General features: G+C 44.5%; 204 protein-coding genes, 10 pseudogenes and 1 riboswitch (2 of these 215 only partly in view). Of the genes and pseudogenes, 92 read left to right on the forward strand and 122 right to left on the reverse strand.

Features of this window, described 5'->3' with window-relative positions:
* On the forward strand, positions 1-474 hold the 3' portion of the coding sequence (locus tag ITG10_RS24305) for a cation diffusion facilitator family transporter (protein WP_017629660.1). Its footprint begins 423 nt before the window's first position; the window shows 474 of its 897 coding nt (coding positions 424-897); its start codon lies off the left edge, out of view; it ends in the stop codon at positions 472-474.
* Between the two features lie 44 nt (positions 475-518).
* Here ITG10_RS24305 and yddG read toward each other — a convergent pair whose 3' ends face one another.
* A complete protein-coding gene (gene yddG, locus ITG10_RS24310) occupies positions 519-1451 on the reverse strand; it encodes an aromatic amino acid DMT transporter YddG (protein WP_017629661.1) in 933 nt (310 codons plus the stop codon).
* Positions 1452-1610: 159 nt separating this feature from the next.
* Positions 1611-2285 carry a pyrimidine 5'-nucleotidase gene (gene yjjG / locus ITG10_RS24315; protein WP_017629662.1) on the reverse strand — a complete coding sequence of 225 codons (675 nt, stop codon included), beginning with the start codon at positions 2283-2285 and terminating at the stop codon, positions 1611-1613.
* Between the two features lie 214 nt (positions 2286-2499).
* Between yjjG and ITG10_RS24320 the strand changes: the two genes are divergently transcribed.
* From ITG10_RS24320 to ITG10_RS24330, 3 genes are all read left to right on the forward strand, one after another.
* Positions 2500-2685 carry a hypothetical protein gene (locus ITG10_RS24320; RefSeq protein WP_017629663.1) on the forward strand — a complete coding sequence of 62 codons (186 nt, stop codon included), beginning with the start codon at positions 2500-2502 and terminating at the stop codon, positions 2683-2685.
* A 238-nt stretch (positions 2686-2923) separates the two neighbouring features.
* Positions 2924-4072, forward strand: coding sequence for an L-threonine dehydrogenase (gene yiaY, locus ITG10_RS24325; protein ID WP_017629664.1), 1149 nt, complete (start codon positions 2924-2926; stop codon positions 4070-4072).
* 202 nt (positions 4073-4274) lie between these two features.
* The gene (locus tag ITG10_RS24330) at positions 4275-5198 is read left to right on the forward strand and encodes a hypothetical protein (RefSeq protein WP_017629665.1); all 924 of its coding nucleotides are present in this window, start codon (positions 4275-4277) and stop codon (positions 5196-5198) included.
* Between the two features lie 125 nt (positions 5199-5323).
* Here ITG10_RS24330 and ITG10_RS24335 read toward each other — a convergent pair whose 3' ends face one another.
* Together ITG10_RS24335 and ITG10_RS24340 are read right to left on the reverse strand one after the other, a co-directional pair.
* The gene (locus tag ITG10_RS24335) at positions 5324-5758 is read right to left on the reverse strand and encodes a YccF domain-containing protein (protein ID WP_017629666.1); all 435 of its coding nucleotides are present in this window, start codon (positions 5756-5758) and stop codon (positions 5324-5326) included.
* Between the two features lie 490 nt (positions 5759-6248).
* A complete protein-coding gene (locus ITG10_RS24340) occupies positions 6249-7325 on the reverse strand; it encodes a beta-eliminating lyase-related protein (protein WP_017629667.1) in 1077 nt (358 codons plus the stop codon).
* A 319-nt stretch (positions 7326-7644) separates the two neighbouring features.
* On the opposite strand from ITG10_RS24340, the gene ITG10_RS24345 reads away from it, so the two are divergent.
* The 3 genes from ITG10_RS24345 to ITG10_RS24355 all read left to right on the forward strand — a co-directional run bounded on the left by ITG10_RS24345 (position 7645) and on the right by ITG10_RS24355 (position 11924).
* Entirely contained in the window at positions 7645-8262 is a 618-nt protein-coding gene (locus tag ITG10_RS24345; protein WP_017629668.1) for an NAD(P)H-dependent oxidoreductase, read from the forward strand.
* The gene (locus ITG10_RS24350) at positions 8262-10184 is read left to right on the forward strand and encodes a monovalent cation:proton antiporter-2 (CPA2) family protein (protein ID WP_017629669.1); all 1923 of its coding nucleotides are present in this window, start codon (positions 8262-8264) and stop codon (positions 10182-10184) included. Before ITG10_RS24345 ends, ITG10_RS24350 begins: the two co-directional genes overlap by 1 nt.
* A 516-nt stretch (positions 10185-10700) precedes the next feature.
* Positions 10701-11924, forward strand: a complete 1224-nt coding sequence (locus ITG10_RS24355; protein ID WP_017629670.1) for a DUF819 family protein — start codon at positions 10701-10703, stop codon at positions 11922-11924.
* Positions 11925-12073: 149 nt separating this feature from the next.
* Here ITG10_RS24355 and ITG10_RS24360 read toward each other — a convergent pair whose 3' ends face one another.
* Entirely contained in the window at positions 12074-12247 is a 174-nt protein-coding gene (locus ITG10_RS24360) for a hypothetical protein (protein WP_017629671.1), read from the reverse strand.
* Positions 12248-12424: 177 nt separating this feature from the next.
* Here ITG10_RS24360 and ITG10_RS24365 point away from each other — a divergent pair, with 177 nt between their 5' ends.
* A complete protein-coding gene (locus ITG10_RS24365; protein ID WP_164913286.1) occupies positions 12425-12580 on the forward strand; it encodes a hypothetical protein in 156 nt (51 codons plus the stop codon).
* Between the two features lie 42 nt (positions 12581-12622).
* Here ITG10_RS24365 and ITG10_RS24370 read toward each other — a convergent pair whose 3' ends face one another.
* The 3 genes from ITG10_RS24370 to ITG10_RS24380 all read right to left on the reverse strand — a co-directional run bounded on the left by ITG10_RS24370 (position 12623) and on the right by ITG10_RS24380 (position 16011).
* A complete protein-coding gene (locus ITG10_RS24370; protein WP_206598098.1) occupies positions 12623-13582 on the reverse strand; it encodes a hypothetical protein in 960 nt (319 codons plus the stop codon).
* Between the two features lie 93 nt (positions 13583-13675).
* Entirely contained in the window at positions 13676-14707 is a 1032-nt protein-coding gene (gene tdh / locus ITG10_RS24375; protein ID WP_017059546.1) for an L-threonine 3-dehydrogenase, read from the reverse strand.
* 110 nt (positions 14708-14817) lie between these two features.
* On the reverse strand, positions 14818-16011 hold the full coding sequence (locus ITG10_RS24380) for a glycine C-acetyltransferase (protein WP_017629674.1): 1194 nt from the start codon (positions 16009-16011) through the stop codon (positions 14818-14820).
* A 367-nt stretch (positions 16012-16378) separates the two neighbouring features.
* Here ITG10_RS24380 and ITG10_RS24385 point away from each other — a divergent pair, with 367 nt between their 5' ends.
* The gene (locus ITG10_RS24385; RefSeq protein ID WP_017629675.1) at positions 16379-17131 is read left to right on the forward strand and encodes an EAL domain-containing protein; all 753 of its coding nucleotides are present in this window, start codon (positions 16379-16381) and stop codon (positions 17129-17131) included.
* Positions 17132-17146: 15 nt separating this feature from the next.
* Here ITG10_RS24385 and ITG10_RS24390 read toward each other — a convergent pair whose 3' ends face one another.
* The 7 genes from ITG10_RS24390 to ITG10_RS24420 all read right to left on the reverse strand — a co-directional run bounded on the left by ITG10_RS24390 (position 17147) and on the right by ITG10_RS24420 (position 25092).
* The gene (locus tag ITG10_RS24390; protein ID WP_248386974.1) at positions 17147-17959 is read right to left on the reverse strand and encodes a helix-turn-helix transcriptional regulator; all 813 of its coding nucleotides are present in this window, start codon (positions 17957-17959) and stop codon (positions 17147-17149) included.
* Positions 17960-18012: 53 nt separating this feature from the next.
* Positions 18013-19257: an MFS transporter gene (locus ITG10_RS24395; protein ID WP_026084117.1), complete on the reverse strand. Its 1245-nt coding sequence runs from the start codon at positions 19255-19257 to the stop codon at positions 18013-18015.
* A 213-nt stretch (positions 19258-19470) separates the two neighbouring features.
* Complete coding sequence (locus tag ITG10_RS24400; RefSeq protein WP_026084118.1) at positions 19471-20175, reverse strand: ABC transporter ATP-binding protein; 705 nt, start codon at positions 20173-20175, stop codon at positions 19471-19473.
* 19 nt (positions 20176-20194) lie between these two features.
* On the reverse strand, positions 20195-21478 hold the full coding sequence (locus tag ITG10_RS24405; protein ID WP_026084119.1) for an ABC transporter permease: 1284 nt from the start codon (positions 21476-21478) through the stop codon (positions 20195-20197).
* A gap of 2 nt (positions 21479-21480) precedes the next feature.
* A complete protein-coding gene (locus ITG10_RS24410) occupies positions 21481-22695 on the reverse strand; it encodes an ABC transporter permease (RefSeq protein WP_017629680.1) in 1215 nt (404 codons plus the stop codon).
* Entirely contained in the window at positions 22692-23963 is a 1272-nt protein-coding gene (locus ITG10_RS24415; protein ID WP_017629681.1) for a TolC family protein, read from the reverse strand. The genes ITG10_RS24410 and ITG10_RS24415 overlap by 4 nt, the downstream gene beginning before the upstream one ends.
* A complete protein-coding gene (locus tag ITG10_RS24420) occupies positions 23956-25092 on the reverse strand; it encodes an efflux RND transporter periplasmic adaptor subunit (RefSeq protein WP_017629682.1) in 1137 nt (378 codons plus the stop codon). Before ITG10_RS24420 ends, ITG10_RS24415 begins: the two co-directional genes overlap by 8 nt.
* Positions 25093-25440: 348 nt before the next feature.
* On the opposite strand from ITG10_RS24420, the gene ITG10_RS24425 reads away from it, so the two are divergent.
* Together ITG10_RS24425 and ITG10_RS24430 are read left to right on the forward strand one after the other, a co-directional pair.
* Positions 25441-26373 (forward strand): LysR family transcriptional regulator, encoded by a 933-nt coding sequence (locus ITG10_RS24425; protein WP_017629683.1) that lies wholly within the window; start codon positions 25441-25443, stop codon positions 26371-26373.
* A complete protein-coding gene (locus ITG10_RS24430) occupies positions 26373-26756 on the forward strand; it encodes a VOC family protein (RefSeq protein ID WP_017629684.1) in 384 nt (127 codons plus the stop codon). Before ITG10_RS24425 ends, ITG10_RS24430 begins: the two co-directional genes overlap by 1 nt.
* Positions 26757-26867: 111 nt before the next feature.
* Here ITG10_RS24430 and ITG10_RS24435 read toward each other — a convergent pair whose 3' ends face one another.
* The 4 genes from ITG10_RS24435 to ITG10_RS24450 all read right to left on the reverse strand — a co-directional run bounded on the left by ITG10_RS24435 (position 26868) and on the right by ITG10_RS24450 (position 30433).
* The gene (locus tag ITG10_RS24435; RefSeq protein WP_017629685.1) at positions 26868-28379 is read right to left on the reverse strand and encodes a PepSY domain-containing protein; all 1512 of its coding nucleotides are present in this window, start codon (positions 28377-28379) and stop codon (positions 26868-26870) included.
* A gap of 105 nt (positions 28380-28484) precedes the next feature.
* Positions 28485-28841, reverse strand: a complete 357-nt coding sequence (locus tag ITG10_RS24440) for a hypothetical protein (protein ID WP_026084120.1) — start codon at positions 28839-28841, stop codon at positions 28485-28487.
* Between the two features lie 305 nt (positions 28842-29146).
* The gene (locus ITG10_RS24445; RefSeq protein WP_017629687.1) at positions 29147-29542 is read right to left on the reverse strand and encodes a cytochrome b562; all 396 of its coding nucleotides are present in this window, start codon (positions 29540-29542) and stop codon (positions 29147-29149) included.
* Between the two features lie 144 nt (positions 29543-29686).
* Complete coding sequence (locus ITG10_RS24450; protein WP_017629688.1) at positions 29687-30433, reverse strand: phosphatase; 747 nt, start codon at positions 30431-30433, stop codon at positions 29687-29689.
* A gap of 287 nt (positions 30434-30720) precedes the next feature.
* On the opposite strand from ITG10_RS24450, the gene ITG10_RS24455 reads away from it, so the two are divergent.
* The gene (locus ITG10_RS24455; RefSeq protein ID WP_026084121.1) at positions 30721-33735 is read left to right on the forward strand and encodes an HD domain-containing phosphohydrolase; all 3015 of its coding nucleotides are present in this window, start codon (positions 30721-30723) and stop codon (positions 33733-33735) included.
* Between the two features lie 38 nt (positions 33736-33773).
* On the opposite strand, the gene ITG10_RS24460 is transcribed toward ITG10_RS24455, so the two are convergent.
* Positions 33774-34784 carry a DMT family transporter gene (locus ITG10_RS24460; RefSeq protein ID WP_017629690.1) on the reverse strand — a complete coding sequence of 337 codons (1011 nt, stop codon included), beginning with the start codon at positions 34782-34784 and terminating at the stop codon, positions 33774-33776.
* Positions 34785-34875: 91 nt separating this feature from the next.
* Here ITG10_RS24460 and ITG10_RS24465 point away from each other — a divergent pair, with 91 nt between their 5' ends.
* Positions 34876-35787 (forward strand): LysR substrate-binding domain-containing protein, encoded by a 912-nt coding sequence (locus tag ITG10_RS24465; RefSeq protein ID WP_017629691.1) that lies wholly within the window; start codon positions 34876-34878, stop codon positions 35785-35787.
* 30 nt (positions 35788-35817) lie between these two features.
* The gene (locus tag ITG10_RS24470) at positions 35818-36138 is read left to right on the forward strand and encodes a heavy metal-binding domain-containing protein (protein ID WP_004730185.1); all 321 of its coding nucleotides are present in this window, start codon (positions 35818-35820) and stop codon (positions 36136-36138) included.
* Between the two features lie 107 nt (positions 36139-36245).
* On the opposite strand, the gene ITG10_RS24475 is transcribed toward ITG10_RS24470, so the two are convergent.
* Complete coding sequence (locus ITG10_RS24475; protein WP_017629692.1) at positions 36246-37502, reverse strand: peptidoglycan DD-metalloendopeptidase family protein; 1257 nt, start codon at positions 37500-37502, stop codon at positions 36246-36248.
* A 163-nt stretch (positions 37503-37665) separates the two neighbouring features.
* Positions 37666-38505: an alkyl sulfatase dimerization domain-containing protein gene (locus ITG10_RS24480; RefSeq protein WP_017629693.1), complete on the reverse strand. Its 840-nt coding sequence runs from the start codon at positions 38503-38505 to the stop codon at positions 37666-37668.
* A gap of 324 nt (positions 38506-38829) precedes the next feature.
* Here ITG10_RS24480 and ITG10_RS24485 point away from each other — a divergent pair, with 324 nt between their 5' ends.
* Positions 38830-39297 carry a cytochrome b/b6 domain-containing protein gene (locus tag ITG10_RS24485; RefSeq protein ID WP_017629694.1) on the forward strand — a complete coding sequence of 156 codons (468 nt, stop codon included), beginning with the start codon at positions 38830-38832 and terminating at the stop codon, positions 39295-39297.
* Between the two features lie 64 nt (positions 39298-39361).
* On the opposite strand, the pseudogene ITG10_RS24490 reads toward ITG10_RS24485, so the two are convergent.
* From ITG10_RS24490 to ITG10_RS24525, 8 genes and pseudogenes are all read right to left on the reverse strand, one after another.
* Positions 39362-40555: pseudogene (locus ITG10_RS24490) on the reverse strand (ISL3 family transposase).
* A gap of 141 nt (positions 40556-40696) precedes the next feature.
* Positions 40697-41131, reverse strand: coding sequence for a hypothetical protein (locus tag ITG10_RS24495; RefSeq protein ID WP_017629447.1), 435 nt, complete (start codon positions 41129-41131; stop codon positions 40697-40699).
* Between the two features lie 116 nt (positions 41132-41247).
* Entirely contained in the window at positions 41248-41514 is a 267-nt protein-coding gene (locus ITG10_RS24500; protein WP_017059525.1) for a hypothetical protein, read from the reverse strand.
* 235 nt (positions 41515-41749) lie between these two features.
* A complete protein-coding gene (locus tag ITG10_RS24505; protein WP_248386975.1) occupies positions 41750-43534 on the reverse strand; it encodes an ABC transporter ATP-binding protein in 1785 nt (594 codons plus the stop codon).
* Positions 43528-45291, reverse strand: coding sequence for an ABC transporter ATP-binding protein (locus ITG10_RS24510; protein WP_017629446.1), 1764 nt, complete (start codon positions 45289-45291; stop codon positions 43528-43530). The genes ITG10_RS24505 and ITG10_RS24510 overlap by 7 nt, the downstream gene beginning before the upstream one ends.
* A 292-nt stretch (positions 45292-45583) precedes the next feature.
* Positions 45584-46024 carry a hypothetical protein gene (locus tag ITG10_RS24515; protein WP_017629445.1) on the reverse strand — a complete coding sequence of 147 codons (441 nt, stop codon included), beginning with the start codon at positions 46022-46024 and terminating at the stop codon, positions 45584-45586.
* Between the two features lie 13 nt (positions 46025-46037).
* Positions 46038-48148 (reverse strand): annotated as a pseudogene (locus ITG10_RS24520) (LruC domain-containing protein).
* Between the two features lie 559 nt (positions 48149-48707).
* Positions 48708-49226 (reverse strand): NUDIX hydrolase, encoded by a 519-nt coding sequence (locus tag ITG10_RS24525; RefSeq protein ID WP_017630817.1) that lies wholly within the window; start codon positions 49224-49226, stop codon positions 48708-48710.
* A 370-nt stretch (positions 49227-49596) separates the two neighbouring features.
* On the opposite strand from ITG10_RS24525, the gene ITG10_RS24530 reads away from it, so the two are divergent.
* Positions 49597-49851: a DUF333 domain-containing protein gene (locus tag ITG10_RS24530; protein WP_017105223.1), complete on the forward strand. Its 255-nt coding sequence runs from the start codon at positions 49597-49599 to the stop codon at positions 49849-49851.
* A gap of 216 nt (positions 49852-50067) precedes the next feature.
* A complete protein-coding gene (locus tag ITG10_RS24535) occupies positions 50068-50745 on the forward strand; it encodes a hypothetical protein (RefSeq protein ID WP_248386976.1) in 678 nt (225 codons plus the stop codon).
* A 4-nt stretch (positions 50746-50749) separates the two neighbouring features.
* Here the strand turns inward: ITG10_RS24535 and ITG10_RS24540 are convergent, their stop codons facing one another.
* Positions 50750-51628 (reverse strand): YdcF family protein, encoded by an 879-nt coding sequence (locus ITG10_RS24540; RefSeq protein WP_017631268.1) that lies wholly within the window; start codon positions 51626-51628, stop codon positions 50750-50752.
* A 336-nt stretch (positions 51629-51964) separates the two neighbouring features.
* On the opposite strand from ITG10_RS24540, the gene ITG10_RS24545 reads away from it, so the two are divergent.
* The 4 genes and pseudogenes from ITG10_RS24545 to ITG10_RS24560 all read left to right on the forward strand — a co-directional run bounded on the left by ITG10_RS24545 (position 51965) and on the right by ITG10_RS24560 (position 57515).
* A complete protein-coding gene (locus ITG10_RS24545) occupies positions 51965-53335 on the forward strand; it encodes an L-serine ammonia-lyase (protein ID WP_017631269.1) in 1371 nt (456 codons plus the stop codon).
* A 415-nt stretch (positions 53336-53750) separates the two neighbouring features.
* Positions 53751-55229: a peptide MFS transporter gene (locus tag ITG10_RS24550; RefSeq protein ID WP_128644377.1), complete on the forward strand. Its 1479-nt coding sequence runs from the start codon at positions 53751-53753 to the stop codon at positions 55227-55229.
* Between the two features lie 125 nt (positions 55230-55354).
* A pseudogene (locus ITG10_RS24555) lies at positions 55355-56367 on the forward strand (IS110 family transposase).
* Between the two features lie 380 nt (positions 56368-56747).
* Positions 56748-57515 (forward strand): siderophore-interacting protein, encoded by a 768-nt coding sequence (locus ITG10_RS24560; RefSeq protein WP_248386977.1) that lies wholly within the window; start codon positions 56748-56750, stop codon positions 57513-57515.
* Positions 57516-57675: 160 nt separating this feature from the next.
* On the opposite strand, the gene ITG10_RS24565 is transcribed toward ITG10_RS24560, so the two are convergent.
* The 7 genes from ITG10_RS24565 to ITG10_RS24595 form a co-directional block, all read right to left on the reverse strand.
* Entirely contained in the window at positions 57676-58578 is a 903-nt protein-coding gene (locus tag ITG10_RS24565) for a multidrug transporter (RefSeq protein ID WP_017632150.1), read from the reverse strand.
* A 135-nt stretch (positions 58579-58713) separates the two neighbouring features.
* Entirely contained in the window at positions 58714-59418 is a 705-nt protein-coding gene (gene phnR / locus ITG10_RS24570; protein WP_017632151.1) for a phosphonate utilization transcriptional regulator PhnR, read from the reverse strand.
* Between the two features lie 68 nt (positions 59419-59486).
* The gene (locus ITG10_RS24575) at positions 59487-61211 is read right to left on the reverse strand and encodes a putative 2-aminoethylphosphonate ABC transporter permease subunit (protein WP_026084377.1); all 1725 of its coding nucleotides are present in this window, start codon (positions 61209-61211) and stop codon (positions 59487-59489) included.
* 6 nt (positions 61212-61217) lie between these two features.
* Positions 61218-62327, reverse strand: a complete 1110-nt coding sequence (locus ITG10_RS24580; protein ID WP_017632153.1) for a putative 2-aminoethylphosphonate ABC transporter ATP-binding protein — start codon at positions 62325-62327, stop codon at positions 61218-61220.
* A 274-nt stretch (positions 62328-62601) separates the two neighbouring features.
* Positions 62602-63255 carry an HAD-IB family hydrolase gene (locus ITG10_RS24585; protein ID WP_017632154.1) on the reverse strand — a complete coding sequence of 218 codons (654 nt, stop codon included), beginning with the start codon at positions 63253-63255 and terminating at the stop codon, positions 62602-62604.
* Between the two features lie 74 nt (positions 63256-63329).
* The gene (locus tag ITG10_RS24590; protein ID WP_017632155.1) at positions 63330-64748 is read right to left on the reverse strand and encodes an FAD-dependent oxidoreductase; all 1419 of its coding nucleotides are present in this window, start codon (positions 64746-64748) and stop codon (positions 63330-63332) included.
* Positions 64749-64868: 120 nt separating this feature from the next.
* Complete coding sequence (locus ITG10_RS24595; RefSeq protein WP_128644407.1) at positions 64869-65879, reverse strand: putative 2-aminoethylphosphonate ABC transporter substrate-binding protein; 1011 nt, start codon at positions 65877-65879, stop codon at positions 64869-64871.
* A gap of 327 nt (positions 65880-66206) precedes the next feature.
* Here ITG10_RS24595 and phnW point away from each other — a divergent pair, with 327 nt between their 5' ends.
* From phnW to ITG10_RS24615, 4 genes are all read left to right on the forward strand, one after another.
* Complete coding sequence (gene phnW / locus ITG10_RS24600; RefSeq protein WP_248386978.1) at positions 66207-67310, forward strand: 2-aminoethylphosphonate--pyruvate transaminase; 1104 nt, start codon at positions 66207-66209, stop codon at positions 67308-67310.
* Entirely contained in the window at positions 67310-68731 is a 1422-nt protein-coding gene (locus ITG10_RS24605; RefSeq protein WP_017632157.1) for an aspartate aminotransferase family protein, read from the forward strand. The genes phnW and ITG10_RS24605 overlap by 1 nt, the downstream gene beginning before the upstream one ends.
* 97 nt (positions 68732-68828) lie before the next feature.
* Positions 68829-69647, forward strand: coding sequence for a phosphonoacetaldehyde hydrolase (gene phnX / locus ITG10_RS24610; protein WP_017632158.1), 819 nt, complete (start codon positions 68829-68831; stop codon positions 69645-69647).
* Positions 69648-70104: 457 nt separating this feature from the next.
* Positions 70105-71154, forward strand: coding sequence for an OmpA family protein (locus tag ITG10_RS24615; protein WP_017632159.1), 1050 nt, complete (start codon positions 70105-70107; stop codon positions 71152-71154).
* Between the two features lie 118 nt (positions 71155-71272).
* Here the strand turns inward: ITG10_RS24615 and ITG10_RS24620 are convergent, their stop codons facing one another.
* Positions 71273-71671 carry an OsmC family protein gene (locus tag ITG10_RS24620; RefSeq protein ID WP_017068628.1) on the reverse strand — a complete coding sequence of 133 codons (399 nt, stop codon included), beginning with the start codon at positions 71669-71671 and terminating at the stop codon, positions 71273-71275.
* A 201-nt stretch (positions 71672-71872) separates the two neighbouring features.
* Between ITG10_RS24620 and msrB the strand changes: the two genes are divergently transcribed.
* The 4 genes from msrB (at position 71873) to ITG10_RS24635 (ending at position 74308) form a co-directional block, all read left to right on the forward strand.
* Positions 71873-73015 carry a peptide-methionine (R)-S-oxide reductase MsrB gene (gene msrB, locus ITG10_RS24625; RefSeq protein ID WP_248386979.1) on the forward strand — a complete coding sequence of 381 codons (1143 nt, stop codon included), beginning with the start codon at positions 71873-71875 and terminating at the stop codon, positions 73013-73015.
* A gap of 102 nt (positions 73016-73117) precedes the next feature.
* Positions 73118-73645 carry a helix-turn-helix domain-containing protein gene (locus ITG10_RS24630; protein WP_248386980.1) on the forward strand — a complete coding sequence of 176 codons (528 nt, stop codon included), beginning with the start codon at positions 73118-73120 and terminating at the stop codon, positions 73643-73645.
* Entirely contained in the window at positions 73642-73830 is a 189-nt protein-coding gene (locus ITG10_RS26395) for a transposase (protein ID WP_282575755.1), read from the forward strand. Before ITG10_RS24630 ends, ITG10_RS26395 begins: the two co-directional genes overlap by 4 nt.
* Positions 73805-74308, forward strand: a complete 504-nt coding sequence (locus ITG10_RS24635) for a transposase (RefSeq protein WP_282575756.1) — start codon at positions 73805-73807, stop codon at positions 74306-74308. The genes ITG10_RS26395 and ITG10_RS24635 overlap by 26 nt, the downstream gene beginning before the upstream one ends.
* Before the next feature lie 106 nt (positions 74309-74414).
* On the opposite strand, the gene ITG10_RS24640 is transcribed toward ITG10_RS24635, so the two are convergent.
* The 5 genes from ITG10_RS24640 to ITG10_RS24660 all read right to left on the reverse strand — a co-directional run bounded on the left by ITG10_RS24640 (position 74415) and on the right by ITG10_RS24660 (position 77924).
* Positions 74415-74843, reverse strand: coding sequence for an IS3 family transposase (locus tag ITG10_RS24640; RefSeq protein ID WP_248386982.1), 429 nt, complete (start codon positions 74841-74843; stop codon positions 74415-74417).
* 41 nt (positions 74844-74884) lie between these two features.
* Positions 74885-75226, reverse strand: coding sequence for an IS3 family transposase (locus ITG10_RS24645; RefSeq protein ID WP_248386983.1), 342 nt, complete (start codon positions 75224-75226; stop codon positions 74885-74887).
* A gap of 26 nt (positions 75227-75252) precedes the next feature.
* On the reverse strand, positions 75253-75762 hold the full coding sequence (locus tag ITG10_RS24650; protein ID WP_248386984.1) for a helix-turn-helix domain-containing protein: 510 nt from the start codon (positions 75760-75762) through the stop codon (positions 75253-75255).
* Positions 75763-75873: 111 nt separating this feature from the next.
* Positions 75874-77241, reverse strand: coding sequence for a TrkH family potassium uptake protein (locus ITG10_RS24655; RefSeq protein ID WP_248386985.1), 1368 nt, complete (start codon positions 77239-77241; stop codon positions 75874-75876).
* 26 nt (positions 77242-77267) lie between these two features.
* Complete coding sequence (locus tag ITG10_RS24660) at positions 77268-77924, reverse strand: TrkA family potassium uptake protein (protein ID WP_017629937.1); 657 nt, start codon at positions 77922-77924, stop codon at positions 77268-77270.
* A 186-nt stretch (positions 77925-78110) separates the two neighbouring features.
* Between ITG10_RS24660 and ITG10_RS24665 the strand changes: the two genes are divergently transcribed.
* The 3 genes from ITG10_RS24665 (at position 78111) to ITG10_RS24675 (ending at position 82240) form a co-directional block, all read left to right on the forward strand.
* Entirely contained in the window at positions 78111-79226 is a 1116-nt protein-coding gene (locus tag ITG10_RS24665) for a mechanosensitive ion channel family protein (RefSeq protein WP_017629936.1), read from the forward strand.
* A gap of 80 nt (positions 79227-79306) precedes the next feature.
* The gene (locus ITG10_RS24670; RefSeq protein ID WP_017629935.1) at positions 79307-80800 is read left to right on the forward strand and encodes a mannose-1-phosphate guanylyltransferase/mannose-6-phosphate isomerase; all 1494 of its coding nucleotides are present in this window, start codon (positions 79307-79309) and stop codon (positions 80798-80800) included.
* Between the two features lie 15 nt (positions 80801-80815).
* A complete protein-coding gene (locus ITG10_RS24675; RefSeq protein WP_017629934.1) occupies positions 80816-82240 on the forward strand; it encodes a phosphomannomutase in 1425 nt (474 codons plus the stop codon).
* Between the two features lie 71 nt (positions 82241-82311).
* Here the strand turns inward: ITG10_RS24675 and ITG10_RS24680 are convergent, their stop codons facing one another.
* From ITG10_RS24680 to ITG10_RS24710, 6 genes and pseudogenes are all read right to left on the reverse strand, one after another.
* Positions 82312-82719, reverse strand: a complete 408-nt coding sequence (locus ITG10_RS24680; protein WP_017629933.1) for a hypothetical protein — start codon at positions 82717-82719, stop codon at positions 82312-82314.
* Positions 82720-82898: 179 nt separating this feature from the next.
* Positions 82899-83951, reverse strand: a complete 1053-nt coding sequence (gene aroG, locus ITG10_RS24685; RefSeq protein WP_017629932.1) for a 3-deoxy-7-phosphoheptulonate synthase AroG — start codon at positions 83949-83951, stop codon at positions 82899-82901.
* A 345-nt stretch (positions 83952-84296) separates the two neighbouring features.
* Positions 84297-85580 (reverse strand): annotated as a pseudogene (gene ltrA, locus ITG10_RS26525) (group II intron reverse transcriptase/maturase).
* 770 nt (positions 85581-86350) lie between these two features.
* Positions 86351-86566: a DUF3820 family protein gene (locus ITG10_RS24700; RefSeq protein WP_004730103.1), complete on the reverse strand. Its 216-nt coding sequence runs from the start codon at positions 86564-86566 to the stop codon at positions 86351-86353.
* Positions 86567-86578: 12 nt separating this feature from the next.
* On the reverse strand, positions 86579-87250 hold the full coding sequence (locus ITG10_RS24705; protein WP_017630159.1) for a DUF3313 domain-containing protein: 672 nt from the start codon (positions 87248-87250) through the stop codon (positions 86579-86581).
* Positions 87251-87349: 99 nt separating this feature from the next.
* The gene (locus tag ITG10_RS24710; RefSeq protein WP_017630160.1) at positions 87350-87703 is read right to left on the reverse strand and encodes a hypothetical protein; all 354 of its coding nucleotides are present in this window, start codon (positions 87701-87703) and stop codon (positions 87350-87352) included.
* A gap of 327 nt (positions 87704-88030) precedes the next feature.
* Positions 88031-88120: riboswitch (cyclic di-GMP riboswitch) on the forward strand.
* Positions 88121-88219: 99 nt separating this feature from the next.
* Between ITG10_RS24710 and gbpA the strand changes: the two genes are divergently transcribed.
* Positions 88220-89659, forward strand: coding sequence for an N-acetylglucosamine-binding protein GbpA (gene gbpA, locus ITG10_RS24715; RefSeq protein ID WP_248387166.1), 1440 nt, complete (start codon positions 88220-88222; stop codon positions 89657-89659).
* Positions 89660-89769: 110 nt separating this feature from the next.
* Here gbpA and cyoE read toward each other — a convergent pair whose 3' ends face one another.
* The 4 genes from cyoE to ITG10_RS24735 form a co-directional block, all read right to left on the reverse strand.
* Positions 89770-90708, reverse strand: coding sequence for a heme o synthase (gene cyoE, locus ITG10_RS24720; protein WP_248386988.1), 939 nt, complete (start codon positions 90706-90708; stop codon positions 89770-89772).
* A complete protein-coding gene (locus ITG10_RS24725) occupies positions 90698-91753 on the reverse strand; it encodes a COX15/CtaA family protein (protein WP_017630004.1) in 1056 nt (351 codons plus the stop codon). The genes cyoE and ITG10_RS24725 overlap by 11 nt, the downstream gene beginning before the upstream one ends.
* Before the next feature lie 75 nt (positions 91754-91828).
* Positions 91829-92437: a hypothetical protein gene (locus ITG10_RS24730; RefSeq protein ID WP_017630005.1), complete on the reverse strand. Its 609-nt coding sequence runs from the start codon at positions 92435-92437 to the stop codon at positions 91829-91831.
* A 59-nt stretch (positions 92438-92496) separates the two neighbouring features.
* Positions 92497-93396 carry an SURF1 family protein gene (locus ITG10_RS24735; protein WP_128644342.1) on the reverse strand — a complete coding sequence of 300 codons (900 nt, stop codon included), beginning with the start codon at positions 93394-93396 and terminating at the stop codon, positions 92497-92499.
* Between ITG10_RS24735 and ITG10_RS24740 the strand changes: the two genes are divergently transcribed.
* A complete protein-coding gene (locus ITG10_RS24740; RefSeq protein WP_017630007.1) occupies positions 93308-93538 on the forward strand; it encodes a DUF2909 family protein in 231 nt (76 codons plus the stop codon). The two genes, ITG10_RS24735 and ITG10_RS24740, sit on opposite strands and share 89 nt — an antisense overlap.
* A 36-nt stretch (positions 93539-93574) precedes the next feature.
* Here ITG10_RS24740 and ITG10_RS24745 read toward each other — a convergent pair whose 3' ends face one another.
* The 4 genes from ITG10_RS24745 to coxB are packed head-to-tail and all read right to left on the reverse strand — an operon-like array spanning position 93575 to position 98014.
* Positions 93575-94459 carry a cytochrome c oxidase subunit 3 gene (locus tag ITG10_RS24745; protein WP_017630008.1) on the reverse strand — a complete coding sequence of 295 codons (885 nt, stop codon included), beginning with the start codon at positions 94457-94459 and terminating at the stop codon, positions 93575-93577.
* A 38-nt stretch (positions 94460-94497) separates the two neighbouring features.
* A complete protein-coding gene (locus tag ITG10_RS24750) occupies positions 94498-95127 on the reverse strand; it encodes a cytochrome c oxidase assembly protein (protein WP_017630009.1) in 630 nt (209 codons plus the stop codon).
* Positions 95128-95138: 11 nt separating this feature from the next.
* The gene (gene ctaD / locus ITG10_RS24755; protein WP_017630010.1) at positions 95139-96800 is read right to left on the reverse strand and encodes a cytochrome c oxidase subunit I; all 1662 of its coding nucleotides are present in this window, start codon (positions 96798-96800) and stop codon (positions 95139-95141) included.
* The gene (gene coxB / locus ITG10_RS24760) at positions 96797-98014 is read right to left on the reverse strand and encodes a cytochrome c oxidase subunit II (RefSeq protein ID WP_017630011.1); all 1218 of its coding nucleotides are present in this window, start codon (positions 98012-98014) and stop codon (positions 96797-96799) included. The genes ctaD and coxB overlap by 4 nt, the downstream gene beginning before the upstream one ends.
* A 502-nt stretch (positions 98015-98516) precedes the next feature.
* On the opposite strand from coxB, the gene ITG10_RS24765 reads away from it, so the two are divergent.
* A complete protein-coding gene (locus ITG10_RS24765) occupies positions 98517-100223 on the forward strand; it encodes a phospho-sugar mutase (RefSeq protein ID WP_017630012.1) in 1707 nt (568 codons plus the stop codon).
* A gap of 92 nt (positions 100224-100315) precedes the next feature.
* Here ITG10_RS24765 and tnpA read toward each other — a convergent pair.
* From tnpA to yegD, 5 genes and pseudogenes are all read right to left on the reverse strand, one after another.
* Positions 100316-100749 (reverse strand): annotated as a pseudogene (tnpA, locus tag ITG10_RS24770) (IS200/IS605 family transposase).
* A 192-nt stretch (positions 100750-100941) separates the two neighbouring features.
* Positions 100942-101574, reverse strand: coding sequence for a LysE family translocator (locus ITG10_RS24775; protein ID WP_017061759.1), 633 nt, complete (start codon positions 101572-101574; stop codon positions 100942-100944).
* 150 nt (positions 101575-101724) lie between these two features.
* Positions 101725-102357, reverse strand: coding sequence for a fumarylacetoacetate hydrolase family protein (locus ITG10_RS24780; protein WP_017630253.1), 633 nt, complete (start codon positions 102355-102357; stop codon positions 101725-101727).
* A gap of 288 nt (positions 102358-102645) precedes the next feature.
* Entirely contained in the window at positions 102646-103683 is a 1038-nt protein-coding gene (locus tag ITG10_RS24785) for a porin (RefSeq protein WP_017630254.1), read from the reverse strand.
* Between the two features lie 539 nt (positions 103684-104222).
* Positions 104223-105575 carry a molecular chaperone gene (gene yegD / locus ITG10_RS24790; protein ID WP_248386989.1) on the reverse strand — a complete coding sequence of 451 codons (1353 nt, stop codon included), beginning with the start codon at positions 105573-105575 and terminating at the stop codon, positions 104223-104225.
* Positions 105576-105734: 159 nt separating this feature from the next.
* On the opposite strand from yegD, the gene ITG10_RS24795 reads away from it, so the two are divergent.
* Positions 105735-106040, forward strand: a complete 306-nt coding sequence (locus ITG10_RS24795) for a DUF1289 domain-containing protein (protein WP_128644356.1) — start codon at positions 105735-105737, stop codon at positions 106038-106040.
* A gap of 162 nt (positions 106041-106202) precedes the next feature.
* Here the strand turns inward: ITG10_RS24795 and ITG10_RS24800 are convergent, their stop codons facing one another.
* The gene (locus ITG10_RS24800; RefSeq protein ID WP_017630502.1) at positions 106203-106553 is read right to left on the reverse strand and encodes a HopJ type III effector protein; all 351 of its coding nucleotides are present in this window, start codon (positions 106551-106553) and stop codon (positions 106203-106205) included.
* 194 nt (positions 106554-106747) lie between these two features.
* Here ITG10_RS24800 and ITG10_RS24805 point away from each other — a divergent pair.
* Positions 106748-107406: pseudogene (locus tag ITG10_RS24805) on the forward strand (PilZ domain-containing protein).
* Between the two features lie 48 nt (positions 107407-107454).
* Here the strand turns inward: ITG10_RS24805 and luxQ are convergent.
* The 5 genes from luxQ to ITG10_RS24830 form a co-directional block, all read right to left on the reverse strand.
* On the reverse strand, positions 107455-110019 hold the full coding sequence (gene luxQ / locus ITG10_RS24810) for a quorum-sensing autoinducer 2 sensor kinase/phosphatase LuxQ (protein ID WP_017630500.1): 2565 nt from the start codon (positions 110017-110019) through the stop codon (positions 107455-107457).
* Positions 110019-111113 carry an autoinducer 2-binding periplasmic protein LuxP gene (locus tag ITG10_RS24815; RefSeq protein WP_017630499.1) on the reverse strand — a complete coding sequence of 365 codons (1095 nt, stop codon included), beginning with the start codon at positions 111111-111113 and terminating at the stop codon, positions 110019-110021. The genes luxQ and ITG10_RS24815 overlap by 1 nt, the downstream gene beginning before the upstream one ends.
* A gap of 308 nt (positions 111114-111421) precedes the next feature.
* The gene (locus ITG10_RS24820; protein ID WP_017630498.1) at positions 111422-111736 is read right to left on the reverse strand and encodes a GIY-YIG nuclease family protein; all 315 of its coding nucleotides are present in this window, start codon (positions 111734-111736) and stop codon (positions 111422-111424) included.
* Positions 111737-112393, reverse strand: a complete 657-nt coding sequence (locus tag ITG10_RS24825; RefSeq protein WP_017630497.1) for a YceH family protein — start codon at positions 112391-112393, stop codon at positions 111737-111739.
* Positions 112394-112456: 63 nt separating this feature from the next.
* Positions 112457-112657: a hypothetical protein gene (locus tag ITG10_RS24830; protein WP_017630496.1), complete on the reverse strand. Its 201-nt coding sequence runs from the start codon at positions 112655-112657 to the stop codon at positions 112457-112459.
* A gap of 195 nt (positions 112658-112852) precedes the next feature.
* Here ITG10_RS24830 and ITG10_RS24835 point away from each other — a divergent pair, with 195 nt between their 5' ends.
* The 3 genes from ITG10_RS24835 (at position 112853) to ITG10_RS24845 (ending at position 114336) form a co-directional block, all read left to right on the forward strand.
* On the forward strand, positions 112853-113167 hold the full coding sequence (locus tag ITG10_RS24835; protein WP_004742367.1) for a DUF496 family protein: 315 nt from the start codon (positions 112853-112855) through the stop codon (positions 113165-113167).
* A gap of 152 nt (positions 113168-113319) precedes the next feature.
* A complete protein-coding gene (locus ITG10_RS24840; RefSeq protein WP_248386991.1) occupies positions 113320-113928 on the forward strand; it encodes a D-Ala-D-Ala carboxypeptidase family metallohydrolase in 609 nt (202 codons plus the stop codon).
* 171 nt (positions 113929-114099) lie between these two features.
* Positions 114100-114336 (forward strand): hypothetical protein, encoded by a 237-nt coding sequence (locus ITG10_RS24845; RefSeq protein ID WP_017630494.1) that lies wholly within the window; start codon positions 114100-114102, stop codon positions 114334-114336.
* Here the strand turns inward: ITG10_RS24845 and ITG10_RS24850 are convergent.
* Positions 114333-116897 (reverse strand): ATP-binding protein, encoded by a 2565-nt coding sequence (locus ITG10_RS24850; protein WP_017630493.1) that lies wholly within the window; start codon positions 116895-116897, stop codon positions 114333-114335. The genes ITG10_RS24845 and ITG10_RS24850 overlap by 4 nt on opposite strands.
* 827 nt (positions 116898-117724) lie before the next feature.
* Here ITG10_RS24850 and ITG10_RS24855 point away from each other — a divergent pair.
* The gene (locus ITG10_RS24855) at positions 117725-119161 is read left to right on the forward strand and encodes a glyceraldehyde-3-phosphate dehydrogenase (RefSeq protein WP_017630492.1); all 1437 of its coding nucleotides are present in this window, start codon (positions 117725-117727) and stop codon (positions 119159-119161) included.
* 180 nt (positions 119162-119341) lie between these two features.
* On the opposite strand, the gene ITG10_RS24860 is transcribed toward ITG10_RS24855, so the two are convergent.
* A complete protein-coding gene (locus ITG10_RS24860) occupies positions 119342-120397 on the reverse strand; it encodes a hybrid-cluster NAD(P)-dependent oxidoreductase (protein ID WP_017630491.1) in 1056 nt (351 codons plus the stop codon).
* A gap of 102 nt (positions 120398-120499) precedes the next feature.
* Entirely contained in the window at positions 120500-122161 is a 1662-nt protein-coding gene (gene hcp, locus ITG10_RS24865; protein WP_017630490.1) for a hydroxylamine reductase, read from the reverse strand.
* Between the two features lie 273 nt (positions 122162-122434).
* On the opposite strand from hcp, the gene ITG10_RS24870 reads away from it, so the two are divergent.
* Complete coding sequence (locus ITG10_RS24870) at positions 122435-122665, forward strand: hypothetical protein (RefSeq protein ID WP_017630489.1); 231 nt, start codon at positions 122435-122437, stop codon at positions 122663-122665.
* A 48-nt stretch (positions 122666-122713) separates the two neighbouring features.
* Positions 122714-123877 carry an alpha/beta fold hydrolase gene (locus ITG10_RS24875; RefSeq protein WP_017630488.1) on the forward strand — a complete coding sequence of 388 codons (1164 nt, stop codon included), beginning with the start codon at positions 122714-122716 and terminating at the stop codon, positions 123875-123877.
* A gap of 94 nt (positions 123878-123971) precedes the next feature.
* On the opposite strand, the gene ITG10_RS24880 is transcribed toward ITG10_RS24875, so the two are convergent.
* The 3 genes from ITG10_RS24880 to ITG10_RS24890 all read right to left on the reverse strand — a co-directional run bounded on the left by ITG10_RS24880 (position 123972) and on the right by ITG10_RS24890 (position 126074).
* Positions 123972-124586, reverse strand: coding sequence for a LysE family translocator (locus tag ITG10_RS24880; RefSeq protein ID WP_017630487.1), 615 nt, complete (start codon positions 124584-124586; stop codon positions 123972-123974).
* 112 nt (positions 124587-124698) lie between these two features.
* Complete coding sequence (locus ITG10_RS24885; protein ID WP_017630486.1) at positions 124699-125619, reverse strand: LysR family transcriptional regulator; 921 nt, start codon at positions 125617-125619, stop codon at positions 124699-124701.
* Positions 125613-126074 (reverse strand): Lrp/AsnC family transcriptional regulator, encoded by a 462-nt coding sequence (locus ITG10_RS24890; protein ID WP_017630485.1) that lies wholly within the window; start codon positions 126072-126074, stop codon positions 125613-125615. Before ITG10_RS24890 ends, ITG10_RS24885 begins: the two co-directional genes overlap by 7 nt.
* A 231-nt stretch (positions 126075-126305) precedes the next feature.
* Here ITG10_RS24890 and yjeH point away from each other — a divergent pair, with 231 nt between their 5' ends.
* A complete protein-coding gene (yjeH, locus tag ITG10_RS24895) occupies positions 126306-127571 on the forward strand; it encodes an L-methionine/branched-chain amino acid transporter (RefSeq protein ID WP_017630484.1) in 1266 nt (421 codons plus the stop codon).
* 33 nt (positions 127572-127604) lie between these two features.
* On the opposite strand, the gene ITG10_RS24900 is transcribed toward yjeH, so the two are convergent.
* Entirely contained in the window at positions 127605-129065 is a 1461-nt protein-coding gene (locus ITG10_RS24900) for an aminotransferase class I/II-fold pyridoxal phosphate-dependent enzyme (protein WP_248386993.1), read from the reverse strand.
* Between the two features lie 90 nt (positions 129066-129155).
* Here ITG10_RS24900 and ITG10_RS24905 point away from each other — a divergent pair, with 90 nt between their 5' ends.
* Together ITG10_RS24905 and ITG10_RS24910 are read left to right on the forward strand one after the other, a co-directional pair.
* Positions 129156-129815: a pyridoxamine 5'-phosphate oxidase family protein gene (locus ITG10_RS24905; protein WP_017630483.1), complete on the forward strand. Its 660-nt coding sequence runs from the start codon at positions 129156-129158 to the stop codon at positions 129813-129815.
* 80 nt (positions 129816-129895) lie between these two features.
* Positions 129896-130825: an urea transporter gene (locus tag ITG10_RS24910; RefSeq protein WP_026084206.1), complete on the forward strand. Its 930-nt coding sequence runs from the start codon at positions 129896-129898 to the stop codon at positions 130823-130825.
* A gap of 6 nt (positions 130826-130831) precedes the next feature.
* Here the strand turns inward: ITG10_RS24910 and ITG10_RS24915 are convergent, their stop codons facing one another.
* Entirely contained in the window at positions 130832-131839 is a 1008-nt protein-coding gene (locus tag ITG10_RS24915; protein ID WP_019823394.1) for an AraC family transcriptional regulator, read from the reverse strand.
* A 133-nt stretch (positions 131840-131972) separates the two neighbouring features.
* Between ITG10_RS24915 and ITG10_RS24920 the strand changes: the two genes are divergently transcribed.
* The 6 genes from ITG10_RS24920 to ITG10_RS24945 all read left to right on the forward strand — a co-directional run bounded on the left by ITG10_RS24920 (position 131973) and on the right by ITG10_RS24945 (position 138886).
* Positions 131973-132323 carry a hypothetical protein gene (locus tag ITG10_RS24920; RefSeq protein ID WP_017630480.1) on the forward strand — a complete coding sequence of 117 codons (351 nt, stop codon included), beginning with the start codon at positions 131973-131975 and terminating at the stop codon, positions 132321-132323.
* Positions 132317-133540 (forward strand): biotin/lipoyl-binding protein, encoded by a 1224-nt coding sequence (locus ITG10_RS24925; protein WP_017630479.1) that lies wholly within the window; start codon positions 132317-132319, stop codon positions 133538-133540. Before ITG10_RS24920 ends, ITG10_RS24925 begins: the two co-directional genes overlap by 7 nt.
* Positions 133541-134314: 774 nt before the next feature.
* Positions 134315-135553, forward strand: coding sequence for a cytosine permease (codB, locus tag ITG10_RS24930; RefSeq protein ID WP_128644355.1), 1239 nt, complete (start codon positions 134315-134317; stop codon positions 135551-135553).
* 9 nt (positions 135554-135562) lie between these two features.
* On the forward strand, positions 135563-136840 hold the full coding sequence (locus ITG10_RS24935) for a cytosine deaminase (protein WP_017064864.1): 1278 nt from the start codon (positions 135563-135565) through the stop codon (positions 136838-136840).
* A gap of 358 nt (positions 136841-137198) precedes the next feature.
* Positions 137199-137411, forward strand: coding sequence for a cold-shock protein (locus ITG10_RS24940; RefSeq protein WP_004740083.1), 213 nt, complete (start codon positions 137199-137201; stop codon positions 137409-137411).
* A gap of 458 nt (positions 137412-137869) precedes the next feature.
* Positions 137870-138886, forward strand: a complete 1017-nt coding sequence (locus ITG10_RS24945) for a GGDEF domain-containing protein (protein WP_026084205.1) — start codon at positions 137870-137872, stop codon at positions 138884-138886.
* Between the two features lie 202 nt (positions 138887-139088).
* On the opposite strand, the gene ITG10_RS24950 is transcribed toward ITG10_RS24945, so the two are convergent.
* Complete coding sequence (locus ITG10_RS24950) at positions 139089-139685, reverse strand: malate synthase (protein ID WP_017630476.1); 597 nt, start codon at positions 139683-139685, stop codon at positions 139089-139091.
* Positions 139686-139953: 268 nt separating this feature from the next.
* On the opposite strand from ITG10_RS24950, the gene ITG10_RS24955 reads away from it, so the two are divergent.
* Positions 139954-141384, forward strand: a complete 1431-nt coding sequence (locus ITG10_RS24955) for a DUF3612 domain-containing protein (protein ID WP_248376770.1) — start codon at positions 139954-139956, stop codon at positions 141382-141384.
* A gap of 579 nt (positions 141385-141963) precedes the next feature.
* Here the strand turns inward: ITG10_RS24955 and ITG10_RS24960 are convergent.
* Complete coding sequence (locus tag ITG10_RS24960; RefSeq protein WP_017630475.1) at positions 141964-143565, reverse strand: DEAD/DEAH box helicase; 1602 nt, start codon at positions 143563-143565, stop codon at positions 141964-141966.
* Positions 143566-143715: 150 nt separating this feature from the next.
* Complete coding sequence (locus ITG10_RS24965; protein ID WP_248386995.1) at positions 143716-145083, reverse strand: diguanylate cyclase; 1368 nt, start codon at positions 145081-145083, stop codon at positions 143716-143718.
* Between the two features lie 286 nt (positions 145084-145369).
* Here ITG10_RS24965 and ITG10_RS24970 point away from each other — a divergent pair, with 286 nt between their 5' ends.
* A complete protein-coding gene (locus ITG10_RS24970; protein ID WP_248386996.1) occupies positions 145370-146560 on the forward strand; it encodes a DUF3541 domain-containing protein in 1191 nt (396 codons plus the stop codon).
* Between the two features lie 109 nt (positions 146561-146669).
* Here ITG10_RS24970 and ITG10_RS24975 read toward each other — a convergent pair whose 3' ends face one another.
* The 8 genes from ITG10_RS24975 to ITG10_RS25010 all read right to left on the reverse strand — a co-directional run bounded on the left by ITG10_RS24975 (position 146670) and on the right by ITG10_RS25010 (position 157149).
* Positions 146670-147287: a class I SAM-dependent methyltransferase gene (locus ITG10_RS24975; RefSeq protein WP_017630877.1), complete on the reverse strand. Its 618-nt coding sequence runs from the start codon at positions 147285-147287 to the stop codon at positions 146670-146672.
* Complete coding sequence (locus ITG10_RS24980; RefSeq protein WP_248386997.1) at positions 147287-148540, reverse strand: HAMP domain-containing sensor histidine kinase; 1254 nt, start codon at positions 148538-148540, stop codon at positions 147287-147289. Before ITG10_RS24980 ends, ITG10_RS24975 begins: the two co-directional genes overlap by 1 nt.
* Positions 148537-149247 carry a response regulator transcription factor gene (locus ITG10_RS24985; protein WP_026084245.1) on the reverse strand — a complete coding sequence of 237 codons (711 nt, stop codon included), beginning with the start codon at positions 149245-149247 and terminating at the stop codon, positions 148537-148539. Before ITG10_RS24985 ends, ITG10_RS24980 begins: the two co-directional genes overlap by 4 nt.
* A 139-nt stretch (positions 149248-149386) precedes the next feature.
* Complete coding sequence (locus tag ITG10_RS24990; protein ID WP_017630879.1) at positions 149387-152584, reverse strand: efflux RND transporter permease subunit; 3198 nt, start codon at positions 152582-152584, stop codon at positions 149387-149389.
* Between the two features lie 2 nt (positions 152585-152586).
* Entirely contained in the window at positions 152587-153816 is a 1230-nt protein-coding gene (locus ITG10_RS24995) for an efflux RND transporter periplasmic adaptor subunit (protein ID WP_017630880.1), read from the reverse strand.
* Positions 153813-155261, reverse strand: a complete 1449-nt coding sequence (locus tag ITG10_RS25000) for a TolC family protein (protein WP_017630881.1) — start codon at positions 155259-155261, stop codon at positions 153813-153815. Before ITG10_RS25000 ends, ITG10_RS24995 begins: the two co-directional genes overlap by 4 nt.
* Positions 155262-155374: 113 nt before the next feature.
* Positions 155375-155644: a hypothetical protein gene (locus tag ITG10_RS25005; protein WP_017630882.1), complete on the reverse strand. Its 270-nt coding sequence runs from the start codon at positions 155642-155644 to the stop codon at positions 155375-155377.
* A 296-nt stretch (positions 155645-155940) separates the two neighbouring features.
* Entirely contained in the window at positions 155941-157149 is a 1209-nt protein-coding gene (locus ITG10_RS25010; RefSeq protein ID WP_017630883.1) for a NupC/NupG family nucleoside CNT transporter, read from the reverse strand.
* Between the two features lie 613 nt (positions 157150-157762).
* Here ITG10_RS25010 and ITG10_RS25015 point away from each other — a divergent pair.
* The 4 genes from ITG10_RS25015 (at position 157763) to ITG10_RS25030 (ending at position 160506) form a co-directional block, all read left to right on the forward strand.
* Positions 157763-158239, forward strand: a complete 477-nt coding sequence (locus ITG10_RS25015; protein WP_017630885.1) for a hypothetical protein — start codon at positions 157763-157765, stop codon at positions 158237-158239.
* 284 nt (positions 158240-158523) lie between these two features.
* Positions 158524-158793 carry a PTS sugar transporter subunit IIB gene (locus ITG10_RS25020; protein WP_017064872.1) on the forward strand — a complete coding sequence of 90 codons (270 nt, stop codon included), beginning with the start codon at positions 158524-158526 and terminating at the stop codon, positions 158791-158793.
* Positions 158794-158803: 10 nt separating this feature from the next.
* Entirely contained in the window at positions 158804-160060 is a 1257-nt protein-coding gene (locus ITG10_RS25025; protein WP_017630886.1) for a PTS ascorbate transporter subunit IIC, read from the forward strand.
* Positions 160057-160506 (forward strand): PTS sugar transporter subunit IIA, encoded by a 450-nt coding sequence (locus ITG10_RS25030; RefSeq protein ID WP_248386998.1) that lies wholly within the window; start codon positions 160057-160059, stop codon positions 160504-160506. The genes ITG10_RS25025 and ITG10_RS25030 overlap by 4 nt, the downstream gene beginning before the upstream one ends.
* Before the next feature lie 134 nt (positions 160507-160640).
* Here ITG10_RS25030 and ITG10_RS25035 read toward each other — a convergent pair whose 3' ends face one another.
* Positions 160641-161906, reverse strand: coding sequence for an HD domain-containing phosphohydrolase (locus ITG10_RS25035; RefSeq protein WP_017632637.1), 1266 nt, complete (start codon positions 161904-161906; stop codon positions 160641-160643).
* Positions 161907-162132: 226 nt separating this feature from the next.
* Here ITG10_RS25035 and ITG10_RS25040 point away from each other — a divergent pair, with 226 nt between their 5' ends.
* On the forward strand, positions 162133-162669 hold the full coding sequence (locus ITG10_RS25040; RefSeq protein ID WP_017632636.1) for a GNAT family protein: 537 nt from the start codon (positions 162133-162135) through the stop codon (positions 162667-162669).
* Positions 162670-162799: 130 nt separating this feature from the next.
* On the opposite strand, the gene ITG10_RS25045 is transcribed toward ITG10_RS25040, so the two are convergent.
* Complete coding sequence (locus ITG10_RS25045; protein ID WP_017632635.1) at positions 162800-164149, reverse strand: HAMP domain-containing sensor histidine kinase; 1350 nt, start codon at positions 164147-164149, stop codon at positions 162800-162802.
* Complete coding sequence (locus ITG10_RS25050) at positions 164142-164831, reverse strand: response regulator transcription factor (protein WP_017632634.1); 690 nt, start codon at positions 164829-164831, stop codon at positions 164142-164144. The genes ITG10_RS25045 and ITG10_RS25050 overlap by 8 nt, the downstream gene beginning before the upstream one ends.
* 534 nt (positions 164832-165365) lie before the next feature.
* Between ITG10_RS25050 and ITG10_RS25055 the strand changes: the two genes are divergently transcribed.
* The 5 genes from ITG10_RS25055 to ITG10_RS25075 all read left to right on the forward strand — a co-directional run bounded on the left by ITG10_RS25055 (position 165366) and on the right by ITG10_RS25075 (position 172171).
* Complete coding sequence (locus tag ITG10_RS25055) at positions 165366-165923, forward strand: hypothetical protein (protein ID WP_017632633.1); 558 nt, start codon at positions 165366-165368, stop codon at positions 165921-165923.
* A 47-nt stretch (positions 165924-165970) separates the two neighbouring features.
* Entirely contained in the window at positions 165971-167965 is a 1995-nt protein-coding gene (locus tag ITG10_RS25060; RefSeq protein ID WP_026084425.1) for an EAL domain-containing protein, read from the forward strand.
* Between the two features lie 261 nt (positions 167966-168226).
* Entirely contained in the window at positions 168227-168706 is a 480-nt protein-coding gene (locus ITG10_RS25065) for a type II secretion system protein (protein ID WP_017632631.1), read from the forward strand.
* A gap of 178 nt (positions 168707-168884) precedes the next feature.
* Positions 168885-169415 (forward strand): hypothetical protein, encoded by a 531-nt coding sequence (locus tag ITG10_RS25070; RefSeq protein WP_017632630.1) that lies wholly within the window; start codon positions 168885-168887, stop codon positions 169413-169415.
* A 1013-nt stretch (positions 169416-170428) separates the two neighbouring features.
* Positions 170429-172171, forward strand: coding sequence for an EAL domain-containing protein (locus ITG10_RS25075; RefSeq protein ID WP_017632629.1), 1743 nt, complete (start codon positions 170429-170431; stop codon positions 172169-172171).
* 56 nt (positions 172172-172227) lie between these two features.
* On the opposite strand, the gene ITG10_RS25080 is transcribed toward ITG10_RS25075, so the two are convergent.
* Positions 172228-174762 (reverse strand): EAL domain-containing protein, encoded by a 2535-nt coding sequence (locus tag ITG10_RS25080; protein WP_248386999.1) that lies wholly within the window; start codon positions 174760-174762, stop codon positions 172228-172230.
* 156 nt (positions 174763-174918) lie between these two features.
* Here ITG10_RS25080 and ITG10_RS25085 point away from each other — a divergent pair, with 156 nt between their 5' ends.
* The 7 genes and pseudogenes from ITG10_RS25085 to ITG10_RS25115 all read left to right on the forward strand — a co-directional run bounded on the left by ITG10_RS25085 (position 174919) and on the right by ITG10_RS25115 (position 180349).
* Positions 174919-175290 (forward strand): GntR family transcriptional regulator, encoded by a 372-nt coding sequence (locus tag ITG10_RS25085; protein ID WP_176680003.1) that lies wholly within the window; start codon positions 174919-174921, stop codon positions 175288-175290.
* Positions 175287-176141 carry an ABC transporter ATP-binding protein gene (locus tag ITG10_RS25090; RefSeq protein WP_017630526.1) on the forward strand — a complete coding sequence of 285 codons (855 nt, stop codon included), beginning with the start codon at positions 175287-175289 and terminating at the stop codon, positions 176139-176141. Before ITG10_RS25085 ends, ITG10_RS25090 begins: the two co-directional genes overlap by 4 nt.
* Positions 176141-176998: a hypothetical protein gene (locus ITG10_RS25095; RefSeq protein WP_017630527.1), complete on the forward strand. Its 858-nt coding sequence runs from the start codon at positions 176141-176143 to the stop codon at positions 176996-176998. The genes ITG10_RS25090 and ITG10_RS25095 overlap by 1 nt, the downstream gene beginning before the upstream one ends.
* 283 nt (positions 176999-177281) lie before the next feature.
* Positions 177282-177973 (forward strand): annotated as a pseudogene (locus tag ITG10_RS25100) (ISL3 family transposase); the annotation flags it as partial.
* A gap of 908 nt (positions 177974-178881) precedes the next feature.
* Positions 178882-179172, forward strand: a complete 291-nt coding sequence (locus ITG10_RS25105) for an antibiotic biosynthesis monooxygenase (protein WP_017630046.1) — start codon at positions 178882-178884, stop codon at positions 179170-179172.
* Positions 179169-179723 carry a nucleotidyltransferase family protein gene (locus ITG10_RS25110; RefSeq protein WP_017630045.1) on the forward strand — a complete coding sequence of 185 codons (555 nt, stop codon included), beginning with the start codon at positions 179169-179171 and terminating at the stop codon, positions 179721-179723. Before ITG10_RS25105 ends, ITG10_RS25110 begins: the two co-directional genes overlap by 4 nt.
* A gap of 188 nt (positions 179724-179911) precedes the next feature.
* A complete protein-coding gene (locus ITG10_RS25115; RefSeq protein ID WP_017630044.1) occupies positions 179912-180349 on the forward strand; it encodes a bifunctional diaminohydroxyphosphoribosylaminopyrimidine deaminase/5-amino-6-(5-phosphoribosylamino)uracil reductase RibD in 438 nt (145 codons plus the stop codon).
* Between the two features lie 17 nt (positions 180350-180366).
* On the opposite strand, the gene ITG10_RS25120 is transcribed toward ITG10_RS25115, so the two are convergent.
* Positions 180367-180819, reverse strand: a complete 453-nt coding sequence (locus tag ITG10_RS25120; RefSeq protein ID WP_017630043.1) for an NUDIX domain-containing protein — start codon at positions 180817-180819, stop codon at positions 180367-180369.
* Between the two features lie 285 nt (positions 180820-181104).
* On the opposite strand from ITG10_RS25120, the gene ITG10_RS25125 reads away from it, so the two are divergent.
* From ITG10_RS25125 to ITG10_RS25135, 3 genes are all read left to right on the forward strand, one after another.
* Positions 181105-182817, forward strand: a complete 1713-nt coding sequence (locus ITG10_RS25125; RefSeq protein ID WP_248387000.1) for an RluA family pseudouridine synthase — start codon at positions 181105-181107, stop codon at positions 182815-182817.
* Between the two features lie 197 nt (positions 182818-183014).
* A complete protein-coding gene (locus ITG10_RS25130; protein WP_017630042.1) occupies positions 183015-183395 on the forward strand; it encodes a hypothetical protein in 381 nt (126 codons plus the stop codon).
* 282 nt (positions 183396-183677) lie between these two features.
* Positions 183678-184838 (forward strand): multidrug effflux MFS transporter, encoded by a 1161-nt coding sequence (locus tag ITG10_RS25135; protein WP_026084159.1) that lies wholly within the window; start codon positions 183678-183680, stop codon positions 184836-184838.
* Between the two features lie 89 nt (positions 184839-184927).
* Here ITG10_RS25135 and ITG10_RS25140 read toward each other — a convergent pair whose 3' ends face one another.
* The gene (locus ITG10_RS25140) at positions 184928-185851 is read right to left on the reverse strand and encodes an MFS transporter (protein WP_248387001.1); all 924 of its coding nucleotides are present in this window, start codon (positions 185849-185851) and stop codon (positions 184928-184930) included.
* A gap of 52 nt (positions 185852-185903) precedes the next feature.
* On the opposite strand from ITG10_RS25140, the pseudogene ITG10_RS25145 reads away from it, so the two are divergent.
* Positions 185904-187331: pseudogene (locus ITG10_RS25145) on the forward strand (IS66 family transposase).
* Positions 187332-187342: 11 nt separating this feature from the next.
* Here ITG10_RS25145 and ITG10_RS25150 read toward each other — a convergent pair.
* Positions 187343-187711: an MFS transporter gene (locus ITG10_RS25150; protein ID WP_248387002.1), complete on the reverse strand. Its 369-nt coding sequence runs from the start codon at positions 187709-187711 to the stop codon at positions 187343-187345.
* An 86-nt stretch (positions 187712-187797) separates the two neighbouring features.
* Here ITG10_RS25150 and ITG10_RS25155 point away from each other — a divergent pair, with 86 nt between their 5' ends.
* Positions 187798-188604, forward strand: a complete 807-nt coding sequence (locus ITG10_RS25155; RefSeq protein ID WP_017631365.1) for a helix-turn-helix transcriptional regulator — start codon at positions 187798-187800, stop codon at positions 188602-188604.
* A gap of 68 nt (positions 188605-188672) precedes the next feature.
* Here ITG10_RS25155 and ITG10_RS25160 read toward each other — a convergent pair whose 3' ends face one another.
* From ITG10_RS25160 to ITG10_RS25175, 4 genes are all read right to left on the reverse strand, one after another.
* A complete protein-coding gene (locus ITG10_RS25160; RefSeq protein ID WP_017631364.1) occupies positions 188673-190031 on the reverse strand; it encodes a Na+/H+ antiporter NhaC family protein in 1359 nt (452 codons plus the stop codon).
* A gap of 272 nt (positions 190032-190303) precedes the next feature.
* Complete coding sequence (locus tag ITG10_RS25165; protein ID WP_017631363.1) at positions 190304-191068, reverse strand: hypothetical protein; 765 nt, start codon at positions 191066-191068, stop codon at positions 190304-190306.
* A 205-nt stretch (positions 191069-191273) separates the two neighbouring features.
* The gene (locus ITG10_RS25170) at positions 191274-191579 is read right to left on the reverse strand and encodes a DUF3861 domain-containing protein (protein ID WP_017631362.1); all 306 of its coding nucleotides are present in this window, start codon (positions 191577-191579) and stop codon (positions 191274-191276) included.
* Between the two features lie 34 nt (positions 191580-191613).
* Complete coding sequence (locus tag ITG10_RS25175; protein ID WP_017631361.1) at positions 191614-192105, reverse strand: DUF2798 domain-containing protein; 492 nt, start codon at positions 192103-192105, stop codon at positions 191614-191616.
* Between the two features lie 97 nt (positions 192106-192202).
* Between ITG10_RS25175 and ITG10_RS25180 the strand changes: the two genes are divergently transcribed.
* The gene (locus ITG10_RS25180; RefSeq protein ID WP_017631360.1) at positions 192203-192637 is read left to right on the forward strand and encodes a MarR family winged helix-turn-helix transcriptional regulator; all 435 of its coding nucleotides are present in this window, start codon (positions 192203-192205) and stop codon (positions 192635-192637) included.
* A gap of 133 nt (positions 192638-192770) precedes the next feature.
* On the opposite strand, the gene ITG10_RS25185 is transcribed toward ITG10_RS25180, so the two are convergent.
* Both ITG10_RS25185 and ITG10_RS25190 read right to left on the reverse strand, forming a co-directional pair.
* Positions 192771-193832, reverse strand: coding sequence for an MBL fold metallo-hydrolase (locus ITG10_RS25185; RefSeq protein WP_026084303.1), 1062 nt, complete (start codon positions 193830-193832; stop codon positions 192771-192773).
* A gap of 178 nt (positions 193833-194010) precedes the next feature.
* A complete protein-coding gene (locus tag ITG10_RS25190) occupies positions 194011-195795 on the reverse strand; it encodes an SgrR family transcriptional regulator (RefSeq protein WP_017631358.1) in 1785 nt (594 codons plus the stop codon).
* 604 nt (positions 195796-196399) lie between these two features.
* On the opposite strand from ITG10_RS25190, the gene rimK reads away from it, so the two are divergent.
* Together rimK and ITG10_RS25200 are read left to right on the forward strand one after the other, a co-directional pair.
* Complete coding sequence (gene rimK, locus ITG10_RS25195; protein ID WP_017631357.1) at positions 196400-197305, forward strand: 30S ribosomal protein S6--L-glutamate ligase; 906 nt, start codon at positions 196400-196402, stop codon at positions 197303-197305.
* 32 nt (positions 197306-197337) lie between these two features.
* Positions 197338-197766, forward strand: coding sequence for a RimK/LysX family protein (locus ITG10_RS25200; protein WP_017631356.1), 429 nt, complete (start codon positions 197338-197340; stop codon positions 197764-197766).
* A 129-nt stretch (positions 197767-197895) separates the two neighbouring features.
* On the opposite strand, the gene ITG10_RS25205 is transcribed toward ITG10_RS25200, so the two are convergent.
* Entirely contained in the window at positions 197896-198684 is a 789-nt protein-coding gene (locus ITG10_RS25205; RefSeq protein ID WP_248387004.1) for an MBL fold metallo-hydrolase, read from the reverse strand.
* 364 nt (positions 198685-199048) lie between these two features.
* On the opposite strand from ITG10_RS25205, the gene ITG10_RS25210 reads away from it, so the two are divergent.
* The 7 genes from ITG10_RS25210 to ITG10_RS25240 all read left to right on the forward strand — a co-directional run bounded on the left by ITG10_RS25210 (position 199049) and on the right by ITG10_RS25240 (position 206200).
* On the forward strand, positions 199049-199651 hold the full coding sequence (locus ITG10_RS25210) for a 2OG-Fe(II) oxygenase (protein WP_017629723.1): 603 nt from the start codon (positions 199049-199051) through the stop codon (positions 199649-199651).
* Between the two features lie 294 nt (positions 199652-199945).
* Positions 199946-201238 carry an extracellular solute-binding protein gene (locus tag ITG10_RS25215; RefSeq protein WP_017629724.1) on the forward strand — a complete coding sequence of 431 codons (1293 nt, stop codon included), beginning with the start codon at positions 199946-199948 and terminating at the stop codon, positions 201236-201238.
* A 238-nt stretch (positions 201239-201476) separates the two neighbouring features.
* Entirely contained in the window at positions 201477-202358 is an 882-nt protein-coding gene (locus ITG10_RS25220) for an ABC transporter permease subunit (RefSeq protein WP_026084126.1), read from the forward strand.
* A 38-nt stretch (positions 202359-202396) separates the two neighbouring features.
* Positions 202397-203239: a sn-glycerol-3-phosphate ABC transporter permease UgpE gene (gene ugpE / locus ITG10_RS25225; protein WP_017060566.1), complete on the forward strand. Its 843-nt coding sequence runs from the start codon at positions 202397-202399 to the stop codon at positions 203237-203239.
* Positions 203229-204527, forward strand: a complete 1299-nt coding sequence (ugpC, locus tag ITG10_RS25230; RefSeq protein WP_248387006.1) for a sn-glycerol-3-phosphate ABC transporter ATP-binding protein UgpC — start codon at positions 203229-203231, stop codon at positions 204525-204527. Before ugpE ends, ugpC begins: the two co-directional genes overlap by 11 nt.
* A gap of 56 nt (positions 204528-204583) precedes the next feature.
* Positions 204584-205303 carry a glycerophosphodiester phosphodiesterase family protein gene (locus ITG10_RS25235; RefSeq protein ID WP_017629728.1) on the forward strand — a complete coding sequence of 240 codons (720 nt, stop codon included), beginning with the start codon at positions 204584-204586 and terminating at the stop codon, positions 205301-205303.
* Between the two features lie 159 nt (positions 205304-205462).
* Positions 205463-206200 carry a sulfite exporter TauE/SafE family protein gene (locus tag ITG10_RS25240; RefSeq protein WP_017629729.1) on the forward strand — a complete coding sequence of 246 codons (738 nt, stop codon included), beginning with the start codon at positions 205463-205465 and terminating at the stop codon, positions 206198-206200.
* 60 nt (positions 206201-206260) lie between these two features.
* Here the strand turns inward: ITG10_RS25240 and ITG10_RS25245 are convergent, their stop codons facing one another.
* Positions 206261-207079, reverse strand: a complete 819-nt coding sequence (locus ITG10_RS25245; RefSeq protein ID WP_026084127.1) for a L,D-transpeptidase family protein — start codon at positions 207077-207079, stop codon at positions 206261-206263.
* A 2-nt stretch (positions 207080-207081) separates the two neighbouring features.
* A complete protein-coding gene (locus tag ITG10_RS25250) occupies positions 207082-207564 on the reverse strand; it encodes a GNAT family N-acetyltransferase (protein WP_017629731.1) in 483 nt (160 codons plus the stop codon).
* A gap of 209 nt (positions 207565-207773) precedes the next feature.
* On the opposite strand from ITG10_RS25250, the gene ITG10_RS25255 reads away from it, so the two are divergent.
* The 3 genes from ITG10_RS25255 to grxB all read left to right on the forward strand — a co-directional run bounded on the left by ITG10_RS25255 (position 207774) and on the right by grxB (position 210042).
* Positions 207774-208754 (forward strand): Gfo/Idh/MocA family oxidoreductase, encoded by a 981-nt coding sequence (locus tag ITG10_RS25255; protein WP_248387008.1) that lies wholly within the window; start codon positions 207774-207776, stop codon positions 208752-208754.
* Between the two features lie 163 nt (positions 208755-208917).
* On the forward strand, positions 208918-209079 hold the full coding sequence (locus ITG10_RS25260; RefSeq protein ID WP_009846296.1) for a hypothetical protein: 162 nt from the start codon (positions 208918-208920) through the stop codon (positions 209077-209079).
* Positions 209080-209409: 330 nt separating this feature from the next.
* A complete protein-coding gene (gene grxB / locus ITG10_RS25265; RefSeq protein WP_017629732.1) occupies positions 209410-210042 on the forward strand; it encodes a glutaredoxin 2 in 633 nt (210 codons plus the stop codon).
* Positions 210043-210205: 163 nt separating this feature from the next.
* Here the strand turns inward: grxB and ITG10_RS25270 are convergent, their stop codons facing one another.
* Positions 210206-211039 carry a pyruvate, water dikinase regulatory protein gene (locus tag ITG10_RS25270; RefSeq protein ID WP_016799629.1) on the reverse strand — a complete coding sequence of 278 codons (834 nt, stop codon included), beginning with the start codon at positions 211037-211039 and terminating at the stop codon, positions 210206-210208.
* 178 nt (positions 211040-211217) lie between these two features.
* Between ITG10_RS25270 and ppsA the strand changes: the two genes are divergently transcribed.
* Positions 211218-213590, forward strand: a complete 2373-nt coding sequence (gene ppsA, locus ITG10_RS25275; protein WP_017629733.1) for a phosphoenolpyruvate synthase — start codon at positions 211218-211220, stop codon at positions 213588-213590.
* Between the two features lie 180 nt (positions 213591-213770).
* Here ppsA and ITG10_RS25280 read toward each other — a convergent pair.
* From ITG10_RS25280 to ITG10_RS25295, 4 genes and pseudogenes are all read right to left on the reverse strand, one after another.
* Positions 213771-214412: pseudogene (locus ITG10_RS25280) on the reverse strand (IS3 family transposase); the annotation flags it as partial.
* Between the two features lie 85 nt (positions 214413-214497).
* Positions 214498-215005 (reverse strand): annotated as a pseudogene (locus ITG10_RS26530) (transposase).
* Between the two features lie 94 nt (positions 215006-215099).
* A complete protein-coding gene (locus tag ITG10_RS25290; RefSeq protein WP_017629938.1) occupies positions 215100-215891 on the reverse strand; it encodes a hypothetical protein in 792 nt (263 codons plus the stop codon).
* A gap of 66 nt (positions 215892-215957) precedes the next feature.
* The gene (locus ITG10_RS25295) at positions 215958-217313 is read right to left on the reverse strand and encodes a serine hydrolase domain-containing protein (protein ID WP_017629939.1); all 1356 of its coding nucleotides are present in this window, start codon (positions 217311-217313) and stop codon (positions 215958-215960) included.
* Between the two features lie 93 nt (positions 217314-217406).
* On the opposite strand from ITG10_RS25295, the gene ITG10_RS25300 reads away from it, so the two are divergent.
* Positions 217407-218402, forward strand: a complete 996-nt coding sequence (locus tag ITG10_RS25300) for an AraC family transcriptional regulator (RefSeq protein WP_248387010.1) — start codon at positions 217407-217409, stop codon at positions 218400-218402.
* Positions 218403-218448: 46 nt separating this feature from the next.
* On the opposite strand, the gene ITG10_RS25305 is transcribed toward ITG10_RS25300, so the two are convergent.
* Positions 218449-219564 carry a hypothetical protein gene (locus ITG10_RS25305; RefSeq protein ID WP_017629940.1) on the reverse strand — a complete coding sequence of 372 codons (1116 nt, stop codon included), beginning with the start codon at positions 219562-219564 and terminating at the stop codon, positions 218449-218451.
* A gap of 332 nt (positions 219565-219896) precedes the next feature.
* Here ITG10_RS25305 and ITG10_RS25310 point away from each other — a divergent pair, with 332 nt between their 5' ends.
* Positions 219897-221231 (forward strand): MATE family efflux transporter, encoded by a 1335-nt coding sequence (locus tag ITG10_RS25310; protein WP_248387011.1) that lies wholly within the window; start codon positions 219897-219899, stop codon positions 221229-221231.
* Positions 221232-221324: 93 nt separating this feature from the next.
* On the opposite strand, the gene ITG10_RS25315 is transcribed toward ITG10_RS25310, so the two are convergent.
* From ITG10_RS25315 to phnE, 12 genes are all read right to left on the reverse strand, one after another.
* Positions 221325-221966, reverse strand: a complete 642-nt coding sequence (locus ITG10_RS25315; protein WP_017629942.1) for a DapH/DapD/GlmU-related protein — start codon at positions 221964-221966, stop codon at positions 221325-221327.
* Positions 221963-222730, reverse strand: coding sequence for a phosphonate metabolism protein PhnP (gene phnP / locus ITG10_RS25320; protein ID WP_017629943.1), 768 nt, complete (start codon positions 222728-222730; stop codon positions 221963-221965). Before phnP ends, ITG10_RS25315 begins: the two co-directional genes overlap by 4 nt.
* On the reverse strand, positions 222727-223383 hold the full coding sequence (gene phnN, locus ITG10_RS25325) for a ribose 1,5-bisphosphokinase (RefSeq protein ID WP_017629944.1): 657 nt from the start codon (positions 223381-223383) through the stop codon (positions 222727-222729). Before phnN ends, phnP begins: the two co-directional genes overlap by 4 nt.
* Positions 223384-223386: 3 nt before the next feature.
* Positions 223387-224520 carry an alpha-D-ribose 1-methylphosphonate 5-triphosphate diphosphatase gene (phnM, locus tag ITG10_RS25330; protein WP_017629945.1) on the reverse strand — a complete coding sequence of 378 codons (1134 nt, stop codon included), beginning with the start codon at positions 224518-224520 and terminating at the stop codon, positions 223387-223389.
* Positions 224521-224535: 15 nt separating this feature from the next.
* The gene (gene phnL, locus ITG10_RS25335; RefSeq protein ID WP_017629946.1) at positions 224536-225261 is read right to left on the reverse strand and encodes a phosphonate C-P lyase system protein PhnL; all 726 of its coding nucleotides are present in this window, start codon (positions 225259-225261) and stop codon (positions 224536-224538) included.
* A gap of 10 nt (positions 225262-225271) precedes the next feature.
* On the reverse strand, positions 225272-226099 hold the full coding sequence (gene phnK / locus ITG10_RS25340) for a phosphonate C-P lyase system protein PhnK (RefSeq protein WP_017629947.1): 828 nt from the start codon (positions 226097-226099) through the stop codon (positions 225272-225274).
* Positions 226096-227052, reverse strand: coding sequence for an alpha-D-ribose 1-methylphosphonate 5-phosphate C-P-lyase PhnJ (locus ITG10_RS25345; RefSeq protein WP_017629948.1), 957 nt, complete (start codon positions 227050-227052; stop codon positions 226096-226098). The genes phnK and ITG10_RS25345 overlap by 4 nt, the downstream gene beginning before the upstream one ends.
* A complete protein-coding gene (locus ITG10_RS25350; RefSeq protein WP_017629949.1) occupies positions 227049-228155 on the reverse strand; it encodes a carbon-phosphorus lyase complex subunit PhnI in 1107 nt (368 codons plus the stop codon). Before ITG10_RS25350 ends, ITG10_RS25345 begins: the two co-directional genes overlap by 4 nt.
* Positions 228140-228760, reverse strand: coding sequence for a phosphonate C-P lyase system protein PhnH (gene phnH, locus ITG10_RS25355; RefSeq protein ID WP_017629950.1), 621 nt, complete (start codon positions 228758-228760; stop codon positions 228140-228142). The genes ITG10_RS25350 and phnH overlap by 16 nt, the downstream gene beginning before the upstream one ends.
* 145 nt (positions 228761-228905) lie before the next feature.
* Positions 228906-229352: a phosphonate C-P lyase system protein PhnG gene (gene phnG, locus ITG10_RS25360; protein WP_017629951.1), complete on the reverse strand. Its 447-nt coding sequence runs from the start codon at positions 229350-229352 to the stop codon at positions 228906-228908.
* Positions 229353-230048, reverse strand: coding sequence for a phosphonate metabolism transcriptional regulator PhnF (gene phnF, locus ITG10_RS25365; RefSeq protein ID WP_017629952.1), 696 nt, complete (start codon positions 230046-230048; stop codon positions 229353-229355).
* Positions 230049-230116: 68 nt separating this feature from the next.
* Positions 230117-230686 carry the 3' portion of a phosphonate ABC transporter, permease protein PhnE gene (gene phnE / locus ITG10_RS25370; RefSeq protein ID WP_017629953.1) on the reverse strand. The gene runs 219 nt beyond the window's last position, so the window shows 570 of its 789 coding nt (coding positions 220-789); its start codon lies beyond the right edge, outside the window; its stop codon occupies positions 230117-230119.

Here is a 230686-nt window from a genome sequence, read left to right on the forward strand (position 1 = left end):
ATCTCTTCAGGTTTGATTCAAGCGGAATCTAAACAGTGGCAGATGGATACACTATTGAGTGTCGCGGTGACAGCTGGTTTCGTCGTAGCGTGGGCAATGACATTCTCACCTCTTGCGTCATACGCAGTGTATGCCGACCCAATGATGATGTTACTGATGTCTTTCTACTTCATCAAAGTACCATTCGACATGTTACGAGAAGCGATGCGTGAACTGCTGATGATGTCGGCAACCAAAGACATTTGTGATGCGGTAGATAAAAACGTTGTCGCGGTAGACAAAGAAGCGGATCAAGATTTGGAACTAATGGGCGTGACTAAGGTTGGTCCTGAGCTAAGAATCAACGTTGATATTCATACCAATGACCAAGATGCGATTGCGGTTGATGATATTGAACGTACGCGCCGCCAACTTAAGCGACGCTTATCGAAGATGCCTTATGAGCTCCAATTGAATCTCAATATCGCGAGTTAACAGTTAAGAGTTAAGAGTTAAGAGTTAAGAAAGCCTCTTACTAACTAAGACTCTGATTGAACCTTTTTAGAAGCCGACGCCGTAACCGTCGGCTTTTTATCTCTGGTTACCCACCAACAAGCTAACGAGCCAATCGTCACCATACAAACACCCTGCCAAAACGTCATGCTCAATGACAAACCCAAAATCATAGAAGACAGTAAGGTCGCAAAAATAGGCGTGAAATAAGACATGGTCGCTAGGAAAACCATATTGCCGCCAAGTATCGCTGTATTCCAAAGCGCGTAACCTGCCCCCATACACACACCGGCTAACACTAAGTCGATTGCAGCACTGGTTGTCATCACCATGCCGGTTTCGTTACTCAAGGCGTATTTGATCCACAAGGTGATTGCAGTCGCGATAAAGAACAACACGATCGCATTCTGCCCTTTCGCCACTTTTTGGGTGTAATTACAGTAAACCGCCCAAATAATCGCGCCGAAAAACGCCATTGAATAAGTTTTTGGGTTAGTAGCAACATTGGCAGCGATTTGTTCAACAGAAAGCCCCTGATCGCCGCTGATGCTCCAAGCCACGCCAAAGAAGGCCAAGAAGATACTTGGGTAAACCAACCAGTTAATTTTCTTATCGCTGAGCAGGACTGCGAACAACACCGTCAATGCTGGCCATAAGTAGTTGATGACGGCCATTTCCAAGGCTTGATGTCTATTGTTTGCCATTCCTAAAGCCAAAGCCAAAAAGATCTCATAGCAAACGAACAGAGCACCACCAATCAACAGATACGACTTAGAGAAGCGCGACAGCTTAGGTAAACCCATAACACAGACCAACAACAGTGAGCTCACTGTATAAAGGCTGGCTGCGCCGCCGATTGGGCCCAGTTGTTCTGATACGCTACGCGACAACGCGATTAAACAGCTCCAAAGTAAAATGGCAGCAATGCCGTAGCAGCTATGGCGATGAGATTTCAGCACGCCTCTTCCTTTTCTTTATTGTAATGGTGTAATCAAAGCGAGCTTAAAGCAAAGATAGGCTTAAGCACCACTATCGATAACTTGCAGTAGGTAAAAATAAGTAGCCGAGCACATAACTGTACTCGGCTATCAATCATTCACTCAAAAATCTAAAAGCAATTATGCCAATAACAGAGCTTGCAGCTCAGCCAGAGACTTCACTTGGTAATGAGGGGTAATACCTTCTGGCGTCGCCTTCTCTTGGCTGTTTAACCAACAGGTCTCGATACCAAAGTCTAAGCCACCTAAAATATCAGAGTGTGGGTTATCACCCACCATCAAAATGCGCTGCTTTGCTGGTAAGCCGACAAGCTTGTGTGCATGTTCAAAGATCTCAGCATCTGGCTTAGCAACGCCGACTTCTTCAGAAATGATCACATGTTCGAAGTAATCGGTCATGCCAGTACGCTCTAAACGGATCGATTGCAGCTCAGTGAAGCCATTAGTAATAATGCCCATGTTCACTTTGCCTTGTAACGATTCCATTAGCTCTTTGACACCCGGTAGCAAAGAACAGATGTCCGCCATTGCTGTTAGGAATGCACTGTTTAATTCCGCAGTTGTTGTTTCTAACTTTTCTGCCCAGCTTTCGAAGCGTGCGTGCTTCAGTTGATCAGCCGTAATTCGGCCATCTTGATATTCTACCCATAGTGGTAGGTTAACTTCTTGATAAACGGAATAATCCTGCTCGCTAAAATCCACACCAAAACGGGAGAACATTAGCTTCATTCCTTGAAAAGCGTCAAAGTGGAACAAGGTTTCATCCGCATCAAAGAATATCCAATCGTACTTCATTTTCTGTCCTGTTATTCGCGCTATCGAGCCGTATTTATATTTGTTCTTTCCTAACCTCAACGGTTAAGTGTGCATTCTACTACCATTTTTGTGAGCCTGAATATAGTTCTAATAATTTATAGAAAACAAGCAACAAGTCATGATGTATCGCAAATTTTGCCACATATTAAACCAATACCATAAAGGAAATACACGAAATGTACCGGGAGGTACTATGAAGCACTTCTTACCGTCATCTGTCATGCTCACCCCATTTCTTGTTAAATATTATGATGAAGAATCACAAGACACCTCTGATTCTTTAAATTCCGATGAGCCTCAACAGCCTCAAGTTACATGCAGCGATGACTCAATTGAGATATCGAAAAAAGATGAATTAGAAGCAACTTTGACTGAATAATCTTTATTTTTCATGGTTATAGAGTGCCATTCTGCGCTTAAATCAATCAATAGCTTGCCATCCATTACTGACAATAAACATATCTGAAAACCATAAAAACGATTGCTATATGAGCCCTATCACAACGCATAGCCACAAAGTGGTAGTTCGGGATCAAAATTGTTCCAGATCAATGGTCGACCAGTTGATTGCCGACACCATGTAGGAAATTAAAAATCATAATTAACGGAGTTTTCCAATGTCTACTGCATTTTACATCCCTACAATCAACTTCATGGGTACTGGCTGTCTGAAGGATGCTGCTGATAGCATTCAGTCTCAAGGCTTTAAAAAAGGTCTGATCGTGACAGATAAGATCCTTAACCAAATTGGCGTAGTTAAGCAGGTACAAGACCTTCTTAGCCAGCGCGGCGTAGACGCAGTTGTATTCGATGGTACTCAACCAAACCCAACCATCACTAACGTTAACGATGGTCTTGAATTGCTGACTGACAACGACTGTGATTTCGTTGTTTCTCTAGGTGGCGGTTCCCCACACGACTGTGCAAAAGGTATCGCGTTAGTTGCTTCTAACGGTGGTAAAATTGCAGACTACGAAGGTGTCGATCAGTCTGAAAAACCTATGATGCCTCTTATTGCTATCAACACGACAGCAGGTACAGCATCTGAAATGACACGTTTCTGCATCATCACTGATGAAGAGCGCCACATTAAGATGGCTATCGTTGATAAGCACACAACACCGCTTATCTCAGTAAACGATCCTGAGTTGATGCTTGCTAAACCTGCATCACTGACTGCAGCAACGGGTATGGACGCGCTAACACACGCAATCGAAGCTTACGTTTCTATCGCAGCAACGCCGATCACAGACGCAGTAGCGATCAAAGCGATTGAACTTGTGCAAGCGCACCTAAGAACAGCAGTATCGCACGGCGAAGACATTGAAGCTCGTGAGCAAATGGCTTACGCACAGTTCATGGCTGGTATGGCATTCAACAATGCTTCTCTTGGCTATGTTCATGCAATGGCGCACCAACTGGGTGGTTTCTACGACCTTCCACACGGTGTATGTAACGCTATCTTGCTACCACACGTTCAACGCTACAATGCGCAAGTTTGTCCTGAGCGTCTACGTGATGTTGCGAAAGCAATGGGCGTGAATGTGGAAAGTATGACACCAGAGCAAGGTGCAGAAGCAGCGATCGAAGCGATTGTTCAACTAGCAAACGACGTGAACATCCCAACCGGTATCGCGCAGCTTGGTGCTAAGCTTGTAGACATCCCAACTCTGTCTGACAACGCACTGAAAGATGCTTGTGGTTTCACTAACCCTAAACAAGCAACTCACGAAGAAATCTCAGCGATCTTCAAAGCGGCAATGTAATCTAGGTTCTAGAAACCAATCGATAAAAACGGGCTCATCTTCTGAGCCCGTTTTCTTTTATCTGTCCAATCCCTTTCAAATCTTTGTCTTCCCCACTCCCAAGAGCCGTTAATCAATAACGACTCACAACGAAAAAGTCGCATTGTTGCGATCGCTTGGTTATAGTCAACCTATTGATATATAGAATGACAAATAGGTTCCATTGAGTCGTTGGATAGTTAGCACCTCATTATTAGCTTCACTCGTTTCTCACTCTGCACTCGCGGAGGAAAAAGATGAGTGTCACAGCCAACCTTTAGAAGACGCCCCGGTCGAGAAAGCCTATCACTACTTGAACAGTAAGTTTTGCCAACCTGCGCTGTGGTTTGACAGCTTCTTTGTGGATGACCGTATTACCGAAGATGCCCGTGCAGGCACCTCCGTTCGTTGGTACAACGACTTTATCTATTCAGAAGGTGGCGAGGTTGATTACTCGACTAAGCTCAACGCACGCTTGCACCTGCCTTTTGTGAGTAAACGACTGAAGTTAATCTATGAATCGGTTGGTGACGAAGAGTTCTTAGATTTCTTTCCGCAAGATTCAGAAGAGTTAGAGAGCGCACTCGGCCTGCGATACGACGCTTATGCCAAGGGTTACAGTAGCTTCAATATCAAGGCGACACTGCGTCCGCGCATCGAAGCTCGCTATCGCTTTACCTACCCGCTAACAACGGATGCGGTATTCAGGCTGACTCAGCGTGTATATCAAGAGAAGAAAGAGACCGGAGAGATCACCGATATCGATTTTGATCTTTCCCTAAGTGATGACTTCTTAGCGCGATGGTCAAATTTTGCAGGTTATAACGATGACCTCAAGGGTTGGGAATATGGAACAGGGTTGACCTTGTATCATTACCTATCTCAAGACCAAGCTCTGCAATACAGCGCGACTATCTCGGCAACCAGCGAGCCGTATAACCACTACGAATACTCTCAGGTATCTGTAACCTACCGAGAAAACGTATGGAAGGAGTGGCTGTTTTACGAAGTCATCCCGCGTTATCAGTGGGAGCGAGAGCCTTACGAAAAGCACACGGAAGAAGCCAATATCACGCTTAGAATTGAAGTCCTGTTCAATAACGTTTAGATCGCAATGATTAGTTCGCATTGTTTTTGCCAATCAAAAGCCTTAGTGAAGATAAACCTAGCACCAATAAAAAAGCACATCGAATGATGTGCTTTTTCAGTGTCTATAAGGCTCAGACTGAAATCTTAACCTTTGTAATTTCTTACTCGTGCCGCTTCTGCTTCACGCTTATCAACAACCGTTTTGCCGATTGGCGCCAATGAGATAAGTGCTAACTTAAGGTGCTGAATCGCAAATGGAATACCGATGATGGTAATGAAACACGCTACAGCTGACATAATGTGACCAATAGCAAGCCAGATACCTGCAAATAAGAACCAAATCACGTTACCAATCACGCCTAGCGGGCTGGTGCCGATGTCCATTTCATTGGTCAATTCATCACGAGAAATCGCTTCTTGGCCGAATGGAAAGAATGAGAAATTACCCATGACAAAACACGCTCGTCCCCATGGAATACCTACGATGGTAAGGAATGCGAGAAGCCCGAAGAACCACCAAGCTAGCCCCATAAATACGCCACCGAACAGAAACCAAATGATGTTTCCTATTGTTTTCATTCTGTATTCTCCAAATCTTTGAATGCTGTTTTTTCATATGCCGAGTAAGGCAATACTTGTTCTGATAGGTTCATTATTATTGAGTCTTTATGAACCGCTTATGAATCAACGAGATTTTATGTGTTTGATACACCCCACGAAACGCCAAATCCGCATAGGGCTCATCGAGTTTATTTGATACCATGCTCTCAGATTATTTAGTACAACAAAGCTAAACAGACTCAACAACGAATTAAGGCCGAATTTATGAACAACACTGAGCAACCTAAAAAGAAAATGAAAAACTGGGTGCCAATCGTCTTCTTCGGACTTCTCAGCACCGTGCCTGTATTCATGTTTTTAGTTGACGTGTACATCAACCAATATATGTAACACGCACCATTGTCGCTATTTAAATGAATACAGGGAACATGCCCTGTATTCACCTCGATTAACTCACTTCTGCTGCGAACAATTCAACGCTTCTGTAATCAAACCAGCTCTTCGCTAATTAAATAAGCTCTTCGTTAATAAAATCTAGAATATCGATCAGCTCATGATCGGGTAAGTTCAATAAATTATCACCCACATACCACTCAATCTTACATTGATTCGGTAGCTCGCTGATTGCTGGGTTTCCTATCCAAACCTTGTGCTTCTTGGCGATATTATCTCGCGCTATGATGCCCTCTTCATAGCTCACTGGTAAATAAAGGTGAAGCATATTCACTTGCGGTTGCTGCGGATTCACTTTGAATTGAGGGTAATCCAATAAGATTTGGTAGAGCTGCTTAGTGCGCTCATACAAAGCTGGCATTAGCTCGAGTCGTTGGTCAAACTGCATGGCCGCAGAAACCACATAAGGCGTTCTATGGTAAACATTGCCGCCTTGACGCTTCATCCATGCCGACGCTTTCGCTACAAAAGCCTTATCACCTAATAATAGTGAACCTCCAAGGCCGTTTAACCCTTTGTAGAGCGAAACATAAGCCGTATCGAAACCCTTTGCGATCTCGCTATAAGGCTTTTGGTAATAAGCGCCGCACTCCCACAAACGAGCACCATCCATATGAAGATGGATCGATTGTTCTTTGCAGTATTGCTTAATTGCTTCAAGCTCTTCCCACTCTGGCAGTTGCCCACCAATCTCACGCATGGGCAGCTCATACAACGCCGCCGCGATCTCATCTGGCCAAGCCTTTAAATCATCAACGTTCCAAGTTCGAAATACATTACCAACCGGAAGCACATTGAAACGGTTCTGGAGCTGATACCCTTGGCGTTCATGACGCATGATATGACTCGACTCATGCATCGCAACGAGTGGGTTTCTTTTCTCTTGGCACGCAATCTCTAACGCCGTCGGTTGGTTCATTGTGCCAGTAATCACAAACACCGCCGCTTCATAGCCAAGCAGCTCTGCAACTTTGGCTTCAAAGCCTTCGATGAATTCACCATCGCCATAGCTGTCATGACGCACATTGTTCGTTTCACACCATTCAGCCATCTGAGCAAATGTTTGTGCCGGAGTCGGTTCAAAGTGACCAGAAAGCAACAAATTACATTGTTGACGCAAGTCCGTGCTCATATCTTTTCCTTTATTCATTGTAGTTCTATGTAGGGTGATTGAATTATTTACGTTAGACGTCAACGGTGACATAAAATGCACCGGTTCGCTGTTATTATTCGCGAATAATTAGTTTTACTTAGTCATAGTCTGGATGTGCCATAAATACACAAACTGACGAGTATTTTATACCCAGTTTCAGATAGTAAGTACGACACTCCTAAAAACATACATCTAAGTAGATAAGTATGGGCTAATTCATTGTTCTTCAATCATTCATCTATTATTGTATATCTATAATTCCAATAAGCATTATTCGTTAATGGACAAAGAGGGCTATATGTCGAAAAATCGAGTCTTGGTGCTATTCGCCCACCCTTCTCAACATCGCTCTGAAGCGAACAAACCCTTATTTGAGCAAGCCAAGCGCATTGATGGGGTAACCTGTGTCGATCTCTATGCTGAGTATCCGACATTCAAAATCAACATCGATCGTGAACAGAAACGCCTGTTGGACCATGACATTATCATTTTTCAGTTCCCACTATATTGGTACTCAACACCGGCGATTCTAAAAGAGTGGCAAGATCTGGTTCTTGAATATGGTTTCGCTTACGGCGCCGATGGCAATGAGCTACAAGGTAAAAACTTGTTATGCAGCATCACTGCCGGTGGTAAAAAAGACGCCTATCAAAGTGATGGCTACAACCATTTCACTATTCGAGAGCTGCTTCACCCAATAGAACAAACCGCGTCTTTATGTGGGATGACCTACCTCGCTCCATTTGCTCTGTTTGGTTCACGTACCGCTTTGGAAGAAAACCGCATTCAAGAGCATGTTGATAGCTATAAAGTGCTGTTAGAGGCACTGGTTGCTGGCGACATTAATATCAAAAAAGCCAGCAAGGCAGAAAAGCTAAACCACTACGTAGATGAACTAATTGCAGAGGTTAAATAATGACGGGATATTTTCTACAAGCATTTATCTACTTAGTTGCTGCTGTCATCACAGTGCCTATTGCTAAACGACTCGGGTTAGGCTCAGTGTTAGGGTACTTGATTGCAGGTGTTGTGATTGGCCCTATCATTGGCTTAGTTGGTGAAGAAACCACGACCATTCAGCACTTTGCCGAGTTTGGTGTGGTTATGATGCTGTTCTTAGTCGGCCTTGAGCTTGAACCTAAGATGCTTTGGGCGATGAGAAACCGCCTGATGGGGCTTGGTGGTCTGCAAGTGGGCGGCACTACTGCGATTGTGATGGGTATTGCCCTCGCCTTTGGTCAACCTTGGACGATCGCTCTCACTATCGGTTTGATCTTCGCGCTTTCATCGACAGCGATTGTTCTGCAAACGTTCAATGAAAAAGGGCTATCGAAAACAGAAGGCGGCAAGAATGCTTTCTCGGTTCTGTTGTTCCAAGATATTGCCGTTATTCCAATGTTGGCGTTCATTCCTTTGCTTGCGCTTCCAGAACTGGTTGCCTTGGCAGAGAGTGCCGCAGAAACCGCAGAGCACCACGATGAACTGAGTTTAGTAGCAGGCCTGCCTAGCTGGGCATACGGTCTTGTTATTACCGCTTCAATCGCCATCGTGGTTGTTGGCGGGCACTTCCTAAGCCGTCCACTATTCCGCTTTGTTGCGAGCTCTGGCCTTCGTGAGATCTTCACTGCGACCGCACTAATGCTTGTTATAGGTATTGCAGCGTTAATGAGCCTTGTGGGCTTATCTCCAGCGCTTGGTACTTTCCTCGCAGGTGTAGTTTTAGCAAACAGTGAATTCAGACACGAGCTTGAATCGAACATCGACCCATTCAAAGGGCTATTGCTTGGTTTGTTCTTTATTACGGTTGGTGCAGGCATCGACTTCGGTGTTCTATTCAACGACTTCGCACTCATCATTGCCTTAACCATTGGTGTCATGGCGCTTAAAGCACTAGTGCTATTTACATTGGCGCTGATCTTTAAGATCAAAAACAGTAACCGTTGGTTATTTACTCTGAGCTTGGCACAAGCTGGTGAATTCGGATTCGTGTTATTGAGCTTCTCGGCACAAAACCACGTGTTACCTGCCGACCTTGTTCAAACACTGTCGCTAGTGGTTGCTCTGTCGATGTTCTTAACCCCTGGCCTGTTTATTCTGTTTGATAAAGTGATTCTGCCTCGTTATGAGCAAAAATCTAACGACCGCGAAGAAGACACCATCGAAGAGAAAGGCACGGTAATCATCGCAGGTATCGGTCGATTCGGTCAGATCGTTAACCGCTTATTGGTATCGAATGATGTCAAAACAGTGGTTCTGGATCATCAAGCTAACCAAGTAGACGTTCTACGCTCTATTAACATCAAATCTTACTTTGGTGATGCGACTCGTCACGACCTATTGCATACCGCTGGTATTGAAGAAGCCGCTATGCTTGTTGTGGCTATCGACAACCAAGATTCGAGCGTTGAATTGGTTAAGTACGTTAAACACACTTACCCTAAAGTGAAAGTCCTAGCGCGTGCATTCGACCGTGGTCATAGCTACCGCCTAAGAGAAGCAGGTGCAGACTTTGTCGAATCAGAAACGTACCATTCTGCACTTGAGATGGGCGCGGAAGCCTTACGTTCTTTGGGCCGTCACCCTTTCTTCGTCGAACAGCAAAAATCAACGTATCAACGTGTTGAAAGCCGTAAGTCTGAAAAGCTTTACCAAGCTTGGTCTGAAGCTGAAGACAACCCACGTTACGATAATAACTACCGACAAATCTTCATTCACCTAGAAGAAGCAATGAAAGAAGATATGAAGAAAGACCGTTCAGACAAGCACTCTCGCTCAGAACGTGGTTGGACACCACCACCGAAAGGCTATGCCGACGGTTTTGAGGAAGAAGAATCCTAATCCACGATTCTAACTCACCACTAAAAAGCGGCCCTTGAGCCGCTTTTTCTTTATTTATATGCAAACAAAGTGCGTAATGAAGCCTAAACACTGACTCTAAACCAGATGAACTACATGATTTATGTGATCCAGTTATAATTTTTAATCTCAGTCCACCTTACAAAAATGGATTCATTTTTTACATTTTTGAAACATCCCCACCTTGCATAAACCACACCTTAAACATGGCTATATATGCACTCATTTTAATCATGCAATTCTTGACTAAAATTATGTTCACCAGTTTTAGGGGTTTGAACAGTATTGCATATATTAAAACCGAGCTTGCTAGCTGCAGTGGAAATATTCACAAAACCAATAAATTAACCGATAAACTCACAAATTAAGGCCATTTGAATTAACATAAATATTTCAAAACATGTCTCCCGTTACAATTTGTAACGAATGGAAGTTGTCGGTATAGTCCTGCAATCAAAAAAGTGAGACCTTTGCGCTCACCTTAAAGGAGATATAATAATGATTACTAATGATGCTGTAATAATGGGCATGTTAGCTGTTATTCTTGGCGGCGTATTTATCACGGAAAGTAGCCAAAATAGCGCACTGAAAAAATTCTACTCATTCGTTCCGGGTCTATTGCTCTGTTACTTTGTTCCTTCGCTATTGAACAGCTTCGGCATCATCGATGCGTCAAACTCTAAACTGTATTTCGTAGCAAGCCGTTACCTACTTCCAAGTGCATTGGTTCTTCTGATCATCTCAGCAGATCTTCGTAAAATCTTTGGTCTTGGCTCTAAAGCCGTCATCATGTTCTTAACGGGTACTGCCGGCATCATCATCGGTGGCCCATTAGCGATTCTGATCATCGATCAAGTAAACCCTGACCTTGTTTCGGGTGACGTATGGCGTGGCCTAACGACTGTCGCGGGTTCTTGGATCGGTGGCGGTGCTAACCAAGCAGCAATGAAAGAAGTGTTTGAGGTTGATGACCAACTGTTCTCTGCGATGATTACAGTAGACGTTATCTGTGCAAACATTTGGATGGCCGTGTTGCTTATCATGGCAGGCCGTCAGAAGAAGATTGATGCTTGGCTTAAAGCTGACACTTCATCAATCGAAGAGCTAAAAGAGACGGTATCTAAATACCAAGAAGAGAACGCTCGCCCAACGACGACAACTGATCTAATGAAGATCACTGCGATTGCCTTCGGCTTAACTGGCCTAGCTCACTTGTTCAGTGACCTTATCGCACCTTGGATCTCAACCAACGCTCCAGAACTTGCGAAATACAGCCTGACATCTGGCTTCTTCTGGTTAATCGTTATGGTAACGACGTTCGCGCTTGTCGCTTCATGCTTTAAGTCGACACGCAGCCTTGAGCACAGTGGCGCGTCTAAAGTAGGTTCTGCGTTCATCTACATCCTAGTTGCGACTATCGGTATGCAAATGGACGTTACCGCTATCTTGGACAACCCAGGTTACTTCTTCATTGGTATCACCTGGCTAACTATCCACGCTCTGCTTATGATTGCGATGGCGAAGCTAATCCGTGCTCCACTGTTTTTCATGGCAGTAGGTAGTCAAGCTAACGTAGGTGGCGCAGCATCGGCTCCTATCGTAGCGGCAGCATTCCACCCAGCATTGGCACCAGTAGGTATCTTAATGGCGGTATTGGGTTATGCGCTAGGCACATACGGCGCTTACATCTGTGGCCTAATCATGCAGGCTGCAGCAGGTTAATTGTTCTAACTTAGCTCGAGCCAACCATTAAACATCGAAGTCCGATATTGGTACGCCAATATCGGACTTTTTTATGCCTATAAGTTAGTCATGATGTAGTGAAAACACGGAATCAAAACCATCTGAAGCCCTAAAAATGCCAACAAGTATTAGAGAGTTTCATTTTTGGACTTCTCAATCTTCTTGTTCACATACGATTGAGATACAAGATCGATTTCGTTGATTGAATCTTTGAATGCTTTGGCAAGTAACACCGCCCTCTTCTCTGGTACGCCTGCATTGCTCAGTGTGTTAGATAACTTTCTAACGTCTACTCGTACCATTTGATACACCAATAATTAGATTAAGTGCTTGAAATCTATCATAGAGAATTGGTCGCATCTCGATTCAAACCGAATCATCGTTCAGACTGACTAAACGCCTGTTATAAAATCCTTGATTTATACGAACACACCTATCCAGTTATATTGATTATCGAAGTGATTGAAGAGGTGATGACGATGAAAGAACTCGATAGATACTGTGAACAGATAAACCTAGAACTGACAGAACAAGATGTAGCTCAGCTTGGCTGGAACAAGCCTATGTTTAACAAGCGCGTTGCTCTGTTTTCAGCTATTTCTTTATTTGCTTTGTGGTTAACCTATTGGCTTTAAATAAACAGGCTAAACAACCACTGTTCAGCCTCTCTCGTTGAGTCATACCAAACCAAGATTAATCGAATAAAGACGCCAATTATTTTCCACTACAGGGCTAATGTTGAAGCTCAACATAAAGTCCGGACGCGTTTTTTCATCTTTCTCGATATAGTAGTTAGCTTCAATACCAAACTTCCAAGGACGACCATTCAAAACGGCTGTTTTACTCACGCTAATATTCAACGGAATCTCGGCCTGATCTTTATTCCAATCGTAGGAGAGTGTCGGCGCTGAACATACCGTCCACCCACCTTCCAATAACTCCACCCAAAATAACTGCGTAGACGTCTTGTTAATGCGAGTATCAGAGTGATCCGCCCCTTTGCCCGATACGCCATAAAGATGGCTTGGGAACACACCTACAACGCGTTCAGCACTCACTTTGCCGTACATAAACTCAGGGCCAACAGCAAATTGATCTGCCGTGAGCTCGCTGTTGCCCGTTGGTAAAGAAGCAAACAGACCAAAAGCAGCAATAGTCCCACCTACCATTTTGGGCGCATAAGCTAGATCGAAGGAAATGTCGCTCACTCCTGACTGATCCATATGTTGGAAACTTGTCGGCGTATTCACATTGAAATCATTCTGAACATAAGAGATAGCAGGACGGAAGATAACTTTGTCGCCGTTATCCATAGGGAAAGGAAGAGTCGGTTGTAACACTGTAGCGAAGCTGTCTCCTCCCCCGTCATATCCACCAGAGTATTGGAGCTTTAAGTTAAGGCTCGCGTAAGCCGTGTTGGGGTTTGCAAGTTCCTTTGCTGCCTGCTCTGCTGTTTGTTCGCTATTACCTTTCGAGATAGTGGTATTAGCGGTCGCAAAATTCGGCGTTAATAATATTCCAGTTATTATCAGTGCAAGTGGTTTACAAGCCATTGAAGCCCTCTTTAAAAAATTAAACGCAGTATATTGCGCGTATTTTAAAGATTGCCGGTATTCAAAATAGCCATTCAGCGACATCAAGAATTAATCGGTTCCTAGAAAACAAAAAATGCCCCAAATTTCTTTGGGGCATTTTCAGTATGGAACTAGCTAAGGGTCTCCCCTATTCGCTTATTCCCAATCTAGGATTACTTTACCAGACATACCAGAGCGCATCATGTCGAAGCCTTTCTGGAAGTCGTCCACTTTGTAGTGGTGAGTAATGATTGGAGTTAGATCTAGGCCAGACTGGATTAGTGAAGCCATCTTGTACCAAGTTTCGAACATCTCACGACCGTAGATACCCTTGATAACCAAGCCTTTGAAGATTACTTGGTTCCAATCTACTGCCATGTCTGATGGTGGAATACCTAGTAGAGAGATCTTACCGCCGTGGTTCATGTTAGTCAGCATGCTGTTGAACGCAGATGGGTTACCAGACATTTCTAGGCCTACATCGAAGCCTTCAGTCATGCCAAGATCAGACATTACGTCTTCTAGCTTCTCTTCCATCACGTTTACTGCGCGAGTCACACCCATTTTCTTAGCAAGATCTAGGCGGTATTCGTTTACATCAGTAATTACAACGTGACGAGCACCAACGTGCTTAGCAACAGCTGCAGCCATGATACCGATTGGGCCAGCACCAGTGATTAGCACGTCTTCGCCTACTAGGTCGAAAGAAAGCGCTGTGTGTACTGCGTTACCGAACGGGTCAAAGATTGATGCTAGATCATCAGAGATTTCTGCAGGGATTTTAAATGCGTTGAACGCAGGAATCACAAGGAACTCAGAGAACGCACCAGTGCGGTTAACACCAACACCTGTTGTGTTACGACAAAGGTGAGTACGGCCGCCACGACAGTTACGACAGTGACCACATGTGATGTGACCTTCACCAGATACACGGTCGCCGATTTCAAAACCACGAACTTCTTGGCCGATGCCAACAACTTCACCCACGTATTCGTGACCTACTACCATAGGTACTGGGATTGTGTTTTGCGACCACTCATCCCAGTTGTAGATATGTACGTCAGTACCACAAATTGCGGTTTTCTTAATACGGATAAGAAGATCATTATGACCCATTTCAGGTTTTTCAACCTCGGTCATCCAGATGCCTTCTTCAGGCTTAAGCTTAGAAAGTGCTTTAATTTTCATAATGTTACCTAGTTCATCTCGCCTAACTGTAAGGCGAGAATCAAAAATCTATATGTTCTATTGGGTGTTGCTCTATCTAACTAAAGGATGCTCGAGGCACCCCTTTAAAATTAGATGATACCCATGTCTTTACCAACTTGGATGAACGCATCGATTGCGCGATCTAGTTGCTCACGAGAGTGTGCTGCAGACATTTGCGTACGGATACGAGCTTGACCTTTTGGTACTACAGGGAATGAGAAACCTACAACGTAGATGCCTTTCTCTAGAGCGCGCTCTGCAAATTCAGCCGCTACTTTTGCATCACCAAGCATGATTGGGATGATAGCGTGGTCAGCACCACCCATAGTGAAACCAGCGTCTTCCATGCGAGTACGGAAGTGAGCAGAGTTTTCCCATAGTTGAGTACGTAGGTCGCCAGATTCCGCTAGAAGATCTAGAACACGGATAGACGCCGATACGATTGCAGGTGCAACAGAGTTAGAGAATAGGTATGGACGAGAACGCTGACGTAACCAGTCGATTACTTCTTTCTTACCAGAAGTGTAACCGCCTGAAGCGCCACCCATTGCTTTACCAAGCGTACCGGTGATGATGTCGATACGGTCAACAACGTTGTGGAACTCGTGAGTACCCGCGCCGTTTTCGCCCATGAAGCCCACTGCGTGAGAGTCATCAACCATTACTAGTGCGCCGTACTTATCCGCAAGATCACAAATAGCAGGAAGGTTAGCCACTACGCCGTCCATAGAGAACACACCGTCAGTTACGATAAGCGTGTGACGAGCGCCAGCTTCTTTAGCTGCGATAAGTTGTTGCTCTAGCTCTTCCATGTTGTTGTTCGCGTAGCGGAAGCGCATTGCTTTACACAGACGAACACCATCGATGATAGATGCGTGGTTTAGGGCATCAGAAATGATTGCGTCTTCTTTGCCTAGAATCGTTTCGAATAGGCCAGCGTTCGCATCAAAACAAGATGTGTATAGGATTGTGTCTTCTTTACCAAGGAACGTAGATAGCTTTTGCTCTAGTTCTTTATGAGAGTCTTGAGTACCACAGATGAAACGCACTGAAGCCATACCAAAACCGTGTTGATCCATACCGCCTTTAGCAGCTTCGATAAGTTCAGGGTGGTTAGCAAGACCTAAGTAGTTGTTTGCACAGAAGTTTAGTACTTCTTCACCAGTCGAGATAGAAACCGCTGCTTTTTGAGCAGAAGTGATAATGCGCTCAGACTTGTAAAGACCTTCTTCTTTAACTTCTTCGATTTGAGTTTGAATCTGTTGGTAAAATGCAGAAGACATTGTTCATTCCTTCCTAATTATTATTCAGCAGCATCACGCGCCGCTTTATGTAGGGATATAAACGATCTCAAAACGATCATTTACACTGTAAAACTAATGCCTATATTCTAGTTGAACATCCGCATTCCGATTATCCCTTTAGTTGGAAAAACATTAGTGAACCTGAGGCACGAATAATAGTTCATCCCAGTGACAGAGGGCACATAAACGCGTCTTACCTGTTCTTTTGAACGTCAAATCGCCCTCCATTTCGGTCTAATTTCGCTTTCATATCAAATATCAATTTTTCATCTCAGAACGATATAGTGATGAATTACTGTTTCTCTCAGAATGTGCGACCGTTACGCCGCTATGCGAATGAAACAAGATGAGAAGAGAAGCTACACACATGAACCTATCAGACCACATCATACAAGAAGCCTTTGAAAACGACTGGTACACCTGCTTTTATCAGCCAAAGGTTGAGCCTAGTATCGAGAAAGTGACTGGGGTTGAAGCACTGTTTCGCCTCGATATCCCAGAAGAAGGCATTTTCTCTCCGGGTGTGTTTATCGATCGTGCGTTTACATTGGGTTATGAAGAAGAGATCTTCTTTAGTGTGCTTGAGCAATCTCTCACTGAAGTGAAATCACTCTCTGTTCATCTCAACTTAGCAGTGAACATCAGCAAGAAAGTATTGGCGAACCCAGATAACGTTGAGAAAGTTCGTGAGCTGCTGTGGAATGCATCTTTCAAGGCGGAGCAACTGACTTTTGAGCTAAGTGAAAATGATCAGCTGGACGAACAATTGTGTGAACAGATTCAACGTTTTAAATCTCTGGGCGTAAAAATCTCTATCGATGATTTTGGCATTGGCCATTCAGACATGAATAAGGTGAAAAGCCTCAATGTCGATGAAGTGAAATTTGATAAGTCGATTGTGAACAGCGCTGAACCAGCACGCTCTGAGTTGGTTAAACAAACATTGGCGTACTGCAAAGAATCTGGCATTGAGACTGTGGCAGAAGGTGTTGAAGATTCTGATACACATCAACGAGTCCACCAGCTTGGTTTTGATCGATACCAAGGCTTCTTATACTCGAAACCTCTGCCTCTCACTGATCTTAGGTTGGTTATGTAGAACCGTTAACTGGTTCTAACTTAAGACAAATTCGACGCTTTTTTTCTTCTGCTTAAGGTCGTGGTAACGGATGTACTTGAAGTAGATATCGTGTTTATTTTGGATGTTCTGAGAAAAGGGATTTTTCACTATCTTCTTTATGTCTGCCTTGAAGAACGGCATGCCGAGCTTACTCATATAAGGTTCTAGATAGAGGTCATACAGGAATTGACTCATAGCAGGATCAAGCGTAGGAAAGCGGAATTCAGTACCCGATAAATTGTCCGCCATGTAATCGAAGATCTTACGACGAATAACAATACTAACGGCACCAACACTGCAAAGCATCTTACTTAACCCGTCATACACCACATGCCCAATAATGACGCCCTCAAAAAGAAAACACAGCACCTGCATATCTTCTTTTATAACGCCTAGATGTTTAGAGACCTCGATAAAATCTTTGCCGTAGGTTTTTTGGTGCATTATTTGAATCGATTTGAGCCTCTTCGCTGGAAGTGTCCCCATGCTGTATGACTCAACGCTCGTCACCTCATAGTCATAACCAATATCAACACTGAATGGACGATCTACATTCTTAGTGGCGGCTTTCACCTGCACCATTTCTTCAACGGAGAAATCGTAATCGATCTGAAAGAAGCTCGCGATACCCAGACGACGCACAAAACTCGGCAATGTTTTTGCCCTTTCCCACTGGCTCACCATTACCTGATTGACGCCAGAAAATGCTCGGTGAGAATGGGAAAGTAACTCAGCAAACTCCTCCTGAGATAAAGCTTTTTCTTCACGAAGATACTTTAACTTTTGTGCAAAATTCGATTTATCCATAACTCACGTTGCCTTAGTTATTATCTGTCGCTTAACACCCAAGGCTTATCTCGCTAGCTCTGGGTGATCGGCTCTCTTCCGACACTGTCTTCAGTATGCTCTGCCAACCAGTACAACCAAATCATCACCAAACATAGGATGAAGCAGAGCACAAATAACCAGTAGGCGCTGAGCATCTCTATCACCACGCCACCAAGCAATGGCGCAATAGCAAAGCCAAGAGAGTAAAGTGCCGCAGCGCCGAAGTAAGATCCTCTGAGATGTGGCGGTGCCATTCTATCGATTTGTACATTAAGGGTTGGGAAAGCAATCACTTCTCCTAAACTTAATATAAAACAAGCAATTCCCCAACCTAGTGGCCAATCATTTGGTGTAAAAAGAAAGCCAATTTGCGCAATCGCCATCAAAATCATGCCGATTCGAGTTCTAACAAACAGCGGCACGTGCTCAAGCCATTTAAGCATTGGGAACTGGAAAACGATAATCGTCAGCGTATTCACCAAAACTAACCCAGCAATGAGTTGAGCGGCATCAGCGATTGAAGAGCGCACGATGACTTGAGGAATTGACGACTCAGCCTGCGCGTAGACAAACATCATGATGAAGTTAGCGACCATCAGTTTTACAAAAATATTGTCTTTACGAATCACATTAAGCGTCGCGGCGAAATTAGGCAGTTGAGAGGGATCTGGCTTGGTAAAAGTACCTTTTCGTTCAATTCCTAACAGCAGCCAGAAACCGTAAACGACATAAGTACCACCAGCAACAAAGAACAGGTTTTGTGGCTGAGAAAGAGCCAAAGTGATACCAATCAATGGACCAAGTGCGCCCCCCAGATTAAGTAAGAAGTAACGAATGTTCAGCGCTAACTCACGATCTTTGGAGTCTTTGAGATTATCGCCTATGACTGCCTTAGCTGGCGCTTCGATCATTGGGCGCATTAGACCCGTCATCATGATCAACACATAGAACTGCCAAACTTCACTCGCTAATGCGATGCCAGTGTAGGATATCGAGGCAATCCAACTGCCTAGCACCATGACCCATTTACGTCCTAGCTTATCCGAAAGGTAACCCGAGTAGAGCCCAGTTCCAGCACCAACAACCGCGGATACCGCTAGCATGGTACCGACTTCAATCGCAGACGCACCGTAATCTTCATAGAGAAAGACGATCAGAAAAGGCCATGCCATAAAGTAGCTTGTTCGGGCGAGTAACGTTCCAGTCAGAACTGTCCATACTGAAAAGTTAAACCGTTTTATACGCTGCTTTTGAAACAAGCTTTCTGATCTATCCATAGATAACGCCTCTATAACCGACTGATTTAAATATTATTATTCAGCCAGTATATAGAGTAAGTAGAATAGATACAGAGTATTCAATAAAGCTGTGTTAATTATGGTACCTCCGTACCTATTTCACATTAGCAGATGCACACAGCCAAAATACCATCAACGAAGAGCTATCTAGAATTAAAGTAATAGAGCAGCCTCTAGTCAAAGATCAACGCACTAGGCTGAGTAATGTTGCCCTTTGCGGTCAGACAATACCTTTCCGTCTTTGATCGTCACGATTCGCTTGGTTCGTTCCGCAAGAGAATTATCATGTGTCACGATAATCAATGTTCGCCCCTCTGCATGAAGACGATTAAACAAAGCCTCTATCTCTGCGCCGGATTTTGAATCCAATGCCCCTGTAGGTTCATCCGCTAAGATGATTTGCGGATCGTTAACTAGAGCTCTCGCAATCGCCACTCTCTGCTTTTGACCACCAGAAAGCTGGTTTGGTTTGTGGTCTAGGCGATCCCCTAGCCCAACTTGCTCAAGCAGCTTCGCAGCGCGCTGGCGACGTTCTTTGGCTTTGATCCCAGAGTAAACCAATGGCAATGCCACGTTATCCAACGCTGTCGCGTATTCCAGCAAGTTAAAGCTTTGGAAAACAAAGCCTATCTTTTGGTTACGAATACCGGCTAGCTCGTTCGGACTTAGACTTGCGACGTTTTGACCACCCAAATGGTATTGGCCATCGGTCGGTTTATCTAAGCAGCCCAGCATGTTCATCAGGGTCGATTTACCTGAGCCAGACGGGCCAAGAATGGAAAGAAATTCACCTTGATTGATGGTCAAGTCAACACCGTCTAGCGCACGTACTTCCGCCTCTCCGCTTGAGTAGTATTTACAAATGTTGGTCAAATCAACCAGTGGCGTGTTCGACATCTTATCTCCAGATTTTTTGTTATTCACTTTGCAGCGCCTCCAATGGGCTCACTTTGGCAGCGCGGTTTGCAGGCAGCCATGAAGAGGCGACGCCAATAAACACCAAGGTAGAAATCACAATCGCAACAACGATCCAAGACAGCTCAGGGACCGGTTTCCCAAGGTGTTCATAGAAGGTGTTGCCTTCTAGGTTTATGGCGCTGATAGCCGATACAAGCGTGTAAGTCACACCTAGCCCCAGCACACCGCCGAGCATCATGGTCATCAGTGATTGCACTAGGTAGTGAAGACGAATGGCTGTGGGCGTGGCACCAACTGCCATACGCACACCGATGTCTCGGGTGGAACGTTTTACGGTCGCGTACATGACATTCGCAATCCCTACGCCCGCTACGGCCAGCGTGACAAAGCCGATGATGCCAAGAAAGCTTTGTAAGCCAATCAAGAACTGCTGCATACTTTTCTGTTTGAGGAACATGTCTTCCACTTGGACGACTTGCTCGTCACTCACACTGGCGCCGTGTTTGCGAGAGATCACCTGACGAATGGTCTTTGCCAATTTTTCACGATCAGCATGAGCTTGCGGTTCGACGTTGATACCTCCGATATCGCCGTTGGTATGAAAGCGTTGCCACGTTGCTAACGGCACGAAGCTAACGTAGTTGATTTGGTCGCCCTGTTCGATTTCGGCACTGTTCTTCTTCAACACACCAATTACAGTGAACTCTTCACTGCCAATCTTGACCTTTTCACCGACAGGGTTGGTTTGCAGTGTCACAGGGGTAAACCAGCTGAAATCTTCAATAGGGTTAAACAAGTCCGCAGCAAGTGAATAGCCCAACACAACGACTTTACGCATCTCTTTTTGGTCAAGTGGATTGAGCCAACGTCCGCCATCCATCAGGATTAAGTTGGTCATAGATGCGAAGTCTGTCGTGACGGCTAATGGTTTTTGCCATATTCCTCGATCACCGACTGTAATTCGCTCATCCCAAACGGCAGTGGGCGCAACGCTTTTGACCTCTGGCAGGGCTTTAATTACGTCGGTATCGTCGGCTTTTAAGGTTAAAAACTTACCTTGGTGGAAGACGCCATAATCAACGGTCGCCATGCCCCCTGTTAAGTAAATCAGGTTCCCGTTACCATCTTGTGCTGTTCTTAATACGCCTTGACGAATGCCCTCGCCCACCGCCAGCATGGCTGCGATACATAGGGTTGCCCATGCAACGGCAAGAATGGTCAATCCCAAACGCAGCTTTTCTGCTGCCATTTCCTGAAAGATTTGTCTCATTGGTAGCAACATATTTAGGCCCTCGCACTTAATGCTATTACGGGGGTGAGGCGTGAGGCTCGCCTTGCCGGGAAGTAAGACGCCAACAGCGCTAGAACGAGAGTCACCAACAATGACAAAATAATGGAATCTTCCGTAATCACAGGAAAACCTAACCAATCCGGCAAATGCATAGACCCAAGCAGTGCCACCACCAAGTAAGCCACCATTAAGCCAACTGCGGTACCAACAGCCACCAATAACAATCCTTCAAGGATGAACTGGCTGAGTATGGATTTTTGCGTCGCGCCAATCGCCAAGCGTACACCGATCTCTCGCGTTCGCTCTGTCACAGAGAGGAACATGATGTTTGCAACGCCAAGCGCACCAACCGCCATGGTCATTGCGCCGCTTGCACCCAGGAAGATTTGAATGCCGCGGAAAATACCCGTAATCACCGCCGCTCCCTCGCTAAAGTCTGGCAAGTTAATCGCTTCTTTATCGGTCGGGTCAAAGTGTAATTGTTTGGCATAAAAGTTTACGATGGCTTGTCGGAATGCATTGCTATCCATACCGTCGACAGGCTTGAGTAGCAGCATCCAGGGTTTAGCATCCCACAAATCAAGATACGTAGTATGAGGAATAAAAACTCTGCGGCTATCACCAAATGAAATGCCCGCATCTTCGTCTTTCATAATGCCGATCACCAAAAATGGAATGCCATTGACTTTGGTGGTTTGCCCGACATGAATTCCCCCCATCCTAGCGACTTGATCCCCCAAAATCGCAACGCGGGTGTGGTTGGCAATATCACTGGGTGAAAGGTTACGCGAACCCGACACCAACTTACGTTGAATCAACGAGAAGTAATGGGAATCAATGCCACTGACGAAGCTTGTCAGGTTCTGCCCTTTTTCATTGGTGACGTTCGCATCCCACTTGGCATAAACGCTAGATGCTTGTTTCACAAAACCCGATTGTTCGATCATATCGACCTTATCCTGCGGAATCTGGATCTGGCGTCTCAGGGGTAAGCCATGCCAAGGTTTGCTGGTGCTCGACGGAAAGGCGACTTGCACATTGTTGACCATAAATGACAACTGCTGAGTTTGATGGCGATAAAAACCTTCACCCAATGCAATCAACACCACAACTGAAATTACCCCCCAAGCAATAGCCACGATGGCCAGCATGCTCTTCACGCGATGCGCCAGAAGTGTTTGCCATGTTTGCTGCAATAGACGGGTCATGAGTTAAATGCTCGGGAGATCAGTACCATGGTGTCGTCATCTAACTTACCTGCGGTTTGCAACAAGCCGATACGCTGACGCCAGTAGTTGTACAGATTGTTTTGCAGGCTATTTTTCGCCTCAAACAAGCTGTTGTGCGCACTAATCACTTCCGAGACTTCTAACATACCTGCATCGTAAAGTTTCTCTTTGCTGCGCAACACTTTCTCACGAGAAGTAACCAATTCGTCCGCCATTAAAACTTGGTTCCAGTTAATGTCGACTTGAGTAAACTGCTGAATCACGCGCTTTTGGATGTCGATTTCGACTTTACGTAAGTCTTGTTTTGCACTGAAGGTATTGAGTGACGCTTCGTCCACTCTGGCACGCGTTGCGCCATTCAAGTCAATAGGAACACTGAGAGTAATGCCAGCGCTGAATTCACCGTCTTTACGTCGGTCATCATCGTTATATCCGACATTGCCTTTCACCGTTGGGTAATAACCGCCTTGAGCTGAGTCTTTGGCAAACTCGCTGGCTTTCACATTCTGTGCTGCCACCAGCAACTCTGGGCTACTGTCTTTAGCAAGCTTTAACCATTGCTCTTGTGATTCCACCATCATTGGCGGTTGGACAAGGGAGTCAGTGCGAATTTGATCAACGCCTTGTGGAACTTGGTTGATCAAAGCAGCCAGCTCTGCTCGTTTGACTTCTAGATCTGAGCGCGCATTCAAAATACCGGCTTTATCGGCAACTTGTGTCGCACGGATCTCCTCGACATCAACGGATTTCACTTTACCCGCGAGGTAACGCTTCTCGATGATCTTCAGCAGTTTATTACCTTCTTCCAACTTGGATTGCGCCAACTGCAAATCCCCTTGTGCACTCGCGACATCCAAATACGATGAAAGCAACCTTTTGGCTAGTTCATTGTGTGACTGAGCGAGCTCTAGCTGAGCTTTAATGTAGTTGGCATTGGCTTGATCCAAATCTGACCACAAGCTGCTGTCCCAAATAGTTTGAGAAAGCGATGCGCCATAACTGTTGGTATTGTCAGTGGATTCATTCCAATTCGCCGAAGCCGTCGCACTTAAGCCGGGTAAGAGTGAGCTGCGGCTTGCATCCACACCCACTTCACCGAGTTGAACGCCAATTTTGGCTTTCTCGTAGTTCGGGTCATTTTGCTTTGCCTGCTGCCACGCTTGTTCAATCGAAATTGCATAGCTTGGTAAGCTGAGTGTTGCCGCTAATATCGCAACACCAATTTTAGATAAGTGCAGCTTAGCCATGTGCAGATCCCATCATCATGCTGTTATCGATGATCTCTTCATCTAGCTCAACACCTTCTAACACTTCTACATTGATACCGTCCGACAAGCCTAGCTTCACTTCCTGTTTGTGGAAGCCTTGTTCTGAACTATCAGGAATTAATACGTTTGGCGTGTCGCCATCAAATTGCAGCGCTCGTTCTGGCAAGGTTAATACGTTCTCAGATTTCTTCAGTGTGATTTGTGCCGTTGATGAAAAGCCCGAACGCAGCAACACTTCTTTCGGGATCTTCAGCTCACCCACTTCGACCTCAAATCCGTTATCGAAGCTTTTTGCAGAGGCATTGCCTTCTGGCGAGTTAAGGTTTTCTGATTGAATCGCCACTTTGGTTAGCACACCAGAGATTTCCACATCAGGATACGGCGCCACGGTCAGTAGAACTGGCATACCCGGAGAAAGCTGCGCGGCATCATGCTCGCTCACACTACCTTTGAAGATCAGACTGTTCATGTCAGCCAGAGACATCATTTCTGTCGCGGCTTGGCTAGATTCGGTTGAGATGATTGGCTCACCGACTTCGACTTTGCGGTTTAATACTGTGCCATCAATTGGTGCGTAAATGGTTGAGGTTAAACGAGCGTCACCAATGGAAGCTTCACCGCTGCGAATTAATTCGAGGTTTTGGCGTTTTTGCAGTACGTTCGCTTGAGCCGATTTCACGGTTGAACGCGCACTAACGTATTCATCGTAATTCTTTGGAATGATGTCTTGCTTCACCAAGCTTTCTAGGTTGGCGAGCTTTTGTTTGGCTGATTCGAGGTCCGCTTCGCTGCGCATTAGATCTGTTGATGCGTCGGTTAATGCTTGTGGCGTAGGGTTCGGACGAACCTTAATCAATGGTTGGCCTTGCTTGACCTTTTCACCGACCTGAACGTACATCTCACCCACGATGCCATCGATTTGTGACTTAATAGAGACCGAGTGTGCAGGGACAATATTGCCGACTGCCACCGCTTGTTTCTCGATGGTTCCCTTTTCCACTGCCAATGTCGGAAACGCCTCTGGTTGAGCCGAAGATTGCAGATAGAAATACGCACCGCCGCCAAGTAATGCAACGCTCACAGCAGCGACAAGCCAAGTTTTTGCCATTATTGATTCCAATTATTTTTATGTAGTCTTGTGACCACCTTATGAACATAAAGTTCTTGAATAATATCGGCTTTAATGTCGCGAGTTTGTAATATTTGGTATGGCTATGTCAGATAGTTATTGACAGTAAGTTAGATGGATAATCCACCAAGTCGCATGAGTCTAAATGTTGCCGGGCGTAGGATGATTTAATCAAATACATTGAGTTGACGAAGAGGCAAATCGATAGTTAAACATCATCACGACTAATTTTACTTTTGCCAATTGATGAAACTGATTCACAAATTAAGTTGAATCACTCACAATAACCATTACGTTCATCGTTGAAACTTGTTTAACTGGATACTTATGGTCAACCCCAAACTCATCGCCCTACTTCCTGATCTCGCCTCGTTCATCTTAGTGGTTAATAAAGGGAGCTTTACTGCGGCAGCAAAACAGTTAGGGGTGACACCCTCAGCGTTGAGTAAGCTAATCACACGTTTAGAAAAAGCACTCTCAGTGAAGCTATTTGAACGTACAACTCGTACATTGATCATCACGCAAGCAGGCCAACTGGTTTACGACCAAAGCGTGGTTATGATTAATGCGGCGCAGCAAGCGGTTGAACTGTCTACCTCTGATCACACTGAACCTGCGGGCTCTATAACAGTAGCGGCACCAGAAGCTTTCTTGAACTCAGTATTGCAGCCTTTCGTTGTTCCATTCTTAAATCAGTATCCCGAAATTCAACTCAAGTTAAGAGCTGCTGATGGCGACATCGACATATTGCGCCAAGGCATCGACATCGCATTTCGCCTTACCGATAAGCCCGATGAAAGTTTGGTTTTGAAAGAGCTTGGAAAGACAAACCTCGTGTTATGTGCGTGCCCCGACTATCTAAATGCCAAAGGAATTCCTCACCACCCTACCGAACTTTCTCAGCACGACTGTTTATACCTTGCAGAGACAGACAAAGACCACATTTGGGACTTCTTGAAAGACGATGAATTCCACACGGTATCCGTTAGTGGCCGTTACGCGGTAAACCACTCCCAAATGCGACTCAAAGGCGTGAAAGAAGGCCTTGGCGTAGGTATTTTCCACGACTTTGTTATTCAAGATGCATTAACTGAAGGTTCTGTGGTGCAAGTATTAGAAGATTGGACCATCAAGAGTAATTACCATGGCGCTATCGCGATGCAGTTTGCTCAAACCAAGTACATGCCCGCTCGATTGCGTGTATTCATTGATTACGCGATGGAGCACTTAGGTGACAAGTTGGCAGGAGAAATAAACTGATGCTGAAAGGAATACACCACGCCGCCATTATTTGCTCAGACTACGAATTTTCTAAACGCTTTTATACGGAAATTTTAAAGCTTGAAGTGATTGCAGAGAATTATCGCGAAGCGCGCCAATCGTACAAACTTGATTTAGCACTGCCGAATGGTGCTCAAATAGAATTGTTCAGTTTCCCTAATGCACCGGAAAGGCCTAGCTTTCCTGAGGCTCAAGGGCTAAGACACTTAGCTTTTTGTGTAGATGACGTTCAACATGCCAAAAGCTATTTAGAAGCACAAGAAATCGAAGTCGAACCGATTCGAGTTGACGAGTTTACAGGTAAAGCTTTTACGTTTTTTTCAGACCCAGACGGCCTGCCGCTAGAGCTTTATCAGATCTAAAGCTTTATCAAATCTAGAGCTGAATCAAGTCTAAAGTATTCCTCACAAAGGAATCACCCATCTGATTAATGAAACTGACCTCCTCAGAAAGAAGGTCAGTTTTTATATCAATTAACTCAATGCCGTCTTAAATCTCTCAACGCGTGAAAACAGTAACCAATCCAATAGCATTGCAGTCACAATCGTTGCACCCGCGAGTGGAAACAGAACCGAAATAACAACCACCGTCACTAAGCCTGCTTTCCATAAGCCTGCATCACCAAACTTCGGTGGCGTCCCAAGCTTTCTTTGGCCTGAAGGTCTGCGCATCCACCACATCACACCACCAGTCACCGACACCACGACGAACGCAATGCAGAACAACGCATTTAGAAGCTTGTTGATGATGCTGATGTCACCTTGGTGCAGAGAAATACCGACGGCTAAGGTTTTGGCGAATAAGTTGTAATCTTGCCACGTCACCTCTCCTAGAATACGTCCTGAATATTGGTCGAGGTGAGTCGTGCGATCTAGGGTTGGATCGATGATATCACCTCCCATGGTATTGGCAGCCACGGTGTAAACGCCCGTTTCTGAGCGCGGGAAATTGACTTTATACTGCGTAAAACCAAGAGCTCGAGCTTTTGCTATCACATCATCAATCGAGAAATTACTCGCAGATAATACATGCTGAGAATGATCCTCACCCATCTTAGAATGATCATGATCTTCAGACGCTTCTTCTACTTTGTGGACGTGTTCTGACGGCTTATCTTGAGACAAAGGCAGTGGAGTTTGCTCTAGGTTCCAAGGCATTTCCTCTTCGGACCCGTGATTTAAAGAAGCATGCGTTTCGCTAGACAGAGGAATATCGTCCCACATTTGAGCAGGAAAAGTGCTCCACGCTTGAACAAGCTTACCGCCCCAAAAGCCGGTCCATGATAATCCCGATAGAATAAATAACAGAAGAATGAATGATAGTGTTCCACCGATGTTCGCATGCAGGTCACGCATTAAAACACGTGTTCCTGAGGTAAATCTAAGCTTAAGAAAACCAGCACGGCTTGCGTTATCTCGAGGAAGCCATAAATAGATTCCACTCACTAACAGAAGGATCGACAAGCTGATTGCAACCTCAATGAGGTAATCACCCCAATCACCAATCAACAAAGTGCCATGGATGTCATTCGCGAGTTGATACAGGCTATCGCTGCGTGGAATTTCTCCGACCACTTCGCCAGTGTATTGATTCACCGTGGCGAAAGCGGACGTCCCATCTTCAAGTGCTACCGAAAAACGGTTGGCCAGATCAGGCGCTTTACTCGGTACAAATTGTGTCACCGAATCTTGTGGGTATTGATTTTGTACGGCAGATAATTGTTGTGACACCTTGATAGGTTCGCCCGATGCAACAATCTCAATCGCATCGTGATGGAAAGCGAGTTCGATTTCATCATCAAACAGCATCACCAAGCCTGTAATGCTTAGCATTAACATAAACGGGATAACGAATAGCCCAGCATAGAAGTGCCAGCGCCAAGTGAGGAAGTAGAGAGTTTTATTGCGGTCTTTCGTTTTTGCACTGCTTTTAGACTGCGAATTAGCTTGTGCTTTCGCAGTATCTTGAGATTCATTTCTCAACATTATTATTTCCTTTGACACACGCAAACATACCTTCTGAAAGACCAGAAAGTAATCTGAGCATGGTTAACTTTACTTAATACTTTATTTTTTAATTATTTTAATGGGTTAGATATAAGCAAGATCAAAAGGAGGGCCACGTGGGGCTTGCCTCGTGTAGCGTTCGCTTAGAGCCAAAAAAGCGTAGCTGTCTGAGACAATAGAACTCAGTCGAGTTGTCAGTAGTGTAGTTGGAAGTTCATCTTGGTGAAACGTGGAAAAATGGCTAAAGGGACACGGCTTACCTTTGTGGGTATTGGGTTCGCCTTCTTCAATTTGAACCAGTTCAAAGCCGTTGACTGTACATAACGACGCCCATACTCCCGCACTATTACCATGAGCATTGATAACTGGCATTAATGTCACTAGCACCCAGCTTAATGCTGTAGCAAGTAACATGGAGAAATTGAACGAGGTTCGGCGCATTATTCCTAATCTTTATAAATTTCCCTTATTATGAGGCACTTGATATATAGGTAAACGTAAAGATTAACATCAGGTTAAAAAATTGAAGCTAACGCACACTCTTTTTAGTTAAAAACTGGTTACACCGAAAGAGCCAAGAAAATGTGGCGAAACTCTACTCAGCAAACTGTTTATAATAAAGACAATAAAAAACGCCGCCTTATGACTTCTTAATAAGAAGAATGTAAGGCGGCGTTTTAAAAATCAAATCTTAAGGTTTTGCTCTTTGATACGTATCTAACAAGCAAACTCTATTGATTAGCAAATTAACCGAAGATCTTGCTCCAAATGCTTGGATTACGCTTCTCGTGATACTCTTCACGAAGGCCATCGATAGTACGAAGCTCTTGCTGTGCAGATTCAAATTCACCTTGGTCTAGCTTCTGTTCAATGCTATCAATCGATGCACTGATCTTTTTGAAACCTTCCATGAAGTGTTCTTCTTTCTCAATTGGGTAAACACCCGTTTTGAGCTCAGCAACTAGCGTATCAATTCGTACGATAGGTTTTTGCATCTCTTCAATGTTTTGAGCTTCTGCCGCTTGTTTAAATGCAAGCTTCATTTCTTGCATGTTTTTCTTAAGGTCAACATTAGCAAAAGCGTTGCCAGACAATAGCGAAGCAGCGATTAAACCAGATAAAAGGATTGAGCGAGTTTTCATTGTTTCTCCAGGTGAAGCGATGTCTTTGAAGATAGCGCCATCGTTATTGCGGCACTTCGACTTTATTATTTTCGGCTAGTGTATACAAAAATCCGCTAGGCACAAAAATTGATTGTGTCGAAATGCAAACCCACCGACATTCTCTTAAGCAAGAGCTGAGTATTCTGGGATTTCATTACGACCACGCAACGCCAAAAATGACAAGAATTGCTTTGGCGAATGGGTGACCACCTTACTCGAATCCACGCCCACTTCATCAAGCAGTGAAGACACAAGATCCAGCCCGCCCACGTCTTGGCAGAAATGCGCATCACTTCCGGTAGTAATGAACGCCCCTTTCGCTTTCGCAACTCTTGCAATCTCGAAACAGCGGTCGACACTACCAACACGGCTATTGCCTTTTAGCGTGGTGTTGTTGATTTCGATAGCGACGTTATGTTGGACTGCGCATTCAATCACAGCTTCGAAATCGAAATCAAAATTTGGGTTGCCTAAGTGGCCAAGCGCATCGATTCGACCGCCCTTAATCACATTCAACAGCGCCTCTGTATGAGTGGCGACATCTGATGGACGAAATACTGGCTCGTGGAAGCTGGCAATCACCCAATCTAGGTTCTTATCCACGCTCGGATGAATATCGATTTCACCCTGTGTGTTCATGATGTTTGATTCCACGCCGCGGATAATCGCAACGTCTTCGATAAAACGAGGAAGCACACGCTGATTGCTGAAGAACCAATAATGTGGCGCGCCCGGCATCGACTCTGAATGGTCGGTAGTGCAAAACATGTCTAAGCCATTTTGTTTTGCCGACTTAGCATTCTCGATAAGCGTGCTGTATGCATGACCACTTGCGTATGTGTGGGTGTGAGTATCTACTTTGAGTTCCATGAAACAATGCCCTCTAGCTTGGTCTCTAAACGTTTTTCAAAAAGGTATCCCTGAACCGCTTTCTGAAAAGGAGTGCCTCGTGGCAACAATTTAATCAGTTTATCAGTTGAAAGTGACAATTAGCACCAAAACGTAAGGCTTTATTATTACTTCGTTTGCGCCGCACGATAGAACTGATAGAGCGCCTCTCCTCCAGGTATTCCATGCAAAACCGGTAATTGAGCCAATTTTTTGCAACCTACTCAAGTTCGTCAATACTTAAACCAATTCACAAGTTGGAGTGTTTGATGAGACGAAGACGATATCCGCTGAGTATCCACATCACTAGCCTTTTCTTAATTTTGACAACCTTTGTCGGTGCGGTATTGATATCAATAAGCTATCGGCATTCTCAAGAGTTGTTGTTAGGCACAGTGCGCGAGGTCAATAATGAACATCGTGATAAGTTGGAATCGGTATTTAAACAAGCCATTGCTCCTGTCATCACCACCTTAAACGTAATGGCAGTTAGCCCGTTTGTGGCTCAACAAACCTCTTCGGTTGAAAAGGAGTCTTGGTTGGCTTCGGTCGATATCATCTTCAAACAAAATACTAACTTAGTCGCTCTGTTCTACGGCTCCGAGGATGGCGAATTTAGAATTTTTCGCCCATTAAGCACCAACAAACAAAGAGCCGACAACAATGCACCCGCCAAAGCGACCATGATGGTCAGCAGTACCAATCTAGACGGCGAAAACTTCATTACCTTTTTAGACGGTGCGCACCAAGTGATCAGCACCATGCAAGCCGAGAGTAAGTTCAACCCAACCACTCGACCTTGGTTTCGTAACGCCAAACCAGACGGCTCAATACAACTCTCTGAACCCTATCTGTTCTATTTCCTGCAAACCAACGGTATTACACTTTCTAGGCGCTCGGCAGATGGCAAGCATGTGGTAGGCGCTGACTTCACGCTCAGTTCACTCTCTTCTCAGATCAGTGAGCTGGCTTATTCTCCACAAACCAGACTCGCTCTATTTGACCAACACTTTAACCTTCTTGGTCAACATCAACTTAATTTAACGACCTCGAACCTCACACTCGAAGCTAGAAATGCCAACATTAGTAATGGGCAAAGCACAGGTAAACTCTCTGGTAGTGAGCAAGAACAAAGCTTCTTCAACATCCCTAAACGAGACCAAATGGATGCGTTAAAAGCATCTGTTTTGGGCCCACTAATCTCAGATGAGCAGAAATTTAGTCTCAACCTAAAAAACGTAGAGTACAACCTGAACACATGGGCACTGACCTTAACTCCGGTTGAGCTCACTCAACATGTCACGCTATATTTGGCAGAAGCAACACCACACAATGATCTGCTGGCTGACCTCATCTCCATGCGTGATAAGCAAGTGGCTGTTGCAATTGGTATGTTGTTTATCTGTTTCGGCATCGTATGGTTTGTGGCGAATCGCTTATCTCAACCACTCAATACACTCATGCAACTCACAGACAACATTGCGCGATTTGATTTCAGACGAACCCACTATCCCAAAAGCATGATTCAAGAAGTAGCGAACCTCACCCACTCTATCGAGCTCATGGAGCATACACTTCATGATTTAATCACCCTACTTCGAGACACGGCGGGTAATCAGGAATTTTCGATACTCGCTAAGAACATTGCTCACCAAAGTTATTTAATTACCAAAGCTGAAACCATCGTGCTTTTCACTCAATCAGAAGAAAAAGATGTGTTTGATACGGCTGCTAATCTCGCCATTATTCCTTTTAAAGCGGACATCAATGACTTCATCAAGCATACCCCTTGGTTACTGTGTCAGCTTAAATCTGGAGAGACGATCCACCTTAATCGAGAAGATAACGTTCTTAACTATTATCAGGATTCTATCTTCAATTCAGACCTGTATCTGTTCCCGCTTTTAAACCGTGAAAAGCTGTTGGTGGGCATTGTGGCGATTGGCTATGAAAGACCGATCACCAAGATACAGGCCGACAAGCATGCCTTTTTAAGAGAGCTGCTCAGCTTTGCGGAAATAGCTAAAGATAATATCGACCAAATGCAGCAACAGAAAAATATGCTCAACGCTTTCATCGAGTTGATTGCATCGGCGATTGATACCAAATCACCTTACACCGGTGGCCATTGCCAAAGAGTCCCAGAACTGACCAAGTGGCTAACACAAGCCACGATTGATGATGACCGTTATTACCCGCAATTTTCATTAGATAATAAGCAGTGGGAAGAGTTGATGCTCGCTGCATGGCTTCATGACTGCGGCAAGGTGACTACGCCTGAATATGTGGTAGACAAGGCAACAAAACTGGAAACGATTTACGACCGAATCCACGAAGTGCGAATGCGTTTTGAGTTGTTGAAACAGCAAGCAGAAACCGACTACTGGAAAGCAATAGCGAACGGTGCGCTACAAGAAGAACAACTCAAAATACTCGAGCAAAGCCTGTCCGAACTGGATGAGGAGTTTACCTTTGTTGCGGAGTGTAACCTTGGTGGCGAATCGATGACGGAAGAGCAGCTAGAACGCTTAGATCAAATAGCCAAACGCCAATGGAAGCGCACATTGGACGACCAACTCGGTTTATCTTGGTCTGAAAAAGAGAGATTCCGTACACAACAAGACACGACAGAGAAAGGTCAAACTGAGCCCGCAAATACAGAACAGGCTTTGCCAGTCATGGAGCCTCTACTTGCTGACAAACCCGAGCATAAAATACCTTGGGACAATGGCTTTAACCCGGCAGATGTGTGGCAAGAAGCGTTTGTGCTCAAGCCCGGAGAGGTCAAATACAATCAAGGTGAACTGCACAATTTGAAAGTACGTCGTGGTACCTTAAACGATGAAGAACGCTTTATGATCAACGACCATATTATTCAGACCTTCACCATGCTCAACAAGCTCCCTTACCCTTCTTACCTCAAGAACATCCCAGATATCGCTAGCGGTCACCACGAACGCATTGATGGCAAGGGCTACCCAAGAGGCTTGAACGAAGACCAACTGCCACTGCCGTCTAGAGCGATGGCAATTGCCGATGTGTTTGAGGCCCTTACTTCAAGCGATAGACCATATAAGAAAGGCAAGTTGCTCAGCGAATCACTCAACATCATGACCGACATGGCCACCAGCGGGCATATCGATCCAAAACTGTATTTACTGTTCTTAGAAAACAAAATCTATGACAAATACGCTGAGCGATTCCTTGAAGCTAACCAGCGCTGTGAGATCGACCAGAACCAGCACATTGAACGAGTTAAAGAGTACATACGCTCATTGTTTTAGGCTAACCATTCAGAGGATAAGTTTCATAAGCTCATTGGTTAGCTTTTAGCTGCAGAGTCCAACACCGCTTTATTCGCTACCACCATTGTGGTGTGCGGTCTCTGGTTGGCTTTCGCCTTGCTGTGTCTTTTTGCCAGCAATGTATTGGTGATGCTCGCCACGACAATTAGGTTAATGCCAATCATCTGCTGAGTAGAAAATACATCATCAAAGAACAAGCCCTGCCATAACGCACTAAACAGCATGTTAGTAAAAATCAGAGGTGCTAATTGGGAGCCACTGTCTGCCAACTTGTACGCTTTCGAACGGAAGATCTGCGTATTGATGGTGAACAACGCTAATCCAAGTGCGCCCAGCCCTATCCAACGTAAGTCATCAAAAGACAACAGTGCCGACAAGCTGCCTGTGCTTTCAATTACCTCTGGAGCCGCAGACACTGAAGTAAACACAACCATAGGAATCACAATGATTGCCGCAACTAGAAACGTCCACGCGTTAAGCTCTGCTGGCGAAAGGCTCGTCTTGGATGCTCGATATAAGCTGACTTGTGAGCCTGAATTAAACATGCCCGCCAATAAACCCAGCAACAGCGCCGGTCTAAAAAACTCCGATCCAAATTCAAACTGCGACCAATCCCCTGCCATCAGCACTACGCCAACAAAGGTTATCGCCAAACAAACGATGGTCGTTGTATGAATCTTAGTTCCAAATATTAATTTTTCTAACAATGGGATAAACAAAGGACCCGTACTGAATAACACTACACCTTCAACCAAGGTTAAGGTTTGCAGTGATGTGAGGAAGCACCACTGACACGCCACCATAAAGATTGCACGCATCACCAAAGGCTTCCACATCTCTCGTGTCGGCTTGCTGATTTTGTAAAAGGTAAGAAAAAGAAATAAGAACAGACTGGGTAAGAAAAAGCGCACAAAGCTCAACAACGAAATGGGCATCGCTTCAGATAGATACTTGGCCATTAAGCCACTTAAAGACAAACTGAACGTCGACAACAACATGAAAGTCGTTGCCTTGGTAATATCAGACATAATTATCACCTCCTATGACACCCATTTTAGAGGCGTGACGTGATGAAAAATAGCGAGTAATATTAACCATAACTGTAAGGAAAACTTACCAATGAAAAAACTCGTTCCGCTTAAATCCGTTTACGCTTTCATAGCTGTTGCTGAGACTGGCAGCATGACTGACGCCGCGCGGGTGTTGTATGTCAGTCACTCTGCGGTAAGCCAAGCGATAAAGTCGTTAGAACAACTAGTCAACAAGCCTCTATTTAAACGAGTCGGTCGTCGTGTTGTTCTTAATGCCGCAGGTAAGCGATATTACCGCAAAGTTGCCCCCGCACTTGAGCAAGTGATAGAGGCAACCGAAGAGCTTGCCAGAACGCCTAACGACCACCGCATTACCCTCAACATGGTCAATTCGCTCGCGATGCACTGGTGGATCCCACGAGTTCCCGACTTCCAAGCTTTTGCTCCCTCACTCGATATTCGTATTTCCACCTTGACCGGCCCTTTTGATATCGAGCAGGAAGGCGTCGATATTGCCCTTGTTCACGGCAAACCGAATGAATGGGATCAGTATTACAGCGAAAAGCTCGGTGACGATGATCTTGTATTGGTGTGCAGCCCTGCACTATTGAAAAACCAAATGAATTTAAGCGTTGAACAACTTGTGAAACAAAACCCAACCATTGGTGCATTTAACCCAAGGCGACAACACGACTGGCAAGTGTGGTGCGACAATTACCAAATCCCAATGCCTACGTTCCATAGCAATTTGACATTCGATGTCTCCATTCAAGCTGTGCAAGCTGCAATTCGTTCATTAGGCGTATTAGTAACGCATCGCTTGTTTGTGAAAGATGACATCAGCCATGGGATGCTCGTTGAACTGGGTACGCCGGTTGCTAACCCGCACCAAGATTTCTACTTTGTTTGCCCGAAAAACAAATTAAAACAAGAAAGTGTGCTAAAACTGAGAACATGGTTAAGACATGAATTCACACGCTCAGAAACAAAACTCAACTAGTAACCAATTATCTAACTTACAGAGGCCACTATGATTATTACCACTACACAATCTGTCGAAGGCAAACGCATTGTCGATTACAAAGGGGTTATTGCTGGAGAAGCCATTCTAGGGGTTAACGTTTTCAAAGATATGTTCTCAGGAATTCGTGACTTTGTGGGTGGTCGCTCTGGTACCTACGAGAAAGAATTAGAAAAAGCACGTAACTACGCGTTCAAAGAGTTAGAACAGAAAGCAATTGAAGCAGGTGCCAACGCGGTGGTTGGTGTCGATATTGATTACGAAGTACTTGGCACAGGCAATGGTATGCTGATGGTTTCAGCAAGCGGCACAGCGGTGGTGGTTGCTTAACTGAATCACTCGCTAAATCGTGTGATTACCTAGAAAAACGCCCCTTAGCTAAATCGCTAGCTAAGGGGCGTGATTATATTCGTTGGCCAACTTAGGCTTGAATATCTCTAACTCGTACGATCTGCTGGCTCAGAAATCATGGCATCAAAAGAGGCAATTCGAGCCAAAAACTCTTTTCTATCTTTAGGCATAATTGAGCTTGCCATTGGTAAGTTCGCCTTCATTGCATCGACGGCGCGACCACGAACCAATACCTCAAAGTGCAAGTGCGGGCCAGTAATACGACCAGTAGCACCCGATAGCGCAATTTTCTGACCTCGCTTAATTTGCTGCCCTTTCTTAACGAGGAAGCGGCTCAAGTGAAGATAACGTGTCGTGTATACGCTGTTATGTTCAATCACCAAATATTTCCCGGCATAAGGGTGGTCACGAAGCGCGACAACACGGCCATCACCCGTTGAATATACGGGTGCGCCTACAGGCGTCGCAAAGTCAGTACCATTGTGTGGCGAGATTCGCCCTGTCACTGGGTGTCTTCGTTTAGGGTTAAACGATGAGGTAATTCTTCGAAATTTTCTGTCTACAGGGTATCTATCGAACGCTTGTTCTAGGCTGTTACCCTCTCTGTCGTAGAAGAGGCAATCTGGCGCCAAAAACGCCGCCACTTCTCGGTTTCTTAATTGAATTGAGATACCTTGAATTTCTGTTTTTCCCGTTAAGTGATCATTCGTGTACTGCTCTTTAACCAATACATTAAAGCTGTCACCTGCTCTCAGCTCACGAGCGAAGTTGACTTTGTCTTTTAGTGTGCGGGTGATATTGGCTATCTGGTTAGTAGTTAACCCCGCTTTATATGCTGACGTTGAAAAACTGCCATGAACGGTGCCCGTATAGAGCTTTTCCTTCCATTCGCCAGGAATTTCATTGAATTGGTAGTCAAAACTTCCATCGTCATTTCGAGTAAAGGCAGCTTGCTCTACCAAACTTTCATGGAAAATCAGCTCGACGAGTTCTTTAGAGTCACTATCCAAAAGCAACTCTAGGTGGTCACCAGGTTTTATTGTGTCGAGCTTCAAAGACTCCAGATCCGCTTCCATCACCTTTTGAACGGTTCCATAAGGCAGTTGCCATGACGAAAAGATGTTGCTTAGCGTATCGCCAACTTTCACAAAATAATGGACTTTGACCAAAGAGCTAGGAGTCGGTTGAGAGTCGACACCTCCCTCATCATTCGGTTGATAACCTTGATAAGGTGTTATTTTTATAGAGATTTCTGGTGCTGTCTCGGAGTGAAAAGAAAGCAAAGCAGCAAGGGAAAATGCACTGATAGCAATAACGATCAGGCCAATACGGAGGAACTTCATAAAATACTTAGCGGTTATAACGAGGAACTTAAAAAGTGTTATAACATAACAATTCAATCAAAAAAATAAATGAAATGTAAGAAACCATAGCGCGATAGGTGTGAAAGTATGGTGAGCATACAAAGCTCACCACCTTAGTTAACAAGGATCTTTACCTCACACATTACTCTTCACGAAGTGCTTCGAAGCGTTCTAAGCCGCGTAGCATCTCAAAGTCAGGTTCATCAGCCAATAACTCTCGCATTGAACCACTGGCTTCGATAGAGCGCTCTAAGTCGTCTATAGCCTGACCTTCAGCGCCTAGCCTTGCATAAGCACAAGCTCGTTGATACAAAGCGTGGGCGTTCTGATCATCCACTTCTAACACACGGTTACATAAGCTCATTGCCCAGTGGTATTCCTGCATGTCCATGGCTGCATCTGCTTTGTAAGTGAGCGCTTCCAAGTCACCCGGACGAACTTTCAAAATCTCATCGTAGATTTCAATCTTTTGTTCTGCGGTTTGAGCATTTTGAGCTCTCAGCCACAAGTTGTGTATCTCATTGATGATTTCGATTTCTCGGTTGTTCTCTGAAATGATTCTGGTTTTACGTTTAAGGTCCCTCTCTAGGACATTAAACTTCTTCTCATAATCTTGGGCGATGTCGTTGAGTCGTCGATCTGCCATCTCTTTAGTAGTGTGTTTCAACTCTTTGAGTGATTGCCAACCCACCAAGGCAATAAGAGAAGCAACACCAGCAATGATGTAGAAGAAATACGTCACGGTAACATTGGCGTAGTTCAGCGATTTATCCGCTACAGCCAATTCACGATCTGTCATCTGAATGGTGAGACGCCTTTCAAGATCTTGCTGTTCCATTCGCAGTTGCTTCAACTCATCCAAGATATAGCGTTCCATCAGCGGTCTACCCAAATACTCCTGTTCAGAGTACTTATCCTCTTCGCTTGCAAAACTCATCGAGCTGAACACCGAGATAACTGCAATCAATAAGATTCGAAGCATTATACATTCCTTATATATTTACCTTTAAGCTAACTGTATCTCGTAATAGGCATACAAGCTAGGAAGTCGACAAGTTTGCTTTGTCCGTATTGGAATTAACACTCTAAAACATCATTGATAATTATAAAACACCTGAAGCAACATCATTAATTTCTAAATTATCAAAATACCGAGTAATACTGTTCTATATAATTAATTCGCGATGCGAATATAGCGAAATTTGATTTATTGCATCGAGTTGAATCTTATATTAATAACGATCAGAGCGAGGTTAATTTGAATAATCCACGATACGACTTGGTAAGCCGTGTACTACATTGGGTAATGGCTTCCGTCATCATCTATGCAACCGTTGCTGGGTATGTGATGCACTATGTCACCAATCATCCAGAGCTGTTTTCTTTCCTGTCGATACTCAATATGTCATTGGCGACGATTGCAACGCCATTGCTCGTGGTCCGTTATATCTGGAGTCACTTTCGGTCTTCGCCAGCTATGCCTATCTCAATACCAGAAGGACAGAAATGCATTGCTAAGCTTGCACACTCTTTGATGTACCTAGTGATGTTCATGGTGTTCAGTACCGGTTATTTGATGCTAAAAGAGCCTTATTCGTTATTTTGGCTAGCCACCGTCGATAATCTAATTACCGATCCTGCAATCAACGGCTTCTTCTTCTATTTACACCGTGCCAGTTGTATTGCCCTAGCCTGTTTAATTGTCCTGCATATTAGCGCAGCACTGAAGCACCACTTTGTTTCTAAGAACTATGTATTGAAGATGATGCTCTAGCTTTAAACCCTCTAATTAAAGCCTAATTCTTAACGCTCAAGTTTCCTACACACAAAAAAAAGGTTCATCGCGGCTTTCCGGGGAAAGCCGCTTTTATCTTCAAGAAGAAGTAGTCTGTATCTCGATATCCATACCCCATTCGCTTGATTAACTTTATTTTGTTGTTTATCCCTTCCAATGTGCAGGTGTTGAGCGGATAAGTTGCCGATGCAATAATACCGTGAAGATAAGGCCTCAGTTTTCGTGCAAACTCTTTCAATGGCTTAATTCCACTCTCTTGCACTTGTGCCCACCATACCTCCCAGAGCCCCTTAGCATGTGCTTCTGATTTACAGTACCAAAGCTCTTTGAGTTGTGAGCCGAGTATATAAGTGGCCATCAAGTCCTTATTGATATTCAATATTTCAGTAAGATAGCTATCTTGTCGTGCATTTAAATTACCTCTGTTTTTCAGCAGTACCCAGCGTGAGCGCTTCACACATTGCCTCGCTTTTTTATCCTGCTTGAGTTTGTTAGCTTGGTCGACTCTGACTCTATCCATCACCTCACGACCGAACTTAGCAACAACATGGAATAAGTCGTAAACGATTTTTGCATTCGGGCAGTGCGCTTGAACTTCAAGGTCAAAAGCCGTATTCATGTCCATTGCGACCGCTTCGATATTGTTACCATGCTTGCCTAACTGCTCGAAAAACGGTCGTATGTCCTTGCGGCTACGACCTAACCCTATCCAAATGACTTGGTGAGTCTTAGCATCAGCGATGACTGTGGCATATCGGTGCCCTTTAAAGATGGCGAACCTCGTCCATGACGAGTTGCCTTAGCCCTTCCCATTTCACTGACGGTACCACTTGGCGAAGTCGACGTTTATCTATCTCTTTAATGGTGTGCCAATGAACGCTCGTTAACTGGGAGATATGCTTAATGGGAAGAAGAGGCAGTAGTTGTTCTATATAGCTTTTAGACGCGTCGTTATACGAGCATAAGGCTCTAACCAAGATAGAAACTCTGTTTTTATGCCGCAGTCACGACACTTGATCCTTCGAGTTTGAACGGAAAGCTCAACAGGAACATTGAACAACATGGCCTCTTTCACATGACGCCATTGATACTCATGGATAGCCTCAGCTTCAAGACCGCAAAGGCATTTAGCCTCAGAATTAGGTTTAAGAGTTAGTGTAACAAGTGATGCTGTCTGGTGAAACTTTACTATTTTAAAGCCTTCCCAGAATGAAGATAGGAAAGTATGATTCGGCATGAAAACGGTAGTTTGTGTATGATTTTTGTTTGGCGACTAAACCATATCACTTACTACCGTTTTTTTGTTTTTAGTTCCCGCTAATCCGCGATGAACCAAAAAAAAGCCATAGCATGCTATGGCTTTCTTCTTTCAATTTGATTACTTGCTGTGAGTATCTATCATCACTTGCCAATATTCGCATTTGGCTAAGAACTCTTTTAAATAAAGCTCTGGGTTAGCAAGCTTCTCACCGCCTTTCACATCAGCGCCAGTCACTCGCCAAAAGCCACGAGTCACAAGATTTCTGTGGTAGATAAAATCGTTAAGTTCGTTGGTTTTTAACGGAAGCTGTTCACCAAAGGTTTGTTCGTACAAGCTCAACGTAGAAGCTTGCTCACTTGGTTTCTCTCTTAGAAAGGTATCTAAGTCCAAATCCAGTGACTGCTGTGCTTCTTTCGGTAACGCTTTAGCCAATTTAGAGATAACACTGAACAGAGCCAACTCAACTTTTTGAGACGCTAATAACGATGCACCTAAAAGCGCATGCTCATTGGAAATGTGTTGCTCTGTTGATGAAACGGTTGCTGTTGTCACTGTGTTAACCTCAAATAATCATAACGGGTGTTACTGAACTGGATAGAGTCTTTTAATTAAGCTGAATCTTATTCTTGTCATTAAGAAGAATCTTGCAGCTAAGCAGAGTCTTTCAACTAAGCAGAATCTTTTAGCAGAACGCGGTCAGCATCAATGATGGTGAAGCCTGATGCGTCTTCATTCTTTTCGACTTGCACTAAACCTTTAAAACCAATTTGCGACAGTTTCTTCGCAAGCTGATCTGGTGCGGTTTCGAACACAACGTTCATAAAAGGCAAAGACTCAGCATCAACAAAACCATGCTCGTTAAACAGTTCCATTGCTTGAGATAAATGGTCTGAGTCGGTTAATTCAATAATTTCTACAACTTCTTCCAACAACATTTTCGATTCCATATTCGCCAGAAAGTGACTGACACAAGCCGGTTCTTCTTGCTTGCATACATCCCGATGCCCGTAGATACCCCTTTAGTAGTAGGGAGATCATAACATATTAATAATCGTAAAATATGTTTTATTTTTCCTAAGCTACTGGGAATACTAGAAAAGAATAGAAATTGGTGAAACATAAATAACACCAATCCATAGTATCGATAACGGTAGACCTGGCTTGAGGTGATCAGGCAACCGTTACTTGAGAGTCGCTCGTTTCCACAATCGATTCCTTCAACAAGCCGGCATAAATGCCATTGTATGCGACCAACTGTTGATGATTACCTTGTTCAACAATTTCACCCTTTTCCAATACCAGAATAGTGTCAGAGTGACGAACAGTGCTGAGGCGGTGGGCAATGGCGATCACGGTTTTTTCTTTGAACAGGCGCTGCATCGCTTTTTGAATCAAATCTTCTGTGATGGAATCTACCGAACTGGTTGCCTCATCAAGCATCATCAGTTGTCCGCCTTGTGCGACTGCTCGTGCAAAGGAGATAAGCTGCGTTTGCCCTACAGATAGGTTGGCACCGTTCTTCTCTAAACGGAAATCATAGCCTTGTGGCAACTGCTCGATAAACTTATCCGCATAAACATAACGCGCAGCTTGCTCAACCTCGTTTCTTGAGAGATGTTCCTTACCCAGTGCAATATTGAACTGAATCGTCTCTTCAAATAGATGCACATCTTGCATCATCATTGAGAACAAGTGAGCAGAGTCTTCGCTTGAGATCTGCGATAACTCAATACCATTAAGCAGAATGCTGCCTTCATAGTCTTGATAAGTTTTAGATATCAAACGCAGAATCGTCGATTTGCCCGACCCAGTCGAACCCACAAGCGCGATTTGATGACCTTTCTCCAATACAAACGAGACATTTTTTAGAACGTACGGAGCGTCGTCTTTGTAGCGAAAGCTCACGTTCTTAAATTCTAAGCTCACAAACTGTTCGAGCTGACTTTCAACCTTGTTAGATGGCAGTAAGTTACGACCTTCTTCTTCCGTCGGTTCAACAAACAGCTCTTCGATGTGGTCGAACGCAGCAAATGAGCTCTGAATCGAAGCAATTTGCGAGGTGAAGTCGCGAATCGGTACAAATACCTTTTCTAGGGTGTTGATGAACGCAATCAGCACACCCAAGGTGAGTGCCCCTTCGATCACTTGCCCAGAGCCGTACCAAATCATGATCGCGATAGTGATTGAGGTAATGCCAGAGATAAACGAAAACAGAATCGCATCGTACTTATTGATCTTTTTCTGCGCTTTCAAAAACTCATCGGTATAGCCTTGGTAACGCTGCTCGACTTGTTCTTCCGCTCGGTACATCTGAACCGTTTTCATGCCGAACAAGACCTCTTGCAGAAAGCCAATACCGCGTGCAAGTGAAGAACGCGTGACTTTATACAGAGCACGAAGTCGGTTTCGCACGTACACCGTTAAGTACAGCACGGGTGGCATGATGATCAATACAATCAACGTCAGCTGCCAATCAATGAAGAACATCATGGCTAATAGAGCAATGGTGTTGATACTGTCTTTCACTAAACCGACAACCGATTGAACAAAGGTCTCGCCGATGGTCTCTAAATCACTCGTCAGGCGCGAAAGCGTGACACCTATTGGCGTATTGTCAAAATAGCTGCGCGGTAACTTGAGTACACGGGCAAACAACACAGAGCGCATATCAGTTATCGTGTATTGACCTGTTTTACGCAGGTTATACGAATAAGTGGTATCCACCACGTAGCTCACCATCAGCAGGGCAACGAGATAGAAGACGTATTCGAGCAGACCATCCATATCACCATGACTTAGATGGACGTCAATCACTTGAATGATCAGCCAAGGAAACAACAAGCTCGTGATGACCGACAGCGGAAGCATCGCAATACCCAGAATGGCAGAGCCTTTGTATTTCTTAGCAAACTTAAAAAAGTGCTTGAGATACTTAAGATCAACACCCTTTAACATGCTGTAGCCTCCGTTTCATTCTGCTGTAGCTGCCATGTCTCATAGTAGTAAGGACAGGTTTTGAGTAACGTGGCATGGTCGCCCTTGGCAATCACCTTACCTTCATTCAACACAATAATTTCATCCATATATTCAAGGGCATTGACGCGATGTGACACTACCAGAACCGACTGATTTTCCAGTCGTTTAAACAAGCCTTCTAAGATCTTTCTTTCTGTCTCATAGTCGACCGCAGACAGCACATTATCCATGATAATTAAGTCGGTTGGTTGCAGCAGAGCACGCGCAATACTCAAGCGCTGCTTCTGACCACCGGACAACATGATGCCCTTCTCACCAACCAAGGTTTGGTCGCCATGTTCAAAGCGAGTCACATCACTGGCCAATTGGCTAAGCTCTAGTACTTCATCAACCTGACTCTTGGCCAAATCAGTATCCAAGCTACCAAAACGGATATTATCTTCGACAGTCGCTGAGAACAGGTAAGGGTCTTGAGTAACGGTTTTCACATAACGACGTAAATCACTGCGCGAGAAACTAGTGACATCTTTTTCACCAAGGAACACTGAGCCTTCTGGAACCTCTAAATGATGATTCAAACAGTTCACTAATGTCGTTTTACCCGCTCCGATTCCGCCTAGCACACCCACTTTCTTACCCGCAGGAATATCAAAGCTGATGTCATCAAGGATCAAGCGTTCTTCACCCGCGTAACTAAAGCTAAGGTTACGAACAGAAAACGTTTTACCCTTCAACGATTCAACATCTAACTCAGAAAGCTTTTCTTCATCTAGCTCTGGCACTTTGGCGTTAAGAATGGTTTGCGCGCTCTGAATTCCGACCATGCCGCGCTGATAAATCGTCGCAATTCGACCAAGTTGCATCAACGGCATTGCGAGCAAAACCGAGTAAGTTAAGAAAGCGGTTATCTCACCTAAGGTCAGTTCCTGCCTCATCAACATGAAACCACCCAGACCAAGAATAATAATTTTCATCAGGTCATTGGCGTAATCGAGCACCGGCATGAAGAAGACTTGAATACGAGTGATCTTAAGGCGGCATTCAAGCAACAGTTGATTGAGCTTTTCGGTTTCCGCCTTCACCCAAGGTGACATCTGCTGGCTCTTGATCAGATCAATCCCAGATAGGTAACTCATTAACTGAGCAGACAGGTTTTGCAGGCGCTTCATGTGCTCTAAGTGCAGTGTTTTCATACGCTTGAAGCCCACTCGGAAAATCACAAAAGCGATTGAGATAGGAATAATCGAGTAAAGCGTTAATTCTGGTGAGATACGCCACATATAAAGAGGCGTCAGCGACAAAGCAAGCAACGCATTGAAGAACTGCAAAAAGCCCACGCCGAACATCAAACGGATCCCGCTAAGGTCGTTATTGATGATTGAAATCAAACGACCTGAAGCGAAGCGTTCATGAAAGCTACTTGGTAAACGATTCAGCTTTTGTAGCAGTGTACTTTTGAGCGCAGCCTCTGTGATTCGCCCAGGGTTCAACGCATAGATCCGCGACAGGATCCGCACGACAACCATAGCGACCGACATGCCCACCACAATCCAAACATAGGTTTGAAGCTGCTGGTGACCTGTTGACGAGGCATCATCAATTAAATCTATCGCCAATTGAATATAACGAGGGATCTCTACTTGTAACCAGTTAACGAGAAAAATGAACACAATCGCTAACAAATAAGAGGTGCGATTCATGCGCAAGTAATGGGCAATAAACTGTCTTTTAGTCATAGTATTCTTTTTTTAGGGCAGGCACACAGCGATGTGATGGTGTTATCCGGCAAGGTGAGACATCGCAGAGGTAAAGATACATCAAAAACACATAGTTGACAATGTCAACCATGTTTAATTATTCGCTATTGGTGTTATATTTTAGCGCCACAAGAAACAACTTTGCCGCACTAATGGCGGCAAAGTATCTTAAGTACACTAAATGGGGAGCTTTAAACCAAACTCAATACCACAACAACAAAAATCGGATATTGCTTCAGCCTTCAAGCTTCTAATTTCACTAGTTAAGCGGTTAGAGAATCACATCGACCTGCCCGTTTTCGACATCAACTGAGCGTTTCACTTCGTTGCCCATCGCCGATGGGTACCATACTTCAACCCAAACTTTTTCAACATGGTTAGGTAGAAGTAGTGTTGTAGAGAAGTCGATATCTTCATTGATTGGTACTCTCAACACTTGTGATGTGTAGTCGACAACATCACCATTGAACTGGGTATACAGGCTCATAAAGCCTCGTGAGCTTTGCGAGGTTGCCACATCAACGGTCACTTTAACTTCTCTTTCGGTTGAGAAGTCAAAACCTTCGGGTACTGACAACTCAACCGTTTTTACAGATTGTTGTGTAGAAGTTGGAGCACTGGCAGAACCGCTGCCTCCACCATCGCCTCCGCCGCCACAAGCCGTAAGGAAGACAATAGTCACGCTACTTAGCATTAGTTTAATTAGTTTCATAAATCCTCCTTAATTAATCTTCTGTAGACCAAGTTTTGTCAGAGTTAGGGTTCTGGTACCAAGTTGGTTTTGAAGTCCCTCCAGAAGTCGCCCATTCTGCAAACTCAGGGTACGCTTCACTGATATCAATGTACTCTGCTGGATGGTTCCACGGAGATGAAATCAAGATCCCCCACGGCATATTTTGAGTAGTTCGGTAGTACTTATCGGTAGATGGGTCTGAGTCATCTTGTGCGATACCGTAGAAATCACTCACTAACGTACCACGTGACGTTGGTGGAAGATCCGCTGTGTGAATTTCAAGATCTTTACCCGGAGAGCCAGTAAAACTAGAACCATGGTAATATCCTTCACCTGGACCAAAGATGAGCGGGTCAAAACCACTCAATGGTAGAAGTGAACTCACCGTTGGTTGATCGTCGTCGTTAAACGGTAGTGAAATGCTGAACGTCATTTGGTCGGACTCAAGAGACGGATTACAAGACGGGTTAGTACGGTGGAACATACACTCATCGTTGATCGGGATATCATTTCTCAAGTTCAATGAAGCCACAACAACAAGGTCCCCTCCTGGTGATGCAACCGCTTTATCTTCGCCCGTGAACGGTGAAATATTCACACGAGTTGCGCCGTTTTCTGCACTCTGGCGGTCTGCAAGTCGACATCCGACTCATCAAACCCACTCAGTTTCCAACCTAAGCCGTTACCATAAGAGGCGCCGTAGGCCATAACGCTACCGCTGATATCCATACGCAATACAGCATCATCTTTACTCAGAATGGTGGTTCGGTAGTAAACGACAACATCGTTTAAGTCGAAATCACCAACTTCAGACCAGTTATCTTCGAACGCCGCAGTGTAGTAATTAGAGTGTTGAATTGTGGTTCCCGGATCAGTCACGTTTAACACGTAATCCTCGACTTCCCCGTCACCAACGTAACCATCACTTGGGATGTTAGGGCTGCTCGCTAGACGGAAACGTGTTTGTACAGTCCCCACACTCGCATCATCAGCCACTCGAATTGGAACAACTTGTCCCCCTTCAACAACCGAATGGTTCTTCAAGATTTGTTCATCATCATCGAAAGTACCACTCGAGTCCCAGTCAGCCCAAGCTTGTAGGTAACCATTACCCACTACATTAACGTTAATGAGGCTATCCAACCCGATTTCTAGGTTAGTAAGCAGCGTAATACCGTCGTCATCATTCCCGTCAACATCCAAGTCATCGCCGTTTGATAAAGCGCCCGGTTGTCCGTCAGAATCTGTATCGATGCTAGCCCCTAGATAAAGCGTTGAAGAAACAGCATGTTCTGCACCATTGCTTGCTTGTAACGTTCCATAAGTGTCTGGAGCGTCACCAAAATCAGACTCGTCAGAACTCTCAATTGGCGTAGTAAATCCACTTAAGTCCCAGTTACCATCAAACGCAGAAAAAATGGGGTTAGGAAAGCTACTACTGCTAGAAGTGACGGTTTCAAATTGTAAGGTAACAATAGAGGTGTTTTTATAGATGAATTTAACTGCACCTGACGTGTCAGTTTCTGAATAATTAGTACCAGGGCCTGTAAATAGAACGGATGTTCCATCAGCACTCTCTTCCGCGGTCAAGCTGGCGCTTGCACTACCCAATTGATAACTGAAAAAGCCTTCACTTCTAAATACTCGTACTTGCTCTGACTGAACTGGCTCGCCATCAATGTCGTAACCGATCATTTCAAATTCAGGAATAGTGTAAGGCAACGAGAAAGTACCTGACAGACCATCTGTTCCGTCAAAGAACTCAAAGGTATAAATCAAACCTGCAGACCCGGCAGAGTTAGTCTGATAGAGGAATCCAATATCACCAGAGGGCTGAGTGGAGCCTTCTTTGTAGTTGGGAACATGGAACATAAACGTTGCATCACCAAATACGCTACTGGACACCTTAGCATCAATGGTCTTTCCATCATGTGTGCCGACATTGAGAAAGTGCATGGAGGCACCATCATAGGTTGGTCCCGCCCAACCGCTACTTCCGTTCGTTGACTCTACGTGGTTTGAAAAATCCAAATCCACGATGGTTGCGTGGACTGGGACGCTAACTATTACGCCAATGAGATAGATAATTTGCTTGTATTTCATAGTAAACCTCGACTTCTTCTTCGCTTGGGCGATTTCCTTGAAAAGTACGTAAACTCTGAACGGAAAAGCTAAATAAATGTCTCCCTAAAATCTGATGCTACGAGACAAAGGATGTCTATTTTTATTATTTTGGTGCCGATAAAACGAGCTGAATAAGACAAAGAAGCAAGAGGAGAGCCAAGTTTTCCAATACTTAGAAAACACACGTAAACCATTGAAATTAAAAATTTATTATCTATATACTTTTCGAGCGCAAGAATAAAAAAAACACTTTATTCAAAATAGGAATCAATTTGATGAAGGAAATGAGTCAACTTGACAGCTTGTCATAAATAGGAGTGAAAGAAGTAGATTCCAAGCGAATAAAGATGTCGTTCAAACAGCAGGAAGCTGCATGAAATTGGAGAAATAATGGCTGTTGATTATAAACGAAGTTGGGTGACAGAGAGCACTAACAATGAACTGTTTAATGCGGGGTGAAATGAAACAGTTCAAAGATCATTGTCAGCTGCACTTTAGTTACAGCTGAACAATTACTTCAATATAAGGTTTGGTGAGATTAAAGCATCTCTTTGGCTATCAAATGAAGTAAGAAGGTTTCACGCTCAATGCTCATGCCCTTTTTAGGACTTTCAGCCATCGTTTTTTCATTATGAGCGATCGCTTCATGGATATTCATCCACACCAGCTTCATTCCGTTTTTGACTTCATAATCTTCGTAAGCCGTTTCACCGAGCTCACGGTCGATCTTGCATGAGTAGCAGTAAGAGATCATGTGCATCATATCTGCGTCGTCTTTGTACCAAGGACGGAACTCTTCAAAAATACCGAATGGCTTGATGCTATGAATGTTCTTCGCACCCGTCTCTTCTTCCAGTTCACGAACCATGCCTGCAATAACATCTTCACCTTCATCTAAACCGCCACCAGGAATGGTGTAGTCGTGATAACGCTCTGTATAAAGCATCAGAATGTCTTCGCCATCTAACACAATCGCACGGGCTGCGTTGCGCTTATATACCGTTTTATTGTCTAGATGGTCGATATCAGGGTGAATAGTGGTTTTTAGGTGTCTCATGATTGTGACTGCTCTACTGAATTTGGCGGCATCATATCATAATCATCAATAGATTCGAGGTGCACAATCGCCTTCAAGAGCGCTTTCCGACTTCACCTCCCTGCTGATAGCGCATCGCCACCGAGTCACAGTAAACCTCAAACGAGCACGCGTCACGCGAGGAAGCTCCACTTGTAGCTTGGCTCTAGTTAGCTTGATCTAGCACTCAAAACTCGGCGAAATCCAACGAAATATCAACCTATTTCAATATCTTGACCAAATTAGGACAACCTTTTCTGAAATCTAAAATATACTCATTTCATAGAGCTTCTAATTGGGTTCTGTAGAACTTAACGCTTTCATTTGTAGAGTTATCACGTAGGAGATAAACATGAAGAAAATTGGTTTGATGGCTGTATTTGCCGTTGTATTAGGCGGTTGTGCAAACGACTATGCAGAATATAGCGAAGGCCAACGTGTTTCAGTCGCTAACCCAGCCGCGGTTTATTGTGTTCAACAGGACGGTGAATTAGATACGGTGACTGAAAACAATCAACGTACCACTTACTGTGTATTCGATGACGGTGAGCGCATTGAACAGTGGGAGTACTACCGCAATAACCACGAGCAAGAAGCTGAAAAGTAATCACTTCGACTGCGAGTTTCTAACCTCACCGCTGTAAGATCCCCCCCCAAAAAAAAATTCTAGTACGTTACGTAAGCTGCCTGCCTTAAGGCAGCGGCTTACCGTATACACACACCAATTGTACGGTGTTTTATTGCTGACATTTCCATGACATTGTGGAGACGATCGAGACGATAGAATGCCAGCCTGTTACAAAATATTACAAGCCGTATTGATATGAAAAGCCAATCTAAAACCAAAGAACAAACTCATATGTCACTTGAGCTCCCAGAGTTCACGCTGTCGCAATCAACCTCTCAAGTTATCTACAAACGATGTCAGACAGCGTTAGTCGTATTGGCGATCAGTATTGTCGCGAACCTTGCACTTCGAATTGACTTTGTATTGTTGAATGGCAATGTGGGTGAGATCTCAGTGACTGAGATGCTCCAGCAGTTACTGCTTATCGTGACTTCTGGTTCTTTCATTTATCTCGCAAGAGAGAGGAGCGAAGTTAAACATGCAGCCCTTCTAATCAGTGCCTTCTTTGCTGTGATGTTTATCCGTGAGATGGACTTTTGGTTTGACAAAATTGTACATGGCGCATGGGTTGTGCCTGCACTTTTAGTTGCTGGTAGCGCGATTTTTTATGCTGTAAAGAACGGCAAGCGTACGATTGATCAACTGGCGCTGATACTAGCATCTCCGCACATGAACCTTTTGGTTACCGGTGTCATGCTACTGTTGGTATTTTCTCGCCTGTTTGGCATGGGCAGTTTTTGGCACAATGTTATGGGTGATGATTACGTTCGCGTGGTTAAAAATATTGCCGAAGAAGGTACCGAGCTTCTGGCCTATTGTTTAATCGCTTTTGCTAGTTTAAAAACGGTTCATGGCATCACGAGAAAGAAATAAACACTTATCGCCACCAGCGATGTGTGTGATCCGATTCGGGATCTAAATATCGATTCAATAAAGTCAGGTTAGTGTCTAGTAGTGCTAGATATTCCCTGACTTTTTTTATGTCAGTATCCACCGGAGTCTGTTGAATACAATGCTCCAATACTGGAAGCAGGCTTTCCACGATACCAAAAAGAGATGAATCCCCTACCAATTCTTTTGCTTTAACCAACGCTTCAACAGAGAGTCTTTGTGGCTCTTCCCTAACGATATCTAAATCTCGTTGAAACGCCCCTGCGCTTACGCCTTCAAGGTAAACTCGATACGTCGTGAGTACATCCATCAACAAAAACAGTTGGCCTTGAGTCGTTTGGTGCGGGTATGGCACCGGAATATGACATTCCAACTTGCGATCTATCTGTAGCTCTACATTTAGCGCTGAACACTTTTCGATAAGCACCTTAAGCAGGCCTTGCTCGTCCATCAACGCTTGAATCTCAAAGATGCGTTGCAGGTGATAATCGTTCGAGATAAAGGTTACTTTGACACTCTGCCCGCGAGTAAAAAGCCCGCTCTCAAGCATTTCTGAAGCCAAATTCTGAATGTTCTCTACCGTGTTTGTTGAACGTTGCTCAAGTAAGATTGCACCCAAATTAAATGGATGTTCGTACTGAGCTTCAAGCTCTCGAAAATACTGGTGCATTGCATCCGCTTCAGAGAGAGTTTGCCCCTTTGTTACCCCGCCACAAAATGCAACGGCCGTTTGCTGATTCGACTCTTCAACCAAAAGCTCCGCCAGATACCCTACTAAAGCATCAACTCGACTGATTCCTTCATCAGTCAATTTATTCTCATTAAGTCGCTTACCCAGCACAATAAGGAGGTGATTAATGCTCATTTTATGTTCAAGTCTCGTTTTAGTGATTAGATAGAGTGAATTATGTATACAATATCCAGTAACAAAAGTATTTTTAAATTCTCTTAGGTTGCTCGCAATAATGCTCACTATTGATGGCAACACCTAAGGCAATGCAGGAATAGACGTGGCGCTTTAAAGCAAAAATAACACGCTCTTGCATTTCATTGCTCTGACCTTGCTAACACAAGTTTCAATAAAAGAGACGTTTCAAGCACAGAACAAGCTCGACTAAAAATGTTTCATGAAAAGTGAAACGAACAAAATACAAATTTTACACAGAGTTCGTACATCGAACCGTCTTCACAGGAAGTTACTATGCTGTCTATTTTTGACATTTACAAAATCGGGGTCGGGCCTTCCAGCTCCCATACCAACGGACCAATGATCGCTGGGTTTAATTTTACCCAAAAAATTGAATCTGTACTTGGTCAAGTTACCCGTATTCAAATTGACTTATACGGCTCATTGTCACTAACAGGCATTGGTCACCACACCGACCGTGCAACCCTGTTAGGCCTACTTGGCAACCGCCCTGATACAATCAAAATAACCAGCGCTAATGCGGCCATGCGTAAAGCGATTGAAGATAAATCTTTAATGGTGAGTGGCAACCATGAAATTCATTTCGATGTAGAAAGTGACCTGCTCTTCCACAAAACCAACCTACCACTTCATGAGAACGGCATGACTATCTCTGCCTTTGATGAAAGTGGTAGCCTTTTGGACATGGAAACCTACTACTCGATTGGTGGTGGCTTTATCGCAACCGCTGATGAACTTCAAAATGGCAAGCAAGAGTCAGAAACACAAGTTGAATTCCCCTTCTCTTCTGCCGACCAATTGCTTGAACTATCCGACCAAAATGGACTGAGCCTTGGTGGTTTAGTCCTACGTAACGAAGTGTCGTTCCAAGGCATGGATGTGATTGATCAGAAAGCCGACCAAATTTGGAAGGTGATGTCTCTGTGTATGCAGCGTGGCTTCGACACCGAAGGTATCCTTGATGGTGGTCTAGAAGTCACACGCCGAGCGCCTGCGCTTTTGAAGAAGCTCGAAGCGAATGCCTCTATTGAAAATGATCCAATGGAGATCATGGATTGGATTAACCTGTTTGCCTTTGCAGTAAGCGAAGAGAATGCAGCGGGTGGTCAAGTCGTGACATCACCGACGAATGGTGCGGCTGGCGTTATTCCTGCAGTATTAATGTACTACCATCGTTTCATCAAAGAACTGGATACCAAACAACTGAAAGACTTCTTAGCGGTGTCTGGTGCTATCGGTATCCTGTACAAAACCAATGCTTCTATTTCTGGCGCTGAAGTGGGTTGTCAGGGGGAGGTTGGCGTTTCTTCTTCGATGGCAGCTGCAGGCTTAACTGCCCTGCGCGGCGGCAGTAACGAGCAGATCTGTATTGCGGCTGAGATTGCAATGGAGCATTCTCTGGGCATGACATGCGACCCAATCGGCGGGCTAGTACAGGTACCGTGTATTGAACGTAACGCTATGGGTGCGATGAAAGCCATCAACGCATCACGTATGGCGCTGAAGCGCACCAGCAAGTGTCTTATCTCGTTAGACAAAGTTATTGAAACCATGTATCAAACAGGTAAAGACATGAACAAGAAGTACCGTGAAACGTCTTTGGGCGGCTTGGCGGTGATTCACATGGCACCACCGTGTGAATAACAGACAAGAACACGAGTGCAGAGAGCCCCTTTAGAGACGGCATTCTTGTAAACTTAGTTTTCAATATCAAAACAAAGCCAGCCGCCAAGCTGGCTTTTTTATTAACGAGAACTCAGCCGCCAATTGAAAGTGATACTCACTTAAAAACATTTACCGAATGAATCTCGCTAACTTTCTCTTTAATAGTTCATTACTTAGCCACAAATCAAGACGGCTAATTTTTACACAGCCACGCATCCACTAGCAAAATCTAACATTGCAAATTTCATTCATGAGGAATATGAATGCACTCATAAGAAAAGATATATCGAGCAAAGTCCGGTTTGGGATACATGTTTCAGTTTATGTATTACTAGCAATGGTATTATAATTGGGTAATTACACTACATATTAATACTAATGTGAGAATAAAATAATGTGGAATAGATTAAACAAATCAATGATGTTCTGCCAAATGATGTTTGGACTTTCGTTCTATGGCGTCATGGTGATCTTGACTCGTTTCTTCCTTGAAGACCTTAACTACAATGAAGCTGACACCATGATGGTCGTTGGTGCTTTCTCTGCAATCGGACCACTGTTTGCTATCGCAGGTGGCTTCATCGCCGACAAATTTTTAGGTGCTTACCGTTCTTTAACCATTGCCTTTTTAGGCTTCGCAAGTGGTTATGTTTTACTGGTACTCGGTGCAGCAGCAACCAATGTACCTATGGCATTATGTGGTATCGCTTTAGCAAGTTATGCACGTGGTTTGATGTCTCCTTCTTACCCAAGTCTTTACAAACGCACGTTCAAAACTCAAGAAGATTTTGAAAACTGCTACCCTATCAACTACTCAGTAAACAACATTGGTGCACTACTAGGCCAATACTTGTTCCCAATGCTAGTGCTTGTTGTTGGTTTCCACGGCGGTTTCCTTCTTTCAGCTGTTCTAGCTGGCGCTGCGCTTCTAATGATGATCTTTGTTCGCAAAGGCCTTGTTGAAGCAAGTGCAGAGATCGATCAACAACCAGTAAGCACTAAAAACTGGGCAGCGTTCCTTGGTCTTTCTGCCGCTATGATTGGCTTGGTATTCTTCATGTTCTCTAACATGGATATCGGCCAAAACATCGTATACGCAATTGGCGGTGCAGCGATCGTCTACTTTGTTTCTTTGATGTTGAAATCGAAGAAATCAGACATGCTGAAGATGGGCACTATCTTAATCATCACATTCCTTACTACCTGTTTCTTCGTGTACTACGGTCAAATGATGACATCGATGACAATGGTAGCGATCAACACAATGCGTGGTGACCTATTTGGCTTCATCCCTGTCGCTCCAGAAGCGTCAATGGCAATGAACCCACTGTGGTGTATGGTTGCTGGTCCTATCATCGCGGGTATCTTCTCTAACCTAGAAAAGAAAAACATTAACTTCTCTACTGCAACCAAAGTAGGTTTCTCTTTCATTCTAACGGCTATCGCTTTCGGTATCCTGACAATGGCAGTGACCACAGTTGGTGACGACGTTCTGATTCGTCCTGAAGTATTCCTAGCAATCCACTTCTTCCTAGCATTTGGTGAAGTAATTGTTGGCTCTATGGTTGTGGCGTTCATTCTGTCTGTTGCACCTAAGCACATCGAGAACTTCTCAGTAAGCTTGTTCTCTGTAGCAATCGCCCTATCAGGCATTGTTGGTGCGGTATTCTCAACGTCAATCGCACTAGAGAAAGGCCAAGAGATCACACAAGAGATCGTGCAAACGGTTTACGGCGATTACTTCCAAATGCTGACTGTTCTAGCAGTCGTGATGGTAGGTATTGCGATGGCGGCGTCATTCATTATTCGTAAGATGCTAGAAGCAGCAAAAGCCGCTGATGAAACGATTGAACTAGAGCAAGCTAACAGCTAATTACTCTCACGTTCAACCACGCTAACACATCAAGCCCTTTAGTTTTCTAAAGGGCTTAATTATATGGTCCGCCTCACTCTCAAGCCCTTAAGCTTAGAGTAGGCTCTCAGAATGAGGTGAACCATATGTCTTCTATTCATATTTTAGGTATCGACCTAGGTAAACACTGCTTCCATGCTATCGCACATAACCGTTGTGGGGTGGAGGTGCTTCGTCGTAAATTTAATCGCAATCAACTCTTAATCTTTCTTAGTAAAATAGAACCAACAACTATTGCTTTCGAAGCTTGTGGCGGTGCTCATTGGCTTGCTCGAAAGTGTGGTGAGCTTGGTCATCAACCCCGACTTATTCCTCCTCAGTATGTAAAGCCTTATGTCAAAGGCAATAAAAACGATTTCATCGATGCTTCAGCGATCGCAGAGGCTGCGAGTCGACCGACCATGAGATTTGTGGCTGTAAAAGTGAAGAGGCTCAAGTCATCGCAGCGATTCATCGAGTCAGAGATAGTTATATCAAGGAGAGAACCGCCACTATGTCGCGGATCGGCGCGATCTTACTTGAGTTTGGCCTTAGCTTTCCCAAAGGGCATGCAAAGATGAAGTCTCTGTTTCAATGGTTAGCAGAACAAACAGTATCACTACCAAAAAGCTTGCTATGTGAATTGATATCTATCCATGAACACTACAAGTACCTCAATGAACAAATCAAAACCCAAGATATCAAGCTTCAAACTATTGTTGATAATAACGAAAGTGCTCAATTATTAAAACTATCCCTGGAATTGGCGATCTTACTCTCCACATTGTGTATTGCTGATGTAAGCTCTCCGAGTAACTTCACCAATGGCCGCGAGATGGCGGCTTGGTTGGGACTTGTACCAAGGCAATTCTCAACGGGAGGAAATACCAAGCTACTTGGTATGAGTAAACGAGGAAATAAGCACCTCAGAACTCTGTTTATCCATGGCGCAAGAGCTGTACTCTCTAGGCTAGAGACGACAGGGAAAGTGTTTGGAGAGTGGCTTGTGAACCTACGAGCCACCAAACCATTTAATGTAGTGGTAGTTGCATTAGCCAACAAGCTAGTGAGGATAGCTTGGGCGGTGTTATACCACCGCCAAGCTTTTAAGGCTGTTTAGCTATAACCAAGTTTGCAACGCCAATGAACGTGATGACAAAAACGGTCAATCGGCCAGATTAAGAACCTGACACAAAAAATAGCAATCAATGCTTTGGGCTTTTTAAGGATAACCTGGCGCGGATATCATCGTGGAGCTGGGAAGCTAGTGCTCCCAACAAGGACTCCGAATACATTAGCGCAAACCAACTCCGTTATTACTTAATTGTAGTTGCAATAACGGGGCGGACCATACATTTTTGTCGATGAGTTTTAGCGACAAAATAGAGGAGCTCTGGTTAGATTGCACTTATGTAAATTACAGTAAATGATAATTATTAGTATTGAGTGTTTTCTGGTTCAGGATTATGATGTCGGAATCAAAATCTAAGAGAGCCTTATATGAGCAAGCCTAGCCCTATCACATTAACCGTTACTCAAACCTCAACCATTACTCCAAACATGCAGCGTATAACGTTGAGCGGTGAGGGATTAAGTAAATACCCAACAGAATGTGCCGGCGGCTACATCAAGCTTTTATTCTCGCCACTAGGCACCACAGATTTGAGCCAATTGAATGAAGGTGAGCGCCCAACCATGCGCACCTACACCATTCGTCAGTACAACCCTGTTGAGCAATTCATCGAAGTCGATTTCGTTCGCCACATCACTAAAGATTTGCAATGTGGTTTTGCCGCAAGATGGGCAATGAGCGCGCAAGTGGGTGATACTATTTCAGTGGCAGGCCCAGGTTTGATTCAAGGGCTGAACCTTGAGTCGGATTGGTTCTTCTTAGTCGCAGACATGACTTCACTCCCTGCCCTTTCTGCAAAGGTAAAAACACTTCCAGAGCACGCGACAGGTCACGCTGTAGTTCAAATCAATTCAGCAGCAGACAAGCAAGCACTTGAAGCACCTGAAGGCATCAAAATCACTTGGTTGATTGAAGATGAAACTGAAGAAACACTATCACAAACCGTTCGCAGCATTAAATGGTTAGACGGTCAGGTTTCAGTATGGACAGCGTGTGAATTTGAAAGCATGCGTGAGCTAAGACAGTACTTCCGCAACGAAAAAGAAGTCGCAAAAGAGAACATCTACATCAGTAGCTACTGGAAACGTGGCGTCACTGAAGATGGCCACAAAGTTCTGAAACAACAAGATGCTTAAGCTTTAGCGAGCTAAAGAGCCTTGCTACACAAGCACCTAAGCTAAAGTATTAAAGACAAATAGAAAACGCCCTTAACGAAATTCGTATCGCTAAAGGCGTTTTTTCATCTAACTCAAGAGATATACCTCTGCACAAATCTCCAATCGCTCTGGTGATCTTTTAAGTCAGTGAGATAACTAAACCGGCAATGATAAAAACGACGCCTATACCGCGAGTCATGTGCCACTTTTCCTTTAAAAAGTAGATCCCCATCACTACGCCGAAAATGATACTTACTTGCCTAAGCGCTACAACCAGGCTGACGTTCTCTGTCATGGTCATTGCAAATAACACCAAGCCATAAGTCGATGCCATCATAATACCTGCAACCGTGGCTTTCTTACGCAGTATCCATGCGTTGGTAAACTCGACTCTTTGATTACTCACCAACAACCAAATACTCAGCGGAATCACGATCGCCCAAAACTGAATACCTAGGTAGAAAATCGCCGTGTGTTTATTAGTAATAGTAGGCGTGCTTAACGGCTCCAATAACAAAAGCGCTTCTTTATCAATAATGGAGTAACCCGTGGTGCCAATAGCGGCGATGAGGGCCCACAATACGCCAAGGTTCAGGTAGGCCTTGAGCCTCAGCTCAGAGAACTGTTTCAATGGAACAAACAAACAGCCTAATGTGATCAGTGCAAAACCAACCCATTGATTCAATGACAACTCATAGCCAATCAATACGGTTCCCAAACCAACCATCAGCACTGGTAGCGCTCGTGCCATCGGGTAGATAACACCAATATCAGCCTGTTTATAGGCGATACCTAAGCCGATTAAATAGATGATTTGGCAAATGCCACTCAAGAAGAGCAACTGCCAGAATGGAATTGTGATGTTTGCAAAGCCGACGCTGTAGACATACCAAATCAAATAAGGGGTCAGAATCGCTGCAGCGGCAAAGCCAGACGCCAAGAAGAAAGATGAGCCAGAGCCTTGATTTGATTTACCTAGAACATTCCAACCCGCATGCAGCAGAGCCGAAATAATCACGATGATGATGGCAGAGAATTCCATTTCATTCCTAACTTATTGACTGATAAAAGCAGTCGCTGAAAACAGGGGATAAAAAAGGCCTCCAGATAAGAGACCTTTGATCATTCCAGCTGGGCAAATCCCCAAAGTAAAATGTGCCAGCGTTCTAATGTACGACTAACGCTCTAACTGCGCTATCGACTCGATACTGATCGCGTCATGACGCCAATACTCAATATCGCAGTCAATCAAATCGCCGTTTTGATTGTAGTTAACTCGCTCAACCACCATTGCAGGAGAGCCAGAAGTTGCACGCAGTGCTTGCGCGGTTTCACCCAGCAAAGACGTTGTACTCACACGGTAACGAATCTTCTGATACACCACGCCAAAGTGCTCACGGTAGATGTCCGTTAGCGATTTAGACAGGTCATAATCGAGCAAGTTAGGAAACAGTTCTGGTCGAATGTAGTTCGTCACATACACGACCGGTCTATCTTCAAGGTAGCGAACTCTATCAACTCGATAAACATCGGAGAACGGTTGCAACTCAAGAAGCTTAGTCGCCTCTTTGGTTGCCAACATCCCTTTCGCTGCCACTAACTCTGTTTTAGGCTTTCGATTCTGCGCCAGAGCCATATTAGTGAAGTTCAGTGTTTGTGTTGGGTCGTAACGCAGTGGAGCTGGAGATATAAACCAACCACGGCGATCTTCTCGATAAATACGCCCTTCCGCTTCGAGCGAAGATAAAGCTTCACGTAACGTAACTCGTGTCGTATCAAACGATTCAGCCAACTTACGTTCTGCAGGCAGCTTCTGTCGTGGCGTTAACATCCCCGACTCTATCTGATCTACGATGACATCTTTGATTTTTACGTACTGCACTTAATTTCCTTTCATTCTTGTTCTTGTCGTCAGCCACTCCTTGGCCAACTGAAATATAAAATGGTTCGCTAGCGCTTGCGCCAAGCTTGGGTGCGCTTCTCAAATAACTTGTTGATTAACAAATGAATCAACTTCGCACTCGCCGCAGATATCATGATCATCACCGCCATGGCTGCTGCTGCACCGGTTTGTCCCGCATCATCCATATTCAGTACTGAAACTGACGCAGGTATCGTATCGGTAGAATACAAGAATACTACCGCAGATGTCGTGGTAAGTGCATTAATAAACAGGTATGTCGCAATATCTAAAATCGCAGGCAGACAAACAGGTACCGTCACTTTAAAGAACAACTTGTATTGCGGTAAGTTAACCGAGGCAGCCGTAGCTTCAATTTCCGAAGGTAGCTGTTTCAGTGCAGTTAACGCCGTCATGTGTCCTACTGTATAGTAGTGAACCACGGTATTAATAACCAAGAATGCCATCGTGCCATACAAGAAGTTGAGTGGGTTACTTAAGTCATTAAAGTAGAAAATATACCCCAAGCCTAACACCATCCCCGGAACCGCCATCGGCACAACACTGAGCATCTGCATCGCCTGACGAACAGGACCAAATGCTCTGCCCTTCTCTATGCAGTACGCACCCAAGAAAATTAATACAGTACCGATAATGGCTGTCCATGCGCCAAGTGTTAGAGAGTTGAAGAACGGAGTCCAACCATAGGTACTCATTTCTGCGAAGTTGTAGTTATTCAAGGTGAGTGCTTTATTCCATGGCCAGAAAGTCACCATAGAACCGTATATCGCCATGCCCAACACGATAACGACAGCAGCCGAAATAAGTGTGCAGTAAAGGAAACACAAGCCATCACGCATGGTATTTGGTTCTGGTTGGTACGCGACAGAACGAGTATCAAACAAGCTCTTCTGTTTCTTTTGCACCCAGCGATCTACTGTAAAGGCAAGCAAAGCAGGCAACAGCAACAAGATACTGGTCACCGCACCCATCGAGAAGTTTTGTTGACCAACCACTTGTTTAAAGATGTCCGTCGATAGAACGTTGTAGCTGCCGCCAATAACCTTTGGTACACCAAAGTCACAAACCACCAGCGTAAACACCACGATCAGAGTGCTGATCAAGCCATACTTAGCTGCAGGTAAGGTCACCATGAAGAAGGTTTTAAGCGATGAAGTATTCAGTGCTCGTGCTGCCTCATAAAGACGGGCATCGGACGTTCTGAGTGAAGTTGTTAGAATCATCAAGGCATGCGGAAAAGTCCAAAATATCAAGCCAAGTGAGATACCAATCAAACCGTATACTGAGTTTCCACCCAAGACTTCTTTGGCGATACCTTGGTTACCAAATAGGAAGATCAAACTGATTGCTGGAAGCAATGACGGCGCAAGAATCGGCGCAGAGCCTAGTACCTGAAATAGCCCCTTAAAAGGCATGCATGAACGTGTCAAAGCATAGGCATAACCAAACGCTAAAACACCAACGACAGTCGTAACCAACAAACCCAAGGTGAAAGTGTTACCAACGGATTGCCACAAGCTTTGAGAAGCGAAATACGTCGCGAAATTCTGCAAACCGACAAATTCACCATCTGCGTTTTGAACACTCTTTTTCAACATTGCCCACAGTGGCATCAAGATAAACAGTGTCATGACTACAGACAAAAATGCCAGCAGCCCAAATAGGATAACGTTGTCTTTACTCAACCGAGCAAGAAAAGGTTGTACTCGTCGTTGAAATAGCAGCTTAGATTGCATCATTTGAGTCGATTCCATGATTGATTACGCCGCCTCGTCTTTCATCACTTGCAAGCTTTTCGATGGGTAAGCTCTCATGCCTTCTTGATCAAATGCCACGTAACGAATATCACTGCGGCGCAGCTTCAATCGGTTGAACTCCTTCACGGGCACATCAACGATGATCTCTTTCGCGGTTGAGTCGTGCTGTAACTCGCACTCCACGCGATAGAACGCTCCTAGAAATTCGCTTGATACGATTCGAACAGGTAAAGATTCATTAAAACGATCAACAAACTGAATTTGCTCTGGACGAACCGCGATATCAAACACATCACCCTGCTTTGGCGTCAGGTTGTCTAACCCAGGCAGTGGCAACATAGATTCAGCGATACGCATTTTGCCTTGAGCTGCTACAGACGCTTGAATGAAGTTCATACTGCCCACAAACTCCGCCACAAAACGGCTCACTGGCTTTTGATAGATCTCTTGCGGAGCACCGACTTGCTCGATGACTCCATGATTCATCACCACAATGCGGTCAGCCATGGTCAAGGCTTCATCTTGATCGTGCGTTACCATAATAGTGGTGATACCCAACTTGCGTTGCAGTTGACAGATCTCGTCGCGTAGGTGTGTTCTTACTTTCGCATCCAATGCAGACAGCGGTTCATCAAGGAGTAGCAAGCCCGGAGACAAAGCCAGAGCGCGAGCCAAAGCCACACGCTGCTGCTGTCCACCAGACAGTTGATTTGGGAATTTCTGACCCGACGTTGGTAAGCCTATGGTTTCTAACCAAGATTCCACAGTTTCAAGGGCTTCTTTGGTCGACATGCCTTGATTTTTAAGGCCAATCGCAATGTTTTCTTCCACCGTAAGATTCGGGAACAAAGCGTAAGACTGGAACACAATGCCAAAGTCGCGCTTTTCTGGTGGTAAGAAGGTCGTGTCATTACCGTTTTGCTCGATAGAGCCTGAAGTTGGTAAATCTAAACCTGCAATAGCACGTAATAAGGTGGTTTTTCCACAGCCAGACGGGCCAAGGAAACAGACGAACTCGCCTTTTTCAATCGATAAGGAGATGTCTTTTAGCGCTGTAAATTGGCCAAATTGCTTTACAACGTTTTCAATATTCAAATAAGTTTGGTTGCTCATACTACAGCACTCTTTAAATGGTATATACCAAATTTAAACTTTGAATATTTCAGTTGAGTGACAAATTTATAGAAGCTAAGTGACAGTTATATTGCAGAAATAAAATTCATTCTAGTGGAGGAAAACACGAGTTAAACAAGTTCTAATATTCAATAGCTTACAGTAAACCGATAGCTTCAAAAATAGTATTTGACGATGAAAGCCAATGTACATTTCACCGCCAAATATCAATGCTTGTTTATGGTTATACCTATTGTTTCAGGCAATACTGAAATCAGTAGAGCGCACACCATGGAGCAGAGTCCGAACGAACAGTTAAACGTTCGTGTGGATTAACTAGATGTGGGCGATCGGCCAATTCATATTGAGGCAAGTCATTGATTGACTCACCACTGTTTTGACGTTGATGAGACGAAGTACTGTGCTGCTCTAGCCACTCTTTCAAACCAACACTCTTGCCGTATGGATGATTTGGAAGCCCTAGAATCTTGGCAGTGTATTGAGCCGATTCTTCCATCAATTCGATGCCGACAACATTTGGAATATTAAGCCTTTTCGCTACGCACGCAGGAATGAATGAGACAATCGCAGAAATGATCACCACCGGCTGCCCTTGTGTTTTGGAAGACCAACTCCCCTGCATCACTTGAGGAAAGATCTTGCTCAGAACTTTGCTATCAATACACTCTTCTAACAAAGCACACACCTCTTGATGTGTCTTTTTCGCTAGAGAGCGTGTAGCAAATTCAAGGTAAGTATCTTCATTAAGAATACCTTGAACGTACAGTGTCATTAGTCGGCGTTCTTCGTTCAGAAAGCTAGGTTCATTCGCTAAGCCTTTCTCAACCAAAAACTCATTCCAAATCATGGCGCTGTTTCCGTCCATGAGTGTTTCATCTAGATCAAATACATACAGCGGGGTCGTCATATCAATTCTCACTTAAAATCAAATTTAACTTCCAACTTAAACTTAGCGGGCGAGAAAAAATCTAAACGACAGATTTACTCTACCTTGTCGGCTTTACCTGCCGCACCAGCCAGCTTTGCCAATTGCTTATCCAGCCACAATGGTGTGTTACCAGAATCTTCCGCGTTCTCTTTTCTTCGTACTGCATCACGAACCACCATTGCCCCTACCCAACGGTATGGCTCTGGCGGGAAATGGCCAAGCGGTCCTTTGGTGAGGCCGCAACACGTCCAAGCGTTATCAGTACCGAGTACCATGGACGACAAGATCTTTCCGCCCATACGAGTTTGAGCAACACCATTACCTGAGTAACCGAGCCCATAATAGATGTTGTTTTGGCCTTTTAGATTACCGAAAAATGGCAATCCTGTTACCGATCGATCTGAGCCTCCCGACCAGTTGTAATCGAATTCACTTTGCTCCAGTTTAGGGAACAATTTTTGGAAGGATTGATTGAGAATCGGCAGATAATTAGTCGTTTGGTTAAACATGCTTTCTACTTGGTTGGCAAACGAGAATTTATTGCCACCTTTACCAAGCATCAGCCTTCCATCTTGGGTATCTCGGTAGTAGTGGACAAAAATACGGGAGTCCACCACCGCTGCTCCTTTCTCTGGACCAAACTGTTTAAGTTTTTCTGGAATTGGTTTGGTCACCACCATATCTGACGAGACAACCACAATACTGCGTTTGAACTCTTTGAAGTGATCAAGCATCCATGCGTTAAGCGCCAAAATCACTTTGTCGGCAAAGACAGATCCGCCCTTGGTTTGGATTCGAGCCGGAGAGCCATAATCGAGCGAAGTCATCTCTGTGTTTTCGTGAATTTCGACACCTAGATCAATAGCAACTCGGCGTAACCCTCTCGCCAATAGAGCGGGTTGCACACTGCCCGCGGCTTCCGAATAATAGCCTTCTATATGACGCTCCGATCCCGCTTTATCAGGCAAAGATTTGTCACACTTCTTCCAACTATTTATGCCTTGCTTGACCAACTCATTCACAACAGGTTCCATTCCACCTTGTTGCGCTTCATTGGTTGCCATGTAATAAGTGCCGCTGCGATACAGATGCGCGTCGATGTTGTGGTCGTTACAAAAAGCTTCGATCTCGTAAATGACCTTTTCCGATTCTTTAACCAACCATTTTGCTTGTTCTTTGCCGTATAGCTTCTTCAACGTTGGATACTTAGTCGACCACGTCAACATGCAGCCACCGTTCGCGCCAGAAGCGCCACTGCCACACAAGCCTTTTTCAATCACTACAACATGCTTTTGAGGTTGCTGCTTTTTGATTAAAATCGCCGTCCATAATCCTGTGTAACCGCCGCCAACAATAGCGATGTCGCAGTTAACGTCTTTTTCAAGTGGCTTCGCGGATTCTAGACCAGCATCTATGCTGCCAAATTCCGTTTCTAGTGCTTGCTTGAACCAATATGAATAGTGTTTTGTCATTTGTCGTACCTTACTTAAAACCTAAAGGCGTAAAACTAAAAAAGGAAGACCGAAGCCTTCCTTTACTGATTTCTAACTTCTAATGAACTCAATAGTTAATTAACTGAGTAGCTCGATAGATTAAGATTTTGGCTCTGATTTAGCGTCAAACTTCTCAGACCATGTTTTCAATACGTCTGCACGCTCGCTGCCCATGCGTGCAAAGTCCATTTTTGCCATGTTCTTTTCGACGTTAGGGAAGTTTTCAATTGTTGCCGTCACATCTTGGTGACCAACAACTGGGTACATTTCGATGTAAAGCTCGTTTGCTGCTTTAGAGATAGACCAATCGACAACGCGTTGCGCTGCATCAGACGGCTTCACAAGACCTACCGCTTCAGATTCCCAGCCGATACCTTCAGGCGTAATCACAGAAAGTGGTGCACCTTGAGTTTTCAGCTTAGCACCACGGCTCGCCATAGAAATACCGATAGCGACTTCACCCATACCCGCTTGAACACATGGCTTAGAACCAGAATGCGTGTAGTGAGCGATGTTTTGGTCTAGCTTCTGCATGTAATTCCAACCTTGGTCTTCACCCATGTTTTGTAGCCAAGCAGACACTTGCATATAACCCGTGCCAGAAGACGCTGGGTTTGGCATCGCAATATGGCCTTTGTAGATAGGCTTGGTTAGGTCATCCCAAGATTTAGGTGCTGGTAGGTTAAGTTGTTTCGCTACCGCTTCGTTGAAACAAACCGCATTGAAGAATGCATCGTTGCCATACCAAGCTTGAGTCGATTGCGGGTCGTTGAGGTTTGAACGCAGCGCTTCTACACCTTGAGGAGTGTAAGGCTTAAGAATACCCTCCTCTTTAAGTAAAGCCATTGAAGAACCTGCAAGGCCCCACACCACTTCTGCACGAGGGTTGTTTTTCTCAGCCAATAATTTTGCCGTCATGATTCCTGTTGAATCACGAACCCATTTGATGTTGATGTCTGGGTTTTCACTTTCAAATGCGTTTTTGTATTTCGCTAAAATGTCAGTTTCAAAAGCTGTGTAAACCGTCACTTCCTGTGCAGCATAAGCATTACCAGCTAATAGAGTAACTAATGCTGCAAGTGATCCTTTCATAAAACGGTTTTTCATCATTTTCTCCAGTCAGGCCCGATGCCAAGGTTAGAAGCTAGAAGCCCCATCAAGAGGCACCTATGTCCATAAATTCATTTAGGTTGTTAGTACACACCTTTTACATTGGTATGTACCAGATCTCGAGTATTAAGCTAACTGGCTTTTATGACGATTAAATGAACAAAAAATGGCAGTTTAAAGATCGGGAAACTTCTCAAGGCAAGTGACGAATTTTAATATGAAGCTTTTGTGAAAATGATGTTTGGGCTATTTACGACCGTTTAAATTGGTTGTTAAAGTAATCGAAAATATTGGTATAGTCCAAAATAAAAACCGCGAGAATTGAACATGAGAAACGAATACTTACTACTGACACCGGGTCCTCTATCTACTTCTGAAACCGTTCGCCAAGCGATGCTAAAAGACTGGTGTACTTGGGATGATGAATACAACAAAGACGTTGTTGAAGTAATTCGTAGCAAGCTAGTGACTTTGGCGACTAAGCAAGCGGGATATACAGGTGTATTAATGCAAGGTAGCGGCACAGCTTCAGTTGAAGCTACGATTGGCAGTGTTATCTCTAACAGCGGTAAGCTTCTGGTTGTTGATAACGGTGCGTACGGCGCTCGTATTGCTCAAATCGCAGACTATTTAAACATTCCATGCCATGTCGTTTCCCCAGGTGAAACATCACAGCCTGACTTGAACGAAATGGAAACGGCATTGGCCATGGATTCAGACATTACTCACGTTGCGATTGTGCACTGTGAAACCACGACTGGCATGCTGAATCCAATTGAAGACATTGCCAAATTGGCAAAGCAACACAACAAAACCGTCATTCTTGATGCAATGTCGAGCTTTGGTGGCATCCCGATGGATATTGCTGACTTAGGCATCGACTACATGATCAGCTCGGCAAATAAATGTATCCAAGGCGTACCGGGGTTCGGCTTTGTTATTGCCAAGCAATCGGAACTTGAAAAGTGTAAAGGCCAAGCTCGCTCATTAAGCCTTGATCTGTTTGACCAATGGCACTGCATGGAAAGCAATCACGGTAAATGGCGATTCACCTCTCCGACTCACACAGTGCGTGCTTTCTACCAAGCTCTGCTTGAACTGGAACAGGAAGGCGGCATCGAAGCTCGTCATGATCGATACCAAACCAATCAAACCACATTAGTTGCCGGTATGCGCTCTCTTGGTTTTGAACCTTTGCTAAATGATGACCTTCATTCACCTATCATCACCTCTTTCTATTCTCCAACTCATAGCGATTACCAATTCAAGGAATTCTATGACCGTTTGAAAGAGCAAGGGTTTGTGATTTATCCGGGCAAGGTTTCAAACGCAGACTGCTTCCGCATCGGTAACATCGGTGAGGTTTACCCTTCTGACATTGAAGCCCTCATTGGCGCTGTGAAAAACGCTATGTACTGGGACATAAAATAATGACGATGACCAATCAAGAGCCAGTTCTAAAGGCGACACACTTTCGAAGCGAAGGCGATGTGAACACCACACTAGCGCGTGAGAAATGGAACGAGTCGCTAAACGATGATGCAACTCAAGCGATGTTAAAACGTGACTCTGATGTATTTCTTCATCAAGCGATGTCAACGCCTTGCCTAGACACACTTGAAGCCGCAGAAGGCATCTACATTCAAGATGCGACTGGCAAGAAGTACATGGACTTTCATGGTAACAATGTTCATCAGCTGGGTTATGGCCACCCACACATCATTAATAAAGTGACTCAACAAATGGCGTCATTGCCGTTTTCACCGCGTCGCTTCACCAATGAAACCGCCGTTCAGTGCGCTGAAAAACTGACACAGATCTGCGGTGGTGATTTGAACCGTGTGTTGTTTGCTCCAGGTGGTACTTCAGTTATTGGAATGGCACTCAAACTGGCTCGACATGTCACCAACAACTTCAAAGTCGTTTCATTGTGGGACTCATTCCATGGCGCGTCACTGGATGCAATTTCAGTAGGTGGTGAAGCTTGTTTCCGCGAAGGTATGGGCCCGTTAATGGCTGGCGTAGAACGTATTCCACCAGCGGTTTCCTATCGTGGTGCTTTCCCGCTTAACGAGAATAGCGCAATCAATGCAAACGAAACTGCATGCGACGTTCACTATGCCGACTATTTAGAGTATGTCATTGAAAAAGAAGGCGGTATTGGAGCCTTCATTGCCGAAGCGGTTCGTAACACAGACGTTCAAGTGCCTAGTAGGGCTTATTGGAAACGCATCCGTGAGATCTGTGACAAGCACAACGTCATGTTGATCATTGATGACATCCCAAATGGCATGGGTCGCAGCGGTGAATGGTTCACACACCAAGCGTTTGATATCGAACCTGACATCTTATGTATCGGTAAAGGCTTTGGCGGCGGGTTGGTTCCAATTGCAGCCATGGTCACCAAAGACAAATACAACACAGCAGCGCAAGTTTCACTGGGTCACTACACCCATGAGAAAAGCCCTATTGGCTGCGCGGCAGCACTGGCTACCATGGAAGTGATTGAGCAAGAAAACTTACTTGAAAAAGTACAAGCCGACAGCGTATTCGTGCGTGAACAACTGCTTCAAATGAAAGATAAATACCCCGTCATTGGTGACGTTCGCGGCATCGGCCTGCTTTGGGGTGTGGAATTGGTCACCGACCATATCACCAAAACCCGAGCGTTCGATGAAGCAGAAGCCGTACTTTACCAATGTCTGAACGATGGCCTGAGCTTTAAGGTGTCACAAGGTAACGTGATTCAATTAAGCCCACCATTGATCATCAGCCGCAGCGAATTAGAAGTCGCTCTGTCTGTCTTCGAAAAAGCGATAGCCAAAGTCTGCAAAGATTTTGAATACCTTTAATTCATTATTTATATCGACACTTAAACCAATAACCTAAAACAATCATTCGTCCTCCCAGTACTTTGCACTGGGAGTGACACAAAAATAGGACACTATTATGAACACAACATCACCTATCCAAGCGGTTATCTTTGACTGGGCTGGCACTATCGTTGATTTTGGGTCGTTTGCTCCGACTAGCATCTTTGTTGAAGCATTCAAACAAGGCTTCGACTTTGACATCGACTTAGCTGAAGCTCGTGAACCTATGGGTATCGGTAAATGGGATCACATCCAAGCGGTGGGTCGAATCCCTGCTGTCGATGCTCGTTGGAATGCCCAGTTCGGACGTTCGATGACCAGTGAAGACGTCGATGCGATCTACGCGGCATTCATGCCTCTTCAAAAAGCGAAAGTAGCCGACCACGCTGCGCCGATTTTAAACGCGATTGAAGTGGTGAATAACCTTAAAGAGAAGAGCGTAAAAATTGGTTCTTGTTCAGGTTACCCTCGCGAAGTAATGGATGTGTTGATTCCTGCTGCCGCAGATTATGGCTACCGACCAGACAACGTAGTTGCAACGGATGACTTACCTCAAGGCGGTCGCCCAGCTCCATTCATGGCGCTTAAAAACGTCATTGACCTAGGTGTGACGAGCGTTGCAGCGTGTGTGAAAGTGGATGATGCAGCGCCCGGTATAGACGAAGGCCACAACGCAGGTATGTGGACGGTAGGACTTGTTCTATCTGGTAACGAGGCTGGATTAACGTACCAAGAATACTTAGACGCAGACGAAGCAACACTGGCAGCAGCGCGTGAAAAAGCGAGCGTGAAGCTAAATAAATCAAACCCTCACTATCTGATCGATACGATTGCAGACTTACCTAGCGTGATTGCAGATATCGAGAAACGTTTATTGGCGGGTGAGCGTCCGTAAACAAAGTCGAGCTATTCACGTGATGTAATACGTAAAAAGACCGCTATAGCTCCAATTCAAATCCCTATCTAATCACGTACTCAACCGAGTTAAACATGTTGGATGGGGATTTTGCGTTTATAAGCATGATAAAACGCAAGTTTTTTACTTATTCCCCTCAAAGTCACTGGTAAATGCACGAGGCTAGGCTATAGCTTTCGAGGCTAGGCTATAGCTTTAAATATAGGCATTCCAATAAATGATAAAATTAATAATAAAAGCCATCTAAATGTATAATATCTAACAATTTCATTGACTCCAATACGCAATCAGATTAACAATATAAGTACTGAGAAAGAGATAGGTTCAGCTGAACCAACACCTTGATTTACTTATTATAAGCAGTGTCGTAACCCAATAAGTGATCGTTTTACTGGTAAGTTCAGATAACAATAAGAGTTAATCCAAGGATAAGATTATGAAAAAACTGTCGAAAATTATGTGTGCTGTTGTTGCCGCTTCAGGCCTAGCAGCAGCGCCTTCTATCGCTGCTACAACTTATGTTGGTGCTAAAGTGGGCGTGGGCTGGTTAGATAGCGCATGCGTAAGCGGTGAAAAATGTGATGATGATGCAATCGGTGCTGGCATCTACTCTGGCTACAATTTTAATGACAAGTTTGGTATTGAGCTAAGCTCTGACTTCCTTGGTGATTACAAGACAAGCTTTTCAAAGAACGGTACAACAGCAGCGTTCAGCGATCCGCTAATCGCAATCTCACTAACGCCGATGTACCGCCTACCAGTACAACAAGAGTTTGACGTATTCTTCAAAGCAGGTCCTGCTTACATCTCTCACGGTGGCGAAGATGACGTTGTACTTTCTGCTGGTATCGGTGTAGAGAAGCAGCTTTCTTCTGATTGGGCACTACGTGTTGAATACCAATACTTTGATGACTTCGACGACAACTTCGTTCAAGATCTAAACTCGAACCTACTGTCTGTTGGTGTTAGCTACAACTTCGGTACTGGTAACACAACTGCTTCTGCGGTAGCAGTGACTCAAGCTCCATCTGAGCCAATCACAGAGCCTGCAGTTGTTGTTGAAGAGAAAAGTACTGTTGTTGTGACTAAAGCACAAACAGAGAGCTACTCTCAAGAAATGTTCGCAACTAACAGCACAGAATTGTCTACAGACGGTAAGATTGCACTACAACCACTAGTTGAAGCTCTTAAAGCTCACCCTCAATCGACTGTTGTTGTTGTTGGTCACACTGACTCAACAGGCGCTGCTGAATACAACATGATGATCTCTAAGAAACGTGCTGCTGCAGTTGCTGCACACATCGAAGAGCAAGGTATCGAAGCTGAGCGTATCACTGCTACAGGTGAAGGTGAAGAGAACCCAGTTGCATCAAACGATACAGCTGAAGGCCGTGCTCAAAACCGTCGTGTTGACGCAACGATCCCTAGTTTCGAATACCGAGAAGAAGTACAAGTTGAAGAAGTTATCGTAGAAACTGCTGAATAATAGCACTCTACCTTAGCAGAAATAATAAGGGCGGAGCACTTAAAGTGCTCCGCCCTTTTCTTTATCTGTCGCTTACTCATAAGCCGTAAGCTGTAAGCCAAGCTCGACAATCAGAAAACTAAACGATTTCCCAGCTGTGGGTCATTTCTACGCCAGCACCTAACATTAGACATACTGAACAGTATTTTTCTAGCGAGTCAGCACATACTTTAGCCACCAACTCAGGATCTAGGTTGTCACCAGACACTTCAAAGTGAATGTTAATGACGGTAAAGATTTTTGGTGCTGTTTCACGACGTGTCGTTTCAAGTTTTGCATTACAGCCTGTGATGTTCTGGCCTGCAGATTTCAAACCATCTACGACATCAACAGAGCTACAACCACCAGCGGCCATAAGCACCATTTCCATAGGGCTTGGCGCGGTTGCACCACCACTGCCATCCATTACTACAGAGTGGCCAGATTGAGATTGACCTAGGAATTTAAAGCCTTCGACCCATTTAACTTCTGCTTGCATGTTGTTCCTTAGATGTACGATAACCGCCATCACTGTCTATTATTGGATATCAATACTGACACCCTACTACTGGCGGCATTTATGAGCAAGATTTTCTCGGCGACATATTTTTTTTGTGAATGATGCAATTTTTTCCATCTAAAACCTGTCTCTATTCGTACATTCAAAATCGAATGGGAAGAACGTCAAGATGAGGTATCTATGAATAAATTATCTAAAATATTGGTATCACTCGTGGTTGCGCTACCACTGATTTCGTTGTTTGTAAGCCAGACTGGCACTGCCAATACAATGGATAAAACGGCTAATTCAGGTAAAAGTGAAATCGCGACACTGGCTGGTGGTTGTTTTTGGTGTACGGAGTCCGATCTAGAGAAGCTAAAAGGCGTGACCGACGTTATCTCTGGATATTCTGGTGGTGAACTGGAAAACCCAACCTACAAACAGGTCTCTTCGGGCAAATCTGGTCACATAGAAGTGATCAACGTGACCTATAACCCTGATGTGGTTAGCTACGAGCAGGTTCTTGACCAATTCTTCCGACACATCGATCCAACCGATGACAAAGGATCATTCGTAGACAGAGGCCCTCAATATCGCCCTGCTATTTTCTACCATAACCAAGAGCAAAAAAACGTCGCTCAGAGCTTCATGATGGAAATCGACAAGGCTCAGATCTTTGGTGAACCACTAAAAACAGAGCTGATTGAGTTTGAGAAATTCTGGCCAGCTGAAGATTATCACCAAGATTACTACAAGAAGAGCAAGGTTCGTTATAACTACTACCGCTACGCATCAGGTCGTGACCAGTACTTAGATAAAATCTTCGGTGACGATAGAAAAGACAACCCACAAACACTCCGTCAGATTATCGATGGTAAGAATGCGACAGCCAATGCTAAAACCTACGTTAAGCCGTCTGATGCAGAGATCAAAGCCAAGCTAACGGCACTTCAATACGATGTAACGCAAGATGACGCAACAGAACGTCCGTTTGATAACAAATACTGGGATAACAAAGAGGAAGGTATCTACGTCGACATCGTCACTGGTGAACCGTTGTTCTCTTCAAAAGACAAATACAAATCAGGTACAGGTTGGCCGAGCTTCACACAGCCAATCAGTGAGGCTTACGTGGTAACCACAACTGACTACAAGCTGTTGTACCCAAGAACAGAGGTCCGTAGTAAATTCGGTGATTCTCACCTAGGTCATGTATTTAAAGATGGCCCTAAACCAACAGGTTTACGTTACTGCATGAACTCAGCCGCAATGCGCTTTATCCCAGCGGATAAATTAGCGGAAGAAGGCTACGAAGAATACGTTGAGATGTTTGAGGGCTAATTAAAGGTTCATCGCGGATTAGCGGGAACTAAAAACAAAAAAACGGTAGTAAGTGATATGGTTTAGTCGCCAAACAAAAATCATACACAAACTACCGTTTTCATGCCGAATCATACTTTCCTATCTTCATTCTGGGAAGGCTTTAAAATAGTAAAGTCTCACCAGACAGCATCACTTGTTACACTAACTCTTAAACCTAATTCTGAGGCTAAATGCCTTTGCGGTCTTGAAGCTGAGGCTATCCATGAGTACCAATGGCGTCATGTGAAAGAGGCCATGTTGTTCAATGTTCCTGTTGAGCTTTCCGTTCAAACTCGAAGGATCAAGTGTCGTGACTGCGGCATAAAAACAGAGTTTCTATCTTGGTTAGAGCCTTATGCTCGTATAACGACGCGTCTAAAAAGCTATATAGAACAACTACTGCCTCTTCTTCCCATTAAGCATATCTCCCAGTTAACGAGCGTTCATTGGCACACCATTAAAGAGATAGATAAACGTCGACTTCGCCAAGTGGTACCGTCAGTGAAATGGGAAGGGCTAAGGCAACTCGTCATGGACGAGTTCGCCATCTTTAAAGGGCACCGATATGCCACAGTCATCGCTGATGCTAAGACTCACCAAGTCATTTGATAGGGTTAGGTCGTAGCCGCAAGGACATACGACCGTTTTTCGAGCAGTTAGGCAAGCATGGTAACAATATCGAAGCGGTCGCAATGGACATGAATACGGCTTTTGACCTTGAAGTTCAAGCGCACTGCCCGAATGCAAAAATCGTTTACGACTTATTCCATGTTGTTGCTAAGTTTCGGTCGTGAGGTGATGGATAGAGTCAGAGTCGACCAAGCTAACAAACTCAAGCAGGATAAAAGCGAGGCAATGGGTGAAGCGCTCACGCTGGGTACTGCTGAAAACAGAGGTAATTTAAATGCACGACAAGATAGCTATCTTACTGAAATATTGAATATCAATAAGGACTTGATGGCCACTTATATACTCGGCTCACAACTCAAAGAGCTTTGGTACTGTAAATCAGAAGCACATGCTAAGGGGCTCTGGGAGGTATGGTGGGCACAAGTGCAAGAGAGTGGAATTAAGCCATTGAAAGAGTTTGCACGAAAACTGAGGCCTTATCTTCACGGTATTATTGCATCGGCAACTTATCCGCTCAACACCTGCACATTGGAAGGGATAAACAACAAAATAAAGTTAATCAAGCGAATGGGGTATGGATATCGAGATACAGACTACTTCTTCTTGAAGATAAAAGCGGCTTTCCCCGGAAAGCCGCGATGAACCTAATTAAAGACTAAATCTCTACTCGTTGAATTCATCAACAGCACTCTCTTCATAAACAACAAAGCCAGCATATGAAGCGACCCCGTAAAGTTGGACATTTCTGTTAAGCGGCTTTCAAGGCCTGAGTTCGATATTCCATCGGAGTCAGGCCTTTTAGTTTCACTTTTATACGTTTGGTATTGTAGTACTCGATGTATTCTTTAATTTGCTCTATCAGAGCATCTGCATCTTCAAAGCTTTGGTTGTGATACATCTCTGTTTTGAGTAAAGCAAAAAAGTTTTCAGCAACAGCATTATCCAAGCAGTTACCTTTTCTCGACATGCTTTGCGTTAACCCACTCTCCGCTACCTTTTTCTGATAGTGTCGATGACGATATTGCCAACCTTGATCGCTATGTATAATTGGCTTTGAGTTGGGTTTAAGCGTAGATATAGCCTCCGTCAGCATATCCGTGACAAGCGGCAAACAAGCATTTTTGGCCACTCTATAAGCAACCACTTCCTGAGTAAACAAGTCGACAACGGGAGACAAGCATACTTTCTGCTCTTTGACTTTGAACTCCGTGACATCAGTTACCCATTTTCATCGGGTTGAGTCGCACTAAAATCTCTTTCAAGCACGTTAGGAGCAGTTGTTCCAGACTCACCTCGGTATGAACGATACTTTTTAATCCTGACCGTCGATTTAAGGTTGAGCTGAGCCATAAGCCTTTGAACCGTTTTATGATTAAGCACGAACCCCTGATTTTTTAATTCCAAGTGAATACGGCGGTAGCCGTATCGGCCCTTATGTTCATGATAAATTGACTTTATCAACTGCAGCTCACGTTCGTAGCTATTTAGGCGCTTGCTTGTTTGAGCCTGATAATAAAAGACACTTTTTGCCAGCTGTAGAGTGTGCAGTAAGTGCTTCAACGGGTACTGGCCTTTAAGAGTTAGAGCTATGACCGCTTTTTCTTTGTTCGACGGTTTTTTTCCTGCTCCAACTCTTCCAACTTTTGTAGAACGGCATTCTCGGTTCGTAAGTAGACCAACTCCTCTTTTAGCTCCTCAAGTGTCATTTCATTATCAGGCTTAGTGGTACGTTGAGGTTGCTGTTTCATTGAGGGTCTTCCTTTCTGGCGCATTTTGATCCCCTTGATACCGAGCTCATTAACTCGTTTGAGCCAGACAGAGAGTATCCCAGGGGATGAGAGGTTTAATACTGCGCTAGTGTGCGTGAGAGACCATTCATTCGTCCACATTAAATTCAATGCTTTTCGTTTTGTCTGAGCAGTAGCAGCATGCTTAGTTGGTAAAAATGAAGCAGTGCCGTGGATGGCAAACACTTGAGCCCAATACCGAACCTGTCTTGACGAAATTGAATATTGTTTGGCTAAGTAGAGAGATGACGTGCCATCTAAGTATTGCTTAGCAATGATACATTTTAGCTCTCGGCTATATTTAGACATAAAAAGACCCCCAATAATTGGTGTCCAACTATTGGGGGTCAGTTCAATATCGCTGGCTTTCGTTTTTCTCGCGCATTAACAAGAAGGGTTAACCTTAGTCTGTTAGCATTATTAACCCGTTAACACAGTATCTTCTGGATACTTGAGTAAAGAAGGTTCTGGACGAGCTAACATATACGCAAGAGTCAAAGGACCAATACGCCCGATGACCATCACAACAATCATGATGTACTTACCAGGCTCGGTTAGGTTCGCAGTTAATCCAGCAGTTAACCCTACCGTTGCAAAAGCAGAGATCACCTCAAACATGACTCGATCAAACGCGGCTTTTTCAGTAAGCATCAACAAAAACATTGCAGTGGTTAATAGCGCCCCACTAACCACAATAATGGCCAATGACTTTGTTACCGCTTGCCAAGTGACAGTGCGCTTAAACATCACTACATGCTTCTTCTGACGTAGAAATGTCCAAGTCGCGACAAAGGCAACCGCAAAGGTTGATACCTTAATACCGCCACCTGTTGAGGTAGAGCCAGCACCAATCAACATCAGTACTATCATCACCAGTAAAGCAGGTTGTGTGTATTGAGACAAATCGACACTGTTAAAGCCTGCAGTACGAGCACTAGCCGATTGGAAAAATGCCGCAAGCCATTGTCCTTGAACCGATAGACCTTCCATGGTCGCGGAGTTGTTTCTCTCCAACAACCAAAACAAAACCGTACCAACTAACAGTAGAGTCGGTGTTGCAGTCAGCATTATCTTGGTATGTAAATGTAGATGTCTGAAACCTTTACGCCAATTACTGGATAGGTCACCCACTACCGTGAAGCCTAAACCACCAAAAATGAACAGAGCCGCAAGCGTAAAAATCACTAATGGGTCGTCAACAAAGCTCATCATACTGTCTGAAAACAGAGCAAAGCCTGCGTTATTGAATGCTGATATCGCATGAAAAAGTGCGTAAAAACTTCCTGTTGCCCATCCCATTTCAGGAACCCACCGGAAACAGAGCAATACAAAGCCAATGAATTCAGCAACTAACGCAAAGATGATGATCTTCTTGACCAGTTTTCGAAGGTTGATCTTACGATCTTGTCCCAATGCTTCTTTCGCTAATGCTTGTTGCTTCAGGCTTAATCGAACACCAAACATGTAGAGCAATACCGCTGACAAGGTCATCTGCCCTAACCCGCCCACTTGCATCAAGAACATCAGTAAGATTTTACCAGACAGAGTAAAGTGTTCGCCCGTATCAACAACACCCAAACCTGTCACACTGATCGCGGAAGTCGCGGTAAACAACGCATCCGTAAAGCTAAGTCCTGTAACAGAGAAAACAGGCATCGTCAGCAAGATGGCCGAAGGGATAAGAACACCTAAGAAACTAGTCAGAATAATCTTAGGTTCAGAGCCTTTACGTGGCTTTTCATCTCTCTTTAGCGTGTAGAAAGTACCTTTTCGTTTTAACGAATTCATACTAATACCTTATGACCCATCGCCGGTTACCAATTACGCAGTTTTCTAGACAAGGTCTCTTTCGGCCCTGCAATGATCACGACATCACCGATTTCTAAACTCACATCCAACTCAGGTGCTTTGGTTAGGTTTGGACCACGCTTGAAGCCAAGAACTTCAACGCCAGTCTCTTTGCATAGCTTAAGTTCGCGAAGTTGTTTACCCAACAACTTGGCACCGATAACAATTTCGGTCATCGCTAAACCACTGCCTAGGTCGATAAACTCAAGAACGCGTCGATCCAACATCTTGCGCGCAACACGAATACCCATATCGCGCTCTGGCATGATGATATGGTCAGCACCAATTTTAGAGAGGATCTTACCGTGGAACTTATCGTTCGCCTTCACCCATACGGCTTTTGCGCCTGACTCTTTCACCACCAAAGTGGTTAAAATGCTCGAGTTAACATCGGAGCCAATCGACACCATTACCATGTCATAATCATCTAGCCTTAACTCTTTTACCGTCTCTTCGCTCGTACAGTTAGCAACAATCGCTTGTGAAACAAAAGCCGCGGCTTCTTTCACTCGCTCTTCATCAATATCGACGGCTAGTACCTGCGCCCCTGAACTTTGCAGCTCTTTGCATACAGATAACCCAAAACGCCCTAAACCGATAACTGCATATTGTTTGTCGCTCATTTGAAATCCTGTTGAGAAATTTTAATTACACGGGATAGCCAAACCTACATTAGTTTCTATCTCAAAAAAAGTTAGTTTTTCAATAATAAGGTTATACTAGTGTCATAATCGATTGATTTATAAAGGTAGAGAACAACTCCAGTTTCTGCTAATTTCCAATTCATAATTTCTGCGGCAGCACACACAATGAATGAATTCTTAACCCAAGTACAAACCTACATTAACCAGAGCCATAGTGATTGGGCGAACAGTGTCCTATTCATCACTATTGCGAGTTTTCTTGCTTGGGTAGCTTGGCGAATTATCCACAATCGCTTAGAAATTCTGGTTCAGAAAACCCCTTTCCACTGGGATGATCTGCTACTAGAAGCACTAAAAGCCCCAGTCAGTACGTTACTTTGGTGTTGGCCAGCGACTGTCTCTATAGGATTGATCCTGCAAGACCAGTTTGGCAATGAAATCAACTGGTTAAAAACGCTTAAACACATTTTGATCATATGTACCTTCGTTTGGTTTACCTTACGAATGATCACCAATACTGAAGCGTACGTCTTAGAGCAGAAAAACAGAGATGAAACGACAGTACAGGCCATAGCGAAAGTCGCTCGCCTGTTCTTTATGGTCATGGGTGGTCTGACGATCATGCAGGCATTCGGGCTCAGCCTATCAGGCTTGCTGACCTTTGGTGGTGTGGGTGGTTTGATTGTCGGTTTGGCAGCAAAAGACCTACTCTCGAATTTCTTTGGCGGGATGATGATTTACTTCGATCGTCCTTTTAAAGTCGGAGATTGGATTCGCTCTCCCGATCGTCAAATCGAAGGTACTGTCGAACGTATCGGTTGGCGCATGACCATCATTCGCACCTTCGATAAACGCCCTTTGTACGTACCAAACTCGGTATTCAGTAACATTGTGGTGGAGAACCCATCGCGAATGTTGAACCGCCGAATCAATGAAACGTTCGGGCTTCGTTACCAAGACGCGAGCAAGCTGGCTCTCATTGTGGATGACGTAAAAGCCATGCTCGAAACGCACCCAGATATCGATGCTAAGCAAACGCTCATCGTTAACTTTGATAAGTTTGGTCCATCAACGCTTAACTTCTTTATCTACACCTTCACCAAAACCGTCAACTGGGTGAGATACCATGAAGTTAAGCAAGATGTATTACTGCAGGTGCTAGCCATTATTCACAAGCACAATGCGGATATCGCGTTCCCAACACAAACACTAAAAATCGACCCGCAAGGTTTTAGCGAAGCTCAAGATATGGTCACTTCCAATCCGGAGGGGCATCGATAAGTAAATTTCTTATCGATCAATAATAACGGTGAAGCGTGGTAACATGGCGCCAGTATTTTAAGGCACTCAATTACCACGATATGATTTTACCTGTCATTCTAGCTGGCGGCTCTGGTAGCCGCCTCTGGCCACTGTCTCGCGAGCTTTACCCTAAGCAGTTTCTCAACATCGCAGGTGAGCAATCGATGCTTCAGCAAACCCTTTTGCGTTTGCAAGGCCTTGAAGCGCACTTAAGTGATACCGAGTGTGCCGCTCCCTTCATTATCTGTAACGAAGAACACCGCTTTATTGCTGCGGAACAAGCTCGATCGGCTAACATCGAACACAGTGGTATTCTGTTAGAGCCTGTCGGTCGAAACACAGCGCCTGCCATCGCACTGGCAGCCTTACAGGCCTTAAGTCACTCGAACAACAACCAACAGAGCGAGTCAGATCCAATATTATTGGTAATGGCCGCTGATCATCACATCGCACGAACGACCGACTTTCAGCAAACGGTAGCGAGAGGTGTCCAATACGCGAAACAAGGCAAACTCGTCACATTTGGTATTACTCCGAACGCACCAGAAACGGGTTATGGTTATATCAAGCAAGGAGAGCCTCTCTCCCAAAGTGCTTACGCGATTGAGTGTTTCGTTGAAAAACCCGATCGAGCAACTGCAGAGCAGTACATTGATTCGGGACAGTACCTCTGGAACAGCGGTATGTTCATGTTTAGAGCATCACGCTACCTTGAAGAACTTGCTGAACATCGTCCAGAGATCTTAGCCGCCTGTAAACTCGCTCTCGCGACGCAAAACAACGACCTCGACTTTATACGTATTAACGCAGAAGCATTCAAAAGCAGCCCTAGCGACTCTATCGACTATGCCGTGATGGAAAAAACTTCACACGCTGCAGTAATTCCTATGGATGTCGGTTGGAACGACATTGGCTCGTGGTCTGCAATCTGGGATGTCAATGATAAGGATGAGTACAACAACGTGATTGAAGGCGATGTGTTGACTGTCGATTCTCAGCACAACTATATCCATGCTGAAAATAAACTGGTTGCGACTGTGGGTGTCGAAAACCTGATTATTGTTGAAACCAAAGACGCGATATTGGTTGCGAATAAAGACAAAGTTCAAGGCGTAAAATCGATTGTTAGTCAGCTAAACCAAGCCGGTCGCACAGAACATGTTCATCACCGTGAGGTGTTTAGACCTTGGGGTAAATACGATGTGATCGACCTAGGCAAACGCGACAAGGTTAAACGTATCACCGTAAAACCCGGTCACAAGCTATCACTACAGATGCATCACCATAGAGCAGAACACTGGGTTGTTGTAGCAGGTGTTGCGAAGGTGACCAATGATGAGAAAACCTATCTAGTTGAAGAGGATCAATCCACTTATATTCCGCTAGGACACGTACATAGCCTAGAAAACCCAGGTGATTCCCCATTGGAAATGATTGAAGTACAAACCGGCAGCCATTTGAGCGAAGACGACATCATCCGATATCAAGATAGCTATGGGCGAGACGTAAAATACAAACAATCTGACTCACCTCAAATCAACAAATCGAACTAGAGCAGCGACAAATCGATGAAATCAACATTAGACCTAAGCAGCTTTAAGAATAACGATATCCGCGGCATCATTGGTGAACAAATCAATGAACACCTCGCCTTTCTGCTTGGAAAGGCATTTGGCGAACATGTACTTTTTGCTTCAGCTGAAACCTCACTCGATAGCTTGGCTCAAGTAGTGATAGGTCGTGATAACCGCGAAACGTCCCTTTCACTGCAAAAAGCTATCACCAAAGGCTTAAACGAATCTGGAATAAGCGTAATAGATCTCGGCATGACCGGTACTGAAGAGATTTACTTTGCAACTCGCCACCTTCGTGCCATTGGGGGAGTCCAAATTACAGCTAGCCACAACCCAATCAATTACAACGGAATGAAATTAGTAGGTATTGACGCTAGCCCTATCAGCAAAGGCAACGGCTTAGATCAAATCAAACAACGCATAGAGGTTCTGGATCAAGAGTTGAACAGTGGCTTACCTATCAGTCGCGTACAACCCTCTTATTCTTGTAGAACGGCCAGTATTCTTGCTCCGTACGTCGAGCACCTACTCTCGTATATAACCCCTTCAAAGCTATCACCGATGAAGATTGTGGTTAACGCAGGAAACGGCGTTGCAGGGCATGTTATCGATGATTTAGAGAAGCGCTTCAACGAACTCAATGTCCCTATCACCTTCATCAAGGTTCATCACTCTCCAGACGGAAAATTCCCAAACGGTATTCCAAACCCCTTAATCAAAGAAAACCAGATTGCGACGCGAGATGCTGTGCTAGCTCATTCCGCCGACCTTGGTATCGCATGGGATGGAGATTTCGACCGTTGCTTTTTCTTTGATGAACAAGGCAATTACATTGAGGGTTACTATATCGTTGGTTTGCTCACCGAAGCATTCTTACTTAAAGAGTCTAACGCCACTGTGTTGCACGATATGCGTATGACATGGAATACGATTGAAGTTGCTAACAAGCTTGGTGGAAACGCTGTTGGCGTCAAAGCTGGGCATGCTCTGATTAAAGAAAAGATGCGAGAACTGAATGCGGTGTACGGTGGAGAAATGAGTGCGCACCACTACTTCCGTGATTTTGGGTATTGCGACTCAGGAATGATTCCTTGGTTATTGGTGGTTGAGTTGATTAGTAAGACTCAACAGTCTCTCCACCAACTCATCAGCTCAAGCACGAACAAATTCCCTTCTTCAGGCGAGAGCAATCGCGAGGTAGTAAACCCTGAGCAAGTTATGGGTCGAGTATTGTCACGCTACCGAGAAAGTGCTGTAGACATCGATCATACCGATGGAATCAGTATCAACATGGGCGAATGGCGTTTTAACTTGAGAAAGTCCAATACCGAACCATTAATACGCCTTAACGTAGAAACCAGACAAGATAGAACTTTGCTGTCACAAAAAGTGGAAGAGTTACTTCAGCTAATCAAATAGGCTTATCTTGTCATTGTCTAAATAAACAAAAGCCGCAAATAATTGCGGCTTTCTCATGTAAGCAAACGGTACTATTTGAGCTGTCTAGCAGTATAGCTTTCGCTCGTCACGCCAGAGCCTTTTCGCTTTTTCATGGTTACTTTTACTGAACGCTTGGCATCAGCAACATCATAACGAATCGCTTGACCCAAGAACTTGTCGTTGCGCTTGAGTTCTCTGGCTTCTAACTTAATCGTTTTGTTACCGCGGTTCACATCGCAGCGGTAATCCCAATCGTTATTGCCATCTTTCAAACTAAGTAGAATACGCTGATTGCTTTTTCCTGACGTCGCTTTAATACCACGAGGCTGCTTGTCAATCGCTAGAGCAAGGCCCGCTTTACACAGTTGCTCTGCGTCAAAGTCGGTTGCGGCTTGTACATTTGATATAGAAAACGTGTTTACTGCAATTAATACAACACTCGCCAATACTGTTTTCATTGATACGACTCTTCATTTTATGGAACGTCACACCATTTAACCATTCACTATACGATAAGTAAATGAATTTATAGTATGAAAAACCTTAAAATGACAAGTCCACAAAAAAGCCCTTACTAGCAACGACTAATAAGGGCTTCGAATTTTCATTAACTCAGTGGTTGATTGTAATGAGCAATCTACTTGTTGCGGCGAGCTTCAACAGCATCTGCCAATTGACGAAGTACGGTTTCAGTATCTTCCCAACCAATACAAGCATCAGTAATCGACTGACCGTATGTTGCAGCTTTGCCGTCAACTAAATCTTGGCGACCTTCAACTAGGTGAGATTCGATCATCACACCAAAAATAGCTTTATCACCACCAGAAATCTGAGCGCTTACGTCATCAGATACGTTCATTTGACGTTTAAACTGCTTAGAGCTGTTTGCGTGGCTGAAGTCGATCATCACCTTCTGTGGAAGGCCTGAAGCTGCTAGCTCTTCTTTGATCTTACCAACGTGCTCTGCGCTGTAGTTTGGCTCTTTACCACCGCGTAGGATGATATGACAATCAGGGTTACCCGCTGTCTCAACGATAGCTGAGTGGCCGTATTTGGTTACAGACAAGAAGTGGTGAGAAGCGCTAGCAGAACGAATTGCGTCTGTTGCGATCTTAATGTTGCCATCTGTACCATTCTTAAAGCCAACAGGACAAGACAGACCAGAAGCCAGTTCACGGTGAACTTGAGATTCAGTAGTACGTGCGCCGATTGCACCCCAGCTGATTAGGTCTGCAACGTATTGAGGTGTGATCATATCTAGGAATTCACTTGCTGTCGGCATGCCCATGTCTGTTAGATCAAGCAGTAGCTTACGTCCTAGACGAAGACCATCATTTAGCTTAAATGTGTCGTCCATGTACGGGTCATTGATCAGACCTTTCCAACCAACGGTTGTACGTGGCTTTTCAAAGTAAACGCGCATTACGATTTCAAGCTTATCGCCTAGTTCGTCGCGTAGCACTTTCAAACGCTTACCGTACTCAAGAGCAGCTTCAGTGTCATGAATAGAACATGGGCCAACAATAACGAGCAAGCGATCATCGCTTTCTTCTAAAATATTGTGAATCGCTTTACGGCTTTCAAAGGTTGTAGAAGAAGCAATTTCTGTCGCTGGAAACTTTTCTAAAACAGCAACAGGTGGTAATAACTCTTTTACTTTGTTAATTCTTACATCATCAGTCTGGAACATTGCTTACTTCTTCCTATTTTCTATCCTTGAGCTGAATGTACGTTATCTCACGTAACTTTCCATCAGCACATATCTTCTTGTTCCCTGTAACTTAACTAGTAAAAACTCTAGTTTCAATCACTAATTTAAAAAAAACGCAATTTTTTTTGTGTTTTATATTTAAAACACCCCGTATAACATTGTTTACACGATATCGATTGCGCAATTTAAGGTAGGATAAGATTCTATGTTGTGCGAATTGTTCTATGACCCTAATCCAACACTGAAGATGAAAACATCGAGTAGGGTGAGGCGTTACCGCCTCATCCCTCTCACAGAACCGTACGTACGGACCTCGTATACGGCTCATGCACACTTCCATTCAGCATATTGGCTGAACACATGCCCTGTCCTTATTGTTCCAAGATTTACCAACCCTTGGTCATTAAACCATTGATTTGGCATCGCATAGCTTGATAGGGGACTCGCTGCACTGACCCAACTTGTCATTGAGATATGTTGGAACGGCGGCTTATACCTAACTGTTTTAACCTTCGGTGTAACCGTTGAGGCTTCTTCCAAAGTTTCAACTGGATACTACGAAGTCTTCTTCGTAGCCACCCTGCTAACCTTGAGAACTCTCTGCTGCTATTGGTGATCCTGAAGTATTGACTGAACCCTCTTAACACTGGGTTTAAAGCTTTTATGACTTGCTCAAGTGGCTTACCGCACCCTCGCTTTGTCAGTCGCTTTAACTTACTTTTGAACCCTTTCAGTTTCTTAGTTTGAATGCGGGTAAATTGACTCCCGATTTCTACACCTAAGAACTTCACGCCATCACGGCTGTGCGCTATATGTGATTTCGTCTGATTCACTGTGAGTTTAAGCTCTCCTTCTAGGATCTTCGTCGCTTGTGCAAGGGCATTCTCTGCTCCTGCCTTGCTACGACAAAAGATGAGTATGTCATCCGCATAACGAACTGAGCCTATGGTCACGCTTTCGCATTTCCTGATCGAACGCATCAAGGTAGATATTGGCAATCAAAGGACTGATAACACCACCTTGTGGACTTCCTAGCTCTGTCTCCTGCCAACTACCGTCTATCATCACGCCACTTTTCAGAAACTGTTTTATCAGCTCTAACACGCTGCTATCTGTGACTCGCCTTCTGATGCTCTTGAGGATCAACTCATGGTCGAGTTTGTCAAAGCACTTCGACAAGTCCATATCTACGACGTGCTGTAATCCGTATCGGCGGATAAACATCGTGGATTTGTTGATTGCATCGTGACAACTTCGATTCGGTCTATACCCAAAACTTGATGGGTGAAATTGCTCTTCGAAGATGGGGGTGAGGATATCATTGAGTGCTTGTTGGACAACTCTGTCCCTAACGGTTGGGATCCCAAGCAATCGTACCCCTCCGTCTTCTTTGGGTATCTCTACTCGTTTGACTGGCTGAGGTTTGTATTGCTTGGTTTTGAGTTCAGAGAGGAGTTGATCGAGGTTATCACTCAGATTTTCGGCGTAGTCGCTCAGGCTCTGCTCATCTATTCCAGCCGCGCCTTTCGCTTTCTTTACCTTTTTAAACCCTTTATACAGCCTCTCTTTGTTGAGCAGATGACCATATAAACTGTAATAAACTCGCACTTTCTCTCCTTGGGTTGTGTGCTGTGTGGGGACAAGTGTTTCATGTCCAGTGTGGGTGTTATTTCTCTCTGCTATTCAGCCTTCTAGCTCAATGGCAATTTACTGAAGTGTGTCAGAGTTACTCCCTATACGGTTTCTTAGCTCAGTATCTTGCTTCCACAATCAACCAAACTAGGAATACCCCGATAGCGATTCGGTTTGGGTATCACTGAAAAAAACATCTGTTCATCACAGACTTAAAGTGTACTTCCTCCCTTCGCAGCACTGAGTGCTTTTGGCATTTCAGTGCTCCATCAGACTTGATGCTGATGGTCAGCTAAGTTTTCTCCTCCACACCATTACTGGGCTTCTCGGCTTAGCCTTACTCACTACTACGGATTCATCTGCCACCTCGCACCAACACAGCTCTTAGCTTTCGCTTCGAGTTTGTGCTTCCAGACTTTGGATGTGGTGTCAGGCTTCCCCAGTTACTGCACTGGCTCCCCTGTTAACAATGCCACCTCAAGCACAGCATAGGTCTGACTGAGTATAGGGCTTCGCGCTATTTCGGACGCTTACCCACCTATACTGCCGAAGCAGGTTTACTTGCGTTGTGTACTGTTAACTTCCTATCGCTTCCTTCAGACCCTGCCGTTAGCCAGCAACGCCCTTGCGATTCGGATTATCTTCCCCTCAGTCGGGGTGATTCAGGTTTCTTTCAACCTAACGGGTTTGCCAGCTTCGCTGGGCAAACAAAAAGGCTCACGTGATTAGCGTGAGCTTTAATTTAATTACATTCTTTTCAATGGCTTGACGACACTATCAAGCCCTTCGATTTTCAGAGCAAGGCACAGCTTTAATAGGTCACCCAGTTCACCAGACGGAAATCCTTTTTTATCGAACCACAGCAAATATTCTTCAGGTAAATCGATCAATGTACGACCAGCGTATTTGCCAAAAGGCATCTGCATTCTGGCAAGTTTGATGAGGTTCTCTTTTTCTAGCATTACAGGCTCTTTCTATGCGTCATCGATGTTCTGTAGAGTATCACCTAAACGCTCAACCCAATAGTTGATTGCGTCTTTGGCATCATCTAGGGAATCAATCATAGTCGAAAAGTCTTTGTTCCCAGCTTCACGGTCGATAGCTGCGAACAATGGCGTCCCCTCTTGAGCATCACTCACCAACAGCTCGACACTGGCGCTTCCTACATTGGTGTGCTCACCTGTTGCCACCTTAGAAATAGTGGACATCGCAAGGCCAAATGGCAGAACGCTACTCGTCACGGCTAAGATAGGGTTTGGTGTTTCAACGTTGCTCAAGGCGATACTTAGTCGCAACGTCTTACCCGTGGGTTCGTCGACAATTATTTTATGAGGCGATATTTTATCTTCCAAGCGTGCAACCATGTGATCAGTCAGCTCTTGAATCTCTTCCTGATCGAGCGAACCTTCTTCTGCAAGTACAAAGATTTGGTCAATCACCACAGAATCATAATCGTCTAACTTAGATTTCAAACGTTGTGCGTCACGCAGGCCGATTCTAGCCCAAACTAAGTCAACTCCACCGTCAGGGCCTGGCTGAAAATCCTCATAACTGGTGAATTTGGTTGCGGTTTTAATTGGACCGCCTGCACAACCAAACAAAAAAATGCTGGTTGCAACAAGCAAGAGAAGTTTTATAGATTTCATAGCGCACTTACATTAAAAAGAAGAATCTAACTAAGTATGCCATACCCTATGTGAAAAGATTGTAGAAAAAGGGGTTAAAACTCAGAGCTAGCTCTAAAATTAGTCATGCTGCACAGTGTGAGCATACTCTACAATCACCTGATTTCCTTCGATATAAGCGTTTTGAATCTCACCATCAACACTCATTCTACTTTTCAAATAAACCACTTTAGGTCCAGATTCATTACCTTCTTTCAGTGAAGGAAACACATTTCTAGGTTCTAAATGAAGTAAACGGCAAAAGTGACTGATGAAAGACATGGTCAATGGCGTCTCCCCTCTTAACACTCTTGAGAAATCAAGCTGGTTCATTCCTAGTTTTTTTGAAAACTCCATCTGCGTAATTCGCATTCGCGATTTTTGTGACATCCACGTTTGATACAACGCATCTCTGTCTTGTTCTGTGAATTCCATACCAACTTCTTTATATAATTCATACCAATCAATTGTCCGTTTTTTCATACACGACATGTCAGGATTCGGTTAGTGGAAACCAAAGGTTTGGTTTTGATATGAGTGCAATTGTTGTACAGAACAGAACACAAAAACCCAAAAGCATTCACAAAAACGATTAGAGCAAATACTTTCTTTATTTATTTATATCAATAATTTATACGTTGACTAACGAAACATATAGCAAGTTAATTTGTATTAATAATTAAAAGTTCGAGATTAGCATTCCACATTTCAATCTATTGATTCGCATTTATAAAACTGGTTGGCTACATTCCGGTTGCTTAAACGCACTTCTGGCAAACTGTTTGAAAGAATAGGACGCAAAGCCACCGGTCTGTCGACAAATATTCTGTCTATGATAGCGGGGCCGCCACTTAATAGGATTTAAGTGCACATGCATGCCGGAGTGTTCTCTTTTTTGTCGGCCAAATACAGTAAGGACAAATAATGAAATAACTCCCAAAAAAATCACTCATCGCGCTGTCGCTACTTAGCGTAAGCGGTGCAAGCTTCGGTCACGGTTATGTTTCAGCATACGATAATGGCGTTGCTGAGAGCCGTGTCGCCCTATGTAAGTTCCCTGCGAGTGACACACAACAGAAAAACACCGACTGTGGTGGTATCCAATACGAGCCACAAAGTGTGGAAGGCCCTGAAGGTTTCCCTGAAGTCGGCCCTGTCGATGGAAAAATCGCCAGTGCAGAATCTTCTTTAGCGGCAGCACTAGACGAACAAACCGCAGACCGCTGGGTTAAACGCCCTATCAAGTCTGGTTCTCAATATTTTGAGTGGACGTTCACTGCGAATCACAAGACTCGCGATTGGAAATACTACATTACTCAACCAGATTGGAATCCAAACCAGCCTTTGGCACGCAGCTCTTTTGATTTAACGCCATTCTGTGTTGTTGAAGGCAATATGGAACAGCCACCTATGCAAGTAAGCCACTTGTGTAATGTTCCAGAGCGCGAAGGTTATCAAGTGATCCTTGCTGTATGGGATGTAGGTGACACTGCTGCAGCTTTCTACAACGTTATCGATGTGAAATTTGATGGCGACGGCCCTATCATTCCGGATTGGGATCAAGGCGGTCAGATCAACCCAACTCAAGACCTGAACGTTGGTGATGCGGTATACACTCGTGTCTTCGACCAATCTGGTGAGAACGCTTCATACAGCACTGAGCTAGTGATTGAAAGCAACGAGCAAGGCAAAGTAAACAACTGGTCTTACGCACTTGCCTCTAAGATCAACCAAGAACAGACGCAAATCAAAGCAGGTCAATTAAACGGGCAAGGCGATTTCGCTCCTGTATACGGTTCGAACCCTATTTACTTAAAAGCAGGTTCAGGCTTTAACAGCGTAGAGATCGGTTACAAGATTAATACTCCAGAACCAGACCATGAGCTAGAAGTAACAGGCTTAGAGTCTGAATACATTATTGATGAAAACCAGCCAACACAGCTTGACCTTACTCTTGCAGCAACAGGCGATATTCAAGCTGAATTGACTGTGTACAACCATCATCGTGAAGCGCTTGCCTCTCAAAAATCTGAATTAGCAGACGGACAAGTGGAAGATGTTCAACTGACTTTGTCTAAATCTGAAGCTGGCCACCACATGCTTGTGGTTGTGACGAAAGATGACCAAAGTAACTTAGTGGATCAGAACACGCTTGATTTCCATCTGATGGATGAGCAAACACCGCCACCAGCAGGCGATTACGATTTCGTATTCCCTGAAAGCATTGAGTCTTACACAGCGGGAACTACAGTACTAAGCAGCGATGGTAACGTTTATCAGTGTAAAGTGTTCCCATACTCTGGTTACTGTGTTCAATGGGCTCCAACAGCAACTCAGTACGAACCAGGTGTAGGTTCACACTGGCAAGATGCTTGGAACAAAGTGGACTAATTGATCGCTAGAAACCTCCTCTTAATAGATGAGAGTTAGTAATCAATCAAACAAAAACGGATGCCTAGCGCATCCGTTTTCTTGTTCAATAACATCTGAAAAGTCAGTTATCAAAGTAGATAGTGGTCCGCCAACAGAGCTACGAACAAGAGCATAAGGTGATAGATAGAAAACTTAAACGTCTTCATCGCCATGTTGGGCTCATCACGATATTTAAGAATCCACGCGTGGTAGACAAACCCACCGTTTAGCACCAAAGACGCACTCAGGTATATCCAACTGCTCATGCCAACTAACACTGGCAGCACACATACGATGCTTAACAACAGTGTATAAAGCAAAATTGAAGTCTTGGTGTAGGCTATCCCATGAGTCACGGGCAACATCGGGATATCCACTTTGGCGTACTCGTCACGACGATGAATCGCAAGTGCCCAAAAGTGTGGAGGCGTCCAGATAAAGATGATCATCACCAGCAGCCATGCACTTGAATGTAGCTCATTAGTGACAGCCGTCCATCCCAATAACGGAGGCATTGCTCCAGCTATTCCAGCTATAACAATGTTCTGCGGCGTCGCTCGCTTCAAGTACATGGTATAGATAACCGCATAGCCCAATAAGCTCGCAAAGGTTAACCATGCTGTAAGCGGATTGACCAACATTACTAAGGTGACGAAGCCAAGCAAGCCAATGCCCGCGGCAAAACTGAACACTCGTACGCTGCTAAGCTCACCCGATGGTAAAGGCCGTCGGTTGGTTCGAGACATTTGCCCGTCGATCTTCTTGTCGATCAAATGATTAAATGCAGCGGCTGAACCTGCCATTAACCCTATCCCTATCATGCCGAACAACGCTTGCTGCAAAGGTAATCCGTTGGGCACGGCCAAACACATTCCGACTAATGCCGTTAGCAACATCAAAGCAACCACTTTAGGCTTGGTCAGTGTTAAATAAACCTTCCAAGCAGCTTTGTTTTTTGCAGCCATTTCATTACTTGAAACTGGGGCTTGAACCACCACTTCATGCTGTGTTGAAACTCTACTGACCATGATTACCTCCTTGTAATACACTGTTCTTCAACAAGTTTTCACTTGGTTTTCGCTGCCACACGACAAAATTGGTCACAACCATGCTGATAAGTAACATCGCCGCGATTAGGTTATGCAAAACCGCGACTGAGATTGGCAGGTGAAACCACACATTGCTGATTCCAAGGCTGATTTGAGTAACCAACACGATTGCGACAATCACGCTCAGCTTTTGATGCGCTGTTTGACCAAACTTCCACAACTGATACACGACCATTAGCACCGTCAACGTTGCCACAATAGCGCCAAACCTGTGCATGACATGTATTGTGAGCCTTGCGGGATACTCCAATACACCGAACTCATAGTTCTCATGGCCGCTCTGTGCAAAGTCGAAAGCGTTCTTAAAATCTAGATAGCTTGTCCAGTTCCCCTCACAAATTGGTAGCTGGGTGCACACCAACGCGGCATAGTTTGATGAGGTCCACGCGCCAAGCAATATCTGCCCCACCACAATCACCATACCCAACGAGGCCCAGAATTTAATCTGAGGCGCGTAAGAGGATTCGCCAAATCGGGTTTGGAAATTAGAGAGACGACAGTAGAGTAAACACAGTAGAGACAACAGAGTAAAACCACCCATCAAGTGCGCCATCACCACGACAGGCATCAGCTTGAGTGTCACAGTCCACATGCCTAATAAAGCCTGAAAAATCACAGTTGCCGAGATCAATAACGGCAGTCCAGCAGCGGTGATGTTCTTCTTAATACACCAAGCAACCACAACAAAGATAAGAAGCCCTAATGAACCCGCAAAGTAGCGATGTATCATCTCTATCCATGCTTTGTCTGCTTCAAGAGCGCGTTCAGGAAATTGGAGATTGGCTTGATTAACTGCTTGTGCATCAGAAGGAACGGTGATTTTCCCATAACACCCAGGCCAATCAGGGCAACCAAGACCAGCATCAGACAAACGAGTATAAGCACCTAACACAATCACGGTAAGCGTCAGTAAGATAGTCACTCGCATCACGAGCATGAGTAAATCAGGGGCTTTATTCTGCATCGTTTATCTCCCTATATTTATTCCCTGTCCCTAATAGAATTCAAGCGTTACGTTCAAACACGAATGCTCTATCAGCTAACCAACGCGCGACAATTTAAGAAGCTTTCTCAGGTCATGAATCATGCCTTTAGACTGCCCGACTAACTGCGACGGTTCTGAGACACTTTTGTATTCCATAACGAGTTGCCCAAGAGGGTCGATGATTACAATGGAAGCTGGCGCGAACTTGGTACTCAACTGATCTCCACCCGATAGAAACGACAGATCCGGTTTGTTAAATGCTCCTGGTAGCGCATCCCCTTCAGAGACAAAAACCACCGCTGTCACTCGTTCCTTATTTTTCCCTAACGCTAAATAGCTTTGATTCAAGTAATGTAGCTGTTGTTCACACAAGCTATCGCATTCTGTTGGCGCAATGTAACCCACCAGCCATCCTTCTCCTTCCACCGGAGCCGTCAATCCAAAATCCTGTAACGTCACTCTTGGCTCAACCAACTCCCCCGTGTTTGTCACACCAGATGTGTACCAATTTTGCTCCAACACGGTTTTAGCGATAATGGCAGGTAAGGCGAAGATCAGAATCAATCCGATTAATACAAGGCGACCACGTGAGCGACTCTGTTTAAACGCAGCCAAGTTCGCATCGGTACTTTCCTTGTTCATTTGTACTTGAGGCTTATCCATTTTAATTCCCTGTATTAAGCGCTGCCGTTCGCTATCTGTATTTATGTCATTCCGAGCATTTACTTCTTATTAATGTGGTTATGTTTCTTTAAGTGTCGGTAGCCAATCAATAACATCAGCGAGAGCAGTACCGCAGCCATCACGAACCATTGAAATGAGTAACCAAAGTGCTTCTCAGACTTCATCGCCGTAGGGCGCCATAACATCTCATAGGGCCAAGAATTTAAACTCTGAGGTTGAAAGATAAATGGCAACACCTCTTGGCCTGTGTATTGTGATAACGCCTCTATATTGATGTTTTGAATTCTTGTCGGTGTTGTCTTTTCTAACCCAAGCTCCTGACTTAACGGATTAACTGAACGTGTGTACAAACGCCCAGACATGTTGGTTGGTAGCGTGACGTTTCCTATTTTTGGAAGAGCTCTTCTATCATTACTTGCTGCAACGAACCCAAGATCGATCAACAGTTGTTTTCTTCCATCTTGTGTTAGAACCTCACCGAGCATGTAAATCACATATCCAACCGTTCCTTGGTTGATTTGATTGTCCAACAAGAACACCAAACCACTTGTTTTTACTAATTGAACGTCAGCTTTTAAACCATTTAAGGTTGAAGGATTCAATGACTGCTGAGTTCGAACGCTTTCTTCTCGCCATTCTGAAATCACGATATCTAGAGGCCTAGAGGACTGCGTTGCTCTCTGCGATAACTGGTGCTCGTAGCGTAATTTCTCGTTACCTCTGTCTAATTGCCATAAACCCAACTTGATTAAAATGCCGACTGAAACCAAAGTTAAAACAACCGCAACCCAAAAACCTTTACTGCGGAACTTTCGTTCATCATGATTCAAACCGTTTGGAGTTATCACTATGGCGTCATCCACCTTTATCTTGTTATTCAAAGTTGTATTGGTTGCTCTACTGTTTTTCATCGCCTTCAACTTAATGAAAGGCCTCATCCAAATCGCTTCTGGCAAACACAATGGCAAAAGGTTGAGTCACTTCTTAGGACGTCGAGTCATGTGGTCAGCCGTTGTCGTGTTAATGTTGTTACTGGCTTTAGGAACAGGAGTGATAACGCCAAACCCTCGACCTTATTAAGCCCTATAAGCCCAACAGCTAAAGCGGTCTATGTCGTTAGAGGACATAGACGAACACAAATAACCCTAACCAAACCACATCAACAAAGTGCCAGTACCAACTGCCAGCTTGGAACGCAAAGTGGTCTTTGGGCGTAAAGTGGTCTTTCGCAACCCTTGCCAGTAACACAATCAAAAAGATCGTCCCCAAGCAAACATGCAAGCCATGGAAACCCGTCAACAAGAAGAAGGTGTTGCCATAGATACCCGATTGAAGGGTCAGCCCCATATCTTGATAAGCATGAACATACTCTTCGACTTGGAAAAATAGGAAGAAGCCCGCCAGAACAATCGTAATTTCTAACCAAACGATTAACGCCATGCGCTTGTTTTGTTCAAGACTCAGGTGCGCCATGTGCAGCGTTACGGATGAAAGCAGTAGGATAATGGTGTTCTTGAGTGGAATACCTTGCCAAGGCATCGCTTGTGTCGTCACACCATCCGGTGTCGTGGTCAGCGGCCACATCGATTGAAACATCGGCCACAGCACTTCATGGGTCATTTCATTGTTGCCCGCCCCACCAATCCAAGGGACTGAAATCATTCGAGCGTAGAAAAGCGCGCCAAAGAAGGCGCCGAAGAACATGATCTCAGAGAAGATGAACCAGCTCATTCCTTGTCTAAAGGAGCGAGATATTTGCTCGGAATAAACACCACTCAATGACTCTGTAATCACGTAGCTAAACCAACCCGCAAGCATATACAGAAGAACAGCAAAACCAACTAACAACACCGCTTTACCGAACACTCCACCTGCGGCATCCGTTCCCATGTTTTGCACGGTTAAGCCTGCTCCGACCGCAACAAGAAACAGAGCAACGGCACCGACTAGCGGCCAATGGCTTTGATGTGGAACGAAATACACTTCCTTTTTAGAACTCATCGCTCAACTCCTTTTGTTGATTCTGGTTCTGTAATTTATTAATTACTCGCGAGTACGTTTGGCTCAGGTTCGTTTACTCCCCCAACCACCTCACTCGTGATATTGAATAACGTATAAGATAGCGTCAGCGTGTTTATCGACTCTGGAATGTCTGGCTCTATATAAAATATCAAACCCATTTCCGCACTCTTGAAGCCATCAAGAGGTTGCTGATTGAAGCAAAAGCACTCCATCTTGTTGAAATAAGTCGCTCCCATTCCCGGAGACACCGATGGCACAGCTTGACCAATCAATGAACTCGCAGATAAGTTCTTCGCGATATAATTGGTTTGCACCACCTCGCCAGGATGAACTTCCAATACACGTACTTCAGGCGAAAACGTCCATGGCATATCAGGCTTAATATGAGACATGAACTCCACCCGAATCGTCCGAGAGTAATCAGGTTGCATCCCCTGAGGTTGAACCGCAGAAACCGTATTGGTTTTACCGTTGATTCCCAAAGCCTCGCACATCACATCGTAGAGCGGCACCAAAGCGAAACCGAAGCCAAACATCGCCACCACACTCAATACCAAGTAGCCCGTCAGCTTTTTAGTTGAACGCTTCTTGGCTAACCGCTTGGATTGTTTTTCATCGTGATTTGAATCACTTTGCTTATCACTCATAGCTCATCTCTCTAATCAATTTTAGGTGGATGAGTAAAGGTATGATGAGGAGCTGGACTTGGTACCGTCCACTCTAGCCCTTCAGCACGTTCCCATGGCTTGCTTGATGCAGGCTCGCCGCCTTTCACGCACTTGATGACCAGCCACAAGAAGATAAGTTGCGATAAACCAAAGGCAAAACCACCTATCGACACCACTTGGTTAACGTCAGCGAACTGAATAGCGTAGTCTGGAATACGACGTGGCATCCCGGCTAAACCTAGGAAGTGCATCGGGAAGAAAAGCACATTGACTGATATGACAGATGTCCAGAAATGCCACAGACTGAGCTTGTGGTCGTACATATGCCCGGTCCACTTAGGCAGCCAGTAATAGGCGGCAGCCATTATCGAGAACACCGCACCAGTCACCAGAACATAGTGGAAGTGAGCCACCACGAAATAAGTGTCATGATATTGGAAGTCAGCAGGAACGATGGCGAGCATCAATCCAGACAAGCCGCCTATCGTAAACAGCACAATAAAGGCGATGGTGAAAAGCATTGGTGTTTCGAAGGTCAATGCCCCTCGCCACATAGTCGCGACCCAGTTAAAGACTTTCACCCCCGTCGGCACCGCAATTAACATAGTGCAATACATGAAGAACAACTCAGCAAAGACCGGCATCCCAGTAGTGAACATGTGGTGTGCCCAAACTAGGAAGGACAAGATGGCGATACTACAGGTCGCGTACACCATCGAATGGTAACCAAACAAGCGCTTTCCACTAAAGGCTGGGATTATGGCAGAGACAATACCAAACGACGGTAGAATCATGATGTACACTTCGGGGTGTCCAAAGAACCAGAATATGTGCTGAAACATAACTGGATCACCACCACCAGCCGCATCGAAAAAGCTTGTCCCGAAGTATTTATCGGTCAATACCATGGTCACCGCTCCGGCGAGAACCGGCATCACGGCTATCAGCAAGAAAGCGGTGATTAACCATGTCCATACGAACATAGGTAGTTTGAACCAAGTCATACCTGGCGCTCTCATATTAACGATGGTCACGATGACGTTGATCGCCCCCATGATCGAACTGATCCCCATAATATGGACAGAGAACACAAACAGCGCCGTGCTGTCAGGGCCGTAAGTCGTTGAGAGCGGTGCGTAGAATGTCCAACCAAAACTCGGACCGCCACCCTCAGTGAACAAAGATCCAATCAAGATTAAGAAAGCAAAAGGCAGAATCCAGAAACTGAGGTTGTTCATTCTAGGCAGCGCCATATCGGGCGCGCCGATCATCATAGGGATCATCCAGTTAGCAAGCCCCGTAAATGCAGGCATTACCGCACCAAACACCATGATCAAGCCGTGCACTGTGGCCATTTGGTTAAAGAAGTCTGGTTCAACAAGCTGCAAACCCGGTTGGAACAACTCGGCGCGGATCACCATTGCCATGGCACCACCCGTTAAGAACATTGCAAAACTGAACCACAGGTATAAAGTGCCGATGTCTTTATGATTGGTTGAATAGAGCCAACGCGCCCACCCTTTTGGAGCGGCGTGAGAGTCGTGATCATCCAGAGGCAAATCATTGCTGTCCAATGTGCCTTCCACAGAATGGCTTAAGGCCTGATCTTCTGCAGGCGCCGATTTCACCGGCTTATTAATTGGTGAACTCATAGCTGCTCCTTAGCATCACTTTGTGCTTCATCCGTTGAGCCCTGTTCGTCAGGTGCTTGGGCTCTGCCTTCTTGTTTAACCTTGTAAGCGTTAATGTCTGAAGCCTGAACAATATCGCCCGTATCATTACCCCAAGCATTTCTTTGGTAAGTAACGACCGCTGCGATCTCTTTCTCGGTTAACTGATTATCGAAGGCTTGCATTGCCGTGCCTCCACGACCATAAACAATGGTATCGATATGCACATCGACATCCCCAAGAGCTACCGGGCTACCTTTAATCGCTGGAAATGCCCCTGGAATGCCTTCACCGTTCGCTTGGTGACAAACCGCGCATCGAGTTTTGTAAACCTCTGCACCTATCGTATTCAACTCATCTAAAGAAAGTGACGCGTCTAATGCATCTTGAGCTGCTTGTTGTGCGGCAATCGTTAACTCTTTCTGTTCTGCTAACCACGCATCAAACTCATCTTCTTCCATGGCATGTACTACGATCGGCATAAAGCCATGAGCTCGACCACACAGCTCAGCACACTGACCACGATACACACCTGGCTCATCGATTTTTGTCCACGCTTCGTTAATGAACCCCGGAATGGTATCTTTTTTAACGGCAAAGGCCGGGACCCACCAAGAGTGAATCACATCGTCAGAGGTCATCAAGAAGCGAACTTTTCTATCAATAGGAAGGACTAAGGGTTTATCAACCTCTAGCAGGTAATGCGCCCCTTTCACTTCAATGCCTTCAATTTCTTTATCACTGGTCGCCAGCAAACTGAAAAACTCAACATCTTCGCCAAAATAGCTGTAATGCCATTTCCATTGTGAGCCAGTAATTTTAACGGTGAGTTCGGACTGAGAAGTGTCTTCCATCGCTATCAAGGTTTTGGTCGCGGGTATCGACATTGCGATGAGGATAATAATAGGAATGATGGTCCAGAGGATTTCAACTTTGGTGCTTTCGTGAAAATGAGCGGCTACCGCGCCCTTCGACTTTCTGTGCCTCAGAATCGAATAAAACATCACACCAAAAACGACGAAGGCGATTGCACAGCAGATGTAAAAGATAAGCATATGAAGTTCATAAACCTCACCGCTGATCTCAGTTACACCTCTTGTCATGTTATATTCACTACTTGCATGCACTAAAGGCGACACTAAAACCACAACAAAACTCTTCAAAAGCCACGCTAGCCTAACCAGTAATCTTTTCAAAAGATCTCTCCTTATCCTTCCTAATAGGATACTTGCGACCTAAATGTCGTTACGAGCCATATTTCGTTATGAGCTAAGTTTCATTACAAGCTATATGTCATTATGAGCCGGACAACATTCATTGTTATCCCGACTACACATGAAAAGGCTGAATCTCAATCTACAACTCACATGGAGATAGCTTTAAAGCACTATCAACCTCATATCTTCCTATGAGCCAATACGGCTCAAAAGCGTTGGGGGTTTCCGTGAAAGATTCAAAAACGGCGAATCTGTTAAATTTTGTTATATTTATGTAAAAGGCTAGTTAGTGATATCCAATTGTTCAAGGTAAGTTTACTTACTAAACAGTCAATTATTTGAAGTGACTAAGCTACATGCCCTCTTGCCGTTGGAATTTATTTTATATCGAGTTTTACGATTGCTTTCATAGAAATGATAATCAATATCACTTAAGTTAAATCAACAGTAAGTCATACAGACATTAAAAGGTTTAGTGATTATGCAAGATGCAATGAATTGGTTAGCGAGAGACCCAGACCCGAGAACTCGTGAAGAGCTTCAACACCTCATCGATGAAGGAATGCTCGACGAATTAGAAGACCGTTTTACGCAGCGATTAGAGTTCGGGACAGCAGGTCTTCGTGGCAAAGTTGGATGTGGTCCAAACAGAATGAATCGCTTAGTGATACAAGAAACCTCGACAGGGCTTGGTCACTATTTGATAGAGCACGTTGCAAATGCCAAGATTCGTGGTGTTGTTGTGGGCTATGACGGCCGCTTAGATTCAAAGCAATTCGCTATTGATACCGCTTCTGTACTCACGGCTTTGGGTATTAAGGTTTACTTAACCTCGAATGTCGCTGCAACCCCTATCGTTGCTTTCGGCATTGAACATTTTAACGCAGCCGCAGCCGTTGTGGTCACAGCTAGCCATAATCCGCCAGAATACAATGGCTTCAAAGTGTACTGGGAGAATGGTGCTCAAATCATTCCACCGCATGATGCTGCCATTGCCTCTGAAATCGATATCGCATCGACCAAGCCGATTCCTTTACTGAGCTTGAGTGACGCGGAGGCACAAGGCAAGTTAGTGTGGTTGACTGAGGGCTATTACCAAACGTATCGCGCTGCGATAAATCAGAGTCCATATGTGAGTAAAGACATTGAATCAGCGAACACTACCATCACCTACACCGCCATGCATGGTGTAGGCGCACAAATGGCTGAAGATCTGCTCCATGACTCCGGTTTCCATAAGGTATTCAGCGTTGCAGAACAACGAGAACCCGATGGTAACTTCCCAACCGTCAACTTCCCTAACCCGGAAGAGAAAGGGGCAATGGACCTTGTGGTCAACCTAGCAAAAAATGTCGATGCAGACATAGCTTGTGCCAACGATCCAGATGCAGACCGATTCGCCGTTGCGGTTAGAACTGAAGACGACTCGTACAAAATGCTCACGGGTGACCAAGTAGGTGTGTTGTTCGCGCATTACTTGTTGTCAAAGCCACACACTAAAAATCAGTTGGTTGGTAATAGTATCGTCTCATCAACGCTGCTTGAAAAAGTGGCGAATGCCCATGGTGCTACCTATTTCCAAACACTGACAGGCTTTAAATGGTTGGCCAACATCGGCATGCAATTAGAAGACGAAAACAGTGAGTTCTTATTCGCCTATGAAGAAGCGCTAGGCTATACGATTGGTACTCAGGTTCGAGATAAGGACGGGCTGTCTGCTATCGTTGTTTTCGCTCAACTGGTTGAAGAGCTGAAATCTCAAGGTCGAACGGTCTGGGATCTTCTTGCTCAGATATCATTGGAGCATGGTGTTCATACCAACGCACAACGCAGTATCGCGCTTGACCCAGATTCACCGTCGATTGGCTCTAAGCTTAGGTCAGCACAACCCAAAGCAATCAATGGTGTCGCTATATCAGTGATTGAAGATCTGCAATCATCGTTACGTTTTGTTATTGGCGGGAATACTGAAGCGATTAACCTGCCCGCGAGTGATGTGCTCATCTATCACCTCGAAGATGGTTCGCGCATTATCGTCCGTCCTTCAGGAACCGAGCCTAAAGTTAAGGTTTACTATGAGACGGTGACAAAATTCGAAGGAACAGAAACCTACGAAGACACTCGTCTACGTGGCGAAGAGTATATGGACAAACTCATAGAACAACACCAGCAAGAACTGAATTCTTAACTATTGGTTTGTTCAACATATAACGGCTAAAGTAAATTACCACCTTCTAAAGAAGGTGGCTTTATGTGAGCCCCCTAAAAGGGGGCTTTTGTTTAGTCCAACGCCAATTGCTGCTGCTCCACGCGCTCTTTTTTCTCTTGATGTCTTACATAGCGTCGAATGATTTCTTCATTAACCCCTACGCTATCGACAAAATAGCCCTTTACCAAAAGTGGTTACCCCAGAGTTTGTTTCTCCTTAAATATGGAAATTTACTAAAGAGTTTTAAAGCTATTTTGCCTTTCAATACGCCCATCAACTTGGATATCGATAACTTAGGCGGAACTTTTACTACCAAGTGCACGTGGTCAACTTGAACGTTTAATTCAACGACTTCACATCCAAGTTGATTACAGTAAACGTTTATACATCGATAAACTTCTTTACCTACATTGTTTTTCAAAATCCTAAATCGATACTTTGGTGTCCACACTATGTGATATTGACATCTCCAAAATACGTGGGAAGCTTGATTATATCTGCTCATGTTATTTGTCCTCTTTGACTTCGCTAAAAATCAAGGGAGCATTTAACATGGGTAGAACTACAGGCAAAGCCAAACTGAATGATAACCACCTACTGAAGTAGGTGGTTTAGGGCTGAAAACAAAAAATGGACGCTCTAAGCGTCCATTCTTCTCTCGGCGGCAAACCGCGATAATATGTTTTATTCGGAGCTTTTACGAAGTAAAGAAAGAAGACAACATCCAAATCGCCAACACGATGAACACACCGCCCATCACTTTCTGCTGATAAGTACGGAACTTAGCATTTTCTACCAGAGATTTACCAATCGTACCCACCAGTGCTACCAGCAGGAAATTGAACGTTAAACCTAAGACATTCAGCAGTAAACCAAGCACTAACATCTGCTCACCCGAAGTCGCTTCAATATTCGTCGACACGAACTGAGGCAAAAACATCACAAAGAATACCAAGGCTTTAGGGTTAAGCAGGTTGCTGATCAGCGCTCGTTGATAATAGGCTTTTGCAGCAAAATTATCGTTTAACTCCGGCGCATTCCCCTGCTCTGTTCGCAGGCAATCCCAACCCATTTTCAACAAGTACGCGCCGCCTAACAAATGGAGAGCTTTAAGCGCTATTGGGCTCATTGCGATCAAAGCTGATACACCCATAGCCGCTAATACTGTCAGAATGATCCCAGAAGTCGCGTTGCCTAGGCTTGCAAATACGCCGACCTTACGGCCATAGCTCATGCTTGAACTCGCAATCAGTAACATATCAGGGCCAGGCAAAAGGAGAAGTGCAACAACGGCAGTCAGGTAGACAGGTAAAATGGTTAAGTCGATCATGGGTTTCAGTATTGATAAAAACGGAGGCGGATTTTATATCAATTACCAACACCCTTCCAGATGCAATCAGTTGTTCGACGTTTATTTACTCGAATTAAAAACCAATATCAAACAACAAAGCCAATTTATTAACTTAATAGAAAAGACTAACTAACTTGCTACCCACTCGATCTCAATCAATGTCGTATCACCACACTTTAGGCGGCCAAGGAATATATCACCTCTGTGTACAGCACCAACACCTTTTGGAGTACCCGTCATCACAACATCGCCATCGAGCAAGGTGGTATAAGAAGACAGCTCTTCTAGGATAGTTTGTGGAGAGTAAAGCATCTGCTCAACATGTCCTTTCTGGACGCGGACGCAATTAATAAACAGTTCTAAATTCAAGTCCATTAGATCTAAGTTATCAGTTGGAACGAAGCGACTAAAAACGGCTGAACCGTCAAACGCTTTAGCGCGTTCCCAAGGTAAGCCTTTCGCTTTTAAGCTACTTTGCAACTCACGTTTGGTGAGGTCTAACCCTAAGCCCACGGCTGAGTATTGACCATTTTCAACGATAAAGCAGATTTCAGCTTCGTAATGTAGTGCTTCTTGATGGAATGAAGAAAGAGAGGAAGTCACGCTGGTACTTGGTTTATTGAACACCACCATCGAGTCCGGGATCGCGTTGTTAAGTTCTTCAATGTGATCAACATAGTTACGCCCAACACACAACACTTTGGTTGGTGTCGCGGTTCGTTTCGAATTCATCAATTGTTCCTGATCAACAACGCTGCTCATAGTTTGTCCCTGAACTATTTTTGGAACGCAGAGTTTACCGCATCACAAAATGAGAGTCTTCGACAAGATGGTTACCAATATCTAAATTCTGATCTTCAGCTCAATTCGATGATTTGAAAGCGTTTATACGAAGATCGCGACAGCACGAAATCACCATTCAAGACAAAAACCCAAAACGAAAAAAGCCCTCTCTAACCAAAAGGTTTGAGAGGGCTTAGCATGGTGTCTAGGACAGTATCCTAAAAGGTAAACCTAAGGAGTAAACACTATGCTAAATCAGTCTGCGACTTATAGGTAGTAACGAGCACCAAGTAGCCACTGGTCGTCAGCTTTCTCTTTGTACACACCAGAGCCTTGTAGGTCGAACTGGTAACCAGCAAAGCCTACGAACTGAGATGTGAAGTTGTATTCAGCTTGTAGAGCTGTTGTAGAGAATACTGTTTCGCTCCTCTTGTCGTCTTCTACAGCTTCGTAGTTAACGCTTAGGTTAAGGCTGTTAGAAAGAGCGTAAGACGCTAGTAATTCAACTGCAACTGTCTCTTCTAGAGCAACGCCTGAGCTTGAGTTCATGTAGTTGTTCATTGCGTAAACACCAGCTAGGTAAAGACCTTCAGCGCCGTATGAACCGTAAGTTGCACTTACTACATGTGAATCAGCAGTTTGTGAACCAGCAAGAGCGTAAGTTACGTCACCTGTGTTGTATGCGTAGTTTGCAGTGAAATCAGCGATCGCGTAGTTCAAAGCAATTTGACCACGGTTGCCGTATTCGTTCGCACCATCAGCTTTGCGACCTTGCCATGCAACACCAACGTTTAGAGAACCTGCGTTGCCGAAATCGATAGCGTTGCCGTAGCTCACCATCTCTTCGCCACGACCAGTACCTAGGTTGCCGTGATCTTCGTAGATGAAGTCATTCGCGAATGCGATTGGCATATCAGCTACACCAGCAACGTTGTAGTAAGGTGCCCATTGAGTACCTACTGCTGCACGACCGTAATCATCGTGAGAAAGGCCAACGTAACCAAGACGAGTTGTGAATGACTCATCACCGCCGTCTAGCATGTTTAGCGCCCATTCACCTTTAGCATCAGCAGTGAAGCCGTTACCAAGGTCGTGAGTTGCACCGAAGTTGATACGTGGAGAAACAGATTCTACACCGATGTCGTCGCTGTTAAGGCGGTCATCACTGTTTACATCACCAACTGCAACTGAAACGTGGCCGCCAACTGAGAATGTTGTGCCGTCTTCGTTGTAAAGTTCTACTGCAACTGCCTGTGTACCAAATACTGCACCAGAAATTGCTAGCGCTAAAAGTTTCTTATTCATTTGTCATGTCCATTATGTAACTGGGAGAGTTATTCACTAACAACCTCGTGCTTACGGAGAAGTTGTTACCTGCATTTAACAAGTAGGCAAACACTAATCGATGAATGACAAAAAAGTTGCATTAAAATATATAAAATAAAAACAACAATACTATAAAAAACAAAAATCACTTTAAAAACAACAAAATGAAACACAATTACAAGAAAATATTTGTGTTTTATTTATATTAGTCAAAGCGATTTTTTGGCTTTCTAATCACTAAAAAAGCATTTAAAATCAAAGAAAAGAAAGAGTGAACCGTCCCTGAATAGGAAAAACCTGACATTGAAACATTCTGTAACATTTAGAATCTACTAGAAAACTTTCAAACCAAAGCTTACTAGCGAAGTCAAAGCTGAACTCACTAATATATGGATATACCACTGATATCAAGTTGGAGCGTTAGACACAAAAAAGGGCAACCAGTCGAAGACCAATTACCCTATTTATCATTTTTCTAAGTGCGTAATAGCCCTATCGGAGCTAAACGAATCAAGCTGTTATTTAAAACAAACCTCAGCCCAACGAGCTAGGCCCGCGGTTACAGAACCAAAGTAATTACCACTCACAATAGGAACATTTGGCACAGCTTGTTGTACGGCTTCGCGCAGTATTGGCGAACGAGCTGAACCACCTGTCATGTAGATGACATCTGGCTTTTTCTGACCCTGTTGTATCGCTTCTTTCACCAACTCAATCATCTTAGACTTTGGCGTTTCGATTGCATCAATCATCTGTTCAACTGAGATGTCCACCTCAACCAACTCAGAAGCAACGCTAATTGCTGTTCGATACTGAGCGGATTCTGCTAGCGCAATCTTGGTTTCTTCCGCGCGACGAACAATACCGTAGCCTAGAGTGTCGTGATAAACCTTAATCAAGCGATCTAACTTTTGAGGCTCTGACGCTTCTTTACGGAGTAGCTTCAATGCGGCAAGGTTTTCACGAGAATAGAAGTTCTTCTGAGCTTCTACATTGTTAATTGCAATCGGGTTCCAGAATTGAGCCAATGGCATATCAATACCAGAGATACCTTTACTGCCCATACCGAAAGGTGACATCAGTTGTTTGAACGCTAGATAGATATCGAGGTCATTACCCCCTACCCTTTGCCCGCTGTGTGCCAGTAAGCTCTGAGTACGATCCGCTTGACCAGACCAACTAGGGCCCATTTCTAGCAATGAGCAGTCGGTCGTACCACCACCAATATCGACCACCAATACCGTTTGGTTTTCAGTCAAGGTGCTTTCGTAATCTAGGCCGGCAGCTACGGGCTCAAATTGAAAGGCGATATCAAGGAAACCAGCACGCTTAGCAGCGCGAGTAAGGATGTCTTCAGCTTGTCTGTTTGCGTCTTCACCACCTCGACCATGAAAGTTAATTGGTCGGCCGATAACCGCTTGTTTGATCTGTTCTTGAGTCGTGCGCTCGGCTTGGTGTTTAATATTGGCCATCATGGCACACACCAAATCTTCAAAAAAGCTGACCTGAACATCGTGCAGACCACTTGCACCAAGGAAAGACTTAGGAGACTTAACGTAATAAACGTCACGAGGGTCTTCTAAATATAGGTCTAACGCAGCCTGACCAAATGCCATATCTTCCGGCTCTAGGTCGATACTTTCTTCTCGGTTCAATGCAATCGCACGTCGTAACACTTGCTCACCGACCGCATCACTTGGCTTGATGTTTAAATGGCGAAATAGATGCTCAGAAACACTCTCACGAGTAGGAGCAAACACAGTTGAGGGAATATAGTGGTTGTCACCTTCTAATGGTAACAGGCTTGGTTCTCCATTAACCATCGCCGCAACAGAACAGTTCGCTGTTCCATAATCAAATCCAATAAACATAATATTCCCCACGCAACAAAAGGGGCAAGATGCTACATGAAAAGCCTTGAAATTACGAGGTCATTTGTCGATTTTACTCTGTCATTTTTTGCTTTGGCGACTCTTAAAAAGAAAACAAATATGCTACATTTCAGCCCAAATAAATCACGGGTCAGATAGATGAAAACACCTTGCCGAGCGGCTTGTAAAAATAATGGCGGTATGTGTAGCGGCTGCTTTCGCACAATGGATGAAATTATAGGTTGGAAAGGCTTATCTGAAAGCGAAAGGGATTCTGTTATGGATAACGTCAGTGGCGCGAGTTCAACTCACCAATGTCCACAATGTAATGAACCCGCTCAATGCGATATCAGCGCCGGTAAAGACACATGTTGGTGTTTTGAGTTAGAGAAGCGCGATACGAGCGATATTCCAAAAACTGGCGTTTGCATGTGTCGTAAGTGCCTGTCTGAGCTGCCGATTTAGTAATTCGCGCGCCTATTCTTGTACAGCGGTTCTTGTGCAGTTAAAAAAGCGAGATATGATTTGTCTCGCTTCAAAATACTTATTGCTTAGTGAGTGTTTACTTCGTCTTTAAGACTATTGACTAAGCTTTCGAAAACTATTTACTGAATCTTTAAAAACAATTTACTTAGCCTTTAAAACCAATGCTGGCTGAGAAAACTCTACTCCACTCCAACCGTGAGTCATGAAGTTACGAATATTTTGATGGTCGGTATTCTCAGGAAAACCTAATACGTCATTGCGGTAATATTGGCCAAAGCAAGCCAATGTCTGCTCCGCTGAAAGGCCTTGCTCTAAACCAAAAGCAAAAATCTTACACGAACCGTTATTCTGACCAGCAGTATTCACAACATCACCGTTGCGAAATTCACACTCTGAAAAGTCATAGTGTGCTTCTATCACTTGCATTGTGTCTTCAAATTGCACGCTTTCCGGGGTATCAGCCAACGTGTTTAATAGGGTTTCCAGTTCCATTTACTATTTCTCCATCAAGTAAGTAACGTACAGCAGTGTATCTTTTTTTTCGATAAGAGTAAGCCGTTGTTTAGTTGGCTAAGCGATTCATTTTTTAGCCTTGCTAGTATAATTACTTCAATGAAACTAATGACATAGTTTTATCAGGACGTTATATTATTTTATCAAATGGTTAACATTGTTCAGTAACGAATATGCATAAAGATAAAAACTTAGAACTGTTCAGATACCTAAAACCAGGTACAAAAACAGCAGGTGTATTGGAATTTGGCCCAGACGACTCAATCCAAATCAGTACGCTCTATATCGGACACAAACAAGATCAGTACCTTATCCTTGAGCTGTCACAAAAAGCGACCGAAGCACTGACACTCAGAAAGCTCATCAACGTCGATATTATTGTTCGCGCTATTACTGATACTGAGCTTGGCCACATCGTCGCATTTAAAACCAATGTATTGGCTCATATTACCTCCCCTACGCATCTTATCTTCCTGCGTCCACCTTCAAACTTTGCCACTAAACCGATTCGTGAACACGAAAGATACAAGGTACGCCTCAGCTGTGAAGTCACCTTTGACACCTTGTCATTAGATGCCACTCTGGTTGATTTTTCAGTGTCAGGTTGCGGGATCTATCTTACGCAGCAATCAGATATCGACGTGGGCTGGAAAATAAAGGTCAATTCACTCTTAAACTAGCACTTAGATGACGACTTGGTTTACAAAGTCGTGAGTAAGAAAAGACAGGGACAGGGTTGGCTATTAGGAATCCAATTCCCCGAGCACTTAGATATGAGTGATGAGCTAAAACGCTGCTTTTAGAGCAAGCTTTTGTAGCAGGCTCTATTTAGGCTTTAAACTTCTGCTTCAAATCACAACTTCAGTAAACCGCTGTTTAGCTAAGCCTCATTCCAATATGAGTTTTTGAAGTGCACAAAGGCTTGGTGAAGTGACTCTTCTTTAATGGGTTTTACTATCACGTAATTCGCCCCGGCAGCCATGAAACTGTCTCGCGTCGACTCTTGAGCATCGGCAGTACACGCATAAATGGGAGCGACGACACCAATTTCCTCTCTAAGTTGTTGTGTGGTTTCAACGCCACCGAGGTTAGGAAGTTGGTTATCCATCAAAATAAGATCATAAGCCGTGGTTTTCGCCATCTCGATAGCCTCTAAGCCATCTTTTGCCCAAGTGACCACCATTCCATACTTTTTGCAGAAAGCCTGCGCAATAAAGGCATTGGTGTGGTTATCTTCCACCAGCAGAACCTTCAAATAGCGACTAAACAATGCTTCAGGTTCGATATCAGATTGCGGCTTCGCATCGATTAACGGTTTAGAGTGTATTTCCACAGGAATTTCGATGATGAACTCAGAACCTTGACCGATATGACTGCGGACTTGAATGTCCCCTTCCAGCATATCAACAAGGTTTTTTACAATCGTTAACCCCAAACCGGTACCGCCATACTCACGAGTTGTGGTCTCTTCTGCTTGAACAAAGGGTTCAAACACTGCGTCTATCTTGCTTTCATCGATACCAATACCCGTGTCTTTCACTCGCACAATCAAACTGGCTTGATCGGAATTAAAGATGCTTTCGAGCTCAAAACTGACCGAAATGCCCCCTTGATGAGTAAACTTAAGCGCATTACTCAGCAGGTTAAACATGATCTGATTTAGACGTACTTGGTCGGTATTGATTTCGATGTCGTCTACCAAGTGATTCACTATGGTAAACGTGACTGACTTATCTTCACACAACGGACGATAAATGCTGTCTAAGGTGTTGACCAACTCGCCCAAACGGAAGTCTTTCTTTTGGATATTGAACTGCCCCTGCTCTATCTTTGAGAAGTCCAAAATATCGTTAAGTACCGCCAGTAGATGTTCCGCACTATTACAAAGTACATCGACTTGCTCGCTATTATCTTCACTGTGTATCGAGCGTTTGAGTAATTGAGACACACCCAAAATACCATTTAACGGTGTTCGAATCTCGTGGCTCATCTTCGCTAAGAAATCAGCACGCACATTGGCAAGGTGCTCAGCTTCTTCTCTTGCTCGATCGGCTTGTCTCTCAGCTTCAATCAGCTTAGTAATGTCTTGCCCTTGTACCACCACACCTGTGATGCCGTGCTCAACACGAATGGCCGACATATTCCAACGAAATACCTTTTCGCCAATAGGCACATTAATACCGGTTAGCTTTGCTCCTTGAACCACCATTTGAATGTTCGGCAACATACGATGCTCAAATTCTTGAGCCATAGCCCCATAGTTATCATCGTCATCGAACAACGCCATACGTGCCGCTGGGTTCATCTGAATTAAATCGCCTTTTTCAGACCATACCAGAATCGGCGAATGAGCAAAGTTGAATAGATCTTGGAACTTTTGATTCTGCTCAGACAAGCGTTCAAAGGTGTCTTCAAGCGTGCAGCCAATATGATGAAATTCGAATATATTGGAGCCATCGAACTTATTGTACTCTTCGCTATCACTGGCAGAACGAGTAAAGTTCATCAATTTATCTAGCTCCGCCGCTACCCTTCTCTGAATCCAAGCACGCGCAAAGAAAGACATGAATACGATCACCACGATCACAACAATGATTGCTCGCTCATAGTTCTCTTCTAGCGCGATGAAGTTAGTGTTCTTCTGCACAGCACGAATAATGAGAGGGGTTTCAACCGCATTGATCTTGATGGTTGTGATCGTGACGAAATGACGAGGCAACTGCTCGTATATTTTATAGTTGAGGATATCGGCTATGGTGTAGCTTTCATCGCCACTGAATGTCGATGTGACAGGAGTGCCATGCGCTTCAATCACGATATTTTCGCAATTGCTGCCCTGTTGTATGGACTCTACAAGGGAGAAATTATTGTCGAGTACAATAGCAATATAAAGCTGACCTAGAACTTCACCTGTTTTGTTATCAACAATCGGGGTTCGACGAGCCAACAAGTGACGCTTGCCAATCTCGGTCATTACTTGGATAAAATGCCAGTTACTGCTGAACGACACCTCGTCCGAAATATGTTTTAAGCTCGATGTATCCAAACCATAAAACTGACCGTTGCCATCTTCCCACGCCAAACCATCATGAGTAGAAACAAAACGTAAATCCGGTGCATGGTCGGGTTCACGTTGATCAACACCAAAGAAAAAGTAGCTCAGAGCCTCTTCATTACCTGTTTCAAAATACTCTTTTAGCGTTGCGTTGTGTGAGCTACTGTCTTGGTGGATTTGCAGCACCGACAAGCGGTAATCAAACATGTTTTGAATCAGACTAGATGTCTGCTGGACGGTTCGATTAGTCTCTTGTTTGACGATGCTGCTGCTGGTTTCATAATTGTGAATAAGCACGCCGAGTGCCATCACGCCTATCACTAAAATAATGATACGCGTAATGAGTTTGGCTAAGGTGTTCCTTGGTGTACTGGCGTAGCTTTTCTTCATTATTGACCTGAGTACCTAAATGCTCGCTGTTTAAGTTCTGAAATACGTTCTGGAGAATCCTCTTTGGTCACGACTTCAAATTCGCCAGAGTAAACGGTAGGAACTGCCAACCCGGCCAGATCCCACTTGATCGCCTCTGCCATCGCAATACCGGTGTCGTCGTTCATACGCATAACGGTCACATCCAAGTCACCTCTCGCAAGAGCTTCAAGCTCAGCAGAACCGCCTCCCCAACCATTAACCAAGATATCTCGACCTGATTCGCGAATCGCTTCTGCCGCGCCTAGAGCGACATCGGTTGCACATGCATAGATAAAGTCTAGATCCTTATCGTTCGCTATGCTGATTTTAGCCGCTTGGTAACCGGTCTCTTTGTCTGACTTTGTGTAAAACGAAGACTTGAGGGCAAAGTTGGTGTCGGTGTTCACTTCATGGATAAAGGTATCTCCACGAGCATCACTGATATAACCTTCAGAGCGGTACAACACAGAGTATTTACTATCTGGTTGGCTCACTTCTTTAAAATAATCTGCCAGTTTTAAACTGCCTGTCGCATGATCAAAACCTACATACATAAATGGCTGTCTATCTGCCCACGCACGTACTGGTGTGGTGATATTTTGCAAGATCAGCTTAGTATCAGTAGAACTCAACACGTGTTCGATAAACTTACGGTGTCGCGTGGTATCTAAGGTGAATATCAAGTAATCCGTTTTGTTCTCGATCGCCTCTTGCAAAGAAATACTCTGCTGAGTGAGATCGGCATTAACACGGGTAAATACCTGATTTATTTGATAGTTAATTCTCAGCTTATCAAGGCGCTTTTCAAACGCTTGGATATTACGAACCCAATAGTCAGAGATCTGCTGGCCTGGATACACAACCGAGATCGTGATCGGTCGATCTTGAGGTCGCCTCAACGGCACAGGATGGTTTTGCACAGCTTCGACCATTTTATCGGTCAATATTTTTTGTTCTGGAAACTTGGAAAGATAATCTTGGTATTCCCAGTACCCATTGAGGACATGAGTACCATGGGAGAGAGCGGACGCAGAAAATACGGCAAGTCCAAACAACATCAGTAAACGTTTCATATTTTTCTCGTTTTATATGAGCTACTCTGGCTCATTTTTTAACCTAGCATGACACCATATCTTTGTATGGCTGAACGATATTATGTAGGACAACGATTAGAAATGATAGCGTCTAGCGCTAATTAGAACGACATTCTAAATGAGCGAAATGTTAATTTGGAATAGAGATTAGGATTAGCGTGTTAGATAGTGAAATTAGCCCGATCAAACAAAATAGATTTATCATTTAAATTCAAATAGTTAACCTTAATACATATGAAACCAGATATTATTAAGATTTAGTCAATAACGAATATTTTAGCTATGAATTATGAGACTTCGATATATTGAATTTGGTCTTCTTGCCACTCAATGATTAGTTTGAGTGATACCAGTTTTTCTTTACGAGATTTGGGTAATTGTTTGATCGCGTATTCGGTTTTCAATGCCTCACTTTTTGACCTAACATCGAAACTCCAAACCAACTTAAGCGGGCCTTTACCTTTTAAGGCTTTTGCGCCTTTACCTGTCTGATGCTGTTCAAAACGGCGAGCTAAATTATTCGTCACACCACAATAAAGAGCATTGTGACGATTGCGGATCAAGTACACGACCCAATCCGCATTTTTATCAGACTCAGACATCTAAAGCAGCGATTCAACCAGAGCCTTAAGCTCTGCCACTTCTGCTCGTAGGCTTGCGACTTCTGACTCTAATTCTTCAAACTTTTCATTCGATGCAGAAGGTGCTGTCGCGCTTACCGATGCCGCCGAAAACGCTTCAACATCCACTTCACCGCTCAACAGGTGTTGGTAACGTGACTCACGCTTGCCCGCTTCACGAGGTAGTTTCACAACGAGTGCGCCCGCTTCCCTTGCAGCTAGCTTCTCAAGCGTCGCTTCCACCTCTTTTACATCGCTGAAATTCGCTAGGCGGCCAGTTCGAGTACGAAGTTCACCTGGAGTTTGCGCGCCACGCAGCAACATACAACAGATGATTGCGCGTTCTTGCTCAGTAAATTGCAGATCACCAAATTCTGTGTTGCAGAAACGATGTTGATATTTGTTTACGCGGCTATTGAAGCTGCTTTCGTCGCTTACCATGCGACGCGAAATCAAACCATCAACCGCATCTAAAACGTCTGATTCAGACAGCGAAAGAACAGGTTCACGGTTGCTCTTTTGATTACAAGCCGTTGTTAAGCTATTCAGTGTTAATGGGTAGTGATCGGGAGTAGTGACTTCTTTCTCGATCAAGCAACCAATAATTCTCGCTTCAATTGGGGAAAGTACTGTGTTCATCGTTTTTCCTTTTTATTATTTTGATAATTCCATCTCAACACCTAACAATGCAGCCACTTTGGACTAGTGCTCAGACAAAATCGGTACTCGTTTCTTTCTGCCTTGTTCATCAATCATTATGATCTTAGAACGGTTTAGCTCTATTTCCACGACTTCCAAATAAGTACGCTCTTGTACATACGCATCACGAAGCTTGTTTTGTTCTGCTGAAGATTCAGTGACGTTATCGTCCAATTCTTCTGTTTCTAATTGTTGTTGATTCATTTCACATTTCGTATCAATGCAGTATCTACATGGGATACTAACTTGATCGGTGAGATAAAAACAATCACACATCAGCGAGAGTGACGAATAATTAAACAACCTTACTTTTGCTTTGATCTAAAGACTGTTACATCATCAATTGATGTGCTTTAATCAGAACCAGACAACGTATTTGACGAATAGGAAAAGGAATCTATGAGCAGCGTATTTGAAATTGTTAACCAAGCACGACGTAAGAACAAACTTAAGCGTGAACTTTTAGACAACGAAAAGAAAGTTCGTGACAACCGCAAGCGTGTCGACCTTCTTGATAACCTACTTGATTACATCAAGCCAGAGATGACTCACGATGAGATCCTAGGCATTATCAAAAACATGAAAGCAGACTACGAAGACCGCGTTGATGATCACATCATCAAGAGCGCAGAGATTTCTAAAGCTCGTCGCGACATCAGCCGCCGCATTCGTGAACTAACAGAAGAAGACAAGCAAATCCAAGGTAAGAAGTAATCTCACCTCGTTGATTAACTTGTAATAATGTTAGTAACCCACTCTTTGTAGTGGGTTTTTTTGTACATAAATTCCAGTGTCTATACTTAAGCTTACGCATTTACTGACTCAACTGTCACTAGCAAAGCCAACGTAAGTAATGGAGCCACCTTATGTACTCAAGCATCCTAATTACCTTAGCGCTATCAACGACTCAACCCTACCCTGAAGAATTTGAAAGACTGTATACCGAAGAGACTGAAATCACCTACGAAGACCTCGTGGTGGATGTTCATGGTTACAAGGTTCCGACTCGCTCGGCATTTCGTGGCTGGATGTTGCTTAACCACGCAGAAGACCAAGTAAGAGAGATCGGGCAACAGCTCAAAGATGCGGGAATCACACAAAGCATGCCTTTACATCTAGTGTTGTTGCAAGGGACAGACTGGGCAATGAGTAACACTACCTTGTTTACCCTCCCCAACATGATCAACACCTTAAAGTACATTCAACAATACATTGAGCCTGAAATTGGTGTGGTTATTCCTGTTTCTGGTGAGCGCTCAAAACTCTACAATCAACAAGCTGGCGGTGCCCTGCAAAGTAAGCACTTAGAGTTCTGCGCTTTAGACCTTGTCCCAGCCAACGGTATTTCTCGAGCAGATTTGCACGTTAAACTCAAAAAAATTCACGCTGAATACGGTCAGAAGAATAACGTAGGATTAGGCCTGTACGCAGGCGTTCGATTCCACATCGACACTTGCGGCTTCAGAAATTGGTGATTACAAATAAACATAACAATGTCAAAAAGACACGATATGAAGGCGTGTCTTTTTGACTCTAAAATCATCGTGCATTTAATTAAGATATTGATATTTAAATAAATTTAAAATTGGAACACTAATTGCTATTACTAAGTATCAAAAGAAACTAATAGCAATTAGGAATTCAATATGAAAACTATAACTCAACGCTTTCAAACTCTACTTTCTGTATCGAACTTCAGTTTAGCGATCACCGCGTTACTTATGCTACTCAGCATCATTGTTGCTTATCCTATGGCCGACCACTTCTCACTGCCGATTCAAATCGTCGCTCACATCAGCACAATCTTGGTCGCGGCATTATTGAAAATCAGCTATGTAGGTCGCTGTCTTGCGCAGTACAACCTTGGCTTAGAAGTCCGCTAGACGATATCAAGGCTACTGAAAAGATCGTATAACTGATGGGATTTATAAGGTTTGGGCAAGTAAGCGTTCATGCCCGCTTCAAAACAATCTTTGATGTCTTCTTCTAATACACTGGCGGTTAAGGCAATGATCGGCAGTGGTGTGGCTTCTTGTTCACACTCCCACTGTCGAATAGCTCGAGTCGCGGTGATGCCATCCATCACAGGCATCATACAATCCATTAAGATGGCATCAAACTGAGCACCTTGAGTGATCACGTCCACCGCTTCTTGTCCGTTACTGGCAATCAAATACTCATAACCCGCTTGTTCAAGGAAGAAGCTCGCTATTTTCTGGTTCATTAAATTGTCTTCAACAATCAAAATACGTCGATTCAGCGAACGAACCTCTTCATCCTTTGGTTCCACCTTCGGTGTTGGCTCTTCGCCGACATCCAGTGATTGCAAGCTGTTGAAGAATCGTCGACCCAAAAATGGCAAGGTATGAGTCGAGTGCACTGTCTCTGTGATTAGGTGGGTTTTAAATAGGTGATGCTGACACACAATCACGCGAGAAAGTGGATATACGGCCTTAAGTGCCGCCAAATCCTTCTCCATAGAGTGATGCAGCGTATGACAATACAGTATGAAGTCGCTCTCTTTGAGGGTGTCATCGAGATCCGCAATAGATGAAACGACATTAGGGCGAACATTCAAACGTTCACACTCTTTCACCAATTGGTCTAGGTAATTGAAAGAGTTCGAGACAACAGTCACGGAGCTCAAATTCTCGAAACTTTGCACCTGAGATTCAACAATGTCGACATACAAACAAAAAGTGAACGTCGAGCCCTCTCCTTTCACTGAGCGCGCAGTAATATAGCCACCCATCAAATCAACAAGCTGTCGACAAATGGCAAGCCCAAGCCCTGTACCACCAAATTGACGTGTGATGCTGCCATCTTCTTGTGTGAAGGGTTCAAAAATCGATTCTAACTTCTCTGGTTCAATGCCTATCCCAGAGTCCGACACACTGCATTCTAGCTTCCCTCTTCCCAGAGACATGGGCGTGTACGCAATGTCCGTCGTGATCGTTCCTTTAGACGTAAACTTGATGGCGTTAGATAGCAGGTTCGTTAGTACTTGCCTAACTCGGTACTCATCAAAGAACAATTGTGGCGGGGTTTGGGAGTCGATGTTGATGTCGAGTTCGATGTCTTTACTGATCGCTTTGGATAAAATCACACTCACCGAGTCATACACAGCTTCACGCAAATCAGCATTGTGTGGCGACAACATCAAGTTGCCGGACTCGATTTTAGACAGGTCTAGAATGTCATTCAGTAGCACTAACAACGAGTGAGAAGACGATTCAATATCCCCGAGTACTTCTTGTTGGTTGGCACTTAACTGGCTCTGAGACAAGATCTCCGCCATGCCGATAATCCCATTGAGCGGCGTACGAATTTCATGAGACATGTTGGCAAGAAAGGCACTTTTCGCTTTATTCGCTGAAATCGCGTCTTCCTTGGCTTTTATTAACTCTTTGTTGTGATGATAGTTACGCTCCATCACTCGGTTCAGAGCCTCAGTAAATTCAGTAAGCTCATCGTTCCCTTGAATGTGAATCACTTTTGGCTTGCCATAGCTATCTGCGCATTCTGTTACCCCTTTAAGAATCAGCGATAGGTTGCGATTTAAACGCAGAGAGGTTGCGATACCGAGCCACAGCAAAACACCTGAAGCAGCCAGTATCAGCAGTGTCATGACCAAGGTTTGTCTTTTTTGTAGAGCGATGTTCTTTGTTAGATCGAACTGCAATTGCTTGGTATAAGCGCCAATCGCTTTTGAAATCGCGCGTTTTTTGAGTTCCAAACCTTTGAGGTGGTCATAGATTTCAGGTGACGAGAAGTCCCCTTCGAGGATTCGTGATGTGAAGCTGTTTCGAAGTTCATCTTTGGAGAAAGCGTTTAACAGTTCTCTAATTTCTGGGGAGCGAGTGCCCGATCGAAAATACGAATCTAACAACTGTTGTTGCCTTTCCAAAGCACCAACATAACTCAATAGATATTGATTTTTTAACTCTGGAGTACGATACAGGCTGTAGCTTAACCACGCTTCTCTTTGAGTCCAGAAGACATAGTTAGTGAGATGGACGAACACTGCATCAGCTTGACCAATATCCTCATCGACTAAGCTCATTTGATATTCAGACAACTCCATCAAAACATCTTTCAACAAGTCGAATGCGCGCTCGGTCAATTGTGTGTTGTTTGTGGCTTCTGTCTCTTGAGCAAGCCTCATCAACACGCTTTTAAGCTCAACCAACTGCGGTTCAACGCTCCAGTTGCTGTCGAACTGTTGAAGTCGAACCTCATATTGAGTGAGCTTATCCAATTCTGATTGCAGCTTTAACAGCAACTGACCTTTCTCAGGGGAGTCATTAGACAGAACCAGCCATCGATAAGCATTACTTGAAATGGTATTAAAAGATTGAAGCGCTTCGACCTTAATACGCGTTGTTTCAAGGTGATTCATCTTCTTATCGTTCTTTAGCACTTCATTAACTGTAAACCCAAACATAATGAATACAGAAACGGTGGAAAGAAAAATAAGACGCCATCTAATTGACATATTTATCATTTTTATAACTACTCCCTTCCCGAAAGTAATTTACCTAGCCCAAGTTAAGAATAGGACATTAACAGAGGTTATTGATCAAATTGGGTATGAACAAACGATACTCCGAGTCCAGAACGGACATTTAAAATGAACAAGCATCGATATCAGTGCGTTCAAAGTAGAAAGGTTTACCGAGTTATTATCACTCGCATAACAAGTAAAAGAGAAAGAGGTTCAACGCCGTGAGGTAGCGAATAACCGCCCTACAAACCAACAAAGTCGAAAATTAGGTTAAATTTGTGAGATCCAATTGTTTGCGTCTTGCTGTTTTTCCACTCAACCTCGGCTTATTCGAAAGTCGAACAGCAAAACCCATTGATCAGCTTATCTATTGTTTACCAATTCCGTGTAACTTGAGTTATCGATCACACCTTGAATGATCGGTATGACTTATATTACATATCATATTTTGATTTAAGTATTTTTTGGCGAAAATTAAGTGCTACAGATTGTTAAAGTCAATAGTCTTTCTTAATACTGAAATCTTGATTTATGGCTATTATCGCGCCAACTTGCAGATAATTTATCTGCATTTATTTTTCCTAGCAGAATAACCAGTCGTACCTTACAATCCTGCCACATAAAAATTACAAGTTACACACAAGGCATATCACGCAGAATTAAGTGGCATTAAAGACCACCGCTTGATAGCTCAACCCCCTATGCTGATTGGCTTCCCTACAACCGCCATGACTGCAGAAACTTAACGTGAAAGGTCCCGAGTAAAGATGAGTCCCGAAAAGCACCTCCTAGACTGGCAAACTAGTCAAACTATTGCTGAATCCATCGCTCCAACTTTAGGTCAGTTATACCGCCAAAAAGGCGTTGAAGTTATCCTCTTCGGTAAGACCTTAGTTAACGCAACCACTATCGACATCATCAAAGCTCACCGCATCGCAAAACGTTACACTAGCTCACCGCTAACCGCAGAACAAACTCAACCAATTATCCAGCATCTACTATCAATGCGCTTGTCTCCATGCCGCGTTGATGTTGGTCGACTAGCAGCTCAGTACTGGGAAAACCACGAAGACCTTAGCGCGATGGATGACTTCCTTCAAACGGCTCTAATGGGTTCGCTTGAAGGCGACGCGATGACGAAACCTCGTGACGTTGTGTTGTACGGCTTCGGTCGTATCGGTCGCCTGCTAACTCGTATTCTTGTAGAGAAAAGCGGCCCAGGTTACCCCCTTCGTTTACGTGCAATCGTAGTTCGTGGCGGTAAAGATGGTGATTTAGAAAAACGCGCAAGCTTGCTACGTCGTGACTCAGTACATGGCCAATTCAACGGCAGCATCGTGGTAGACCAAGAACGCAAAGCGATCATCGTTAACGGTAACTTCATCCAAGTTATCTACGCAAACAAGCCAGAAGAAGTCGATTACACCGCTTACGGCATTGATAACGCATTAGTTGTTGATAACACAGGTGTGTGGCGTGACGCTGAAGGCCTAAGCCAACACGTTGCTTGTAACGGCGCTAGCAAAGTACTTCTTACTGCACCTGGTAAAGGCGACATTAAAAACGTTGTGTTTGGTGTGAATGAAGATGTGATTCAGCCAGAAGATACGATCATCTCGGCAGCAAGCTGCACTACCAACGCAATTACGCCTGTATTGAAAGCTGTTCACGACAAGTTTGGCGTTCTATCGGGTCACATCGAAACGGTTCACTCATTCACTAATGACCAAAACCTAATCGACAATTTCCACTCAGGTGACCGTCGTGGTCGTGCTGCTTCATTGAACATGGTACTGACATCAACTGGTGCTGCAAAAGCAGTATCAAAAGCGATGCCAGAGATGGAAGGTAAGCTAACGGGTAATGCGATTCGCGTCCCTACGCCAAACGTATCGATGGCAGTAGCAAACCTAAACCTTGAAAAAGGGACTAACAAAGACGAGCTAAACGCATACCTACGTGAAATGGCACTGTCTTCTGCTCTGTCAGCTCAAATTGATTACACCGATTCAACTGAGATTGTATCTACTGACTTGGTTGGTTCTCGCCACCCTGGTGTCGTTGACGGTGTTGCGACTATCGCGCAAGACAACCGCGCTGTTCTTTACATTTGGTACGACAACGAGTTTGGCTACAGCTGCCAAGTTGTTCACTGTATGGAACAGATGATGGGTGTTCGCTACAAGACTTACCCAGCGGTTTAAGACCTCTGAGTAAAATCAGCTCCACAACATAATAACTATATCTGCGAAGCCTGTTTCAGGCTTCGCAACCCCTTCTGTTTTACTCCCTCGTATAAACAAAAGGGTTGCCACTTAAATCTGCTCTCTCTAACTGATCTAGGTGGCCTTTTTACATCCAGCCTTGCTAGGCCTTCATATCTGTTACAACTCAACCTCAACATCCGACTGAATCGTGCTTGAACACGCCAATACGTATCCTTGTTCAATCTCTTCTGCTGTCAGTGTCTCTTGGCTGCTGGATTCCACAGAACCTTTGGTCACTTTGCATTTACACGAGCCACAAATGCCGCTGCGACACGCGATAATAATGGGCACACCTGCTTGTTCTAAAGAGTCTGCTAATGGCGTACCCGTCTCGGCTTCCACTTCTTTGCCAAACGTTGGGACAAATACCTTAAAGGCACTATTCGTATCACCAGAAGTCTCTACTTGTGACTCTTCTGACTGAGCATTCTGAGTAGCAGGCGTAAAGCTTTCTTGATAAAAGTTGTCCATGTTGAACTCAAGCTCTTTCAGGTAGCTTTCTATGTCTTGCATAAAGCCAACGGGGCCACAAAGATAAACGGTTCGGTCTAGGATGTCTGGGCTCAGTTTCACCAACCAGTTCTTGTCCAGTCGACCTTGAGGCGCTGTAGTGCCTTGGTTATCTTTAAGTAGCAATTTAAGGTTGAAGTTTTCATACGCTTCATCGAGCTGGTGAAGCTCTTCAAAATAGATAGTCTCAAGTTTGTTACGCGCCATATGGACGAAGTCTATCTCCATCTCACTATCTTGAGACAACCAATACTTCACCATCGCCATTACAGGCGTGATCCCGCAACCTGCGCTGACTAGCGTTACCTTCTTGCTCTCAGTCGGCATGCAATCAATGCAGTTAAAGCCACCAGCAGGTTTTAAAACAGCAACCTCATCTCCTTCATCAAGTTCATCGACAATAAAGTTAGACACCAAACCACCTTCAACACGCTTAACCGTCAGCTTCAAACGATTATCTTCAGGACAAGAAGCCACAGAGTAAGCGCGATAATCGGTTTTTGTCGGCATATCCAAGCCCAAGGTGATGAACTGGCCTGGCTTAAAATTGAAATGTAGGTCTTGGGGAATACTGCCAAGCTCGAAACTGACCGTATCTGGCGTCTCATGCCATTTCTTTAAACACACCAAATTGATTGAATCGCTATCCGACCATGCATACATAGTTCACACACCTTACTGATACTAAAGAATTAAATCTAAAAAGCCCCGCAGCTGCACGTTCGAAGAGAACAGCAACAACGGGGGCTTGGGAGTGGGCTTACATTAAGCCGCTAAGATTGTTTTAAGATCTTGTTCTGGCGTTGAGATAGAACGCATGTCGAACTCGTCTTGAATAATCTTTAGTAGGTTTTCAGTTAGGAACGCAGGCGCTGTTGGACCTGTGTAGATACCTTTCACACCCAGTGCGAACAGAGTAAGCAGGATAACAATCGCTTTTTGCTCGAACCAAGATAGAACAAGCGTTAGTGGTAGTTCGTTGATGCCACAGTCAAACTCTTGAGACAGTGCAAGCGCAAGCTGAATCGCCGAGTAAGCATCGTTACATTGGCCAACATCTAACAGACGCGGGATACCGTTAATGTCACCAAATTGGTTCTTATTAAAACGGAATTTACCACATGCCAGCGTTAGTATTACTGAATCTTCTGGCGCTTGGGCTGTGAAGTCTGTGTAGTAGCTACGTTCAGATTTGTCACCGTCACAACCACCCACAAGGAAGAAGTGTTTGATGTTGCCTTCTTTCACTTGTTCAACAACCGCAGGTGCTGCTTCCATCAATGCATTGCGACCAAAGCCGACAGTGATCATTTGCTCGATCTCGTCATGCTTGAAGCCTTCTTGTGCAAGCGCACAATCGATTACCGCACTGAAATCGTCGCCTTCAAGGTGTGCAACACCCGGCCAACCAACAATGCTACGTGTAAATAGACGATCTGCATACGCACCAACATCCGGGTTAAGCAGGCAGTTAGACGTCATCACAATTGCGCCAGGGAAGTTAGCAAATTCTTTCTGTTGGTTCTGCCAAGCGCTGCCGTAGTTACCCGCAAGGTGTGGGTACTTGTTCAGTTCAGGGTAACCGTGCGCAGGAAGCATCTCACCATTGGTGTAAACATTAATGCCCTTGCCTTCGGTTTGTTGAAGGATCTTTTCTAGATCGTGAAGGTCGTGACCAGAAACAAGGATACAGTGACCCTTCTTAGTCTTCACATTCACCGTTGTTGGTTGTGGGTGACCGAATGTATCTGTCTCACCTTTGTCTAGCATTTCCATTACTTTGTAGTTCATCAAGCCAATCTGCATTGATGTATCAAGTAACTGTTTTAGGTCGGTTGGATCGGTACCTAAGAAAGCCATGATTTCGTGGTATTCAGCAAAGATTGCATCATCGGTTTGGCCAAGAACACGTGCGTGCTCCATGTAAGCCGCAGCACCTTTTAAGCCGTATAGGCAAAGAAGACGAAGACCAATCACATCTTCGTGTTGAGAGTCGTGACCACGGTTAACTGCTGCTTGTGGCGCAAGTGCCAATAGCTCTGAAGAATCCGTTGGTAGATCGAACTGCGCGGCAGGAGAAAGCGCTGGAATCTCGAAACCAATTAAAGTCGTAGCAGCGCGAACTTTTTGCTCTAAACGCTGTTTAAATTCGTGAGATTGCTGTGCAAATTCGATGATACGAGCAGGGTCGAAGTTAACGTTGGTCAATGTTGCGAAGAACGCTTTTGGTGCCCACTCGTCAATTTCAGTATCAATAACATCGCAAGTGCGACCTAAATTTGCCCAAAAAGAAACACCTTGAAGAGAATACACCAACACATCTTGAAGGTCTGACACTTCCGAGGTTTTGCCACACATACCTTGTGCGAAAGAACAGCCTTTTACAGTGGGTGTTTGAATGGTTTGTTCACATTGAATACAGAACATATAGGGGCTCCAGTAATTTTTATTAGCTGTAAGTACTTTGCTTACAGTGACTTATTCCAAACCCTATAGAGCATCAACCATGCCAACTTTTAACTAATTGATTTTAAAGAACTTGATTATATTCCATATTTTTAGTGCGTGTTTATGACTACATTTACACACCCAAAGTCAACACACCCGTGTCATAGTGACTCTCGGTAATTATTTAACGGCGTTCATGTTTCGTTCAGAATAGAAGCGATAAAGTAACAACATAGAAAAAGAGGAATGAATATGAAAAATATCTTAGTTACGATTGTTGCGCTGTTTACTGGCCTTTTGGCGCTATTCACAAGCTTGATCCTTGCTATTCCTTTAGCTATTGCAGCTTTAATTACTGGCAAGCGCATTCAAAATCAAATGAAGAAACAAGGCTTCGCAGCTCATATGAACACTCGTCAGTCATCAACCAGTGATGCAGGTGTCATTGAAGGTGAATACGAAGACCTTTCAAATAGAAAATAGTCTAAGCTTTTGCTTCAAGACAAAACACGATAGAGACAACACTAAAAAATGCATAGCAAGACCATTCTAACGCTACTCGCCCTAACGACTTTAAGTCTCGTTGGTTGTTCCAACGAGACCATCGCTCCAGCTTACGAAACCTCTCCTGACTTGCCTGAATATCAGCAAGACAGCTTTGACGCCTACGTAAATGACACTCAAGATTGGTTACTGAAAAACCGTGTGTTCATGACTGAAGGCAAGCAATTGGAGATCCAACTCAATTCTCCGACTGAGTACAAACCTGCCACACCTAACGGTAAGGCCGTTCTATTGGTTCACGGATTGGGGGATTCACCCTACTCGTTTACAGACATCGCTACGCACTTAGCAGAGCAAGGTTACCTAGTGAGAACGGTATTACTACCAGGTCACGGCAGCCGTGTGGGTGATTTAATGCAGCCAAGCTTAGAAGACTGGCAAGGCGTGGTGGCTCATCATACTAAGTTACTCGAACAAGAGTATGACTCTGTGTGGCTTGGTGGTTATTCAACCGGTGCCAACCTAGTTACGTCACAAGCGATGAATGATCCTAAGATCTCTGGGTTACTGCTGTTCTCTCCAGCGTTTCAACCGAGCTCATCTGCGGTCCAATATGCAGGGCTAGCGAGCTATTTTGTCACTTGGGCCGATCAAGATCCTGAAGACAATGTACTGCGTTATAACTCACTGCCAATGAATGGTGCTTCGGTTTATTACGAAACTTCAGAAGTGGTGCGTGAAGACTTACAAGATAAACACTTCGATAAGCCAGTGTTTATTATGATGAGTGAAGGCGACAGTGTGATTGATACTAGCTATGTTCAGCAGGCGTTTACTGAATCTATGCCAAACCCAAACAACGTGTTGATTTGGCAAGGGGAAACCACACTCGACGATCCTCGTGCGGTTCAATACAGCATGAAGATCCCTGAACAACGTATATCAAACGGTTCGCATATGGGCTTGCTGTTCTCGCCAAACAATCCGTACTACGGTATCAATGGCAGCGAGAAGATCTGTTCGAATGGTCAGGCTGAGGGTTTTGAAGAACAGTGTAATGCGACCAATGAAGTATGGTACTCAGCATGGGGATACCGCGAAGAAGGTAAAAACCATGCACGTTTAACCTACAACCCATACTTTTCAGATTCGATGAAAAAGCTAGACGAAGTTCTGAACTCGGAAGGCTAAAAACTCACTCGATAAAAACCTAAAAAGGCTCACTAGATAACGTCTAATGAGCCTTTTTTATGGATATCGTATTTTGCCGGAATATGAGTGACCGCTAGATCGTCCACACCACACGGACAGCAAGCAGAATCAAAACCACACCTGAAAGTCGGTCAATCAGCTGCGCTTTCGAACGGATTCGTTCAACGATCAATGGGCTCGATAGCACCAAGGTGATGAAGGTATACCAAAGACCATCGACAATCAGCGGTGTTGAAACAATGATCACTTGGTTGCTGAGTTCATTACCTAAGGCTACGAATTGGCTAAACAGAGCGATAAAGAACAACGCGATCTTTGGGCTCAAGATAGAGATCAAAAAAGCCTCACGAGCAGACTGCATGTAACTCATCTGTTCACCCGCTTCTAATTTCGCTGCTACCCCGCCTTTCGAACGCAATGCATTCACACCAAGGTAAAGCAGATACGCGGCACCCGCCAAGCTAATCCCTTTAAACAGCATTGGCGACTGTTCTAGTAACACCGCCAAACCCACGATGGTTGCGAAGGCATAAATACCGATACCAGCGGCATGTGACCAAGCTGCGATAAGACCATTGATACGGCCACCAGCCAAACTGTGTTTAGCGATCATCGCCAAGCTCGGGCCCGGAGACATAGCGCCCAACAAACAGATAGCTAATAAAGAAAACCAAATTGTTACTGTCATCATTCCATTCCTAAGAAAACCATACGTTCTGACTGAACGCCTTTACTTGCTAGCCACCATAATTCGCCGAAGGTATTATTTGAAATCAAAGATTATCATCATACTTATGATTTCAAGTCATACTGATATTGTAGCTCGATTTCTGCATAGCTTGGAATGCCTTTTCTCGCGCCCATTTATGAGCAGAATCGTTGTCATACTTAGGGTGCCACATTAGCCAATAGGTGTGCATTTCCGTATCAAACGGCAAAGAGAAGTAAGTCGTTTCAAGGTGTCGACCCAAGTTATAGGCGATGTGTTCTGGTACTATCATCAGGTAATCATCTTGCATCAACACGGTACCTGCCGATGAAAAGAACGGAACCTGCAGTGCGACTCGACGCTTAAGGCCTTGTTTCTTCAAAGCAATATCTGCGTAGCTGTCTTTGTCCCCACCACCAGTCACTTTAATGTGTGAATAATTGACGATGTCTTGGGCACTCAGAGTCGATTGTTGAGCCAACGGATGAGATTTACGCATCAAACACACAGACTTATCTTCGCCAAGCTTCATGCTCGACACATGGTCTGGCTTTTGAGGAAACATACTCGAAGCTAAGTGAATGCCCGACTCATTGAGCGCTTCAAGGTAGTTTGGTTGCCACAATCGATACGCCAAATTGATGTTCGGCGCTTCGGCGGACACTTCAGCCACAATCACAGGCAGAATGTACTGAGCGACATAATCACTCGAAGCCAACACTAACTCACCATGCCAATCTTGCGGTTCAAATGGCTTATCATCTAACAGGTGGTCAAACTCACTAAGCAAGTCATCGAGCTTGTCTTTAAGCTGCAGAGCACGATTGGTAGGAACCAGTTTGTTACCATCGCGAACCAACAAAGGATCACCACACAAATCTCTAAGCTGACTCAGCTGGCGGCTGACCGCGGATTGTGTAATGTGCAGACGTTGAGCCGCACGGCTTACATGACACTCTTCTAGAAGGACATGCAGTGAACGCAGCAGGTTTAAATTAATATTGCCTAACATAAATGTACCGTCGGATTCAGTTTGTTGAAAAACTCGGTCAGCACAGTATGAGTCATCAGGTGACGCAGATCTGGATAGCTTTGCAGTTGGTCGCGAACTTGATTCAAACGCTCCATGCTTTCTACTTCAACATACAGCATCATATCGGTCTCACCGCTGATCGAGTGACACCACTGAACACCGTCAATACTCTCGATTCGTTGCGCGTACGATTCACAACTATGGTCACTGCTCGACATGTCGAATTTCAGCAAAATATAAGCGCACACATTCTTCGTTTGGTTGGGCTCTGTCACTTGAGCGCAGTAACCCGTAATCACTTTGTCGCTTTCCAGCTTTTTGATTCTGGCGTTCACAGCCGAACGCGAGAGGCTCACATCTCGGGCGATATCGCTCACTGAGCATCTTGCGTTGGTTTTGAGAATACCCAAAATCTGGCGATCAAATTTATCCATGCTTTTGATTCTTTCCACTTATTGTTCTATTTATAACGCCTAATTTGACACAACTTTCCGACTTATAACAGCCATTATGACAACCGACATTTTCACGCTTAAATGGATTAATACCGTCAAAATGGCGGTGTCTTACGACGTTTCGCTAGCTGTATTATTGATGTCGACAATGTATGCTTTCAATCTCAGTATTACCCATCCCAGAATAAGCACCAAAAGCTAGGAGAGCGAATGACACAACTCAAACAAGAAATCACGCTAATGTCCGGAATTGGACAACTCTCTACGACCTTGCTGGGTACTGGGCTGTTTATGATTCCCGCTATCGCTGCAGGTATCGCAGGTCAGTTGTCGCTACTGGCATGGTTGATCTTGTTTATTGCCATTTGCCCAATCGCCCTTACCTTTGCAGCATTAGGGAAACGCTACCCAAATGCAGGTGGCACCGCCTATTTTGTACGCCAAGCGTTCAGCGAGCGTTTAGAAACGAGTGTTGCTTGGTTGTTTGTGAGTGTTATTCCTGTCGGCATTCCCGCTGCGATTGCATTAGCGGGCGGCTTTGCCCAGCAACTATTACCTTCGCCTCTCGACACACAGCTCGGTGCTCAATCCTTTACTGTAGCCTTGCTGATTGCCGTCAACTTGATGGGCAGTAAGTCTTCTGGTCGCCTGCAAACCGTGATTGCATTATCGATCTTTGCCTTGGTCAGTGCTTTTGTTTGGAAGGCTGACATCACCGTTGCAGATGTCGCGATTCCCGCTATCTCGTCCGACTCTATGTGGTCTATCGGCGCCGCATTGGCAGTCATGTTTTGGTGCTTTGTAGGGATAGAAGCCTTTGCTCACATGGGAGAGGAATTTAAGAATCCACAGCGCGATTTCCCGATCGCCATCATTGCAGGATGTTTCGTCGCAGGCCTAGTGTATTGGGCTTGTTCAGTGGTCATTCTTAAACTTGGGGCTTATGGATCCGCTGAATTTGATGCTGCATCGATTCCGTGGGTGACAGAACAACTGTTTGGCAATGGCTTCAAAACGGTCATCAGTGTACTGGGTTTCTTTGCTTGTTTTGCAAGCCTAAACCTTTATACCCAAAGCTTGTCTCGCATGATCTGGGCTCAAGCTCGCCAACACAGCCCGACAAGTAAAATGGCGCAACTTAACCGTCGTGGTGTGCCTCTTTACCCAACTTTGGCGATTGGCTTTATCGCGCTTATCTCATGTGTGATTGGTGAGTTGTCTAACTTGGATCTCGAATTCTTTCTTAAACTCGCCAACGGTATTTTCGTTCTGGTTTATCTACTTGCGATGTTAGCGGCTTGCCGATTATTAACTGGCATTGCCAGATATACAGCAATGGTTTCATTGGTTATCTGTACTTTGGTGTTTATCTGCCTAAGTTGGTCGATGCTGTATGCGGTGACCATTTTTGTGACATTGTCACTCCCATGGAAGAAGTGGTTGGGTAAACCCACCATTTCTATCAACAAGTTGTAGCTTGTCGATAAATTATAAATAGCCTCTCCAATATCACTGATAAAAAAGCCGAGCGATCTGTTTGATCTTCGGCTTTATGTCACTCAAGCGGATATTACCAAAGCCCAATACCGCCCCACTCCAATCTCGATCATCACTTGAGCCATATTCATAGAAATCGAACGGTCGAATGATGATGTTCTCAAGTTCAGCTCTTCGACTCCATTCCTGTTCTGATATTCCGTTCGACCACTTCACCGTGACATGCAACCCTGCAGCTTGGCTGATCACTTCAAGATCACAGTGAAACTCACTTTCAATCGCTTCTATCATCGCTTCATACTTGAGTTTGTATGAGCGACGCATCTTTCTGATATGTCTCAGTAAGTCGCCTTCATGAACAAAGTCAGCCAATGCTTCTTGTGTATGGGCAGCGGTATCTCCTGTGAGCGCATCTTTTATCTCGAGACATCTCGCCACCAAGTGTTCAGGCACAACCAAGTAGCCTAAGCGCAGGCCGTTGAACATGACTTTACTCAGTGAACCGACATAGATAATCCGGTCATCAAACCCGAGTTTACCCGCCAAGCCTTGCATACTGGTGTAAGGGCGATGTGCAAACTGAAACTCACTGTCGTAGTCATCCTCAATAATCCAAGACTGGTTTTTGTTGGCCCAATCAATCAGTTTGAGACGTTGTTCGGTATTGAGTGTCGTCCCCATTGGGTATTGATTACTTGGGGTGACATACAAAGCCTTGGCGTTACTGGAGAGCACTTTTTCAATATCAAGGCCGACCTTTTCACGAACACGCACACCATCAAGTTCGAGCTTTAACAGATCGATAATTTTATGCACCTGTCGGTAGCCCGGCTCTTCAACAAGGATTTGGTCGCCCATCGCTAACGTTGCCATTAAACCTATCGAAATAGCTTGCTGAGCACCGGCGGTGATAATAATTCGATCAGCATGACAACGAACCGAACGGCTGCTTGCGAGGTAACCGCTAAGTGATTCCCTCAAGGCCAAGCTGCCTTGAACGTCTTGGTTGCCCGCAATGTTCTGCCTCGTAGCGTGGCGTTGCAACAGTCTCTGCCACTTAGCAAACGGGAAAGCATCCAGATCAGGGACACCCGGCGCAAAACTGCGGTTGATGTCATTGGGTGTCACTCTTGCGCCACTTGATGTATCAGCCTTAGTACTCAAGTCCTGTGAACTCTGGATATTGCTCGATTGAGACAAACTGAGAAAATGCTCCGGCTGTTCAACCGACACGTAAAAGCCAGAGCCTTGTCTGCTCTCGATGTAGCCTTCCGTGACCAACTGTTCATACGCATAGATCACCGTATTTCGACTTACCGACAGTTCTACGGCCAACTTGCGTGTTGAGGGTAACTTACTGCCTTTGCTCCATAAATCTTGAACGATCTTCTCTCGGATCGCATGAAACAAGGCGGTTTGGCGCGTGTCGTGTTGTGCATCTAACTGTAGGTCACCGACATCAATAGGCTGCATAACTGGATCCAACTAGTGTTTAAAAGTGGCTCTATTTAATAGACCAGTTAATCGCTACATTAATCAAAAGGCAATGATTAAGGAGCGATTATGTTATCTAACACGAAAAGAACCACGATTAAAAAAGGGGCTCACAAAGCCGTATTTGAACAAGAGAAACTGCATCAGATCATTGATGAGAGCTTAATCGCACACATTGCATTGCAAGGCGAACACGGCCCGATGGTTATTCCTATGCTTGCTTGGAGAGTGGATGACATGGTCTATATTCATGGCGCCCAAAACAGCCGCTTACTGAAGGGGTTAAAGAAAGGAGAACCAACCTGTTTAACATTCACTCTGTTTGATGGTTGGGTGTTGGCTCGTTCTGCATTTCATCACAGTGCGCACTATCGTTCTGCAGTGGTACTCGGCTCTTTTTCAGTCATTGATGACAACCAAGAAAAGGACCGCTTGTTGAACATCTTCATTGAGCAGATAGCTCCGGGAAGAACCGATGAGGTTAGGCTGAGTAACGAAAAAGAGCTCACCGCCACTGAGTTGCTGGCGATTCCGTTAACCGAAGCCTCGGTAAAGATTGGTAAGCACGGTGTGAATGATGACAAAGCTGATATGGACGTTCCCGTTTGGGCAGGCGTATTGCCTTACCGAACCGTTGTTGGGCCACTAGAAACCGTACCAGAACAGGAAGGGCTCATTGAAAAGCCAGATTACCAACAAGCCTATGGTGAACGTTGGTATCAGAATTAACACACGAAGATGGTCAACCAAGAATAGTTGTATACAACCTGGCGTATCAAAAATTTAACATAATGAAACTCTGTCGCCAGATGATGAACACGAACAAGGACATTCTTCCACTTCAAGGCTTGCTCAATGGTATTGGGCAAGTCTATTTCACACCATCTGTCGTAACATCCCTTCTGTTATTGTTAGCTATCTCTATTGAATCCATTCCACTGGCTTGTCTTACTCTACTTGGTGCCAGTTGCAGTTACACATTAGCTCGATATATCCATAACATTATTAACACCAACAGAAAAACAACTCATGATCTTAATAGTGGTATTTATGCCTTAAATGGTGCACTGATCGGTTTGTTCATTGGTAACTTCTTTGGAGTCACGCCGACACTGGCTGTTGTGACGGTCTTCGGTGCCCTACTCACCGTACCAATCGCTAAGATAGTGTTTAGCTTTAAAAAGTACCGCGGTTACACCAGTGCCTTTGTTATTACCTCTTGGGGAATTTATATTGTTCAATCAACCATAGAGCTTTCTGCATTTTCAACATCCAGCATAGCGTTGATGCCACTCATTAATATCGGCACAGATGTAGGAACCTACTTACCAACGTTTGTGGTGACCATGCTAAAAGGGATCAGCCAAGTCAGCTTTATCAATAATGAATTGTCTGGATTGGCTATCTTGGTCGCAATCGCGCTGAATAGCTTCAAGCACGCAGTTTGGATACTACTTGCGGTGTTAATCAGCACCCTATTTAGCTCTCTGATTGGTGCTGACAACGAACTGATCAAGCAAGGTCTTTATGGTTACAACGCGATACTTGCAACCTTGGCTCTGGTGCTTTACCCAAGAATAGCTTGGCCATTCGTCATCTTAGGGATGCTGTTGAGTTGCCTTATTACTCTAGGCTTTCACACCTTGGCACTGCTGCCATTAACAGCACCTTTCATTCTAAGCACTTGGGCTGTGGTTTACTTATCAGGCTTATTACAAAAGCGAAGCTTGGCCTATTAACATAAACTATAGGTCCGTCCAAAACCTTTCGACATATTGCTTAGGCGTTAAGCCACGGTGCTTTTTAAACATGCGATTAAAGCTTGCCACGTTAGTGTAGCCTAAACGTTTCGCGACCTCTTCGACCGGGAGTTTATAGCTCAACAGTTCCACGGCGACATTGCTCAGTGCATAACCCATGATGGTGGAAAAGTTAACGCCCAACTTATGCAAACGGCGTTGAAACTGTTGCTCAGAGAGCCCTAATAAACTGGAAACCTTGTGAAGGGTTGGTAAACCAAAGTGGCGACTGTAATTGATCATCTCATAGGTCACCTTATGTTCATCACCTGCATCTGGCATGTTGAGGTAATTGTCTAGATCATGAAAATTCATCGCCAAACCCATTTTACCGACGCTTGGTGATTGATTAATCGATAACCTCGACTTACTAGGAATCCAAACCTCTGTACGTGGTTGTCCCCACTGAATATTGCACCCAAAGTACTCGTGATAAAGCTCAGTATTCTCACGATAGCCTGCAATGGATACGGCTGCTGGCTTGAAGTCGGGCCCTAGGTAACGCCTTAGGATCTTCATCATAAAAATCGCGATTCGCACAGAGTCGTGCACTTTTCCAACCTCAGAATACTCAGGGTTGTCATAACACCATTTAATGAGTGTCCCAACTTGCGCGCCATATAAGAAAGCCCCCGACTGTAAACAGTGCAACCCGATATTGACTCGACGAATCGTAGAAGCAAGGTCATGACCAGAGAAAAACCAGTTCGCAAGTGGCCCTAACTTTTCAATATCCACTCTATCGGCCAACTTCAAAATGATGTCGGGATCGCGGGTTTTCTGTTCGAGTAAGCCATACCATTGGTCCACTTCATTCACTGGAATCAGGTTCATCGCGTTAGCAAATACTGACTTTGGAATGCCCAAAGAGTCCATATCTAAGTCACGATTGGCCGCCGCATACTGATACACGCCTAAAATTCCTAGTGCTCTTAGGAAGTTACAATTGTTCATTTGCTACTAAGCCTCTAAATCCAAAATACAGATCAAATCATATAAAACCCATTATTAAAGTAATTAGTAAATTTGCAACCTATAAATCTGATATCAATCACACTCGGCGCTCAATTTAATCTAGGGTTTATCAATGAGTTTACTTAGTGTCCCATTTGTCGGAACAGGCGCAGATACTGCACTACACATAGTGGCTGGCGTAGTGTTGGTCGCAACTAGCGCGGCAGCATGTTACGGGTTCTGGCGTGTGCATGAATTACCAATCAATAAAGCTCACAGTAAAGATCATCACCAGCTCGGTTTGATTACCGCATTAACATGGATTGGTTTTGTATGGCACTGGGTGTGGGTACTCGCGGTAATCTTGGCATTTGTTGATATGGAAAAAGCCATCATCAACCTAAGAGATACATGGAAATCTCCCACAGCGCCGAAAGAACAGGCAACGACCGATAAGCAAGATGAGGAGAGCCAAGCATGTTAGAAGGCTTAGCAGTTTGGGCACTGTTCATTTATTTACTTAGACTGGTTGGTATGCCTTGGAATAAAGGCACCAAAGCGTTTGCGTACCTCGGTGGTACATCTTGGTTGTTGTTTGTGTGGGTCGGCCTACTCAACTTTACTCCGATGGATTTATCGGGCGGTTCGGTTGTTCAGTCTCCGCATATTCAATTACGTCCAGACTCAACCAATGTGTCGGGTAAAACAACGAAAGTCCATATCCATCCAAACCAAGATGTGACTCAAGGCCAACTGATCTATGAGATTGACGACACCAAATATGTGATAGCAAGAGACAAAGCAAGTGTTCAACTTGAGTCAGCAGAGGTCGCTTTAGACACGGCTCGACAAGAAGTCAGCATTGCTAAAGTTAGCTATCGCTCGGCGCTAGAAGACATTAAGGCTTCAATAGCACAAATTGAGTCAGCAAAAACAGATTTAGTTTTGCAATCTAAAACGCTTGATCGTTACCAGAGGCAAAACAGTGTCGTACAACACACGATTACTGAAACTGACATCGATCAACAAACAGCCAAGGTAGATTTAGCGACTCATAACGTGACGACGTTGGAGTCTCAACTGAGCAAGAAAGAAGTCGATGCAGAAAATGCAAAGCTCGACATTCACAAAGCCGAAACCAACGTTAGTAAAAAACAAACAGAGGTGGACTCAGCGAAAGCAACATTGGCTCAAGCACAATGGGACCTGAACAGCACCAAAGTCACCGCTCCGACGGATGGCTTTGTGACTAACTTTATTCTTCGTGAAGGTCAGCGCGTTTCAATGATGCCTCGTATTCAAATGTACACCGAAGAGAAGTACGTGTTGATGCGAGTAAACCACCAAGCTATTCGTAACATCAAAGTTGGTCAACCTGCAGAGTTTGCGACGGCGGTTTACCCTGGCAAGATATTCTCGGCAACCGTAGAAGGCATTGTTGAGGCGACGGGTGAGGCACAGGCGAGCTTGCTCGGTATCGATGAACAGGTGCGTGTTACCACAGGTCGAAACCTTCAGAACAAGCACCACTTTGTGCGTTTAAAGATCGATGAAACAGAAGGCTACGATATTCCTGTTGGTTCTGTCGGTTTAGCATGGGTGAGTGGTGAGAAGCCGATTAGCTTTATGGCGTTCCTAGATGTAATACGTGGGATCATCATTCGAATGAAGTCTCAGCTGTACTTCTTCTACTCTATCTAATACGCCTGATAGACAAAGCAAAGCCCGTGCGATCTCAGATCGCACGGGCTTTTTAACTTGTTTAGTTGCTTAGTTGCTTAGTTGCTTAAAATTCCATGTTTTTAGGCGTAGGAAGAGTCCGTAGAAGATAAACAACTCAGAAACGCGCTGTGCTCACCTTTCATCTCATCGCGACACTAGAACATCACCACCTAGTTCACCCTGCAATAGCATTAAATTGCAAATCGCAATTGCATAATGCGACATAGTAATTCTAAAACGCGAATAAAACGCCCAAATACGCACCAAATTGCTATTAAACAGCCTATATTCGAGGTTTTTAAAGTTGGCACGCTACCTGCAATGTATATATTGACCCTTCTTAAGCCGAGGGTCACCTAGCCAACTGACGTTGTTAGTGAACCTTATTCTTGTTCACAAAATATATAAGCCAATCGCGGTTATTGCGATTGGCTATTTTTTTGCCTGTCGTTTGGCTAACCGCTCCGCTCTCGATACAGACACCCATTCAATCGCATAATAATCAACATTCATAGCCAACTATCGATAGCAGATATTCAATACGCTATGGAAAACGTTTTCTATTTATTTTCATCAAATAAATGAAGAAAATAACCTTATGTTTTACAAGAGATTTAAGGTGATAATTGATTCTCAAGTGCCTTTATTGACAAAATTAGCATTGACTATGTGATTTATATCACCATAATGCGCACGTTTGCCTGCAATACGGCGACCGTTAATTTTAATTTTGATCATTTGCGGAGGTAAAAAATGGCTGCTGATAATAACTACAGTCTAGGGCCGGTTCCTACATCGGCTAGGAAAGGAGTCGCTTCACTCACCATGGTAATGCTTGGACTCACTTTCTTCTCTGCAAGTATGTGGACAGGTGGTTCACTCGGGACAGGCCTCTCATTCAACGATTTCTTCCTCGCCGTTCTCATCGGTAACCTAATTCTTGGTATTTACACTTCTTTTCTTGGCTACATCGGCTCATCTACTGGCCTCTCTACTCACCTCCTAGCGCGTTTCTCTTTCGGTACAAAAGGCTCATGGCTTCCTTCTGCTCTACTTGGTGGTACACAAGTCGGTTGGTTTGGCGTAGGTGTCGCGATGTTCGCAATTCCAGTACAGAAAGCGACGGGCATTGATACCAACACCTTGATTATTGTGTCAGGTCTTTTGATGACAGGTACGGTGTACTTCGGTATTAAAGCGCTAATGGTGCTTTCAGCGATTGCTGTTCCAGCGATTGCTATTCTAGGTGGTTACTCAGTATTGACTGCGGTAGACAGCGTTGGCGGACTAGAACAGCTACAACTGATTAAGCCAGAAACTCCTATGGACTTCTCAATGGCCTTAGCAATGGTTGTGGGTTCGTTTGTAAGTGCGGGTACGTTAACTGCCGATTTCGTTCGCTTTGGTAAAAAGCCAGCAAGCGCAGTATTGATTACTATGGTTGCGTTCTTCATCGGTAACTCGCTGATGTTTATCTTCGGCGCTGCAGGCGCTGCAGCAACTGGTCAGGCTGATATTTCAGATGTGATGATTGCGCAAGGCCTATTGCTTCCAGCCATCATCGTGCTTGGCTTGAATATCTGGACAACCAATGAAAATGCACTTTATGCATCGGGTCTGGGTTTATCTAACATCACTGGTCGCTCAAGTACTACAATGTCTATCATAAACGGCATTATCGGTACGATTTTCGCACTTTGGTTATACAACAACTTCGTTGGTTGGTTAACCTTCCTTTCGCTGGCGATTCCACCAATTGGTGGCGTAATCATCGCCGACTTCTTCGCGAACCGTAAACGTTACAAAGATTTTGCAAATGCAGAGTTCCAAACCGTTAACTGGGCTGGCATTATCGCGGTAGCAACAGGCGTAGCCGCTGGTCACTTCCTACCTGGCGTTGTTCCTTTGAACGCAGTGTTAGGTGGTGCAATCAGTTACCTCGTGCTTAATCCTCTATTGAACAAAAACGCTCTGAAATCTCAGGCCGCTTAAGGACACACTATGACAACCTTATTAATCAAGAACGCGAAACTTCAAGACCAAGAGGGCTTGAAACAGATTCTGATTGAAAATGGTCAATTTTCTCGCATTCTCGATAATGACGCACAAATCAATCATCAAGGTGACATCCTTGATGCTGAAGGTGGCATTGCAGTTACTCCTTTCTGTGAACCGCACATCCACCTAGATACTACTCAAACTGCTGGTGAGCCTAACTGGAACATCTCTGGCACTTTGTTTGAAGGTATTGAGCGTTGGGCTGAGCGCAAAGAACTGCTATCAATCGAAGACGTTAAGTCTCGTGCGAAGCAAACACTGAAATGGCAGATAGCTAACGGTGTTCAACACGTTCGTACACACGTTGATGTGTCTGACCCAACACTCGTTGCATTAAGAGCGATGGTTGAAGTTCGTGAAGAAATGAAAGAGTGGGTCGACATCCAGATCGTTGCATTCCCTCAAGAAGGCATTCTTTCATACCCTAACGGCAAAGAGTTGCTTGAAGAAGCAGTGAAGATCGGCGCTGACGTTATCGGTGCTATCCCTCACTTCGAATTCACTCGTGAATACGGTGTTGAATCTTTGCATTACGTGTTCGAACTTGCACGCAAGTACGACTGTCTGATCGACGTTCACTGTGATGAAATCGACGACGAACAGTCTCGCTTTGTGGAAACATTAGCAGCCCTTGCTCATAAATTTGAGATGGGTGAAAAGGTAACGGCAAGCCACACAACGGCGATGGGTTCTTACAACGGTGCTTACGCATCTCGCCTGTTCCGTCTATTGAAGATGTCTGGTATCAACTTCGTAGCAAACCCGTTAGTGAACATTCACTTACAAGGCCGTTTTGACGATTACCCGAAACGCCGCGGTGTAACGCGCGTTAAAGAGATGCTAGCCGCAAACATCAACGTTTGTTTTGGCCATGACGATGTGTTTGACCCATGGTACCCACTGGGTACAGCGAACATGCTTCAAGTTCTGCACATGGGACTGCACGTAACACAGGTTATGGGCTACGACCAAATCAATAACTCACTTGATTTGATCAGCAAGAACTCTGCTCGCACATTGAACATCCAAGACAACTTCGGCATCGAAGAAGGTAAGCCAGGTAGCTTGCTGATTCTTCCTGCTGACAATGGCTTTGATGCAGTGCGCCGCCAAGTACCAGTGCAGTACTCAATACGCCACGGTAAGGTGATTGCAGAGACTCAACCAGCGAAAACAAAAATAAATTTAGATCAAACTGAAGATATCAACTTCAAGCGTTAATATCGTCTATACTAATGATCAAAAGGAAGCTGAGATGCTTCCTTTTGTTGTGTTGGACGAAGCGACAAAACTATCACTAAATCAGTGTAAATCTTGTACATTCGCACGGTATGACAAAAAAAGCACAAATTTCTTAAGCAATGCGTGTACATCTCAAAAGACTGTGTTAACATGCTCTCGCTCTGTTAGCCGGAGTTATTTAAGTTAGATGAATAGTAAAAAATTGACATGTAAAATCGTTACCCGTTTTTGTAAGTAGTTTTTCCTTATTTCTTAGCAATATTAAATAATTCAATTATCAGCGCATTGCATTAAATGCAATCAACAATTTAGAAAATTTATGAATAAGGGACAAATTATGTCTAACACAAATACTGGCACTGTAAAATGGTTTAACGAAGAGAAAGGTTTCGGTTTCATTTCTCAAGACAACGGCGGCGCTGACGTATTCGTACACTTCCGTGCAATCGTTTCTGAAGGCTTCAAAACTCTGAAAGAAGGCCAAAAGGTTTCTTTCGAAGTTGAAAACGGTCAAAAAGGCCTACAAGCAGCAAACGTTGTTGCTCAATAATTAGCTCTTAGCTAAAAAGAATTTTAAAGCGCTGATTTTTATCGGCGCTTTTTTATGCCTGCTCATAAACATTTCCCCTCTCGATACAAGCTTCCCCCGTTAACTCTGAACAACTGCAAATCACCTGCAAAGCCTCCTCAATCTAACCACTCTCAGTTAAAGCTCGACGATCAATTTACTTCACTTTTTGTATACCATTTCCCCAGACAACAACACTCATTTCTCAGCAATGTTTTGACACGAACTCACTCTATATCGAAAGTTTGATAAGCCCAAATATGGTTAAAGAACAATCCATTAGATTGCACCTATGAATACGCAGTCGATATTCACAATAAAAATGAGTTATTTATCCAATCCTCATCCACTAATCATATAATTTTTAAGGCAAAGACCTTCGAAATCCGCTAACCTTGTTCGCAAGTGGCTTAGTTATTTTGGTATCTGCAGTAAAAATAATGAACAAAGACGAATTTCAGAAATCCACCGCAAATCTAAAAAAAGCGGTGCCTCTTATGATGAAGAACAGGGTGTCAACGACACCTGCAAATTACGCACTTTGGTACACCTATGTCGATAACGCTATTCCCCAGCTGACTCAAGACATGGATGGTGTTTTAGAACACTACGGTATTTGTCCTCCTGCCGTGGGTGAGCAGCTATACAACAATTATGTTGCCAGCAAATCCGAAACCAATATCAATGACCTTCGCGCTAATTTGGAACTGTTAGTTTCTGAAGTTTCCAATTCAATGAATGACACCCTGACCGACACCTCCGCTTTTTCTGACATGATCGATAAAAGCTTCGAGGACTTGGCTCGTGTTGATAATGAAAGCTTATCTATTGATGAAGTCATGTCATTGGTTCGACAGCTGGTGTCTGAATCTCGCCATATTCGTCACTCTACTCAGTTTTTAAACTCTCAGCTAAACTCTGCAACCTCAGAGATCACCAAGCTGAAAACCCAGTTAGTAGAAGTTCAGAAAGATGCGCTCTTCGATAGTACAACCACACTCTATAACCGTCGCTCTTTCGACCGTGACATTGAAACCTTGTGTGAAGCACAACAATCTTTGTGTCTGATTCTTCTCGATATCGACCACTTTAAAAATTTCAACGACACCTATGGCCACTTGTTTGGTGATATGGTTCTTAAAGGGATCGCTCGTAAGCTGAAGTTAAGTTGCCGTGAAGGTATTTCTGCTTATCGATTTGGTGGTGAAGAGTTCGCACTGATTGTGCCAAACAAATCTTTGCGTATTGCCCGTCAACTCGCTGATACCAATCGTCGCTCTTTAGAAAAGCTGTCGATTAAAGATCGCCGCAGTGGTGAACAAGTCGGCAGTATCACTGCATCGTTTGGTGTCGCTGAACTTGAACCCGGCGAATCAACTCAATCGCTGATCGAACGTGCTGATAAGCTACTTTACGAAGCGAAATCACTTGGCCGTAACCGAGTCATGCCTCTTTAAGGTTTATCAGTAGCTCGACTTCACTAGCTCCAATGAAGCATCCATAAAAAACGCCTAAAAAGAACATCAAAAAGCCCCAAAGACTAACTTCTGCGTTAATCTTTGGGGCTTTTCGTTGGTTGCGTGTCAGTTTATTAACTGTGTATTAGTTGATTGACTACTGGCTTTAACCCTCTCGTTCACTAAACCTTACTTCTTGCCACTAAAGTTGGTAGCAGTAATTCAGGCAGTAATCTTCACCACTCTTCGCTCTGAACTCTTTGTCTTCACTGCATGCTTTTGGTTTACCCTTTGTATCACCTTGAATCAAACTGATCCAGTGACGCATTGCCGCAATAGTCTCTTCTCGCATTGTGGTTGTTGCTTCCATTGGTAATTGGCCAAATGTGGTGCAAGATTCCAGCTGAATATCATCAATTTCTACTAGCTCAATACAACCGGTCCCTTTATGGCAACCAAACATCACCTCTAGGTGGCTTCCACTACCATCTCGGAACAAGATAGAGTCAGGATCGTTCTTCTCACCCATGTACGCTACAAACTGTTTAGGATGCTTTAGGCCACTGTGCTGACCGTCTTTAAAGTAAGCCATGATATGACGGTAATCGACTACGTAGCTGGTTACGTCTTGATGTGAGCCGTTCTCTAGTGGGAATAATCGATCAAGCAGTTGCTTTGCTTTCACTTGCTTTTCAGTTTGCTGGTTTGCACTGATTGTCTCCACGGCAAAGACAGCTTCAGCGATAAATGGCTTTGATTGTTTTTGGATTTCTGTTTTATCGAATGTAAGCATATTCATAGTCTTTCCCTCTTGACCAGTCCGGTGAAAACCACCGATTTGTAACGCAAAAATGTGTCCTAGAGCAATTATTCCAAACTAACGTTTAATTTATTTGTCATTTTGTGAATTGCTTAGTTTGTAGATTAGCGGTTTTTTACATACAATTTCACAACAAAAATTTTACAATGTGAATTTTACAAATATGGCCTTGTCAAAAAGTTTAGTTCGTCAGTCACATTTCCTAGGTACGAAAATACGTAACCTAAGAAAACGTAACCATTTAACGATGGAAGACCTGTCTGCGCGTTGTATTAGAATCAACCCAGAATACGCACCTTCCGTTTCTTACCTTTCAATGATTGAACGTGGAAAACGGGTGCCGAGCATCGACATGCTGGAAGTGATCGCGCAGGTCTTTCAAAAGAACCCTACGTGGTTTCTCGACGACGAATCAGAACAACAAGCCATAGCTCCAGATAAAGGGAATCGCGGCGGGATTAGTGGTATGGCACTTGAGCCGAGCTTCCTTTTCTCCAACGACATCCTGCAAATCGCGATTCCTGAGATGCTGTCACAAACGGGGATTTCAGGCCGCCAGTTCGCGCATCTCTTGATTCGAGCACACCAAGAAAGCAATCAGAACCACTTCCCTGACCTAGAGCGCGCTGCGGAGGAAGTTGGCCTAAAACGCCTCAACCTCAGCGTAGAGGACCTCATAGACATCGCTAGAAGCCTAGGAATTAATATCCGTTGGGTGACGCGCACGCCGCAAGACGTGGTCGATGAGCTCGGAATTAACGCCAAGCAGCTGGTGACCTCCTTCTTTGAGCCTCCCGGAACTATCTTCTTAAATGAGATTCTTAAAGAATATCCAACTCGTCTGAAATACGACCTTTCGGTTTATATCGGTCATTGCATTCTGCACAGCAAAGAAGGCCTAAAGAGTGTGTTGTCGGTAGGTAACAACAACACATGGGATGACAACCAGGTATCAGGATCTTCACAACTCAACTCTCAAGACATCCTCCAAGCATGGCGAGACTTTGAATCCAGTTTTTTTGCTGGCGCACTTCTGTGTCCGAAAGTTCCGTTTAGACAGCTACTCGACCGCACTGGCTACGAAATCGACGTTCATGAAAGAGCAGGGGTTTCCCCCTCTGTTGCGATGCGTCGAATGACGGTAGTATCGCCCTACCCTCACTGGCACTACTTTGATGCTTATGGACCGGGGAAACTTAAGGCGGTTTACCGCGGGAACGGGATTCCGCTACCTTGGGGAAATATGAGAACGGTCGCTGACCCATGTCAACATTGGGCTGTGTTCCGTCGATTATCAGAACCTAGAGCGGGAAGCTCAGCTCAAATCTCCATTTTGAATGTGGGCGATGAGCCAAGGATCTACTGCTGTGAGTCCATCAATATGACGGATCCTGCGGGTAACAATCGTGTGTTGTGTGCTGGTATAGATCTCAACCCTGCGATTGATGCTCAAGGCGGAAATTCAAGAGACATAGCAGAGCAGCTTAAAGCGTCATGCGTTAACAATGGTGGTTCTGTGGTTATCCCGCGTAACATCAAAAAAGATCTCACGACAATAGCCAAGATTCTAAATATAAATTGGATTGAACGTGGGATTGAGACAGAGGCGAGACTTATCTGCTCCAGAGGTGGAGAATGCCCACGCCAGCCAAGCTGTTACTCGAAGTGTGGTGAGTAAAAAAATAATAACAAAAAATAGAACCTAAAATTCAGGCAAAAAAAAACCAATCACAATAAGGGTGATTGGTCATATATTTTGTGTGAACAAAAAAGGTTCACTAACAACGTCAGTTGGCTAGGTGACCCTCGGCTTAAGAAGGGTCACCATTACTAAAGCAGTATACGTGCCAACTTTTAAAACACGTATTTACTACGCATCTGGACACGTATTAGCCGTATATCCTTGTTTGTTTTGCAAACTGGAATTGCAAATTGCGAAATTCAACAAAAACGCTAGTGATTATGTTGTTATTAATAAATCATTAAAGATTCATTACCCTTCCCCAAAATGCCATATTTCCCTTAGATTCAATCACTTTAAACAGCAATAAACCTCTCCCTAGGTTACTCAACATAAACGGCTACTAAACATAAACAACACCCATAAAAAACGCGAACATTGAAATTCAATATTCGCGCTTATTTGAGTTAGAAAGTAGAAAGTCACTTATCAACGAGAACTCTCCTGAAAAGCATCCTCGTTATTGGACCTCTATGGTCTATCTAATAATCTAATAATCTAATAATCTAATAGGCCCTACTTCTGAGGAGCTGGCTTAGAGCGGCTCCTCGACGGTGAAGGTTTGTTGTCTGTCGGCTTATTTGACGACTTGCTTGGGCCGTAGCTACCGCCGTAACCAGACTTCTTAGGCTTGCCTGCAGGTTTACCCGCGTTGTTTGGCTTGCTTAAAGTATTTTGGTTACCTGCTTTGTTCGCAGAAGGCTTATTGCCTGCACTACCGCGCTTGAAGTTGCTGCCGTTGTTTCTTACAGACTTGTCTTCGCCCGCTACTGCGTTATTTTCAGCAGGTTTCTTACCAGATGTTGGCTTACGCTTTGGCGCAGAACCTGTACCCGGTACGTGACGCTTGTTCTTGCCTGCTGGCTTGTGACCACGAGCGTTGTCACCAGAACGTTGACCGTCTGCATGTTCACGTGGTTGTTTCGCTTTCTTCGGCTTCTTAGGCTTGATTGGACGTGTATCCAAACGAGACTCTGGCAGCTTGTTTACTGGTGAGAAGCCTTCAAGTTCACGACGCTCTAGCACTTGTTGAATTAGTCGCTCAATACCGAACAGTTCACCCACTTCATCCGCACAAACCAATGAGATAGCTTTACCCACTTCACCAGCACGGCCTGTACGACCAATACGGTGTACATAGTCTTCTGATACATGAGGAAGGTCGAAGTTAACCACTTGAGGCAGTTGTGGGATATCGATACCACGTGCTGCGATGTCTGTCGCTACAAGTACTCGAACCTTACCCGTTTTGAAGTTCTCTAGGGCTTTGGTACGTGCACCTTGGCTCTTGTTACCGTGAATCGGCGCAGCAGTAATGTCTTGCTCTTCAAGGAAACGAGCAAGCTTGTTAGCACCGTGTTTTGTTTTGCTGAATACCAGCACTTGTCGCCAATCATTGTCTTTGATTAGCTTCGCTAGCATTGCGCTCTTTTTCTTTTTATCTGCTGGGTAGATGCTTTGCTCAACGGTTTTCGCCGTAGAGTTTGCAGGGCTTACCGAGATCTCTACTGGGTTATTCACCAAGCCTTTTGCCAAGCTACGGATATCGTCAGAGAAGGTCGCAGAGAACAGCAGATTCTGACGTTTCTTAGGCAAGAAAGCCAAGATCTTACGGATATCACGGATGAAACCCATGTCAAGCATACGGTCCGCTTCGTCTAGCACTAGGATCTCTAGTTGATCGAAACGCACTGCATTTTGGTTGTATAGATCAAGTAGACGACCCGGTGTTGCCACCAGCACATCACTACCTTTACGCAATTTTTGCATCTGAGGGTTAATTTTCACGCCACCAAACACAACGGTAGAAGTCAAAGGTAAGTTAATACCGTACTTAACTACGCTGCCATTCACCTGCGCAGCAAGTTCACGAGTTGGAGTTAACACAAGTGCACGAACTTGATTCTGACGTACGCGAGTGCCTTTTGATAAGATTTCAAGAATAGGTAGCGTGAAGCCTGCAGTTTTACCTGTACCTGTTTGAGCAGCGGCCATAACATCTTTGCCCGTTAGGACAGCTGGTACGGCTTTCTCTTGGATTGGTGATGGCTTATCGTAACCTTGTGCTTCAATAGCTTTAAGGATCGGTTCAGAAAGGCCAAGGGAGGTAAAACTCATAGATTATTTTCTCAGTTGAATAACATTTAGTATGAGCAACACCGTAAAAATGGTGCTGCTACAGCTTTTGCTGATCAGATGATTGATACGGAGCAAAGCGCGGTATTCTGAGGCTTTTCCCCACATTCAGCAACTAAATTCTAATCGCAACTAAGATTCTGTCGAGGTTATCTGGCGCTTCTGCTCGTACATTTTTTCATCAGCGGCTTTTAAAAGGCCATCCACATCGTTGAAGCAGTCGTTATAAACAACCCAACCCACACTGATTCTGAGATAAATTGAGTGCGTTTCATAAACCACAGGCGTTTCGCAGATCGCGCCTTGCAGTTTATTGGTAATCGATGCCACATGTTCTTCATCGATAATGCGCGGCAACAGAACTAGAAATTCATCCCCGCCCATCCTCGCTACAATATCTGAGGTACGCAGCTTACTCTTGATTCGTTTAGCACACTCAATCAAGACTTTGTCACCTGCGGCGTGACCATAGGTATCATTGATGGCCTTAAAGGCATCTAGGTCGATGTTGACCACTGCAAAGGTTTTGGTTTTCTGCTTTTGTACCGTTTTGAACGCTTGCTTGAGGCTGTACATGAAGTAACGGCGATTAGGTAGCATCGTCAGTTCATCATGCATTGAACGGCTATCCGCAATGCGATAGAGCCTGTAAATCATAATGTAAGCAACCGCTAGAATCAGCATTAGGGTGTAACCCACTAGCCTCACCCCATGAACACGGTACCAAGGCACATCCATCAACACATGTTCATTGCCTGACAACGCAAGGTACCAGCCACCATAAGGGAAGCTCACCTGCTCTGTCGTAAACGCATTCGAGAAGACGCTTGGTTTGCCATAGAAAACATCACCCTCTTTGCCGGCGCTGTTGGTTCCACGTATTGCCAATTCGTATTTTTTCTCAATCTTGCCGATGCCCACATCTTTCAGCAGTGCATCGAGATCAATCACCGCACTCGACACACCCCAATAGTCTTGATTAAAGGGAGGATCTCTAAAGATAGGCGTGCGCGTAATCAAGGCTTGACCACCTTGAAACAGGTCAAATGGCCCCGCGATAAAGGTATTCCCGATGTTGCGTGCGATCTCTACCGACTCCCATTGGCTTGGGTGGTCACGGTAATCAATCCCGAGGATCTGCTCATTGCCTTCCATTGGATAAACGAAATTAAGTACATCGTTTTCAGCAAGGCCAATCAAGCGAATATGGAAGCCGTCACGGATAATGTTTTGAGCAATTTGATCCCAGCTCTTTTGATCTCCATTGGGGTTAATGGTCACAAGAGTCGAGAAATTATTGAGGATATACATGTCTGACACGATCGTCGCTTCTATGCGGGATCGAATAATCGAGAGCTGCTTTTTTGCCTCTGAATAGGATTCATTTTTAAGATAGGTTAATTCCTTGGCGTGAAAAAACTCGATAGCACTCACTACCACTAGGAAAAACAACAAAGATAATAATTTGGCAGGCAATTGCTTGCTAGAACCACTTGGCATTCACGAACCTCTAACACTTTTGTTCTGTTTACTGCCTTAAATCGGCTCATTTCTGGCTAATTCTTTCAGTATGCCGACACGCAGTTAAAAATCCACACTTTGCGTTGGGTCTCATTTCATTATTGAGCGATTCATCACTTCACTGTGAGTTAACTACACTGATTAATAAATCAAAAAACCTTAATGAACCTTTTAAAGCTTACATTGTATTGACCCAAACCTTACATTAAAGGATTCATCAGTGTTATTTTATACTTACAATTAATCAGCTTGGTACCTTACAAACATGAAGCTAAAATCTCTCACTCTGTGCACTTTGTTATCTGCCTCTGTCGCAGCAGCGTTTCAAGTACAAGCAACTTCTGACGAGCAACAGACTGTTAACGTACAAGAGCGTATTAACATACAAGCAACAAGCGTACCAAATGTTCAATCACAAGCTGATTCTCTCTACTCTCAAAAACAATCTTTCAAACAATCCGCCGATTTGATTCGCACGACCTACGAAAGCCAACTCTTCACCCTGCCAGCATTCAAAGAGGGTCACTATGGTTTGCGTATGTATCGACAAACATTAGACGACAAATATTCTGCCGCGGTGTGGAGTGATATGGCACGCGTATCAAGCAAGCTCAGCCGCCTGTCGAATGATGTTCACACCATGGAACAAATCGTCCTTTATTCAGAGAAACGCGTGGCTTCTTATGTCGGTGACGACGATGAACGCAGTGTTCGACGCTACAACATCACCAAGCACATGCCTGAATATCTGTACCTCGGTGTCGACCTTCTGGGTTCTATGGCACGTGCGAACGAATACGGTTTGGAACACAAGAACGATGCCAAACTGCGTGAAATCATTCGTCGCTATGACTTCTCTCGCTACGTAACCAATGAAGACATGGTCAAAGCGTGGGCGGCTCAACTTGCAAACCAAGTTTACTGGCTGCGTCAGTTGGGTGAGCAAGATGTGGTTGATGAGTTCGTTGATACCTTCAAAAAAGCGTACCCAGACGACAAAGACAAGAAACTTTCAAGCCAGCAATACGGTAATAAGATCTATGGCATGACACATGTGATCTTCGGTGACTCGGAATACTACCAACATCAAGTGAGCGAGCAAGAACACCAATGGATCTACGATTACTTTAGAGAAAACATCGATACCATCCTGCTGCGCGCGAAAGAAGATGTGATTGCAGAGGTTGGATTAACCTTCCTACTTGCAGGCCTAGAAGATGATCCGGTTGTAGAGAAAACTCGACTCGCGATCCAAGCTTCTATCGATAAAAAACACGGGATGATCCCGTCTATAACGGGTGACTTTGACCTTGAGTACGGTGAGCATCGCAACGTATTGGCAATCATGCTGCTTGATTGGCAACAAGTGAACGAAGCACCGACGTTCAAGGGCAATCCAAAAATGTTTAAAACAATTCCTTACGGGCTCATTGAAAACCAACCATTGAGTAAATAGAAACTCCAAGGTTTACCTACAGAATCTAAAAAGCCGCACACCTTTCGAGGCCTGCGGCTTTTTAATGTCTGTTACGTTCCTACGACATCAATCCAAAAATAGTCGTTCATCAAGCTTCAGAGACGGCTTTATTCATCACTATCGTGAAATCCCCTTCTGTGTAACCTTCTATTAAGGAGACATCATCACACAGCGTTTTACAGAAGCGATAGACACCTTTAGGGTGATAGCTCATCAAGGTATTGCGCGAAGGATATTGGCTTGAGTTAAGCAGATTAAAAATTACGGTCTGATTCGCTAGCCCAAACATACGAGTAATCATGTTAGTCAGATAGTTGGAATCGCGAGAGATGTAGTTCAGTGAACCACTGGCGATAACCACATCGTGCGCTTCTAGGTTCATCTTACTCATGTCACCCGCAATGAACTTGCAACGAGCTTCGGTGTAGTTTTGCTTGGCCTTCTTAAGAAAATCGGCGTGTTGGTCAACGCCTGTGTACGACTGAATACGATAGATACTGTCAAGCAGTTCGAACAACTCTCCATAGCCACACCCCAAATCCAAAACACTCTTCTTCTCAAAGTCGGCCGAGCGTGCGATGACTTCGAAGCGACATAATTGGCTCTCTTCGTTAGTCCAACCTAAAGACTTTGCCTTGTCACCCTGCCAACGATTAGTTTGCTTTCGGTGATACCAATACACCTTAAAACGATCACGCCAATGCATTATGAGAAATCTACCCACACTTCACGACCACCAGCCAACTCTTGGTTGTGATATTGCCATTGATATTGTGCGAGCAGTTTTTCGGTTAACTCTAGCCCGAGACCAAAGCCGAGATTATTGTCTTCTACCGTGCCGTCGGTGTTGTGGTTAACAATGGTGACTTTTGAACCGACTTGAACCATATCCACAGTGCCGCTTCCTGTGTGTTGGAAGGCATTACGAATCAAGTTGGTCAATACAATTCGGGTGAGTCCCACTGGCAACTGGCATTGTGTATCGTCGCTTTCAAAATTCACGACCACAGCCTTGCCATTCAATAGATAAGTTAAGTCGTAGTTTATTTGTTGCAGCATGTCGCCAAGGTGTATGTTTTCCAGAGGCAGGTCTTTGTCTTGTTGTCGAGTTAGCCACAACAAGGTCTCTGTGAGGTCTGTCATGGTGAAACCCGCACGCTTAATTCGGTCTATCACTTCGAGCTGCTTTTCTGGACTCTTGCCTTTTTGAATCAGCTTCTCTAACAGTTCACTGTTGGTTCTTGTTACAGCGATAGGTGTGCGTAACTCGTGACTCGCGTAACCTAAGAACTTCTGCTCTCGTTCTAAGCTGCTTTGAACCGAACTTAAGCTATCACGAATGATGTTAGCCAAGGTGTTCAGCTCACTGAAATGAAAATCGGGAGTGGGTTCACTAAGATTATCTTTGTCTAACGACTTAGCCCAATTCTTTAGCTGTTCAACAGGCGATGCCACCTTACGTAATATCAAAATTAGAATGACAAAAAATAACACGATAGCGACTAAAGCCGTGAAAAAAATGACCACAAAGTGCGGAAGCCCATCATCATTCATATAGGGATCAGACTTTTGAGTAAATACGGCAGAAACATATCGAATCTCATCACCTTTCATCACCTTCATGGCAAAATAACCTTCTTCCGGAGGTGAGAATATGGATTTACCAATGATCATTTTTGTGATGAGGTCGAATTGGAGTTCGTTCTGCTTAAGGTTGTTCTGGATGCTTTGTGGCAGATCGCTCCATTGAGTTGCTACAGTAAATTCTTGATTGTTCATCGGCTTACCCGGCTTCACTGCGTCTTGCTGAGCTTGAGCAATCATAGAGCCACGCATCGCGATATCCATACCCGAGACAAAGTATTTTACGCTCAATGTAGACAGAACCAGAATCGTCGTGACACCTGTAACCAGAATCGCCAATAAAACGTAGATCCTTAAACTTGGTCTGATCTTCATTCTGGTCGTAACTCCTTAATCGCAAAGCCTTTGCCCGCAATGGTATGCAGCAACTTATTGTCTTGTTCAGCATCGACTTGTTTACGCAGGTTGAAGATATGCACTTTTAAGCTATTACTATCGGGTTGGTCGTCACCCCACACGCCCTGCATGATCGTCTCTCGTGAAACAGGATTAGGGCTAGAACGCATCAACACTTCTAAGATTTTGAGCGCCGTAGGAGAGAGCTTGAGAGGTGAATTCGCGCGATAAGCTTGATGTTGTTTAAGGTCGATCTCCAAATCACTCACCGATAAGCGGCTCACCTGACCGCTGCGTCGCTTTGCCAATACTTGCGCTCGAACAATCAGCTCTTCCATCGCAAATGGTTTGATCAAGTAATCATCCGCACCTTTTGAAAAACCCGTCAACTTGTCATCGAGCGTGTCACGCGCCGTCAGCATCAATACGGGAGTATCGATACCTTGTGCTCGTAAGTTCTCACACACCTGCAAGCCATTCATTTTTGGCAAGTTAAGATCGAGAATCACCGCATCATAGCGGTTGGTTTCGATAAGGTTGAGTCCAGCTAAACCATTCGCTGCGTGATCGCACTGAATATCTTCTAAATCGAGGTAATCGATAACAGCCCTCGCCAAATCGAGGTCATCTTCAACCAAAAGCAGTTGAAGCGTATCTGTGAGTTTATTAGTGACGGATTCTGCCATCATGACGACCTCTATTATTAGTTGTTGTGTGGCTTGTTATGCAATGATCTTTAATATCTTGTCTAGTAACGAACCTAGACCGATGTAGCAGAGACTCACTCAGCAATCATCAGCCTAGATACCATTCGCTTAGCCATTGTTAAGCTGTTTGTTCAACGCCTTTGACTCGATTTGTGACTTTAAGAATCAGAGACTTAATCTCACACTGAATCATTAACAATGCTGGTGTCAGAATCAGTGTAATAAACGTCGCAAACAAAATACCGTAGCCTAATGCCGCTGCCGCAGGAATCAGGAATTGAGCCTGCAAAGACGTTTCACTTAACAATGGCGTCAAACCTGCGAACGTCGTCACCGATGTAAGTAATACGGCTCTCAGTCGGCCTGAACACGCTTCAACAATTGCATCGTGAACCGATTTACCCTTTTCTTTGATTAGCTCGTTAAAACGAGAAACCAACAACAAGCTGTCATTCACCACCACGCCGCTCAACGCGAGAATACCATTTAACGATAGGATACTGATTGTTAAGTCATTCCACCAGTGTCCTAGGATTGCGCCAACAATACCAAATGGAATCGCCGTCATGATGATCACTGGCTGTATATAAGACTTCAGCGGGATAGCAAGCAGTGTGTAAATAGCAATCATAGCGAGCACAAACATACTCATCATCGAGCTAGCCGTCTCTTCTTGCTCTTCCGTTTCGCCTGCAAAATCGACCTTTAATCCCGGGTACTGCGCTTCTAGATCCGGTACTAATGTGTCTTGCAGCTGACGAACAAGCTCTGCCGGTGCCACCACGTCTTTATCTAATACTGCACTGATGTATACAGCACGTTGGCTATCAATGCGTGTGATCTCTGATACTTGGTAATCTGAATGTACTTCAGCAACCGAACTTAAAGGCACCACAGTACCATCGTTGGTTCTCACACTAGACTGCTTAATATCAGCAATGGTTTGACGATCGGATTCTGGGTAACGAACTCGAACTTTCACCTCATCCTTACCACGTTGGAACTGCTGAACGATGTCGCCACCAAACGCTTGTAACACTTGCTGTGAAAGACTTGCAGTATCAAACCCTAATGCTCGGCCTTGTTGTGTTAATTCAAAGCGATACTGAGGTTCGCCAAGATCCAAGTTATGATCAATGCCACTCACACCTTCAATAAATTGCAGCTTAGTTAAGAAATCATTGCCTGCTGCAGTCACTGATTCTTCGTTCCACGCTTTCAGTTCGACTTTGAAGTTGTCGACCATCTCCATTTTAGACAAGATTTTGAGCTTCTTAACCCCTTCCATTTGGCCAACAGCCTCTTGCCACGCATCTGCAAACTCGTTCGATGTATAAACACTGTCGCTGTCCAATTCAATTTTCACTTGGCCTGAATCATCGGCATCGGCGATAACTTGAAGGCTAAGCAATTCAGATGGTTCACCTTGAGCACCGTATTGAGATCTCAGTGTTTCATCGGTTTGTTTTGCTGCCGCTTCAAGCACTAGCAAATTTTGTTGTGTTTGACCAAAGCTTGCGTCATTTTGCATCGACATATCAGCCGTCACAGTGTCGCCTGGCATGTCAGGGAAGAACGCCACACGAACCGCGCCCGTCATTGGTAATCCTGCTACTAAGATTAGTAGCGACAAGAAAACCATCACCACGGCATAACGCAGTTTCAGCGCCCATTCAATCACAGGGCAGTAGATGCGCTTATTGAACCAACCTAATCCAGTATCGGCAGCATGTTGAACGCGAGCCCACAGCCCCTTCTTCTCACTGCGCTTGGTATTAATGTGTGCAAGGTGCGATGGCAGAATGAATTTAGACTCAACCAAAGACAGCAGTAAACAGATAGTCACGACCGTACCGAACTGAGCGTAAATCTGGCCCATTTTACCTTCAACGTTAGCGAGTGCTAAGAAGGCAACAACCGTCGTTAACACACCAAATATGGTCGGTGATGCCACTTTCATTGTGCCTCGAATGGTACTGCCTATCGAGTCGCCTTCTTCTTTGCGCGTGGAGTAGATACTTTCCCCGACCACAACGGCATCATCGACCACTATCCCGAGCGCCATAATGAAACCAAAGGTGGTCATTTCATTGATGGTTAACCCCATAAAGGTGTCTGTCATGAAGAACATGGTGCCAAAGAATACGAACGGTAATCCCGCTGCTACCCAGAAAGCGACACGCACGTTAAGGAAGACCGCTAACACGATGAAGACCAAAGCAATACCGGTAAGCGCGTTCTTCACCAACAGGCTCAAACGGTCTTTGATCATGGTACTTTTGTCGTACCAAGTTTCGATTTCGACATCGCTAGGCAGCATGTTGCTGTTTTCCCAGCGCTCTACCACTTTCTCTGCTTGCTCGACAATGCTGACGACGTCTCCGTATTCGTCCATCACGATCTGAATCGCCATCGCATTCTGTTGGTTGTAACGAGACAGCATGAAGGTGTCATCGGCAAACATGTCTTCGACGTTGGCAATATCACCCAATGTAATCTGAGTGCCATCAGTGGTCGTCATCACCGGAATTGCGTTGAAATCTTGGATCTCATACGCCTGCTCAGACACCTTTAAACGAACCGTTTTTTCGCCGTTGCGAAGGCTAGTAGAGATTGCAGCAGAAGACTCCGCATTGATCGCTTCTGAAACGTCAGTCAGAGTTAAGCCGTAAGCTTGGAGCTTATTTTCATCAACCTCAACTGAAATCATAGGATCAGCCTTAGCCTTGATTTCCAGATCGCGAATCGAAGACTGACTCAGTAAATCCGATTTAAGTTGCTCCGCTAAACTCTGTAGCGTTGCTCTGTCTGCATCCCCATCATCCCCATAAAGCTGTACCCATAAGGCGTGATCTTGCATGCGAGCCTTATCAATCACAGGGTTATCAGCGCCTGCAGGCAGGTTATTGATCGCATCAACCTTGGTTTTTACGTCGGCTAAAAGGGTATCAAGATCGTAAGTGCTCGTTTTCTCGATCGAAACATGGCTACCGTTCGCATCAGAAGTCGACGTGATGCGCTTAATGCCCGGCACGGTTTCTAACGCATCTTCAATCTTAATCGCGAGGCCTTCTTCCGCCTGAACAGGGTCGCCACTGTCATAGGTTACCGACACTGTTACTACATCAGGTTCAAGGCTTGGGAACGCCTCTTTACGCAATGAGTTCAGTGATAACAGACCAATGATAATCACGCCCACTAACAGTAAGTTCGCTGCCACCGAGTTATTTGCGAACCATGCGATTGCGCCAGTATGTGGCTTGCTTGGCGTCTGATTACTGTCCACTTGGTTATTAGGTTTCAACTCATGAGACATGACTAGCCCTCCGCCTTAGCCAAAACGACCATGCCCGATTTAAAGCTGCTTAACGGACGCTTAACCACTTGTACACTGTCATCAGTTTCCACGCCCAGTTTGGTAGGATCGATGTAAATTAAACCGCCCTTTTCAAACTCAACATCCGCGTTTGATTTAGAAAGCAGACCGTTGTCATCAACAAACCACAGCTCCCCCTGCTGCGAAAGTGCTGAAGCCGGAAGTTCCCACAATTGAGTTAATTGCTTGCCTGAAATCGTTGCTTGCACGAACGTGCCTGGATAAAGATCTTTCTCTTGCTCCAAAGGGTTGTCGACTTTCACGATCAATGAGCGCTGACGCGTGTCTTGTTGTAAGTGCTGCTCTACTCGTTCGACATAGCCTTGCCATTGGAATTGGCCATCAGAACTCGACAGAGTCACTGGCCATGGCTGATCTTTCAATTGCGTGTTATCACTACTTGGCAGGCTCAACCATTGGCTTTCAGAAAGAGGCACAGAAACTTCAACCTCATCGATGCTGTATAACGTAGCGATCTGTGCACCCGTTTGTGCGTAGCTTCCCGGTTGAACATCACGACTCACGACCAACGAATCAAAAGGGGCAACCAAGGTTGTTTTTTCGAGGTCTTGCTCAGCCTTGACCAATTCAAGCTTGGCATTCTCTAGAGCTGCTGTAACTTGCGCCAGTTGTGGCTCACGCAATACTAAAGGTGAATCAGGCTCACCAGACAAACCAGAGCGTTGCCATTCAGACTTCGCTTGTTCGCCTTGTCTTTGTTCTTCCAATAAATCCAGTTGAGCTTGAGCCACATTCGCCTTTGCTTGGGTTACCGCTTGTTGGTAACTGGTCGAATCGATATTGGCGATCACCTCACCTTGGCCAATCACCTGCCCAGTTTCAAACTGCGAGCTGATCGTTTCTACTCGGCCACCGACTTCCGTTGAAAACATCAATTCGTAACGCGACTTTGCTTCGCCATAACCCACAACTTCGGCTTGGTAGTCACCCAATGTTGCGAGCACCACAGACACTTGTTGCTGTTGTGATGCAGCCAAGGTCGTCGCTTCGATAGACTTCGTATCAATAGACATAGCTTGAGGCTCGGAAACCGTGAGTTCATTCGCCTTCTGAGGTGCGCTTACAACTTGAGAACCGTTGTAAGCGAGGGCTGCAAAGATGCTTGAACCAGCCACTAGAGTGATGGCAATTGTGATGGTATTCAGTTTCATGAAGATACTCCCAAGCCCAGAGCTAGGCCTAAATCAATTCGGTTTACGAGACGGTTATAAATGGTTTGTGTTAGCTGCGCTTCAAGGTCATAGGTTTGTTGCTGAACAGAAAGTAGATCAAAAATGTCGACCAAACCCTGACGGTATTTTTCTTCATAACTGGTAAAGCTGCGTTGTGCGCTCACCAAGGCGTTGGCTAGGTGTTGCTGTTGAAGTGTGAGTGACGACTCTTGTCCCATCGCGTTTTCCACTTCATTCACCGCACTAAGCAGTGTTTCTTGGTAAGCCCAGTAGCTAGTTTCTGTGGTTAGGTCTGCAATCTCAGCCTGCGCTTTAAGCTTGCCACCTTGAAACAGTGGTGCTGAAACTTGACCCAGTGCGCTCCACAAAGGCCCAGTAAGCAAGGCTTCACTCGGAGAGTCTGCCATGTCAGTTAGGCTCGCTGATAAGCTGATCGATGGCAGCATGGCTTTATATGCCGCATCTGCGCGCAATACTTCTGCTTCGATGTTAAAGAAAGCGGCTTGAAGATCTGGACGCCCTGCCAAATCTTGCGTTGGCATGTTGTCTAGTGGATTAATGATGGTTGGGAATGAACCGAGTTCAGCAAGCGATAGCTCATCAGATTCACCACTCCACTGCCCAGTTAATAGAACCAATTCACGTCGGCTTTGTGCAAGCTGCTCGCGATAGTCAGCTAAAGTTGCCTGAGTCGATGCACTGCTGGTTTTCGCGTTATCCAGGTCTTCAAGGCTACCTAGCCCTGCGCGGTAACGTTCTAAAACCAGCTCTTCGTTATTTTCTAGAATCACTAAGCGCTGGGTTTCAATATCAACAAGCTGCTGCTTCAAACTAATATCAAGCCAACCTCTCATCACACTCGCGACCAACAGATCCTGAGCGCCCTGAAGGTTAGCCTGAGACGTTGCTATGTCTTTTAAAGCAGCGTTGTTTGTATCTGCAAGCTTCTGCCATAAGTCGAGTTCCCAACCAACAGTCACATCTGTGGTATAAGTTTCAGTGGTGCTTGAACCATTGGTGCCTTCGTCCGCTTTTCCTGAAAAGCTCGCATCTACGGTTGGTAAACGGTCGCCAGACGTCACACCTTGTTGTGCATAGGCTATTTTGAGCGCAGTGATGCTTTGTTGGAGGCTTGGACTGTTCTGAAGTGCGCGCTCGATATAAAGATCGAGCTCCGGAGCATTCACTAAATCGGTGAGCTGCAATTTCTCAGCTTCCAGATCTTGGTCATTAGAAGCCGTTTGATTCGAAGCTTGTTCATCAGCAGTTTTCTGGATCAGCTCTGAGAGCAGGCTTTGCTGTGTTTGGTTGGTGCTTTGTTCGGCTAGCGATACGTAATCAGCCTGACTGGTTGTTGTACAACCCATCAAACCAACTAGAGCCAGCGCGATAACGGAATGTTTTAAAGGAAGATTCAATTTCATCTTCTTGTCTCCTGTAAGAATGGAGACAAGATAACGAGCTTGGGGTTAAGGGAGGGTTAAGACGAACGTTAACCCTAAAGAAAATGCATAGAGCGTACGTTTAAACTTCTAATTTACGCTTCTGACTTGCTTGAGAAGAGTCCACCGATCTTATAACCAATCGCATAACAAACCACAGCAATAGTCACAAACACCAATGCCGAGAAGAAGTACGCCACCGATGCTGCTACGCCAGTGCCCCACACAACGCTAAACACCAAACCGAGATAAGCCTCTTGCGGCCACTGAGAGATAGGAAACTGAGTACCACCAGCAATAAGATAAACCATCGCAAACAAGCCGATAAAGGCGGTGATAAAACCAATGAGAACGCGCATGTTCATGGGAAGACCTTTGATTAATTGGACTTGGTTGCTTTTGTTCTGGTGAAAACCGACTGTTCTTAATCGGAGACGAACGTTATTAATCGCAACCTAATGATATTCAAGTATATCGGATAAAACAGGCTTGCTCTATTACTCTTCCGAGTGAGCCTGAAACGTAATAGAAGCGGTCATAGAAGTGGCTAAGTCCGAATAAGCTTAACGAGTAGACACAAAAAAGCGGACACCCTTCTTACGTAAACTCTGTAAGTAAGGTGCCCGCTTTTATTGAATCTAGCTGTTTTACTAAATCTAGCTTAAAGCAGGATGAAGATACCCGCTAAACATGCGCTCATTAGGTTTGCTAGCGTACCAGCAGCTACCGCTTTCAAACCTAGGTTAGCGACTTCAGCACGACGCTCTGGCGCCATCACACCGATAGAACCCAGTTGAATTGCGATAGAGCCGATGTTAGCAAAGCCACATAGAGCAAACGTCACAATCACTTGGCTGTGTTCAGATAGCAGCGCTTTATTCTCAACGAAGTCGATGAAAGCAACAAACTCGTTCATTACGATCTTCTGACCGATGTAAGAACCCGCCATTAACACTTCATCACTCGGGATACCAATCAGCCACGCTAGTGGTGAAAACAGGTAACCAAAGATAGCTTGCAGCGTAATACCCGCAAAACCGAACGTCTCACCTAGGCTTTCTAGGCCTGTGTTGACCATAGCAATCACACTCACGAATGCAATCAACATAGTACCGACAGCCACTGCGACTTTCATACCGTTCATCGCGCCGCTTGCCAATGCATCGATCACGTTGCTTTGGTCTGCTTTATCTAGTTCGATATGGTCGTAGTCACTTGGTGTGCTGCGCTCAGGAACAATGATCTTCGCCATTAACAGGCTACCTGGAGCTGCCATGAAGCTTGCGGCGATAAGGTATTTAAGTTCAACACCTAAACCAGCATAACCACCAAGCACACTACCGGCTACCGACGCCATACCGCCCGCCATTACAGCAAACAGTTCAGAACGAGTCATAGACTTTAAAAAAGGACGAATAAGAAGAGGAGACTCACCCTGAGAAAGGAAGATATTACCTGTCGCAACAAGAGATTCAGCTTTACTTGTACCCAGCAGCTTTTGCACCGCTCCGCCCAAGATTTGAATCACTTTCTGCATGATACCTAAGTAATAAAGCGCAGAGATCAAAGCACTGAAGAAGATAATGATTGGAAGTACGCGAACCGCGAAAATGAAGCCTTCAGTAGCAAGGTCACCGAAAAGGAAAGCAATACCAGCGTCTGCAAAACCAAGTAGGCTAGAAACGCCATTACTTAGACTTGTTAACGCCAACTGTCCCCATGGGAAATACAATACTAGAGCAGCAAAGCCAATCTGAAGTAATAGAGCACGAGAGACCGTTTTCCAGTTAATCGAAGAACGACTTTCAGATAGCAGGTACGCGCAAGCAATCAGTGCAATAACACCGACAGAACCAAATAGAATATTCATAATGTGTCCTAGTAATCCTTATAGAATGAACATGAGCCAAGCAAATGACATCAAAGGAACAGGACAAAGAACCGCAAGCAAAACGCTACGCGATGAAGGAGCTAACAGAGTTAGCGACTGTAACAACGAGTTGTTCATGTAAAAATCACCTTATACAAGCAGTGGAACGTAGCTGGTCCGGTCCGTGGGGTCATTCACATATCCATGTGACGGCTTGTATTGGCTAAGCACCGGCTTAAAACCGGAAGAGAAGTATAAACAGTTAAGTGAGACTTTCATCACATTTTTTAACGAAAACGATCGCGCGGTCAAGGATTAAACAAAACGTATTGTTTGTCGTCGTTTTCGTGCTTCAAAAACTGTAAACAATCTGTATAAGGTTGAATTTGGAATGTTAAGTCCTTAAGCGCATGAGCGTAACCTCTCGGTTAATTCTGTGTGATTATTAGCAGTTTTCTGTGCTCTACCTCATTTCCCACGACTTCAAGATTCATCTTAACTTTAGATGCGTATATACTTTGTAGGTATCTCACCAAATAATATCTACAAAATACTAATAGAGCTGATTAGATATAACAGCCATTGAGACTAAGAGAGGAAACACGTGAAGAAAATGGAAGCTCCGCACGACATGAACAATGGAGCTAGATTCAAAACAAATAGACACGGTTATGTGACAGTAGTTGAATATTATAATACCTACACTGTTATTGTCGCGTTTGAAAACACCGGAAATATCCGCGCTATCAGTGCGGCGAAATTACGTACAGGTCAACTAACCGATCGTTCGGTTGCACCTGAGTCAATTATGATTGGTGAAAAGGTTGAATCTGTTAAACACGGAATATTAACCATTACTCAAGTTGAATCTGAAAATATTGTTGTACTGACCAATGCTAATAATGAAGAAATTAGAATGCTATTGCCTGCAGTACAAAAAATGAAAGATAAAACTGAAGACGTCGACAGTGAAAATGTTGCCGCGCCAAAACCGACTTCGCTTAGTCAGTTAACGAAAAGAAACAAAAAGACCAAAGACGTTAATAGCATGCTTAAGAAAATGCTTACTGACTACGGTCGATACGATTAATTACTCATTATCTGCAATAAAGCCTCTAAATATTTATACCCTAGCGTCAAAATTAATTAAGCCTTCCTTTCTCAATAAAATACGTTGCATATTCGAGTGAAAAGTTAAATTTGATCAAAGTCTCACTCTGGATCTTTACTGCAAATTAACGAGATATCCGTCACAATCTCATTTTGGCTTTGTGATGGAGATCTTATTGAAATCTGAATATTTCCATTACTATGCTCTCACACAATAAGAGAACGAAGTTTCTCAACCCCTAAAATCCAATTGAGACAAATATTATGAAAAAGATTCTTGTAGTTTGCGGTAACGGCCTTGGTACTTCTCTAATGATGGAAATGGCAGTGAAAGAAGTCGCTAAGAAAATTGGTTTTGAAGCAGAAGTTGATCACGAAGATCTATCATCTGCTGCATCAAGCAATGCCGACATTTGGGTAGCAGCGACAGACGTTGCAAACCAACTAAAAGACGCTGGTAAAGAAAACATCATCAGCCTTAAAAATATTTTTGACAAAGCATCAATCGAAGAACAACTAAAAACTTTCATGTAAGGTCAAAATTATGCAAAACTTTTTCGAGTTCATGCTCGGCTTATTAAAAGAGCCAGCGATCATGGTAGGTTTAATTGCTTTCATTGGCCTCGTTGCTCAGAAAGCCGATATTTCTACCATTCTTAAAGGCACCATTAAAACCGTAATGGGTTTCCTAATTTTAGGTTTTGGTGCAGGTGCTCTTGTTGGCGCTCTAAATAACTTCTCAGTTGTATTTACTGAAGCATTCGGCGTAAGTGGTGTTATTCCAAATAACGAAGCAATTGTGGCACTAGCACAAGAAGCATTCGGCTACGAAATGGCACTTATTATGTTCTTCGCATTCGTTGTGAATATTTTATTGGCTCGTTTAACACCTTTAAAATATATTTTCTTAACGGGTCACCACACAATGTTCATGTCTATGCTAGTAGCAGTAATCCTGTCTACAGCGAACATCCAGGGCACGGCTCTAGTTGCAATTGGCTCGATCATTGTGGGTTCATTGATGGTTATCATGCCTGCGCTTGCTCAAAAATATACAGAAAAAGTGATGGGTACCGATCAACTGGCGATGGGTCACTTCTCAACATTCTCATACTTGGTTTCTGGTTACATTGGTAGCAAGTTCGGTGATACGTCTAAATCAACAGAAGACATCAACGTACCAAAGAGCCTAATGTTCCTACGTGATACACCTGTAGCAGTAGCAACAACAATGGCAATCTTCTTCATGTTTGCTTCTATTGTTGCTGGTGGTGACTTTGTTGAAACCGTTTCAAATGGTCAAAACTGGGTAGTGTTCACCTTCATGCAGTCTCTTGTGTTTGCCGGCGGTGTTTACATCGTACTGCAAGGTGTGAAGATGCTGATTGCTGAAATCGTTCCTGCATTTAAAGGTATCTCAGACAAGCTAGTACCGGGCGCAAAACCTGCTCTAGATTGCCCAATGGTATTCCCTGTAGCGCCAAACGCGGTACTTATCGGTTTCCTTTGTTCTTTCGCTGCTGGCCTACTAGCAATGGCAGTTCAAGGTGCTCTTGGCTGGACAATCATTGTAGCGGGCGTTGTTCCTCACTTCTTCGTAGGTGGTGCAGCGGGCGTTTACGGTAACGCAACTGGCGGCCTACGTGGTGCGGTTCTAGGTTCATTCACGCAAGGCCTATGTATCTCGTTCCTACCAATGCTACTGCTTCCAGTTCTGGGGGGCCTTGGTCTTGAAGCAACAACATTTGCTGACTTCGACTTCGGTGTAGTTGGTCTGATTCTAGGGTGGATTGTTTCATGAGCCTATTCGATTTAATTGGTAACCAAGGCGTTATCATCAACTCTGAAGAGAACCTAACGGTTGATGCAGCGATTGATGTGACATGTTCAACACTGCTAGCAAGCAACAAAATTGAAGCAAGCTATGTTGAAGCTATCAAGCAAAAGCACAAAGACATCGGCGCGTACTATGTTCTAGCACCAAAGATTGCGATGCCTCATGCTCGTCCTGAAGATGGTGTGAACGAAGCATCACTGCAAGTAACAGTATTCAAGAAGGGTGTTGATTTAGAGTCGGAAGATAACGGTGACGTTTACCTTTCAATTACTCTGGCGGCGATGGACTCAGATAGCCACATCCATACGATTATGGCGCTATCAGAGTTGTTCCAAAATGATGATGACATTGATGCCATTATCGCAGCGGATACAGAGCAAGCGATCATCGAGATCTTAAAGCGCTACTAATCTAGCCCAAAGATCCTGATAAGACCCCCATTAAAAAAGCGATAGCCTCGGCTATCGCTTTCCTGTTTCTGGTATTAAGTCATTTTTCATCGCGCGTGATTTAGGGAATCACACATCTAAAAGACTCACTGGTACTAAAACGCGTACATTCTTTTGTCTGTCGATAATTCAAAGCAGTATTGCGCGTGTTTCTTAAGGCACTCAAACACTTCTCTATCCAACTTAAAGTTATCAACGTGGTCCGTCAGAATAGCCATCGTCTGTTCTAGCGTCATGCCTGCACGATAAGGGCGAGACTGAGTCAACGCTTGGAATACATCGACTACCGCAACGATTCGACTTGGTTGATCCAGCTCTTCAGCCGTTTTTCCCATTGGATAGCCCGAGCCATCCAACCTTTCATGGTGATTAGATGCCCATTGGCAAACCTGAGGAGAACTGAATAGCTCCTGCAGAGCGAATCGAGTGTCCGTAGCGTGGCGCTTAATACAACAATACTCTTCTTCGGTAAGCAAGTCCGGCTTATGCAGAATGTCGTTAGGGGTTTGCAGTTTACCGATATCGTGAACCAAACCCGCTAAATAGAGTTTACGCTGAGTAGTGTAGGAATAACCCATCTGCTTAGCGAGGTATTCAGAAAGCTGCCCTACCTTCAGCGAGTGCTTAAAGGTAAACGAACTCTTGGTATCCACAACATTGGCAATAAATTCAGCGAAAGCGACCGTCTCATCCAACGACATTTGCTGGGAGAAGAATGGCACAGGTTCAAAGTTATCCCTCATATTTTCAATGTAAGGGATCTCCATCGAGAACCAGAAATCATCCAAATCGACCAACTCACACATGTGTTGCACAAGGTTGGATTCGAACATCTCATCCGCTTGTTCAGTTAAGCGTTCAATGATGCTGGCTTTGCCATCGGGTGTGAGGTTTCCATAACGATCTGAAGAGGTAATGCCATACAAGTAGTCGACCCTATCCGCCAGCATCACGATGGCTGCTAACTCTTTTTCTAACTCGCTAATATGAATAGCCTTTAACTCAACCCAAGGGGTGTGATGATAAAGCACTGGCTTAGCGAATATAGAGAGAACCGGGCACTCTTTTAGAATTTGGTAGCCCTTTTGACAATGGTGGTAACTCGAGTCAGGAATGAACCCTGAAACTAAACTGCGCTGCTCATCAATTTGCGAGACACCGCAGTCGTGAATTAACCCCAATGAGAACGCAAGTTGCGCTTGTTCTTCTTCCCATCCCACACTCAGAGCACATCGATACGCGATGTAACCCACCCTCTGTCCATGATTTTTGCTTTCGAAACCGACGTTATCAAGCGCCTTAGCAATACCAAATAGAGCCTTCCTTAGGTCTACAGTCACGTCCTGGCAATGTTGATTCATTAATTAAGCCTAGATTTTTTATAGTTTTTATATATTTAGGCCGCCAATACTAATGCATACTTAATGATTATATACACAACTATTGTAAGGTTTAATGAGTTTCGTGATAGAACTAACGTATCACGAAAATTCCGTGCTACAAATGGTTGCATATTAAAAATCATGCGACATTATATCCTGCCGACTAAGATCCACTAAAATCAGCAGCCATAAGAAAAGGAAAGACATGTTTAAAACAGTTATTGATGACGAACTATCCATCGCATTGGTTGAAGAGAGTTTCGCTGCTCATTACGCAGAAATCTCACAAAGCCAGAATGAGTACCTAAGCCAATGGCTTGTGTGGCCACCGCATTGCAAAACCGAGCAAGATTTTAGGATCTTCATCCAACGCTCGCTGCACGATTACGCAGAAGGCCAAAGCATGACCTGTGCGATTGTGTATAAAGATAATATCGTCGGTAACTGTAGCTTCAACACCATTGACCACAATAAGCAGAAAGTCACGATAGGCTATTGGCTGTCTGAAACGTATCAAGGAAAGGGGATTGTTACTCGCGTCGTCGCAAAGCTGATTGATATAGCTTTCAATGAGTTAGACATGGAAAAGGTCGAGATATCTGCCGCAACGGGCAACCACAGCAGTCGCAAGGTATGTGAGCGCTTACATTTCACCTTAGAAGGCATCATCACGCGCAATGAGAACTTAAATGGTCGCATCGTTGACCATGCTATTTACGGGCTTCACCGCTCTAAGAAGTAACTAGCTTATGAATCGGAATATGAAAAAGCCACGGTATTCGACCGTGGCTTTGTTATTTTACGAAGCTAAACCTAGAGCATAGAACTTAGAATCTGGAACCTAGAACGTAAGCAACTCTTAAAGCGCCCAGTTATACGGTCTTAGGTATTACGATACTGAACTTTGCTCCACCATGGTTACTGTCGTCAATTTTAATATCCCAAGAGAGCTTTTTAGCGGCCGATAGAGCAATCGCAAGACCTAATCCCAATCCACCCGTTGCCGATGTTCGACTTGAATCTAAACGAGAAAACGGAAGAAACACTTCATCACGTCGCTCTTCTGGGATCCCAGAACCATTGTCTTCAATCACCACCAGCCAGTTTTCTGAGTTCTCATCCAGCGTCATCCACACTTTGTCTTGGGTGTAGTTGCCTGCGTTCTTAAGAATGTTATCAAACACCAAGCGCGCCATAGAGCAGTCACATTTTATCGTGCTTTCTTGCTGAACTTTAGAATCGAAAGTCACGTTATCCAACTGCGAATAGCGAATCCTATCTAGACAGTACTCAAGCAAGCTAGCTTTCACTTTGACCAGCTCAAAGAAGGAGTTATCCATAACGTTCAGTTTCGACAGCATGATAATTTCGGATGTGAGGTCGTTGATATCCTCAATGTAGGTATCAATATCGTCAAAAAGCGCTTGATGGTGTTCTGGTGCTCCCCTTCTTAAAATATCAGTCGCCAACTGAATACGACTCAACGGCGTACGCACTTCGTGGGGAATAGCTTGAGCGAAGATATGACTCTGTTTCACCTTGCTCTCGATCTCTTCAGCCATGAAGTTAAAACTGCTCGCCAAATCAGACACAGGGTGAATCTCGTCCAATTCAGAACGGGTACTGAGCTTACCTTTACCGAACTGTTTCTGCTTCTTGACTAACAGCTCTATTCTTTCTTGAAAACGCCTCACAGGTAAGTAAACACTTGCTCCAATCGCCACAATCACAGCCAGTAACAACCCTATTAGGAAGTGTCTTTCTGAATCCTCATACCATTCAATCTCGGGAGAGAAGAAATCCCCTACCTCACTGAATGCAAAGCTAAATCGAGAATTCGGCAACTGAAAGACTGCCGAATAAAGATTGTTGTCACTCAGATAAATCGGCACTCCATTCAAGGTGGTGTATAACTCACATCGTTGGCAAGGCACTTCGCCCGACCAATTCTCCAACAGGCGTAAATTGAAGATATAAAATTGTTGGTAGCCTGTTCTATCGAGTTCTTTATAGAGTGAGTTTTCTTGATTGTGTTGGCGAGTGTACTGTTCAGCAAAGTAGATACCGTCGTTGAGGAAGGTTTCAATCTCGGTTCTTCGCATGTGCCCTTCGCCAAGGTTCAAAAACAAAAATATCGTTGCCGACATTCCCGTCACAATCCCCAGGTACAAACGAGCAAACATCGAAACCGAGCGCAGTTTCGCAGTAATGAACTTACGCAACCAGCATATACCCCTTGTTACGAACAGTGCGGATCAGCTGTTTATCTTTTGCGTGAATGCGCAGCTTACGGCGTAAACCAGAAACGCGCATGTCAATCGATCGGTCGTTAAACGCGTAATCGATCCCTCGAAATAGCTGACAACACTGGTCTCGTGTCACTACCTGACAGATGTTATTCACAAGGAGGTTTAAGATTTCAAACTCAGCAGAGGTAAGCTTAAGGTTTTGCCCATACAAGGTGGCACTTTGAGCCGCACTGTTGATGACAATATCGCACTGCTTTTCAGCCGCAGTTTCTTGCGCTTTTGCAGCAGGCGCAGCTCGACGCAATAAAGCTTCAATTCGAGCTAATAAGGCATGACCACGAATCGGTTTGGCAACATAATCATCCGCACCAAACTTGAATAAGCTGACCTCACTCATTTCATCGGCAGAAGCTGTGAGCACTAAGATCATGCCATTGTAAAACTCACGAGCCTGACGGCAGATCTGCGCGCCGCTCATACCTGGAAGCATCAAGTCCAACAGAACTAAATCAGGTTCAATACTTCGGATCGCTTCAAGTGCCAAATTCCCTTCATGAACAACGCTAACACTGTAGCCTTCAGCTTCGAGGTAAAGCGTAGTTAAACGAGCTATCTCTTGGTCATCTTCAACAATGAGCACTTTGGTTTTTGACATTCCTATCACCAGTATTTATTAAAAGCGAGGGCAGTATATATACTGGTCATATATCATCAATGTTGTTATTAGAGCCTTAACTTTACCGTACGCAAAACATAGTAATCACTTTTGTACATGCACGTTTACAAAATATGGAATTCAGCAACCACTGAGCCTTTCTTTACAAAGGCTGTAGCAAGCCGAGGGAAGAGTTGACGTGTTTTGTCCGCTTATCGCTCGCTTACATTTGCTTTATTTTCTTACGCGCACTTACATTTAAGGCATTTACAAATTCCGATCAAATCAACTATCCGCACACTCAGCTCATATCAGTGAATAACACTATAAAGCAACAACCAGGCAGTCTAATAAACCAATAGCTCGATTCTTAAATCAAAAGAAATCGATTACTTATTTACTGAGCCAGTATTTTCCATTATTGAGCACACCACAGATCCTGTTAAGCGGTAAGTTCCTAAAGTAACATTCACCCGACCAATAAATTAACTCGTTATTAGACAACCACCACTTGGACACAGGGCCCTCTTTAAGATGAATAAATCGCTTTCACTGTTACTTACAACCACTGCTTTAGTTTCAACACCGCTTATTGCTGACACCAATAAACAAGACACAGTGAACAAAATTCAAGAACAAGTCAGTGCTTGGATAGACATTCAGGTAACACCACAAAACAGCATTATTCAGAAGATGGTTTTTAGTTGTGAATTCTACAGTGCCACGCCTTCAATCAAGTCGCCAGACGGCAACGAGAGTAGCAGTGGCTCATACCTCTTTTACTCACACAAAGGTGTATTGGGTACTGTGACAGAACCTTACACAACCCAACCATTGCCAGAATTAACCATGTGTCTTAAGGAAAACTTCGTGGTCACTAACCAAGATGAGGCTCAGCTGTTGTTCGAAGCCATCGAAACCGTCTATCCAAATTATTCGATGTTCGATAAGGACTTCCCTAGAGAGATCACAAAGCAACCAAATGGATGGCAGTTGATTGATGGTGAGATATTTGATGACAAAAAAGGCTATGTCATCGAGACCACGCCGCAAGGTAAAGTGACGAAAATTATCCGCTCACTGAACCTGTAAAAGTTGAAATTAAAGACAAAGACAAAGACAAACAGCCTACTGACGGCATGAGTTCAGTGGGCTTCGTTCGACCCAAACATCCGTGTGCCGAGTTCAATATGATGACAAGTTATCAGCCTTTCGAGTATCTCCAGTGTCCTATTTGGATATATGACATTGATAATAAGAGAATAACTTGGGCAAACAGCAGTGCCCTACCTCTCTGGGAGTCTGAATCCCTGTTTGAGCTAACGTCACGTGATTTCAGTGTCGAGATGTCTAAGGCGATAGAAGCAACGCTTGAAGAGTACCAAAGGCAGTTTCTCCGAAATCAAAGCATCAAAACTTGGTGGAACTTCACGCCTAAGTACATTGCTAAACGAGCACTGTGTTTGTTCTCTGGGATCCCACTGCCAGACGGACGAACCGGCATGTTGGTACAAGTCGTCGCGGAAAAAGGTAGCCTAAAGCACGATCTCGCTTGCTCCGATGGTTCAAACCTCTCCCCCCTATTTGATAGATCGGGAGCGGTAGTGAGTGCTAACTCTGCATTTTCCCAGAACTATGATGCACCGTTTTCCACCCTCTCCGACTTTGTTTCAAGTGAAGAAATTGCAGCCCATTGGTTGTTCTCGGCGCGTAAAGGACGAGAGATTTTAGAAGAGGTTAGCTGCCATATTGGTGATAAAGCCCACCACTTTGATGTGCAGGGAAAATGGCTATTTGATAAGAGTGAACTGCTGTTAAACCTAACTTGTACCACCAAACAGAAAGAGAAGCTGATCAAGGCCAGATACAATGCAGAGCACGACTGTTTAACCGAACTATACAATCGCCGTGGAATCACCAACCTCTTAGAAACCAGTATTGCCTATCGCTCGCCCTTTGAGTTGATGTTCGTTGACCTTGATGGCTTCAAACTGGTTAATGACACCTACGGGCACAGTGTGGGTGACCAACTGCTCAAACAAGTGGGTGAACGTCTCAAGCAGCTCGTTGATGAGACCTGCATGATTGGCCGACTTGGTGGTGACGAATTCATAGTGATCGCCCACACCTGCCGAAATCAAAACATCCCGCTGCTTTGCACACGCATTATCGATGCCTTAAACCGAAGTTTTCATATCAGAGGCATTGGTACGCTCTCAGTCGGTTGCAGCATTGGTACTGCACATTTCCCCGATAATGCCGTGGATCAAGAATCATTACTGAAACAGGCGGGAATGGCGATGCATATTGCTAAAGCCAATGGTCGAAACCGCTTCCAAACCTTCACTCCGGACTTAGCACAAACGCTTCACCGAAAAGTAGAAATTCGCCATCGATTGACGCAAGCCCTAGAAAACGAAGATCTCGATCTGCATTATCAGCCGATCATGAACACCAACAGTGACAAGGTTAAGGGCTTTGAAGCGCTACTTCGATGGTCAGACAAAGAGCTCGGTAACATTGGCCCTGATGAATTCATCACCTTGGCGGAAGAAACTGGGCAGATAGTGCCACTCGGAAAGTGGGTGCTCAATTCAGCACTGAAACAGCTATCAATATGGCATCGAGAGTTTGATAGCGAGCTAATGATGAGCATCAACATCTCGAGTATTCAGATGCATGCAACCTTTGCTGAACAGCTGTCTGCAATGCTTAACTTCTACAATATCCAACCTCAAAACATTGCACTTGAGATCACAGAGTCTTCGATGATTTTCAAACACGGTGAAGTAAGACAAGCATTAAGCGACATCTCCAAATTAGGCGTTGAACTCCACCTTGATGATTTTGGCACTGGCTACTCTTCCCTCTCTATGCTGCACGACTTACCAATTAGTACCGTAAAGCTCGATAAAAGCTTTGTTCACGGTTCACACAAAGGAAGCAAAGCGATTGTCCAAGCGACCCACGCAATTTGCGACAAGTTGGGGCTCAAAGTGGTGGCTGAAGGCGTCGAGACCGAGACACAAAAAGACTTCTTAATCGACTGTGGATACCAATACCTTCAAGGGTATTTGTTTAGCAAGCCAATCCCGTCAAACGAAGTCGAAAGCCAATTTTTATTCGTTCGATAAGTCGGTTAATAAAGTTATTTTTATCAACAAGTTAGAACTTTGAATGATTAATAAACAAGGTAACAGCGACAATGTGAACGCTTACGTAGGCTTACATTACGCAAAACAACAAAGATACACACGTAACTCTTTGTTAATTAATGATTTAAACATAATTTCGAATTAAACCATTAGTTTGTACTTACACCTACTCCCTGTAATGGTTTTGGCATTTAGATTACCCTCAAACCGTCACTTAATCAGATTCATTCATTGGTAAATATGAGCAGACAAAACGGCTTCACTCTCTTAGAGCTTATCGTCGCTGTACTGATCTTAGCGGTGGTTTCTGCCACGGCCATGGTCAAATTTTTAGATATTCAGGGCAGTGCGCGCGCGAGCAAAATACACGATGTCGCTGGCAACCTTCGCACGGGTATCGACATGATCTATGCGAAGTCTGCGATTGCTGGTGTGGAAGGAGAATGTGACTACGTTGAAAAGACCGAGATTGAAACCTACTACGTCTGTCATGGTTACCCAATCGCTTATGTCGATTCCTTGAGACGCCTGCTTAACATTGACCAAGCAGAACTCTACGTAAACAACAAAGAAGTAGAGGAAGGCAGCAATGCAGAAAGAGTCGCTGCTATCTCTTTTGATACGGAGAGTTACACCTATTCACCTGTTGGTGATTTTTGCCAGGTACTCTATCAACCGGAAAAAGAACCGCAAATCGTCGTTCTTGACGGCGCATGTTAAACGACATCTAGTGTTTATCTCCTAACCATAAAACCTTACCTTGATCTCCATATTTAGGTGAGTTTTATTCGCTTAATGTCAGGTCTTTTTCAGCTCATTCTTGACTGTGCCGCGACTCATATTTGAGCCTCATTATTGCGTAGACTTTTTCCATCCTGACAAAATGAGAAAGAGAATCATGAAAAAGAAAACCTTCGTTTTACCAGCCATCGTTATTGCAACGGTATGTATCCCATTGTCTGCATTGGCAAAAGACCGCGATAACTCTATTGAAGCTGGTGTCACTTTCATCGGCAATCAAGAACTGGCGACCTTCGGCTACAGTAAAGAATTGTCGAACAATATCGTTGTCGGTGGTGGTTTCTCATTGGGTACAGAAGCGGTAGATCTAAGTGAACCAAACTCACAAGATGCATGGGGCCTATACTCCAACATCGGTTATAAGTTTGAAATCGCCGAGTTCGATATCATCCCTAAAATTGGTATCAACTATCTAAATGCAGATGTGGAGTTTGACGATGCTGCACTTAACGGCCTCAATATCGACAACGTCTATGGCTCAATTGGTACAACAGTGAACTGGCGCATGATAGGCCTAACGGTGGATTACGGTAAGATCAATGATTCAGCAATGGTGCCAGATGGTTCAGGAGGCACAACACCATTTGAAGAAGACGTAGTGCGCGTTACCGCAAGCTTCAACTTCTAGCCTCTTTGGCTTTTATTCTTTAGCCTTTAATCTTCCGTTCCTTGTCAAAAGAGCGGTAGAAAGAAAGGCTGCCAAAGGAACGTTTAAAACGAAAGGCGTCACAAGAAAGCCTTCAAAAAAAAGCTGCCGAGAGCTCCTATTAGCCCGTCTAATTAGGGGCTTTTTCAGCGCTGTAAATAAAACAAAACCGACTTACTTAGACTATGTTTGATAGTGCGTATTAATTAATCAAAAGCCACTTTTGCTTTCTGGTTATAACTCACTCAAAAAGAATGTTTATTGAAGAAAATCGTTAATATAGTAAGGTTTCTCCAATGACACAGGCATTATAAAAAACCTCACTCATATCAAATTGAAATATCTTTCAACAAAATAGAGCACAAACACTAACCAAAAACAGCTTAATCATGGAATCAACATCACAGTTCAATCGACCTAACGCTTTGAGTTTCACCCTTCTTAGTTAAAATTAAAAAGAAAGATTTTAATAACATTACATTAATTGATAAAGCCTATTCATAAAACCCCGGCAAAACCACTACTGATATTAGTATCAATTGATAATTGTCATTAAATAAAGAAATATAACGCCTCAATTAAATGATATTAATATTACCTATTTCATTGTAATTAAATTTTATCCTGAAAAAACCTGATAAATCAGCCCCATCAATAGCCACCACAAATACCACGCGCAACTACATTAGCAATCACTAAAATTATGGTTAAAACTGCTGATATAGAGGCTTACAAATGGATAAATACCAAAACAAATGGATAAATCCCCCTTGTCTCTTGTAAAACATCGGCTTTCATTTATAAATTCAAGTTTTGGGTGAACATCTCTATAACCTTTCATTACAGCCCAGATTCTGCGATTAGTATCAACATCTTAAGAGGAAATGGTGACATTTTAGTTATGTTATTTAGAACGGACTCTTGGGTTGAATGACAATCCCAGCCATCACATATCAATCACACAAATATAATAACTATCGCTTAGGAGTTGAGCTATGCACTGTTCTTTCAATATAAATAACAATAATGAGAGCTTGCAACTAATCTATAATGAAGAAAAAATATATATCAAAAGAGACAGTAATAAGATATCAGAGGAAACTCTTAATAGTAAAGAGAGTTTTGTCTTCAAATATTTAATTGAGAATGCTTCAATTTCTAACCCTCAATCCGCTAGAGATGTTGAAGAGTCTTTTAAATCGCATTTTGATGAAGAGTTCAGTTTGTACGCATTAAAGAATATTATCGCGTCTATAAGAAAGAAATATCGCAACCTGTGTGAAGAAGCCGAGGTTGATAATAATAGTGAACTCATTTCTAACCTTTATAAGGTTGGCTATTTTATTGATCTCGATAAGAGCTCAGAAAACCGCATAGCGCCCAAAGACAACATCAACCAGTTCAAACCCAGTCAGGTAGAGATGCTCAAGCTGATGTTCAACACCTATCACAAGGAGTTGATCAGGGCTTTGATAACCGTGTTCACCGCGACGTCATTCTTCTTGTTCGTTGTCTACTTTTTCCAAATCCTTTATACAACGAAAATTGCAGATGAATACAGTGGGAACACCAAACATATTGCAGAAGAAGTGATGGATTACGGCTGTGATAGCCCTGGGGCCGTACATTCACTAAGGCATTCCCTCAACCTCGACTCGGTCGTCATGACCACCCCTCATGGCTCGTGCTATATATCCAAAAGCCGCTCACAGTATGTGGAACTCGATAAGATTGATGACTTCTACGACAGTGGCGATTTCACTTATTCGCGTTTCAGAGACCTTGAAAATGATATCGATCTGACGGTTCGTATTTCCAAAGGTTCTATTGAGGCGCGTTACAGAAACTCACTGTTGCCTCTGCTGGTTGATTCGGTTTCTATACAAAAGAATGGCTACTACATTCTCAACCTCGGCGATCACAGTCAGCCGATTTATACTTCTGAGCTACCGAGCAGTGCCTCAATCACTTTCTACAGTGACGATATCGTTGCACTGTGGGTTGCACTCTCACTGCTGCTCGCTACCCTACTCTATCGCTCGTATATTTTAGGTTTCTTTATTTACCTGTATCGCTGGAAACACATCTCGTTTGAAGAAGAGCCAATCATCAACACCGAAGACAGCACCGTTTTGTACTACGAGTTGTTATCTAGGGTGCGTAATGTCGGCGTTTTGAGCTTCATCAACACCATGAGACGCACCAACTTACTGACGTTTCATACGATTTTACTTGTCGAAACGGTCAGAAACGCCAAGTTAAACAACAGCCATGAGATCTACGGTGTCAACGTCTGCCCAAGTGCTTTAGTTGGGAATAACTTTTCAAAACTCAAAGTGCATTTGGACGCGATGGAAGCGAATGAATTTGTGGTTGAGATAACTGAATACTCAAACATTGGTTATGGATGTGAGGTTATAGACAACATCAAGGCAATCAAAAAGCTGGGGATCACCATCGCATTGGATGACTTTGGTACAGGTAATAATAACATCGAGATCATCGGTATTATCTCCCCAACCTACCTAAAGTTGGACCGTTGTTTTGTTAAAGACATCGAATCAGGAGAGCATCATCAAGGCGTGTTGCTTAACATCTCAGAGATCGGACGCTTATCTAACATCACGATGATTTATGAAGGCGTCGAAACACGCAGGCAACAATACATATTGTGTCAGTTGGGCTACAACCTGCATCAAGGTTACCTATACAGCCGACCTCAAAGCACGACAAGCTAATCACTTTGAGGGCTTAATCGTACTAAAGTACCTGTGACGCTAAGGCATCAATTGGATTAAGTGTTGCTACACGTAAGGCTTTCAGAGTTCGCAGGAAAATAGGCATCAACTAACCCTTGAGCAGAGAGTGGCTTATCGAAGTAGTAACCTTGTAATAAATCACAATGGTATTGCTGCAACTTCGCCATCTGCTCTGGGGTTTCTACCCCTTCCGCGACGACTTTCATTTGGCAAGACGCACCAATATCAATGATCGCTTTAACCAAGGTTTCGCTGTGTTGACTGGAGTTGAGCTTGCCAATGAAAGATCGGTCAATCTTGATCTCGGTGATCGGTAACGTATTGAGGTAATTCAGTGATGAAAAGCCCGTTCCAAAATCATCGAGCGAGATACCAAAACCGTACTCACGAAGCCTTCTCAGTATCGGCTCAACAATGTGCAGGTCTTTTATGAGGATGTTTTCTGTAAGTTCCAGAGTGACTCGACAAGGGTCGATGCCCACATCTTCAACGAGACCAATCACCTTGTCATCGAAGCCAAGTTCAAAGACTTGTTTCGGTGACACGTTCACAGAAACACATACCGCTTCTGGCCCGTTTGGCATTAAGCTCAAAGTATCTGCACACGCTTTTCTTAACACAAACTCACCAATCTCGTGAATCTTGCCTACTCGTTCTGCTGCTGGAATGAAATCCAGCGGAGACACAAAACCAAGGACACTATTGTGCCAACGACAAAGCGCCTCTACCCCTTTTAGCTGCTCGGTATGAGAATCTACCTGAGGTTGATAGAGCACACTGAACTCGCCCTTGTCTAAGGCTGTTTCTAACTGTTCTTCAATCGAAAAGTCATACTTCACTTTCTGATTGATCACATCGTCATAGAAAACCGCATCGCCTTTGTTCAGCTCCTTCGCCTTATACAACACAATATCGGCTTTGGTTAGCAACTCTTCCACCTCTGTTCCATCATAAGGATACATAGATACGCCCGCAGAACATTGCGCAGAAACAGAAGAACCATGCAGATCAAACGAAGGCTCGAACACATCTTGGATTTGTTTAACTTTGTTTTCCGCTTCCACAAGGTCGTGAATGCCCGGCAGACAGAAAACAAACTCATCGCCGCCGAAACGTGACACGATATCGTTAGGCCCTAAGATACGCTCAAAGCGCTGACCAATCTGTTTCAGCAATTCATCTCCGCTCGCGTGACCATATTGGTCATTGATGCGTTTGAAGTTATCTAAATCAACAAACACTAATGCCACCAGCTTGCCTTCGAGTTTTGAATGCGCGATAGCTCGGCTGACTTGCAGTTCGAGTTCTGAGCGGTTTGGAAGAGCGGTTAAGGAGTCGTGTCTTGCCATATGTTGAAGACGGCGGCGGCTATTTTGGATTCGATTGAAGTCATCGGAAATTCGCTGTTCCATTTGAGCAAAGCGTATCGAGATCCTTCGGCCAACCAGAGCGCTGATAAAAATGCACGCTAGGGAAACGAGTACGCTCATGACGAGAACGAGCCCGAACTCGTTGCGAGACTCAGCCAGTAACTCATCCTTTCGCTTCTCTATCGAAGCATTGACGTTATTCAGGTAAATACCCGTCCCAACAATCCAATCCCACTCGCCGACATTCTGTACGTAGCTGCTTTTTGTGCCTATCACGCCCTGTTTATCTTCCGCCGTGTAGTCGACAAACCCGCCTGTCTCAGCTTGAGCCAGAACATCTTGTTTGAAGTCATCTCCAATTAGGTCATACACATTAAGCTCTCGCCCCGCATGAATCTGGTTCGCATGAAGCAAGCTGTTGCCGTTCTTCTCAAAAACAAATAGGTACCCATTATCGCCAATCGTTACTGTCGACAGGATCTCAAGGATTCGTTGGTAACTCGTGCGCTTAACATCTTCAATCGAAACACCTGTACCGAAATACCAATCAAACGGCTCAAATCGGCGGATATAACTGAGTTTTTCAAAATGGTCGCTGCCGAGATGAGGCTTTTCGAAATCCTGCCCATCAAACCCAGGACGAGGGGCAAAATAACGAGAGTAAGCCCCATCGGTCGCTTTCAGAAGGTCGATTTGCTCTTTGATGACAGGCACGCCACGGATGTCGGTCTCTTCTAACTGATTTGTGTTTTCAAGTTCAGGATACAGTGGATGGACTAACAGATTACCTTGCATGTCATAAGCATAGATATACCCCTTTTCCTTGGCATAGCTCAGCTTTCTAATCTCATTAAGAATGAGTAACTTGAGTTCTTCTTGTGGCAGGTGTTGATTAGATGAATAGATATTTCGAGCGGCGGTATAGGCTCTGTCTAAGCGACGGGTGATTCTCTTTTTTGTCTCAGATTCAATAAGGCGCTGGGTGTGCGTGATTTGCTGAGACACCTGCAACACCTGGGTCTCAATCGATTCCTTTTGCGCTGCAATGTAATCCGTTCTGATGAGATTAACCAACGCCTTAACCTTGTGGTCTACGCTCGTGAACATCGCTACATTCAATATGATCGCAGAAAAGATGATGATGGTTATTGGCAAATACTTGGTAAACCAAACCAGTTTTTTGTCATTAATGTGCAACATACGAATTCAACACCACAGTACGGAGCTCTATATAATGACATTGTTTTTACTGAACATCCAACTATAAAAATATTCTATCTATTTCTATAAAACCCTTGCCAATTCGAATAAAAAGGTTAGTGTTATACACATGTATATCACCATGCAGTTTTGATTATGACCGAATGGAAAGACGACCAACCGATCTTTAGGCAGCTTGCTACCAAGATCAGTGACCAAATTCTTCAAGGTGTTTGGTTAGAGCAACAAGCATTGCCTTCGGTACGTGCCGTTGCTGCCGATCTCAAAATCAACCACCTTACTGTCATGAAAAGCTACCAGTTACTGGTGGATGAAGGCTTAGTGGAGAAAAAACGCGGCCAAGGCATGTATGTGGCTGAAGGCGCGCTTCAAAAGTTGAAAGAGTCGGCCCACCAAACTTTCATTAACACACAGATCCCAGCCATCGCTGAGACGCTAGGCATCATTGATATGAGTGTCGAAGAACTCGTGAAACAGCTAGCACAACACATCAAGGACAAGTCATGAGTACTTTACTTTCCGTGAAAAACGTAACCAAAACCTATTCAAATCAAGTGGGTGTCGAGAACATCAGCTTTGAGTTAAAGCCGGGGCAAGTGCTTGGATTACTTGGCCACAATGGTGCGGGTAAATCGACACTGATCAAATCACTGCTTGGTGGACACAACTATCAAGGTGAGATTGAGGTCAATGGATACCACCCTATCCACCAGCACGCGGAGCTCATGCAGCACCTATCTTACATTTCAGATGTGAACGTGTTGCCAGAATGGATGACAGTGAAACAACTGCTTCGCTACGCAGAAGGTGTACACCCAAGCTTCAATAAACAAAAAGCCGAACAGACACTAAGCAGCACCAACATTAAGATCTCTTCAACGATCAAGCAGCTCTCTAAAGGGATGAAGGTTCAACTTCATCTTGCGATCATCATCGCGACGGATACTCAAGTCTTGATCTTAGATGAACCAACGTTGGGTCTAGATCTACTCTACCGCGATACTTTCTATCGCCATCTTCTAGAGTGGTTCCACGACGGTGAACGCGCGATGATCATCGCCAGTCATGAAGTTTCAGAGATCGAACACCTATTAACGGATGTGTTGATTCTGAAACAAGGTCATTGTGTGATGCAAAAGAGCATGGAAGAGATCGAGAACGACTACTTCATTATCGATGTGGCAAACAACCACTCTAGTGAGATCCAAAAACTCAATCCACTGACCTCACAACCGGGGCTGGGAACAACTAAGTGGTTATTGGAAAGTCAGTACAAAGAACAGCTTGAATCATTGGGTAACATCTACAACGTTGGTCTCGCGGACCTATTCCTTGCAACACAGACGGAGAAGGCATAATGCACCCAAGTTTTTACATGCTAGAAAAAGAACTTATCGAGCATAAAATTAACACTCGACTGCCTCTGTTTATCGGATTATGTGGTTTCTTGCTTTTCGTTAGCTTGTTCTTTAGCGGCCAAGCACAACACGACTTTTTCTTCCAAATGGAGGTTAACGGCGACGTAAGCAGCATGCACAGAGACTTCTCACGAGATCTCAATTCAGTGATCTACTTTGGCGCGGGCCTAATTTCACTGTTGCTTTCGACACTTTACATCCCTAAAACACTGCGTAAAGAACGCCAAGAAGGCAGTTCAATGTTTTGGAGAAGTATGCCTGTATCGAATGCCATGACTCACGCCGTGAAGCTAGGTTTCGGATTAGTGGTGATCCCTGCTATTTGTGCGCTATTGGTTCTATTTGCTGATGTTCTGTTCTGGATTCTAAACCTATCGAGTGAACAACCATTGGCACTGTTAGTTGAGCAACAGTCGTTATTCTACGTACTCAGCAATTGGGTGGTGTTCTTTGGTCGAATGCTGCTGGTAGCGTTAGTTCTATTGCCATTGGCAACGATGACTCTGGCGATTTCGCAACTGGCTAACTCTCCGCTGCTTGTCATCTTTGTCTCTAGCTTTGCCATTAAATGGTTGGCTATCGCACTATTCGGTTTCTATGGCATCAATGACTTCTTTTCTGTCATCGCTTCACTGCCAATGAAAGTACTGACGACAAGTAACCCATTCAGTGCACTTTCAGAAGTTTCGATTCTGTCTTTAACTATTTACATCCTACTCGGCATTGGTGGTTACCTGCTAAGCCTAAAACTGAACAGAACCGACGATGTGAGCTTGAAGACGTTGTTCCAACGCTAGAGTCATCACGCTTGGGCCTCAAGGCTCATCACTGCATACATAGAATCTAAATCAAAGCTTCTGAGAAATCGGGAGCTTTTTTATGGTTCATCGCGGATTAGCGGGAACTAAAAACAAAAAAACGGTAGTAAGTGATATGGTTTAGTCGCCAAACAAAAATCATACACAAACTACCGTTTTCATGCCGAATCATACTTTCCTATCTTCATTCTGGGAAGGCTTTAAAATAGTAAAGTCTCACCAGACAGCATCACTTGTTACACTAACTCTTAAACCTAATTCTGAGGCTAAGACTCACCAAGTCATTTGGATAGGGTTAGGTCGTAGCCGCAAGGACATACGACCGTTTTTCGAGCAGTTAGGCAAGCATGGTAACAATATCGAAGCGGTCGCAATGGACATGAATACGGCTTTTGACCTTGAAGTTCAAGCGCACTGCCCGAATGCAAAAATCGTTTACGACTTATTCCATGTTGTTGCTAAGTTCGGTCGTGAGGTGATGGATAGAGTCAGAGTCGACCAAGCTAACAAACTCAAGCAGGATAAAAAGCGAGGCAATGGGTGAAGCGCTCACGCTGGGTACTGCTGAAAAACAGAGGTAATTTAAATGCACGACAAGATAGCTATCTTACTGAAATATTGAATATCAATAAGGACTTGATGGCCACTTATATACTCGGCTCACAACTCAAAGAGCTTTGGTACTGTAAATCAGAAGCACATGCTAAGGGGCTCTGGGAGGTATGGTGGGCACAAGTGCAAGAGAGTGGAATTAAGCCATTGAAAGAGTTTGCACGAAAACTGAGGCCTTATCTTCACGGTATTATTGCATCGGCAACTTATCCGCTCAACACCTGCACATTGGAAGGGATAAACAACAAAATAAAGTTAATCAAGCGAATGGGGTATGGATATCGAGATACAGACTACTTCTTCTTGAAGATAAAAGCGGCTTTCCCCGGAAAGCCGCGATGAACCTTTTTTATTGGGTGGCGCTTTCTTTGAAGGGTAATACGTTTCAATGATTTGAATAGCAAAAAAGATTTAGTCGCAGGTGCGAGTTGATTTTGGTGCGTAAGAATTAAGTGAAGTAGGTATAACAAGAGAGGGTATTAATGAGCTGACATTGAATTGCATTGTTGTTAATGCCTGCCAGCTCTTTGGGGATGATTTCTTTAGTCGCCGACCAGATGAAGGTCCTTGAGAGTGCTATTGAAATCGGTTTGTTGCGTTTTACATACCCAATTGAGGGTTTTGTTTGAAAGCCTTTTCGTTTTCAGCTTTGTAACTTTATAGGTTTAGATATAAAGCTTATTTCTTTGAAGCTTCTTTTGACGTGTCTTTCCAGTATTGGATACGAACGCGATGAAGCTGTGCTCTTCTCATTTTTTTCATAAGGGATATTTCCTTTTCTTTAACTGCTCTTCTTGAGCTATTTTTTATTGCCAACCATTCGAATCTAACGGTGTTTGACGGCCAGATCAATGATACAAATCACAAAACATATAGGGTTTTAAGTACCATTTACATCAAAGTATGACCTAGATATCAACTATGACTCAATTTAATCCGATGAGCCGTTGTTCGAAATTAAGATTAGTTGTCTCAGATGACAAATTCATTTCAGTACCAATACAGTTCAATGATACCTGTTTAATAGACCGGACCAACGCAGATTAAGTTCCCAATAACTTACCTTTCCTACCTATTAACTTATCACCTTCAGCAATTAAAGTTACGGCGTAACCTTAATTCCAGCTGTATTGAGCATTTTTTATTCACATTAGCCTATACGACACAAACTCAAAATGGGATTATGTTTGTAACGGACGGCGCTTTTAATGGAAAAAGCGAGTAATGGGCAAAATTAAATGGACGTAATAATGAGTAAAGTCATTCTACAAGGGCATATTCTCGTACCTGACAACGACCTAGAAGCGGTCACACAAGCGTTGGTTGTTCATAAAGAACTTACACTGTCAGAACCCGGCTGTATCGTGTTTCGAGTCAGTCAAAGCACACTTCAACCGAATCGCTTTGAAGTTTACGAGGAATTCACGAGCCGTGATGCGTTCGAAGCCCACCAGCAACGCGTCAAAGTTTCTGAATGGGGTAAGATCTCAAAGAACGTAACTCGTCATTATCAAGTCACCGACGTGACCACACCACAATGACAGACCCGTTAGCCCCACGTGTCATCACATTGATCAAACAAGATCTCTTGCGAATGCAGGTATTAGAGTGTGTATCTCAACTGGAGTTACCACAATGCTATGTCGCCGCTGGTTTTGTGAGGAATCGAGTCTGGGATCACCTACATGGTTTTGACTCCCCTACACCACTCAATGACATTGATGTGATCTACTTTGATCGCAATGACACCTCTTACGAATCCGCTATTCGATACGAAGCCCAGCTTCAAGAGAGGTTACCTGAGCTCAACTGGCAAGTTCGTAATCAAGCCAACATGCACATCAGAAACAAAGACAAGCCTTACCAAAGCTCATTAGATGCGATGAGTTACTGGCCTGAAAAAGAGACCGCCATCGCCGTAAAACAAAACCGCGATGGAAACATCGAGTGTATCTCGGCTTTTGGTTTAGAAAGCTTATTTGATTTGAAGATCACGCCGAACCCCAATCGCCGCAGAGACGTGTTTGACCAACGAGTTCAATCTAAAAACTGGCTAACTCACTGGCCTAAGTTAACGGTTGGAAACAGTTAGCGAATGACCAAAATTAGTTATTGACCAAAGCCAGTCATTGGCACCAGTTAACTGGCCGTCGAATTCACAGCTAAAACCATTGACTCAAAGTCCAATCAGATCGAACATGCTCCACCTGTTAGCTTAGTAACTCATCAAACGCGCACGGCCGCTAACTGCTGCACACCTCGTCATACAGGGTAACGACCATGAACCAACAATACATGTTGCAAGCTCTTGAAGCTTCGCGCCAAGCCCTACCTGATTGCCAACCAAACCCGCCTGTGGGATGTGTTTTGGTGAAAGACGATAAGGTGGTGTCGGTTGGGTACACACAAAAAGTCGGTGGGAATCATGCCGAGGTCGAAGCACTGAATAGATATGACGACGGAACGGATGGAACAATGGAAGGCGTTACCGCTTACGTAACTTTAGAGCCCTGCTCTTTTGTTGGCAGAACACCCGCTTGCGCCAATACCTTGGTCAAAGCAGGTGTAAAACACGTCGTCGTTGCCATGCTAGACCCAGATCCGCGCAATAATGGTCGTGGTGTAGCGATACTCGAATCGCACGGCGTGAAAGTGGATATAGGGCTATGCCAAGCACAAGTGAGCGCCTTTTTAACCCCTTATCTTGGTAAGTCTTAACTCTAAAACAGCCAATGCTAGCTTAGTTTCACTCGGTAAAGCGGGTTGACTGGCTTATCGACAAAATACGACCAAATATGATCGTAGACGGCATGTTGGTTAGGGAACGGCGCGAGCGCTTTCGCTTCATCTAAACTACACCAGCGGTACTCTGTGTGTTCGTCATTCAGTTCAATCGCTTGGTTGGGCGGACATACAACCGCAAACACTGGGATTAGCTCAATGACGTTCACGTGCGCCTCGTAAAACTGCTCCAGAAACTGCGCATTGTATAAGTCTTTGACTTTAATCTGTGTCTCTTCTTCAAACTCACGAACAATAGCCTGCCAGCCTGTTTCACCAGCTTCAATCGAGCCTGCGACATGGCACCAAAACTCGCCTTTCACACGCTTCATTAATAGCATTTTCGTTTGTCCGTCGATCTCAGAAATTGCGACACCGGATACAATCGAAGTATTGAGTGGAATCATAACGTTACCTTAGGTTGAAAAAGAGGGCGGCAAGGCTACCACCCTTCGTTTATGAAGTTGTCTTCTATGATTAAAAACGAGACGTCACTCATCAATTTATGACTATCAAGTGCAACTGCTGAGGCTTATATGTCTAAGAACAGCCTTTGTATCCAGTCATTGAGCGATTCTTATTTGAGGCGCATTTCGATAAAGAGTAGAATCGCCGCCTTGTACTGTGTTTAAGCTCTCAAAGCATACACCATAGATCCACAGCCATTTATCACCATGAAGTAAGACGACAATATGCACTCATCAAAACCAACGCACGACTCAGAAAACAGCCACACACCTGAGCATTGCTTCACTCGTTTCCAACAGCCAATCGAGTCATATTCGTTGCCAGAGCGTTTCACCTTCCCGTTCTATTATGAACCGCACCCACTGTGTGAAATCGCCTCGCACCAGCTTCAACAATACCTAGAAACACAAACCGATTGGCAACATGACTTCGGACTCGAATCTGACGCCGGTCGCGGCAAGATGTTTGGTGTGTTGTTAGTAAGAAGCCCAGAAGGTGAGCTGGGGTACTTCTCTGCTTTCTCTGGAAAAATCGCCGACCAAAACCTACTGCCACATTTTGTGCCGCCCGTATTCGACATGTTAAGCAGCGACAGCTTTTTCCATCAAGACACGGCTGACATGATGGCTGTGAATGCGAAATTTAAAGCGCTGCAAGTCAACACTGAATACCTCGAATTGTGTGAGCAGTTAGCACAGCAGAAAGCACAGGCAGAACAAGAGATAGAAGCGCAACGCTTGTTGATTATTGAAGGTCGAAAAACGCGTAAAGAACAACGTGAACAAGGTAAAGAAAACCTTGATGAGCAAGCTTTCGAACAGCTAAATAATGATCTAAACAAAGCCAGTGTTGCCGACAAGAATCAGCAGAAATATCTTAAGCTCAACTGGGAACAAACTCTGAATGAGCTTCAGGGCAAAGTTGACGTATTTACGACTCAATTAGGTGAACTCAAAGAACAAAGAGCACATATTTCTCATCAGCTTCAACATAAACTGTTTTCACAATACGCTTTCCAAAATGCGGAAGGCAATGTCGAAGACCTTAACCAGATATTTGAAAACACGCCAAACAAGATTCCACCAGCAGGTTCTGGCGAATGCGCTGCGCCAAAACTTCTGCAATATGCGTATCTGAATGGCTATGAGCCACTGGCACTGGCTGAATTTTGGTGGGGCCGTTCACCGAAGTCTGAAATTCGCAAACACAAGAAATACTACGCCTCTTGCCAAAGCAAATGTGTACCGATTTTAGGCCATATGATGAAAGGTCTAGAAGTCGATCCCAACCCATTGCTAGAAAACCCAGCAGAAGGCAAAGACCTCGATATCTTGTTCCAAGACGATCACATCGTTGTGGTACACAAACCAGCCGGTTTCCTATCTGTACCGGGCAAAACCATCAAAGATTCGGCCTACACTCGCGTTCAAGAAATGCATCCTGATGTTGAAGGCCCATTTGTGATTCACCGTTTGGACATGGCGACCTCTGGCATTCTGATATTCGCGCTTACACGACGTGCGAACAAAAGCTTGCAGAAGCAGTTCATTACTCGTGAAGTCGAAAAGCGATACGTAGCAATGATTGAAGGCGTTCTAACGGAAGATGAAGGTTATGTTCGCTTGCCATTACGTGGCGATTTGTACGATCGTCCTCGTCAGATTGTCTGCTTCGAACACGGCAAGCCAGCTGAAACCAAGTGGGAAGTGATTGAGCGAAACCAAGAAACAACCACGGTTTATCTGCACCCAAAAACTGGCCGTACGCACCAATTACGCGTTCACTGTTCACACGAAGAAGGGCTTAACATGCCTATCGTTGGTGACGGCTTGTATGGCAACAAAGCAGACCGTCTTCACCTGTACGCTGAAAGGCTTGCGCTGCATCACCCTGTCACCAAAGAGTGGATGGAGTTCCAGTTTGACGCAGAGTTCTAAGGGCTCTCGTTAATACCAAACTTTCATTAGGGGAGCCTACGCCGTTTTTGGTTCCCCTCTTCATTCCCCCATTATTCTATCTCTCTTGTTTCCCCTACCTCTTTCGGATATATCTCCACGCTTATTGCACTACATCAAGGTTCACTTTCTTGTGAAGAGTAGGATGCCCCTCTTCTTCTTTCCTTGAGGCCTTTGATATGTCATCAGCTGCTTTGAATTTACAATCCAATACACAAGCTCCTTCAATGATCGCACCTCAAGCACTAAGCTTGAAAGCACTTCCCAACAAGAAGCCAGACTTAAACTCGGCGATGTTGAATCTCATCGAAGAAGTAAAAAACGAACTCCCTCTTTACGAGTCAGAGACGTTTATCTGTGGCCCAAAAGGTAACTGCTCTGGTTGCTCTAAGAAATTGCTAGAGATGGTCGACAGTGAGTTAATGTACTGGGAACACAGTATTTCAATCGGTCAAGGGCCAAACTTCGAAGAACTGCGTCGTTTTGGTAAACTATGTAGCAGCGTGAGACGCGGTTTAGAGCGCAATGGCTTGGTAGAAAAGCGCCCAAGAAAAAGATAACAAACTGATTCACAACGACTACAATCTATCGCTCAACATTACAATCTAATCGATTCACTAACTGGTTGAACTCATTGGCTATAAGAGTGATAATATTTTGTAATACAATTGAGCAGTCAGACAATATCCCAGAAGCTTTCGCCACCTTCTTTAGCGAATCTATCCTTCATGTCTGACGTGCCTACGCCTTCTGAAACACAACATCACATCCATTAGAAACCTTTTCTTGGATAACGGGGAGAGACCTTGAAGAAACCACAACCAGTACTGGGTAAGACCGGTATGCTATTTTTCCTCGTCATCATCAGTGCGTTTCCTCCATTGACCATCGACCTGTATTTGCCAGCACTTCCGCAAATGGTTGAGGTGTTCAATACCGATCAATCGATGGTCAACCTAACCCTAAGCAGCTACTTCGTTACCTATGCTGTAGGCCTGTTATTCTGGGGACCACTCAGTGAAAAATTTGGCCGCAAACCTATCCTATTGATTGGCTTAGCAAGCTATATGGTCGCGAGCGTGATATGCGCAATGACCAACAGCATCGAGCAATTGATTGGCGCTCGCGTCTTCCAAGCGTTTGCAGGCAGTGCCATTACGGTTATTGCCACCGCCATTGTGAAAGATCTTTATGAAGGTCGAGAACGCGAAAAGATCATGGCGACCATCATGTCACTAGTGATCATCGCGCCAATGGTCGCGCCCGTATTTGGTGCCTTCCTACTGAAAATCGCGTCTTGGAGAATGATGTTCGTCACTCTCGCGATTTTTGGTGCGTTTGCCTCAGTATTAGCGTTCTGCTATCGAGAAACGCTCGAAACCAAGTACCAAGGTTCCATGTTCCGTTCATGGGGAAGAATGGGCGTGGTCATGAAAAACCGCTCGTTCGTCAAGCTACTGGTTATTTTCTCTATCACGCCGATGGCACTGATGGGCTTTCTGGCTGCCGGATCTTATATCTGCATCAATGACTTCGGGCTAACAGAACAACAGTTCAGCTACGCGTTCGCATTCAACGCATTGTGCGCCTCATTCGGACCAACCATTTACATGAAGTTGTCCTATCGAATGCCAGTTCAAAAGGTCATTACAGGGTGTTTTGCTCTACTGGCGATCGCCGGAATCTTCACTCTGACTGTTGGTGGCTTATCACCTTGGTTCTTTGCTTTCATCGCAGCCCCTGCCACTTTAATGGCCATCATAATGCGAGTACCCGGCACCAACTTAATGCTGAACCAACAAGATCACGACACAGGCTCTGCAGTTGCACTGATTCAGTTCTTTAGCATGATCTGTGGCTCGCTAGGCATGGTCTTAGTTTCAATCCGCCCAGACTCGCTGATTGAAAACCTTGGCTTTATCCAATTATCCGTCGGCACCTTAGGTGGCTTAATGTGGCTAATGGTTAGAAACAAAGAGTATGTGACGACGAAACTGAATTAAGGTTGTTCAAGTAACCTCAATACCAAACACGAAACCGCCCACTTGGGCGGTTTTCTTTTAGGTTTAGCCTCAAACACGTTCACTCACTATCAACAATCTGCTTTCGATAGTTCGTTCTGTTCTGGCTCATTTTCGTGGGCAGACAAATTCGGAATCAACAAGGCAGCGGACACAGCAGTGAACATCCCGACCGCTAGTACCAAGAACATCACTGTAAACCCTGCTGTTGCTGAGTAGACAGAAGAAATAAGCCAATAGGCAATTGGCGCGGTGCTGAAGCTCAAGGTGTATTTCAGTGCATAGATTCGAGATCGCCACGCTGGGGCTGAATAATGCCCAATCAACCAGTCGTTAACGGGGATTTGCGCATAGGTGCTAAGCATCAGCCCCATAAACACCGGAATAAGCCACCAACCCTGTACTATCGTTGCTAGAAGCAAAAACACCAACTGGCAGCCCGTAATCAACACCAACAGCTTTTTAACCGCCATCCGCTCAATCAGTTCTCCAATCGACAGCTGAATGAAAGCAGCACATACAAAAATGAACGTCGTCAGAGCTCCTGAGAAGCCAATTGATGAAGTTAGTTCTGTATTCAACACCTTAGGCAGAGATGTTGTTGTGGTTTGAAAAACAAGACCACCGACAAAAGCTATCAATCCAATACAGACGATTAGACGAGCAATCTTATTTGCAGCTAATCCCTGCGCTTTGTCATTCTTTTTCACCTTGCGCTGGCAGGATTTTACGTCATACACAAAGCAGTACACGACGCCCACCAAAATACAGGCAACGCCGGGGAGAATGAATGACAGCCTCCAAGAAAATGTCTGTGATAAATACGCAGTCACTACTGCCGCTAGCGCTAACCCCAGATTGCCATACAAGCCATTAACGGCAATCGCTCTACCCGTTTTTTCGGAAGAACCAAAAACAAGTGCAGTGCCAACGGGATGGTAGATAGGTAAGTGTTCACCAAACCCTATTGACACAAAAAGTGTGACATTACGCACTTGATCCCACTTTTAGTATTGAGTGATCCTTCTAGGAAGCCATCATAGTTTCATGACTAGAAAAAAAGCACCTAAATACCAAGAAGCACCACCTGAAGTCTCGGATTTGAATGAGGCTAAGGTGCTTATTGATGAGCTGTGGGAACAGCTCCGACATTATGAAGATAAGCTAACCACTAGCTCCAAAAACTCTTCAAAATCTCCTTCATCAGACAATCCTAAAGATCGCCATGACCGGAAAAAGTTGAAAGCTCTGGTGGTCGCAATTCGAGAGGAGCTAAACAAGGCCACACAGGGCATCAACGAAAGCTCTCACCGTTAAAGAAAACGGATGTCATTATTGACTGTTTCCCTGAAACTTGTCCTTGCTGCGCTCAATCTGACATTGAGGTACAAGGTGGGCCATACTATCGCCATCAGGTCTTCGATATTCCAAAACCCACTGTCGATATCACCGAATACCGTTTGTTTTCAGGTCAATGTCGGCACTGCAAAGAAACCGTAAAGGCTCAAAAGCCTGACGATGCATCTCAAGGGATTATAGGGCCGAACTTATTAAGTTACATTGGGGTTCTTGCGGGGCAATATCACCTCAGTGTTCGGAAAATCCAATCACTGCTCAAAGAAACCAGCTTGGCACAACCTTTTCGGTCGGCGCGATTAGTGAAGCGCAAACGAAAGTCGCTTCAATGTTAACGCCATTGCATCAAGCGATAAAAAGGCGTTAAAGAAAGCGCCTTTGATTCATGCTGACGAAACCTCTCATCACCGAAATGATGAAACGAGCCTGCGTTGGTGTTGGTTAGTGGCAAGTGATGACCTTGTCTATGAACAAATACTCTATTCGCGCTCGACCTCCTCAGCGAAAAAGGTCATTGATGAAGACTATGCAGGCATTGTGGTGAGCGACCAGTGTCCAAGCTATAACTGGATAGCCGCAGACCGTCATCAGTTATGTTGGGCACATGTGAAGCGCAACCTTCAGCAAATGGCGGATTATAGTGGCGGTGGCCACACTGCTTATATTGGTAAACATCTTTGTTTGTTAACGAACGCCATTTTCCATACTCGGCATCGTTATGAGCAAGGTGAATTGGATTATTCACTGTACTTGCGGCGAATGCACAGGCTACAAAAATCGTTCGATCATTGGTTGAGCAAAGGGACAGATGTCATGGTCAAGCGGTATCGGGGCCGATGCAAGTTACTGCTCAAACATAGAGAGAGCTTGTGGGTTTTTCTCAAGAAAACATCAATCCCCTTAACCAATAATGAAGCTGAACGATGTATTAGAGGTTTTGTCATTCAAAGGAAAATCAGCTTCGGAACGACCTCAGATGCAGGCGATAAATTCCGTAGCCGTATTCATACACTTATCGAAACCTGCAAAAAGCGCGGTCTATCAGCAATGTCAGTTCTGAGTGAAATCATCACTTCTGTTGTTGAGAAGAAACCGTACCCGAACGTTTTTAATCTGTAGTATCGTTCCTCTCAGTCATGAGAAGTCAAGTTGCCTTGGTGAACGGTTACGTAGATAGAGGCAAACAAACCGATAACACACAGGCCAACGCTAATTTGAAAAACATCTTGGGTAAACCCAGTAGCAATAGCTGCTGTACCTGTCCCAAAAAAGAATGCCTTCATTAATCCTGTGCGACTCCAATAGTCGGCAAGCCAGCCTACGGGTAAAGACATCACGCCATAAACGATCATTGCTGCACTGCCTACACTCAAAAGCTCGGCATAGCCCATCCCCCATTCTAAATGCAACGTCAGCACGGCACTTGGGAAAATAAGCAAAACATAATGATTGAGGCCGTGGCCAAGATTGAGAGATAACGAATTGAGTAAACGCTTCATGATAGAACCTTATTAATCGATGACATCAGAAGTTTAACTGTCTATGATTTGTCTCATAGACCACGATAAGACAATCTTTTACTCAAATGAGCCAAACACCCAAAGCCATCGGTTCAACGTCAAATGCGATTACCTTGGACATTGATCAGAGACCTGCTGTCGTGGTGCCCAAATCATATTCGAATGGGTTTGTTATCGATTGGCACTTCCACCGTTATCATCAATTAGTATGCGCACGCAGTGGTGTCATGGCGGTAGAGACAGAAAATGACTTGTGGCTGATTCCACCACAACGCGCGGTTTGGGTTCCCACTTATCTAAAACACAAGGTTTACATGTATGGCGATGCAGAGATGAAAAACCTCTACCTGCATCAAGACATCGATCTCGACTTACCCAGTGAAAGTTGTGTGCTCAACATATCAGCCATGCTGAGGGAGATCATCAATCACCTTTCTGGGTATGCCGAACAGGAAGATCAAGATCTCTTCAGTCAGCCTTATCGAAACTTGATACAAGTGGTATTGGATCAACTGAAAGTCGCACCGCAAGCGTCAGTAAATATTCCGATTCCTTCCGATAAACGCTTAGTGCCAATCTGCGAAGCGATCCTAGAAGATCCCTCAAATAACCAATCATTAAAGGAGTGGGCTGAGCGAGCCAACGTCAGCAGTCGAACACTGAGTCGTATGTTTAGAAGTGATTTAGGGGTGTCATTTATCGATTATCGACAGCAAGCTAGATTGTTTAGCGCATTGAAATTATTGGCAAATAATCAACCCGTTACGACCGTTGCTTTGAGCTGTGGTTTTTCCAGTTTAAGTGCGTTCAATCAGCTCTTTAAACTCAACTTCGGGGTCACTCCGGGTAAGTTTTTCAATGACCCTTTGTAGACTGCTTAGTAATAACAGACACTAAAAAGGCGCCGATTAAGGCGCCTTCTGATAGAAACGAGGTCTCGTTATGCAGTTGCAGTTTGACGCGCTGGGTGTTTGATAAACACAGCAACAACAGCCACGATAGCAAGCGCAAAACAGTAGTACGAGTTAGAAACAATCTCTAGCGGTGATAGGTTGAATACCGAACCTAATAGCAACACCTGCGCACCGTAAGGCAACACACCTTGAATCACACAAGAGAAGATATCCAACAAGCTTGCTGAGCGACGCGGAGACACGTTGTTCTCTTCCGCCAGTTGGCGAGCCACGCTACCAGATACAATAATCGCTACTGTGTTGTTTGCAGTACACATGTTAACCATAGACACCAAGCCAGCGATACCTAGCTCGCTCGCACGACCATTCGCTTGCTTAGAGTGTGAAGAACCAAACGCACGAATCACACCGCTTACAAGGTTAGTCAGGAACGCAAGTCCGCCTTGGCGACGCATCAGCTCACTCAAACCACCAATCAGCATCGATAGTAGGAAGATTTCCTGCATATTACCGAAGCCTGCATAGATATCTTGAGCGTAATCCGTCAAACCATAGTTCTCAACAGAACCCAGGCTCACACCACCTGCCAGCAGAATACCAATTGTTAGCACAACGAACACATTCATGCCCGATACTGCAAGAATCAAAATAGTGATGTACGGCAGAACTTTAAGCCACTCGATTGGACCCGTTTCAGGCACTTGAGTTGCTGTGCTATTGAAAGCAAAGATAACAATCGCAATCAATGCAGCAGGAAGTGCAATTCGGATGTTCTCTTTAAACTTATCTCTCATCTCACAGCCTTGCGAACGTGTCGCGGCAATCGTGGTATCAGAGATGATAGAAAGGTTGTCACCAAACATCGCACCACTTAACACAACACCAGCTGTTAGTGGGATGCTCATGCCTGCTGAGTCTGCAATGCCTAATGCAACAGGGGCTACCGCGGCGATGGTACCCATAGAAGTACCCATTGCTGTCGCGATGAAAGCAGAAATTAGGAAGATACCTGGTAGGATCATGCTTGTCGGAATCGCAGATAGACCAAGATTTACCGTCGCGTCAACGCCGCCAGACGCTTTAGCCACAGCCGCAAAAGCACCCGCCAATAGGTAGATCATACACATTGCGATAATGTCTTTATGACCGACTCCACCTAAGAACTGTTCGATAGCACGGTTCAATTTATCTTTGTTGAGCAACAACGCCAACATCACAGCAGGCAAAGCCGCAATCGGCGCAGGAAGCTGATAGAAAGCAAAATCGACGCCTTGCAGTGACAAGTACGTACCTACGCCAATAAACAGCGCAAGGAACACGATCAAAGGGATAAGCGCCACTGCCGAAGGGGCAATTACCGCATTAGAATTTTTCGAATTGGACATGGAACGACAACACAATAGAACAGGAAGGTGAGCAGACTAATGTCACACTTAGGGCTTGTCAACGTCTAGACGTCTAAACGCCCAATTTAATGCAAAGTAATAGGCACACTATTGAACATCACATAATAGAAAAGGCTATTTACTCACCAGTAAATAGCCTTTTGAGAACAGATTGCTTCTCGAGAACCGATGTCTTTTCGAGAACAGATAGCGTTTACACAAAAGCTAGCCTTTGCTTGCTTAGTGCTGTTGCTAATTTAGCTTTTTCTTACTTAGTTTTTTTGTTGGAACGTCACTTGGTATTCACCAATGCCTTCGTAGTGGAAGGTCGTTGGCTTATCGAAGCCCATCTCCACGATACCGCAGTATGAACCCGTGATGATTGCTTCACCCGCTTGGAAATCAACGCCACGACGAGTCATGTAGTTAATCAGCCAGTAGATAGGGCTTGGTGGTAATGTATTTGGGTGCTTACCTGCGAACGCTTGAACTTGTTCGCCTTGAGTCACTTCGATATTGATCTCAGCAGAAGTAAACGCTTTTTCACGATCAATCTCTGGGCCAATGAACAAACCTTGGTTAACTAGGCCATCAGCAAGCTTTTCGTAGAACTCTGCACCGCTGTCATCAGCAAAACGAGACTGCATCAACTCAAGTGCCATGTGGCAAGAGCCGATAGCATCGTTGATTTGCTCTTCGCTGTAGCCTTCTTGGTTTGCAGGCAGGCTCTTAGCAAGTGTAAATGCAATTTCAGGCTCAACACGCACTACGTTGTTGTCAGCAAACAGTTCGCAAACTTCACCTTGTTGAACGCTACCTGAAAAGATAGGCGCAACAACAAACTTGTCTTCAGCCAGAGGAAGTAAACACTTCCAACCACCGACTTTGTCGCTCTTGAGATCGATCATTGATGATTGGATCTTTAGCGCATCTTCCAAGTTGTTCGGACGGTATTGTTCGTTCAATCTTGGTGCTTTGGTTCCCGCAACGCGGCGACTTAGCAGTTCTTCAGCCGCTTGCTTAAATATATTTGTCATATAATACCACCCTTAGTTTTATGACCCGTATAATATCGGATTTATTAAAGCTTGAATAGACAATTCAACAACGATGCAGCACCGAAAATTCAGACATCAATTTTCGCATATTCTAGACGCAAACAACTGAAATTATTTTGATTTAAAGACAAAAAAGCCAGTAAGTTCGTTACTGGCTTTTCGATGTATTACTGATGATTGGGCTTTACTGCCCTTTCAACGTCTTCTTCAAATTCTGCATGAAGTTTCTGAAGTGAGGCATGAAATCAACAAACAGAGGATGTTTTCTATCTTGCATCATCAATGGGCCTAGCAAGCGAATGCTCACTCCTAGTCGCGCTGCTGATTGCTCGTCTAAGCCGCTGTCTTGTCTGATCTTCTCAACAATCGCGAACATATTTTCTCTGTCTTCAATTTCAAACTGCATGGTTTGCAGTTCACGATCTTCTTTGATGTTCACTTCTTCAATAATGATACGGTAGTTATTGTGTTTGCCTGTGAATGCTTTCATGTGGATCTCCTAAAATGCTTAAAAAGTGTTTTGGTTAGCTCTTCATGAATCGTTCGAGCTTAGGTTTAACCGTCATCGACATTACGACCATGATCGCAAGGCCAATGGGAAGTGCGGCAATAAATCCATTAAACCATCCACTGGTAAACGCCGATGTATCCGAAAATCCAATGTTATTTGCCGCTGTTACAAATGCCATGATGGACTCCATGATAAACGCCATAATCAATCCCACGATTAGGTTGCGAGCTTTCTCGCCGTAATTGGGTAATACCTTGGCGACCAACTTAGTCACTAAAGTCATCATTACCATGCCAATTGGCATCATAATCACGACAACTAGAGCTAACGAAGAGAGCCAGTTGCCGATGAATGCCTCACCAAATCCGACATTCATGTAGGTCATCACGGCCGTTAAGCTGCCGCCAATGGTTAGCATTAAGCTCATCATGACCATAATTTTGTATAAAACGGGTGTGCCTTTTTGCTCAGGAAGAGTTGGCGTTAGTGTTGCTTGAATCGTCATATCTATTTCCTGTCTTGAATTTACGAACAATTAAGTTGATAATGTCAACTATAAATACAGTAGTTGATATTGTCAACTACTTTTCTGAGGATCGTTTATGTCTGATAACACATCGCTAGAATCCATCTTTCGCTTAGTGCACTCTTTGAAACGTCAAATGAGCGAACAGATTGAGAGCTTGGATTCTGAGATCGCACCCATGAACATTCGTGTCATGAAGATCATCACCAAGAAGTCTCCATGTACGGCTATCGATATCGCGCACTTCTTAAATCGCGATAAAGCACAGGTCACGAGATTAGTTAACGCCTTGATCAATCAAGAGCTTGTGAAGAAGTCTCCAAACCCAGAAGACAAGCGTAGCCAGTTATTGGTTCTGACCGATAAGGGTGAAGAGATCATGGGTAAGGTCTCGAATATTGATCGAGAGATGCTGCAGAGAATGACCAAAGGCATGGCCGAAGATGAGCTAGAACAGTTCCGAAAAATCGCCAACAAAATGGCTAAGAATCTGGAAAGTTGCTCTAAGTAGAAGAAGACCTTTCGAACAAGTCACTCGTTTCAAAAAGCAAAAACGCCACCGAATCCTACGATCGGTGGCGTTTTGTGTATGAGCTGGGTTTGTACTGTTTAGCGGTTTAGCTATATCTAGCTTGATACAAGCTCTAATTCGATGCCAGTTTCCACCAAGCTTGAACTGGTACTGGTTCTGAAATGACGAGTCGTTCACCCATCACAGGGCTCACCATCTGTACATCTCGCTCCTTGCTTATCGCGAGAGCTTGTTCCATTGGGTCTTGCCAGTCATGCATAGAAAGATCAAAGGTGCTGTTGTGGATTGGCATCATCACCTTGCCTTGAAGGTCAATGTGCGCTTGAACGCTCTGCTCTGGGAACATATGAATATCGGCCCAAAGCGAGTTGTACGCGCCCGTTTCTACCATGGTTAAATCAAACGGTCCGAAACGCTCACCAATCTCTTTAAAGCCATTGAAATAACCAGAGTCACCACTAAAGAATACTTTTTTGTCTGAAGCATTAATCACCCAGCTACCCCATAGGGTTTGGTCACGGTCAAGCAAGCCACGGCCAGAGAAGTGCTGTGTCGGCGTCAAGGTGAACTCGATATCTGAGGCTGTTGCCGATTCCCACCAGTTCAACTCAATGATCTTTTCTTTATCCACGCCCCACTTTTCCAGTAGTGCACCGACTCTGAGTGGCACCAAAAACGTACCCACTTTGTCGGCTAATACCTTTACGGCACCTTTATCTAAATGGTCGTAATGGTCGTGGCTGATCACCACCACATCAATATCAGGCAGTTCTTGCAGTGAGATTGGCGTTGGGTGGAAGCGCTTTGGCCCCATCCATTGAACTGGCGATGCACGGTCACTGAACACAGGGTCGGTCATCACGAGCTTGCCATCCAGCTTCATCATCACACTTGAGTGACCTAAGCGGTACGCAACGTCTTCTTGCTCTTCGATCAATTGCTCAGCTGTCATCGGCATTAAAGGCAATGCTGCGCGTGGCACTGGCTCATTCCTTTCCACGGTTACATACGCTTTCAAGATTGAAAAAATATCAGACATGCCCGATTTGTACTCTAACTCACTGTTAGCAAACTTCTTTGGAAGCTTATCTAGATTGTCATTTGATTGTGAACCTGTGCTTACGATAGCGACCACGGCAAGTACTCCTAAAATCGGTAATAGATATTTTTTCATTGGTATCTCTTCAACCGTTGGGAAAGACCCAACCCAAAAACTACACTGGCTAGTTTACATACCAAAAAACAAAAGTAAACCAGTGAGTGTAATTTTGTTTTATCTAAACGTGGGCGTGCCAAAACCGATTTTGGAAAAACCGACTTTGGAGAGGAGTTACTCTATTTGGTAGGCAAGGTTAGTCAGCAGACCATACATTCTTGAAGTCGGGCCATCCCCAGTTGGTGATGGCGACGTTTTTCAAGATGCCTTGGAAACGCACGGTTTGTAGGTGGTGGAACATTGGTACTAACCAATAATCAGAGATCAATGTCGATGCGATAGGCTCTAGTTCTGCTAGGTAATTGGGTAGTTCAACCGACGCTTTGTGATGATCTAAACGTTGCTTGAGCCAGTCGCTGTTCATGTCTCCTAGTGCAGAGTGCAAAACAGGATCATTCATCAACCACGAGAACAGTGAAGATGGCGCATTGTCGTCTAAGTTTAAGTTACACAGCACCAAGTCTTCTTTTAAATCGCCACTCTGCGATAACTGCGCCAGTTCGCGAAAGCTGTAGGTATTCACTTCAACTTCCACTCCATATCGTTTGAGGATGTCTGATACACAGATGGCACAACGATAGAGCGCGTAATAATTGTAAACGGCAATGCTCATCTTCTTGGGCATTTCCGTCTCTTTCGAAGGGGTTCGATACAGTTTCTGCCAACTTGGTAGTATGTTCTGAGCTAAAGACACACTAAACAAGCCTTGATTTTGTTCTAATTGAGACAAAATAGCTTGTGGGTTTGCAAGCCCAGAAACGTACTTACGCTGCTCGTCGCTTAACGGGTTCGTCGCTGAGTTTTGATTGAACAGGATAAACAAACAACCATCTTCAACTCGGCTACGAAGACCATCGGTTTCCGCAGACACAAGTTCTACGTCACTTTTCCCTAACTGGTGAAAACAAGATGAGTCTTCATAAGGTGACACCTGCATCTGGCTGTCGTCGAAGCGAGCACTGCCCGTCATAGACTCTTCGAACTGCCAAATGGTCACTTCATCCGTTAAAGAGCGACAACCATAATAGTGCTCAAATGCAGCAAGCTTGATACGTTCATTATTGGTTTCGACCACTTTGAACGGGCCTGTGCCCACCACCGCGTGAGACACGGAGCTTAATGGTGATGGCTCACGGGTCACTTGCGCTGCGGGTTGAATCGAATACTTAACGCCAGCCAACAAGCCCGCGAAGCCGGTGTCTGCTTTGGTGAGTTGGAAGCTGATCCTTAACGGCTGCTCACTGTAAACCGAAGCAACATGAGCTAACTCTGTTTGATAGAAAGGTAAGGTTTGCAAGGCTGAAAACAGCGAGACTAACTGTTTAGCATCAACTGGCTGTCCATCGTGGAAGGTTAGTCCGGGGCGCAAATAAAAGGTCCAAACCAACTTCTCAGCATCATATTCCCAATGGTGCGCTAACTCAGGCTTCAACTCGCCTTTGCCATTACAAGTGACGAGGCAACTGAATACTTGCCTGATCAAAAATCGTTCACTACTGCGGTGAATATGGTGTGGGAACAGGTCTTCAAACTTACGTTTATAGGTTAATTGGACATGTAGCAGCCCTTCACGCATTGTCGCGCCCGAGGTTTCTTGAAGGAGAGAACCAAATATTGCGCGGTCATTGTCTAGAATCGAGAGGGCTTTTTCGTATTTGCCCTGCTCTATCAATTTGCCAGCAACATGTTGCGTCAGCTCTTGGTTGCTAAAGCGTAAGATCAGGTTAGATCGTTGATTCCTGCCAACTTTTGGTTCCCACACCACCCATTCAGCTTGATGCATCTTACCTAACAAGGTTCGAGCGTGACGCAAACTGGTGAACAGCTTGTCTGCGACTTCAGTTAAGGTCACCGAATGTGAGAGATTAGGCTCGAACGAATCCAGCCTTGTGTAGTAACGCATCATGTTTAGATCAGACAAATAATGAACCTTTTTAGAAACAACCCTTCCTGATTAAGCCCATTATAAAACACATCGACCAAAAAGTAGCGCTAAAAGACAAAAACAGGAACAACTTACTAAAATTCCATCTGTTTATTACTTCCTATTAAACAACCATAATTAATGAGTCAGCAGGGAGCGTCGAGTTCCCACCAAAGCCTAATACAAGAGAAGTAATCATCATGAGAAAATACTATCTTAATAAGTTAAAAAGCACCTGTAGCAAGCTCGAAAGAGAAGCACTACGAACACTTATAGAGCTATGTAACTGGCGTTATTAGTACACTTTTTAGCACCGAGTTAACGCGAGTTGAGCACAACCTAATATGCTCCTACCCCCAATATGAGTTAGGTCTCAACTCGCTTTTCCAATCCAAATCCCCTCTCAAGCCTGTTGTACCAATAGCTCACACATTCGATAAATTTCTGTTGTCGACTCGACAAATTTAATTCGTTTTCTTAGTTAAACGAAAAGCCTTAAGGTTCGCCCCGAAGCAAGCAAGGAGCCTCAGAAAAAACTGAAAGCTCAGCTAACAACTAATTTATTTGCAGTTACCAATCAGGTATTAACTAAGGAAACGCCATGCGTATCGCAATTCTTTCTCGCAACGAAAATCTATACTCTACTTCTCGCTTAAAAGCGGCTGGAGAAGCACGTGGTCACCAGGTCGATGTTATCGACACGCTGCACTGTGATATAGATATCGCGAGTAACAATCCGAAGATTCGCTACATGGGTGAAGAGCTACCTCAATACGATGCTGTTATTCCACGTATTGGCGCTTCCATTACCTTTTACGGAACTGCGGTTGTTCGCCAATTCGAAATGATGGGCACTTTTTGTATCAACGAGTCAGTAGCAATCAGTCGTTCTCGCGACAAACTGCGCTCACTACAACTGTTGTCTCGTAAAGGTATTGGCTTACCAAAAACAGGTTTCGCTAGCCGCCCAGACAAGATTCAAGACTTGATAAAAAACGTAGGTGGCGCGCCACTGGTTATCAAGCTTCTTGAAGGCACTCAAGGTATCGGCGTTGTTCTAGCAGAAACAAACAAAGCAGCAGAAAGCGTTATCGAAGCGTTCATGGGCCTAAAAGCGAACATCTTGGTTCAAGAGTTCATTGAAGAAGCAAATGGCGCAGACATCCGTTGTTTTGTTGTTGGCAATAAAGTTATCGCAGCAATGAAGCGTCAAGCTGGTGAGGGTGAATTCCGCTCTAACCTGCACCGTGGCGGTACAGCTCAACTGGTTAAACTATCTAAAGAAGAGCGCGCTACAGCGATCAACGCGGCGAAAATCATGGGGCTAAACCTATGTGGTGTAGATATTCTACAATCTAAGAATGGCCCAGTGGTAATGGAAGTGAACTCTTCTCCAGGCCTAGAAGGTATCGAGAAAGCGACGGGTAAAGATGTAGCAGACATGATTTTCGAATTCATCGAGAAAAATGCAAAACCAAACGCTAACCGTACTCGTGGCAAAGGCTGATTAAACGCCGTTAACTCATGATTGGAAATAACATGAACAATAAAATGATCATAGGGAATACTGAAGCACTTTGCTTACCAGAGTTAGGGATAACTGGACTACATACACGTGTTGATACAGGGGCTAAAACCTCTTCTCTACACGTAGACAATCTACTATGTGTAAAAACAGACGGTGAGAACTTCGTGGAATTCGATCTTCACCCAGATGTGTACCACCTAGAAGAGACAGTGCGCTGCAAGGCGAAGCTGAAAACAAGCAAGAAAATCAAATCATCTAACGGCGAAGTTGAACACCGTTGTGTGATTGAAACCATGCTAAAAATCGGCGGTCAGGAATGGCCTATCGATATCACGCTAAGCAACCGTCAAGATATGACTTATATGATGTTGCTTGGTCGTCAAGGCATGAGTGACAAAGTGATTGTCGACCCAGCGGGTGAATTCCTGCTGACTCACTAATCCGAGTCATCGTAACCTCTCCACAGGTTATAACTAAAGCTAGTCACAACGATATAAGGCCAGTCTCATGACTGGCCTTATTGCATTCTATTCTTTAATTTCTATTTTCTGCTTTTACTTTGGGTTTATCTATTTCTTGGATTTACCATGAGACTGAAAACCAAAACGCCAAATCGATAACAGCAGTTTCTTGGCTTTGATTTTGGTTACCCGCCAATGCGTCACAGGTCTTCTTGGAGCGCTCATCAATAAGTGCTCAAAGGCTGTCTGACTAAAATCGACTTGCCCTCCATGCGCCACCAGCAAGGTATCCAGCTGCATGTCATAGATACGAGATACTGACTCTCGGTACTTATTAGGATGAAAGATAGGGAAAGGCGGAATCAGTTTCTTTTTCACTTCCACCATTAGGTCTGCCACATAAGCAACACTGTGAGATGGGCAATAAACAGAGAGATCTCTGTCAGTGTGCCCCGGTGTTTCTAGAACCAACCAATCATCAAAACCCGGAATACTCTCACCATCCGACAGCTTGTAGTCCGGCTTTAACTTCCTCGAATACCATAGGTTTGCTTTAGGCTTCCCTAAGCGATTCGCCATCCATCGTGCCAGCGCCAGATCCGTCAAATGCATCAAGATACCATCAATACCGTGATACCAGTCTTTGTCTCGGTTTGCTGCCACCAAGTAACAGTTCGTTAGCTTTCTGAGCTTATGCGCTGCTCCTGCGTGATCAGGATGCATGTGTGTCACCAAAACCGTGTGTAGATCAGAAAAATCACGCATAAGCTCGGTTTCAATGAAAGTCTTCAAATGCGGGATGTCGGCTCGACATGCGCCATCAAGCAACAGTAATTTGTCTGGGTACTCCACCAAGTAGATCTCTTGGATGTAACCTTTAATGGTATGCAGCTGCAAACCCACTCCTTGTGATAAACCAACTGGTCAGACCTATACCATAGCAAATCCAATTTCAATTGTGATCATTTTGTTAACACAACAACCTGAAACCGGATAGAGAACTCGAATCAAGATTTCTATTGGTATCCACAACGTTTCTCAACTCAACTCAGAACAATGGGAACACATTCCAAAGATGCTCATCTATTTCATCCGATATTTTTCAGCATTATCGAATGCCCTCAGTGCCGTAAACCTTGCTCTATAGGCCTTGCGATTCAAGCTGCCAATACCATTTATCGTGACGACAAAACATGTGATTTGTTGACCTGAGTTATTAGGACTATATATGCGCCTCTAATTTATTGTCTGAGTGCTATACATGAACCAATTAATCGATGCTCTTTCTACCCAAGGTTATTTCGTTTGGGATGACTTCTTAACTCAAGAAGAAGTGGTGGCATTGAGGGATTGCATTCCAGAGAACTGGAAAAAGGCTAGGATTGGCCGTAACGATGACGTAGCGCGAGAAGCGACGATTCGTAGTGACAAAATTCAGTGGGTACGCCGTGACATGGGCGAACCAGCATCTCTGTTCCTAGACAAAATGGAACAAATTCGTTTAGAAGCAAACCAAGCGTTCTTTTTAGGTTTGTTTGAATACGAAGCGCACTTCGCGAAATACGAAAAAGGTGACTTCTACCAGAAGCACTTAGACTGCTTTAAAGGCAATGAGAACCGCCGCCTGACCACTGTGTTCTACATGAATGACGAATGGTCTGAGGAAGATGCAGGTGAACTTGTGGTTTACGACTTGAAAGACAATCATATCGCGACCATTCCACCAAAGTCAGGCCGCTTATTTGTGTTCTTATCTGAACAGTTCCCACACGAGGTACTGCCGACAAACACAGAGCGATTCAGTATTGCTGGTTGGTTCCGTATTAACGGCGTGAAAGACAACCAACTCGATATCGCACACTAAAACAAAGCAGATTGTTACAAGCTCTAGCTCATTCAAAGCCTCTCATTCGAGAGGCTTTTTTATTGAACGAACATTGAACAACAAACCTCTTAAAAACCACACGTAATAAATATCAAAACCATCAATAACTTTTCTCTTAAATCAAATCGAAATGAATCTTTCATAGCAGTGAAACGGTTTAGCCACGTAAGTGAAATACGCCCTGTTCAAGATAGCTTAAAACGACACCCCTACCGTCTCGTTAACACACTCATCCAATACCTCGACATCGATTTCATCCAAAAGGAAACGAAGATGAATAAGCTAATTTTGGCAGGCGTTCTTTCTGCAACAGCAGCAATGCCAGCGTTCGCAACGACTCAAGTCACTTGGTGGCACGCAATGGGCGGCCAACTTGGAGAAACCGTAAACAAAATTGCGACCGACTTTAATGCGTCACAAGATGATTACGAGATCACGCCAATCTACAAAGGTTCATACACAGAGACCTTAACAGCAGGTATCGCGGCATACCGAGCAGGTGAAGCACCCAATATTCTACAAGTTTTCGATGCTGGCGCAGCAACCATCATGAATGCGAAAGGCGTCGCGAAACCGGTACAGGATATTTTGGTTGAGTCGGGCTACAACTTTAATTCAAACGACTACCTAGCCGGCGTTCGTAACTTCTATGCAGACAACCAAGGCAAGATGGTTGGTATGCCTTTCAACAGTTCGACACCAGTTCTTTACTACAACAAAGACCTTCTCGCGGAAGTCGGTGCTGACGCGCCCAAAACTTATGAAGAACTAGAAGTCGTTGCTAAAAAGCTGAAGACAGAAGGACACATCGCGTTTTCTCAATCTCTGACGCCGTGGATTATGTTCGAGAACTTTAAATCTCGCCACAATCTTCCGGTCGCGGACCAAAACAACGGCTACGATGGCTTATCCACTAAGATCATGTTCAACACCAAAGACATGATGATGCACGTTAGCAAGATGAAAGAGTGGTCAGACCTAGGTTACTACAAGTATTACGGCAGCGACTGGGATGCAAACCAAACCCCTTTCGAGCGCCAAGAAGTGGCAATGTGGATGGGTTCTTCAGGCTCATTCGGTGGCTTACGTAACCGCGTACCTTTCGAATTAGGCACAACATACCTTCCATACTGGAAATCGGTTAACCCAGATGCTGGCTTAACCTTCATTGGTGGTGCGGCTCTGTTTGCACTCAATGGCCATGACCAACAACAAGACAAAGGTGTCGCAGCGTTCTTTGATTACCTAACTAAGCCTGAAACTCAGGTTTATTGGCATAAGACCACTGGCTATGTACCTGTCACAACCGCTGCATATGACCTAGCGAAAGAGTCTGGCTATTACAACGAACAACCAGACGCAGAAGTGGGCGTCAAGCAGTTAAGCCTAGAATCGGGCGAATGGACTAAGGGTTACCGCTTAGGTTACTACCCTCAGATTCGTGAAGTAATGCATCGTGAATTCGACAACATCTTCTCTGACCGCTCTAGCGTCGAGAACAGCCTCAATAAAGTCGAAGATGAGAGCAGCAAACTGCTGAAACGCTTCGCTCGTACAATGAACTAATTTAGCTTTTTAACCAAAGCAGATTACTGGGCTAAAGGCTTAACAACCCAAAGCTGTTCATTGCTCCTCAACACTTGTCACTGCGTCATTAAAACGTAACTGCAAGGTGTGAGGAGATTCTTCACTCACGCCATTTCTTGCTCCAAAAACTACAACTCAATTGGAAGCATGCCTTGTTATAGCGCGATTGGTCACGAAAACTAACAGTGGTTCAAGCCACTCATTTTGGGATTACCCTGTGGAACGACGTCAGCAATTCTTTCACTCTCCGCTGCCTTACCTATTTTTGGCGCCTCAGATACTCATCATTGCGGTTTTCTTTATCTACCCTGCAGCAAAGGCGGTTTACCTTTCCTTTATGCTGGAAGACCCTTGGGGCACCTCTTCGCTCTTCGTGTGGTTCGAAAACTATCAAATGCTATTTGAATCGAGCGAGTATCTAAGCTCGATTGGTTTCACCTTAATGTTCGCAATCGTGGTCTCTTTTTTATCGCTTGCCTTAGCGCTGCTGCTCGCCGTAAAAGCCGACAACATCATTCATGGACAAGGGGCTTACAAAGTCACCCTCACTTGGGTATATGCCGTTGCTCCCGCGATTGCAGGCGTTATCGGAGCTTTCCTGTTTAACCCGCACATTGGCGTGTTCACGGAGATATTTGCAGTGGTGGGTTGGGATTTCAGCTTCCAGACCGATCCTGTGGATGCCACGTTGGCTCTGATATTGGTGTCGGTGTGGAAACAAGTTTCGGTGAATTTCATCTACTTTCTGGCTGGGCTTCAATCGATCTCTTACGCCGTAAAAGAAGCGGCGATGCTGGATTGCGTCAGCGACTCAAAACGTTTCTGGACCATTACTTTCCCGCTACTCGCGCCAACTGGATTTTTCCTACTGGTCATCAACCTCACCTACTCGTTCTTTGAAACCTTTGGCGTAATCGACACCATGACCAATGGCGGCCCGGGTGGCGGCACTACGTCGTTAGTGTACAAGGTGTATCGAGATGGGTTTGTTGGCGCAGATTTGGGTGGCAGCTCTGCGCAATCAGTTGTGTTGTTGCTACTGGTGCTCACTCTTACATTTATCCAGTTTCGCGTTGTAGAAAAGCGTGTTCATTACTAGCCGACTACAGCTAGGTTTTAACGCGACAGGAGTTATTTATGAAAAGTAATAAGGTCTCTGACCACCTAATTTTAATTGCTGGGATGCTGTTTATGTTAGTCCCTATCTGGCTAATCTTCGCCAGCTCAACGCATAACCCGAACACCATTGTCAGCGAAGGCCTGCAATGGCTTCCAGGCGATAACTTTACGGCCATTTATAGCGAAGCTTGGAACAAAAGCATGGGCTTCAGTGGCGAAGTCACCGCCAGCAAAATGATCGCCAACTCAATGATCATGGGGTTAGGTTTTGCGATCGGTAAGATCATCATTTCGATGATGGCGGCGTATGCTTTGGTTTATTTTAGACTGCCTTATGCGACAGCTTGGTTCTGGTTGATCTTCGTAACCCTGCTGCTGCCATTAGAAGTGCGCATTATCCCCTCCTATGAAGTTGTCGCAGGGCTTGGGCTGCTTAATAGCTATACAGGATTGATTCTACCTCTGATCGCATCCGCCACCGCGACCTTCTTTTTTAGGCAGTTCTTCAAAACCATTCCCGATGAATTATTAGAAGCCGCACAATTAGACAACGCAGGCCCGTTTCGATTCTTTGTCGACATCTTACTGCCACTGTCTAAAACCATGATCGCCGCTATCTTCATCATCATGTTTGTAGTGGGTTGGAACCAATATCTTTGGCCAATCATGATGACCACGGACGAAGGCTACAACACCATCGTGATGGGCATCAAACAAGTACTCAACAACATCAATGAAACCAGTTTACCGCGCTACGACTATGTTTTTGCCATGGTGATTTTAGCCATGTTGCCACCCGTTTTAGTGGTGGTTGTATTTCAGCGTTGGTTTGTAAAAGGGCTAGTAGAAAGTGAAAAATAATAACGACACAAATCAAATGAACGATAACCGCATTCAATCACTCGATGAGTACAAGATGTCTCACCCAGCTTCTCCGCAAAAATCAGAGGACACCCCGATGCCAAAGTTAAAACAAACGTTAGGGCACACCCAAGCCACTCACAACCATACGCACAAAGCAGCTACCATGTTAAGCATCAAAAACTTGGTAAAGACTTATGAGAACGGTCATCGTGCAGTGAAAGATGTCTCGCTTGATATCAAAAAAGGTGAGTTCCTTGTATTGGTTGGTCCTTCGGGCTGCGGCAAGTCTTCAATTCTGCGTTCTATCGCAGGCTTGGAAAGCATCTCTGGCGGTGAGATTCACTTGGGTGGTCGTCGTGTTGATAACGAAAAACCGGCACTGCGTGATATCGCCATGGTCTTTCAGAATTACGCGCTCTACCCTCACATGACGGTGTATAAAAACTTGGCTTATGGTTTAAAAAACCGAGGTGTCAGCCAACATGTGATTGAAGAGAAGATTGAGAAAGTCGCCAAGACACTCAAAATCGAAGAGTACCTAGACCGCAAACCAGCAAAACTTTCTGGTGGCCAACGCCAGCGTGTTGCCATGGGACGTGCGATCGTACGCGACCCTCAACTGTTCCTGTTTGATGAGCCTTTATCTAACCTCGATGCCTCGCTGCGCGCTCACATGAGATTAGAAATCAAAAAGCTACAACGCGAGCTAGGCGTGACCAGTGTTTACGTGACTCACGACCAAGTCGAAGCCATGACACTAGCCGATAGAATCGTGGTTCTCAAAAAAGGTCAGATAAAACAAGTTGGCACACCAAGAGAAGTCTACCACCAGCCTGCCAGTACCTTTGTGGCAAGCTTCATTGGCAGCCCCGCGATGAACTTCTTAACTGCCACGCTCGATGATGGCTATCTTGAAATCGGCGATCAACAAATGTATCTGCCAGAGTACGCTCACGTTAAAGATGCGACTATCACGCTTGGCATTCGCCCTGAACACTCTGAGGTTTGTTCCGAATTGAAGATGAACACCTTGCCTCTCGAACTGCGTATCAGTGTGGTTGAGCCGTTGGGGCCGAATCAATTAGTTCATGGCCTTGTTAACGACCAACCCTTTATCGCCGTCACGCCAGAAACGACACTATGCCAAGTACTGCCGCTCGGATTAAGCATCGATAAATCCAACCTACATATTTTTGATGGCCGCGGGAAGCGTATTCAGCCGAATAACTTCACCTCACAAGAGTTACACGAAGAGACAACAAGCTTAACGACGGCTCTAGCTTAATGGAGTACACTGATATTTAATGCGTTTTTACGGTGCGTCTTTAAGAAGGATTAATTATGTCGTCTATCATCGTAGGTCATCGGGGTGTAGCTGGTACTCACCCGGAAAATACCAAAGCAAGCATTGAACAAGCCGCTAAACTCGGTTTGAAATGGATTGAAGTAGATATTCAGCCAACTCAGGATGATCAACTTGTGGTTTGTCATGACCACACTCTTGAGCGCTGCAGCGATGGCAAAGGGCGTGTTGATGAACATACCCTTGCCGAATTGCGTCAGCTCGATTTTGGTAGTTGGAAGTCTGAGCAATTCGCTGGAGAGAAAATACTGACGTTGGAAGAGTTACTCGCTCTTGTTGAGCAGTACGATCTCAGCGTTAACTTGGAGATCAAAGTCGATAGCCGACACCAAGCACCTCATGTGGTGGATCTGCTGCATTCAGAACTGATTCGTTCAAACCTCGATACCGACCGAGTGCTGCTTTCAAGCTTCAGCCATCAAGTGGTTGCTGAAATGGCTCGTCACCTGCCAAGATATCGCGTTGGTGTGATCACAGAGCAATTAACGCAAGACGATTTACTGCTGATTAATGAAGTAGAAGCGTTCAGCTGCCACATGAATTACGAACACGTGATTCAAAGCGATCTTGATACGCTCAGCGAAGCGAACATTCAAACATGGTGCTACACCGTAAACGATTCATCTCGCTTCGAATTTCTCTCAAATGTGGACGCGGTATTCACTGATTTTCCAAATAAATTCAGCTCGATAAATTGACCCCGCAAATACAATAAAAGTCACCCTGAGAGACTTTAAAATTAACCTCTAGAAACCTCAAAATTAGGTAGCAAACACAAGTGAGTAGGAGTACATTCCGCTACTCACTTGGTTTCATTAGCTCGCTCTATTCAGACAGCTTCATTGGTTACTTAATTTATGGATCTCATTTTTAGTCCAACTTTCCCAATTTTGGGTGCAATCTTCATTTTCGCCGCTATTGTTCGTGGCTTCTCAGGATTCGGTTTCACCTTAGTGGCATTGCCATTAAGTGCGTTGTTCGTGCCTGTTATCGAACTGGTTCCTGTTTTCATGTTGATCGACCTACTCGGCAATGTTCAATTGCTGCCTAAGGTTCGAAAGCACGTTAACTGGCGCTGGGTTTCAAAGGTATTTATCCCTTGTTTTGCCTTCACACCTGTTGGCTTACTTCTGCTTAAATCGGTTAGCCAAGACACGATCATCTTGATCATCAGTGCCTTCATCTTTGCGTCTGCACTCATGATATACAAAGGTTTTCAGTATAAAAGCGAACCAAGATTTGCTCCTTATATTCTAGGCAGCCTTGCTGGGATCATGAATGGCGCGGCGTCGATGTCTGGGCCTCCAGTTGGCACACATGCCTTGGCAAGCCCAGTTGCTCCTCACATTGCTAGAGCTGGCCTGATTGCCTTCTTCGTGTTGGCGGATTCGAGTGCGTTTGTCTCAGCATCCATCGCTGGATTGGTCGATCGTGATGTGGTTTGGCTGACTCTTGTGCTCTTGCCAAGCAGTATGTTTGGCGGCTATGTGGGTTCTAAGTTGTTCGAGAGATTTGGTGGAGAGAAGTTCAAGCCCGTGACTATTGCGCTGCTTATCGTGATTGCTATTTTCAGTGCAGGCCGAGTCTTATTGTAACGAGCTTGATAAAGTTTGAAATCACTCTATGAAAAGAGTTCTGGAAATGGGTGCCAATATCTACCATTCGATGTGGATAGGGGTACCCATTTTTACGAGTTGGATAAACTCATCCATGTCTTGATTAGTTAGTGCAATACAGCCATCGGTCCAATCAAAGCTTTGAATAAAGCTCGGTGAACGACGCTCACCATTTTTGATACCGTGGATTTTGATGTTCCCACCAGGGTCGACATCATTGTTTTCTGCCCACTGTCTATCCGAAGGTTGAGGGTAGTTGATATGTACTGAGCGATAGAAATCCGACTCTTCCATCACATAGTCGAGTTGGTATTCCCCTTCAGGTGTTCGGTTGTCCCCTTCAAAGCGTTTATGCCCTTTTGGTTGCTTGCCGAGTGCAATACGAAACTCCTGAATCACCTCATCCCCTTTCATCAGATACATTCTACGTTTCGACTTATCCACTTTGACTAAGGTAACCACTTGCAGCAATGGATCGATCTCTGGGACATCGTCCGGAACATTATAAAACTGTCGAGATGAGCTTTGAGGTGGGCGCTTTGATGAGCCTTGAGAAAGCTGAGCTACCTGTTTATCTGAATCATGGTTAAGCACATCATCGACAATAATCACATGTTGGGATTTTGAGCCTGATGAAGAGGACGAAGAAGACGTTGATACGCGCTGAGAGTGGGAAGGTGCAGACTCAAACACAATGGTTTCAATCGCGGTCGCGTCAGACACTATTTTTTCAACCACAACCTTTTTCGCTTCCGGTGACGGAACATATTGTGGGGTATCGGTAGCAGATACCGTCACTGAATAAATCAGCGAACTCGATAAAAGCATGCACAGTGTTAAAGGCAAAAAACGACGCACCTTTAGATCTCCTCAAAACTCATGGACATGGTTCGAGACTGAGTTTCCATTCCTAGCGACTCATAGAAACTTTGAGCTTGTTGGTTAAACTCCATCACCTCTAACCTAAGTTCTATCGCACCTCTCGCTTGCGCCCATTGGTTGAACGACTTCATTAATGCGCGCCCAGCTCCTTGGCTCTGAACCTGATCGCTCACCACAATGGTGTTTACCCTTGCCACCTTGTGTGACTGGATAAAACTGACGCCTTTATTCTGCGTGACCTTACCCGCTAAAAAGCCAACCACTTGCTTCTCATCAACCGCAACAAAGAATGCGCCAGTCGGGTCAATCATCAAGCCTAACCAATACTCTTCACTGTCTGCAAAGCTTTGAGAAGGCGGCGCAAACACCATTGGAGCACCAAGATGATGTTGACGGTTTATCTGATCAGAGAGCGCTAAGATCGCGTTAATGTCAGTTACCTTGGCTGTCCGGATTTGCATATCATCACCTTGTTTGAATTCAATAACACCTTAGCAAAAATGGCTTAGTTGTGCACCGTTACACTGGTCGACTCAGACGCTCTGTGAAGGTGGGTTACCAATATTAGGCACTAAGTTTGGGGAAATTGTTCCGTAAATCTCAGGCACATTGCCAGCCTTTGAGTGCTACTATCTCTGCAGAATCAATACACTAACGACTGGACACCTCTATGATTAAGTTCGCTGTAATTGGAACCAATTGGATTACACAAAAATTCGTTCAAGCTGCACATGAATCGCAATCGATGCAGTTGGCTGCGGTTTATTCACGAAACCTAGAGAGCGCTGCGCAATTCGCACTAGAATTTGGTGTTGAAGCCACCTACGATTCACTCGATGCATTAGCCAATGACAGCACGGTCGAAGCTGTGTACATCGCTTCACCAAACTCACTGCACTGCGAACAGTCCATCTTCATGATGGAACACGGTAAGCACGTTATCTGTGAAAAGCCGGTTGCATCAAACATTGATGAAGCAACACGCATGTTCGAAGTCGCTGAGAAAAACGGTGTGGTGTTGTTTGAGGCGTATAAATCTCAATTCCTACCAAACTTTAAGCAAGTCCAACTCGGCCTAGAAAAGATCGGCAAGGTACATAAAGCGCACATCAACTACTGCCAGTATTCATCGCGTTACCAGAAATACCTTAACGGCGAGAACCCAAATACCTTCAACCCAGCTTTCTCTAACGGTTCATTAGTCGATATTGGCTTCTACTGCGTAGCTGCAACGGTTGCTCTGTTTGGTCAGCCAGAAAATGCTCAAGCTTCAGCAAAGCTGCTTGAATCAGGGGTAGATGCACATGGCTGTGCGATCTTCCAATACCCTGAGTTTGACGTGACTCTTGCTCACTCTAAAGTCAGCGACTCTTACGCACCAAGCGAGATCCAGGGTGAACAGGGAGCGATCATCATCGATCACATTGCAGAGTGCACCGACGTTAAGATCCGCTATCGTGATGGTAGCATTGAAAACCTCACTCAAGCACAGAGCGAAAACTCAATGAGCTACGAAGTACAAGCCTTTGCAGGCTGCATTGAAGGTGATAAGGAAACTCAAGCTCAAGCCAAACTGCGAGCTTTAACCGTTGCCAAGTTGATTACAGAGATGCGTCAGCAAGTTGGTGTCGTTTATCCAGCCGATAAATAACATCGTCATTAGGTTAACCAGCTGATTTTTAACAAATACCGATTTATACATAACTAAATTTAATCTTTACGACAAACAACCGGATTAGTCGATTGGGGTACCATCTGTTTAAATCCGCGTTCGATATCTATCGTATTAATTTAATTTATTGAAGGTGTGTAAAGTGTTTTCAGTTGATGATCGCGTTGTAGCAACAAAAGGTGTTGAGCTTGGTGAAATGGTTGTAATTGGCCTAAGTGCTGGTGGCGGCTACGTTCACGTTACAACAGTAGAAGGCGCAATAATGACGCTTACTTACCCTGCAAAAGACCTTAAAAAAGCATAGTTTAACCGCTCCGCTCTTTTAGTAGTCACTCTGCTAAAGGTAACAAAATTGAGGCCTTGGCTGATTCCACTCTTCTGCATTAGAGTGAACAGCCAGGGCCTTTTTTATGCCTGCAATTCCTTAACAGCCTTCCCATTACTTTACTCGTTGCAGTAAAACCGAATCCAACAGACAATAGAATCAATCAAAGAGTATTTACACCAAGTACTTATTGACTGTTGATGCCTACGGTTTATAGATGCTTAGCGTTTATTGACGCTTAGTATTCGCAAGACTTTCTGGTACATTAGCATTATCTTATATTTATAATGACCTGAACTGAGGGAAGCTATGAAGCTTTATATTTACGACCACTGCCCTTTCTGTGCAAGAGTAGCCTACATTGCTCAATCTCTAGGCTTGGACATCGAGCTTGTCTCTGTCGATTATGATGACGCCCAAACGCTTATCGATCTGATCGGTAAAAAAATGGTGCCTGTATTACAAAAAGACGACGGTTCTATCATGGCTGAAAGCCTAGATATCATCGCGTACTTTATGGACTTAAAATCAAGAGACGAGCAACGCGTACCATCAGAGCAAGTCACTGTGTTCCAAACTCGCGCATTCCCACTAAGCCAGCGCATCGGTTTGCCACGTTGGTGGAAACTGGATCTTGCTGAATACCAATCACCAGCAAGCAAAGAAGCGTGGCGTGCAGCCAAAGAGACTGAAGAGCTCAACTTCGATAAGCTGATTGAGCAAACGCCCCAGTTTGTTGAACAGGTTAACCCGCTTCTGAAAGATGCAGAGTTACTTCTGAACCTAGAAAATGGTGAGTCGTCATTGCCTCTTATCGATCAAGCGGTGTACTTCTCTATGTTGCGCGGTTTCTGTGTAGAGCCAAGCATCGCATGGCCACCAGCGCTAGAACGTTGGTTAGAGAAGCAAAGTGAAACGCTAAAGCTCTCTTTACTTCGCTAAAAAGTGTCTTTGATTCGCTAGCGCGATTGCAACGAGCACAAACAAAAAATCGAAGCTCTCAGGTATCTACCCTGTTAGCTTCGATTTTCTATTAGCTGCCCATTATTTCTAACTGACCAAGCCTTTTGTTACGCCAAGCTCTTGTTACACCAAGATCTTGTTACTACAACAGGCGTCTTCTCAAACCAGTTCGCTCCAAGATTCGTGTCGAGATCTCTTCAACCGATAATGAAGACGTGTTGATGTAAGGTATCGCTTCTCGGCGGAACATCGCCTCTACCGTTTGTAGCTCATACAAACATTGCGAATCACTCGCGTATTCACTGCCCGCTAAACGGTTCTCACGAATCTCAGTCAGCCTTTCTGCATCAATGGTTAAGCCAAACAACTTGTGTCGGTAAATCTCGAACTCAGGCAGTAGCTTCAAGCGCGCTAAATCGTCATGGATGAATGGATAGTTCGCTACGCGCAAACCAAACTGCATCGCCATGTACAAGCTTGTTGGTGTCTTACCGCTTCGAGATACACCTAACAAGATGATGTCGGCTTCTTCCAGCCCTTTGAGCGTGATGCCATCATCGTGCGCGAGTGTGTATTCGATCGCAGCTATACGGTCAAAATACTTGACCGAATCCTTATTCACACTGCGTGAGCGTTGCAGTTTAGGCACAGGTGCCATCTGAATATCATCCTGAACCTTTTGAACGATACTCTCCAACACGTCATAACAGTGCGCGGGCGCTTCTAGCAATTTCGCTTTGATATTGGGAATCACAATCGAAAAAAACACCAACGGTTCTAACCCGGTATCGCGATACGAAATTTCGATCTCTTTTAATAAATCAGAAAGTTTGTCCTCACTTTCCACAAACGGAAAGGTTTTTTCATTGGCTTTGAATGGGAATTGACCTAGAACAACATGCCCTAAAGTCTCGCATGTTATGGCCGTTCCATCAGAAACATAGAATACATCACGACTTTGAATATCAATTTGCATTTTTTATTTAATGTTTAAAATTATTTTGAGTAGGATGGGAACCATAATATAGATAATAAAACCCTGCTGACTATTACGTCCCCCACAGCTTTAAAAAATAATTTACATTTTTTTAAACTGACACGTAATCGTTTGCCTTTAAATCCCTACAATGCTTGCTATGTTTCTGGAGAAATAAATGCAAAATAACACCCTATGGTTCAATGGCCTTTCCATGGAAGATGTCGACAAAGTCGGCGGTAAGAATGCTTCACTTGGCGAGATGGTTTCTAACCTAGCCAACGCTGGCGTATCAGTACCTAATGGTTTTGCTACCACATCTTATGCGTTTAATAACTTTCTTGACTACAAAGGTCTTGATGAGCGCATTCACCAACTCCTTGATGAACTTGATGTTGAAGACGTTGACGCACTGCGTAAGACAGGTGCAACGATTCGACAATGGGTTCTAGACGCTCCCTTCCCAGAATCACTAGAGCAAGACATCCGTGATAACTACCGCGAACTGATTGAAGGCAACGAAGAATTGTCTGTTGCGGTTCGTTCATCGGCAACGGCTGAAGACCTTCCAGATGCTTCTTTTGCAGGCCAGCAAGAAACCTTCCTTAACGTGAAAGGTATCGATGCGGTTATCGAAGCGACTAAACACGTGTTCGCTTCTCTGTTTAACGACCGTGCTATCTCTTACCGAGTACACCAAGGCTTTGACCACCGAGGCATTTCATTGTCTGCGGGTATCCAGCGTATGGTTCGCTCAGACAAAGCTTCTTCAGGTGTGATGTTCACGCTTGATACTGAATCAGGCTTCGACCAAGTGGTATTCATCACCTCTTCTTGGGGCCTAGGTGAAATGGTCGTACAAGGCGCGGTGAACCCAGACGAGTTCTACGTTCACAAGCCAATGCTAGAAGCGGGTCACTACCCAGTGGTTAAAAAGACGTTTGGTTCTAAGTTGATCAAGATGATCTACTCAACCAACCAAGAGATCGGCAAGCAAGTTGATATCATCGACACTGATACTCAAGAGCGTAACAAGTTCTCACTGAACGATAAAGAGATCAAAGAACTAGCAAAACAAGCGATGATCATCGAGAAGCACTACCAACGTCCAATGGACATTGAGTGGGCAAAAGATGGCATCGATGGCAAGCTTTACATCGTTCAAGCTCGTCCTGAAACCGTATGTTCTCAAAGCGACCAAAACGTTATCGAGCGTTATGAGCTAAACAACAAGGCAGATGTACTAGTTGAAGGCCGTGCTATCGGTCAACGTATCGGTTCTGGCCCTGTTCGCTTGGTTGATTCTCTAGACCAAATGTCACTGGTTCAAGAAGGCGACGTACTAGTAACCGACATGACAGACCCAGACTGGGAACCTGTGATGAAGAAAGCCTCTGCGATTGTGACTAACCGTGGCGGCCGTACTTGTCACGCAGCGATCATTGCTCGTGAGCTTGGTATCCCTGCAATTGTTGGTTGTGGTACCGCGACAAGCAGCCTGAATGATGGCGACACCGTAACAGTGTCATGTTCAGAAGGCGAAACAGGCTACGTTTACAACGGCGAACTCGACTTTGAGATCAAGCGTTCTGAGGTTGATGAGCTACCAATGCTGCCAACCAAAGTAATGATGAACGTGGGTAACCCTGATCGTGCCTTCGACTTCGCTCAAATCCCGAACGAAGGTGTTGGCCTTGCTCGTCTTGAATTCATCATCAACAAGATGATTGGTATTCACCCTAAAGCTCTGTTGAACTTCGATGAGCAAACTGACGAAATCAAAGCAGAAATCAACCAGCGTATTCGTGGCTACAAAGATCCTATTGATTTCTATGTAAGCAAGCTAACGGAAGGCATCGCGACTATCGCGTCTGCATTCTGGCCTAAGCGTGTGATCGTACGTATGTCTGACTTCAAGTCGAACGAGTACAGCAACCTTGTTGGCGGTAAAACGTTTGAACCACATGAAGAGAACCCAATGCTGGGTTTCCGTGGTGCATCTCGTTACATCTCACCAGTCTTTGAAGACTGTTTCGAGCTTGAAACTCAAGCGCTAAAACGCGTTCGTAACGAGATGGGACTAAAGAACGTTGAAATCATGATCCCATTCGTACGCACTCCAAGTGAAGCGGCATCGGTTATCGACATTCTGGCCAAATTTAACCTTCGTCGTGGCGACCAAGGTCTGAAAGTCATCATGATGTGTGAGCTTCCATCCAATGCGATTTTGGCTGATGAGTTCTTGAAGTACTTCGATGGTTTCTCTATCGGTTCGAACGACATGACGCAGCTGACACTTGGCCTAGACCGAGATTCAGGTGACGTGGCACACTTATTCGATGAGCGTAACCCAGCGGTGAAAGCGATGCTGAAAATGGCCATCGATGCAGCAGCTAAAGCGGGTAAATACGTCGGCATTTGTGGCCAAGGTCCATCTGACCATGATGACCTAGCTGAATGGTTAATGGAGCAAGGCATCAGCTCGGTTTCGTTGAACCCAGATACGGTTATCGACACCTGGTTGAAACTGGGTAACGTAGCAAATAAATAACGCTTCGTGCGATACCTAAACGACAAAAGCCAGTCACGATGAAGTGACCCCGTAAAGTTGGACATTTCTGTTAAGCGGCTTTCAAGGCCTGAGTTCGATATTCCATCGGAGTCAGGCCTTTTAGTTTCACTTTTATACGTTTGGTATTGTAGTACTCGATGTATTCTTTAATTTGCTCTATCAGAGCACCTGCATCTTCAAAGCTTTGGTTGTGATACATCTCTGTTTTGAGTAAAGCAAAAAGTTTTCAGCAACAGCATTATCCAAGCAGTTACCTTTTCTCGACATGCTTTGCGTTAACCCACTCTCCGCTACCTTTTTCTGATAGTGTCGATGACGATATTGCCAACCTTGATCGCTATGTATAATTGGCTTTGAGTTGGGTTTAAGCGTAGATATAGCCTCCGTCAGCATATCCGTGACAAGCGGCAAACAAGCATTTTTGGCCACTCTATAAGCAACCACTTCCTGAGTAAACAAGTCGACAACGGGAGACAAGTATACTTTCTGCTCTTTGACTTTGAACTCCGTGACATCAGTTACCCATTTTTCATCGGGTTGAGTCGCACTAAAATCTCTTTCAAGCACGTTAGGAGCAGTTGTTCCAGACTCACCTCGGTATGAACGATACTTTTTAATCCTGACCGTCGATTTAAGGTTGAGCTGAGCCATAAGCCTTTGAACCGTTTTATGATTGAGCACGAACCCCTGATTTTTTAATTCCAAGTGAATACGGCGGTAGCCGTATCGGCCCTTATGTTCATGATAAATTGACTTTATCAACTGCAGCTCACGTTCGTAGCTATTTGGGCGCTTGCTTGTTTGAGCCTGATAATAAAAGACACTTTTGCCAGCTGTAGAGTGTGCAGTAAGTGCTTCAACGGGTACTGGCCTTTAAGAGTTAGAGCTATGACCGCTTTTTCTTTGTTCGACGGTTTTTTCCTGCTCCAACTCTTCCAACTTTTTAGAACGGCATTCTCGGTTCGTAAGTAGACCAACTCCTCTTTTAGCTCCTCAAGTGTCATTTCATTATCAGGCTTAGTGGTACGTTGAGGTTGCTGTTTCATTGAGGGTTTTCCTTTCTGGCGCATTTTGAGCCCCTTGATACCGAGCTCATTAAATCGTTTGAGCCAGACAGAGAGTATCCCAGGGGATGAGAGGTTTAATACTGCGCTAGTGTGCGTGAGAGACCATTCATTCGTCCACATTAAATTCAATGCTTTTCGTTTTGTCTGAGCAGTAGCAGCATGCTTAGTTGGTAAAAATGAAGCAGTGCCGTGGATGGCAAACACTTGAGCCCAATACCGAACCTGTCTTGACGAAATTGAATATTGTTTGGCTAAGTAGAGAGATGACGTGCCATCTAAGTATTGCTTAGCAATGATACATTTTAGCTCTCGGCTATATTTGGACATAAAAAGACCCCCAATAATTGGTGTCCAACTATTGGGGGTCAGTTCACGATGACTGGCTTTTTTTAGGTTCTTTGCATGTTAGCAAGCTAGGGGGTTAGAAGTAGTATCTCACACCAATCCAAGCCTCGGTTTGCCAATCATTCGGCATTGATACACCTTTCACATCAACATCTGCTTTGGTAATGTCATAACGCGTATTCAACCACCAAGTTCTTGCACTGTTCATCGGTACATTTAATGATGTTTTAAATGAGAAATTCTGCATATCGATGTCATCGCCAGAAAGGTCCTGCCACTCAGGTACTAGAGATACATAAGCGCCAGAGTCACCGAGATGTTTCGCTGTAATCAAACCAAGCGAGTATCCCGTTAGGTCATCTTTAGATGAAGTAATACCAGGGATCTCCATACTACCCGTCATAAGCCCTGCTCTTGGAAAGAGTAGGAAACCACCAGTGTAAGCAGGATTAATCGCAACAACTCCACCAACCGACAACAAATCGTTTTTAATGCTAGTACGCGTATTAATGTAGTCTAATGAAAGACCCACTTTAGGCGTCGCCTTAGTACCCGTATCAAAGACATGGAAATACTGAACTCTAGAGTTACTGTACTCAGTGCCAAACTGGTCTGGATCGCGAAGCGCTGTGTTACTTTCATCGACAAACGTCGCTTCAGCAAGTAGGGCAAACTGTTGGCCGTTGTCTAAGCCGCCAGAGACTTGTCCCTGAAATTGAATATCTGAGCTACCATTCAACATCAATGCAGCTTGAGTATAAACTTTGGTGACATCAGCAGGGTCGATAACTCGTTCTGTATCTGAATCTGCATGTGCAGGAAGGGCTAGACCTAAACTCAACGGGATTAATAGAGCAAGCTTTTTCATTATATCTCTCGAAAGTCGTTTGCTTCCTCCTTGAAGCCTGAAACATCCTGTTGGGTAATAAATAGATTATTTGTCTGCAACTAGTTTTGCTGCTGAACGCATTAGTGCTGGGCCTTTATTCTCACCAAAACCAGAGTGGTATGGGTTGGTTGAGAACATCACGCCTACGAAATCACGTTCCGGATCGATGTAAATGAACTGGCCAAGGTTGCCACTTTTTGACATCGCACCGTCATTGAACACATAGTCGAATTGATAAGCGTTGTAGTCAGCCTTTTCGTTAAAAGCGTGCACTGAACTACTCTCTTTACTAGTACCTACGAAGCCTTTTGGATTGCCACCAGTATGAATGCGATCAATCACCGCTTGTGAAATCACAGGTTCATCAGCCACTGCTTTCCAGCTTGGTGTAAATAGTGTTCCCCAACGCGCCATATCTTCTAAGGTCGTTGAAACCAAGCCTACGGCAATAGCCATTCCATCTGGCGTTAGATTGAACTGCATAGGCTGGCGAGCATGTACTTTAGACCAAACACGGTCTTCAAATACCTCGGTCCAAGTCTTGTTTTCAATGTTTTCTACTAGCTTGGTCAAAACCATTGTATTGATAGAGGCATAGCGGAAATGATCACCCGCTTTCTCACCCTCTAGCTGCTGTGCTCCTTTCGCAACATTCATCCACGTTTCCATCTCACCGGTTTTAGCTCTTGGCGAATTAAACGATGCAGCAAAGAAACGCACTACGTCAGAATCAGGATTCAGTATCGATTCAAGCGTTTCTTCGTTGTCTAGCGCAGTCGACATATTGAGAATCTGATGAACAGTGATGCCTTCCCAATTAGTTGCTTTGAGTTCGGGAACATAGTGAGTAATGTCTTGTTCAGGATCGACTTTTCCCTCTTCAACCAACATTGCGACTACTGCGCCTACTGTCGTTTTCGCTGTTGACGCCCAAACGTGGGTGTCTGTTGGGCTCATGCCTGGGTAAGCCTGATAAACAATTTCACCCTTGTGAATTAACATGAAGCCTTGAGTTCTGAACTGCTCATCCGCTAGATATTGCTCCATCGTCAGTTCACCTTTGGTTTCGGTGTTTACCGTTAATTTAGCAAGGCGTGAATCGATATTTTTAACCAATGGTTTATATTCAGCATTTGGAGCAGCAAGAGCCGTCGGCAAAAATTCACTCATGTGCATGTTGTAGTAGACACTGTGATCACCACCCATTTGCCAATGGAAGTTATTGAAATTTTCGCGAGCTGAATCAACGAAACCAGGAGTAAAAGATTGATGAGCATCTTTCACAGGTAGAGTAACCTGCGCGCCTTCAATTTTAAGTGCGGCTTCTACTGGGTTTTCTGCAAGAGCCATCGATGAAATGGCAAGTGATGAAATAAATAGGGCAATGGGTGTAAGTTTCATATTCTTCTCCTCTTTGGGTTGGAAGAAGTATATGGAGTTACGCTACACTTAATTAGGTCACTTGGTGACATTTATAGGTAAACACTAACAACAATGAAAGCATCATCGAACATAACTAACATACTATTGAGCTCTACCAGTAATATTGCCCCATACATTGCGTATTGCGATAAGAGAGCGCTTGATTGGCGTAGTGTCGCTATCGAGTGCGGCTTACCAATTGAGCTAACACAATCTAACCAATGGCTTCCTACTCAAGATTTAATTCTTTTTATTCATCGACTTGAGCGTAAGTTTGATTATTCGATTGGTATTGAGGTTGGGCGAAAAACCTCTCTGGAACAACTGTCACCACAGCTGCACTATGAGATAGAGAAATGCAGTTCGTTAGAACAAGCCATTCGCTGTTTGATCGCTGAAATGCCTAATTTGAACAACCACGTCACGATATGGACGGAGAAAAAAGAGGGATTGTGGTGGCTATGTCATCGCAGTTGCTATCATCCATCAACCTCTGGATTTGAACAATCCGAATGGTTTAGATCCCTTACAGTGATTACCCTATGCCGTAGGTTTATGGACGAAAGTTGGCAACCATCACACGCCAAGCTTGTCTCTAGTTACAACAGCGCACGTAAATTACCCAAACATTTCTTTGATTCTGATATTCAGTTTGAGCAGCAATATGGGGCGATTGCGATCCCACTGCCCGATGACTATCGCGCTATCTCAGAACAAAATAGTACCCAAGATTGGCATCAAGCAGTCAACACACTGATAAACACTTATTCGACTTTACCTTGGTTCAATATTGAGTGGTTTGCGACCATGCTTGGCATGACAAAACGAACGCTACAGAGAAACCTAAAGAGTAAAGACATTCTTTTTAAAGAAGCCAAAGAACAAGTTCGGGAAACCAAAGCAAAACAGCTACTCGAAGAGACTGACCTTTCAGTTCAAGAGATCAGTTGGCAAGTGGGTTACAGCGACTTGAGTAATTTCAATCGAGCATTCAAAGGTTGGGTTGGACAAACAGCCCCAGACTATCGACGTCAGATCCAGAACTCAGCAACAAAAAATCCGACCTAATGGTCGGACTAATTATTAACTCACAGAGCGAGTGATACCGACGACGTTAATCTAGTAACGCTCGTGCATTATCGCCTTGCTCATAGATGCAAAGACTAACACTGGATAGGACTTTGATATCACCTAAAGTCACTAGCAACGAATTGATGCCATTGGAGAGATTTTGATTCAAACGGTTAACGATGAGTTGAACCTTAGCAATATCCTCTTTTGCTTTTGGAACGCGAGTGTTCATAAAGTTAAACCACTTTTCATTCATGTTACGAGACACTTTGGCGAGTACCTCTGTGTTAGTAATGGTGAATGGTTTGTCCAGTGTCCCGCCGTCACGTAGGATATCGTAAATGATATGGCCGTTCTTTTTCGCCACCATCATATTTTTGGTATTAAGTTGCAGTTCACCAATGTGTCCATTTTCCATTTCTAGGAAGAACTTAATATCTTTGTATCCGGCATCCGTTGCACCACAGTTATATTTGGCTTTTTCACCTTTACTGGTGCCATAACGATCTTTCATCGCCGATTGATGGTGCTTAAGCTTGTCGAACTCTGTTGACAGAGCAATGATGGACTTGGCTGCAACCATATCTTGCATGGTTTCAAAAACGATCGTCATTCGCGCTGCATCTTTTAGATCGCCAATATCATAATGGCGTTTACGATTGGTAATTTTATCTAACGCACCATGAAAATCTTTAACACCTAAGTAAGCACCAGGTGGCTGTTTCAACGTGCCATTACAGACAGAAGCAACTTTTATGGCGTATTCTTTCAGCGCTTCTTGAGCTTCAACCGTCTCCATAAACATCATAAAAAGCTGCTTTTTCTTAAGTGTCGCATTAGCAACCTGACTTCGAGAACCAAAGTCTAGATTTCCATTGGCAAGCTTTTGGCTCGTTGCGTCATCCAAGTAATCATTGATTTTCTCTTTTTGAGTCATGATGTCTAATATCACTTGGTCTTGTTGCTTGTTCGCGGCGTTTAAGTAGTCGAAGTTTTCTATCTTCTGTTTTAACGCCTGAAGCCTTTGATTGTAGTCTTCGACATTTACTAAGCGGAAACCTTGAGACATGATTCCTTGCTGGTTTATCTTCGCCAATACCTTAGCTTTGTTTTTTCTTGCTTGATCCGCTGTGATCTGAATATCTTCTGTCCCTGACATATTTAGTTCCTTCTCAAATATGGGTTTAGTTAAACTCAACCCCTATGCTTATTAAACGATACTAGTTTATAGATACTGGAATTACATCAAGCAGAAATGATAAGCCTATAAAATAAATGAGGTTTGAGATACGGTTCTATAAAATTGCTCACTAAGACCTTACCCGTACAAGTTAATTATTTAACCAATCAACGCAACTACGAAATTTTCGTACTCCATAGATCTCCCGTCATTTATTGGTATCTTACTGACCTTACGTTATCCTTAGCGCAAATCTTCATTGAGAGGTTCATCAATAAAGTGAATCGACTATCAAGAATAATAAGAGTGTTATGAATTCTACTACCGCAACTCCCTCGCCTTCTCTTGGCCGACAACTCTATACCATGACATGGCCAATGCTATTTGGGGTGCTTTCCCTGATGAGCTTCCAGCTTGTAGACAGTGCTTTTATTGGCCAGTTAGGCGTGCTACCGCTCGCAGTTCAAGGTTTCACGCTGCCAATTCAGATGATCATCATTGGTGTTCAGGTAGGGCTAGGGATTGCGACAACCGCGGTTATCGCGAGAGCTATTGGGGCTAATGAGATACGCTACGCCAAACAGCTTGGCGGGTTAGTGGTTGCGATGGGAAGCATAAGTGTCGCGCTGTTCTCCGTCATCATCTATCTGCTAAGAGGGCCAATTTTACAGCTGCTTGATGCGCCACCGACGGTATTGCCGATCATCGATTCTTACTGGATCTATTGGCTGATGAGTTCTTGGACAGGGGCACTGCTCTACTTTTTTTACAGTGTGTGTCGTGCCAATGGCAATACCATGCTTCCCGGTTCAATGATGATCGCCACCAGCATCATCAACTTGATATTGGATCCTATTTTCATCTTCACGCTCGACATGGGCATCAACGGAGCCGCCATTGCGACCATCTTGGCGTTCGGCGCTGGTATTTTTATCGTTGCTCCTAAGGTGACTAAGAAGCATTGGGTGACATTTGACTGGCACGATCTTGATATCGGCAAGAGTGTTCGCTCTATTGGAAACATCATGGGGCCTGCCATGATCAGTCAACTGCTACCGCCAGTCTCTTCGATGCTCGCCACCAAACTGCTTGCAGGTTATGGCACTGCAGCCGTGGCAGCTTGGGCGTTGGGTTCTCGTTTTGAATTCTTCTCTATTGTGGCCGTGCTAGCACTGACGATGTCGATGCCACCTATGATTGGTCGCATGTTGGGTGAAAAGAACCTTGGGAATATACGTAGTCTTGTGAAGGTTGCCGTTACCTTCGTGTTAGGTTTCCAACTGGTCATCGCATTGGTGACTTGGTTATTCTCTGGCGGGTTGGCGAACCTCATGACCAGTGACAACGAAGTATCAACGATTCTGAACTACCACCTACTGGTCGTGCCAATCAGCTTAGGGCCTTTGGGTATCTGTATGTTGATGGTTTCTATCTCTAATGCTTTGGGCAAGTCTTACACCGCGTTAACGATTTCTGCATTGCGTCTGTTTGTTTTCTTCTTGCCTTGCTTGTGGGTTGGCTCTCAGCTAGCAGGGATTGAAGGTCTTTTCTGGGGTGCGATGGTAGGCAATATACTTGCCGGCACCTGTGCATGGTTTATGTACCGACGCGCGCTTGGACAAGTCGAGGCTAAGTTAGCCAACTAATACACTAGCAAGTTGTTAGCTTTTAGTTGTTAAATACAAAAAAGCAGCCACTTAGGCTGCTTTTTTAGTTTTCAGAGTGAAAGGATATCGCGTTTAAGTTAATTCAAAGTGACTCAAAAACTCACCGCAATCTTTTTGGAAAAGTGGCAATGCTTCTGCTAGCTTTTCATCATCCCAATGCCACCATTCAAGGCTTTCTAGTCTCTCGCCATAGCTAGGATCATCAAAGCGAGAGCGTAGCACCTTGGCAGGGTTACCCACCACAATCGAATATGGCGGTACGTCTTTGGTCACCACACTACCCGCTCCGACAATCGAGCCATTGCCAATCGTAATACCCGGAAGAACAATCACGCCATGACCAATCCACACATCGTGTCCAACCTGAACTTTGTCTTCCTCACGCCACGAGAACACCTCATCGTCCAAGGAAGTAGGGTCTTCACCTAGCTGATACTTGCCAGGGCGATAAGTGAAATGATGCAACGTTGGACGCCACCACGGATGATTGCTCGGGTTCAAGCGAACCGCCGCAGCAATGGATGTGAATTTACCAATCTCGGTAAACATCAGATTACAGTCGTTTTGGATATAACTGTAATCTCCAACCAGCACGTTATTTAACACGCAACGGTCAGCGATTTCTGTCCAACGTCCTAACTCAACATTGTGTAATTTACTGCTTTCCGCAACGCTAGGCTCGCAGTTTAATGTAGGTGACAAAGGTTGGCTCATAGGGTTATTTCCTCACCATCATTGAGAATACATAATCGCTGTGAAAAAGCGTGCGGGTGTTGCGTTGCCCAGCCGAGCATGTGGTGACTGACATGAATCAAACCAAGGTTTTTCGGACGACAGGTTTCATCAATATCTAATATGTGGTGAAAATCGTTATGGTTTAAGTTCGATCGAGCTTGAGGGTCTTCAATTGGCGGGTAATTACAATCGGTGATTAACCAATCAACAGGAAACTCTTTCAGCCAACGCTCGGTTTGTTTTGGCAGTCCTACCGTATCGGTTAAATACGCGAATCGCTTGCCATCAAATTCAAAGCAGTAACCAAGGCAAAGTTTAGAATGATTGAGAGGCAATGGCGTTACCGTTATTCCCTGCCAATCAAACGACTTAAACGCTTGAGCACGCAGTGAAAAATCTAGGATACCCGGATGCTTATAGAGATCATCACAACCCAACGGATCATCAGGAGAAATCACCGAGATCTTATCGCCTGCACCCCATCGGAGATCAAACAAACTCTGAACATGATCCATGTGGTAATGAGTCAATAAGATCTGATCAATCGATCCTGCGGGGAATCGGCGCATAAGGTCAGGCGCATTGGCATCTAACAGTAGAAACTTGCCATTATGTTCAAGGAACGCTGATGACTTTTCTCGTCTTAAACTGGGGTTTTCAAGGGCAGAAACACACACCGAACAATCACACCCGTAAACTGGCACCATCGCGCTGTTGGCCGTGCCTAACATGGTCAGCTTCATGCGACACCACCTGCTGGTTCTGCAAGCCTTTCAGCTTGCTCTTTTAACTGAGCAAACTGAGCGATGCTCTGTTCAAGCGTGCCACTGTTATCAATACACAGCGTATTATTGAGAGCCGATGAGCCTGATGCAGAACCCACACAATAGTCAGCCGCACGTTGCAATCGAAGGGCAATCTCAGCTTCATTTTCTCGTCCGCGGGCTCGTAAGCGGGCTTCTAAGACCTCTGGCTTAACGCTCACTACAACGGGAACTAACCGCTCGCCAAATAAGTCTCTGGCTGCATCCAAATACGCACGTGAGCCATTGACCACGACACTTAAGCCCGCATCCATCCATTGGTGAACTTCTTGACCTATGCCATAGCTCATACCATGTGCCTGCCAACTCATCGCAAACATATTGCGCGAGTAGCGAATAAAAAACTCATCATCACTGAGCTCTACATGATTTTCGCCACCAGCATCGGCCGCACGTGTGATGTAGCGATGAGCGACCACCAAGTCTTCAACAAACTGCTCTCGTAGCGCCGAGATAATTGAATCTTTCCCTGCTCCAGAAGGACCAATTACGTAATAAAGCTGGCCCGGTTTGTCAGCTTTAGGGGCAGCGTTCACCACCCCATTCACATCAAATGAGTAACCTTTAGACATGGATTAGAATACCTTCTTGCCTTCACGCCACACACGAGATACCAGCTGGTGATCATCTAAACGATGCGCTAGCACCAGATCGGCACGCTTACCTTCTGCGATGACACCACGGTCCGTTAAGCCAAGAGCTTGTGCAGGATTCAATGTCGCCAATTGCACCGCTTGTGCTACATCGAGATTGTTGCGTTCATCATTCACTAGCGTAAATACCGCATCTAACAAGCTCACTGGGTAGTAATCAGAAGACAAAATATCCAACACGCCCAAAGACGCCAGTTCATGCGCTGCGACATTACCCGAGTGCGAACCGCCACGAATAACGTTTGGCGCACCCATCATTACCTTCAATCCTAATTCGTGAGAGCGCTTCGCTGCCTCAACTGTGGTTGGAAACTCTGCGATGACCATACCCAACTCTTTAGATTCCGTCACATGCGCGCTAGTTGCATCATCATGACTTGCCGTTGGAATGTTCAACTCTCGGCACTGACGACAAATCTCATCACGGTTCTGTTTCGACCAACGTTCTGACTGAGCAACTTGGTCTTTTTCGTACACCGCCATTTCAGCATCCGTCATGTTGTACTTGCCTTGATAGTAAGTTCGATACTTATCTAGGTTCACAAACTGGCGCTGACCCGGCGCGTGATCCATTACGGAGACTAACTGCACTTCTGGCATGTTGACGTAACGCTCAAACAAACCAACCGTGGTTGAGTGCGGCACTTCGCAACGTAAGTGAATACGGTGCTCAGCACGGGTTAAACCGCGTTTCTGGCTCTCAGCCACGGTATTAATAAACTGATCGAGATTCTCTTGGCGATTACCATCTCGGTAATCCCCTAAAGCAACTGCATCAAGCACAGTAGTGATGCCCGATCCGATCAACTGTGTATCGTGTGCGCTCATTGCAGAAAGCGGTGGCCAATTCATCTTGGGTCTTGGCGTGAAGTACTTCTCTAGGTTGTCGGTATGCAGCTCAATCAAGCCCGGCATCAAGAAGCCATTTTTACCATCAAAAGCACCTGGAAGTTGACTGGTCGAGTCAGACATGTTGGCAATCACGCCGTCTCGCAACTCAACAGAGCCACGCACAACTTCGTTTTCAAGCACCAGATTTACGTTGGTAATAATCATTTGCGTCAGCTCCCTTTACGCACACGCTGTGGTGAGTTGTTTTGGTAAAATGTCTTTTTGTAACTTCACGTCATACAGTCGGTCAGCGACCAGATCTCGTGTTGCTTCGTCATGGAAGATACCGATGATTGCAGCGCCGCCTGCTTTGGCTTCTTCAATCAAACTTACGACCACAGCACTGTTGGTCGCATCGAGCGAAGCGGTAGGTTCATCAAGCAGTAAGATTGGGTAATCCACAATAAAACCACGCGCGATGTTCACACGTTGCTGTTCACCACCAGAAAAGGTTGCAGGTGCCAAGTGCCATAAATGCTCAGGTACGTTTAATCGAGTCAGCAGTAACTTGGCTCTCTGTTCTGCTTCTTGCGCACAGCCACCCATTTCCAACATAGGCTGCATCACCACTTCCAGCGCACTAATACGTGGAATCACACGCAAGAACTGACTTACCCAACCTATGGTGTGTTTACGCACGTTGATGATTTCTCGTGGCGTAGCCTTCGCAAGGTCGAGCATGCTCCCTTGATGCACAATATTAATCGAGCCAGAATCCACTAAGTAGTTGGCATATAGCGCACGCAACAGCGTTGATTTACCTGAGCCAGAGTGACCGTGCAGAACCACACACTCGCCACTGTCTACCGAGAAGTTCGCGCCGGTTAACACCGGCAATTCAACGCCATTTTGGTTGTGCAGCACAAAGGTTTTGCTGACGTTGTTTACGGTTAGTTTGGTATTCATGTCATCGTCCTTAATTCTGCAATACAGAAGAAACCAGCAGTTGTGTGTATGGGTGTTGAGGATCATCAAGCACTTGATCAGTAAGGCCGCTTTCTACTACTTCACTGCGGCGCATCACCATGAGTCGATGGGCAAGTAAACGAGCCACAGCAAGGTCGTGAGTTACGATCACCACGGCCAATTCAAGCTCTGTGACTAAGCGGCGAAGAAGATCGAGCAACTTAGCCTGTACCGACACATCCAAGCCGCCAGTTGGTTCATCCATGAAGATCAATTTCGGATGAGTCACAAGGTTGCGAGCTATCTGTAATCTCTGCTGCATGCCACCAGAGAAAGTCGTCGGCATGTCATCCATTCGATCTGTTGGGATCTCGACATCACCCAACCATTTCGCTGATTTCTCGCGAATTTCTCCATAGTTACGTTCACCCACTGCCATCAGGCGCTCACCAATATTGCCGCCCGCTGATACTCGGCCACGCAAGCCATCCATTGGATGTTGATGCACCACACCCCACTCTGTGCGCAGCAAATGGCGACGTTGGCTTTCTGCCATTTGGTATAAGTCTTCCAGTTGTGAGATTTGCTTATCCGCATCACCACGCAAGTAAATCACTTCACCGCTGTCTGGTGTTTGACGGCCAGAAAGTGACTTCAATAAGGTACTTTTGCCTGAGCCAGACTCCCCGACAATACCCAACACCTCACCAGGATAGAGATCGAAAGATACATTCTGGAAGCCTTTACCTGGCGCATACAACTTAGTGAGATTAGAGACAGACAGCAGAGGTTGCTCTGACTGATTCCATTCGTGTTTCATATTTGTCACCGCGTTCATACGTTGTTCTCCTCTCTATGACTGCCATCTAACTGTTGGCTGCTTTCTTGCTGCTCACGGCAGTAATCCGTATCTGAGCAAACAAACATATGTGAGCCTTGGTCATCCATAACCACCTCATCAAGGAAGGTATCCGTAGAGCCACAAATCGCACACGGCTCGTCCCATTTCTGAACCTCAAACGGGTGATCTTCGAAATCTAAGCTCTGAACCTTGGTGTAAGGAGGAACAGCGTAGATGCGCTTTTCACGACCTGCGCCAAACAGTTGTAGTGCTGCCATGTTGTCCATTTTCGGGTTATCGAACTTAGGGATTGGCGATGGATCCATGATGTAACGATCATTGACTCGCACTGGGTAAGCGTAAGCCGTTGAGATATGGCCAAAACGTGCGATGTCTTCATACAGTTTGACGTGCATGATTCCGTACTCTTGCAGCGCATGCATTTTACGAGTCTCAGTTTCACGAGGTTCAATAAAGCGCAGCGGCTCTGGGATCGGCACCTGATACACCAAGATCTGATCTTCTTGAAGATCAACTTCAGGAATACGGTGACGAGTCTGAATAATGCTCGCTTCCGTCGTTTTTTCAGTCGTGTTTGCACTGGCGATGGACTTGAAGAACTCACGAATCGACACGGCGTTTGTTGTGTCATCTGCCCCTTGGTCAATCACTTTTAGCGTGTCTGGCTGGCCAATTATTGCAGCGGTGATCTGAACACCACCCGTTCCCCAACCATAAGGCATTGGCATTTCGCGCCCACCAAATGGCACTTGATAACCCGGAATAGAAACCGCTTTAAGCAAAGCACGGCGAATCATGCGCTTGGTTTGCTCATCAAGGTAACCGTAGTTGTAACCCGTCGCACCTACTGGGCTTTGAGATGCTGTTTCTTCAGTATTGAATGGCGCTGAATCGTTACCTATCGGTGCATTAAGCGTTGCTGTGTTCATGACTGACCTCCTTGTTCGTCATTACCTGGCTGAGCCATCAATTCATCGTGCTCTTTGTGCATTTTTCTCAGCAGTTCCAGTTCTGCTTGGAAATCGACGTAGTGAGGAAGTTTAAGGTGAGAGACAAAGCCTGCGGCTTCTACGTTGTCTGAGTGAGAAAGGACAAACTCTTCATCTTGTGCTGGGCCATCGACAGGCTCATCGTATTCTGCGGCTTGCAAAGAACGGTCAACCAACGCCATCGACATTGCTTTACCCTCGGTCGCACCAAACGTTAAGCCGTAGCCACGAGTCAGTTTGGCTTTCTGCTGTTTATTTCCAACAAAGCCATTGATCATCTGGCACTCTGTCAGTTCAATTTCACCAATATCGATGCTGAAACCTAACTCTTCTGGCTCAATCGATAGCGTTGAAAAGCCCGTACGAATCTCGCCCGCGAAAGGGTGATTACGACCATAGCCACGTTGGGTTGAGTAGCTCAGTGCCAATAAGAAACCTTCATCGCCGCGCACCAAGTTTTGTAGACGTGCGCTGCGGTTACATGGATAGTTCACCGGATTCATGGTGATGTCTTCGGGAGCCTGTTGGTCGTCTTCTTCCGTCAACATCATGTCGAGGTTTTCAAGAATGCCCAACACCTGCGGGCAAGGTTCAGACTCAGTCACATCATGAGTAGGGAGCTGCGGAGTTTCACCTTCAGCAAGCAAACTGAAATCCAACAGACGATGCGTGTAATCGTAGGTTGGGCCTAAGATCTGACCGCCAGGTAGGTCTTTATAGGTTGCCGAAATACGACGTTCAATTCGCATTGTATTGGTATCAACGGGTTGAGCAGTAATCAGGGGAGGTAACGTGGTGCGATAAGCACGCAACAAGAAGATAGCTTCAACCAAATCACCGGCTGCTTGTTTGATGGCCAATGCCGCAAGTTGTTTGTCATAAATGCCGCCTTCCGTCATTACTCGGTCTACCGAACCTGACAGCTGATCTTGAATCTGCTCTACGGTCAGCTCTGGAAGCTCCGGATTACCGCGACGCTTCTTCGCTTGCAGTTGGTGCGCCAGACTAATGGCCTTTTCTCCACCCTTTACAGCAACGTACATGATGTCGCCTCCACTTTAGTTGTACGAGGCAGACACAACACTTGCTGGTCCGCTACAAAGATAAAGTCGACACCTAATGGAAACTTCACCAATAGTTGACGCTCTTTGAGGTAAGCGACAAAGTCCGCCGGTAATCCGCTAAAAAACGCAGCTTGTTCACTTTGAATACCCGGGCCACTCAGAGATAGCTCAGCTCCAGACGTTAAGCTATCAACCTCTATCACAACTGTTGTTGAGGTATCTGGATACTCTTCGTTACCGAGATTGAATGTCAGTTCTGACCAATCAACATCCTGTAGATCTTGTGCTGAAATCGCAGCAAAGCTCGCTTGTTGAGTCTGTTCGACAATCGGTGAGCCAACGTGAAACTTGATGTTTTCAGTCACCGCGTGATCAGCTTTTAATGTCGAAGATAGCCAGATCGGCGTTGCATTGTCGGCCATGGAAAGCAGCGTTTGAGCGGCTGCACTCATCATTGAACCAAAGCCTTCGCAACGATTTAGTGTTACTACAGTACCGGGTTCAGACATCGCCTTCAGCAGCAATCGAAAGCACTGCTGACTGTCATGAACCGCATCTTGAAATGCAGGAGAAATCATACTCATTGAATTCGTTCTAACCTGTTTAATTCGTTAATCTTATTCTTGAATGCCATGGGGTTCTTAGGCTTGCCCGCAAAGCTTTTTTTTCACTAAGCCAGTTTTCGCCGTAGACCTAATCTTCTTCGCGAACCTAATCTTCACCACGAACCTAGTCTTCTCCGCGAACCATGGTAAAAAAGTCCACTTTGCTTGATGCCACTTCTTGGCGACGTTGACTGTCTCGTTCATGTTTCATCGCAGCCAAAGGCTCAATAACTTGTGCGTTGATCACCTCGGCTTGTTGTCCGTTTTGCATCAAGGCATCAACAGCAGCGGCTAGCTCTGCATGAGGCTTGCTTCGACCCTGTAGATAGCTGTAACCAAGTTCTCCACTTGTTAGCTTGATTACGGCGCGAGTAATCGTGACATCACCCATGTTGAACTGGCGGCCTGTTGAGCCCATACGTGCACGCACTTGTGCTAAACCAATCTCTGGTTGGCGAACCATGGCGTATTCTGCGTCTAGCCCTAATGCTTCCCAGCGCGTTTTTAATTCTGAGAACTGGCTCTGCGCGAGTACTGACATCCACTTTTGTCGCTCTTTCAAAGCTGTCATTTAGTGCTCCATTACTATTTCGGTTGCGTCGGCACGGGTATTGGAACTTGAGAATTCCGCTATTACTTGAGTGCCTTTAATTACGTTGGTGGTTTTAATTTTGAGTAGCGGTGTACTGGTGCTGATTTGTAATAAACGACACTCTTCATTGGTTGGGATTTTCGCGCCCACTCGAGTCTCTTTTCGCTCTAAATCAGTATCCAAACCACGCTGAATAAATTGGTGCAAAGAACCGTTGGTGAAATTTTTTAGAATCGGCCACCACTCCAGATTCGGCAGGTAGTGGTCAATAATGGTTCTCGGTGTATCTCCGGTTTTTCGCAGGGTACGGATGTGGATAACTTTGCTTCCCTCCTCAATCTTCAAGTAACCCGCAATCTTTGGGGATACATTGATAAGACGAGACTGAAGCACCTCACATCTTGGCATCGCACCTTGCTCAATCAGGTTCTTATTGAAATGTGCTCCCGAGTGAAGTCGATAGTCACTTGGCTGACGAATCACCATGTTGCCTTTGCCTTGATGGCGTTGAATCAAGCCCGCAGACACCAGTTCATCGACTGCGCGGCGAAGCGTGTGACGGTTTACTGCAAAGCGCTCAGCCAATTTGGATTCAGGTGGTAAGTAATCACCTGGCACAAAGTGGTCTTTCACTTCCTTTTCAAGCTCTGAGGCAATATCTAAGTAAACGGGCATAAGAGTTTCCTTTTCTAAAATTCAATCACTTATCTAGATAAGTTCAGATAAATAGGCATCTAAGATGCCTAGATAAACTTCTTACGGATGATTTGAGAAACGAAGTCGATAATGCTTACCGTCACGATAACAATCGACATGATTGCGGCGGTTTGTTGTAGCTGGAAACCTGAGATGGACTGCCAAAGCAACACACCAATACCGCCCGCACCAACCATACCCACAACCGTTGCCGAGCGAATATTCGACTCTAAGCGATACAGTGAATAGGAAATCCAAAGTGGCATCACCTGTGGAATCACGCCGTAAAGAATCACTTCGATTGGGTTTGCGCCTGTCGCTTTCACGCCTTCCATCGGACCGGGTTCAATCGCTTCAATGGCTTCAGCAAAGAGCTTGGCAAGCACGCCAGTTGTGTGAATGAACAGCGCCATCACGCCTGCAAATGGCCCTAATCCGACAACTACGACAAACAGCATCGCAAACACCATTTCATTAATAGCGCGTAAACAGTCCATCAATCGACGAATTGGAAATGTCACCCAGCTTGGCATCAGGTTTTCAGCACTCAGAATGCCGAATGGGACCGCTAACAGAATCGATAACACGGTTCCCCAAATGCCCACTTGAATCGTCAC

The sequence above is a fragment of the Vibrio sp. ED004 genome (assembly GCF_023206395.1).
In the GTDB taxonomy this organism is placed as follows: Bacteria; Pseudomonadota; Gammaproteobacteria; order Enterobacterales; family Vibrionaceae; genus Vibrio.

Excerpts from the sequence above, each read along its gene's own strand:
- yjjG (WP_017629662.1), bottom strand. The coding sequence starts at position 2,285 with ATGAAGTACGATTGGATATTCTTTGATGCGGATGAAACCTTGTTCCAC.
- ITG10_RS24320 (WP_017629663.1), top strand. The coding sequence starts at position 2,500 with ATGAAGCACTTCTTACCGTCATCTGTCATGCTCACCCCATTTCTTGTT.
- yiaY (WP_017629664.1), top strand. The coding sequence starts at position 2,924 with ATGTCTACTGCATTTTACATCCCTACAATCAACTTCATGGGTACTGGC.
- ITG10_RS24335 (WP_017629666.1), bottom strand. The coding sequence starts at position 5,758 with ATGAAAACAATAGGAAACATCATTTGGTTTCTGTTCGGTGGCGTATTT.
- ITG10_RS24340 (WP_017629667.1), bottom strand. The coding sequence starts at position 7,325 with ATGAGCACGGACTTGCGTCAACAATGTAATTTGTTGCTTTCTGGTCAC.
- ITG10_RS24345 (WP_017629668.1), top strand. The coding sequence starts at position 7,645 with ATGTCGAAAAATCGAGTCTTGGTGCTATTCGCCCACCCTTCTCAACAT.
- ITG10_RS24350 (WP_017629669.1), top strand. The coding sequence starts at position 8,262 with ATGACGGGATATTTTCTACAAGCATTTATCTACTTAGTTGCTGCTGTC.
- ITG10_RS24355 (WP_017629670.1), top strand. The coding sequence starts at position 10,701 with ATGATTACTAATGATGCTGTAATAATGGGCATGTTAGCTGTTATTCTT.
- ITG10_RS24360 (WP_017629671.1), bottom strand. The coding sequence starts at position 12,247 with ATGGTACGAGTAGACGTTAGAAAGTTATCTAACACACTGAGCAATGCA.
- ITG10_RS24365 (WP_164913286.1), top strand. The coding sequence starts at position 12,425 with ATGAAAGAACTCGATAGATACTGTGAACAGATAAACCTAGAACTGACA.
- ITG10_RS24370 (WP_206598098.1), bottom strand. The coding sequence starts at position 13,582 with ATGTCGCTGAATGGCTATTTTGAATACCGGCAATCTTTAAAATACGCG.
- tdh (WP_017059546.1), bottom strand. The coding sequence starts at position 14,707 with ATGAAAATTAAAGCACTTTCTAAGCTTAAGCCTGAAGAAGGCATCTGG.
- ITG10_RS24380 (WP_017629674.1), bottom strand. The coding sequence starts at position 16,011 with ATGTCTTCTGCATTTTACCAACAGATTCAAACTCAAATCGAAGAAGTT.
- ITG10_RS24385 (WP_017629675.1), top strand. The coding sequence starts at position 16,379 with ATGAGAAGAGAAGCTACACACATGAACCTATCAGACCACATCATACAA.
- ITG10_RS24390 (WP_248386974.1), bottom strand. The coding sequence starts at position 17,959 with ATGGATAAATCGAATTTTGCACAAAAGTTAAAGTATCTTCGTGAAGAA.
- ITG10_RS24395 (WP_026084117.1), bottom strand. The coding sequence starts at position 19,257 with ATGGATAGATCAGAAAGCTTGTTTCAAAAGCAGCGTATAAAACGGTTT.
- ITG10_RS24400 (WP_026084118.1), bottom strand. The coding sequence starts at position 20,175 with ATGTCGAACACGCCACTGGTTGATTTGACCAACATTTGTAAATACTAC.
- ITG10_RS24405 (WP_026084119.1), bottom strand. The coding sequence starts at position 21,478 with ATGTTGCTACCAATGAGACAAATCTTTCAGGAAATGGCAGCAGAAAAG.
- ITG10_RS24410 (WP_017629680.1), bottom strand. The coding sequence starts at position 22,695 with ATGACCCGTCTATTGCAGCAAACATGGCAAACACTTCTGGCGCATCGC.
- ITG10_RS24415 (WP_017629681.1), bottom strand. The coding sequence starts at position 23,963 with ATGGCTAAGCTGCACTTATCTAAAATTGGTGTTGCGATATTAGCGGCA.
- ITG10_RS24420 (WP_017629682.1), bottom strand. The coding sequence starts at position 25,092 with ATGGCAAAAACTTGGCTTGTCGCTGCTGTGAGCGTTGCATTACTTGGC.
- ITG10_RS24425 (WP_017629683.1), top strand. The coding sequence starts at position 25,441 with ATGGTCAACCCCAAACTCATCGCCCTACTTCCTGATCTCGCCTCGTTC.
- ITG10_RS24430 (WP_017629684.1), top strand. The coding sequence starts at position 26,373 with ATGCTGAAAGGAATACACCACGCCGCCATTATTTGCTCAGACTACGAA.
- ITG10_RS24435 (WP_017629685.1), bottom strand. The coding sequence starts at position 28,379 with ATGTTGAGAAATGAATCTCAAGATACTGCGAAAGCACAAGCTAATTCG.
- ITG10_RS24440 (WP_026084120.1), bottom strand. The coding sequence starts at position 28,841 with ATGCGCCGAACCTCGTTCAATTTCTCCATGTTACTTGCTACAGCATTA.
- ITG10_RS24445 (WP_017629687.1), bottom strand. The coding sequence starts at position 29,542 with ATGAAAACTCGCTCAATCCTTTTATCTGGTTTAATCGCTGCTTCGCTA.
- ITG10_RS24450 (WP_017629688.1), bottom strand. The coding sequence starts at position 30,433 with ATGGAACTCAAAGTAGATACTCACACCCACACATACGCAAGTGGTCAT.
- ITG10_RS24455 (WP_026084121.1), top strand. The coding sequence starts at position 30,721 with ATGAGACGAAGACGATATCCGCTGAGTATCCACATCACTAGCCTTTTC.
- ITG10_RS24460 (WP_017629690.1), bottom strand. The coding sequence starts at position 34,784 with ATGTCTGATATTACCAAGGCAACGACTTTCATGTTGTTGTCGACGTTC.
- ITG10_RS24465 (WP_017629691.1), top strand. The coding sequence starts at position 34,876 with ATGAAAAAACTCGTTCCGCTTAAATCCGTTTACGCTTTCATAGCTGTT.
- ITG10_RS24470 (WP_004730185.1), top strand. The coding sequence starts at position 35,818 with ATGATTATTACCACTACACAATCTGTCGAAGGCAAACGCATTGTCGAT.
- ITG10_RS24475 (WP_017629692.1), bottom strand. The coding sequence starts at position 37,502 with ATGAAGTTCCTCCGTATTGGCCTGATCGTTATTGCTATCAGTGCATTT.
- ITG10_RS24480 (WP_017629693.1), bottom strand. The coding sequence starts at position 38,505 with ATGCTTCGAATCTTATTGATTGCAGTTATCTCGGTGTTCAGCTCGATG.
- ITG10_RS24485 (WP_017629694.1), top strand. The coding sequence starts at position 38,830 with ATGGCTTCCGTCATCATCTATGCAACCGTTGCTGGGTATGTGATGCAC.
- ITG10_RS24500 (WP_017059525.1), bottom strand. The coding sequence starts at position 41,514 with ATGTTGTTGGAAGAAGTTGTAGAAATTATTGAATTAACCGACTCAGAC.
- ITG10_RS24505 (WP_248386975.1), bottom strand. The coding sequence starts at position 43,534 with ATGTTAAAGGGTGTTGATCTTAAGTATCTCAAGCACTTTTTTAAGTTT.
- ITG10_RS24510 (WP_017629446.1), bottom strand. The coding sequence starts at position 45,291 with ATGACTAAAAGACAGTTTATTGCCCATTACTTGCGCATGAATCGCACC.
- ITG10_RS24515 (WP_017629445.1), bottom strand. The coding sequence starts at position 46,024 with ATGAAACTAATTAAACTAATGCTAAGTAGCGTGACTATTGTCTTCCTT.
- ITG10_RS24525 (WP_017630817.1), bottom strand. The coding sequence starts at position 49,226 with ATGAGACACCTAAAAACCACTATTCACCCTGATATCGACCATCTAGAC.
- ITG10_RS24530 (WP_017105223.1), top strand. The coding sequence starts at position 49,597 with ATGAAGAAAATTGGTTTGATGGCTGTATTTGCCGTTGTATTAGGCGGT.
- ITG10_RS24535 (WP_248386976.1), top strand. The coding sequence starts at position 50,068 with ATGAAAAGCCAATCTAAAACCAAAGAACAAACTCATATGTCACTTGAG.
- ITG10_RS24540 (WP_017631268.1), bottom strand. The coding sequence starts at position 51,628 with ATGAGCATTAATCACCTCCTTATTGTGCTGGGTAAGCGACTTAATGAG.
- ITG10_RS24545 (WP_017631269.1), top strand. The coding sequence starts at position 51,965 with ATGCTGTCTATTTTTGACATTTACAAAATCGGGGTCGGGCCTTCCAGC.
- ITG10_RS24550 (WP_128644377.1), top strand. The coding sequence starts at position 53,751 with ATGTGGAATAGATTAAACAAATCAATGATGTTCTGCCAAATGATGTTT.
- ITG10_RS24560 (WP_248386977.1), top strand. The coding sequence starts at position 56,748 with ATGAGCAAGCCTAGCCCTATCACATTAACCGTTACTCAAACCTCAACC.
- ITG10_RS24565 (WP_017632150.1), bottom strand. The coding sequence starts at position 58,578 with ATGGAATTCTCTGCCATCATCATCGTGATTATTTCGGCTCTGCTGCAT.
- ITG10_RS24575 (WP_026084377.1), bottom strand. The coding sequence starts at position 61,211 with ATGGAATCGACTCAAATGATGCAATCTAAGCTGCTATTTCAACGACGA.
- ITG10_RS24580 (WP_017632153.1), bottom strand. The coding sequence starts at position 62,327 with ATGAGCAACCAAACTTATTTGAATATTGAAAACGTTGTAAAGCAATTT.
- ITG10_RS24585 (WP_017632154.1), bottom strand. The coding sequence starts at position 63,255 with ATGACGACCCCGCTGTATGTATTTGATCTAGATGAAACACTCATGGAC.
- ITG10_RS24590 (WP_017632155.1), bottom strand. The coding sequence starts at position 64,748 with ATGACAAAACACTATTCATATTGGTTCAAGCAAGCACTAGAAACGGAA.
- ITG10_RS24595 (WP_128644407.1), bottom strand. The coding sequence starts at position 65,879 with ATGATGAAAAACCGTTTTATGAAAGGATCACTTGCAGCATTAGTTACT.
- phnW (WP_248386978.1), top strand. The coding sequence starts at position 66,207 with ATGAGAAACGAATACTTACTACTGACACCGGGTCCTCTATCTACTTCT.
- ITG10_RS24605 (WP_017632157.1), top strand. The coding sequence starts at position 67,310 with ATGACGATGACCAATCAAGAGCCAGTTCTAAAGGCGACACACTTTCGA.
- phnX (WP_017632158.1), top strand. The coding sequence starts at position 68,829 with ATGAACACAACATCACCTATCCAAGCGGTTATCTTTGACTGGGCTGGC.
- ITG10_RS24615 (WP_017632159.1), top strand. The coding sequence starts at position 70,105 with ATGAAAAAACTGTCGAAAATTATGTGTGCTGTTGTTGCCGCTTCAGGC.
- ITG10_RS24620 (WP_017068628.1), bottom strand. The coding sequence starts at position 71,671 with ATGCAAGCAGAAGTTAAATGGGTCGAAGGCTTTAAATTCCTAGGTCAA.
- msrB (WP_248386979.1), top strand. The coding sequence starts at position 71,873 with ATGAATAAATTATCTAAAATATTGGTATCACTCGTGGTTGCGCTACCA.
- ITG10_RS24630 (WP_248386980.1), top strand. The coding sequence starts at position 73,118 with ATGCCGAATCATACTTTCCTATCTTCATTCTGGGAAGGCTTTAAAATA.
- ITG10_RS24635 (WP_282575756.1), top strand. The coding sequence starts at position 73,805 with ATGTTGTTGCTAAGTTTCGGTCGTGAGGTGATGGATAGAGTCAGAGTC.
- ITG10_RS24650 (WP_248386984.1), bottom strand. The coding sequence starts at position 75,762 with ATGTCTAAATATAGCCGAGAGCTAAAATGTATCATTGCTAAGCAATAC.
- ITG10_RS24655 (WP_248386985.1), bottom strand. The coding sequence starts at position 77,241 with ATGAATTCGTTAAAACGAAAAGGTACTTTCTACACGCTAAAGAGAGAT.
- ITG10_RS24660 (WP_017629937.1), bottom strand. The coding sequence starts at position 77,924 with ATGAGCGACAAACAATATGCAGTTATCGGTTTAGGGCGTTTTGGGTTA.
- ITG10_RS24665 (WP_017629936.1), top strand. The coding sequence starts at position 78,111 with ATGAATGAATTCTTAACCCAAGTACAAACCTACATTAACCAGAGCCAT.
- ITG10_RS24670 (WP_017629935.1), top strand. The coding sequence starts at position 79,307 with ATGATTTTACCTGTCATTCTAGCTGGCGGCTCTGGTAGCCGCCTCTGG.
- ITG10_RS24675 (WP_017629934.1), top strand. The coding sequence starts at position 80,816 with ATGAAATCAACATTAGACCTAAGCAGCTTTAAGAATAACGATATCCGC.
- ITG10_RS24680 (WP_017629933.1), bottom strand. The coding sequence starts at position 82,719 with ATGAAAACAGTATTGGCGAGTGTTGTATTAATTGCAGTAAACACGTTT.
- aroG (WP_017629932.1), bottom strand. The coding sequence starts at position 83,951 with ATGTTCCAGACTGATGATGTAAGAATTAACAAAGTAAAAGAGTTATTA.
- ITG10_RS24700 (WP_004730103.1), bottom strand. The coding sequence starts at position 86,566 with ATGCTAGAAAAAGAGAACCTCATCAAACTTGCCAGAATGCAGATGCCT.
- ITG10_RS24705 (WP_017630159.1), bottom strand. The coding sequence starts at position 87,250 with ATGAAATCTATAAAACTTCTCTTGCTTGTTGCAACCAGCATTTTTTTG.
- ITG10_RS24710 (WP_017630160.1), bottom strand. The coding sequence starts at position 87,703 with ATGGAATTCACAGAACAAGACAGAGATGCGTTGTATCAAACGTGGATG.
- cyoE (WP_248386988.1), bottom strand. The coding sequence starts at position 90,708 with ATGGTCAGTAGAGTTTCAACACAGCATGAAGTGGTGGTTCAAGCCCCA.
- ITG10_RS24725 (WP_017630004.1), bottom strand. The coding sequence starts at position 91,753 with ATGCAGAATAAAGCCCCTGATTTACTCATGCTCGTGATGCGAGTGACT.
- ITG10_RS24730 (WP_017630005.1), bottom strand. The coding sequence starts at position 92,437 with ATGGATAAGCCTCAAGTACAAATGAACAAGGAAAGTACCGATGCGAAC.
- ITG10_RS24740 (WP_017630007.1), top strand. The coding sequence starts at position 93,308 with ATGGCGTCATCCACCTTTATCTTGTTATTCAAAGTTGTATTGGTTGCT.
- ITG10_RS24735 (WP_128644342.1), bottom strand. The coding sequence starts at position 93,396 with ATGAGGCCTTTCATTAAGTTGAAGGCGATGAAAAACAGTAGAGCAACC.
- ITG10_RS24745 (WP_017630008.1), bottom strand. The coding sequence starts at position 94,459 with ATGAGTTCTAAAAAGGAAGTGTATTTCGTTCCACATCAAAGCCATTGG.
- ITG10_RS24750 (WP_017630009.1), bottom strand. The coding sequence starts at position 95,127 with ATGAGTGATAAGCAAAGTGATTCAAATCACGATGAAAAACAATCCAAG.
- ctaD (WP_017630010.1), bottom strand. The coding sequence starts at position 96,800 with ATGAGTTCACCAATTAATAAGCCGGTGAAATCGGCGCCTGCAGAAGAT.
- ITG10_RS24765 (WP_017630012.1), top strand. The coding sequence starts at position 98,517 with ATGCAAGATGCAATGAATTGGTTAGCGAGAGACCCAGACCCGAGAACT.
- ITG10_RS24775 (WP_017061759.1), bottom strand. The coding sequence starts at position 101,574 with ATGATCGACTTAACCATTTTACCTGTCTACCTGACTGCCGTTGTTGCA.
- ITG10_RS24780 (WP_017630253.1), bottom strand. The coding sequence starts at position 102,357 with ATGAGCAGCGTTGTTGATCAGGAACAATTGATGAATTCGAAACGAACC.
- ITG10_RS24785 (WP_017630254.1), bottom strand. The coding sequence starts at position 103,683 with ATGAATAAGAAACTTTTAGCGCTAGCAATTTCTGGTGCAGTATTTGGT.
- yegD (WP_248386989.1), bottom strand. The coding sequence starts at position 105,575 with ATGTTTATTGGATTTGATTATGGAACAGCGAACTGTTCTGTTGCGGCG.
- ITG10_RS24795 (WP_128644356.1), top strand. The coding sequence starts at position 105,735 with ATGAAAACACCTTGCCGAGCGGCTTGTAAAAATAATGGCGGTATGTGT.
- ITG10_RS24800 (WP_017630502.1), bottom strand. The coding sequence starts at position 106,553 with ATGGAACTGGAAACCCTATTAAACACGTTGGCTGATACCCCGGAAAGC.
- luxQ (WP_017630500.1), bottom strand. The coding sequence starts at position 110,019 with ATGAAGAAAAGCTACGCCAGTACACCAAGGAACACCTTAGCCAAACTC.
- ITG10_RS24815 (WP_017630499.1), bottom strand. The coding sequence starts at position 111,113 with ATGAAACGTTTACTGATGTTGTTTGGACTTGCCGTATTTTCTGCGTCC.
- ITG10_RS24820 (WP_017630498.1), bottom strand. The coding sequence starts at position 111,736 with ATGTCTGAGTCTGATAAAAATGCGGATTGGGTCGTGTACTTGATCCGC.
- ITG10_RS24825 (WP_017630497.1), bottom strand. The coding sequence starts at position 112,393 with ATGAACACAGTACTTTCCCCAATTGAAGCGAGAATTATTGGTTGCTTG.
- ITG10_RS24830 (WP_017630496.1), bottom strand. The coding sequence starts at position 112,657 with ATGAATCAACAACAATTAGAAACAGAAGAATTGGACGATAACGTCACT.
- ITG10_RS24835 (WP_004742367.1), top strand. The coding sequence starts at position 112,853 with ATGAGCAGCGTATTTGAAATTGTTAACCAAGCACGACGTAAGAACAAA.
- ITG10_RS24840 (WP_248386991.1), top strand. The coding sequence starts at position 113,320 with ATGTACTCAAGCATCCTAATTACCTTAGCGCTATCAACGACTCAACCC.
- ITG10_RS24845 (WP_017630494.1), top strand. The coding sequence starts at position 114,100 with ATGAAAACTATAACTCAACGCTTTCAAACTCTACTTTCTGTATCGAAC.
- ITG10_RS24850 (WP_017630493.1), bottom strand. The coding sequence starts at position 116,897 with ATGTTTGGGTTTACAGTTAATGAAGTGCTAAAGAACGATAAGAAGATG.
- ITG10_RS24855 (WP_017630492.1), top strand. The coding sequence starts at position 117,725 with ATGAGTCCCGAAAAGCACCTCCTAGACTGGCAAACTAGTCAAACTATT.
- ITG10_RS24860 (WP_017630491.1), bottom strand. The coding sequence starts at position 120,397 with ATGTATGCATGGTCGGATAGCGATTCAATCAATTTGGTGTGTTTAAAG.
- hcp (WP_017630490.1), bottom strand. The coding sequence starts at position 122,161 with ATGTTCTGTATTCAATGTGAACAAACCATTCAAACACCCACTGTAAAA.
- ITG10_RS24870 (WP_017630489.1), top strand. The coding sequence starts at position 122,435 with ATGAAAAATATCTTAGTTACGATTGTTGCGCTGTTTACTGGCCTTTTG.
- ITG10_RS24875 (WP_017630488.1), top strand. The coding sequence starts at position 122,714 with ATGCATAGCAAGACCATTCTAACGCTACTCGCCCTAACGACTTTAAGT.
- ITG10_RS24880 (WP_017630487.1), bottom strand. The coding sequence starts at position 124,586 with ATGACAGTAACAATTTGGTTTTCTTTATTAGCTATCTGTTTGTTGGGC.
- ITG10_RS24885 (WP_017630486.1), bottom strand. The coding sequence starts at position 125,619 with ATGTTAGGCAATATTAATTTAAACCTGCTGCGTTCACTGCATGTCCTT.
- ITG10_RS24890 (WP_017630485.1), bottom strand. The coding sequence starts at position 126,074 with ATGGATAAATTTGATCGCCAGATTTTGGGTATTCTCAAAACCAACGCA.
- yjeH (WP_017630484.1), top strand. The coding sequence starts at position 126,306 with ATGACACAACTCAAACAAGAAATCACGCTAATGTCCGGAATTGGACAA.
- ITG10_RS24900 (WP_248386993.1), bottom strand. The coding sequence starts at position 129,065 with ATGCAGCCTATTGATGTCGGTGACCTACAGTTAGATGCACAACACGAC.
- ITG10_RS24905 (WP_017630483.1), top strand. The coding sequence starts at position 129,156 with ATGTTATCTAACACGAAAAGAACCACGATTAAAAAAGGGGCTCACAAA.
- ITG10_RS24910 (WP_026084206.1), top strand. The coding sequence starts at position 129,896 with ATGATGAACACGAACAAGGACATTCTTCCACTTCAAGGCTTGCTCAAT.
- ITG10_RS24915 (WP_019823394.1), bottom strand. The coding sequence starts at position 131,839 with ATGAACAATTGTAACTTCCTAAGAGCACTAGGAATTTTAGGCGTGTAT.
- ITG10_RS24920 (WP_017630480.1), top strand. The coding sequence starts at position 131,973 with ATGAGTTTACTTAGTGTCCCATTTGTCGGAACAGGCGCAGATACTGCA.
- ITG10_RS24925 (WP_017630479.1), top strand. The coding sequence starts at position 132,317 with ATGTTAGAAGGCTTAGCAGTTTGGGCACTGTTCATTTATTTACTTAGA.
- codB (WP_128644355.1), top strand. The coding sequence starts at position 134,315 with ATGGCTGCTGATAATAACTACAGTCTAGGGCCGGTTCCTACATCGGCT.
- ITG10_RS24935 (WP_017064864.1), top strand. The coding sequence starts at position 135,563 with ATGACAACCTTATTAATCAAGAACGCGAAACTTCAAGACCAAGAGGGC.
- ITG10_RS24940 (WP_004740083.1), top strand. The coding sequence starts at position 137,199 with ATGTCTAACACAAATACTGGCACTGTAAAATGGTTTAACGAAGAGAAA.
- ITG10_RS24945 (WP_026084205.1), top strand. The coding sequence starts at position 137,870 with ATGAACAAAGACGAATTTCAGAAATCCACCGCAAATCTAAAAAAAGCG.
- ITG10_RS24950 (WP_017630476.1), bottom strand. The coding sequence starts at position 139,685 with ATGAATATGCTTACATTCGATAAAACAGAAATCCAAAAACAATCAAAG.
- ITG10_RS24955 (WP_248376770.1), top strand. The coding sequence starts at position 139,954 with ATGGAAGACCTGTCTGCGCGTTGTATTAGAATCAACCCAGAATACGCA.
- ITG10_RS24960 (WP_017630475.1), bottom strand. The coding sequence starts at position 143,565 with ATGAGTTTTACCTCCCTTGGCCTTTCTGAACCGATCCTTAAAGCTATT.
- ITG10_RS24965 (WP_248386995.1), bottom strand. The coding sequence starts at position 145,083 with ATGCCAAGTGGTTCTAGCAAGCAATTGCCTGCCAAATTATTATCTTTG.
- ITG10_RS24970 (WP_248386996.1), top strand. The coding sequence starts at position 145,370 with ATGAAGCTAAAATCTCTCACTCTGTGCACTTTGTTATCTGCCTCTGTC.
- ITG10_RS24975 (WP_017630877.1), bottom strand. The coding sequence starts at position 147,287 with ATGCATTGGCGTGATCGTTTTAAGGTGTATTGGTATCACCGAAAGCAA.
- ITG10_RS24980 (WP_248386997.1), bottom strand. The coding sequence starts at position 148,540 with ATGAAGATCAGACCAAGTTTAAGGATCTACGTTTTATTGGCGATTCTG.
- ITG10_RS24985 (WP_026084245.1), bottom strand. The coding sequence starts at position 149,247 with ATGGCAGAATCCGTCACTAATAAACTCACAGATACGCTTCAACTGCTT.
- ITG10_RS24990 (WP_017630879.1), bottom strand. The coding sequence starts at position 152,584 with ATGTCTCATGAGTTGAAACCTAATAACCAAGTGGACAGTAATCAGACG.
- ITG10_RS24995 (WP_017630880.1), bottom strand. The coding sequence starts at position 153,816 with ATGAAACTGAATACCATCACAATTGCCATCACTCTAGTGGCTGGTTCA.
- ITG10_RS25000 (WP_017630881.1), bottom strand. The coding sequence starts at position 155,261 with ATGAAATTGAATCTTCCTTTAAAACATTCCGTTATCGCGCTGGCTCTA.
- ITG10_RS25005 (WP_017630882.1), bottom strand. The coding sequence starts at position 155,644 with ATGAACATGCGCGTTCTCATTGGTTTTATCACCGCCTTTATCGGCTTG.
- ITG10_RS25010 (WP_017630883.1), bottom strand. The coding sequence starts at position 157,149 with ATGAATATTCTATTTGGTTCTGTCGGTGTTATTGCACTGATTGCTTGC.
- ITG10_RS25015 (WP_017630885.1), top strand. The coding sequence starts at position 157,763 with ATGGAAGCTCCGCACGACATGAACAATGGAGCTAGATTCAAAACAAAT.
- ITG10_RS25020 (WP_017064872.1), top strand. The coding sequence starts at position 158,524 with ATGAAAAAGATTCTTGTAGTTTGCGGTAACGGCCTTGGTACTTCTCTA.
- ITG10_RS25025 (WP_017630886.1), top strand. The coding sequence starts at position 158,804 with ATGCAAAACTTTTTCGAGTTCATGCTCGGCTTATTAAAAGAGCCAGCG.
- ITG10_RS25030 (WP_248386998.1), top strand. The coding sequence starts at position 160,057 with ATGAGCCTATTCGATTTAATTGGTAACCAAGGCGTTATCATCAACTCT.
- ITG10_RS25035 (WP_017632637.1), bottom strand. The coding sequence starts at position 161,906 with ATGAATCAACATTGCCAGGACGTGACTGTAGACCTAAGGAAGGCTCTA.
- ITG10_RS25040 (WP_017632636.1), top strand. The coding sequence starts at position 162,133 with ATGTTTAAAACAGTTATTGATGACGAACTATCCATCGCATTGGTTGAA.
- ITG10_RS25050 (WP_017632634.1), bottom strand. The coding sequence starts at position 164,831 with ATGTCAAAAACCAAAGTGCTCATTGTTGAAGATGACCAAGAGATAGCT.
- ITG10_RS25055 (WP_017632633.1), top strand. The coding sequence starts at position 165,366 with ATGAATAAATCGCTTTCACTGTTACTTACAACCACTGCTTTAGTTTCA.
- ITG10_RS25060 (WP_026084425.1), top strand. The coding sequence starts at position 165,971 with ATGAGTTCAGTGGGCTTCGTTCGACCCAAACATCCGTGTGCCGAGTTC.
- ITG10_RS25065 (WP_017632631.1), top strand. The coding sequence starts at position 168,227 with ATGAGCAGACAAAACGGCTTCACTCTCTTAGAGCTTATCGTCGCTGTA.
- ITG10_RS25070 (WP_017632630.1), top strand. The coding sequence starts at position 168,885 with ATGAAAAAGAAAACCTTCGTTTTACCAGCCATCGTTATTGCAACGGTA.
- ITG10_RS25075 (WP_017632629.1), top strand. The coding sequence starts at position 170,429 with ATGCACTGTTCTTTCAATATAAATAACAATAATGAGAGCTTGCAACTA.
- ITG10_RS25080 (WP_248386999.1), bottom strand. The coding sequence starts at position 174,762 with ATGTTGCACATTAATGACAAAAAACTGGTTTGGTTTACCAAGTATTTG.
- ITG10_RS25085 (WP_176680003.1), top strand. The coding sequence starts at position 174,919 with ATGACCGAATGGAAAGACGACCAACCGATCTTTAGGCAGCTTGCTACC.
- ITG10_RS25090 (WP_017630526.1), top strand. The coding sequence starts at position 175,287 with ATGAGTACTTTACTTTCCGTGAAAAACGTAACCAAAACCTATTCAAAT.
- ITG10_RS25095 (WP_017630527.1), top strand. The coding sequence starts at position 176,141 with ATGCACCCAAGTTTTTACATGCTAGAAAAAGAACTTATCGAGCATAAA.
- ITG10_RS25105 (WP_017630046.1), top strand. The coding sequence starts at position 178,882 with ATGAGTAAAGTCATTCTACAAGGGCATATTCTCGTACCTGACAACGAC.
- ITG10_RS25110 (WP_017630045.1), top strand. The coding sequence starts at position 179,169 with ATGACAGACCCGTTAGCCCCACGTGTCATCACATTGATCAAACAAGAT.
- ITG10_RS25115 (WP_017630044.1), top strand. The coding sequence starts at position 179,912 with ATGAACCAACAATACATGTTGCAAGCTCTTGAAGCTTCGCGCCAAGCC.
- ITG10_RS25120 (WP_017630043.1), bottom strand. The coding sequence starts at position 180,819 with ATGATTCCACTCAATACTTCGATTGTATCCGGTGTCGCAATTTCTGAG.
- ITG10_RS25125 (WP_248387000.1), top strand. The coding sequence starts at position 181,105 with ATGCACTCATCAAAACCAACGCACGACTCAGAAAACAGCCACACACCT.
- ITG10_RS25130 (WP_017630042.1), top strand. The coding sequence starts at position 183,015 with ATGTCATCAGCTGCTTTGAATTTACAATCCAATACACAAGCTCCTTCA.
- ITG10_RS25135 (WP_026084159.1), top strand. The coding sequence starts at position 183,678 with ATGCTATTTTTCCTCGTCATCATCAGTGCGTTTCCTCCATTGACCATC.
- ITG10_RS25150 (WP_248387002.1), bottom strand. The coding sequence starts at position 187,711 with ATGAAGCGTTTACTCAATTCGTTATCTCTCAATCTTGGCCACGGCCTC.
- ITG10_RS25155 (WP_017631365.1), top strand. The coding sequence starts at position 187,798 with ATGAGCCAAACACCCAAAGCCATCGGTTCAACGTCAAATGCGATTACC.
- ITG10_RS25160 (WP_017631364.1), bottom strand. The coding sequence starts at position 190,031 with ATGTCCAATTCGAAAAATTCTAATGCGGTAATTGCCCCTTCGGCAGTG.
- ITG10_RS25165 (WP_017631363.1), bottom strand. The coding sequence starts at position 191,068 with ATGACAAATATATTTAAGCAAGCGGCTGAAGAACTGCTAAGTCGCCGC.
- ITG10_RS25170 (WP_017631362.1), bottom strand. The coding sequence starts at position 191,579 with ATGAAAGCATTCACAGGCAAACACAATAACTACCGTATCATTATTGAA.
- ITG10_RS25175 (WP_017631361.1), bottom strand. The coding sequence starts at position 192,105 with ATGACGATTCAAGCAACACTAACGCCAACTCTTCCTGAGCAAAAAGGC.
- ITG10_RS25180 (WP_017631360.1), top strand. The coding sequence starts at position 192,203 with ATGTCTGATAACACATCGCTAGAATCCATCTTTCGCTTAGTGCACTCT.
- ITG10_RS25185 (WP_026084303.1), bottom strand. The coding sequence starts at position 193,832 with ATGAAAAAATATCTATTACCGATTTTAGGAGTACTTGCCGTGGTCGCT.
- rimK (WP_017631357.1), top strand. The coding sequence starts at position 196,400 with ATGCGTATCGCAATTCTTTCTCGCAACGAAAATCTATACTCTACTTCT.
- ITG10_RS25200 (WP_017631356.1), top strand. The coding sequence starts at position 197,338 with ATGAACAATAAAATGATCATAGGGAATACTGAAGCACTTTGCTTACCA.
- ITG10_RS25210 (WP_017629723.1), top strand. The coding sequence starts at position 199,049 with ATGAACCAATTAATCGATGCTCTTTCTACCCAAGGTTATTTCGTTTGG.
- ITG10_RS25215 (WP_017629724.1), top strand. The coding sequence starts at position 199,946 with ATGAATAAGCTAATTTTGGCAGGCGTTCTTTCTGCAACAGCAGCAATG.
- ugpE (WP_017060566.1), top strand. The coding sequence starts at position 202,397 with ATGAAAAGTAATAAGGTCTCTGACCACCTAATTTTAATTGCTGGGATG.
- ITG10_RS25235 (WP_017629728.1), top strand. The coding sequence starts at position 204,584 with ATGTCGTCTATCATCGTAGGTCATCGGGGTGTAGCTGGTACTCACCCG.
- ITG10_RS25240 (WP_017629729.1), top strand. The coding sequence starts at position 205,463 with ATGGATCTCATTTTTAGTCCAACTTTCCCAATTTTGGGTGCAATCTTC.
- ITG10_RS25250 (WP_017629731.1), bottom strand. The coding sequence starts at position 207,564 with ATGCAAATCCGGACAGCCAAGGTAACTGACATTAACGCGATCTTAGCG.
- ITG10_RS25255 (WP_248387008.1), top strand. The coding sequence starts at position 207,774 with ATGATTAAGTTCGCTGTAATTGGAACCAATTGGATTACACAAAAATTC.
- grxB (WP_017629732.1), top strand. The coding sequence starts at position 209,410 with ATGAAGCTTTATATTTACGACCACTGCCCTTTCTGTGCAAGAGTAGCC.
- ITG10_RS25270 (WP_016799629.1), bottom strand. The coding sequence starts at position 211,039 with ATGCAAATTGATATTCAAAGTCGTGATGTATTCTATGTTTCTGATGGA.
- ppsA (WP_017629733.1), top strand. The coding sequence starts at position 211,218 with ATGCAAAATAACACCCTATGGTTCAATGGCCTTTCCATGGAAGATGTC.
- ITG10_RS25290 (WP_017629938.1), bottom strand. The coding sequence starts at position 215,891 with ATGAAAAAGCTTGCTCTATTAATCCCGTTGAGTTTAGGTCTAGCCCTT.
- ITG10_RS25295 (WP_017629939.1), bottom strand. The coding sequence starts at position 217,313 with ATGAAACTTACACCCATTGCCCTATTTATTTCATCACTTGCCATTTCA.
- ITG10_RS25300 (WP_248387010.1), top strand. The coding sequence starts at position 217,407 with ATGAAAGCATCATCGAACATAACTAACATACTATTGAGCTCTACCAGT.
- ITG10_RS25305 (WP_017629940.1), bottom strand. The coding sequence starts at position 219,564 with ATGTCAGGGACAGAAGATATTCAGATCACAGCGGATCAAGCAAGAAAA.
- ITG10_RS25310 (WP_248387011.1), top strand. The coding sequence starts at position 219,897 with ATGAATTCTACTACCGCAACTCCCTCGCCTTCTCTTGGCCGACAACTC.
- ITG10_RS25315 (WP_017629942.1), bottom strand. The coding sequence starts at position 221,966 with ATGAGCCAACCTTTGTCACCTACATTAAACTGCGAGCCTAGCGTTGCG.
- phnP (WP_017629943.1), bottom strand. The coding sequence starts at position 222,730 with ATGAAGCTGACCATGTTAGGCACGGCCAACAGCGCGATGGTGCCAGTT.
- phnN (WP_017629944.1), bottom strand. The coding sequence starts at position 223,383 with ATGTCTAAAGGTTACTCATTTGATGTGAATGGGGTGGTGAACGCTGCC.
- phnM (WP_017629945.1), bottom strand. The coding sequence starts at position 224,520 with ATGATTATTACCAACGTAAATCTGGTGCTTGAAAACGAAGTTGTGCGT.
- phnL (WP_017629946.1), bottom strand. The coding sequence starts at position 225,261 with ATGAATACCAAACTAACCGTAAACAACGTCAGCAAAACCTTTGTGCTG.
- phnK (WP_017629947.1), bottom strand. The coding sequence starts at position 226,099 with ATGAACGCGGTGACAAATATGAAACACGAATGGAATCAGTCAGAGCAA.
- ITG10_RS25345 (WP_017629948.1), bottom strand. The coding sequence starts at position 227,052 with ATGAACACAGCAACGCTTAATGCACCGATAGGTAACGATTCAGCGCCA.
- ITG10_RS25350 (WP_017629949.1), bottom strand. The coding sequence starts at position 228,155 with ATGTACGTTGCTGTAAAGGGTGGAGAAAAGGCCATTAGTCTGGCGCAC.
- phnH (WP_017629950.1), bottom strand. The coding sequence starts at position 228,760 with ATGAGTATGATTTCTCCTGCATTTCAAGATGCGGTTCATGACAGTCAG.
- phnG (WP_017629951.1), bottom strand. The coding sequence starts at position 229,352 with ATGACAGCTTTGAAAGAGCGACAAAAGTGGATGTCAGTACTCGCGCAG.
- phnF (WP_017629952.1), bottom strand. The coding sequence starts at position 230,048 with ATGCCCGTTTACTTAGATATTGCCTCAGAGCTTGAAAAGGAAGTGAAA.